Here is a 230,686-nt window from a genome sequence, read left to right on the forward strand (position 1 = left end):
TTTTACTGGTTAAAATAACCCACTACTGCGTTATTTATTTAATAATTAGAACAACTAGTTATTAAAATAAATGCCTTATATTTGGCCATTTTTCCTGCGTATAAAGTAGACCACCTAATTAATGAAATTAATGGTATGGACGGTGCAGTGATTTTGAAGGTAACATTTACTCGCCAGAGTCATCATCATTTCAATGCTGACATTAAAATGATGATGGGAAAATTATGCGAGCTCTGCTATAAAAGTGGTGTTAATTATTTCTGTGGAATTTATGCCGTATTCATCAAGTAAAACACCGAGCTCAGGTTTGCAGGAACCACAATTAGTACCACATTTTAAGTTATTACCTAGTTGTTCAACTGAATTACAGCCCTTTTTAATAGCACTAATGATGTCTTTTTCACCGACATTAAAACAACTACAAATTTGTTTACCTTGAGCGAATTCATCACTGGAAGTGCCCGATAATAGAGACTGTATATCCTGCTCTAGCAAGCTTGCTTGACTGAAAACATGCTGAAGCCAAGCGTTTTCAATGCTCGGATTAGTTGCCGAGCTATAACATAAAAAGGCTAATTTTCCTGCTTGTAAACAAACAACGTACTGGGTATCTCCTTGACTAAATTGTCGCCATTCGCCCGATATTTGACTGCTTGTTTGACACCAATGCAAAATATCTGTTTCAGGCTGCGTATTAGCAAATTGAAAACTCATGCCATAACTTGTGCGAGCCTTGGTCCAAAATTCGTTAGTTATTTGAGTTTGAACAATAAAATCTTCGCTAATATGCAGTTGTCCAAATTGCTGGAATGCTGTCTTGCTTACAGCTATAGCCCCGTGTTTAAGTTCAGGTTGACCAGAAAGTGGGTCGGCAATGCTCGCATACAAGTTGCTGACATTGGCGCTAGACGCAAACTGCTTATTCCAATGAATAGGCATGAAGCATTCATCAGGACGTTGATTGTTATCTAGTTTCGCATGCACACTCGCTTGCCCTGTATCAGATGAGATATTGACTATTTCATCATCAACTATCTTTAACCGTGCGGCATCGACAGGATTGATATAGAGATAACATTTATCGGTATGCGCGGTAAGTTGCGACGCTTTACCTGTGCGGCTCATGGTGTGCCATTGATCTCTTAACCGACCACTGTTTAATCGAAAGGGAAATTTTTCCGAGGTTTTTTGTCTTGGCTGGCGCGGCGTAATCGGAAAAAATAGTGCTTTACCTGAAGCTGTAGAAAATTGTCCATCTTCAAAGACACGTTTTTTACCTTCAGGGTAGGTGTTATTCACGGGCCATTGTACCGGTTTTAAACGGTCATATTGTCGTGGCGTAATGGTTGAAAATGCAGAAATATCAAAGACACGTGCGCCATTATTTTCAAAACCTGACAATTGAGCAAACTCTCGAAAAACCTCACTAGCATGTGAATAATCAAAGCCTGAAAAACCCATGGCGGTGGCAACTTCTGCAATAATTTTCCAGTCATGCTTAGCTTGACCATTAGGGGCTATCGCATTAGTTTGACGTGAGATGCGGCGCTCTGAGTTGGTTACTGTGCCGTTCTTTTCTAACCATGGCGTTGCGGGTAGTTTTACATCAGCAAAGTCTAAGGTATCATTATTTTCAGCACAGTCAGAAACCACGACAAACTCACACTTATTCAAGGCTCGGGCGACTTTTTTACCATCGGGTAAACTTACCATGGGATTAGTCGCCATTATCCAGACCGCTTTAATTTTACCTTCATCCATAGCGTCAAACAGATCAATGGCTTTATAGCCGGCTTTATCAGCGATGGTGGGCGATTGCCAAAAGCGCTGTACTGTTGAGCGGTGATCAGGGTTTTCAATATCCATATGAGCGGCTAATTGATTAGACAAACCGCCGACTTCTCTACCACCCATAGCGTTGGGTTGACCTGTGATAGAAAAAGGCCCACAACCGTCTTTGGCTATTTTTCCGGTAGCTAAGTGACAATTAATAATGCTTTGACACTTATCCGTGCCTGAGTTTGACTGGTTGATGCCCATTGAATAAAAGCTCAGTACTTTTTCAGTGTCGGCAAATAATTGATAGACACTGGCAAGGGTTTGTTGGTCAAGATCGCAATAGGCTGATACTTCAGCGAGTGACCATTTCTCTGCTGCTAATAAGGCTTGTTCGAAACCTTGGGTATGTTGCTCGATATAGTCATTATTTAAGCCATTGTTAGCGCTTAAGTAATTTAAAAGACCGTTAAAAAATGCGGCGTCAGTGCCTGGCTTTATCGGTAAAAAATAATCCGCTATTTGACAGGTTGCGGTTTTACGTGGGTCAATAACCACAATTTTCATCGCTGGATTACGTTTTTTAGCGCGTTCAATACGTTGAAATAATACCGGGTGAGTCCAAGCGGCATTTGAGCCAGTAATTAATAACAGCTCAGTACTGTCTAAATCTTCATAGCTGCAAGGCACAACATCTTCACCAAAACTTCGTTTATAAGCCGCAACAGCTGACGACATGCAAAGACGTGAGTTGGTATCAATGTTGGCTGAGCCTATATAGCCTTTCATTAATTTATTCGCCAGATAATAATCTTCAGTCAGTATTTGTCCTGAGACATAAAAAGCGACCGCATCAGGGCCATGCTCTTTAATAATTTGTGCAAATTTCTCCGCCACATGGCTTGTCGCCGTTGACCAATCAACCGTTTGGTTATTTATTTTTGGTTCAAGCAGGCGGTTGGTTAAATCTGTGGTGGCTAATAAATTACTGCCTTTTACGCACAGTTGTCCAAAATTGGCGGGGTGCTCCATTGTGCCCTCTAATCCAGAGGCCTTGCCATTTTTAACTGTGATATCAATACCGCAGCCGACACCACAGTATGCGCAAGTTGATTGAACAATATGTGACGATTGAGAACAACTCATAAAATTTACCTTTACAACAGAGAATGATATACAGCCCGCTTTATATGGGATGTTTTGTTTATTTGTTTATTTGTTTATTTGTTTATGTTCGAATTTTATTCGATGACACTTAGACAAATATCTTGTTTAACTTTCACAGCACGGCTTTCAAATTCTGCCTCAGCCAGACTTTTCAATAAAGCGCTACAACCACCACATCCGCTACTGGCTTTAGTACAGGTTTTAATATCACCCACGCTGCAAGCCCCTTGAGCGATTGAGCTGATAATATGGCCTTTTGTGACCTGATGACATGAACAAATAATGGCGGTATCAGGTAATGTAGCAACATCTAATGTCTGTTTTTCTCCTGATGAAGGCAGTATCAGTGCTTCGGGTGATGCAGGTAAATCTATGGCATTAAGTAGGTATTGTAATAACGAGTCGTATTCACTGGTATCACCAATTAACACCGCGCCGAGCATTTTGCTTTTGTCACTCGACAGCACTATTTTCTTGTATACGCCGGCCGGTTGATTTTGATAGGTATAAGTTATTGCCCCCGGGGTTTTTGCGTGTGCATCACCTATTGAGCCTACCTCAACACCCATGAGTTTTAATTTAGTACTCATATCGGCACCGGTAAACAAGGCTGGTTCACCCATAATATGTTTTGCGGCCACTTTAGCCATCTGGTAACCCGGCGCTACTAAACCAAAAATAAAGTTGTTCCAGAGGGCACATTCACCAATGGCATAGATACTTTCATCTGAGGTTTGGCATTGGTTATTAATCACTATACCGCCTCGTTCACCCATTTTAAGCGCGAATGACTTGGCTAGATTGTCATAAGGGCGAATACCTGCGGAGAATAATATCAGGTCGGTTTCTAGTACGGTGTCATCACTAAAACACAGTTTATAACGACAGGTTTCGCCGTCTTCAATCACGCTAGTGGCTTTTGATGTATGTACCTCGACACCCAAAGCTTCAATTTTTTCTTTTAGTAAGCGACCGCCACCAGCATCAATTTGCACGCCCATTAATTGTGGCCCAAACTCCACTACATGGGTTTTTAAACCTAAGTGGCTTAGGGCATTTGCGGCTTCAAGGCCAAGTAAGCCACCGCCGATAACCACCCCCACTTTACTGACATTGGCACTAGCTTGAATCGCGTCTAAGTCATCTAGGGTGCGATAAACCAAACAATGCTCGCGGTCTTTTCCTGGAATAGGAGGTACAAAAGGATAAGAGCCAGTGGCTAAGATGAGTTTGTCATAAGCGATAACTTGGCCGCTTTGCGTGACAACATGTTTATTGCTGCGATCGATATCAACAACTTTGGCATTAGTTTGAAAATTTACCGCCCAATCTTGGTAAATTTTTTCGTCAGCCATGGCCAGATCTGCCGCTGTTTTACCGCTAAAGTATGTTGAAAGGTGAACACGATCATAAGCAAGGCGAGGCTCTGCTGACAAAACGGTTATCTCAATGGCTTGATCAGCTGTGTTCAATTGAGCCAATTGCTCAACAAAATGGTGACCCACCATGCCGTTACCGACCACGACAACTTTTTGTTTCTCTATGATTTGTTGGTTACTTGAGCTAATTTTATTTACCTGCTGCAATAGTGATATGGGTTTACAATTTTTGATAACGCTTAACAAACTTGTTGAGCGTTATCATTATAAGTGTGTTTGGTGAGCTAAAATTTTGCACTTACCCAAAGCCAGATTTTATCGGTATCAACTTTACCTGCAGTAGCATCGCCTGCTGAGTAAGCCGCATACTTTAAGCCTGCCTTATAATTCTTAGCGAATTTTTTCGCGTAAACGGCATTAATTTCGCTACCTAAATCATCAACCGTATCGGTTGCTTCATCAGCAGAATAATCATGAATTGTGACTGTCCAACCGCCGCCGAATGCTTTACCTGACACAGAGGCATAAAGATCCACCAAGCCTTCTTTTGGTGTGCCTAAAAATTGATCTGCCCAACCATTGAATTTATGCAGTGTTGCGAGTGGTGTTGAAAATCCATACATTGAATCATCACTGCCCAAAACTTCAGCGCCTAATTTAAGGGTTACAGCATCAAAGCTGTAGCCACCTTGAATAGCCATATAACTTGCAGAATAGTCAGTTGCACCGCTTTTTGAATCTTGAGTAGCAAATTCGGCTGAATATGAAAACTTGTCTTTTTTACCGTTAAAACTCACCCCGAAAGTATCTAAGCTATTCGCGGTTCCTTCATCAACTTCTAAGAGATAGCTGTAAGCGGTTAGTTTGCCGTAACTCGTTTTGTAGGCGAGGTTAAGTAAATGGTCTTTTGCATCAAAATCTTTTTCATTTGAAAAAATACGATTACGTTTATTAATGTAGCTATAGCTCATTTTTACATGGTCTAAGGCTGCATAAGTAAAGGTCGCTGCATCAAATGTTTGTCTATCTTGACGCCATCCCACATGCCCAACATAACGATGATTATCTAAGGTCAGTACTTGGCGACCGACTTTAGCAGTGACGCCATCTTTTTTGTATTGCACATAAGCTTGGTCTAATTCAGTGGTTTCTGGATCGGCAATAACAGAATATTCCGTATGATTACCCACAGCATCGTTATACTTGTTAACTCCTGCTACTTGGCGTGAGTCTTCAAATTCAATAACAGCGGTAAAATCATGGTAGCTAGCACTGGTGTAATTTAATCGGGTTCTTAAGGTTAATGCGGAGGCATCTTTTAAACTGTTGTCTTGAGCAACTGTTTCGTATCGCAAGTTCAAATTGACACTAGTTTTAGCTTGGGTTTCACTCTTACTCCCACTCTCAATATTTGCACTAGCTGAAGCACTTGAACCTGCTAATAAAATTAATGTAGTCAGTGTGGAAAGTTGACGAACTGGTTGCATACTGCATTCCTTGAGTTTTTTTAAAATCGGCGTTAAATCTGTTCAGTAAAGATAAGGTGTTTTTTGTCAATTTAAGTAAAGTAGAGAAAATAAGAGGTTATATTATTAAGTAATACAGCAGGTTTTATGCCAGTAAAATAAATTCTTTAATATCAATTGGTTAGTTTTTTAATGGTTTTTTTTATCTGCATTTTGTTAGTTTCTGATGCAAGCCTGCACCAAAATAAATAAAGCGTATAAGGATGAACAGAGTCATAACCTTTGGCCTGCCAATATTGAGCAAAGTCATTTTCTACTTGCGGCGCTAGTCACTCTGACCCTGTTACTGAAGATGTGATTGAGCTAGAACTAGCTGATGATGCAAGTAATTACCTGGGTGGCATGTACTTATCTCATAGCGAATCGTCTACTTGTTACGCTATTAGCGTTAATAATTTTCCGGCTAATTAGTTAATACACTTATCATGCAATCACTAAAAGTGAAAATCCCAGCTTAATCACTTAAGCTGGGATTTTTTCAAGCAAGAATAAAATTAACGGCTTAACCAAATATTTCTAATTTGCCATCGGTAACCCGTGTTTCATAGGTTTTAATTGCCAAGGTGTCATCATCTAAACAGGCACCAGAGTTTAAAACAAAACGCTGTTTTAATAAGGGTGAAGCAACGTAAACCTCGCCCTTAGTTTCGCCAATTAAACCGCGATATAAAACGTTGGCTTTACCAAAGGGGTCAAAGTTAGAAACCGCATAAATTTTGTCCTTGCCTACTTGGAATAAAGCCACTTGCTCTTCGTTTGCTAATAAGGCACAAACACCTGAATTTTTAATTAAATCACTGGTGGGACAGATGGTTTGCCAGCTATTTTCTGTTGTCATTTTTTCTTTCCTTATTCGTAAACGTATTTATGCAGGTGTTAAATCAACGGCTTGAATTTGAACGCCATATTTTTTCTCATCACCTTGAGCGGGTCTAATTTGATCACGCTCAGTAACGAATTCGATGTTGCCATCGACAGTGTCAGAGTTAACAAACTGACGAAAACGCTTTAATTGCTCTTCACTTTCGATGGTTGTTTTCCACTCACATTGATAGGTATCCACGACATTTTGCATTTGCTTTTCTAATTCAGCATTAATCCCTAAGTGATCGTCTTTAACTATTTTTTCCATGTAGGCTAAACCACCTTCTAGGTTCTCTAACCAGACAGAAGTACGGGTTAAACGATCCGCGGTACGGACATAAAACATTAAGTATCGATCAATATATTTCACTAAGGTTTCATCATCTAAATCGATGGCGAATAAGTCGCCATGGCGAGGCTTCATGCCGCCATTACCACTGACGTATAAGTTCCAGCCGTTTTCCGTGGCGATAATACCAATGTCTTTACTTTGTGCTTCTGCACACTCGCGTGTACAGCCTGAGACCGCAAACTTAATTTTATGAGGAGAACGTAAACCTTTATAGCGATCTTCTAAGAAAATGGCCATTGCCATGCTGTCTTGTTGGCCGTAACGACACCAAGTGCTGCCGACACAAGATTTAACTGTGCGTAACGATTTACCGTAGGCGTGACCTGTTTCCATACCCGCATCAATTAAGCGTTTCCATATCGCCGGTAATTGGTCAACACGTGCGCCGAATAAATCGATACGTTGGCCGCCAGTTACTTTGGTATAGAGGTTATATTCTTTAGCGACTTCACCAATAACAATTAACTTATCTGGGGTTACTTCACCGCCTGGCATACGGGGAACGACAGAATAAGTACCATCTTTTTGCATATTACCTAGAAAGACATCGTTGGTGTCTTGCAGTGATACATGGTCGGGTTTTAATATGTAATCGTTCCACACCGAAGCGAGAATAGACGCGGCTGCTGGCTTACAAATTTCACAGCCTAAACCTGAACCGTGTTTTTCTATTAACAGATCAAAGGTTTTAATTTGTTCTGCTTGCACAATGTGGAATAACTCAACACGGCTGTAAGCAAAGTGTTCACAAAGGTCAGTGCTAATTTCAACACCGCGTTTTTCTAATTCGTGATCTGTTACTTTTTTCAATAATGCCGCACAACCGCCACAACCGCTGCCGGCTTTTGTTGAAGACTTAACTTCACCAACATCAATTGCACCACAATCAAGAGCGGCAATAATGTCGCCTTTAGTGACATTCAAACATGAACATATGGTGGCTGTATCGGGTAGGGCATCAACGCCTAAGGTGGGTTTTTCGCCTGAGCTGGGTAAAATTAAACCGTCGGGGTTTTCAGGTAACTCAATACCATTGAGTGCGTATTGCAATAATGCATCGTATTCGCTGGTATCACCGACTAACACCGCGCCTAATAATTCTTTACCATCGGCACTGACGACTATTTTTTTATAAATTTGGTCAGGTTGGTTTGAATAAACATAGCTTTTACAACCTTCAGTACGCGCATGGGCATCACCAATTGACCCTACGTCCATGCCCATTAACTTCAACTTAGTGCTCATGTCAGCACCGGTAAATTGTTGCTCACCGCCAATAATGTTATCGGCAGTCACTTTAGCCATGGTGTAACCCGGCGCGACTAAACCGAAGATAAAGTTATTCCACAAAGCACACTCACCAATAGCGTAAATGCTTTCGTCAGAGGTTCTACAGTAGTTATCAACCACAATACCGCCACGTTCGCCAAGCGCTAAATCAAATTCACGGGCTAAGTTATCATAGGGGCGAATACCTGCTGAGAATAAGATAACGTCAGTTTCTAAATGCGAGCCGTCAGCAAAATTCATCCGGTGAACGCATTCTTCGCCGTCATCAATTTCGCTAGTGGCTTTTTGGGTATGTACTTGTACGCCAATGCCTTCGATCATTGAACGCAGTAAAGCGCCGCCGTCTTTGTCTAATTGCACACCCATCAATTGTGGCGCAAATTCAACCACGTGTGTTTCTAAGCCTAACTCTTTAAGTGCGTTAGCGGCCTCTAACCCTAATAAACCACCACCGACCACAACCCCAACTTTACCGGTTTTGGCTGACGCTTGTATGTCTTCTAAATCTTGAATAGTACGGTAAACCAGACAATGGTCACGCTCTTTACCTGGAATAGGAGGAACAAAAGGGTATGAGCCCGTTGCCATGACTAACTTGTCGTAAGCGTAAGTTTCGCCTGCTTCAGTCGTCACCACTTTTGCGGCTTTATCAATGTGAGTGACTTTCGCGTTGGTGAAAAATTTAACACCGATTTCGTTGTAGTATGCTGGCGTTGTCATGGCTAAGTCATCAGCGGTTTTTCCAGAAAAATACTCCGATAAGTGAACACGGTCATAAGCTAAACGGTCTTCAGCTGATAATACGGTAATTTCATAGCCGGCATGTTTCGCCATTTCATCAACAAAGTGATGGCCAACCATGCCATTGCCAACGACGACGATTTTTTGAGCTTGTGTGTTCATTTATTACAATCCTACTTCTTTAAATTACCGCTGCACTAGCGGAACTAGATAATGGTTTGTTATCTGCAATAAATGAACCAGTTGATTTATATTAGTAAATTCAAGTGGATAGGGTTTTGTTGTTGGCTCGAGATAGCGTTTTTGCACTATGGTGAAGAGGTTAGCGCACCAATGGTGTGCGGTAATAGTGTGCGCGTTCATGAGGTGCAGCAAGTTGGCTTATAAGATAAGTGACTGTGTACTAGCTCTGAGCACTGACAATGGCACAGAGTTAGGTGTCGCGCTTATATCATACTAAGCTGAAAAAGACGGTTTACACTTTAGGCATTTTTTAGCCAGCCTTAGCGATTATATTAGCGATTATAAATCAAAGCGATTTATCGGGTCTGTGAAAGCTTAATTAATCTAGGTCAATCGGTTGATTAATTAAGCAAAGATACCACCAAGCCAATAAATAACAAGGCGGATACTGATTGCCAAAATAATAAAGGATTGCGTGCTAGCAAAGGTTGTTTTTTGTATGCTTCAACAGCAGATGAACTGGGTTTACTTAAATCAGTAAAAAATTCTGAAAAGGCTTGATAGCGCAGTCTCGGATCGGCCGCTGTTGCTTTTTGTAAGCTGAGATCTAACCACAAGGGCAGTTCAGGTCGAAACTGTTTAATGCTGCGATATTGCATATCGCTATAAGCCTTAATGTTGACTTCAGCACGTTGCATGGGTTTGTAAGGTAGTTCGCCTGACAGCATTTCATAACAAATAACCCCCAGTGAAAATAGATCACTTTGATTATCTGCTTGCATGTGTAATAAGGTTTCAGGCGCAATATAATTTAGAGAGCCTTGCGGTACTTCTTCTTTGATGGTTTCTTGGTTTTCATCAAGTGAAGCGACAAATACGGTGCCGTAATCAATTAATTTAATCTGACCATATTCATCGATCATTATGTTGTCGGGTTTTAAGTCGCGATGAACAAGATCTAAACGTTGAAACGATCGTAAGGCGCTGATCACTTGTTTCATTACATCACGAACTTGTGAAATGTTAGGTTTAGGATTGTCATGTAACCACTCACTTAAAGTTTGCCCTTTAATATATTCACAGACATGGTACAAAAAAGGACTGTCTTGATTACCTTGTATCACCCGCATAACGTTAGCGTGCTTAATACGTTCACCAACCCAAGCTTCACGCATAAAGCCTTGCAAATAAAGCGCGTCGTCTGAAAAATTAGCTGACGGTGCTTTTAACACATAAGGTTTATCTGTTTTAATATCGATGACTAAATACAAATGTGAGCGAATGCTGGCGTGGATTACTTTTTTAACCAGGTAGCCATCAAGTTTCTGGCCAACCTTTAATGCTGGTGGTATGGTTTTTGAGCTCAAGTCACGTTCAATTTCCGCCAGTTTACGATTGGGTACGGCGTTAATATAGACCAGTAAACAAGTGACATTGTCATCACTACCGCGCTCAAGTGCGGTTGCAACAATTTTTGTTGCCAGCGCTTCTAAGTCTGACTTTTCTGGTGCTAACGGCAATGAATCAAACAGGGCTTTAAAAACAGCTTTGGACATATAATCATGAATGCCATCGCAACTTAGCATGTATAAATCACGCGGCTGTAAATCTATTTGGTGTACATCAACTTCTAAACGATTATCGCCACCTAATGCGCGTGTTAATAAATCCTGTTGGCCAATTTGCTTGCGATTATGATCACGGGTAATAACTTCTAATTGTTGATGACGATATTTTGTTATGCGGGTATCGCCAACATGAAAGATATAACCTGTGGTTGATTTAGCAATAAGGGCTGAAAAAGTGGTTAGCCACTGTGGAGCGTTTGGATCGGCTAAATCATCAATAAAGCCACTTTGTGAATACAACCAGTTATTTAAGCTAGTTAATACCTTAGCCGCAGACTTTTCTGTTGACCATGTTTGCGGGGTTGCAAGATATTCTGTAATAAATTGAGTCACGGCAAGTTGTGAGGCATCAGCGGCTTTACTGGCGCTTGATACCCCATCAGCAATGGCAGCAACCGCGCCTTTAGCGCGTAATTCAAGTTTTGTAGGCACAATGGCCGCGAAAGCATCTTGGTTTTCTGCTTTCAAACCTTTAGCAGAAAAACCGCCGAAGCACAGCTGTAAATCAGCCACCGTACTTTGGCGAGTTTTTTTTTCACTGTTCATGTTTTGTTAGTGACCAACTTTAATTAATTCTACCGTGCCATCTGCACGTACTTCGGTAATAGTACCCTTAGGCTCTTGCATAAAGAATAAGGTAACAAAGCCGACCACAGCAGTCGCTGCTATCACCAAAAAGAAGGTTGAATAATCAACCATGGTTAATACCGTTAAATAAACCACTGCACCCACGTTACCATAAGCGCCGGTCATACCAGCAATTTGTCCGGTTAAACGACGTTTAATTAAAGGCACGGCAGCAAATACAGCACCTTCACCTGCTTGCACGAAGAATGAACAAGCCATCGCGGTTGCTACGGCTAAGGCTAAAGGCCATTCACTGGTAATTTCTGACATGCCTAAATAACCCAGTGCTAAACCAGCCGTTAAAATTAATAAGGTTTTTTTACGACCAAATCTGTCTGATAACCAACCGCCACCAGGGCGAGACATTAAGTTCATAAAGGCATAAGTAGAGGCTAACATGGCTGCGTAAACCATACTTAATTCGAAGGTTTCAGCAAAAAATAACGGTAACATAGAGACAACGGCTAATTCTGAACCAAAAGTAGCAAAGTATAGAATGTTTAATACCGCCACTTGCTTGAACTTATAACGGTGAATTTCTTCAACGGGCTTTGAAAATAAATGGCCGTTAACTTTAATGGTTTGTTTTACTTCAATGGCAAATAAAACCACTAAGCTAATGTAGGCAATAAGTGCACTTTGTGCTGACAATAAACTTACACCAGCAGGAGATAATTTCCATGTCAGTAGGGCTAAAGCACCGTACATAGGAATTTTCATTAATAATAATAAGAAGAAGTCACCGGTTGAGGTTACTTCCATCGCACCTGTGTGTTTAGGTTTAAAGTAGGTTGAACCTTTAGGCGTGTCAGTGACGTTTTGATACCAGATAAAACTGAAAATTAAGCTTAATGCACCGGTAAAGGCAACCGCGTATCTCCAACCGTCTTCACCACCAAATGCCAAGGCAAGTGTCGGTAGTGACATGGCTGCTGCAGCTGAACCAAAGTTACCCCAGCCACCATAAATACCTTCAGCCGTGCCAAGTTCATTAGCCGGGAACCATTCAGACACCATACGAATACCGATAACAAAACCGGCACCAATAAAACCTAATAAAAAGCGAGATAAGGCCGCTTGCTCAAAGGTGCTTGAAAAAGCAAACATAAAACAAGGCAGGCTACATACCGCAAGTAAAACGGCAAAGGTTAAGCGAGGGCCATATTTGTCGGTAAGCATGCCAATGACAACGCGCGCTGGAATGGTTAAGGCTACGTTTAATAGCATTAAGGTTTTTATTTCAGCTTTCGTTAAGCCTAATGAGTCTGCAATTACCGATACTAAGGGGGCAAAGTTAAACCAAACAGCAAACGTAATGAAAAACGCTATCCAACTCATATGTAAGGCTTTCATCTTACCTTTGAAAGAAAAAATATTGAGACTACCTTGACCACTCATACCGCAACTCCTAAAAATTAACATTTGTGTTTATATTAATGAAAGACGCCATTGCCCTGTTAATCATAAAATGGTTTGGTTATTAACTCAGCTGGCTGGCTTACACAATACGAAGAACATTCTTCAACTGTAAATGTAATTGCAAATGTAATGCCATCACTGATATTTTAATTATCCTATTGTTTTTGTTGGTTTTAATTTATTTTTGTCGAGGAGGGGATCTATAATTTAGGTTTGCATGCACAACACCATCGCTATGACGCACAGATAGGGTGCACAACAAAAGTATAAATAATCACTGTAATTGTCAGGCGAGCTTAATTTAGGCGAGTCTTATCAATACCAATATCAATACCACACAAAGACCAATACAAAGAACTATGTCATTCAGTTAATAGCCAAAAAATAACAATACATAATTTATAAGGAAGCTATGGCGTGATAAATGAAAAACATTACAGCTATTTAGCCTACATAAAGTTATCTGCTAGCTTTATAAAAAAGTAACTGATACAAAGGCTCTTTTTTTTAGTATGTAATAGGCAAGTTGACCGATGAGGTCACTTATAATGATCTGATTTACTAATCCTTACCTTATTTTGGTCTTTTTATCTCTACACATTCAGTAAACATTTTAAAAACATACCGTAAACATCTTATATACATAATCTGTGATTTTCATTGTATATTCTGAGAAATGTAAGGCATTTTCAGCTATTAGGCAGCGATCATGAAGAAAGTTGTATTTAATAAAATCAATATAAATTATGATAAGAGTTATCTTTAGATGAATAATAAAAGGCAGGAGAATGATAAAAAAAAATTCGGCTACACTTGATAGTTTAGGCTTTCAATCCTATCCGAAAAAAGAGCTTAATAATTTATTTTTAGCGTTCAGAAACACTGAGCCTGATGTTTTTGTTATCACAGATATGACTAAACTTACTGAAGATCCTGGTGTGACATTTAGGATACAGTTACCAGAAAAAAATAAAGTGCTTTTCAAAAAAAGTATATTATCTAAAACCCAATCATTTTCAGCAATTAAAGCCTGTTTTGATGGCTGTTATCACAATGGTGACGGCGAAATGGTGGCGTATTTTAAACTCAATAAAATACTTTCTATTTCAGAAAGTGAGAACAATGCACTACTAAAAAATCCTAAATTTAATTACCAAAGAATAATAGTTCCTGCTTACATTAGATTGGAAGACGGCAAGGTTTATTTATTAATTGATAGCGATTATGACTTTGAAGCATTAGATGCTGATAAAGATTTTGGTTGTTTTTCAAGGGTAAGAAAACCAAGTTGGAGTAACTTTTAAGTCTTATTACCCTTAATTTTTATAAAAGGGAGTGTGATCTTGATGCCCAGTCATGAACATACATCAAATAAGAATAAACGCCATACCATAAAGAAATTGCTTAGTTCATCCTAACTCGATCTGTTTTTTGAAGCCTGTTTGAGCGCTAACTTGATTACCCATTAGAGCGTTTTACAGACGACTGAGTTGCTAGTGTTGCGTTAAATTTACTTGCTTTAGGTAGCATTGAAAGCTAAATCAGCCTTAGCCAATTTTTCAACTGTTCAGGTTTAATCTGACTATCTGCTAACGTATTGCTTGAGTAATAAAAGTACTAACAGCGTCATTAGTAATCGGGTTTCTAAATGCAGGCGTAATAAAGTGAGGTGCGATGAGCAGCTCTTTATCAATTAAGCGTGTTATCAAGGGTAAAAACTCTAGTGAGGTTTTACCTGCCAGTAGATGCGTAAAATTCTTCTCATGCTGGTAAGCATTCAATATTAAGCTAAAGCCTTTTAAGTAAAGGTGGTCTTTGGTATAGCCACCACCTCGATACACCCGAGCAGTAATGGTATAAGCTTGATCGTCAGTAACCTGATAGGTTTCTTTAAGAATTAAAAAAGTGGTACGAAAATTTTTATCTTTAATCATAGATTTAACAGCGATAACACGTAAGGCTAAAATTTTAAGGCGCTGTAAGGTGAGATTGCCAGAAAGATACTCGCTCAGAATCGCTAAACCTTCTTGAGTCATGGTATTCAAAGGACAGCCTAATGACAATATCCGCAAGGGCTGCTTATTGGCATTTAAAGAGGTTGCTAGATGCACACCTAATTCATGATGAGCTAAAGCCCGAGCGTCAGTTTCATATAATTTTGCATTGCTATTAATTCGAACGTTTGTACCTGAGACTAATGCATTGGCGACCATAGTTTCATCAAGTTTCATATCCCAAGTATAATTTTCCTCATCAACCATTTTTGCTAAAATATCGACAATACCCTGCGCATCAATAATATTATCGGCTGTGTCTTTAGGGTTAACCGGTAAGTGCAAAATAAATTGCGCATTATGAATATCTTTTTCACTAGGCTCGCCATAATATCTTAATGAGTCATACAAAAAACTATTACTGCCAATAGACTTATATTGATCTATTTTATCGACATAAGAATCAACCACGGCCAAATAGAGTGTATAAAGGTCTTCATCCTTAATGTTTTCTAAGGGTAAGTTGTACAGTTTTCGCTTTAAGGCAAATGGGTTAATATCGGTAGTTTTATAATGATATGAAGGCTCAGTAGAAAAATTTTTACTAAAAAAAGTTTCTTTTTCTTGCAGATAATTAAGCGGTTTAACAGCACTTAGAATATCAATTGTACTAACTAAAGCATGAAGTTGTGAATCTATAGTTTTTATTAACGGTTGAATATGGTGTTTCATACCTGATGTCTCATCTAGCAATAAATTATGCTTTACGTGCAGAGTAGGGGGAGGGTTAACGATACATACTGATGAATTGAGTCAAGCCATCAAAAGTTAACATGCAATCAATTGATATTTTAACGCCTAAATCAAGTGGGCTTCACCGATCTTACAAGAAGATATACTGCCATTGAACAATGTCAGGTGATGAAATACCCTAGCGAGGCGCTTTTTTATCTTGATGTTATCGCTGCAAGTTTACTCTCAACTTCACTCTTCAATTTCATAGTCATCATCATCAAAAACATCACGCAACTTTTTATGCACTTTTTTACTTGCTTGCTTCTGATGGCCAGATGCATTTGTTCTGTCTCTAAAATGTTTTGAATTAGCAAATTGACTTTGATGAGATAAATCAAACTCAGTTAATTCGTTATTCAATGTGTTTTTATTACTCGATGGTGAAGTTGAGTAATTATTCATGATTTTCTCTTTTGTGGTTAATAAATACTATTATTGGAATACTCGCTATTTTTATTAATAATTGATAGTTAAATATTTTTGTCAGTCTGATTACATAATTTTGTTAACCGACATAAGGTTCATTACTTATTGATTTATATGATAAATTATCACTAATCCTCTTGCAGGAAATACTGACATTCGTTCAAAATTATCAAATAGAATCGGCATATATTGGCAATGATTATGATCTTGAAACTTTTCATCTGGATCAGGAGCATCTAGATAAAAGTACTGCTTATCATAACCACTGAACACCACCGAATGAGGGGATTTTTCTATCTAATCGATATGTGCTAATAAGTACTCATGATATTTACCCGTTCATTGTTACTGATTGCACAAGAATATTGGTAGACAGAGTTTGATTGGCGTATCGGTGTTGTAAATGGCAAAGCAATATTTACTTGTCGTTATTATAGGGTTAATAACCATCGGAAAATATATCAGCATAATAAAAATAAAGTCGCTTAGGCAGTGTTGAAACCTTAGCTGTTGATAATATGTATTAGCTCAAACTTGAACTATCACTATCACTATCACTTTGGCTTTATAGGTTTTTATCAAGACTGACAGCTGGAAAGCTAGCAAAGCGGTCGTGCATCATAAAACGGCTAATGCTAATTTTGTGCGTATTCCTGACATTCCAGCTAAAAACCTTGCCATATATTATAATGAAAACTAAACAAATATACTTAACCACATGAATTTAATGTATTTTATTTTTTTGTTTTCAAGGTGTATTACTGAGAGGTGTTAGTAACACGCCCTAATATACATGTTAGTTAGCATTACTAGTTTCTAATACTTTGAAAGTATGGGACATTAATGTAAATTAAATGTTAATTTTGGTGCGTGTGTTACTGATACGTATACATAATAGGTTGTTAGCTTACTAAAGGAAGTCCAATGCTTCGAGTTATAGTTTTAACCTTATCTGTTCTTTTCTCTTGTGCTGTAATAGCTGATACGGATATTGATAATCAAAAAGTAAAAAGAGCAGTGCTCGATTATATAGAGTCACAACACAAAGTCGAACCGGATTTAATGAAAAGAGGCCTAGATAAAAAGTTAGCTAAAAGAACTTACTGGAAGGCTAAAGATGGTACAGAGTTTATCATGGAGACCGATTTTGAAACGATGGTTTGGGTGGCTGAAAACTACAACAAAGATGGTAATAAATTTCCATCACCTCCCAAAATTGATATCAATATACTTGATATTGATAACCGAGTTGCATCGGTAAAATTAACAGCTGATGATTGGATTGATTACATGCATTTATATAAAAATGAAAATAACGAGTGGAAAATAATTAACGTTTTGTGGCAATACCACGATACGAAAAAGCATTCGAGTAAACCGTAAGCTAATAATGAGGAAGGAGGGGCAAGTTGAGCAATATAAATAAGGAAATCAAACGGAAAAGCTAGCACTTCGTGGGAGTCATTATGTCTAAATTTTTCTAGAGTGCGGAGTTCACATCCATACTTTTATGTAATATACGCACTATAAATATTTGGCTGTTTTTATACTCTTTGTAATAAATTACATGGCTAGCTTGTGGGTATTTGCTGTAACCCTCTCTAATGTAATCGCAATTGAGTCCTAATTCTGGCTCATTAGCTAACAACTGAAATGTACTATCTAATATTTTTAGGTAGTTGTTCCGTTGAGGTATGCCCCAAGTTAATTGGGTATATTTAGCTATTTTAATTAAATCTGATTTGGCTTTTGAAGATAGCAAAAAATCATTCATTAATGATTATCTTTATCTAGCTCAGTCAATAAATTTTCAAAACTGTAATCGGCAATACCGCTTTGTTCGCCTTGAATTAGCATATTGCGTAAGTTTAAAAGTTTAGTTTCTTGATCTTCTAATGCTCTTAATCCTGCTCTAACAATTTCACTTGCTGAGCCATAACGACCAGTTTTAAGTTGTTGGTTTATAAACTGATCAAAATGATCGCCCAATGTTACGCTTGTATTTTTAGCCATGATATAAAATCCGATAAATACCTATATATAATATATTATGGTATAAAAAACATTACAAGTCACTCAAAAGGACAAATAACAGTTGGTTTTTGCTCCTTCTTCGCTTATTTTAACCAACCATTATTTGCCTCTTAATAATCTATTATCTCAGCTTATGTTTAGCCGTCCAAATATGGGCTAACTCTAGAGCTATTGTTGCCGCGGCTAATGCGGTAACTTCACTGTTATCATAGGCCGGAGCTACTTCAACCACATCCATACCAACCAGGTTAATACCCACTAAAGCTCGCAAAATTCTTAATACTTTATCTGTAGTTAAACCGCCACATACCGGTGTACCTGTACCTGGGGCAAAGGCGGGATCTAAGCAGTCAATATCAAAGGTTAGGTAAACAGGGGTATTGCCCACCCTAGCTTTAATTAATGCGGTGATCTCCTCTACACTCATATCATTGGCCTGCATGGCATTAATCACAGAAAAACCATGGTCTTTCTCTTGGTAATTAGTGCGAATACCCACTTGAATAGATTTAGCTTTATCTATGAGTTTTTCTTTCGGCGCATGATAAAACATAGTGCCGTGATCATAACAGCTGCCATTGTTATAAGTATCGGTATGGGCATCAAAATGAATCAGTGCCATAGTGCCAAATTTTTTCGCATAGGCGCGTAGTATGGGCAAAGTAACAAAATGATCTCCTCCTAACGATAAAACCGTTTTACCCGAGTCAAGTAACTGGCCTATAGCGGTTTCAACTTGCGCACAGAAGTGCGCAGAGTCTCCAGGAGAGAAAACCAAGTCGCCAGCATCCACTATGTTACAGTGTTTTAATAAGCGAAAAGGCCAAGGAAATCGCTGACCTTCCCAAGCCAAATTAACCGACGCTTGTCTAATGGCAGTAGGGCCCATTCGAGCGCCTGAACGCCCGGTGGTGGCCATATCATAGGGTAAGCCTAAAACAACAATGTCAGCAGCTGACTCGACTGGGTTTTGCACTAAAGGCTGACGTAAAAATGTCATGGCATTTGAATAAATAGACTCATCTACTTGATTGAAAATATTTTTCATTACACTAACTCTCTATAAATCTTCAAGATAGGTATAACCCTGTAAGCCGGCTTCTAATTCATTAAAAATTTGTTCACCTTCAGTTGTTGATAATCTAGCCTCGATAAGCTCAGAATAAGTTCGTTTAAATAATTCTGGGTCTAAATGGACATAACGCAACATATCTTCAACCGTATCACCTTCATTAATTTCAGTGATTTCTGCTTCACCCTCGTCATTAATAAAGACAACAGCGCTGTGTGTGTCACCAAATAGATTATGCATATCACCTAAAATTTCTTGATAAGCACCCACTAAAAAGAAACCCAGTAAATAAGGTTCGTCTTCTGTCCATGCCGGTACAGGTAATGTGCTTTCAATACCTTGGCCGTCAACATAATGGTCAATTGCGCCATCTGAATCACAAGTAATGTCTAATAACACCGCTCGTTTTTCATGTGATTTTTCTAAGTTATTTAACGGTAAAACAGGAAAAACCTGATCTATGCCCCACGCATCGGGTAATGATTGAAATAAAGAAAAGTTAACAAAAAATTTATCTGCAAGCTTTTCAGTTAAGCCATCAATTATCGGGCGATGGAAACGGTTTTTAGTATCCATTAATTTATTTAATTCATAACAAACACGCAAGTTAATTTGTTCTGCCCAAGCTCGCTGGGTTAAGTTTAATAATCCCATAGAAAATTGGCTGTGTACTTCAGCTAAATCACTTTGCGTGTCGTGATAAATCTCAATCAGTGCGCGATCATCATTACGGTCATTTAATTGCTTTAACGAACGCCACATATTATTTAACAAGACAGACTCGTCAAGCATGGGCGCTTTTATCTCTTCTGGTTCATAAGATTCTGCGCCAATAACATTAGAAATTAATACCGCATGATGCGCGGTTAATGCTCTGCCCGATTCTGAAATAATCATCGGCATGGGTTGTTCATAACTCTTACAAATATCGCCAATGGTATGGACAATATTATTAGCATATTCCGCAACACTATAGTTCATTGAGTTATGTGATTGGCTGCGTGTACCATCATAGTCAATGGCCAAACCACCACCCACATCCATACATAAAAGCCCGGCACCAAGATGGCGAAGCTCACAATAAAAACGCGCCGCTTCACTAACACCTAATCTAACATCTCTTATATTGGCTATTTGCGAGCCTAAGTGAAAGTGCACCAGTTTTAACGCATCAAGCATGTTTTCTGCTTTAAGTATTTTAACCACGTTAAGTACTTGTGAAGCTGACAAACCAAACTTTGATTTTTCACCGCCACTGGCTTGCCATTTACCTTTACCTTGAGACGCTAAGCGAACGCGTATGCCTAATCTAGGTTCTACATTCAGCTTTTTCGCTTCGGCTAAAATCATCTCCAGTTCAGACATTTTCTCTAAAACAATATGAACTTGATGGCCTAACTTTTCGCCGATTAATGCCAAACGCACATACTCTCGGTCTTTGTAACCATTACAAACAATAACCGAAGAAACTTTTTGAGCCATGGCCAAAACAGCCAACAGTTCTGCTTTACTACCTGCTTCAAGTCCTAGTTGTGTGAATTCTTTGTTATTTTGGCTAGCCAAAATCTCATCAACAACTTCACGCTGTTGATTAACTTTAATAGGATAAACTAATAAATATTTTTGCTGATAATCATAGTCTTCTATTGCTTTATTAAAGGCTTCACACAAGCTGTGAATACGATGATGGATTATTTGTGGAAATCGCACTAAAGCAGGTAGCGTTAAGCCCTTACTTTCAATCATCTTGGCAATAGTACTTAATTCTACCGTATGATCTTGATGGTCAACTTTAGGTGCAACATATACATTTCCCGCATCATTTATACCGAAATAGCCCTGACTCCAATGACGTACATTATAGTGTGCACGTGCGTGATCAAGATTATCTTTATTCATTCGTTTTCCTTTAGCCATTTTATTTAATAATAAAATGATAATTCATCATAAGTAATTTGCGCGAATTAGAGTTTATGAGCAGTTTAATGTCCAACAAAAAAAATCGTTACAAATGTAAAATATTATTGATTAGTGATTGTGAACTAGGTTTTCAAGGCTATTCGAAGCGTTAGCGCTATAAAGTTAAGCTATTATTTAGTCGATTTAAACCCAGTGTTTTAGTATGCGTAGCCAATAGTCTAGCCATATTAAGTGTAGCTTCTAATATTTTGTTGCCGATAATTTAATCAACATGATCTTATTCTATTAACCATACGTAACTTTAATGTAACAAACGCGTAGTCAAACCAGTAATCACTAAATAGGAAATATCATGTTAAATAAATTTATTGCAGTATTATCACTTATGGTTGCCAGCTTAGCTTTTATGCCTGCCGCTTTTGCAGGTCATCATAATGAAGGTGATCACGGTATGAAAAAAGACATTGTCGATGTGGCCGCTGAAAATGGTTCTTTCAACACCCTAGTTGCAGCAATTAAAGCGGCGGGGTTAGTTGACACGCTTAAAAGTGAAGGGCCTTTTACAGTATTTGCACCAACAGATGAAGCTTTTGCAAAGTTACCTGAAGGTACCGTTGAAATGCTGCTAGAACCAGAAAACAAAGATAAACTTGCTTCAATTTTAACCTATCACGTAGTTTCTGGAAAAGTGATGTCAACAGATGTTGTGAAAATAGACAGTGCAACTAGTGTTCAAGGTGAAATGTTGATGGTTGAAGTTGTTGATGGAAATGTAATGATAAACAACGCAAAAATTATCATGGCAGATGTAAAAGCAAGTAATGGCGTGATACACGTTATTGATACAGTATTAATGCCTAAGTAAGCATACCCCTGCAGAGTATTAGTTAATTTTTATATCTTGATACTCTGCGACCTGCATAAGTTTTAGCTATGATCACTTTAATTTTTTAAGGTGATCATAATACAACAAGTCTAGAACAATCGTTGACAGAGCTTAAAAATCAAGATGACACTCACACCAGCAATGACTTATCAGTTAAAGCCCGATGTTTTGAGTAGGCTTTTTAATCGACCTTTTTATAAGCACAACCTGTTATTGAGCAATAACTGAACCCCTTGGTATTACAATATTAAAGCGCTAGGGTGCCTTGTATTGGTGCGTCGATATAGTATACCTGTGTTACTCTGCCTTACTCTGTTGCAAAGTTTAATGTAAGCAGGTGCTTAAGTGCACAAGCTATTGATAACTAAAGTTAGTCTTTTAGTGGTACATACTTTGCTCTGTTCTAATATGTTTTAATAAATAATGGTATTCGAGACAAAATAATGAAAAGTATTGAAGTGAATTTTGATGGCTTAGTTGGCCCTACGCACAATTATGCTGGTTTATCTGAGGGCAATGTAGCTTCTTTATCGAATGCTACTGAGAGTTCAAATCCTAAAAGTGCCGCATTACAGGGTTTGAAAAAGATGAAAGCCTTGCATGATATGGGACTACATCAAGGCGTATTTGCCCCGCAAGAACGCCCTGATATTTATACCTTAAAAAGATTAGGTTTTCAGGGCACAGACGCCCAAATATTGGCAGCAGCATACAAGGCATCACCCACGCTACTCGCTGCTTGTTGCTCAGCATCAAGCATGTGGACGGCGAATGCGGCAACCGTATCTCCTTCAGCAGATACCTTGGATCAAAAATTACATTTTACCGCCGCTAATTTAGCCAATAAATTTCATCGCTCGTTAGAGCCCGAAACAACCAGTAATATCCTCAAAGCCATGTTCGTTGATGATAAGTACTTTCAGCATCACCAACACCTAAATGACAATGAACATTTTGGTGATGAAGGCGCGGCTAATCATACGCGTTTATGTCAGGGCTATGGTGAACAAGGCGTCGAGATATTTACCTATGGCCGTTCAGCCTTTAATCGTAACAAACCGGCACCTACAAAATTTCCTGCACGGCAAACGTTAGAAGCTAGTCAGGCAATAGCCAGATTACATGGCTTGTCGGCTGAGAATACCGTTTTTGTGCAGCAAAATCCTGAGGTAATCGATCAGGGCGTATTTCATAATGATGTAATTGCAGTAGGTAATCAAAATGTTTTTCTTTACCACGAGCAAGCCTACCTCAATGCCGCGTTATTTAAAGAAGAGCTTATGGGTAAATTTGGCGGTGACAAGCTGCATTTCTTGGAAGTTTCGACAGAACAAGTTTCGATTAAAGACGCGGTAAATAGCTATCTTTTTAATACGCAAATAGTGACCTTAAAAGATAATTCAATGGCTATTATTGCGCCAACACATTGCCGTGATAATGCCAGTGTTTATGATTATTTACAGTCTTTAACTACCGGTGATAATCCGGTTAACCATGTTGAGTTTTTTGACGTTAATGAAAGTATGAAAAATGGCGGAGGCCCAGCATGTTTACGGTTGAGAGTTGCCATGACAGAGCAAGAACTAGGTGCGGTTAACCCTGATTGTTTGTTAACTAATGCCTTGTATACGAAGCTAGTTGCTTGGGTCAATACTCATTATCGCGATAAATTGCTGATAGATGATTTAAGAGACCCACAATTGCTTATTGAGTCACGAACAGCATTAGACGAGCTTTCTCAGATATTATCGCTAGGATCAGTTTATCGTTTTCAGCAATAAATAATGCCTGACAAAGTAAAGGTGAGAAAGCTAGAAGGGCTATTCACTTAGCCCGACTAACCACTAAATGTTGTGATTCCTTTCTTTTGTCATTTAGGTCTTGTTGGTGCGTAGTGCGCAATAAAAATTTTAAAATTCTTTGTTTTGGTCGAGGTCGACTGGACACCCGTGTGTTGACCTAAACAGGTCAACAGCTAACTTAATAATTATCAGTATAGCGGACGTTCTAAATTTCCATTTTGAGACTAATTTTATGATCACAAAAAGAATAATACAGTTATAGAACGAGAACATTATCTATGACGGATGCAAGCTCATACCGGACAACTGCAATTCAACCATTAAAGGGAGTTTTGCCACAAGCTAGGCATTATGCAATTCAGCTCAAACGTATATTCACATTAGATTTTGTATCGATAACGCTTGGTTAACTTGTTTGTCTGAATACAGTCACCTACCATTAACCACCGAACGCAGTAAAACTTAGGCTGACATAAACTCCGTAGGTAGCCAAGAGTATTCCACCTTCCAATCGACTTAGACGACGCCCTGTATACAAAAAAAGAAATAGTAATACTGATGATGCAAGCATGACCCATTGGTCGAATTGCAAAATTCTTACGTGAACTGGAAGCGGTTGAAGTAAAGCAGAAACGCCTAAAATCCCAAACAAATTAAATATATTGCTACCAAGTATGTTTCCAATAGCCACATCAGCGTGCCGACGTAGAGCAGCAATCACAGAAATTGAAAGCTCTGGGAGAGAGGTACCTACAGCGACTAATGTCAATCCGATGACAGCCTCAGAAACCCCTAAGCTTTCAGCAATCCCAACAGCCCCAACAAGCAGTACCTGTGATCCTGAAATTAATAGTAGTAGCCCAATTATCACTGCAGTTACAGTCCAACTTACAGACTTTGGTAACGTGTTAACTTCTTCAGCTTCGGCTTTGTTTAGTTCCGCTGCGGGCGCATCAATGCGCTCACTCCAATAAGCCCATACCAAGTAAGCAACTAAGGCAATCAATAAGATCACGCCATCCGCGCGGCCCAGTGCGCTACCGCCTACTAAAACCAAAAATAATATACTAGCTGCTACTACAGTGACAGCATCTCGGCGCAATGCCATAGGCTTGATAGTCAACGGCTCGATCAGAGCACATATTCCAAGGATTAGCAGAACATTGCCGATATTGCTACCCACTACGTTTCCAATAGCAATATCCGGTTGTTGATTTAACGCAGCATTTACAGAAACCACCAATTCTGGCGCTGATGTGCCGAAACCTACGATAACTAGACCGCTTAGTAATGGCGATACATCTAGACGCTGAGAGGCAGCTAACGAACCACGGATCAACGCTTCGCCACCAATGGTAAGTAAGCCCACTCCGAGCAATAAAAACAATAAATTCATCATGATTCGTCGTTTCCTGGTTTAGAGTTTAATAAGCTTGCAGAGAACACTCTCGCTAAACGCTTGGGCCTAACTAATAAGCATCTATGTGCCATATTGAAAGATGTTAAAACATTCAATTAAAGGAGCGTCCATATGTCTTTAATTAAAGCTGTTGGTATCGATTTAGCCAAACTTGTTTTTAGAAATCACGGTATTGATGAACACATGACAAGTGTAGATCACGAAAAACTGTCAAACGAAACAAACTATTAGCTGAAATAACGAAATTACCACCTTGCATCATTGATATGGAAGCATGCTCCGGTGCTCATTACTGGGCTAGTGACGATTTTAACTTTGTTACTAGCGCAGGCTAAACCTGATGAACCTTGAAATAAATGCCCATCATTTTTTAGCTTTATACATGATGTTTTTAAATTAAGGTAGCACTTTGTCTGAATAGCTAAATATTGGCATAAGGTTGTTTTAACACTACTTGTATTTATGTAATATCTGCTTAGGAATATGACAATAATCATCGGGAAAGCGAGTTAATCTTTCTTGGTGTTCTTCATCGCTTTTCACATAATTAAGCAGCGGTAAAACTTCAACCACCATCTTATCGCCATCGTCGTGGCGGGCAATATACTCGATAGCCGTTTTTAGGTGACTAGTGTGTTGACTGTATATGCCGGTGCGGTATTTTTTGCCAATATCTTCGCCTTGCTTATTGACGCTGTAAGGGTCAATTATTTCAAAAAAGTAACCTATTAGTTCATCAAGATTAACAACGCTTGGGTAGAAAGTTACTTTCACACACTCTGCATAGCCATCATAACGACTTTTGGTGCAATCGGTTAAGCCATTAGCTCGACCTGCTTCTGTGGTAAAAATGCCAGGTAAGTGCTTCATAAATTCTTGCACACCCCAAAGGCAACCGCCGGCGAAATAAACAATTTCTTGTGTCCTGTTAGCCTGCTTAATATGTTGTTGTGGTTTTATCACTTGTTGGCCTTTATAAGAGGTGAATTAAGTTTTATGCGTTATGTTATTGATTATGGCAATAGCGAGTAAATTTTTACTGCTCTGTTTTTTACTAATATATTTATACTGCGCTGTTTGTTCTAAGTGTGTTTGTTATATACCCAGTTGTAAACCGTTATCAGTTGAGCATGGTTACCATGTGTAATATTTTACCCGCTAAGATATAATACTGATTCACGTAACGATTACTACCTTTCAAATAAACCTCAACTTTATCTTACGATATTTTCGTTTGGTTGTTCCCATATGTTTAATCCTATTGTTAGCACAAAGATGAGCAATAGCTCTTTCTGCTACTGGGTTATATAGTTGGGTGAGTTAGGGAATACATAAAATCGTTTTTACTTAAAGATCAAGCAGTGTAAATAGAGAAGATTAACATGATTCGAGTTGTACCAATTGCTTTGCCCGTTTTATTATTTAGCCTATCAAGCTTTTCATCGGCAGCCGAGGATACTCATGATGTAAGTAATGATTTAACTCATGATGTAAGTAAAAAAGTCAGTAATAATATTGAGCGAATTACGATTGAGGCTTCAACCACGGCTAATACTAAACCTGTGGGCACCTTTGGTTCGCCAGTTTCAAACCTAGAATATGATCCGCGCGTTGACCTACAGTCGCGCAATATGGCAGAAGCTCAAGCTGATGTAACTATTCGTGGTGGTATTTTCGAAAATACTGGTTTTAGGGTCGGCAGCGCGACCTTACTTGATCCGCAAACCGGACATTATTTTGCCGAAATTCCTATTGCTCAGGAAATGTTATCTAACGCTAATATACTGACCGGTGCAGACAATGCTCTACTCGGTGTTAACAGCTCGGTAGGCACGGTTTCGCGCGACTGGACAGCCATAAAAACCGCAGGTAGTGCTTCAATTGGCGCAGGTAATAATAACTTTAATCTACAACGCGTACACAGTGGCATTAGTATGGCATTGGCTGATTATACCGATTGGACTATCGGTGCTGAAGCTGAATATTCTCGCTCTGAAAGTGACGGTACAATAGAGAATGGCGACCACGACTTTCAACGTGCTTCTGGTCGTATTCAGTTAGTTGGGCCATCATCACAAACTGATCTGTTTTTTGGCTCTCAAGAAAAGTTTTTTGGCTGGCCAAATATGTACACGCCATTTAATGTCAATGAAACTGAAGATATTAAAACGCGATTATTAATTCTTAATCATCAACAGCAGTATGCACAAGACAGCAGCTTTGAAATTTCCACTTATTTTCGTCGTAACAATGACCATTATGTTTTTTCGCGTGAAAACCCTGATGTATTTCAAGCCTTTCATGAAACTGAGGTTAAATCGATAGCCGTTTCTGGTCGTCATGCACAAACAGCATCATTTGCACTGAATTACTCAAGCCAGTTTATAGCAGACAAAATTGAATCAACTACGCTTGAAAATAACTTTACCTCTCGCCATTATTACAAACTCAGTGTTTTGCCTGAATATCGAATGGATCTACAAGAGGATCAACAGTTAACTGTTCGTCTTGGTGCTGCTTTTGACGACACTAACCGTGACGATTCACAAGTGTCACTAATTGGTGATATAACCTGGAATATCATCAATGCTGATGACAGTTCACAAACACTTTATTTCTCTTATGCAGAAGCGAGTCAAGTGGCAGGTTATACCGCTATAGGTGGGAGTAATACCGGTGGATTATTTAGAAGTAACTATGATCTTGAGCGAGAAACCACTAAAAACATTGAATTAGGTTTGGCATTAGATCGAGAAACTTGGCGTCTTGATGCGGCTGTTTTTTATCGACAAGATGATGATTTAACCGACTGGACTTATAGCTTGAGTTCAAGCTCTGCTCGTTCGGCAAATCCGGTCGATATCGATACACTAGGTCTAGAGCTACTGGCAGTAAAGCGTTTTGAGCATGCAGAAATTATCACTAGTTATACCTTCTTTGATAAGTCTGAAAATTATGGTGCTGCGGATATCGATGCTAGCTTTTATGCCTTGAACTACCCAGATCACCGCGTAACCTTAGGGCTTATTTGGCACCCAACTGACATAGTTGAAGTTCGTGTTGATAACGAGTGGCGCAAACAAGAAGAAAATATCCTTAGAAACGGTGATGACGACGCTTTATTTACCCACCTTACGGTAAAGATTTCTCCTACGCAGTTTGACGGTTTAGATATTGTGCTTGCAGCAGATAATCTTTGGGATGAATCTTTTGAAGAAGTACCAGGTACGCCTGGACGCGGAGAGCAATACACTATTAGTGCTACCTACCACTGGTAACATGGTTAAAAGTACTTGCATCGGCCCCAGCTTATTGGCTGGGGTCAAATCATTACTCAGTAGCATTTGAACAATAGTTAACTATTAGAAAAGCTATTGAATAAACTAACCTTAATTATTAGAGACCTTGAATGATTTATCTCGTGATACCTACGCTGATTTGGGCTTTTTCTTTTGGTCTTATAGGCAACACGCTCAAAGGTCTTGACCCACTTCAAATAGCAGATACCCGACTATTATTTGCGCTGATTGCTTTTCTGCCCTTTATAAAACTAGCGAACACCAACCGGCATGAAAAGTGGCAACTGATATTGCTTGGCGCACTGCAATACGGTGTTATGTATACCTGTTATCTTTCCGCTTTTCGTTATATACCATCTCATTTAGTGGCGCTATTTAGCGTGTTTACGCCACTTTATATCGTTATTATCAACGATCTTCGACAGCGTTGTTTTACACCTTGGTATTTAGTGGCGACACTACTGTCTGTTTTTGGCGCCGCGGTTATAAAAATGGACGATATAGACTCAAGCGAAATTTGGTTAGGGTTTTGCCTGATGCAAATAGCCAATATGGCTTTTGCTTTTGGCCAAGTTTATTATCGCGACTGGAAACAAGACAGACCAGATATTAGTGACAGCTCTGTATTTGGATTTTTATACCTAGGTGCGGCGATTTTTACTAGCATAGCTACCCTGTTAATTTCTTCGCAGCCTCCCATTCCTTTAGACGCGACACCAACGCAGTGGTTGGTTTTAGTTTATATGGGCTTCATTGCTTCAGGGCTTGGTTTCTTCTTTTGGAATAAAGGCGCAACCCAAACCAGTGTCGGGGTATTAGCCACGTTTAACAATGCGGTTGTGCCACTGGCTATGTTTGCCTCCTTATTTATTTTTGGTGAAGCCAAGGGCGGATCACCAGAAGAACTGCTCAGGCTTGCCATAGGATCACTGTTAATTGTGGCGGCACTCTTGATCGCAAAACGAAAATAAATTCTAAATTCTAGGTGCTAGGTGCTAGGTGCTAGGTGTTTGTGGGATATTTATCGCTAAGCTGCTTGAATATCCCTGCATCCCTCTATTATTGGGGGTAATTGATATGAGTCGTGCGAAAATAAGCATGAAATTAAGCATGAAATTAAGCCGACACTCACTGATAAAAACAGCTAGGTTGTTAACGCAAATTTAGGGTAAGTGTCAGAGTAAACTTTCAACTTTCAACTTTCAACTATCGACCATCTAAGCATCAGACCAAATCCGGCTATTTTGTCGAAAACTTTCCCCACAAAATAGTCGCTATATTTCAAATCAGCACCTGAAGCGTTAGATTCGATTTCAGGTGCTTTGAACCGACAGATTTTCAAGTAGCTAATGTATGCTATCGATAACCAACTGACCAACTAAGCTTTGTCATGCTCGGTAATGCTATACAAATCATGACGTCTATCTCGCATAGTATGTACAGAGCCATGGCTATGTAACTGCTTTAATAAATCTATATTTACGTCTACGATAACGGTCATTTCTGAATTGGGTGTTGCTTCCGCTTTAATACCTGTAGTGGGGAAAGCAAAGTCAGACGGCGTAAAGACGGCAGATTGCGCATATTGAATATCCATATTATTCACTTTGGGCAAATTACCTACTGCGCCAGCAATGGCGACATAGCACTCATTTTCAATCGCTCTTGCCATCGCACAGTGACGTACTCGTGTGTAACCATTTTGGGTGTCGGTTAAGAAGGGCACAAACAAAATATTCATCCCTTGATCGGCCAGTATTCTCGAGTACTCTGGAAATTCGACATCATAACAAATCATGATACCAATTTTGCCACAGTCAGTATCAAACACCTTGAGGTTTTTACCACCCACCATAGACCAGCTACGCACTTCTGCTGGCGTTAAATGAATTTTATCGTAACGTTCCCATGAGCCATCACGACGACACAAAAAACCCGAGTTATAAAGATTGCCATCAACAAAAAACGGCATACTACCGGTAATAATATTAATATTATAACTAATGGCAAATTCAATAAATTTATCGCGAATTTTTTCAGTATATTCTGCTAACCGGCGAATACTTTCAGTTAAACGTAAGTGATTAAATTCGGCCATCAAAGGCGCATTAAATAACTCAGGAAACAAGACAAAGTCACTTTTGTAATCTGAGACCGCATCGACATAAAATTCCATTTGTTCAAATAAATCATCAATGCTTTTCATGGAACGCATTTGCCATTGCACTAAACCTAAACGCACTTCTGAGCGTGGGGCATTGATCAGTTTTACCGATTTAGTATAAAAAATATTTGGCCATTCAAGTAACGTGGCATATTCCATTGATTCCTTATCACCCGATAAGTAACCGGTGAGTAACTTGCGGACATAAAAATCATTGGCAAGCTGAAAACTTAATACCGGATCATATAATTCTTTAATTTTAACTTTTTCAATGTACTGCTTTGCACTCATTTTGTCAGCATGCTGTGCATAGTTAGGCATACGTCCACCCGCTACAATGGCGCGTAAATTCAAGTTTTCGCAAAGTTCTTTACGGGCATCGTACAAACGTCTAGCCAAACGTAAACCACGATAATTAGGATGGATAAAAACCTCAATACCATACAAAGAATCACCTTTGGGATCATGATTATCAAAGGTCATGTCGCTCGTGATTTCAGCATAAGTATGTTCATCACCAAAATCAGCATATTCGATTATTAATGAAAAGGCACAACCGACTACAACGCCATCAACCACCACACAGATTTGCCCCTCTGGAAATTTAGTTAATAAAGCTTTTACCGTAGATTCATTCCACGTGGCTAATTCTTTATTAAGGTAAACTGATTCACTCGCTTGTCGAAGCTCTGTCATATCTTGTAAAGTTAAATGACGGACGGTAACGCTATTTGCTTCCATTTATATTCCTAATCGATATTGGTCATAATCATTCCTTTCTCTCATCGTAGAGTGCAAAAAGACGATTATTGTGATTTGTATACCAAAAAATCAACTTATACAAGCATATTAAAAAAATGTAGCACAACGCCCCCTGCGGTACGTAGAGTAATAGTCGTGTCATTTTTGAAGTGGTGGTTCAGAGTTGTGGGTCGAACGGTTAAATCGGCTTAGAGACTGATTCATCAATAGGTGTCAGCTCTTGATTTTAAAATAACTCAATAACTTAATAATAAACGACAAATAGCAGAAGAAAAAAAACCTTAACATTACTGTTAAGGTTTCGTTTCTTCTCCTAAGAGAATGAATGGTGCCGACTGCTTGGAGTCGAATTGGCGACCTACTGATTCCAAGGTAACGGCTTGAGAAGAGTTCTCTACTGTTAATATAGCTCTAGTGTATAGAATGACGTGCCTTTATAAAATAATAGCCCTAGACGCTTAAAGTAGGATCTTGTACTAATGATGTAAAAAGGTTGTTTTAGTTCATTTAAGACCGATTGAAATCATAAATCAGTTTTCCAAAATATCTATAGTTTAGGGGAATGCTAAATTATGTTTATTGTGAAATGGGTATTCTTTGCTCCATTGCAATTTTTGCCAATAAAAAAGGTTTTAAAACTTGCATCGATACTTTGCCAAAATCCCAGAAAACTTTAGTATTTGAATTAATGTTAATCGCAACCGATATATTATGCTCAGGTAAAACCATCAACCAGCTTTGAGCGCCTCTTGAAACACCACCATGGTTAGCAAAGGTTATTTCTCCAACTTCTGGGTCAATATTTCTTGTCAAAACTCGCCAACCTAGTGAATAGCCATCGGGGGTTTCGCTTCCGTCTGGTAATTTTTGCGGCGTCCAAAAAATACCACGTGTTTTTGCTGAGATAAATTCATCATCCAGGAAAGCGTTCCCCATTTTAACAAGATCTGAAGAAGTGGATATAAAGCCACCACCAGCTAACCTATGGCTAAGATCAACATCGCGCCATAGCCTGACTTGGTCCGAAAATCCGTTATTATTCCAATAAAACTTGGCTAAATTTTTAGAATCTTCTCCTTGAAACTCAGCCAAGGTCGCGTTCATTTTAAGCGGGTCAAAGACTTGTTTTTTCATAATTTCAAGATAAGGCATATTCGCGGCATTCTCCATAACAGCACTAAGTAAAACTGTGCCAAGTGTTGAATAGGAAAATTGTGTTCCGGGCTCAAATAAAAGTTCGCTACTATCAAATATCGAAAGTGAATCTTCAACATCTTCATAGCGGGTAGATAACGTTAACGTTTTGTATAATCCTACATAATCAGTATTTTGTTTATAGTGTGGCAGGCCTGCCATATGTGAAGCAAGTTGACGGCTAGTGATGTCTTTCCAAGCATCATTAGGCAAATCTTTCATATAGTTAGAAATATTCTTATCAAGATCAATCATCTTCATATCATACATTCTTGCAAGTGCCGTTCCTGTTAATGCCTTTGCGGTACTGCCAATTCTAAACTGGGTATTCGTAGTAACCGGCGTTTTATTTTCTATATCTGACCAACCAGACGCACCTGCCCAAACTAATTTACCGTCAATAGATACGGCAGCTGAAATTGCTGGCGCATTAATCGCGACTTTATGTGTTGTTATTAAATCTAATGCTTTATTTGCTGCTTCTGTGTAGTTCTCTTGATAGAGTATTTGGTCGGTTGGGCTAGTTTTCGGTATTTCATCAAATTGATAAAATGGAAGAAAACTCACCTTGTTTTTGTGGGCCATACTCTCATAAATTGGCCAAATTAATATGAACAGAGTTGCGAATAAGCCGATACTAATAATTTTAACTTTTGTGAACTTTAACATGTAAATTACTCTTTGAAGTTGATATGTAAATGCTAAACAATTCGGTCCATTAAAACTTATCAATACTAAAAAACACTGATCATTTTTGAAATTTATTGCGATATTCTTTAGGTGTCATGCCTTTTTGAGCTTTGAATGTACGATTAAAGGTGGCAATTGACCCATAACCTAACTCTAAAGCTATTGTCAAAATAGGTTTACGAATGAAGGTTATATCTTCAAATTGTACACATGCCGCGGGAATTCGGTAGCTGCTTAGAAAGTCTGAAAAATTTCTAAAGCCTAAATGTTTATTAATTAATTCACGTAATTGATGTTCTGGCATTTTAAGTTTGTTTGCCAACTGCTTAATTGATAATTGAGTTTCCGTATAAAATCCATCTTGCATTAATTGATTAAGTTGTTGATAAAAATTTTTAAAAACTAGCGGGATAGAAGGGGGATAATTATCATTGTCTTTTATTTCTTCAATTGATGCGGTTTTAGTTTTTTCTGTGAATCTATTATTAAAATAGTGCCAACTAAAAAAGGAAGTCGAAACTAAAACGAGTCCTGCGTTTACGATACTAAAAATAGAAGAGTCTCTTATTGCCGCATTACCTAACTCCAATATCAATATCAATATTAAATATATACAAGTGTAAATTATCGTGACTAACCTAGCATTTCGCCTCGCTTGAACTAAATCATCTGGAAACTCTTGTACGGCAACATAAATAATATGGATGATAAAAAAGAGCTGTATTAAATGGTTAACTTGATGAAAGCTGCCACTTCCTTTGATGTAACCAAAAAAGTATATAAACCAAAGTAACATTAATCCAATGCTAACTTTAATCCAAATGGACCATTTCGTTGGTTGAAAATTATCTTTGAAATGTAATAAAACGAGCAACCAAAGTAAATAAGGTGCAACTTCGGTGAAAAATAAAAGTATGCCTCTTAATATGCCGTAATAGTGATCAGGTATGGGGGCTGTCAGCAAAAGATAAGCACATAAACAAATATTAACTGAAACAGCTAATGCAGAAGATAAGTTTTGGTTCTTTGATAATATGTAATGACACAATAAAGAAAGTTGACCTACAGCTAAAAATCTCAGGAAAAGGTCAAAAATATCAGTAAATGATAGGTACATTAATTACTAATCACTTTTAGTTAATGAATAGAAAATAAAACTTTAACATATATATTAGTGTTCTGTGTTGAATAGCATTATTTACGCAATATTTAGTTTTTAGTACTAAACATTCGACCGAGAGAAATATAGTTACTTAGTTAGGGGGGATGTATTGTAGTGTGTGTCGTGGCTATTAGCTTATTAGTATAAACGATGTAAATAACGCACAAAGTACAGAGTAGGCGAGGTAAAGGTGCTAATCGTTACTACTGAGATATTCTCTAGTTTGTTAAATTGCAGACGAAAAAAAACCTTAACATTGCTGTTAAGGTTTCGTTTCTTCTCCGAAGAGAATAAATGGTGCCGACTGCCGGAGTCGAACTGGCGACCTACTGATTACAAGTCAGTTGCTCTACCAACTGAGCTAAGTCGGCACACGAAGAACGTGTGCGATAATTATATTCTATTGAACTAACTATCTTGGCACCGAATCAACATCGGAACTTGTTGATTCTGCATTTAACTTAATAAAAAGCTAAAAGTTTAAGTGGTGCCTCGACCCGGAATCGAACCAGGGACACGAGGATTTTCAATCCTCTGCTCTACCGACTGAGCTATCGAGGCACATTAACAATCATAATGATTGCTCTGTACATAGTCTTCTCGGCTGTGCCTTGAAGACGGGGCGTATTAAACTGTTTTTCGTTTACCCCGTCAACCCTTTTTTTTAAATAAATGTTTGTTTGCCGTTTTTTTCAACGTATTGTGCTTTTATGGAGCAGTTTAGGCTGAATATTGCTATTTCTAACCGGTAATATCGCTATTAATTTGTTTATGCAGTGTCATGGGTAATCAGGATAAATGCTGTTGAGGTGCGATAAAAAAGTTGTTTATCAATATAGACGGGTAAATAGCCTAGAGGACTATTAAGCAGTAAAGCAAAAAATATAAGCAATGAATCAAAAAAATACATTAACAGCGGCTGTAATAATTAACTTTGTGGCGAAAGCCGGCATTAAAAAATTTATTAGTCGGTGTTAAATAAAAAATGGCAGAAAAAAGGGGATATATTTTAACTTATCCCCTTCTTAAGTAATTATTTTTAGATAATTATTTTTTCTCTGGTGTGAAGCCTTCGATTTCAGGCTCTTTACCTTCAAAGAGATAGGCGACCATGGCTGATTCTAAAAATGCGCGGTCATCAGGGTTCATCATATTCATTTTCTTTTCGTTTATCAGCATGGTTTGCTTTTTTTGCCAGTGGCCCCATGCTTCTTTACAAATGTTATCAAAAATACGTTTACCTACTTCGCCCGGATAAAGTTGAAAGCCAAGGCCTTCGGCTTCTTTTTGTAAATTTTGGCAAAAAACGGTACGGCTCATAATAAGGTCTCTTTTTGTCTAAGTGATGAATAAATGTATATATAAATTAAACAGGAAGTTGCTCAAGCTGTTTAATTAATTTTTGTGTCGATGCGGCTAAACCTACTGATGCGACTGTGGCTAAATTGTACCATTGCAATGTGCTATTTTCGCTAATTTCTTTTGCGGGTAACATTTCACAATCTATCACTATGGCTTCTATGTCGAGATGAAAGTGGCTAAAGGTATGGCGAAACTTATCTAAGGCAAATGTTGCTGTTTGCTTTAGGTTTAACTCGGCTAATAAATGCGATAGCTGGTCAAGGTCCGATAACTCTAAGAAGCACCATAAGCCGCCCCAAATTCCTGCTGGAGGGCGTTTTTCCATCAATACTTGTTGAGCAATACGTGGTATCACCATAATAGTGTGTTTTTCTGGTATGGTTTTTTTCGGTTTCTTTTGTGGGTAATTTGCTTGTTCATCGCTAGCTTGAGCTAAACAACTGCTTTTTAGCGGACAAATGTCACACTTGGGTTTAGAGCGTGTGCAAACCATAGCGCCTAAATCCATCATGGCTTGGTTAAACTGCGCCACGCCAAGTTTTGGTGTTAATGCATCGGTAATGGGCCACAAGGTTTTTTCATAAATGGCTTGGCCAGTATGTCCTTGTACTTTATAGCAGCGGGCTAAAACCCGTTTTACATTGCCGTCTAAAATGGCGTGATGTTTGTTTAAGGCTAAGCTTAATACTGCGCCTGCCGTAGAGCGTCCGATACCAGGAAGCGCGATTACCTCGTCAATATTTTCAGGAAAATTTCCTTGGTAGTCGTCACGAATTTTTTTTGCTGTTTTGTGTAAGTTTCGTGCTCGTGCATAGTAGCCAAGCCCGGTCCAGTGATGTAGCACGCTATCTTCATCGGCATTGGCTAGATCAATAATGTTAGGAAAGCTTTCCATGAATCTTAAATAGTATGGGATCACGGTTGCTACTTGCGTTTGCTGCAGCATAATTTCTGAAATCCAAACTCGATAAGGTGTTTTGTCTTGCTGCCACGGCAAGTGTTTTCTGCCTTGCAACTGAAACCATGATAGTACTTGGTCGCTAAATTGTTGCGCAGATTTGGCTGATATAGTAGTTTTATTTGTCATATTGGCGACAGTGTAGCGAATAAAGCTGAAATTTTCATTGCAAAAATTTCTATTGCCTCTATCCTCTCGCAGTTAGTTAATATATACCCGCTCCACTTCAAGCTGTAGATTTCAGCAAATCGAGAAAGGGTTAGCTACCTGGTATGGATTTAAGAGAATAGTGGTTATATTGTCGAAACTCATATCGCCGAAGACTACCCTTTATCGGCTTGCGCGTAAGGAGCTTAGCTCTGAAACTGCACCTTAAAGTGAAACGGCTATCGTGTTTGCTTTAAACCTAACTGTAAGGAATGAAAGATGAAAATAGATGCAAAAAATCGTAGTGATCGTTTACGTAAAAAATTACGTGTTGATGAGTACCAAGAACTAGGTTTTGATATTGCTTGGCAACTAGATGAAGGCGCTGACAATGAAACAGTTGATGCATTTTTAACTAAATTTTTCGATGAAACCATAGATCCAAACGGCTTAGGTTTTGGCGGTGAAGGTGATACTTTGTGGCATGGTTTAATTTGTACTCAAAAACTGGGTAAATGTACAGAAGCACATCGCCAATTAGTAGAAAAGTGGTTAACAGATAATGGCGCAAGCTCAGTGACTGTTGGCCCATTATACGACGTTTGGTGGGCAGAGTAGTCCTTAACAAACGATATTAACCCGAACTAAGGTTAAATAACTTTACGGGCGTACAATTAGATCTTGATAGGCATTATGCGGTGATTGAATTTTAGTCATTAAACAAGGATAATGTGCGCCCCAATTTTGATGACGTAAGTAAATAATAGATAGCATTATGATAGACAGAAGCCATAAAACCGTTGAACAAGCAGAACAAGAAGGCAAGTACATTAGAAAAGTACGTAGCTTTGTTAAGCGCGAAGGCCGCCTTACTAATGGCCAAGCAAAAGCGTTAGAGCAGTTTTGGGATACGATGGGATTGAAACATCAAGACGGATTGATCGATCCTAAAGTTTTGTTTGGTAATGACAACCCTATTGTGCTCGAAATTGGTTTTGGCATGGGTAAATCTTTAGTTGAAATGGCTAAAAATGCCCCTGAGCTTAACTTTATTGGTGTTGAAGTTCACCGTCCAGGTGTTGGCGCTTGTATTGGCTTAGCCCAAGAAGAGGGTGTTAATAACCTAAAAGTTTACGAGCACGATGCTATCGAGGTTTTAGCCGATTGTATTCCTATTGAGTCGTTAACGACCGTACAATTATTTTTCCCTGATCCTTGGCATAAGAAAAAGCATCACAAACGCCGTATTGTGCAAGCCAGTTTTGTTGACGCTATTCGTCAAAAACTGAAAGTTGGTGGTGTGTTTCACATGGCAACTGACTGGGAAAATTACGCACAGTGCATGTTAGAAGATATGACATCATCGCCTGGCTTTAAAAACTTATCAGTGAATAATGATTATGTACCACGTCCAGATTCACGTCCGTTAACTAAGTTTGAAAACCGCGGTCAAGACTTGGGCCATGGTGTTTGGGATCTACAATTTACCAAACTTGATTAATTTTGATGAATTGGTTACTACACTGAGTTAGTGACAACACTGTCAGTGAAAAAAAAGAGCGAATACGCTCTTTTTTTGTGGGTGATCTATAAAGTTCAGTTTGGCTGACGTTTAAGGCTGATGGACTAAAGTCCACCCTACATCGAGCCTAAGGGTGATAATGTAATCTTGGGCAGTTTTGTAGGTCGGACTTTAGTCCGACAACCGCACAGCATACGCATAACGTGATGATACAAAAAGTAAACAGACAGGTGTTTTTTGTATCTGAAAGCTGAAAGCTATTTTCACTGACAACTACTGATAGCTGAATTTTAAAAGCTGACGGACTAAAGTCCTTCCTACATAGGGCCTACGGGTGATAATGTAGATTTAGGCGATTGTTTTGTAGGTCGGACTTTAGTCCGACAACCGCACAGCACACGCATAACGTGATATTCAAAAAGATAAAAAAACAGGTATTTCTTTGTATCTGAAAGCTGATAGCTATTTTCCCTGACAACTACTGATAGCTGCATTTTAAAAGCTGATGGACTAAAGTCCAACCTACATAAGGCTTACGGGTGATAATGTAGATTTAGGCGATTGTTTTGTAGGTCGGACTTTAGTCCGACAACCGCACAGCGCGCACATAAGGTGATGTTCAAAAAGATAAACAGACAGGTGTTTCTTTGTATCTGAAAGCTGATAGCTATTTTCCCTGACAACTACTGATAGCTGAATTTTAAAAGCTGATGGACTAAAGTCCAACCTACAAGTGATTCAAGTTCATAGGCAGGTTAAATATGAACCTAACGTACTACTGAAAGCTATGTTCTAGCGGTGTAGTTTATCTTGTTCAATATGAAATAAATGCTGACTGTTACGCAAATTACCGGTTTCTATTAACCATTGCTGGTTAATAATTTCTCGCATTAATGCCGCTTGTAATACTCTGCCGGCAGAAGCGCTCCAATAACTAATAGTTGCGGCTTGATGGGCTGTGGTATTGGGATGTAGCTCTGAACGTGTTTCGGCCATTTCCTCAATAATATTGGCAATAACTTTTGGTTTTAGCTCTTGTATTATTTGACGTTTAAATTTGGTGAAGTGCTTAGCCCGCCGAAGCTGCCAAATTAGCCAAGCTAAAAATAAAACCGCGATAAGTGCAATTATTTCCAAAACTATACTCTAGTATCTCTGTTAAATATCAGCGACATCATAACAGTAAACTGGCTCACGGTTAAATCTTTAATAGCGCTATTTCTTCCGCTGTTTATTTAGCAAAAAGGCTATAAATTACGTTGACGTTTTTAGCATTTTCAATATGAAAAAATAAAAATAGCAAGCGGTTAAACTTCCTATTTTTATCTACAGTATGTCGGTTATGTTGCGATCACATGGATGTGAAGGAGCCGAGATTTGCTAACCATTAGAGTTTATTCTAATGCTATTGGTGCTCTGTTATACCTTTAATCAAAGCATCAGTTGCCGTGTTTAATTGATTTGCAAGGGTAGATGTTTTATCTTCGGCTTTTACTATTTCACTTAGCGCTTTATCAGCCATAGCTTTAATTAACTCAACATCTTTTTTACTATCAGCCACTTTGGTTTTTTTGAACGTCTGGTCAAGCAAGTTGATGGGCAAAAATCACTTGAGATTATAATGATGATTGCTGGTTTGATTTTAATTAATAAGGAAGCAAAATGAAGGCATTAATTAGCGCAAACATTGCGAACCTGGATAGTTTTTTGTTAACCATGCCTTATCGCATTGAGGGTGACTATGTTTGTCATACCCGTTGGCCTAATAAATATTGGCAAGCTGGCTTTAGTGCTACTGCTGAGCTTACTCCTAATCAGCTAGGTAAAAAAGTATGGCTCAGTATAGATAATATTAAAACCGAGCAGTTTACTCGTTCTCACCTAACCTTGATGAATTTAAAGCTAGATACTATCTTAACTGCTAGTTTATCGCCACGGGTAGCGCTTGAAACTGATTTTACTCGCTGGGCTTTTGCTTGTGGGTTGGGTTTTGATTATGAGATTGATGCTAATGTGATCAAAACACTGGCTGAAAATGTAAATAATACCCTGCTGTCGCTAAAAATTGGCCAAGACATTGCCGTGACTGCCATTCTACATAAAACCGGTGATACCATTGGCTTGCACCAAATGATGACGCTACCTGCTTTTCGTGCTCAAGGTTTAGCTAAGGAGATGATGCAGCACCTGATTGCCTATGCTAAGCAAAGCGGTGCGCACTTTTTCAGCTTACAAGCTTCTCAGGCGGGTTTACCTTTATATGAAAAGTTAGGCTTTGAAGCCGAGATCCCTTTGTATATGTATCGTAAAAAAGACTAAATTGTGAATCTGTATCAAACCCTAAATTGCGCCCCTTCATGCATTAATAATTTTGCCTTTAATGCCAAACCACCGGCATAACCGGTCAATTTGCCGTTGCTACCAATAACACGATGGCAGGGCACGATTAACGCAATGGGATTTGCGCCATTTGCGCTACCGACCGCGCGAACCGCTTTTTCATTATTAATACGCTTGGCAATCCAGCCATAACTTTTGGTTTCGCCACAAGGTATTTGCATTAAGGCTTGCCAAACTTGCTGTTGAAAATTGGTACCAGTAGGCGCTAGCGGTAGATCAAAGTGTTTTCTGTCACCGTCAAAGTATTCAGTTAATTGTTGGATGACTTGCTTAAATTTACTTTTATCTTCAGTCAAACCGGCCAGTGTAATCGGTGACTTTCCAGTTTGAAAAGCCAGTGCGCTTAAGCCATTGTCGTTTGCCGTTAAGGCAATTTCACCTAAGGGTGATTGATAAGTACAGTAATACATTTAAAGCTTCCTCAGTGTTAGTGCTGACATTTAGGGCTAGTATTTAGTGATGATATTGAGTAATGACATTTAGTTATGATATCGAGTGCTTAAATGGTGTCATTAGTTTTGAGTTGCCAGCGACTGCCATAAATATATTGCCGCATAAGCGCGCACTTTCGCATACCTCAACACTTAACATATTTGTCCTATTACTCTGGTTACACTGGTGAGTGATATTTTTTGATAATACGCTAGCTAAGGTAAATCACTGGCGGTAATCGGACAAGGCCTAAAATATAAAGTAGCGATAAACTTGGGGGCTTATGTTAAAAAAAGTTGGTAATAGGACAATTGCTTTAACGTTATTAGTTCACCTTAAAGCAACTCAAGCAACATAAATAGCTCAGGTTTAAGCTGCTTTGAATACCAAAGGCTAGCCCATTAGTCTTCACCTAATAAAGTAAGTACCATGTTGGTATAATTGACTAAGCCTAGTATTTTCTGGTCTTTAATGACAGGGGCGGTATTAATACCAAAATTCTCAAATAGGCGCGCACAATAACGCACGTCCATATCGGGTGAAACTGACAGTAATGGTTTAGCCATAATTTCATATAAATTTACCCGTTCAGGTGACCTATCTTTTGCGATAACTTGCTTCGCAATATCTGACAATAACACTAAGCCATATTCGTCATTCTCATGGCGTTTGTTAATAATTAACGCGGAAACATGATGTTTTTTTGCCAGTTTTATGCCTTCAGCTACTGTGACCATGCCATCGGTAAAGTGATAACTGTCAGTGGTCATCGCGTCTTTTACTTGCACTAATTTAGAGTTCATAGTTCTTCCTCAATTTTACCTTTTAAACGCTCAACTTGGTGGGCAACCCCTACGGCATCTTCAATATCGATTTGTATGGCAATACCTTTACCGGGTTCTTCATCAAAACCTGCGATTTTAGCGATACGTTCTAAAATTTTTCGAGACAAATGCTCTTCAACAACAAATAATAATACATCACGTTGGGACTCTAGTTGCAGGCCAAAAAATGTTCGTTGGCGGTTAATACCTTCTCCACGGGCATGATTAATTATTGTCGCACCCGTAGCACCAGCCATACGAGCTTCTTTCATTACCTTTTCGGTAACCTCATCTTCAATGAATGCAATGATCAATTTAAAGTGCATTACTTATTCTCACTTTCAGTTAGTTTTTTGGTTTGTAGTTGGCTAATTTGTGCATAGGCCATGACCGCAATGATTGGAAATAAGCTGGCAAAGGCAATCAAGCCAAAACCATCTATTAACGGGCTTCTGCCGGGTATGGTACTCGCTAAACCTAAGCCTAAAGCCGCGACTAGTGGCACAGTAACGGTTGATGTAGTGACGCCACCCGAGTCATATGCTAAGGGTACAATCATTTTTGGACAGAAAAATGTTTGAATAACCACCACGATATAACCCGATATAATGTAGTAATGTATGGGGTGTCCAACAACAATGCGATAGCTACCTAAAGCGATACCAATAGCAACACCTATAGCTACCGCAATGCGTAAGCTGTTAGCCCGAATGCCGCCACCAGAGACTTCTTCTGCTTTTAATGCCACGGCAATCAGTGAGGGCTCGGCAATGGTGGTGCTAAAACCTATGGCAGCAGCAAAAATGTATACCCAAGTATAGTCAGTCCAACTGATGACAGCGCCCGCATTAATAAATTCGCTAGCGGTTAATTGCTCAGCCATTATTTTTCCTAGTGGAAACAAGGCTTTTTCTAAGCCTAATAAGAAAAACGCTAAGCCAATTAAGACGTAGAAAAAGCCAAAGCCAACTTGTTTTATGTTGGGAATAGGGCGGCGTATCACCAATAATTGAAAAATAACAATAATCGATAAAATAGGTAATACGTCAATAACGGTTGATTTTAATATGTCGAAGAACTCTATCAGCAAATTCAAGCTAGTGTGCTCCGAGCTGAAGCAATAAATTTATGGCGCTCATTAGCTTAATACCATGCCGTATAACATGACAAAAATCATTGGGGTAAGTGAGGCAAAGGCAATTAAACCAAAACCGTCTATCATAGGGTTTCTGCCTTTAATTGCTGACGCTAAGCCAACACCCAGTGCGGTGACTAAAGGAACGGTAATGGTTGAGGTTGTTACACCGCCTGAGTCATAGGCAATGCCGATGATCCAGGTTGGTGCAAATGACGTCATGATAACCACTAACACATAGCCACCTAAAATAAGGTACTGTATTGGCCAACCACGAAGAATACGTAAAACCCCAATAACAATTGCTAAGCCAACAGCAAAGGCTACGGTATAACGCAAACCATTAGCGTATTCGTTTTGCGCAATGTCTGTTGCGCCAATAATACCGCCACTAGCAGCAACAGTTGCTGCTTCACTGGCAACCGCAATCAGGGCTGGCTCGGCAACTGTGGTGCCAAAGCCTAAACAAAAAGCAAATATTAGTAGCCAAGTTGTACTGCCTTTTTGCGCAAACGCTTTTGCCATAGACTCGCCAATGGGAAATAAGCCCATCTCTAAACCATAAATGAAAAAGGTTAAACCCAATATCACTAAAATCAAACCAACAAAAATATCACTGAGATTTGGCATAGGTTGTTGTAACACGGCAAATTGAAAAAATGCGATAACTAGCACTATGGGCAGTAAGTCTTTACAGCTACCAAAAAGTGCTTTGAGGAAAATTATTAACTGTTGTTTCATATCGCTATAAAAAATGCCAAGGTAAAATTTTATTATACTGAGCGTGATGAAACAAAGTTTGATCCAAAACAAGCTAGCAGCTCATTGTTAATCAACTGAGGTTTAAATCAGCAGCTTTGCACAGCTGAATGGGTATGATATTGATTAAAATGTGATTTTAATAACGAAGAATTTAATAATGAAGAATTTAATGACGAAATTTTTATGGGTACGAAAGTATTGGTATTGGGTATGAAAGTGTTGGTATTAAGACAAGAGTAGCAAGTAATAATAAGTTATTACTTGCTACTAACAAGACTGATATCCACTAAGCAAGCGTTGTTAAATAACATAGCTTATTCGCAGTTCAGCTTAAATCAAAAGTGACCTAGCCGATTCAGCTTTTTTGCTAAGGCAAACTGCGTGACTATTACTTTTAGCAATAGTCAATAAACTGCAGCTATGAGGAATTATCTATGATTCATAACCTATGAATAATGAGCTATGTCATATGACCAATACCTTATCCCTAGAAGATTGATCAGGCGAAAAAGTAAGCGGTTAGGGTCCATAGCACTCCTGCTAATGAGGCTGCCAGTGTTGCAGGGACTAATTGAGACTTCACATGGTCCATTAAATCACAGCCCGTGGTCATGGCACTGAGAATAGTGGTATCAGAAATTGGCGAGCATTGATCGCCAAAAACACTGCCATTGAGCACAGAGGCAAAACAGAGCATCATAAATAACTCAGGATCAGCTACCCCTTGGCTTTGACAAATAGCCCAAGCTAATGGCATGGCTAAAGGAAATGCGATGGCATAAGTGCCCCAACTTGTGCCAGTAGAAAAAGCAATAATCATAGTCATCAGTTGCAAAATTACGGGTAAAATCCAAAAAGGCAGTTGTTCGCCAAGTAAAGACACCAAAAATAAGCCACCACCGGTTTCTTTACTGATACTGCCAATAATCACCGCTAACATTAAAATGACCGACGCGAACACTACGCCCTTTAATCCGTTACCAAAACCATCAACCACATGATTTAACGACATCCCTTTTATTAAGGCAATAACTGCAGAAAGTACTAAAGCGGCACCAAAAGCCCAATTAATTTTAGGTGAGCCCAGCATAACAAAACTGCCAATGGCAATTGTTGTTAAGGTGACTAAAGGTAAAATAAACTCAAGCACGTGAGGTTTATAACCGTCAGGTATATCGGTACTTTGTAATTCTTTGGCACTTAAAGGCTTGGCACCAGGAGCATCTAGTTGATGAGTTTTTTCAGCACGTAGCTTTGCTGCTCGTATACGTTTACCAGAAAAAGTGGTGATATTAAGACTTAAAAGCAAAGTCCCGGTAACCGCAAACATACTGTAGAAGCTAAAGGGAATGCTTTGAAAGAAAAAACTGATCCGGTCTGCTTCAGTGGCTAAGAAAGAAACACCAGGAATAAATATCAAGGCTTGCACATAGGCAGGCCATGCATTGAAGGCTAATATGGAGGCGATTGGTGATGCGGTTGAATCGACAATGTAACTCATTTCTTCGTGACTAACTTTTGCCTGGTCTGCTAGAGGTCTGACGGTAGTGCCAACTAAAACAGTACTCATAGTGCCACCTTGGAAAAATAATATGCCCAAGAACCATGAAACCAGTTTTGCCGACTTTTTTCCTTTAACAAAATGTTTGGTCATAAAATTGGCAAAAGCTTGTGCTGCCCCCGTTTTAGACCAGATACCTAATAAACCACCCAACAGCCATAAATACAGTAATAGCAGTGCCGCAGTGCCTTCTTTAGCAAGATTAGGAATAATAACTTTGTCGGTTAAGTCGTAGCGCCCTAACATAATGGCACCCACGACTACGCCGCCGAGTAATGCCGTTAGTGGCTCACGGGTTAATAAGCACAATGCAATGGTTATAAAGGCGGGTAGGAGTGACCAAACACCAAAGTGAAAGGCGGGTTTGAGTAGTTTTAATTGCTGTTTTTCATCTCGAACCCATTGTTGTTCAAGCGTGGGTGAATTTGCTGAATTACTCAGGTTACTCAGGTTACTTTGGTTAAGTGGCGAACTTTGATAGTCAACAACCTGTTCAATAATAACTTTTTGACCCTTATAAATATAACTCGAAACAGCGTTATTGTTGGTACTGACATCATAAACATAACTTTGTTCTACCCATTGTGGCGCGATAAATTGTTTAATATAAATTGCGGATAAAATGGCAAAAATAAAGGCCACTAAGGCGATGCTATTGTGTTTTGGCATACAGGTACTCTTTTATTTTTATTGTTATTTGGTTGAAATTTTTTTTTACTTACCTTAGCCAAAGGCAATAGCAAGTGATCTCAAGGGTCATAATTTCAAGTTTACGATAACAGAATTTTTAGGCTATAAAAGAAAATTAAGCGCAAAACTAACGCGAGTAATGAATAAAAGCACTCATGCTATTTAGTTTATTGCCAATTTAATGCGCTACAAGCGCGTTTGAAGCAAACAAAAAAAGCATTTAATAGACTAGATATTGCGCTATTATTTTGTGTTTAACCGGCGGAGCCCTATAATAGCGGTAATATTTTTAGGAAGCCCAATATGAGCATTGTATATAAAACTAGAACTCAATTAGTTGTTGAAACACTAAGAGAAAAAATATTAAGTGGCGAGATTAAAGCGGGTCAGCCTTTAAGACAAGCCGCGCTTGCCGCTGAGTTAAATGTGAGTCGAATCCCTGTCAGAGAAGCATTGCTGCAGCTAGAAGGTGAAGGCTTAGTGGATTTTGAACCTCATAAAGGTGCCACCGCAACTGAGCTCAATGCCGATCAAGTAGATGAGCTTTTTGAATTACGAGCCATGTTAGAGGCTGATTTATTAGCTTATTCGCTACCACATATTAGCAATGAAAAGCTGGAAGAGGCGACACAGTTATTGCACAAACTCAATAAGGCCCTAGGTAAAGAAGACGCGGTTAATACTTGGAGTAAGCTCAACTCAGATTATCATCATTGCTTATACTCTGGAGCTGAACGCCCACAAACACAAGCTTTGGTCAGTACCCTGAACAAAAATGCTGACCGTTATATTCGTATGCACTTGCTGTGGGCCGGTGGTATTTCTAAAGCAGAATCTGAACATAATGAAATTTTAGCGCTCTGCAAAGCCCGTGATGTTGAAAAAGCGGTGGCATTATTAAAGCAACATATTCTCGGTTCTCGTGATGAGATCAAAGCTTTTTTAAATGAACGTGAAGCGATAATTAACCGTTAACTATCGCTGTTAAATCCTTACTAAAACAACGACTTTAAGTTTGATATCGACTCGTTAGCTTTGATGTATTTTTGAGCGAATATTGACTTTTCACTGATGTATCTATAGTATACCCGCGCCTTCAAACCCCAAAAAATAGCGATTTTCGTTTAGTTTTCGCTTGAATTGCCTACCATTAAGGTTTTTTGGGGAAACCAAAGTATTTAAATACAAGCTAATTTTAAACACCAAGCTCGATTGTAAAATTACGCTTGTATTTTTGATGTTCTAATCAAAGTAGAGAAAATAATGTTTGAACTACACGCCAGTAAAGTGGCAAATTTAAAAAATGATGTTTTATCAGGCTTAACGGTATCTTTAGCCTTAGTACCTGAAGCCGTAGCATTTGCCTTTGTTGCCGGTGTTGGACCCCTCGTTGGTCTATATGCCGCCTTTATAGTGGGTTTAATCACGGCTATATTCGGTGGTCGTCCAGGAATGATCTCGGGTGCTACCGGTGCAATGGCCGTTGTGATGGTAAGTTTAGTCGCTGTTCATGGTGTCGAATATTTATTTGCCACGGTAGTGTTAACCGGGGTACTGCAAATACTCGCGGGCCTATTTAAGCTCGGCAAGTTTATTCGTTTAGTGCCGCATCCGGTTATGCTTGGCTTTGTTAATGGCTTAGCTATTGTGATTTTTCTGGCTCAATTAGGGCAATTTAAGGTCACTAACGATGCCGGTGTTTTAGCCTGGATGCAAGGCAGCCAATTGCTCGTTATGTTTGGCCTAATCTTGTTAACTATGGCGATTATTCACTTTTTGCCTAAGTTGACTAAAGCCATACCGTCATCACTGGTTGCTATTGTTGTGGTAACACTTTTAGCGCAAAGCCTTGATTTAGATGCTCGTACAGTAGTCGATTTTGTTCGTGATATGACTAATGACCCTGCGGCTTCTATTGCCGGCGGTCTACCACAATTTAGTATTCCAAGCGTGCCATTTAGTTTTGAAACTTTCCAAATAATTTTACCTTTTTCCCTAATTTTAGCGGCTATTGGTTTAATCGAATCATTACTAACGTTAACGCTAATTGATGAATTAACCGGTACGCGTGGCCATGGTAATAAAGAATGTATTGCACAAGGCGCAGCAAATACCGTTACTGGCTTTTTCGGTGGTATGGGTGGTTGTGCGATGATCGGTCAATCGATGATCAACGTTAATTCAGGCGGTCGTGGTCGTATGTCGGGTGTTACAGCGGCACTTGCGCTACTGGGCTTTATCTTATTTGGCTCGAGTTTAATTGAACAAATTCCACTAGCAGCGCTTGTTGGTGTTATGTTTATTGTCGTCATTGGTACTTTTGAATGGTCGAGTATTCGTATTTTAGGCAAAGTGCCAAAAGCCGATGCTTTCATTATTATCTTAGTGTCTGGGGTGACTGTTGCCACTGATTTAGCGATAGCTGTTGTGGTGGGTGTTATTGTTTCTGCCTTGGTATTTGCTTGGGAACACGCTAAGCATGTAGTTGTTAATCGTTCAATAAATGACAATGGCTCAACGGTTTATGACGTTTCTGGGCCGTTATTTTTCGGTTCTGTTTCTGGCTTTTTAGAGCAATTTGACTTACAAGGTGATAGTGACGACGTTATTGTTGATTTTAAAGACTCACGTGTTGCTGACCATTCAGCCATTGAAGCCATTGATACTTTAGCCGATCGTTATATTAGTCACGGTAAGCAAATGCATTTAAGACATTTAAGTAAAGAATGTACGCAACTGTTAACTAAAGCCGGTAGCTTAGTAGAAATCAACGTGATTGAAGATCCTGAGTACTATATTGCGACTGACAAACTGGGTTAAATGAGCATTTAGGTTTACATTAAGTAGATACTTAATACTATCTACTTAATGGTATCTGCCCAATGACCAAATTTAATTTAATTTAATTGGTACAACACAAAGTATAATTAGATGCAGTTAGAATTTTTTGATGTTCCTAGCCCTTGTATTGGTGTTTGTCAGTCTGATGACAAAGGCCAATGTTTGGGCTGTTTTCGTACGCGGGACGAACGCTTAAATTGGCTTTCATTAGATGCCAACCAGCGTCAAAAAGTCATAAAACGTTGCCAGCAGCGTAAAAATCGTAAAACCAAGCCAGTAAAAATTAAAATAGCTGAAATGATTGTTGAAAATAAGCAACCCTCGCTATTTGAACCCCCCAGCCAGTCTAAGATCGATAACAGTCACGATGGTGACTTTGGCGATTTTGAACTTTAAATAGCCACTAGCGCCCATTTATCGCAGATAGTTGACAGTTCAACGCAATTGCTCAACTCCCCTATATGTCTGACTTGTTGTCGAAGACAATTCATCATATTGTAGTTATTAATATTGTGCTAACGCGCGGTAGTTATACCGATTTTATTAATTAGGTGGTCTACTTTATACGCAGGAAAAATGGCCAAATACAAGGCATTTATTTAATAACTAGTGGTTCTAATTATTAAATAAATCACGTAGTAGTTGGTTATTTTAACCAGTAAAAATGATCAGGTATTTAGTGAGATTGGTATTAACCTCATATTTACGTTAAATAACTTAGACCCAATTATAATAAGCTCATACAAACTCGGCTGAATAACATAATGTTTTTCTACTGTGTGTGGAGCAAAACAGGACACATTTATGCAAAAATTTCTACCATCGCTAGTGATGGCAGCACTTTCTGTTGCCTTGACCGGTTGTTTGCAAAGCGAACAGCAAGACGAAAAAGTTGTTATTAATAAAAACCCATACCCAAGCACCTATAAAGCATTACCGTTAGAAACTACACTGATTAAAAACGCCACGGTATTAACGGGTACAGGTAGCCGTATGGAAAATGCCGATGTCTTAATGATAGACGGTAAAATTAATAAAATTGGTAACAACTTATCGGCCGAGGGCGCGGTTGAAATTGACGCTAATGGCAAATGGATAACGCCAGGTATTATCGATGTACATTCACACTTAGGGGTATATCCAAGCCCCTCGGTTGAGTCGCATTCTGACGGGAATGAAATGAGTTCGCCTAATACTTCTGAAGTATGGGCTGAGCACAGCGTTTGGCCACAAGACCCTGGCTTTCAAAAAGCACGCGCTGGCGGCGTTACCACCTTACAAATTTTACCAGGTTCAGCCAATTTATTTGGTGGTCGCGGTGTGACATTACGCAATGTACCTAGTGAGACTATGCAAGGTATGAAATTTCCAGCGGCACCTTATGGCTTAAAAATGGCCTGTGGTGAGAACCCTAAGCGGGTTTACGGTGCGCGTAAAGTATTACCTTCTACACGTATGGGCAATATGGCCGGTTATCGCATGGCCTGGGCAGAAGCAACCGAATACAAGCGTGCATGGGAGAAATATGACGCTGATTATGCTGCCGGTAAAAACCCTGCCGCCCCTAAGCGTGATATTGAGTTAGATACCTTAAAAGGTGTACTCGATGGTGATATTTTAATTCATAACCATTGTTATAAAGCCGAAGAAATGGCGATGATGATAGATCTAGGTAAAGAGTTTAATTATCAGTCAGGTACTTTTCATCACGCTATTGAAGCTTATAAAATAGCGGATACGCTGGCTGAAAATGGCAACTGTGCAGCAATGTGGCCAGATTGGTGGGGTTTTAAAATGGAAGCCTATGATATGGTGCACGAAAATGCAGCTATTGTTGATGCTGTAAAAAATTCTTGCGCAATAGTACATTCTGACTCGGCTAACACCATTCAACGTTTGAACCAAGAAGCGGGTAAGGTTATGTATCGTGCCAACGAAAACGGTTTTGATATCGAGCCAGAATTAGCGATAACTTGGATCACGGCGAATGCAGCACAATCTTTGGGTTTAGCGGATAAAACCGGTAGCTTAGAAATGGGTAAAAATGCTGATGTGGTGATTTGGAATCAAAACCCATTTAGTGTTTATGCACAAGCCGAACAGGTATTTGTTGACGGTGCAAAAGTATATGACCGTTTTGATGAAAAATACCAAGCGAAAAGTGATTTCATGTTGGGTCAAAGAGAAGGTGAATAAAATGAAACAGTTAACATTATTTAAATCATCGCTAATTGCTTTGGCACTAGCGAGTTCAAGCGCAAGTTTTGCAGAAAGCTTTGCTATTACTCATGCCACAGTACACACGGTAACAGCGCAAGGTGTACTTGAGAACGCCACAGTAGTCGTTGAAGATGGCAAAGTGATTGCTATCAACCCTGAAACAATTAACGCTGATAGCATTATTGACGCGAAAGGAAAAATTTTAACACCGGGTTTAATTGGCTCAATGAACCAATTAGGCTTAGTGGAAGTTAGCGCGGTTTCACGTAGTCGTGATGCTAGCGATAAAAAAGCTAATATTACCTTTGATGCCAGTTTAGCTTTTAACCCACGTTCTACGGTTATTCCTTATAGCCGTAAAGGTGGCATTACCAGTAATGTTGTTGCGCCTCGCGGCGGTGACGATATGTTTAAAGGCCAAACTTTTGTTGCTGACCTGTCTGGAGAGTTTGATAGTGTTCGGATGAATAACAATAGTGTGGTGATTGACTTAGGCGCCAAAAGTAAAGGTTCGCGCGCATTAAGCTTACAAAATTTACAGTTTAAATTTGAAGATGCGGTTAAGGAATTAGCCAAAGCAAATAAGAAAACTAAAAACGCGAAAGATGAAAAAGAAGCAAAAGAGCCAAGTCGTGAAGCGCAAATTATTAATGCCTTACTCGCAGGTGAAAAAGCTTTGGTCGCTTATGCTGACCGTGCCACAGATCTTTTGGCATTATTAAAAATGAAAGAGCAATTTTCACTAGATTTGGTGCTAGTGGGTGCCGCTGATGCCGTATTAATTGCGGATAAAATTGCTGATGCTAAAGTACCTGTTGTAATGACAGCGTTAGATAACTTACCGGGCAGTTTTGATGCTTTACATGTGTCACTTGAAAATGCGGCTAAGTTAACTCAAGCTGGTGTGAGTGTGGCCTTAACGGTAAATGGTGATACGCACAACCTTTATCAATTGCGCTTTCATGTCGGCAATGCTATTGCCAATGGCTTATCACGTGACACTGCACTGGCGTCGGTAACCGCCAATGTTGCCAAGGCTTTTAATCTTGACAGTGGTACCATTGCTGTTGGCAAAACAGCTGATTTAGTTTTATGGAGTGCTGATCCATTCGAACTAAGCACCAAGGTTAGTCAGATGTGGATTGATGGCAAAGAATATTCAACTCAAAGCCGCCAAGATGCGTTGCGCGATCGCTATACAACGCCAAGCGATATGCCGAAAGCTTACATAAAGTAATTTGAGTATATAATGTGAACTATTAAAGCCACGTTGATACGTGGCTTTTTTTTGCGTGATTTACGCTGAACTGAACTATTGAATTAAGCCATTGAAAGTCGATTGGAATACTTTAATGCTTTCCTCCATCTTCTTGATTGTCTAACATACTCATTATTTACATTGCGATAATAAATTTTGTGCTTATTACTGGTATCAGTCAGTTAGTGTCAAGATCTAATGCTCAGCTGTAGTTGGGTATTTATGCCGTAAGTTTTGGAGCAACTGACACTTCCCCTGTGTAAGTACTGCAGAAATATAGGCGATAGCCAAATAAATGGCGAACATGTAAACCATAGATATGTAAACCACAGGCATATAAACCACAGACATATAAATTTTAGAGATAAAAAATGCTAGAAGTATTGTTAGAAAATGAATTTGGTCATATTGAGTTGTATGAGTTGGCAAAAGGCCTACAAGCGCTGCGCTTTGTTCATCAAAAGGGTCAAGGCTCGGTAAGTTTGTACGGTGGCCAAGTGCTAAGTTGGCAACCACGCGGCCAACAACCGGTGTTTTGGTTGAGTGAGACTAGTCACTATCGTTCAGGCAAAGCCATTCGTGGTGGTGTGCCACTATGCTGGCCATGGTTTGGTGGAGAGGTGAAATTACCTAATGGTGAGTTACATAAAGTCAGTAATCATGGCTTTGCTAGGCAAAGCCAATGGCAAGTCGCTGATATTAAACTGTTAGAGTCTGGCGTTGAAATAACATTATCACTGACCGGCGAGCAACTTTCACCCCATTGGCCGGGCGCTTTTGAATTAACACAAACACTGGTGTTTGATGAGTCGTTTGTGCAAACCTTAACCATGAAAAATTTATCTCAGCAAACGCTAGAATATACTGGTGCATTACATAGTTATTTTTGTGTTGGCAATGCACAGGAGACACAAATTCCAGCGTTAAATGATGTGCTATATGATGACAAACTAAGTGGCAGCAATGGCCAACAATCAGTGTTAAAAAATTGTCTCGGCCCAACTGACCGTATTTATCACAGTAACAATAGCATGGTTATTGTTGATCATAAGTGGCGACGAGAGATTGAAGTATCGAGCCAAGGTTGTCAGCAGTGGGTATTATGGAATCCGGGCGAAGAGGCTAAAACCATAGCTGATTTACATGCTGACGGTGAAAATGAATTTATTTGCCTAGAAGCCGCAAATACTCATTGGCAAGCAATAGCGAGTCAAACTAGTGTCAGCATCAGCCAAACCATTAAATTAAAGGCGATAGGATAACTTTTCCTCCACCTTTTTTTACACATTTTCCTGCACTATAGTATCGCGGTGTGATGCACTCAAGCTGATGTTTGGAACAGTGTTTTTGAAACCACAACACTTGATTTTTATTAGGTAAGCTATTGTTATTAAAGCGTTTACCTAGCCTTATCTTAAGTTGTGTGAGTAAAGATAACACTTTTATTTCTGCCATTACTTTTAGCTTGGTATAACGCTTTATCGGCACTTTCAATATAATCTTTGATGGTTTTATTTTTTACCGGTAATTCACAAATACCAAAGCTAATGGTGCTGGTAAATGAACTGCCAGTGGTTGATATAGGAAAAGAAATATCAGCGATATTTTTTCTAATGCGCTCAACAATAATATGTGCCTGTTTGGCGGTTGTTTCGGGTAACAACATCACAAACTCTTCGCCGCCCCAGCGGCCTACCACGTCAACTTTTCGTATGGTTTGGGATAATTGCTCAGCAATAATTCGCAATACATCATCACCCACTAAATGTCCGTAGGTGTCATTAATATGTTTGAAGTTGTCAATATCAGCTAAAACCAGGCAAAGGTTTTCATTGGTTTTAACAATATGATTAAAGCGCCAATGAATATGGCTGCGGTTTGGCAGTTGCGTTAAGTGGTCAGTTTCTGCCTGTTTAATTAATCGTGATTTTAAATAGTTGATACTATATAAAAGCATCATATAAAAAAGCATGGCGACTATGAAAAATAGCAGAAAGCGTCCGATAAATATTTCCCAATATTCGCTTTGCTGATCAGCTGGCGGCGAGACAATAAACATGCGCCAATTAAGCTCTTTTATCGGCATTTGAGAAATTAACAAACCTTCATCAGTGGTATAGATGAGTTCTGAGCTTAAGTTTATATCTGTGGCATTATGTTTAAGTAGCGATTGATGCCAAGGTAAATCATTTAATCGCGTCATTAAGTCTTGGCGATGATGGCTTTTTGATTCCAAAATTTTATTGGAAGATAAGGTAATAATATTATTACTATCAACAAAGAATAATTCAAAACCAAAGCGATCACTGTATTCTTGAAATTTACTGGAAAAATAATTTAGGTCAATGGCAACGCCGGTAAAGCCAATAAACTTACCGTCGCTATTGCGAATTTTATTATCAAAGTATAAATGTGGATCTTCAGAATTACCTATGTCAGTAAATTGCTCGCCTGGTAATTCTTTGAGGCGACTATACCATTCAGTTTCGTTACTGTTTAACATGGATTCTCGACCATTAGAGTCGAGCATCAAGTTATGTTTTTCCAAGGCAATAAATGCCACCATATTATAGGACTTGGCAATTTTTTCTAGATAAGAAGTAAGGTAGTCTTTTTCTATTTTTTCTTGATTGGCATAATCAATAATAAAATGATTATTCGCCATAAAGTTTGCCACATTTAAAGGGCGAAGTATTTCACTAGCGACTAATGAAAATAGTGGCGTTATAGCACTTTGCACTTGTTTATTGTGGTTATTAATAACATCTTTTAAGGTGAAATAAGAGGTTGAAATAGCGGTAGCGATTGTAACGAAAAATATTACAGCTATGTAGCGATCAAATTTATTATTGAACTTCATTGGGGGATAATAGAGCCAAGTGTCAATGTTTGACTGTTTATAACGTGGTTAGTTTATTTTAGCTACGAATTTTTACAATTAAATGAGTATTTCAATCGTGTTAGCGATGAGCTTATAGCTAATAAATACCTAATGAATACTTAATGAATAGCTAGTTAATACGTAAGTATTTATTTAATAGCGCCTGTGTAAAGCTCGTTTTTAAATAAAAGCCACGAGGTAAGGTCATAAAGGGTTGACCAAGGCGATTAAATGCTTGGGTTTTCGCCTGGCTATTTGCCGCTTTTGGCCGCAATTGCAAAACTTGCCCATGCTTACCATGAATGTTTTCCACATCCCCTAGCACTATCATATCAGTGAGTTCTTGCCAGTCGAGGGCAAGCAGGTGTTCTTCTTCAGGTGAAGGTGACCAAATAAAAGCTGTGCCAACAATACGATCTGCGATGGCGATGCTGCGTTCAGAGATAACAGGTATCCACAACACCCGCGCGATTTTATTACGAATATGACTTGTTTGCCATTGGGCGCCGACTAAACCTGTTAACGGGGCAACGCAGACAAAGGTAGTTTCTAAGGGCTTACCTTGATAATTAATCGGTAATGATTTTAGCTCAATGCCTAAATGTGGAAAGTCGGGCTCTGGTCGAGAACCGGCACTAGCGCCTAATACTTGCTCTAACAATAAGCCTATCCAGCCTTTATCACGCTTTAGGTCCTTAGGTACAACAACGTTAATAAATTTTGCAATCTCTCCTAGTGTCATACCAGCAAGGTTTTGTGCTCGTGTTAGTAACTCTGCTTCGTTTTTAGGACTTTTATTGCTATTCAAGGCTGGCTCTGTAATCAAGGTTGTTTAGCTTATTATCATTCAGTTTTAAGTCTTTGAGCAAGGCAATTATTTTTTGTTACATTTTAAACATTTTAAATGTTATGCACAAACAAGGGTTAATACCGGCATATTGTGCTGCTTTGTGTTAATAAGTGTTTGCCCAAAAGTGCAGAATGTGGAAGAATCAAAGCATTATTTAATGCTGTCAGGAGTTCCTTTGATAGATGCCGAAGGCTATCGAGCCAACGTTGGCATAGTAATAATCAATGACAGAGGACAAGTATTTTGGGCAAGGCGTTTTGGTCAGCATTCTTGGCAATATCCACAAGGTGGCGTTGATGAGGGTGAATCTGCAGAGCAAACTATGTACCGGGAATTAGACGAAGAAGTCGGTTTAAAACCTGAACATGTTAAAATTGTAGCGACCACTAAGAATTGGTTAAGATATAAATTACCAAAAAGATTAATTAGGCACGAAAGTTTACCCGTATGTATTGGTCAAAAGCAGAAGTGGTTTTTACTGCAATTGACCGCACCAGAATCAGCGGTTGATTTATTGCATTCAAATCATCCCGAGTTTGACGATTGGCGTTGGGTTTCATACTGGTATCCAGTTAGGCAAGTTGTGTCATTTAAACGCGAGGTTTATCGCAAGGTGATGAAAGAATTTGCTTTAGCGGCAATGCCTAGTTATCGTCAAGAGCGTCGCCGACGTCGTGCTTGATTATTGTTCAACCTAGATTATTATTATGTCTTGTAAAATAGCTCACTTCGGTGAGCTATTTTGTTTAAAATTATTGAATGAGTTATCAGCATGGATGACATAACAGACTTCATTAATAGCTACTAACTTAGCATAGGTCACTTCAATCATGCGGCTTGGTATCTCTGTAGCATTGAAGATGCCAAAACAACTTATCTAAAGGGATGGTAATGCTTACTATTTTACGTCGAATTGTTCTAGAGTTTAGTCAGGCTTCAGAGCTTGACCAAGCGTTATTACGTTTAGTTAGTCAGGTTAAAAACGCACTCTCTACCCAATGTTGCTCAGTATATTTAGCGGATCATGAAAAGCAGCATTTCATTTTAATGGCCTCTAATGGCCTAGCCGAAAATGCTTTTGGCCGAACTTGTATTGGCTTTACCGAAGGACTGGTGGGTTTAGTTGGGCAACGTGAAGAACCGATTAATATTGCCAACGCTCATCAACATCCAGATTTTATTCATGCGCCAGAAGTCGAAGAAGAGCATTTTAAAGCTTTTTTAGGTACACCAATTATTCATCAGCGCAAAGTCTTGGGCATATTAACCGTACAACAAGAACAGGCACGTTTTTTTAACGAAAATGAAGAAGCATTTTTGGTCACGCTATCGGCACAGCTTGCCACCGCATTAGCCAGTGTTGAAGCGCAAGGCATGATTGAATTAAGTTATAGCCAAAATATCGGTAAAAACCTTGCCGGTATAGGCGGTTCACCAGGAGTGGCTATTGGTGAAATGATCGTGATGCACCCTAAAGCTGATTTATCTAAAATAGCGCTTAACAAAGTCAGTGATAGTCAGCAGCAACTAATGATTTTTGATGATGCAGCAAGTCGCACATTCGCTGAATTTTCTCAAATGAGTGAAAAATTAAAAGCGATAATTTCAGATAACAGTCTCGATATTTTTGATGTTTATAAGCAGTTGCTTGAAAGTGATAATTTTAAAGCTGAAGTTATTGCTAAAATTAAACTGGCTTGGAATGCTCAAAGTGCTTTGAAACTGGTTGTTGATAGCTATGTTATGCAGTTTGAAAGCTTGGAAGATGAGTACTTGCGAGAGCGTGCCTACGATATTAAAGATTTAGGTAATCGATTATTAAATAATATTCAAAACTTGGCAGAGCAAGATCAGCAATTACCTGAGCAATTTATACTTGTTGCAGAAGACGTTAGTGCAGCCATGCTCGCTGAATATCAACATCTTGGGCTGTCGGGTATTGTTTCAATCACAGGCTCAAATAATTCTCATACGGCTATTTTAGCGAAAGCGTTGAATATTCCAGCAATTATGGGCGTTGATTATCTTGCTATTCGTCAGCTGCATAAAAAACAGGCGATTTTAGACGGTTATGCTTGCCAGCTTTATGTTACTCCCGCAGATGCCCTAATTAATGAGTATCGACATATTGTCGCTGCAGAAAATAAATTATACGCGCAAGTAAAAGAGGCAGAACATTTACCGGCATCGACCCAAGATGGTCATCATGTCAGCTTATTGATTAATGCTGGTTTATCGGCAGGGTTTGAATACTCACAAAATGTTGGTGCCGATGGTGTCGGTTTATATCGTACTGAAATTCCCTTTATGAATCGTAGTTGTTTTCCGTCTGAGTCAGAACAAACCGTGTTATATCAGCAAGTTTTAGCGTCATTCCCAGACAAGCCTGTCACCATGCGAACTTTAGATGTTGGTGGTGATAAGTCGCTACCTTATTTCCCCATTATTGAAGCCAACCCTTTTTTAGGTTGGCGTGGTATTCGAATTACCTTAGATCACCCTGAAATATTTTTAGTGCAAGTACGAGCAATGATGAAGGCAAATTATGGCCTGGGTAACTTAGCTATTATGTTACCTATGATTTCTAGTATCACTGAAGTGGATGAAGCCAATAGGCTGATTAATCAAGCATATTATGAGCTTACCTCAGAATTATTTTGTAATGAAAATGACGCTTTAGAACGGCCAAAAGTGGGCGTGATGATTGAAGTGCCTGGCATTATTTTTCAGTTAGAAGATTTAGCGGATAAAGTTGATTTTTTCTCTGTTGGCAGTAATGACTTAACTCAATATTTATTGGCTGTTGATCGCAACAATAGCCGCGTAGCGAGTTTATATGATTTTTATCACCCTGCGGTTTTACGTGCATTGCACCATATAGCACAAAAAAGCCAACATCGAGATGTGCCATTAAGTATCTGTGGAGAATTAGCCAATGAGCCGACCGGTGCGCTTTTATTGATCGCCATGGGTTATAAAAATTTGAGCATGAGCGCTCATAGTCTTGCGAAAGTGAAATGGGTTATTCGCCATGTTGACTATCAACAGTTAAAACAAATTTTAGTGCGAGTATTGAGCTTTACCAATACCAGTGATGTACATAGTTATATGCATGAGCAATTAGTTAAATTAGGTTTAGGGGACTTTGTGCATGCCAGATTACAATAAGCGTTGCTTAGTGCTGTTATTACGCCATGATAAAGTAAGTGATTGTGATGTTTATTAGTGTATTTTTAGCCTGTGCTTTGCTAGGTGCTGTAGTGGGTTTTTTTGCTGGTTTACTCGGTATTGGCGGTGGACTTATTATTGTGCCGGTGTTGGTGTATTTATTACCGTTATTGGGCATAAGCGCAGAGCTTGCCTTTCCTATGGCACTTGCCACGTCGCTGGCTTCGATCATATTCACCTCTACTTCTGCGGCTTTCGCCCATCATAAAAATGGTAATATTCCTTGGCCAATAGCTCAACGACTGGTCATAACCGTGGCTATTGGTGCTATGCTTGGCGCCCTTATTGCCGGCATGCTGTCGTTAAAAGCCTTAACGCTAATATTTGCCAGTGCAGTACTTATTTTAGCGGCTTATATGTTTTTATCGATTAAAGTTGAGCGCAGTGTAGCGCTACCTAGCAACTGGATATTACAATTTATTGGGCTGTTTACCGGTGTGTTAGCAAGTTTGATGGGGATTGCTGGTGGCGCTATATTGGTACCCATTTTAATGTATTGCTCATTATCTATGCGCCAAGCAATTGGTGTGGCCACCGCCAGTGGTATTATTGTCGCGTTATTTGGTGCTTTAGGCTATGTTATTATTGGTCTTGGACAAAGCGACTTGCCACCCTGGAGTATCGGTTATATCTATTTACCCGCCTTATTAGGTATTGTATTAACCTCGTCGTTATTTGCGCCACTGGGTGTAAAGGCAGGTGCTAAATTGTCTTTACCTTACTTGAAAAAAGGCTTTGCCATTTTCTTGATGTTAGTGGCAATTAAAATGATGTGGTATTAACGGCTGAGCGTCGCTCATTTTTGTAAAAATAATTGTCGATAATTAGGCTCTTCTTTACCAACAATTTCACGCAAAAAAAGCCAAATACTGATAAACTGACCCTGCTGAAATCAGTGGTTAAGTTTACCGCTTTAGCCTTACGGTATTTGGCATAAACTATTTGTTCTAATTAATAACGTTAAAGGAAAACCTAGTGAAAGCATATCTTGATTTAATGCGCCATGTTAGAGACGAAGGGGTTGAAAAATCTGATCGCACTGGTACCGGTACTAAAAGTATATTTGGTCATCAAATGCGTTTTGATCTTGCGAAAGGCTTTCCGTTAGTAACCACAAAAAAATGTCATCTTAAGTCGATAATCCATGAACTATTGTGGTTTATAAAGGGTGAGTCTAATATCGCTTATTTACAGCAAAATGGCGTGAAAATTTGGGATGCTTGGGCCACTGATGAAGGTGAACTTGGCCCAGTATACGGAGTGCAATGGCGTAACTGGCCGGCACAAAATGGCGAAACTATTGATCAATTAGCACAATTAATTGATGATTTAAAAAATAATCCTGATTCGCGTCGTCATATCATTACCGCTTGGAACCCCGCGTTATTACCTGATACCTCGATAAGTCCAACCGCTAATGCGGCACTGGGCAAACAAGCTTTACCGCCATGCCATACGCTGTTTCAGTTTTATGTCTTAAATGGTAGGTTGAGCTGTCAGCTATACCAAAGAAGTGCAGATATTTTTCTGGGCGTGCCATTTAATATCGCTAGTTATGCCTTGTTTACTATGATGATCGCGCAAGTTTGTGATTTAGAACTGGGTGACTTTGTCCATACTTTTGGTGACGCGCATTTATACTTAAATCATCTTGAGCAAGTCGACGAGCAATTATCGCGTGAGCCTTTGCCATTACCCAATATGTGGATTAATCCTGAAGTAAAAAGTATCTTTGATTTTACTTTCGCAGACTTTGAGCTACAAAACTATCAAGCTCACCCACACATTAAAGCCGCTATTTCGGTATAATTGAGCCAACTTTATAGCAAAAGTGTTGTGCACTTTTGCTAAGCTTGATTTTCATTTTCATTTTCATTTTCATTTTCTTGATATAATATTACTCTGCAGTTGTCTTCATATCTTATTGTATAAAATAACCGCACGAGTAACTGTACTAGTTACTATATTAGTTATGTTGCCAATATGAGCAAAAAAATGATACCTGATAATTAGGCTCTGCTTGAGCATTATGGTTAGTTAGCTTGAATTTTGCTAAAGAAAGTTATCAAGGAAAATGAAGGGTTAATATTGATCAGATAAACCCCTTGATAGTTGGCAATAAATATCATGTATTCTAAGATGTTACTCAGGTATAAAGTAGAGCCGCTAATTAATGCAGCGGGTATAAGTTAGCTAGAGGTTATTTGACACTATTTTTGTCTTAGCTTTATTGTCAGCCGCCTTTTTAGCTTTTTGTCCTTCTTTAGTTTTCTGCTCGTTATTAGTGGTATTATTTTCTGGTGAGTTAACTTCCGTCTTCGCTTTTTGCTGGTTATTAGCGGCATTGTTTATTGGCGCGTTAACTTCATCTTTGGCTTTCTGCTCGTCATTAATTGTATTATTTTTCTGAGCGTTAACTTCTTTTTTTGCTTTTTTACCACTAGCATCAGTTTGCGCTATGCTAGAGATAAGCGCATGGTGAGTTTTGGCGAGTAAACTAGGTGAAAAACTCATTTTGAGGGTAATGACTATAACAAAAATTATGTATTTCATGTTATTAACAGTTACATGGTGCAGGCATTGATTTAACTACTTGTCCTGAGTAAGTGTTTATTGTTTCATCAAAACAACCTCTACCTTGATATTGCACACGTCTTAGTAATAAATTTGGACCAATCCAATTTTGACACAATACCACTACACCATTGTTGGATGTAGATGAAGTTGTATTTACTTTGCTCTGGCTAGCCATGGCTTGATTGAATAAATTAAAATGAATAGCGGCTGTTTTAATGCGCGATATTTTTTCTACGGCAACCCATTCAAAAAACTGTTCATTATTGGCAGTCCTTATTTTGATTAAAACATCACCAGATTTGCATATAGTTGCATCAACCTCAGTGTTTGTTGGGGTGACAAAAGGTTCATAGGGTAATGTTGTGCACTCGAAATTTTTTATCCACATTTTATTACTTAGTATCGCTTTATCTGAATCTCCTGCTTTAACTCCCTTGATATAAGCGCTGCCCATTTCATAATAGGTTGGCATGGCACCCATTAACGCTAAAAGTATCGTTGGATAAACGAGAAACCATTGCCACCATTTTTTTGGTTCAGTCTGATGTGAGGTACTGGATTGCGGGGCTAAGTTTTGCTCATTTGATGAATGTGGATTTACATTATCTTTCATAATATTTACCTATGCTTGCTCAGAAAATAAAAATAAAAATAAAAATAAAATCAGCAACACAACAAAACATTCAAGTTAGGACGTATTAGAACATTCAAGTTAGGACGTATTAGAATTTATGATCAGATTATAATTAATAGTACAAATAATGATCAATATCAAGTTGCAGGTTAATCTGGCTATTCTCTACTTTTTCTGCTGAAATTATAATTTTTAGGTCTGTATTCCTGCAATCTTTGAATATAAAGAAAAAAAATTATAACTGTGCTTTTTATCGCCTTAATTGACTTAATATAAATATTAAGCAAAGCAATTTGTTGTTTATGTTGATATTTTTTGCATGATGATTAACGTGATAGATGTAAAAACTTTTAATAAATGCGCTTTTATCTACTTTAATAATATTACTTTGTGTTAAGTTTATGAATCTACAAATAGTAAGGAATGGTTATGGGCGCAGAAAGTGCACTTTATACGATACTTGTTGAGAAAATTAAACAGGATGCATTAGTTTTACCTCTCTTGCCTAAAATTGCATTGAACGTGAGGCAAGCTGCAGACGATGCAGATATTAGTTTAGGCAAGATGAGTGATATTATTAGCCACGATGCTGCATTATCTTTAGGTATGCTTAAAGTGGCAAATAGTGTTGTGTTTGGGCGAGAAATCAAAGTTGAGTCGGTTGCTCAAGCCGTTACTCGTATTGGCCTAAGAAAAATTAAAAGTATTGCTACAGGGATTGCTATAGAGCAAATGTTTGTCTCTAATAACCCCGTAATTTCCAAATATATGCAAAAGTCATGGGGTGAAACTGTTGATGTGGCTTCAGTTGCTATCGCCTTAATGACGTTATATTTAACAAAGCATAAACGTGCACCATTCACCTTAGATACGCTAACGCTGGCAGCCCTTATTCATAATATTGGTACTTTACCCATATTAACAGAAGCTGAAAATCATCCTGAGGTGTTTGCAAAGCCAGTATTTTTACAACAAGCGATTGCAAGGCTTTCTAATGAAATTGGTGCTGAGATAACCAAAGCTTGGGGTTTTTCTGAAGAGCTTACCGAGTTAGTAATGTCATGGAATGATTTATCTATTTTGTTAAAAGAGGTTCACTACCTTGATTTTATTCGAGCTGGTGCGGTTTATCATGAAATATTTACTAGTGAATCAACACGAGATATTTTACTTGAAAGCTTGGTGACTAAAGACATTTTACCGGAGGCCAAATTTATGGATTCGGAAGCGTTTAGTGAACTTTTGACACAAGTTCGCGCCATGTTTAATTAAGGCTAATTGGACTTATTATTTGCATCTAAGTCTTTATTTAATTGTTTATCAAGTTGTTAATGTAAAATGACAAAAAAGGCGCTAAGTAGCGCCTTTTTAACCCGCTATGTTAGCGATAAACTATGCTTCTAAATAATCACTAGCTTTAAGTGAAAACTCGGCTAACAAGTGATCTATAAAACGGTTTAGCTCACCGGTCATTAAGGCAAAGTCGGCATCGAGTTTCGCGACAACATCATCGCTATCAATATCGTCGTTTTGCTCTTGAATAACGTCATAGAATTTAAGACGTTTAACGGCTAAATCGTCACATAATATAAATGACAAGGACTCGTCCCACTCTAGCGCTACTTTGACAACATATTTATCAGCATCTAAATGTGCTTTGATTTCTTCACTGGTAAGATCTTGGTTTTTAACCCTAACCACTGCGCCGTCATCGCCTAAGGCATTGAATTCAGCTTCCATGCCTAATTGAAAGTTAGCGCCTAAGTTACTTTCGACTAACCATTCGGTCATAACTTCATCAGGGGCTTTTTCTGGTGACGGAGTTGTTACGGGCAATGTACCAAGTGATTTACGTAAAAGTGCTAAAAAGTCTTCGGCTTTACCACGACTACTGGTATCGATAACAATAATGTTATGCACAGCATTAATATAAGCACGAGTATCACTAAAGCGAGAAAATGCTCGTGGTAGTAATTCAAAAATAATATCTTCTTTAAACTGCTCTTTCTCTTTTTTAGTAGCGCCGCGTGATTGCTCTACTTCTAATTGCGCTACTTTTTGTTCGATCATGTCTTTAACAACAGGAGCGGGGAGAATTTTTTCTTCTTTGCGTGCACACAATAAATAATTACCGTTTACCGCGTGAACAGTTGAGTCGCCATGCTTGCCTAAGGCATTAACCCAACCAAAATGCGATTGTTCAGTTGAAGCACAGGGGGTAAATAAATGCTCAGATAATTGTTTCTCTAAATCTTCTTCAGAACAATCAAAAGGGCGGGTAAAGGCAAAAAAGTATAGGTTTTTAAACCACATTAAGATAATCCTAGGCCCGATAAAAGTGGGCGAATAATTGAAAAACGAGGGCACTATACCCGTTCTACTTCAAGCTAAAATATCTATCTTAAAGTTGATCGGGTATGTTGAGCGGGTATATTACCGTACTTGTTTGCATCACGCACGCCTTAGATTAATCTCATTAGGCAAGGAGCAGTTAGTGCATATTATCAAACTTGATATCATAACTTAGCCCTTGTTCAAGAGCTGAACTTGCACTAACGCTGCCATTTAAAGTGTCATTTACTAGGTTATTAACGATATAAGTGCCTAAGCCTGTGCCGCCTCTATTTCCAGCGGTAGTATAAAATGGATCAAAGAGGTGTGTTAATTGTTCGTCAGATAACCCGTGGCCATTGTCCTTATATGTTATATGTACATGTTCACCGTTGAGTTTTACCAATATGGTAATTACACCGCGTTCCATATCTTTAAAGCCATGCATGATTGAGTTGATGATGAGGTTGGTAAATATTTGAGAAATAGCGCCGGCATGGCAATAAACTTCAGCATCTTGTGGGCAATCTACTTTAATCGTGTGTTGGGTGTTTTTAAATTTAGGGTGCAATGAACGGATGATTTCATCAATATATTTGCCCAGATTGACTTGACGAATTTTTTCGCTTATTTGGTCAACCGCCACTTGTTTATAACTCGTGACCAATTCAGAAGCACGTTCGAGGTTGTTTAACACTAAATTAAGACCTTGCTCTGAATTCTTGGTAAAGTCATTAAGCACGCGTTTTGAGAGTTTATTGTCTTTTATGTCAGCTTTAAGCGCAGTGAGTAAATCTGCCAGATAAGATGTGGAGGTTATACTGACGCCTATTGGGGTATTAATTTCATGGGTCACTTCGGCTGACATACTACCCAGTACCGCCATTTTCTCTGCGTCAAGTAAGCGCTCTTGCGCTTTGTTTAATTGAATAATAGAATTTTTCAATTCGTGATTTGTTTCGAGCAAAGTTTTTTCTGTGGTGCTTCTGCGAGCATTTTCAGTTTGTAGATTTTTTTGCTGAGTTAACAATTCACGTTGCTGCATTTCCATTTTTAACATCGAGGTACTTAATGATGATGTTTTACGTGCTACCTCTTGTTCAAGTATCAGGTTTTGTTCATCAAGTTTGTTGTTAGCGGATATAATGTTGCTTTGGGCCAGCGCGAGTTCGTCTTTATACGCCACCAGCTCATCAATTAAATTATTATAGGCGTTTTGCAGAATGTTTAATTCGTTATTTTCATAGTTAGTTACGTGTAATTTAGAGGCTTCAGGGTCATCGATATCAAATTGATTAATTTGTTCGGTTAGTGCGTTAAGTGGGTTGGTCAAAAGGCTTGAAAAAGCTAAGGAAAATAACAATACCAGTGCGGCGGTTTTCACCATGGCATTACCAATAAGAAAATAAATACCGACCTGTATTCGGTTAAAAATGACCTCATTGCTGGATAATAAGGTCACTGAGCCAACTTTAGTGGTGCGACCTGAAAATTCAAAAATTAACGGAAAACCATGACCAAATAGTCCTTCGCTTTGGGAGCTAACATTAAAATACTCAGGGTTGTTAACGTCATCGCCAACTAACTCAATATAAAGCGTTTCTGCATCAGCTGTTAAGCCTAATTGGGCGATAATGAGATTGTTTTCATCAGTCACCGTGATGCCTTTAATCATGGGAATAGCAACTAAACCTTCTGCAATAGATATCGCTTGTTGGGTATTTAGTTCCCATACCGCTCGGGTTAAACTGCCACTAAAGGTTTTCTCTAGGGTGAGTAATTCATTGGCAATGTGATTTTTGGTATTGATGTATTCGGCACCAATTTGCACACAAGTAACAATAAATGTCAGAACAAAATATAATGACAATACTCGTGTAAGTAACTTTCGTGACAGGCTATTTGATTTCATTAAAGTTTTCTTTTGTTAGTGTTGCTTTATTTTGCTGTTTTAAAGTAGCTTAAGGTGATTATAAATTTAGCGACTTTAAGTAATAATTTGAGTTGTAAATAAACACTATGCTTTATTTATTTTTAATTTATTTTCAGCATAATTCATTCCACATCAAGGGAACACCATTAATTTACCGCAAAAGCACTATAAAAGCTTGAGGTAGTGGTGATTAACATTTAATACAAATTGTATTTTTTGGCATAATGGTGAAAAATTATTTCTTGATGTCACAATAATGTCATAAAGATTAGGCAAACTAAGCTCAATTATTTTTAGCCATACTAATTCTTAAAGGTATCAACATGAAACATACTTACAACAAAATCGCTGTCGTTTTATTGTCTTCTTTATCATTGTCGGCATTTGCAGCTGATGTTGAAGTTTACGGCAAAGCAAATCTTTCACTGCAATCTTCTGATGAAGGTGAAGGGTCATTTACAGAAGTAAAAAGTAATGCGTCACGTATTGGACTTAAAGGTACACATGATCTGGGTGAAGGCTTATCTGTTATCTATAAAGCAGAGTTTCAGGTTGACTTAGATGGTGATAGTGCAAAAGGCGATAGCATTACTGATCGTAACCAGTATGTTGGCTTAGCCGGCGGTTTTGGTGAGGTTTTATTGGGTAAAAATGACACTATGCTTAAGCAATCACAAGGCAAAGTTGATTTGTTTAGCGATTTAAATGGTGATATAAAAAGTTTATGGAAAGGTGAAAACCGCATGGCGGATACACTTTCTTATAAATCACCTAAATTTAGTGATTTTCAATTAGGTGTTACTTATATCGCTGAAGATGCGGTTGACGCAGAAGATGGTGTTTCTGTTGCCATATTTTACGGTGATGCAAAATTGAAAAAATCAGCTGTTTTTGCTTCTGTTGCTGTCGATTCTGACGTGAATGGTTACGACATTACCCGTGCAACTGTGCAGGGTAAAGTCTCTGGTGTTGTTTTAGGCGCCATAGTGCAAAGCCAAGAAAAAATAGATGGTAGCGGTGAAATGGATGGTTTCATGGTATCGGCTAAATATAAAATGGATAAAATAACCTTTAAAGGCCAATATCAAGCGGCTGACTTTAAAGACGGTGATGATAAATCTGGTATTACTCTCGGTGCAGATTATTCACTAGCTAAAAGCACTAAGCTATACACTTTTTACACCACTTTTGATATGGACAGTGGCGAAGACCAAGATTACTTAGCCGCGGGTATCGAATATAAGTTTTAACCATTGTAGTTGTTGATACATTAATGATTAAAAGCCGCTTTGTGCGGCTTTTTTCTTGCCTAATGGTTTGGTATCGATGATCATAACAACAATAACAAACAGATTAATGTTGCTTAGGGCTTAATAAATCAACCCAAGGATAATAATTCTATCGTTGTCATGAAACTGTCACAATAATTTATCACAATGTTTGCTATACGATTAGGCGATTAGGAAGGATACATGAGTAGACAGATTTTGGTTGTTGAAGACGAAGCCGCAATAAGAGAAATGATCATCTTTGTTTTGGAGCAAAATGGTTTTAATGCCATCGAGGCTGAAACGATAGAGCAAGCACAAGCTCAAATTAAAGAACCTTATCCTGACTTAATCTTACTGGATTGGATGTTACCAGGTGGCACAGGGGTAAAGTTAGCAAAATCATTAAAACAAAATGAGTATACCCGTACCATTCCAATTATTATGCTAACCGCTAGAGCAGACGAAGACGATAAAGTTAAAGGCTTTGAAGCCGGCATTGATGACTACGTAACTAAACCTTTCTCACCGAAAGAATTAATTGCTCGCATTAAAGCGGTTATTCGCCGCGTTGCGCCGACAGCGTTAGAAGAGACCATTGATTTTCACGGCATTACCTTAGACCCAGTCGCGCATCGAGTGTCAATAAATAATAAAAATCTAGACCTTGGCCCAACAGAGTTTCGTTTGTTACATTTTTTTCTAACCCATACTGAACGGGTTTATAGCCGAGAACAATTACTAGACAATGTATGGGGCACAAACGTTTATGTTGAAGATAGAACGGTTGATGTCCATATTCGACGTTTACGTAAAGCTATTTCTGGTGACGGCCATGAAGATTTTATTCAGACGGTACGAGGTTCAGGTTATCGCTTTTCGGGCAAAATTCAACCCTCAGGTTAATAACTAATTTATGTTTTTTCGCATTTCAGCTAGAACGCTTTTTACCCGTATTTTTGGCGTAATTATTGTCAGTGGTTTTGTTGGCTATTTGTTTGGCCAAACATTTCTTGCTGTCAGTATTGTCTCGCTATGCCTGCTTGCTTGGCATTATAATCATTTGTTTAAATTGATTCAGTGGCTGTGGCAAGGAAAATCAATAGCACCACCACAAGCTAATGGCATTTGGGGCAGAATATACGATGGTCTTTATCGCCGTATTCGCAAGCAGCGCTTAAAACAGAAGCAACTTAATGAACGTATTCGAAAGTTTCGTGATGGCGCTGAAGCCTTGCCTGATGCAGCGTTAGTGCTATCAAATGAACTGATCATTTTATGGGGTAATAAAAAAGCTTCAAAGTTTTTAGGGGTGCGTTGGCCCGAGGATATTGGTTTACGTATTGATAATTTGATTCGGTTTCCAGAGTTTTCTAAATACCTAGATGATGGCGATTATAATAGCCCTTGTTTAATTATTTCACCGATAAATAATGAGTTACAGCTTGAGCTGCGGATGATGGCTTACGGTAGTGATCAAATTTTATTATTAGCGCGTGATATCAGTAAAATACAAAGGTTAGAGGAAATGCGCCGTGATTTTGTTGCTAATGTATCCCATGAGCTAAAAACGCCTCTAACAGTTGTACGTGGTTATGTTGAAATGGTGCAAGCCAGTGAAACTGCGCTGGACCCACATTGGAAAAAAGCCTTTACCACGATAGAATCACAAGTGTCACGAATGGATAGGCTAGTTGAACAACTTTTAGTGCTATCACGAATCGAGCATAATGTTGACGCAGACAATCATCAAGAAGTTAATTTATCGCGCTTAGTCTTAACGATAATTGAAGAGGTGCAGTGGTTAAACCAAGATAAAAATCATATTATTAACAATGATATTGCGCCAAATATAAGTATTAATGGCAATGAACACGAATTAAAAAGCGCCTGCTTGAATTTAATTTCAAATGCCATTGCCTATACACCGCCTAATGGCATTATTGATATAAGACTTGGTAATGACGGTAATAAAATACGCTTTAGTGTGAAAGATAATGGCCCCGGTATTAAACCTGAGCATGTTAATCGTTTAACTGAACGATTTTTCCGTGTTGATAAGTCTAGATCACGTAATACGGGTGGCTCTGGACTCGGTTTGGCGATAGTTAAACATGTATTGAATCACCACCACGGTGAGCTTTCAATTGAAAGTGAGTGGCATCAAGGCAGCGAATTCATTATCTATTTCAGTCCTGAAATAGCGAATAAATAAGCTTGTTAATATGTCAGCCCGTATGACTAAATCTCATTGTTGGTTATTTTTCTATCTTAAGATTCAAATAACTTATCTAAGCTTAATAAAAGTCATTTGTAATTAATTTTACCTTCATTGTTTGTATAGTTTTGGCTAACAAATCTATCACTTAGCATTTATCACTTAGCAAGGCTAAAACGCTATATATTTTGTGTCTATACACTTGCTCAGCAAGTCAGTTTTAAACATAAAGCTCACTAGGGTTTTGGTATTTTGACGGTAAAATAAAATGTTTAACTTGGTACTCAAAAGCCCAGTCTTCTGCAAATAAACTTAAAACTTACAGCGATTTTTAAAAACTGATGGACTAAAGTCCACCCTACAAAGGGCTTGCAGGTGATAATGTAGCTTGGGTGATTGTTTTGCTGTTAACTGACAGCTATTTTTAAAACCTGATGGACTAAAGTCCACCCTACAAAGGGCTTGCCGGTGATAATCTATCCTTGGGTTATTGTTTTGCTGTTAACTGACAGCTATTTTTGAAACCTGATGGACTAAAGTCCAGCCTAAAAGGGCTTGTCGGTGATGATGTCACCTTGGGTTATTGTTTTGCTTTTAACTGAAAGCTGACCGCTATTGCTTTTCAACTGACAGCTTTTTTAGTTTGTCATACAAGTGTCACAAACTTTACTTATTATTGTCATATTCACTTTCTATAGTGTTGTTAAATTAATTATAGTTCTCATCGGAGAGTAACATGAGTTTAAAAAGTACATTAGGCGTTATTGGTTTATCAAGTCTTATCAGTTTTTCTGCATTTGCAGTTGAGAATGAGTTACCAATCTATAAAAAAGTCAGTGGTGTTTCAGGCAATGTTTCGTCTGTTGGATCAGATACCTTAGCTAATATGATGACATTTTGGGCGGAAGAGTTTAAACGCATATATCCTAATGTTAATGTGCAAATACAAGCGGCAGGTTCATCTACAGCGCCACCGGCATTAACGGAAGCAACATCTAATCTTGGCCCAATGAGCCGTAAGATGAAATCAAGTGAAATTGAAGCGTTTCAAAAGCGTTATGGTTACAAACCAACGGCTGTTCGAGTCGCTATTGATGCTTTAGCTGTGTTTGTTCACAAAGACAACCCGATAAAGGGTCTTCGCATAGATCAGGTTGATGCTATTTTTTCAAATAACCGTAAATGTGGCGCTTTCAAAGATGTTGAACGCTGGGGAGACTTAGGGCTAACAGGTGATTGGAGCGCTAAAGATATACAATTGTACGGTCGTAACTCAGTGTCAGGTACTTACGGTTACTTTAAAAAAGAAGCACTATGTAAAGGAGACTTTAAAAATAGTGTTAACGAACAGCCGGGCTCAGCATCGGTTGTACAATCGGTTTCTGCCTCATTAAACGGTATTGGTTATTCAGGCATTGGCTATAAAACCTCAGGCGTTCGCGCATTGCCATTGTCTAGAAAAGGTGAAAACTTTATTGAAGCTAATATGGAAAATGCAATTTCTAAAGAGTATCCATTATCACGCTTTTTATATGTTTACGTTAATAAGCACCCGATCAAACCTTTAGCACCTATGGAAGCTGAATTTTTGAAAATGGTCTTGTCAAAATCAGGCCAAGACATTGTAGAAAAAGATGGTTATATTCCATTACCTGCTTCAGTTGCTGCAAAAGAATTTAAAAAGTTAGGCTTATAAAAAACTAGCCTATAGCAGTTTAGCGCTTAGAAACTTAGCGCATAGAAGCTTAGCAAATAAAAAAGTCCGTAATCAGCAATGATTGCGGACTTTTTATGTTCAGGAAGAACAGTATGCTGCGATCACATGGATGTGAAAGAGCAGCTATGTTCAGGACGAACGATCATTTTTTCCCAGACAAAAACTAAGCACCAACCTCCATGTTGGCAATACTGCCATCACATTGCCATTCTTTGCCATCTTGGTCATTGCGCTATGTAATATGCTACGAACTTACCTTTATATAAGAACATAGCACCAGGGTATTAATAGAAGCTTTAAGTCGATATGAAAGAGTAATAATATTTTTATAAAATAATATAAAAACATATAAAACAGTATGAAAAACAAGCTAAGGCATTGCTAGCGTCTTGGGCAATAGTTAGTTTTTTAGCGAGAAATATCTACCATCAAGTCATCGGCGAGGTTTTCAAGCGCATCAATCATAGAGTCGATAGCTTTTGTATTAGTCGAAATAGTAACTTTTGCTTTGAATAATTCATGGCCGGCATGTGGTGCGCTTTCTTGTGTACTCACCAGTTTAAGTAAATTACCACCATGATGATGAATAGTAGAAGATATTTCTTGAATTATGCCCGCTCTATCGTTTGCCGTTAGTTCTAAAACAAGCAAGGTTTCAGGTACTGAGTCATTAGGTTGCACATGTTCTATTTGCATTTTAAAGCCGGTTAAGGCCGCGAGTTCACTCGATAATGCTGCTGAGCTTTCAGGGGCAACGGCAATGTCGATCACGCCAGCAAAAACGCCTGATATCTGATGTAAACTAGACTCTTGCCAATTGGCTTTATGCTGACTGATAAGGTCAGATAATACTTTGACTATGCCAGGGCGATCTGCGGTGATGAAAGATATAATAAGATGATTCATAATAAATCCTTTGAAAATTTAGTTGAAGTTGCGCGTATTAATTAAGGTCGAGTTAGCTGCGACAGTTCTTTATGAAATTGCTTATCGTCTGCAAGGTTCAGTTCAATTAAGCGCCGTAATAAACTCACACTGTCAATATCAATACCATTGCATTGCAGTCCAATTTTATTGCTTTCTTGATGAGCAACGGTGACTTTCATTATGATTTTAGCGCCAAAGTCATCTAATTTAAGTGATAGTAAACCCAATTTTTTTTCAAGGAATAGGCCTTTAGTATCAGCAAAAAGTAAAACGCCTTTTAATGATATATCATGAATATTGACATTAAATACTTGCTGCTCTATTGCTAATTCTGCTGGTATAGAAAAAATAATTCGTGTAAATTGGCGTCTATTTTGCATTGATTTTCATTATCAAAATGAGTTTAATTATCAAAAAGTGATTTACTCAGCATAGCCCGATTTTAATAAAAAGGCACCTTAATTAATTTATTAAGGTGCCTTTTACTTGTTGTTAACTAGTTAGTTAACCTATTTTTTTATATTTTATTCTATGTGGTTCAGCTGCTGCTGGACCATAAGTTTTCTTCAACCATTCTTCGTATTCTGTATAATTTCCTTCATAGAAGTTGATGTTGCCTTCATCACGGTAATCTAAAATATGGGTGGCGATGCGGTCAAGGAACCAACGGTCATGGGAAATAACCATGGCACAGCCTGGAAATTCTAACAGCGCTTCTTCAAGTGCACGCAAGGTTTCAACGTCTAGATCGTTGGTGGGTTCATCGAGCAGTAATACGTTACCACCTGTTTGCACTAATTTGGCTAAATGAACACGGTTACGCTCACCACCAGATAAGTCACCAATGATCTTTTGTTGATCATTACCTTTAAAGTTAAAGCGGCTAACGTAAGCACGACTTGGAATTTCAAAACTACCAATTTGTAAAATTTCATGGCCTTGAGATATTTCTTGGTATACGGTTTTACTGTTGTCCATGTCATCGCGAAACTGATCAACACTAGCAAGCTTAACGGTATCACCGAGTTCTACATGTCCAGAGTCTGGCTGTTCAGCACCTGACATTATTTTAAATAAGGTTGATTTACCAGCACCGTTTGGTCCGATAATACCGACAATAGCCCCTTTAGGTACGCTAAAGCTTAAGTTATCAATCAGTACTCTATCCCCAAAAGATTTGGTTAAGTTATTAACATCTAATACTTTATCGCCTAAACGAGGCCCTGGTGGGATGTACAGCTCGTTTGTTTCATTACGCTTTTGATGATCTTGGCTATTAAGCTCTTCAAAGCGAGCCATACGGGCTTTGCTTTTTGACTGACGCGCTTTTGGATTTGAGCGTACCCATTCAAGTTCTTGTTTAATGGTTCTTTGCAAGGCACTTTCAGTTTTACTTTCTTGTTCTAAACGGGTGTTTTTCTGCTCTAACCATGAAGAATAGTTGCCTTCATAAGGAATACCATATCCTCTATCAAGCTCAAGGATCCAACCAGCGACATTATCTAAGAAATATCTATCATGCGTAATAGCAACGACGGTACCAGGATAGTCATGTAAAAATCGCTCTAACCAGGCAACAGATTCAGCATCTAAATGGTTGGTGGGCTCATCAAGTAGCAACATATCAGGTTTTTGTAATAACAAACGACAAAGTGCAACACGACGACGTTCACCACCACTAAGTACACCAATTTTTTGTTCCCACTCAGGTAAACGTAAAGCATCAGCGGCGCGCTCTAAGACGTTGTCGATATTGTGGCCGTCTTGGCTATTGATAATATCTTCTAATTGCCCTTGCTCCTTCGCTAAAGCGTCAAAGTCGGCATCGGGCTCTGCGTAGTCTGAATAGACTTGGTCTAATCGTGCTATAGCATTTTTTACTTCAGAAACGGCTTCTTCAACAATTTCACGGACAGTTTTTTCTTCGTCTAATATTGGCTCTTGTGGCAAATAACCTATGTTAGTACCTGGAAGTGCTTTTGATTCACCTTCAAATTCGGTATCAAGACCGGCCATAATACGCAGTAAGGTAGATTTACCTGAGCCATTGAGACCTAGCACACCAATTTTTGCACCAGGAAAGAAAGAAAGTGAGATGTCTTTTAAAATTGTGCGTTTAGGTGGAACTACCTTGGAAACGCGGTTCATCGACATGATGAATTTATCGGGTAATGGTTGTGCCATGAAAAACCTTTTTTAGACAGTGTGAGTAATGTCGCTATTCTAGGTTAATAGTGACCTTGTTGGCAATGAGGTTTTATGGGCTTGATGTCGTTAAGCTAAAAGCTATCTGTGTTTGGCATCGCAAATTTATCGCTTGGGTTTGAATGCGCTTAAGGCTTTGATGATTAGTCGATTAAATATACGTGATTCCTCCCCTGAGACTTAGCTTGATATAAAGCACTGTCAGAGCGGGCATAGAGATCTTGAAAGCAATTGTCGCTGGCTTTTAGCACCGAAACCCCCAAACTAATTTTTATTGATAGCATAATGTTTTTGTTAATAAGTATTGGTTTTTTATCTAATAAGTCGCGTAATCTTTCTGCGGCTTGCAAGCTTTGAGACAGGCTAATGTTGGGTAGTAATATTGAAAACTCTTCTCCGCCTATTCGGGCAAAAATATCTTCGGCTCTGATAGTGGGAGTAATGAGTTGCGCAATTTTGATTAACACTTGATCGCCAACAGGGTGGCCATATTGATCGTTAACAGTCTTAAAGTGGTCAACATCTAACGAGATAACAGCCAGTGCTTGTTGGTGTCTTTTCGCCCGGTTGAACTCTCGATTAGCATTATCAAAAAAATAACGACGGTTGTAGATACTGGTCAATACATCGGTATTAGCCAGTTGTTCAAATTTTTCTTTCAGTTGATATAGTTCAGTGACATTGGTGGAAAAGGCTATCATAGTTCTCATATCACCTCTTAATTGGAAAGGTACTTTGGTGCTGAGGTAATGTTGCGTTTTTTTGTCAGGTGACTCTACTGTTTCGTTGATCACTACTTTTTCGTTGCCCTCAAATGCGAGTTTGTCAGTTTGCCAAAAGTGATCAGCATAGCTCGGCGAAACAACATCGGTATCAAGTTTACCAATAATTTCTTCTGCAGGCAGACCAATCAGTTCGGCTACGCGCCTATTAACATATCGGTAGCGGCGTTTAGCGTCTTTCATGTAAATGTAGGCATCAATATTATTTAAAATAACGTCGAATAAATGCTTTTGATCCTGATTATCCTCTTCTAGTAATTTTTGCATGGTAATATCTGTCGATATCCCTGAAAGACCAATAATTTCGCCCATCTCATTGAATATAGGATTTTTAATGGTTTTATAGGTGTGCACTTTGCCGGTAGATTTAATCAGATTACTTTCTTCAAAAGCTAACGAAACTTTACCAAAAATAACCTTACGATCGTTTTTAAGCAATTCATCAAGCACATTTAAATCAAAAAAGTGGCTATCATCTTTACCTATAATATCTTGAACAGAGGTTTGAAATAACGCGGCAACATCGGCATTAACATAGGTGTATTTACCGGCTAAATTTTTGCAATAAACATAGGAGCCAATATTATCCAGCACACTAGTCATTTCATGCACTTGTTGCAATAAAGCAGCTATATTTTTTTTATAGGCCATACGTACATCCCATCTCATCCCTGTTATTTGGCTTAATACCAGTATATCTCTCTGAGACTTAACCTAGCAGTTTTTATAACAATCAGTAACATTTTTATGAAAAGATATTTACAAGTAAGTACTCAAAATAGGCATTTAATATCTGCTTTAGGGCGTTAGATTAAATATCTTCAGCTGTATAGTATTGAAATATAGATTGAAATATAAATTAAATTTCACTCGTTTATACACTGTGATGGTTTTTTATGTATTTTTTTAGTCTGTATTTAAGCGACTAAATTAAAACAGCTAACTCATTTTATTAATAACGTCTTATTAAAGGTAATTTATTAAGCGCCATTTATTAAGCATGATTTGCTACACACGATTGAATGCAACTAACGCTAAACAGGCATTAGGTAAGTATTTAGCGCAGAAAACCATTGAGTTGGCAGAGCAGAAAAGTGATGTTTTCTGCAGCAATGGTTTTCTGCACTAATGAGAAGGAGTGTTATCTAAGCGCTATGATGAGCAGCCAGCATTTGAGAGCTTTGCTGAAAAACCTCCGGCATAAGTTAAACACAAAGCGGGCTGTTCGATGTTATCTGCTAGCTGTTAAGTTTCTATCGCGGTTTTACTGTTTATTACACTAGGGCGATTAATAAAGTTGGGTATTATTACTTACCGTTGTCTTGATTTTTGCGACGATATTGCACCGCAATGACCTTGATGATATCGCGCCAAGTAATAACACCAATAGCACATTTATTTTCATCAACAATAGGCAGGCAAGATATTTTATGATCATGAAATAGCAATACTGCTTCAGATAAGCTGACATCTTCTGTTGCGGTGATCAGTTCACGAGCCATGATTAAATGCACTTTTTTATTCAATATAAAACTATCTTGCGGGGTTTGTTTACGCGTACCTATAGTGGGGCTTAAGTTTTTCCATAAATCACGGTCGGTAATAATGCCTGTTAAGGTGGTTTTATCTTTGATCAAAATATGATGAATATTATGTTGATCAAACAAGTTTTTAGCACTCTCTAAGCTGTCATCTAACTCTAACGTTATTAAATTACGTTGCATTATTTTATTAATATTCATGTTGTTATTTTTCCTTCTGCCCAATGCGCGGTTATTTTAATAGGTTTGGTTATTTCATTGATAACATTTAATAAGTCATAACATAACTAAAAACTAGCAAGTTGTCGCTGTTATTTTTAATGGCGGTGTGAGATAAAAAACACCTTGTCACAAAACTGTCATGTTGCTGTCTTACAATAGCCGCAGTTAAAAAATTATCATAGTTGAAGGTGTTTTTAAGTGGCCATTGCTTCTAAATCAGCAAACTATCGCAAAGTGAAAAATTCATTAGCAAAATGGATAATTACCTTAGGCGGTATCAGTGTTTTATTTACGCTAGTATTAATATTCATGTATTTACTCTACGTAATTAAACCTATCTTTGAATCTGCAAAAGTTGATGTAACCGCAAAATTTGTTATCAACGAAGAATATAAAGTGCTAGCAACAGGCGTTGATGAATTAAAAGAAGTCGCCTATAGCATTACTGAACAAGGCAAGATTAACTTTTATCAATTAGTTGATGGTGACGGGCATAAAGCCGGTGACAAAATACTTTCTCAACCATTGGTTGCTGATGGCGAAAGCCTAGCGCAGCTGATTAATGTGGGGCAAAAGCAAAAGCTATTAATTGACAGTGCTGGCAATGTTCAGCTTATTGTCCCCAGTTTTACGGCTAATTTTACCAGTGGTAAAAGGGTCATTATTCCTAGTATTCGTTATCCGTTAGGTAAAGAATATTTACCTATTGATGAAAATAATGCAGCAATTACCAAGCTGTCATTTGCTATGGATGATGAAAAAGCAATTTTCGTTGCTTTTACTCAAGATAATCGCCTGATTAAAACTACGTTGTTAGCTGAAGATGACTTTAATTACGACACGGCGTATGAAGTGCAATATCAAGAAATTGATTATGAGGCAAAGCAGGTTAATGATATTTTGGTATCGTCAGGTTTGTCTATGGCGTTTGTTCGCCAAAATGATCAAGTCGCTGTGTTTTCATTAGATTATGAACCCGAGCTAAAAGCGACCATTATTCCGCAACTGGCACAAAATAAATCAACACCTAATCATATTACCAGTATGGCCTTATTATCAGGTGGTAGCTCAATTTTATTAGGCGATGACAATGGTTCAGTCAGTCAATGGTTCGAAGTTTCCACAGATGAAGGGCGTGAATTTAAAGAAATTCGTCGTTTCAAAGTGAGTGACAATGAACCGATAACCGCCATATATACCGAGCAATATCGTAAAAGTTTTTATACCGAAACACCGTCAGGTGAAATGGGCATGTTTTATACCACCAGCGAAGCAGATTTATGGCGTGGTAATTTACACCAAGGTAATGCTCAAGCGCTTTCTATTGCCCCTCGTGCCGATGGTTTAGTGGTATTTTCGAACAAAGAATTGGCTATTTTCTCTGTCAAAAATGAGCACCCAGAAGTTACTTGGCAAGCACTTTGGCAAGAAGTTTGGTATGAAAGTTATCCTGAACCTGAGTTTATTTGGCAATCTACTTCTGGCTCTGATGATTTTGAAGCAAAATTTTCTTTGGTGCCTATTTCGTTTGGTACCATTAAAGCCGCATCATACGCTATGATGTTTGCCGTACCTATTGCCTTAACTGCCGCCATTTATACGGCTTACTTTATGACGCCTGGTATGCGCAGAAAAGTTAAACCGACCATTGAGATGATGGAAGCCTTGCCAACCGTTATTTTAGGTTTCTTGGCTGGACTTTGGTTAGCCCCTATTATTGAAATTTACTTACCGGCTATCTGCTTATTGCTGGTTTTTATTCCATCCTCAGTGTTTATTACCGCTTTCTCATGGCACAAATTACCTCGAAAATACAAAACACTTATTCCTGAAACATGGGCACCTATTATTTTAATACCGGCTATTTTACTGGCGTCTTATGCGGCATTCGCCTTATCTCCTGTGCTTGAATTACACTTGTTTGGTGGTGATGTTCGACAATATATTACTAATGATTTAGGCATTAGTTTTGACCAACGAAATGCTTTAGTTGTGGGTATTGCCATGGGATTTGCGGTTATTCCTACGATATTCTCTATGGCTGAAGATGCTATTTTCAGTGTCCCTAGGCATTTAACCAGTGGTTCTTTGGCATTAGGCGCCACTCAATGGCAAACCTTAATTAAAGTGGTGTTACTGACCGCCAGCCCAGGCATATTTTCTGCCGTTATGATGGGACTTGGCCGTGCGGTGGGAGAAACCATGATTGTGTTAATGGCAACCGGTAATACCCCGATTCTTGATTGGAGTATTTTCCAAGGCATGAGAACACTTGCAGCAAATATTGCGGTTGAAATGCCAGAATCGGAAGTGGGTAGTTCTCATTATCGTATTCTGTTCTTGGCCGCATTTGTTTTATTTGTATTTACCTTTGTAGTCAATACGCTAGCTGAATTTGTACGTCAGCGTTTGCGTGAAAAATATAGCTCATTGTAAGGAAGGCGACATAGCATGAATAATTGGTTTAAGTCTGGCTCTCCTTGGGTGTGGTTGTCAGCAGGTGGTGTTAGCATCAGCCTGATATCGGTTTTAGGTTTACTGGGGTTAATCGCCTGGCGCGGTTTAAGTTATTTTTGGCCAGCAGATATTTATCAGTTTGAAATGACTGATGAGCAAGGTAAAAATTTAACGGTTATTGGTGAAATTTACGAAAGAGAGAGTATACCTGCATCACAGTTGGTACATCTAAATCTCAATATTGACGAGTCAGCTGAAACTATTGAGCGACTATTAATTAAAACCGGTAATCGTGAATTAGTCAGTTTAGACTTTCGCTGGATTTTAGTACCGCAAATTAATAACACCTCTTTACCTGAAGAGTTAGTGGTTATTGAGCGTCGCACTAATGGTAATTTCTATGGCTTTATCGAGGAAGTTATTCTAGATGGTCAGGTGGTAGAGCAAAATGAAATGTTACAGCTCGTTGAGCGAGTTAGTGACTTTCAAGCTGAAATGGAAGACTTACAAAAGTCTGATATTGGCGCCATTAACTATCAAATAGAACGCACGCGCTTAGAAGAGCGCAAGCATATACTTGATGACACGCTTACTGCGCAATTGCAGCAAGAGTTTAAAGATAAAGTTGCAGGCTTAAAGGCTGAATATAGTGTGCTAGAAGAGCAGTTGATGGCTTTACGTGAGAAAATCTCCCGTGACCAAATTGTTGTGCGCGCTATGGATGGACAAAAAGTTACCATTAATTTTGAAGATGTATTACAGGTTACCTTTAATAATAAACTCAACGTATTTGAAAAGCTGAAAATGTTTTTTAGTCAAATTGGGGCATTTGTTAGCGAAGATCCGCGTGAGGCGAACACAGAAGGTGGTGTATTTCCTGCGATATTCGGTACGGTATTAATGGTGCTGTTAATGACAGTGATTGTTTCGCCATTGGGTGTTGTTGCCGCCATTTATTTGCATGAATACGCCGGTAACAATGCGCTCACAAAACTACTACGCATTGCCGTCATTAACCTTGCAGGTGTACCCTCTATTGTTTATGGGGTATTTGGTTTAGGTTTCTTTGTCTATATGGTGGGGGGTAGCTTAGACGATTTGTTTTATGCTGAAACACTGCCTAGCCCGACCTTTGGTACGCCAGGCGTGATGTGGTCAGCGCTTACCTTGGCTATTTTAACCTTACCTGTAGTTATTGTTTCAACTGAGGAAGGCTTATCGCGTATTCCTTCTGCTATGCGACACGGTAGCTTAGCTTTAGGCGCCACTAAAGCTGAAACCTTATGGCGTATTATTTTACCTATTGCGAGTCCGGCGATTATGACCGGCATTATTTTAGCCATAGCACGTGCGGCAGGTGAAGTTGCGCCACTGATGTTAGTTGGTGTGGTGAAAATGGCGCCAAACTTACCCCTGGATGGTAACTTCCCGTTTTTACATTTAGACCGTAAATTTATGCACTTAGGTTTTCACATTTATGACGTTGGCTTTCAAAGCCCCAATGTTGAAGCGGCCAGACCTTTGGTTTATGCCACGGCATTATTATTAGTGAGTATTATTGTTGCTTTGAATATAACTGCGGTCTCTATTCGTAATCGCTTGCGGGAAAAATATCGTATGTTAGATCAATAAGCTCAGACGATAAAACCAAGCAATTTAAAAAATTAAAAGATGCACGGGAAGTAATTCCTATCTATTGAACAAGATTTAAAGAGAATACTATGATTTCTGTTACCCCAAAAAAATTATCAGAACACAGGGTTAAGCTAGATCTTAATAACCTGTCGCCAGAGCAAGTAGCGTTAGAAATTAAGAACCTAGACTTATATTATGGTAACAAGCAAGCATTGCAAAATATTTCAATGTCGATTCCTAAGGGGCAAGTCACTGCTTTTATCGGACCCAGTGGTTGTGGCAAGTCAACCTTGTTGCGTTGCATAAACCGGATGAATGATTTAGTCGATATTTGTAAGATAACAGGTGAAATAAACCTTAATGGTGAGAATATTTACGATCGCCATACCGATGTGGCGGCTTTGCGTCGTAAAGTAGGTATGGTATTTCAACGGCCAAACCCTTTCCCTAAATCTATCTATGAAAATGTTGTTTATGGTTTGCGTATCACCGGGGTCAACAACCGCCGTGTGCTAGACGAAGCGGTAGAAAAAGCCTTGCGTAGTGCGGCGTTGTGGAATGAGGTTAAAGATAGGTTGCATGAGAGTGCTTTGGGGCTTTCGGGTGGTCAGCAACAACGTCTAGTGATTGCGCGCGCTATTGCTATTGAACCTGAAGTGTTATTATTAGATGAACCAACATCAGCTTTGGATCCTATTTCAACTTTAACCATTGAAGAATTGATCAATGATTTAAAGAAACAGTTTACTGTGGTAATTGTTACCCATAATATGCAACAAGCGGCGCGTGTGTCAGATCAAACTGCCTTTATGTATATGGGTGACCTTATTGAGTATAGTGACACCAATACCTTGTTTACGACGCCAGCAAAGAAGAAAACAGAAGATTATATTACTGGCCGTTACGGTTAAATAAAATTGACGATAAACAGAGGGTTATACCGTGGATAATTTAAATATTGGTCGTCATATTTCTGGCCAGTTTAACGAAGACTTAGAACGTATTATGAATCATGTTATGCATATGGGTGGCTTGGTTGAAAAACAGCTAGCTGATGCACTAACATCGGTTTGTGATGCGGATGAAGCGCTAGCGAAAAAAGTGCTCAACAACGACTATTTGATTAATAACGCCGAAGTGACTATTGATGATGAGTGTACGCGTATCATTGCCAAGCGTCAGCCAGCAGCAGGTGACTTACGTCTAGTGATGGCAATTGTAAAAACCATTACTGATTTAGAGCGTATTGGCGATGAAGCAGGTAAAATTGCTAATGTCACCTTAGAAAGCTTATCAGGTAAGCATAAAGACCTATTATCGAATTTGGATAATTTGGGTCGTCATGTATTAACCTTTTTACAAGCCACTTTGGATGCGTTTACTCGCATGGATGTTGAAGCAGCGATTAAAGTACATAAAAACGATGATAAAATTGATCGTGAATATGAAGCCTTAATGCGCCAACTTATGACTTATATGATGGAAGACCCACGTTCAATTCCACAAGTGATGAGTGTTATTTGGTCAGCCCGAGCGTTAGAGCGTATTGGTGATCGTTGTCAAAATATTTGTGAATACATTATTTATTTTGTCAAAGGTAAATCGGTGCGTCATACCACACCTGAAGACTTCGAGTCTTTATCTTAAATCATTAACTTAAATTAATGTATTTAGTTATAGACATTATTGGCTATTGTATGGCTAATAATGTCTATACTTTTAATGGCACAGATAATCAACAATCATGCTATAAACAGCCACTGTCTTGTGATAAAACCTTTGAATTCACTTTCAAATGCTTTAATATCCGCGTCGAATAAAAAACAAAGAGCTTAAGCTCCTGGAAATTAATTATGGCCAGAAACTCGATAATTGGCATATTTGCAAAGTCGCCAATTAAACCCTTAGAAAAACATATTCGAATAGTACATAAGTGTTGTAGTCAGCTTGTGCCTTTTTTCGCGGCAGTGACCGAAGAAGATTGGAGTAGTGCGGGAAAAATTCGTAAGAAAATTTCTAAATTGGAATGTGATGCTGACGATTTAAAACGTCAAATTCGCTTAGAACTTCCAGGCGGTTTATTTATGCCCGTCGATCGTGCTGATTTACTAGAGTTATTATCTCAACAAGACAAAATTGCCAATCGCGCAAAGGATATTGCCGGACGTATCTTTGGCCGAAAATTAACCATTCCTACCGAATTACAAGCGCAGTTTATTGCTTATGTAGCGCGTAGTATCGACGCAGCTGAAAAAGCCGCAGATGCAATAAATGAACTGGATGACTTATTAGAAACTGGATTTCGTGGTCGCGAAGTTGATTTGGTCACTAAAATGATCAGTCAACTTGATGAAATTGAAGATGAAACAGATGGTATGCAAATTAAATTACGTAAAGATTTACTAAATATTGAAAAAGATTTAAATTGCATAGATGTGATGTTTTTATATCAAATCATTGATTGGGTTGGCGACTTAGCTGATCTTGCCGAACGTGTTGGCGCACGTTTAGAAATTCTTTTAGCTAGAAAATAAGGCTGACTTATGGAAATTTTACTCACTCATGGCTCTACGTTAGTCATGATCGCCGCTGCTGTCGGCTTTTTTATGGCATGGGGCATAGGTGCAAACGATGTTGCTAATGCTATGGGAACATCAGTTGGTTCAAAAGCATTAACGATTAAGCAAGCTATTATTATTGCAATGATTTTCGAATTTGCTGGTGCATATTTAGCCGGTGGTGAAGTTACATCAACCATACGTAAGGGCATTATTGACCCAGCGTTATTTGTCGATATTCCTGAATTATTAGTCTTTGGTATGATTTCTGCCTTATTAGCCGCCGCAACTTGGTTGTTAGTAGCGTCTGTTTTAGGTTGGCCGGTATCTACTACTCACTCAATTGTTGGCGCTATTATCGGCTTTGCTGCCATCGGCATAAGCCCTGATACAGTAGCTTGGGGTAAAGTAGGCGGTATTGTGGGTAGTTGGGTTGTTACACCGTTGATCTCGGGTGTTATTGCTTTTATTATTTTTAATAGTGCACAAAAACTCATTTTTGATACCGACAAACCATTAGAACAAGCAAAACGTTATGTGCCGTTTTACATGTTCTTAGCGGGTTTTGTTTTATCGTTAGTGACCATTAAAAAAGGTTTAAAACATATAGGTTTAGAGAATATAAACTTAGGTTTTTATAACTTTGAAATTGCCGGCGCTGGTGGCTATTACCTAGCGATTATTGTCGCTGTTATTGTTGCTATTATTGGTAAGTATTTTATCACTCGTCTTAAATTTGATGAAAAAGCAGATAAAACTACACATTACGCTAATGTTGAAAAAGTATTTGCTGTCTTGATGATAGTAACCGCTTGTTGTATGGCGTTTGCTCATGGTTCAAATGATGTTGCCAATGCCATTGGGCCATTAGCTGCTGTCGTTAGTATTGTGGATAACGGTGGTGAAATTGCCAAGAAAGCTTCACTAGTTTGGTGGATTTTACCACTGGGTGGTTTAGGTATTGTTGCCGGTCTTGCATTGTTTGGTCATCGTGTTATGGCCACTATTGGTACTGGGATTACTCACTTAACACCGAGTCGAGGTTTTGCTGCTGAGTTAGCCGCTGCATGTACAGTCGTTATTGCTTCAGGTGCAGGCCTACCTATTTCAACCACACAAACATTAGTGGGTGCGGTGCTAGGGGTAGGAATGGCGCGTGGTATTGCTGCTATTAATTTAGGTGTAGTGCGTAATATTGTTATCTCTTGGGTGATTACATTACCTATAGGTGCAGGTCTTTCAATTATCTTCTTCTGGATAATGAAAGGTATATTTAGCTAATAGGCTAAGTATGAAAACGTAAATCAAGCCAGCAAATATGCTGGCTTTTTTATCTTCAGCCCTTTCCTAGCCATCCCTAGCTCCACGGCATCAGTGCTTAGATGCACGTCGATGTGAAAGCATGATAATATTTAGGCCTTTCAGGTATGCTCTTTTTCGTGGCATTTTTTGTGGTATTTTTCGTAGGATTAGTACGGCTCGGTAATTGCTCGGTAATTGCTCAGGTATTACTGCATTGACTTAGCTGCTTGTAATAACCTGTTCGTCAATGTGCAAGAGTGATGAGGTGGGTGAGGTAATAGGATTGCTATGAGTTGAGATAATGGCATGACTGCTGTTTTTTTATGCTATATCAAGTAATTATCAATACAAGTCAATAAAATGGCTTGCGAGCGAGTTTAATTCCCGATACTATGTCGCTTCTTTCAAAGTGAATACGATGTTTATCTGGTTTATTCATTTAAAGACAGTGCCTTGATAGCTCAGTCGGTAGAGCAGAGGATTGAAAATCCTCGTGTCCCTGGTTCGATTCCGGGTCAAGGCACCATATTATATTCTAGTAAAAAGCATTCTAGTAAAACATAGTCTAGTAAAAATTTAAAACCTTAACATTTATATGTTGAGGTTTTTTTTTGGCTGAAATTTATCTTTGCTCTCTCTTGACTATTGTTGTTGATGTTATTGATGTTACTGGGCCGGTAACTATTTTTTATCTGACATAAAAAATGCCTGCTAATCAGCAGGCATTTTATTTAGTTCGTTTGCTCTGTTGGCAAAAAACCTATTTTTTCTGAGCCTGTTTACTGGCACTTTTAGTGGCTCGACGCTCGGCTATTACTTGTTTTATGTCGCCGCCAATATGTTCTTCACCACGCGCTTTAGCAAGGTTGATTTGTTTTTCACGTTCCTGAAAGCCACTTTTTTGCTCGTCAGTGTATTTATCATAACAACGTGGGCAACTTACGCCTTGAATATAATGCTCGCTGGTTTTTTCTGCTGCTGTAATTGGATAACGACAGGCATAGCATTGGTCATATTGACCACGCTCTAAATTATGGTTAACGGCAACTCGGCTGTCAAATACAAAACATTCGCCTTGCCACATAGTGTCTTGTTCAGGGACTTCTTCAAGGTATTTTAATACGCCACCTTCTAGATGGTAAACTTCTTCAAAGCCTTGCTCTTTTAGATAGGCGGTGGACTTTTCACAACGTATACCGCCGGTACAGAACATAGCGACTTTTTTGTGTTTAGTTTTATCTAAATTTTTCGCGACATATTCAGGAAATTCACGGAAGCTTTCGGTATTTGGGTTGATAGCATTCTTAAAACTGCCAATTTCTACTTCGTAATCATTGCGGGTATCTATCAAGATCATTTCGGGATCAGAAATAAGGGCATTCCAATCTTTGGGTTTAACATAAGTGCCAACGGTAAGTGTTGGATCTATACCTTCGACACCCATGGTGACAATTTCTTTTTTTAATTTAACTTTCGTGCGAGCAAAAGGGTTGTCTTGATGAAACGAGCATTTAGCTGACACGCCAGATAAACGACTGTCACTGTTAATAAAGGCGAGTACGGCGTCTATGCCTATTTGTGAACCAGCGATAGTGCCGTTGATACCTTCAAGCGCTAAAAGTAAGGTGCCTTTAACTGCATTGTCTTCCATCACTTGTAGCAAAGGTGGCTTAATAGCGTCGAAGTTCTCTAAGCGAACAAATTTATATAAGGCGCAAACGGTAATGTTATTCATATTTTATTGACCCATTGAGCGAGCCTGATAGTAAGTCAGGAGCTATAGATTGAATGTTAACCTACCGCTAAGGCAGGCGTGCTAATTTTACCATATACTGATAAATCGGCAGCATTCTAGCAAATGTCGATTCTGGCGAATAGTGTTTAGATCATTTTTGTTAAAGGTAAGTCAAGTGTGGCTGTAAACTTGGCCCTGCCACATATTGTTGACAGCTGTTTATTAAGTATATTTTCTTGGCATAGCCTTTATGAGAACGCTTGTTATAATACGGCGCATTGCTATTTAATAACGTGTATTGTAAACACGTATTTTACCTATTTTTTTCTGGAGTTGTTTAGCCCATGTCTAACACCAATTTACTTAATGAAACGCACAACCCGGCTTTAACTAGCTGGGTAGAGTCTGCCAATGTAGAAAATTGTGACTTTCCAATACAAAACCTACCTTTTGCTAGTTTTAAGCGAAAAGACAGTAAAGAAGACTGTCGAGCAGGTGTAGCCATTGGTGATCAGGTTATTGATTTAAAAGCGCTATTCGCCTTGGATATTTTTGCTGGCGACACACAATTAGCCCTGGAGCAATGCTGTCACATTCAGTTAAATGCTTTTATGGCGATGGGTAACCGTTTTTGGAGCGCTTTACGCCAAGCGTTATCACAAGCATTAACCCAAGGGTCAGCATTACAAACGAAAGTAGCATCATGTTTAATCGCACAAACCGATGTTGAATTTGCTTTGCCATGTCAAATTGGTGATTACACTGATTTTTACACTTCGATTCATCATGCCACATCGGTTGGCAGCAAGTTCCGTCCTGATAACCCGTTGTTACCCAATTATAAATGGGTTCCTATCGGTTACCATGGTCGTTCTTCTTCGATTGAGATCTCTGGTAGTAACTTTAAGCGTCCTAAAGGACAAACTAAGGCACCAACAGCAACAGAGCCTTCTTTTGGTCCATGTAAGCGTTTAGATTATGAAATGGAAGTGGGTATATTTATTGGTAAGGGTAATGCTTTGGGTGAGCCTATTAGCATCGAAAATGCCGAAGATCATGTTTTTGGTATGTGTTTATTTAATGATTGGTCAGCACGAGATATTCAAGGTTGGGAATATCAACCTTTAGGGCCATTCTTGTCAAAAAGCTTTGCATCAACAGTTTCTCCGTGGATTGTAACGTCAGAAGCCTTAGCACCTTATCGGTCAACATGGACACGTGACGCAGCGGATCCTCAGCCTATGCCTTACTTAGAGTCAGAGCACAATCGAGATTTTGGTTCTTTAGATTTAAGCTTACAGGTATTAATTGAAACTGAGACCATGCGTAATGCCAAGCAAGCACCGGTGCAATTGTCGCAATCAAATTTTAAAGATTCATATTGGACCGTAGCGCAGATGGTAGCGCACCATACGGTTAATGGTTGTAACCTGCGCTCAGGTGATATGTTTGGTAGCGGTACACAGTCGGGCCCTAAACCAGAAGAAGCCGGTTCAATGCTTGAATTATCGAATGCTGGCTCAGAGCCTATTCACTTGCCTAATGGTGAAACTCGTACTTTCTTAGAAGATGGTGATTGTGTCATTATGAAAGGTTGGTGTGAAAAAATCGGGGCTGCGCGCATAGGTTTTGGTGCAGTAAGCGCTACTGTTTTAGCCGCTGATTAAACTGTCGTATTATTGAACTAATAAAGCTCCTAAATTGGAGCTTTTTTTATGTTTGGTTCACTATATCACTAGCTATTGAGCAAATTGCTGACTGTCCCTAAAGACCAAAACAAACAAAAAATTAATATTGATAACTTAACTTTAACTAGGCTTTTTGCCTCAGTAAATGCTGACTTTAGAAAAAGTTCATTTTTTTTATGTTTTTTTTTATTGATTAAATATGCAGATAATATTTAATTTAATACGAAAATCTTCGCACACGCTTCGCTGGTATATTTCATTCTAACGCATAAGCGCTGTAGGCTGCAGTGCAATTGACTATGCTGATGTGTTTTGCATAAATTTTGACTATATTTGCATATTAATTCTTTTTATAGATTCAATGTTAAAGGTCAGTGAAAAAGACTACTTGTAAAGTATTTCTAGCTGTTTTATAAAGCAGCAAGCTGTTTTGATTGTTTACAACAATATAAATTTTTGTGATAAGCGAAATGGGTAAAAATAAAATTATAAAATAGATAATTATTAAATAAATAATTATTAAAAACATATTCAAATATATTAGGAAGAAAACAACATGTCTACAACATTTCGTACTGGTACTTTAGCTCTTGCCATTGGCTTAGCGCTAGGAACAGCACCTAGTTTTGCCGCAGGTTTTGCCGAAGAAGCCGCAAAAAAAGAAAGCATTGAACGTATCGCTGTCGTTGGTTCACGTTCAGCTCCGCGTTCAGTAGCTGAGTCTCCAGTACCAATTGATATCATTGGTGGTGATGAGCTAGGTAAAAACGCTTCAAGTGATATGCTTGATATGTTAGTAGGCGCAATTCCTTCTTTAAATGCCCGTGCACAACCTATTAGTGATGCTGCATCATTAATTCGTCCAGTAAATTTACGTGGTTTACCTTCTGATTCAACATTAGTGCTTTTAAATGGTAAACGTCGTCACCGTGCATCTGTTATTGCTTTTCAAGGTGGTGGCATCAATGATGGCGCACAAGGTCCTGATATTTCAGTTATCCCAAGTGTCGCTATCAAGCAAGTTGAAGTACTTCGCGATGGTGCTGCTGCACAATACGGCTCTGATGCAATTGCTGGTGTAATGAACTTTGTACTTAAAGATGACGCAGATGGCGGTTCAATGTCTGTGAAACAAGGTTCTTATTACGAAGGTGATGGTGATCAAACGATTATAGACGGTAATGTTGGTTTACCATTTACCAAAGATGGTTTTGTTAACTTAAGCTTTCAATTAAAAAATGCTGATGCAACAAGCCGAAGTGTACAACGTCCTGATGCAGCAAACATTGCAAGTCAAGGCAATACTTCTATCCAAAGCCCAGCGCAAATTTGGGGTAATCCAGAAGTTAAAGACGATATTACGTTTTTCGGTAATGTTGGCTTAGATCTTGGTAATGATAAAGAATTTTACATGTTTGGTAACTATTCTGAGCGTGATGTAACCGGTGGTTTTTATTACCGTAACCCACATAACCGTGGCAATGTTTTCTCGGTTGATGGTGGTGAAACTTTACTTGTAGGTGATGTTGGCGAATCAGAAGGTGCAGCGCGTACTTGTGCTGTCGTTAATATTCCAAAAAATAGTGATGGCTCTGACGGTAATGTTTTAGATAGCGCTGACTATCAAGCAATGGTAGCTGATCCAAATTGTTTCTCAATGAACCAAATTATGCCAGGTGGTTATACTCCACAATTTGGTGGCAACATCACAGATACCTCATTAACTGTTGGTACTAAAGGCGAAATTAACGAAGGTTTCTTAAAAGATTGGTTTTTTGATGTTAGTGGCTCAGTAGGTCGCAGTGAATCTAAATTTAATTTAAAGAATACTTTAAACCCATCACTTGGTTTAGATACACCGTTAGATTTTGATACCGGTAGTTATATCCAAATGGAAAAAACTTTTAACTTTGATTTAGTTAAAGGTTTTGATATGGGTCTTGAAGAGCCAGTTAACGTTGCTATGGGTCTTGAATGGCGTGAAGAAAGCTTTGAAATAGTTTCAGGCGGAAAAGCTTCATGGGAAGCCGGTGCTTATGCAGACCAAGGTTTTAACATTGGCTCACACGGTTTTAAAGGCTTTGGTCCTGAAACTCAAGGTCGTAACGACCGTCGCAATGTTGCCGCTTATATTGATGTTGAAGCCCAAGTAACAGAAGACCTTTTAGTTGGCGCAGCTGTTCGTCACGAAAGCTTTAATACTTTTGGTAGCACAACTAATTACAAGCTAACTGCACAATTAAGACTTAACGATGAGATTTCACTACGTGGCTCTCATAGTACTGGTTTTAGAGCACCAACAGTGGGTCAAGCCAATGTTGTTAATACACAAACTTCATTAGTTGCTGGTGAGTTAATTCAAACTTTCCTTGCGCCGCCAACTAACCCATTGTCAGAATTTTACGGTGGTAAAGAGTTAACGCCAGAAGAGTCAAAAAGTTTTGCTTTTGGTGGTGTTTATCAATATGACGACTTCTTCTTTACCCTTGATTACTACAACATTGAAGTAACTGACCGTTTAGCACAGTCAAGTCAAATCAATGTATTAGCAGCTGACTACACAGCGCTTGAAGCATTAGGTGTTGTTAACCCTGAGCTAATTTCAGCGGTTTCGTATTTTTCTAATGATTTTGACACTACCACACAAGGTGTTGATGTTGTTGCAAACTATACAATGGCATTAATGGGCGGCGATACGTTGTTATCATTAGCGTATAACTGGAATGAAACAACGGTTGATCAGTTTAATCCAGAGACCACTAATGAAGGCAAAGTTCATCGTTTAGAAGAAGGTATGCCTGATCATCGCGCTACCTTTACTGTTTCTCAATCTTGGGAAGATGTATCAACTTTTGTTCGTGTAAACTACTTTGGTGAGTATTTTGCAACGCATGCTGATGATGCTTGTGCTGTAGGTTGTTGGAACGAGATTGCTGATTCAGCGGTTACTGTTGATGCAGAAGTAAGCTACTTCTTAAATGATAGTATTACCTTGTCAGTTGGTGCTAATAATATCTTTGATCAAGAAGCACAAAAGTTACCTGCTGAATCATACGGTCAGTTAGGTGCTGAATACTACGAAAGTGGACCATTTGATTACAACGGTGGTTTCTACTACGTAAAAGCAACTTATAACTTTTAATGTAAAAGTTAATTAAGTCTAAAAAGCCATATCATTTGATATGGCTTTTTTATGTTCAGGCCTCGCTGATACCTTTTGTATTTCTCAACATTAATGCTGCTCTAGAAATTCTCCCGCATGACGCTGTTGACTTACCGCCATGTTCGTCACTAACAATCACTTAGTGGTTAAAACAAGCAGAAATCGAGTGGGGTGGCTTACTCACCCAGTTGAGCGGTTAGTTACTGCCATTAGATAAGATGTTGTGTTGTTTTATATAACTTTGTTGGTATTTATTTAATTCGGCAAGTCTTTGCTCTGCTATTGCTGCTTTAATTTCAAGCCCTTTTAAACCCTGTTCAACAAAAGGCTTGGCTGTTACTCGGTTGAGCATTGTAAAGCCAGTGTAGAGAAATTCTTTTTGTCGGTATTCAGCTACTTCCAAGCCATAGCGCACAGTAAAGTCAGCTTGGCAACAAAGTAAAAAATCATCAAACTCTTCTGGTTTTCGCCAAACATCTAATTGATTATATAGCTTTAAAATAGTACTAGCTTTTAATTGAAATACTTTATGTGCATACAAGTGAAACTGACAAACCTTTAGCGCCAAATTTTTGTGTGCTGTTGGCACCCTTAAACGCTTACAAACCGCCTCTATTAAAGTCACTCCTGGTATTTCATGATCAGCATCAGCAGGTAAGCTGCCTTGTTGGGTTAACGACTGACCTAGGTTATAGCAAACACTGGCAAACCTAACGGTCGTTTTTTCAGAGAGTAAAACCGCTTGTTTGAGTACTATCATAGTCTGTGATCCGGAGCACATTTTTTCCTGCGATTTTGCTAGCTCTGGCGTGTCCCATAAATCATGTAAATCAGGCCAAAGCGATTTTAGGGCTTGGCATTGATACAATACTTGAAAAAACACTTCAGGGTGAGTATCGGCTAAGCTGCGCTCCATTTCTTGCCATATTCGTTCAGCAGAAAGACTGGATAATTCACCACTTTTACTGAGTTTGGTCATTAAGGCTAATGTTTCTGGCGCTATGGTAAAACCATAATCGTGATACCTAGCGGCAAAACGAGCAACACGTAAAACCCGTAGTGGGTCTTCAATAAAAGCTGGGGAAACATGACGTAATACGCGATTATCTAGGTCTATTTGGCCGTTGTAAGGATCAATTATTTTACCACTTTCATCCATCGCCATAGCGTTAATACTGAGATCTCTGCGCAGTAAGTCTTCCTCAAGCGTCACGCTGGCTGATGCATCGCAATTAAAGCCGGTATAGCCTTGGCCCGCTTTTTTTTCGGTGCGAGCTAAGGCGTATTCTTGTCTACTTTGTGGATGGATAAATACTGGAAAGTCTTTGCCTACTTGTAAAAAGCCAAGGCTGAGCATTTCCTGAACGCTAGAGCCGACCACGACATAGTCATTATCAACAACAGGGCGTTTCAGGAGAGCATCGCGTACGGCGCCACCGACTAAAAAAGTGTTTAGTTGCTGTGTTATATTTGCCATTGAGCGCTATAAACCTCTGAAAATGAGTAATGGATAGGAAATTATATTGCTTAACTTTAACATAATAGCGACTGACTTTTGACATATGATTGCGTTCAGGTTAATTTTGCAGGGTCGATTCATCAGTTAAGATTTCCTATGTATACTAGTTATTTTGGTTTAGAAGAAAAGCCATTTTCAATTGCCCCAAACCCTGATTATTTGTTTATGAGTGATCGTCACCGCGAAGCCCTTAATCACTTAACTTATGGCTTAGGTGATACCGGTGGCTTTGTCTTACTTACCGGCGAAGTAGGCACGGGGAAAACCACGCTGAGTCGGCATTTAATGGCAAACTTGCCCGAAAATACCCAAGCCGCTTTTATTCTTAATCCTACTTTATCGAGTCAAGAGTTGTTAGCGACCCTTTGTGATGAATTAAACATTCGTTATCGCAAAACCGGCGCAACCTTAAAAACCCTCACCGATAAAATACAACAAAAGTTACTCAAAAATCATAGTGATGATCTTAATACCTTGTTGATTATTGATGAAGCGCAACATTTGCAACCTGAAGTGTTAGAGCAGCTCAGGCTATTAACCAACTTAGAAACTAATACCAAAAAACTTTTACAAGTGATTTTGATTGGTCAACCTGAATTACAGCAGTTATTGCAGCGTCGAGATTTACGGCAATTAGCGCAAAGAATTACGGCGCGCTATCATTTACTACCCCTGAATAGGCAAGAAGTTGAGCAATATCTTAAACACCGCTTATCCGTAGCAAAATGTTTCCGTAATATTTTTGATAAAAGTGCCGTTAGCGCCATCCATAAAATTTGTAACGGTATTCCGCGTTTAATGAATTTGTTAGCCGAGCGATCTTTGATAAATGCTTATAACAGCAACAATGCTGTGGTTAACCGTAAAATTGTACTTCAAGCGGCTCATGATGCCTTAGGTGATGAATTTCAGGTAAGGCCTTGGTGGCAACATTCGTCGGCAAAAGCGGGTGGCCTAGTGACTGCATTAGGCTTAGTTTTAGCGCTAGGCGTTTGGTGGGGAGCATATCAACCTGAGGGGGTTGTTTTAGAGACTAAGGTAACTCGTGCGGCTATAAATCAGCCAGATCCTATTACTGAGCAGGAGCCGTTAGTTGATCGAGAAGCGCCAGCTGTCGTTACTACAGCATTAGCTCAAGCAGATGCTGATACGAGTAATGATATTAACAGCGGTACTAATAATGGTACTAATCTGCTTGCCTTGGCTGTCGATCAAACGACTCAGGCCAAAGCAAGTAACACGAAGCTTGAAAATGATCTTGCGGTAGCCACGAGTAAAACGGTTAGTCGTCAGGCAGGGTTAACTGATGAACAAGGCGATACTGAACAATATATAGCGAGTGAAAGTAGCTTAGCCGATGCGCAAATTGCTCTGCCAACAAGCGCACAAAAATCAGCGCCAAAGCCTAATAAAATGTCTGGTGAAAACTTTGTCGTTAAAGCTGAAGCTGGGGTGTCTGATGAGTTGTTGGCAAGTTTTCAATCGGCTATCGAGCACACCAAACAAAGTGACGATGCTAAAGAAAATGTAGTAGCGGGCAGTAGTGAACTCATACCGCTGGCACAAATGCCAACTTGGGTGCAAGACGGTGTGCCTTCGCTGGCGTTTGAAATGCATCTTTATGCTAGTGATGGGCAAGGCTGGGTAAGGGTGAATGGCCGTGATCGTTATGAAGGCGATTATATTAGCCGCGAATTACTGCTTAATGAAATACTTCCACAACGGGTAGTACTGAGTTTTCGAGGGGAAAAATTCACTATGTCAGCGTTATCTACCTGGAATTAGAGTAAAAAATTAGCCGCAGTTTTCTTAATGATAACGCAGGTTAACCATCAGCCTTTAGAGCTGATGGTTGATCTTTTGACCTACTGCCAAGCTGGCATTTGGGCTTCGTAACTTTCTATCTTAGCAATTTTATTTAACGTCCAACCCACACTGTCAACACCGTTTTCCAAACAGTATTTATGGAAAGGCGCAATAGTAAAATCATATTGTGCACTGGCTGTTTTAACCGTACTGGCGACTAAGTCAACGGTAAGGTGTTGTAAACCCTCTTTTGACTGTTGAAATAGCGTCGCTATAGCTGCTTCCGGTAATATCACAGGTAAAATGCCAATATTGATACAGTTAGCATAGAAAATATCAGCAAAACTAGACGCGATAATCACTTGAAAACCATACTCTTGTAGCGCCCAAGGTGCATGCTCGCGACTTGAGCCACAACCAAAGTTTTCACCAGCGAGTAAAATACTTGCCCCTTGATACTGTGGCTTGTTAAGGACAAACTCAGGATTGTTTTCGTTACCCAAGTTGTCTAAATAGCGACGGTCATGAAATAGGTGTTGGCCAAAACCTGTGCGAGTGGTTTTTTGTAAAAATTGTTTTGGAATGATTTGATCTGTATCAACATTCGCCGTGTCCAATGGCACAACTAAGCCATGATGTTGGTTAAATTTTTCCATGTTATGCTCCTTGAACTTGTGAGTTAATCGAGGTTAAGTCGACAAAGTGACCTGCAATGGCAGAAGCTGCCGCTAATTCAGGGCTGACTAAGTGGGTACGACTGCCGCGGCCTTGTCGGCCTTCAAAGTTTCGGTTGCTGGTAGAAGCGCAGCGATCACCGTGTGTTAACACATCATCATTCATGCCTAAACACATTGAGCAACCCGGTAAGCGCCATTCAAAGCCGGCATCAATAAACGTTTGTGCTAAGCCTTCAGCTTCGGCTTGTTCTTTAACTCGATAAGAGCCTGGTACAACGATAGCGTTAACCGTAGCTGAAACTTTTTTACCTTTGGCCACTGCAGCGGCGGCGCGTAAATCTTCAATTCTAGAATTAGTGCATGAGCCAATAAATACTTTATTAATCGCAATGTCGGTAATTTTAGTGCCGGCCGTTAAGCCCATATATTTTAATGCCGCAATGCATGATTCACGCTCAACGGGGTCAGTAAAATCATCAGGGGAAGGTACAACACTATCAACTTGTGTCACTTGTCCTGGTGTTGTTCCCCAAGTGACTTGGGTTTTAATCTCTTTTGCTTCCAGCGTTAAGTAACTATCAAACTTTGCTTCGCTGTCTGATTTTAGCTGCTGCCAATCTTCAACGGCTTGCTGCCATACCTCGCCTTTTGGCGCGTAATCTTTGCCTTTTAAGTAGTCAAAGGTTTTGGTATCGGGTGCGATAAGCCCAGCTTTGGCGCCAAATTCTACACTCATATTACACACTGTCATGCGCTCTTCCATGGTTAAGCGCTCAATGGCTTCACCACAATATTCAACTACATAACCGGTTGCGCCCGCACTACCTGTTTTACCAATAATGGCTAAAATAATGTCTTTAGCACTTATGCCTGGGGCAACTTGGCCTTTAACTTCAATTCTCATGGTTTTAGCTTTGGTTTGGCGTAAGGTTTGGGTGGCAAACACGTGCTCAACCTCAGAGGTACCAATGCCAAATGCTAAAGCGCCAAAAGCACCGTGTGTTGAGGTATGCGAATCGCCACAAACAATAACTGTGCCTGGTAAAGTTAAGCCTAATTCTGGCCCAATAACATGCACAACACCTTGGTTTTTATGGCCCATGCCGAACAATTCTATGCCAAATTCTTTACAGTTTTTTTCTAGTGTTCTCAATTGATTTGCAGCGCCTTCACCGGCGGCGTTAATTTCAATAGAGCGCGTTGAAATATTATGATCCATAGTCGCAATTGTGCGCTCAGGATGGCGCAGTACACGATTATGAAATTTTAAATTAGCAAAAGCTTGTGGCGAGGTAACTTCGTGGATCAAATGGCGGTCAACAAAGATCAAGGGTGTTTCATCCGCTTTTTCTTCAATGATATGACTTTGCCATAATTTTTCGTATAAAGTGGTGGCCATGCTATTTTGCTCCTGAAGTTTTTTGGTTGTTAACGATATATTGACAGATAATATCGCCCATTTCGTTAGTCGATTTAGCGTTATGGCGTTGCTCGGCACTTAATAAATCGCCGGTAAAGTTACCGGCATTTAGTGCCTCTGCCACGGCAGTCTCAATCGCGTTAGCGGCTTCTGCCTGATTTAAGCTATGACGCAACATTAATGCCGCTGAAAGAATTTGCGCAATAGGGTTAGCAATGCCTTTGCCAGCGATATCTGGCGCTGTGCCACCAGCGGGCTCATACATACCAAAGCCTTGTTCGTTTAAGCTCGCTGAAGGTAATAGTCCCATCGAGCCGGTGATCATGGCGCAGATGTCAGATAAAATATCGCCAAATAAGTTAGAACATAACATGACGTCAAACTGCGCAGGGTTACGTACCAACTGCATCGCCGCGTTATCAACATACATGTGTTCAACTTCGACACTAGGATAGTCTTTTGCCACTTCAATAACGACTTCTCGCCACAATTGAGACGAGGCTAATACATTGGCCTTATCGATAGATATAACCTTGTTACGACGCTTCTGGGCCGCTTGAAAAGCAAGGTGTGCGATGCGGCTGATTTCTTTTCGAGAATAAATCATAGTATCAAAGGCGGCTTCATCTTCTTGGCCTTGATTTTTTCGACCTTTAGGTTCGCCAAAATAGATACCACCGGTTAATTCTCGTATTACTAAAATATCAAAACCCGCTTGTGAAATATCAGCGCGTAAAGGAGAAAGGTGTGACATAGCGCTTTGCAGTTGTGCAGGGCGCATGTTACAAAACAGCCCAAAATGACCTCGTAAACCCAGCAAAGATGCTCTTTCTGGTTGTTCAGTGGGGGGTAAATCACTCCACTTAGGGCCGCCAACCGAGCCAAATAAAATGGCATCAGCTTGTTCACAGCCCTTAACCGTACTCTCTGGTAGTGCTTGGCCATGATTGTCGATAGCGCAGCCACCGACATCATAATGCTCAGTACTTATTTCAAAATTATACTGTTGGGCAACTGTTGCTAAAACTTTTTCTGCTTGGGCCATCACTTCTGGGCCAATACCGTCACCGGCTAATATTGCAATCTTCGACATAGTGTTTTTAAACCTATAAATATATTTAATAAATGAATATAATTTTCAACTAAACTTGGCGTTGGCCATCAATAGCAGCTTCTTTTTTGAACTCAGATTTTAGCTCAGTTTTCAGCTCGGCAACTGTGATAGCACGATGAATACCATTAAGTGCATTGACCAATGCATAACCAGATGCTTTGATAATATCGGTATCTAAGCCGTAGCCATGGAAGTTTCTCCCTTGCCACGACACTACAATGTCAGCCTTACCTAAACCGTCTTCACCTTCACCTTTATTCGAAATTTTGTAGTCGCTGACTTCAAAGTCAATATCAATAGCTTTTTTAATGGCACGATACAGCGCATCAACAGGTCCATTACCGGTTGCGGAAACAATTTTATCTTCATCACCTAAAGCTAATTTAATGCTTGAGGTAGAAAAATCACTACCGCCACTTTGTACATTTAAGGTCTGTAAACGATAAAAGTCTTGTTGGTCTTGTTGTTGAATATTAAAAAGTAAAGCTTCTAAGTCATCATCAAATACTTGGCCTTTTTTGTCGGCTAAGGCCAGAAAGTCAGCGTAAAGCGTTTCTATGTCATAATCAGACTCTTGATAACCTAAGCTTTCCATGCGGTGTTTAATCACATGTCGGCCGCTACGCGAGGTTAAGTTCAACTTGGTTTTGCTGATGCCGACACTTTCTGGTGTCATAATTTCATAGGTGTTACTGGCTTTTAACATGCCGTCTTGGTGGATACCTGATGAATGGCTAAAAGCATTGCCGCCAACAATCGCCTTATTTAGTTGTACTGGCATATTACAAAGCTGGCTGACTAACTTAGAGGTGCGGGCTATTTCTTGATGATTAATACGGGTATGCACGCCTAACAATTCTTGGCGGGTTTTCATGATCATTGCGACTTCTTCAAGTGAGCAATTACCTGCACGTTCACCAATGCCGTTAATGGTACATTCAATTTGTCTTGCACCCGCTTGCACGGCTGACATCGAGTTAGCTACGGCTAGGCCTAAATCATTATGACAATGCACAGAGATAACCGCTTGATCAATATTAGGTACACGATTAAATAACGTTTCTATGATGCCGCCAAATTCGTTAGGTAAAGTGTAACCTACGGTATCAGGAATGTTGACTGTGGTAGCGCCGGCTATAATGGCTTGTTCAACCATACGGCATAAGTTGTCAATCGGGGTTCTACCCGCATCTTCACAAGAGAACTCGACATCATCGGTAAATCTACGTGCATATTTGATGGCGTGTATCGCCATCGCTTGGACATCAGCAAAGCTTTTTTTCAATTTCTGTTGCACATGAACATCAGAAGTAGAAATGAAGGTATGAATACGAAATTGATCGGCTGGTTTTAAGGCCTCGGCACAAGCTTTAATATCTGCTTCTACCGCACGTGCTAGGGCACATACTCGAGAGTTTTTTACGCTGCGCGCTATCTCTTGCACTGACTTAAAATCACCCGGTGACGATACCGGAAAACCCACTTCCATAATGTCGACACCTAAGCGCTCAATCGCATGTGCTATTTGTAATTTTTCATGTACTGATAAACTCGCGTTTAAAGCCTGTTCGCCATCACGTAATGTGGTGTCAAAAATAATAACGTTATCGTTAGAGATGCCCATGTATGTTCCTGATTTTTTTTGTGAAAATTTACGCTAAATAACGAGCATAAAAAAACCCGCGCTTATTAGCGCGGGTTTAGTGTTTTATTATGTTATCTACTTATTATTTTAAGCAATAAAACCTAGCCGCGCATGGATAATGCGAGGAGGAGGCTAATTCGAATCATGTTAGTAAAGTTTTTCATCGATGCTTTTGCTTAGTATTTTTATTTAACAAATAGTTTATAGCTTATTAATAGCGCATTTTATACTGCTATGTCAATTGTGATTTTGTTATATATTAGAAGTTATTAGCTTTTTGTCTTTATGTATAACCCAATTATGTCTATTGAATTATCTGCTGCTGATTTTTAACTGATAACTTGCTAATATCTGCTGGTCTATATTTTCACTACTTTATGAGTCCAAAATGCCAGCAAAAAGGTTTGTTTTAAACATTTCTCAAAACTATAGTTTTGCTATTTTAAGACCGCTACAAAAAGCACTGCTTAATAGCAACAGAGATGTTTGTTGGTTTGTGCAAGGAAATTCGGTCAATTTAGATTATTTCACTGATAATGAAAAGATATTAAAGACGGTAGATGATGTGGTGAAATATGATCCTGATGCGGTTATTTTCCCCGCTAATATAGCACCGACATTTTTTCCAGGGATTAATGTTGCCGTTTTTCATGGCTTCGATGCTGGCAAAGTAGACAAAAAAGGGCTGAATGATCACTATAAAGTACGTAATTGTTTTGATTTATATTGCACACAGGGGCCAGACTCGACGGCTGAATTTGAACGTTTAGCTAAAAAACATCAAACGTTTAGAGTGATTGAAACTGGCTGGTGTGCATTAGACCCATTATTTTCAAAGAATATCCTTGATAAAAAAGTAGAAAAACCAACAATATTGATGTGCTCAACATTTTCTAAAAAATTAACCTGCGCACCTGAGTTATTTGAGACAGTAAAGCGTTTAAGTGCGACAGGGAAATGGCATTGGTTAATTCAGTTTCATCCCAAAATGGATAAGGGCATTGTTGAACAATATAAATCAATTCAAAATGAACACTTAACTTTTGTTGAAACTGATGATGTTATTCCACTGCTTAAGCAGGCTGATGTGATGGTTTGTGATACGTCTTCTGTACTTATTATGTTTTTGTTGCAAGGTAAACCCGTTGTTACTTTTAATAATATATCTCCCCAAAACTATTTGATTAATATTGATTCACCAGAAAAGTTAGAGGCGTCAGTAGCGTATGCGCTACAAAGACCTAAGTGCTTAATGGATAACATTCAGCACTACATTAATTGTACGCACCCTTATGTGGACGGGAAATCTTCTTATAGATTATTGGCTGCAATTGATAAAGCTATGGCTGAAAAAACCAGCCTTAAAGCTAAACCGCTTGATGTGTTCAGACAATTTAAAATGCGAAAAGAATTGAATTACTGGAAGTTCTAGCAATATTTACGAAAATAACTTAGGGAATTAAGTGTTACGCTATTATAGCTCACCTGATACGTACATTTTTCTTAAGTACCATAGGTGTAATCTGTATTTAGCATTCCTAATAAAGCTAGTACTTTTATTACCATGAAATCCACCATTTAATGACGTAATATCACTGGTGAAGTTTTTATTTTCATTGATGGGGTAAGGGCGCAAACCATATACAGACAAGCCAAGCTCTTGGCAAAATTGCATATCAATATCGACAGGGCGATAAAACAGCTCTCTTGACAATAGTTTTTTCGCGCCAGCCAAGCTAATGGTATAGCCAGTTGCGCAGTTGGGTATTTTTGTGAAATTAATTAATTCAAACGGTTGCTCTAATTTACTTGTTTTTTTGGCTTGGTGATTTCTATTATCGGCTAACTTAATTAAGTCGTATTTCTTTAAGGTCTCGGCAAGTAAAAAAAGCTTGATGAAGTTCTTTTCAATAATCATGTCGTCTTCAAGTATCACCGCGAATTCTATATTTTCAGCGACCATTTTTCGCCAAACATTTTTGTGGCTAATGTAGCAGCCAATTTCACCCAAGCTTAAATCTGCTCTAAAATATTTTTTATTAAGTGCTGCTGAATACTCAATGTTGATTTCAGTCTCAGTTAAGCTGTTACCTTTTATTGCGGGAATTCTTTCGTAGTTAACATCTATCGCTGAAAGCTGCTGATCCATACTCAACATTCGATCCTTTGCACAGTCTAGATTGATGACATATACGGGACATTTTTTTATTATTGACATCTTAGGTACCTTTAATTTATTACTAGGTCGTTGAAAAGCTATTTTTATTTTTTATTAATTCAATGGCAATTTTAGCAATAAGCTTTGGTGATATATCTAATATTTGGTCATCATCATTAATATAGTTGCCAGCATTATTTATCACGGTAACTTGCTTACCTTTAGGGCACACGTTGCTAAATGGACTTGTGCCTTTACTTTGTAATGCAATGGTTGTGGTTTTTGTTGCTGCCGCGACGTGTAGCGGGCCTGAATCCACAGTAATAAGAAGATCCAAATCAGCAATAGTATCAATAAGTTGAGCTATGGTCGTTTTTCCTGCCAAAGAATGGATGTTCACTGCACCTTTTTCTTGGCACAAGCTTACTACCTGCTCAGCTTCAACTGTTTCATCTGGTGCACCTAACATATAAAACGATGTTGGCTTTTGGAGCTGCTGATTCAATAAATTGATCACTTCAGCAGCGTGTCTTACGGGATAATGTCGGCTTAACTTGGCTTTATTTACTATACAAAAACCAATTTTCGTTTTATTAATATCGGCTAAAACACTTTGCGTTGTATCATAAAATAAATCAACTTCAGGTAGATTTTTATGACTATTTTCACACAGTGCATTGGTAATATAAGCATAGCGATTAATATAATGGCGACGTATGTCTAGATGCAAAGCCTTTGTTAGTAATGGCTTACGCATCTCCTTATTGTATCCAATTAGGTTTTTCACGCCACTTATTCTAGCGATCACAGCATCAATTAACGTATTAGTCATTAATATGCCAGCATCAAAGCTTTCATTTTTTAAAGACTTAATAAGGTTAATGATCCCTTGAACTTTATTTTTAGGTCTTTCATCAATGATGAGTTTAAATTTTCCATCTCTATTAAAAGCTTGAGCTGGAATTGACCTGATAACGAGTGTTATTTTTGCCTTTGGATAGCTGCTTTCAAGAAGTTTAAGTGCAGGTGTACAGTTGATACAATCACCTAAAAATCTAGGCATAAAAACAACAATATGGCTGAAGGGCTTAATAATATTTTTCATATCACTTTCTTCTGGAATTAATTACAAATTACCAACGAACTTTGAAACTAGTACGTAAAAATTGACCGCCTATTGCATCTTCACCAAAGGTTAATTTAGCTTCTAAAAAATTACTTTTCATGGCTTTTGCTATTGATAGTTCAACTTCGTGAGAGCGTTGATATTGATAAGTAGTTGATGAGTCAAACTCTGCTGAACGATATAACATTGAAAGCTGGTAGCCGCCAACATTCTGCCAATCGAATCTCATACTCATTGCACTACCAGCAGCGCCATCGTCCGGTGCTTTCAAACTACCCCACCAATGGCCCATTTTAACGTTATCGTTTGAGTAACCCTCATCATATATATGATGTACATACCATGCTGTATGAAATTTGGTATATTCAAAATTCATTGAGGTATTAGTGGTTAAATATGGGACAAATAGGCCAAAATTTTGTGCGATATTACCCAGTTGGTAGTTTTTATGGTCTTTGGTATCTTCACCCGCATACTCCCAGATTAAGCTTAATGGAAAGTCAAACGGCGCTATATCGAACTTGTTGCTAATAGAAGCTTGTTGGTTGCCAAATTCTTTAGAGCAATCTTGCAGCTCGGTGCCGCTGCCCCCACAATTATCACTATTTACCGGATCAGTTATGCCATTCCAGACGTCTTTTATAGATATGTCGCCATCGTCGCCGGCAAACATCAAGGTTCTATTAAAACCTATGGTCCACCAATCAAGTGGTTGAAAACTAAAGTGTAAAGACATCAGTGCTGGTTTACCTGACACGGGTGCTTTTTTGGCATCAAACTGTATGCCGTTTTGTCTTTCTAATACACCTACAGACATCTCATATTTAATATTCCAATCTGTTAATAGTTCAGGGTTACTAATGGTCACATTAAGCGCTGGCTTAGCTTGGGTCGATAATAGTAAGGCACCTTCCTGCGTCGGCGATAACCAGTGTTCTCGATAGCCAATATCAACTTGCAAAACATCCCAGCCAAAGGAAATGTAGCTATTGTTTGGGATTATTTCATCGTTAAATAATGTGCCACCCGCATTTAAAATAAGGTGCTCATTAACTTGCCAAAAGCTGCTTGTTGATATTTTAAAAGAATCGTCAACATGAAGGCCTCGCTGATTGGCCATTAAAAAATCATCTTTAAATGAGTGACTAATCTGTGCTGAAAAATGAGTGACAGCTTTGGTTTTTTTATAACGTTTTATATAAGCATTTAGCCTTTGATATAAAGTAGGATGGCTACTTTTAATTTTGGCTAAGTATTTATAGATTGTTGCCGCATGATATGGGCGTGTTAAAATCGGTAATTTGGTTATGGTAGCGAGTTTTTCAAGCTCTAATTCAAGTAGAGGATCGGTTTTTAAGGGTAAATAGGGGGAAACGCCATTTGCCTGAGTGGTAAATGATATCAGGCAAATATTAATGAGAAATATATAAAGCAAAGTTTTCAAAAATGTTATTCCAGTGTTCTTTAATTTTATTGGTTTTTCACGCAAACTATAATGAAATGGGCTTAGTTAGCCCCAGTTTTCCATGCCTGATTTACGCTTTGAAAATAAACGCGGTAAGATCAAACCAAATAATAAACCAATACTTAATACGATTGCGCCATTAAAAAACCATTGTTTTTTAATGCTAGTATCTTGATTTTTTAATTGTGATTTAGTTTCTGTTAAATCCATATTGAGTGCTGAAATACTGTTTTGTAGGTCACTACGCTCAGATTTTAACGCGTCAATTTCGCTTATTGCTTCATTGAGTTGATCAGTAACATCACTTTTACCTGATTGAAAACTCGCTAATTTTTCATTGAGATCAGCAATAACATAACGCATGCCTGGTTTTGTTGAGACAAGTTTGCTTTCAATCCAGCCAGTACGGTCATTATCGCTAATGATCTCGCTATAATCATTAGATGACTTACCGGTTAATTGTATTTTTTCACCCGCGTTTACCGTACCTTGTATACGGTAATTTTTACCCGCGCCTGAGTGCATATAAACAATTAAATCTTCAGAGATATAACCGGTAGTGGTTGAATTAGTAGATTCTTCAGCAAAAGAGAATAAGGAAGTAAAAAATAATAGTGCAACGAATTTTTGTTTTATGTTTATCATGAAATAACCAATAGCGCCATTTAAACAGAGAATGGCAAAGATAGTAGGACGTTGTAGGAATGATAGCAAGTGGAGTCGCTTAGATTCCTAAGATTTTTGATATAAATTTTTAATCATGTAAGATTGACAGCTACTATTAGCTGTAATTGTACAAAAAATATCGCTGCTTCAGTTAATAGGCTTGATTTATAACTAATATTGGAAAAGTATGACAACCGAAATAGAGCTTAAATATTTAGTTTTAGGCAATGACACCGTAGAAAAAATCACCCAAACACTTAATCGTGAAAATATTCACTTTAGCTATCAAGAAAAGCAATTCACTAATTGCTACTTCGATACCCCAGAGCTGAATTTGCGACAACATGATATGGGCTTAAGGGTTCGCCGAAGCAATAGTCATATTGAGCAAACAATCAAAACCGCTGGGCAGGTGGTCGGCGGTTTACATAGCCGCCCTGAATATAACGTTGATATTGAAGGTGAACTGCCGATTTTAAAGCTTTTTCCAGATGAAATTTGGCAACCAAGCCAATCGGTTGAAAATATTCAACATGACTTAGTTGCCTTATTCAATACTGACTTTAAACGTTGTACCTGGTTAATCACCGATGCCAGTGGCAATAGGGTTGAGCTGGCTTATGATCAAGGCGAAGTGGCCAGTGCTGAGAAAAAAGAGCACATTCATGAGCTTGAATTTGAGTTGGTTCAGGGGGATAAATCTGCACTATTTACTTTAGCATCATTGCTTTTTAAAGAGCTAGCACTACGCCCAGGCTTAAAAAGTAAAGCGGCACGAGGTTATGCGCTTTGGCGAACCGAGCCAGTAGTAGCAGCTACGCCACAACAAAGTTTTATTTGCAACAAACGTGGTGATTCAATTGCTAACGCCTTTACCGATGGACTGAGTCATGGGCTTACCCGCCTGCAAAATAGTATTGAGGCTTATTTAGCAACGCCAACTTTGCATGAATTAGTGGCAGTAAAAGCAAACTTAGCGCTTATTCGTCATGGCTTTTGGTTATTCGCAGACTATTTATTGCCAGATGAATTAGTGATCAGAGATGAATTAAGTCATTTTGTGCATTTACTTGCTTGGGTTGATAACGCGATATATTTGCAAGAACTGACCAATAAAACCGGCAATTACCGCAAAAAACTTGATTTTAGCAAGCTACTAATCGAACAACTTCAAATAGAAAAACGTCGTTTTCCTGATAGTGATGATATTAGCCAGCTGTTACATAGTAGCCGCTTTAATCAACTGCAACTGTCAATATTACAAGGTTATTTAGCGCGTAGTGAGCATACTGCTATTGCGAGTAAAGTCGGTGAGGATACGCTGATTACATTTGCTCAAGATAAAATTCAATTGAGTCTAAGTGAAATTAGTGCCCAGATGAAGAACATGGCGAGTTCAGACTGTCAGCAATATATTGCACAAAGCAAACTACTGTATCGCAGCTCATTAACCGGTACTTGGCTTGCCGGACTATTTGATAATGATTTACGGGATAAGTTTCGCCGGCCATGGCTAGACTTACAACAAGGTATCAGCGAATTACAGTCACTGTGGATTATTCAGCTGCAATTAGAAAAACTCTCTGAGCCGCCAAAAAAACTGGTACAGTGGCAGCAGAGTAAAGTACAAGGCTTGTTATTGGCATTAGATAATACTAAAGCCATTGCTATTGCGATGGAGCCGTATTGGCTTGAGTAGCACTAAGAGCAAGAATTTATCATCAAGTGTTTGATGCTTATTAATAGTGGAACAATAACTGAGAGATAAATAATAACTGAGCGATAAACTCAATAATAGTCAAACAATAGCTTAGTAATCCACTAGGCTATTTTTTTAATATTAAAATCAGTAGAGTAAGCAGTGTTATTTTTATTAATAAACCTGTTAGGCAGGCCTATTGTCAATATTTTAAGCTCCCACTGAGCTTAACCTTGTAAGTTCAATGAGCCATAAGGTCAAGGGTTAAGGCGTTTACGCTGAAGTGTTTTTAGCTTGGTGACGTTGTTGTGCTAGTGCTTGTAGCTGTTTTGATTGTTGATGCAAACTATGTCGCACTAATGTTTCTTGATCATCTGCACGAATATGATGAAAAATCACCTTGTATTGACTTTCGCTGTCAACTATTTCACTACTGACAATTTCGCCAACACAATAAAACGCGGTGTTTTCATCAGCAAAAAATAACTTTAAGTCAAGAAAGTCACCCGTGTTAAAGGTGTTAGGTGTCGTGGTTTTAAAAATAATGCCACCCCCACCAAACTTAATGGCTTGAAATCTGGTGCTTGCATCGTTTTGTTGACTAAGAATGTAACCTACCAGTAGGTCCATTTTTTTCGCTTGATGATTAAGGTAATCCATTAAATGACTAGCAACCCCAGTCACTGCTTGCAGCGCACGTAGGGCACTTTTATCGACGGTATTGACTTCTGCCGCTATTTTAAAAGGTGCTGGCATGTTTTCAATAAACTGCTGATAGTTTGGCAATTGCGCTAAGTCGATAACACTAGCGTTGATGTTAAAAGCATAGTTTATGGAAAAAAACTCATCAAATTGAGCAAGTTTTGTCTGATGGTCAGCGGTTGTCATAAATTAATCACCTTATAATTTGCTTAAGTGGTCTTATTTATTATCTCAATGGTTAGCTATATCTATTGAGATAAATAATCGATTATTCTAAAGTGGATCTAATATCTGCGTTAGTTTTAATCCCAATAACCAATTAATACTCAACCAAGCGCCTTGCTCTTGAATATCTAGTCTCACTTATAATGGCTCACTGACTTAATTTAATGGCTATTGTGCGTACTAGCAAGAAACACGTTAACGGCACATTCACACATTTCATCAATCTGGCTTTCTTGTGCATATATACCGTCAATAACCAAACGCGCGATACCGTGCAAAGTAGCCCAAGTCACTTGCGCCAACCTTAAGCTATTTTCCTCTTTGATAATAATACCTTGTTCTTGCCATAATTTGGTCATTTCAACTTGGTAGTTAAAAGTTGCATAGGCAATTTTCTTTAACGCTTCCGTGCTATTATTTTCTTTCCAAATAACCCGGCCAAACATCAGTTCGTATAACGATGGGTTACTGGTAGCAAAGCCGATATAAGCATGAACAAAATGACGATACTTCTCTTCATTAGACAGATTTTCTTCAGAAAAAATTTCACCGACACGCTGATGCCATTGTGCAAAACCTTGCTCAGCAATCGCACATAACAAATCATTTTTATCGGTAAAGTGATGATAGGCCGCGGTGCGCGAAACACCAATGCGCTCGGCGAGTTTACGTAACGACAAACCTTCAGTGCCGGCCTCTGTCACCATTTCTGTTGCGGTAATGACTAACGACTTACGCAAATCTCCATGGTGATATTTTGTTTTGGTCGCCATTAGTTAAGCCGCTTAGTGTTATTAGTTATGATCAAAGGACTTTTCTCGATGGAAATGCCACATTAGCAAATATTAATCCGGCTACTAATGACATGAAAATTAGAAAGGTTTGTGAGCCGATGTCAGTGGCATTTAGCATAGTTTGCCCCGATACTGCGTTGCTTAAACCAATATACACTTTACTTCCTGGTACCAATACCACCAAGCCCATTAATTTAACAATACTTGAGGGAAGATTCATAATGCGTGAAAAAATACTACTGTATATGCCTAAGGCAAAGGCACCCACAAAGGCACCAAGAGCAACGCCTAAATATTCAGCGCCAATGATACTGGCACCAAAAGAAATATAACCTGAAATAATGCCCCAAGGTGCATCTTTTTTACGACACTTAAATAAAATAACTAAGCTAATTGATAAGGTGGTCACTGCCGCCCATGAGGTCCAATTAGGTGTGCTGGGTGGCTGAATAAAAGCAACTTCACCCCACATCATTTTTCCCAGAGCTATACCTAAAACACCACCAAAGTAAATCTTAAATAAGATCATTAAGGCATCCATTAGCCTGGCGGTTCCCGAAATCAAATTTCGTGAGGCAAGCTCAGATAAAGCCAAGGTTAACGACAAGCCTGGAATGAAGGCGATAATACTCGACAAAACCACCAAAGGGATATTAATGCTGGGATCTATTAAGGCAATAGCCGTGGCTAAAATAGCGGTTGTCATCGCGGCAATGGGTTCTAACATATCTGTGACACGGCGCGAGTGTTCTGCCCCAAAGGCAAATAAGCAAACCACAAAACCCAACAAGGTGGACCAAAAAACGTCATTCCAACTGGTGTGCATTAGCATGGCAAAAGCGCCACTTGAAGCGCCAAAAGCCAAAAAGGTTAAAAATCGACCATAAGGGTTAGGTTTGTTGGCAATTTCGTCTAAGCGTTCAATGGCTTCTGATAGTGTTCGTTGACCCGAGGTAAGTTCGTCAACCAATTCGTCGGCACGTGCCAATGAACCTAAATCAAGTTCGCCCGGGGCAACACGTAAAATATGATTGTAGTCTTGGTTTTCGTCATCTTCAGATAAAATAAAGGTTAACGATGTTGGGCTAATCACAAAAGAGCCAAAAACATTTAAGCTTTTTGATACATCGGCTAAATGTGCCTCCAATCGATAAGCGGGAGTACCGAATTTATGTAAAGCTTTGCCTAAACGAATTATAAATCGACGCTTATCGATAAAGCTATCAGTGTTTGCCATGGGAATTTCGTTAATATTGAAAATAATTTTCTATGGTAAATGATTAATTTTAAAATGAAAGCACAGATGTCAGATCTTAATAAATTTGTTATCTAAAAGAACATATACATTGTTTAGGAAAGTTTGCAGATAGGTTTAGGAAAGTTTGCAGATAGTGCAAATCTCGGTATGATACTTGAGCTAGCGCGGTAGTTTTTTCTTGAAAATTCAACTGCGCTAGTAAAATTTTGCTATTAGGGTAACAAGTGATATGACTTTATTGATTATTTTATTTTGTGTGTTTTCGGCGGTTGCCTTGATGGTGATTTTAGGACAACGTTTTGGCAAACCAATGGCAGTAGAGCAGCAGCAAAAATACGCTAAAATACTCTGGGTAGTGGTATTTATTGCCATTATTGCTGCTATTATTCGTCAGATGTTGTAAGACTGCACTTTTTGCAGCGTTATTTGCAGCGTTTTTTTGCACAGTACTGACATTTTTATCAATACTATTTATCAACAGGATTAAAAGTACTATCTAGTAAAAGTACCATTTAGCTTTTCTTACTTGACTCGATATCGAACTTGTTTTCATTTACTACCTCGCCAGCGCTATTATAGTTACGTTCGTAAACTTCAATGTCACCTGTTTTTGCTTGTAATATTATGGCTGTCGAACGCGTGCCATAGTCAGGCGATATGATAAAGATACTGCTTAGTAGCGACTCCAACTCTTCACTTATGCCAGTAACCGGTAAATGTTGTTCTTGCGCAAGTTCTTGGTTCATCATCACAGAGAATAATGCGGCAATATTTACCTTATCAGCGGTAATTAAACCTTCCAAGGTATTTAGGCCTAAGGCCATTTTTGGCCAAATATCATCTAATGCGCCATTACAGACGCTATGAAAGCCAGGTTTAAGGCTGACAAAGTTTTTATTAACACTATCAAATGCCTGCAAATTATTTAACGGACCAAACACGAGATTAAAGTCGTTGTATTTATCTGACACTTGCGATAAATGTTGCTGGGTTTTAAGGTCTCCGTTTTGCAATGCTTGCACAACTAAATCACCGCGAGAGCGTTTTTTCGCATCAAAACTTGCCGGTCGACGAAAGTTAGTTAAGGCTGAGAAGTCGCCTTCAGGGCTTAGGCCAAGCCAAGTACCTTGTGCTTGTAAATCTTTACCTGCTAATATCTTTTGCTCTGGCCACCAGTGCATATTTTGTGTTGGGCGTTGATGGAACTCATCGCGATTAGCACAGATAATAACCGGGTAGTCAGGGTGTTGTTCAATGGCGATAAATAAAATACACATAAAAAGTTTTTTCCAAAAGAGGGTGTATAAATGGTTGTCATACCAATTTCATTAATTAGGTGGTCTACTTTATACGTAGGAAAAATGGCCAAATATAAGGCATTTATTTTAATAACTAGTTGTTCTAATTATTAAATAAATAACGCAATAGTGGGTTATTTATTTTAATAACTAGTTGTTCTAATTATTAAATAAATAACGCAATAGTGGGTTATTTTAACCAGTAAAAATGATCAGATAATTAGTGAAATTGGTATAACTAATAATATCTGGAGCTTTCACTCTATGCCATCATAGGATAAGGTTTATAACAAATATACCCTCGATATTATTTTTCAAGCAAAAGGTAGTAAAGGCTGATGTTAGCAGTTCCCGTAATTGATTTAAAAGATAAAGTATCAGCACAAGAATGGCTACTCAGAGTAGATTTAGCCGCATGTTATCGACTGATTGCCTTGCATGGCTGGGATGACTTAATTTACACCCATGTTTCGGTGCGTATTCCTGGTACAGAGCATGTACTGATTAATGCTTTTGGTTTACGGTTTGATGAAATTACCGCGTCGAATTTAGTTAAAGTAGATATGGCGGGCAAGATAGTTGATGCCGACTGCCCGTTTGAATTTAACCCCGCAGGTTTTACCATTCATAGTGCTATTCACGCCGTTCGTCATGACGATATTTGTGCCTTGCATGTGCACAGTAATGAAGCGATAGCGGTGGCGAGTTTAGAAGCAGGTTTATTGCCTATTAGCCAATATTCAATGTTCGCACTTGCCTCACTCAGTTATCACGATTATGAAGGTTTGGCGGTCAACGACGATGAAAAGTTGCGTATACAGCAAGACCTAGGTGATAAAAATTTCATGTTATTGCGTAATCATGGCGCCTTAACCATGGGCAAAACCATAGGTGATGCTTTTATGCATATGTATGATTTAATACGAGCTTGTCAAATTCAAGTACAAGTAATGTCGATGGGTATGAAGCCACTATTGGTTGACCAAAGTATTGTTGATGGTATTAAAGCGCAAGCAAACATAGTGCATACCGGACAAACGGGTGGGCAAAAAGCTTGGCCAGCGATGTTACGTCGAGTCTATAAAGAAGATCCAAATTTCGCGCTATAACCCTGAATATCATGGCTGTAGTGATTTTAGCAGCGCATTTAAAAAACATGTAAAGAGAGCATAATGAAAGTAACTCATGTAGAAATTTTTGATATTGAATGTCCAAAACGTCCAGGTTGGAACCCAGTATTTATTCGTGTACATACCGATGAAGGTATTTCCGGTGTCGGTGAAGCAGGTCTGGCTTACGACTGGGGTCACAGTGCTGCTGCGGCAATGTTAAAAGAGATTAGTGAAGCGATACTGATAGGCTTTAATCCCTTTAATACCGAATTATTGTGGTCTAGAATGCTACGAGAAAGCTTTTGGGGTTTAGGTGGCGGCCCAGTGCTTTATTCGGCCATGAGTGCGATAGATACCGCTTTGTGGGATATAAAAGGTAAAGCACTCGGCTTACCGGTTTATCAATTATTAGGCGGTAAAACTAATGAAAAGTTGCGCACCTACGCAAGCCAATTGCAGTTTGATTGGGATGAGAAAATTACTAAACTTATTGAACCTGCACAATATGCAGAGGCCGCATTAAAAGCCGTTGCACAAGGCTATGACGCGGTAAAAGTTGATCCGATTGTTTATAACCATGATGGCAGTTCTTCATTTGATCGCACTAAATTATTCACCCCAAAACAAATGCGCTTATTTGGTAATCGCCTGCGCGCCATTCGTGATGCCGTGGGTGAAGACGTTGACATTATTTTTGAATCACATTCATTAATGGGCGCGGCTTCAGCGATTCAAATGGGGCGAATTGTTGAAGAAGTTGGCTGCATGTTCTACGAAGAGCCAGTGAACTATCTGAACTCGGCCGTACATAAAAAAGTGGCTAACAATGTTAACGTGCCCATTGCGGGTGGCGAGCGCTTGTATCACCGTTGGGATGTAAGACCTTATTTTGAAGACCAAAGTATTGACGTGTTACAGCCTGATATTGGCTTATGTGGTGGCTTTACCGAAGCTAAAAAAGTGTGTGATTATGCCGACGTTTACGACATTCGTATTCAGGCCCATGTCTGTGGAGGGCCAGTGGCTACAGCGGCGTCTTTGCATCTTGAAACCGCGATTCCAAACTTTTTAATTCATGAGCATCATACTTATGCGATTAAAGACTGGAACCGTGAGCTATGTTTACAAGACCCACAACCGGTGAATGGTTTTTTTGAAGTATCTGAAACCCCAGGCATTGGCATTGAGCTTAATGACGAAATAGTTAAACGCTCACCTAATGTGACAGTCAATGCTTTGAAATAATGGGTTGAAAAGATTAGTTAAAAAGATTAGCTGTCAGTTTGAAGCTGTCAGCTTTCAGTTAAAAAGCAAGAACTGTCTGTTTGATTTTACTGACAGCGCAATACTGCTAACTTAATCTCTTTGGTATTAGATATAGCCTATTGGAAGCTGTCAGTTTGGAGCTGTCAGCTTTCAGTTAAAAAGAAAGGGCTGTTTGTTTGATTTTACTGACAGCTCAATACTTCAAACTGATAGCTAATTTGCTCTCTTTGGTATTAGATATAGTCAATGGGGAGGGCGGTGGTGTATTTAATTTCTTCCATGGCAAAGCTGGAGCTGATGTCTGCAAAACTTGCCCGTGTGATCAAGCGTTGGTAAAAGCTGTCATAAGCTTTCATGTCGGGCACTACCACACGCAGTAAATAATCTACCTCGCCACTCATGCGATAAAACTCTAAAATTTCCGGGAAATCTATCGCTACCTTTCTAAACTCACTAAGCCATTTAGGGTTGTGCTGATTGGTTTTAATGGTAACAAATACCGTTAAGCCGACATTAAGTTGCTCTGGGTCAGCAAGTGCTACGCGACCTTTAATAATGCCAGACTTTTCCATCGCTTGAATACGTCGCCAGCATGGGGTTGTTGACAGACCTACTTGGCTGGCAACATCACTTACCGACGCGGTACAGTCATGTTGTAATATGTTCAGTATTTTTTTATCGAATGCATCCATAAGTGTTTAAAACGAAATGGTTTTACCTAGATAGAGATGAATGAGAAATTATTTTGCGGCAAACAAGTCATTATTGCGAGTTATATTTTGTATAAGCGCCTACTGCTTGTTTAGCCGTTATAGAAATTTGTAAAAACGCTGCGCATTACTAAAGCATAATTGCTGTAACTGTTCGGTGTTAAAGGCAAATTCAGACTCTTTTTTTAAAAGCTCTGTTTTTGTAAGCTCAGTACTTATACCTTGAGTGTTGGCCAGCCAAGTTTCTTGATAGCTAGCATGCCACAAGCATAGCGGAAAATTACTGGCTAGCATCACGCGTTCAACACCAAAAATGTCGATGCACTGTCGGATGATTTTATATGACCAATTTACTGAGTAAGCTCGGTCGGTTATTTCAAAACCAGAACATTTGATGAAAATATTGTCAAAGCTAGCTAAGCGTTTAAGGTTGTTTAACCAATGGACCTGTTGCACCTTATCTTGTGTTGGCCAACCCGCGTGGTTAATACAAAGCTGTAAACGCGGTGTTACTGATAATATGTTAAGTAAACTATCAACGGCCTGATGGTTTGCTAGTGGCATTTGCAGCTCAAAAATGAGTTTATTTTCGGCTAAGCTTGCTAGGTTATCTTGACTGTTTTTATCGTTAAGAATGGCTAAAGCGTCGTCATCTAAAATATAACGAATACCGACCACACTTTGATAGCGCATTAGCTTGTCCACTTGCTGTAAAAATTTCAATTTTGGCAGGGTAATATCGAGCATTGCTATGCTGCGAAAGGGCATGTTACAGGTGTTTTCTAACCAAGCGATTTCGCGCCAAGGTTGCTGATTATCAAAACCCGCTTCAATGTGCACAAAACCCGCTAATATTAACGGTGAGGTTAATGTTAGGTCATGTTCAGAAAAGTTTTTAGCTATTAGGTGTTTGTCTGACCAAAAAGGCGGGTTCTCTGCTCTTAACCATTGATAGTTACCTTCATTAAGAGCAAATAAATGCAGATGGGGATCGATTATTTTCATGGCTATGTATTGTATTTATCGTATTGATTCAGTTGAATTTAGTGCTATTGCGCTGTATAGCCGCCGTCGATCACTTGCAAACTACCTGTGATAAATTTTGCTTTGTCTGAGCCAAGAAAATACACCAATTCGGCTACTTCTTCTGCCTGTCCTAGTCTGCCTAAAGGTTGCAATGCCGCTTCTTCTGCGTGCACGTCAGCTTTGTTCGCCCCTGAGCTTGCACAATAATTATTAATGGCTTGATGGTAAAGCGGGGTTTCAATAGTGCCTGGGCAAACAGCATTGGCGCGAATATTATATTGTGCGTAATCAAGTGCAGTGGTTTTTGCCATTGAGGCGAGTGCGGCTTTACTGAGGTTGTAAGCAAACGAGTTATGTTTGGCAATCAGTGCTTGATCTGATGACATCAAAATTATTGCGCCGTTTTGTTGTGTTTTCATTACCGGTAAAACCGCTTTAATAGCCGCATAAGCACCTTTAACGTTGATATTAAAAACCCGCTCAAAATCTGCTTCACTGGTGTTTTCAATAGAGCCTGTAAAATGTATGCCGGCGTTAGAAACCAAAACGTCGATAGGGCCTTGTTTGGCAATATTAGCAATGATCCGGCTAACGTCGTTCACCTTGGTGATATCACAAGGGCAAAAATCACCAAAATCTGACGCGGTAAGATCAAGATTAAAGACCTGATATTTTTTTGCTAAAAACAGCTTAACAATACTTAAACCAATACCCGAACTGCCACCGGTAACTAAACAAACTTTTTTCATAGCACTAATACATAAATTATTTTGTTAAATAATATCGCGACGAGTGCTAAATACCAAGCCTATTAGCTTATTTAAAGACAAAGCCATGGTTAAAACCAGCAGCGATTGTTGTACTGAAACCTCAGTCCGTCACCTGGTAAGCGAAGATATAAAGCAAGGCATAAAAGCCAAGCAAACTGAAAGCTGACAGCTTCTAACTGACAGCTTTCAACTGACCGCTATTTCTATATTTACTTAGCTAATTCGACTAACACCGCGGTATACATTTTTAAATTTAAAACAAACTGTTCCATAGTAATAAACTCATGCTCTGAATGTCCGGTGTATTCGGCATTGGGCATAGACGGGCCAAAACTAACCGCATTGGGAAATAAGCGTGAATTTGTCCCACCACCAATGGCGATAGGTTTCGCATCTTCAATGCCCGTAAAGTGGGTAAACACCGCTAATAAGGTATTAATATGTGGCACATCTTTTTGCACAAAAGGGTCACCAATATCATGCGCTAACTCTTTAACATCCGCATCAAATTTGTTATTCCAGTTTTGTACTGCTTGATGTATTTCATCGTTAAGTTGCTGTTTACTCTTGCCTTGTGGACGGCGCAAGTTAATGTTCAGTTCTATGCTTTCATCATGCTGTTTTATCACGGTAGGGGAGACGGTCATTGGGCCCATAAAATCATCTTGATAAGCAATGTTACCAAATTTTTCACCGGTTAAGCCTAGGCCAATATTGTCATTAATAAAGTTAACTAAAGTACCTGGACCATTATTGACCCAACGCGTACTAGACAATAAATCGGCAAGGTAGGGAATAGCATTTACGCCTTCATCAGGTTTTGAAGAATGTGCTGACTTACCTAATGCTTTAATAGTTAAGGTGCTGTCTTTTAGTTCAAGATCAAAGCTGACACCTTGGTAACTCAGTGCTTTGCGCATTAACCTTTCTAGTAGCACAATATTGGCATTTTCAATAGTCGCACTGGCATCTTCAGGGATTTGGCTACCAAAGAATCCACCGCTAAATTCACTCACATAAGGAGAAATTGTGGGCTTTTCTTGCTGGTTAAACACTAACTTAATAGTGCCGTAACCTTTTTCTGCGGTTACCACCGGGTATTCGGCGTCAATGGTGATATTGGTTTGTGGTAAGTCATGGGTTTTGATATAAGCTTTCAGTGGCTCCCAGTCTGACTCTTCCGCCATATAAATATATAACTCAATACGTTTGTTCAGTGCTAAATCTTTATCTTTAATCGCCTTCATGGCATATAACGCGGTTGAAATTGGGCCTTTATCATCTTCAGTACCACGGCCAATTAATCGCCCTGGCTCTGAGGTGATATCAAGTTCAAAAGGTGATTTTTGCCATTTTTTTGGGTTAGCGGGTTGCACATCGCCATGAGTAATAATACCCACTCGTTCTTTTTGGGCACCTAAGCCAATAATAACCACATAGCCATCGTCGAGATAATCGAACCCGAGTGTTTGCGCTTGTTTTTTTAATTCTGCTTTAAAGGCAATGTGGGCCGGATTGTCATTAACTGACACTCCCTCTTTGGCGACCGTATTGTGCTTAATCAGCGCACGTAAACTATTCAGCATATCATCTTGGTAGGTCGCTACAGCATAGTCAGCCGTTATTTGTGCGACACGGCTTACGGGCGCAGTTTTCGCTGTAGCCAAGAGACTGATGGTTAATGATAAAAGATAAGTTGTTATGATTGTTGCCGATAAAAGCGTAAGTTTTTTAAGCAAAAGGTGCTCCAGTAATTTGCGATTAAGAAATTTTCAGGGTTACATACCTACTTTACTTCACTATTTAGCCCTGAAACTGCATCTTGAAGTAGGGTGGGTATATTAACGTAAGTTAAATTGATGTGATAGCAGACCACTAAAAAACAGACCCGTTCCATTAAGTTTAATGGGCACAAGTGGGCAATAATGTAATGATGTGGTTAGTTAGGTGTATTTTCTTTTGCTTTTCACTTTTGTATGACAAAATAATGGCCGTTTTTGTCTACACTTAATCTGATTGAATTTTAGTCAGTTTTAGCCTTCTCACTATCAGCGCAACGTTAGGTTATCCGTGGTGTTGATAGAAATATTATGAATTAATTATCGACCTCAATTGTGATTGAGGTTATACCCTGTGAAACATTTTTACAGGTGTGTCGTCGGCATGGAATTGCTGCGATATTTTACCTTAGGAAAGCGTTATGAAATTAATCCGTTGGTTTATTGTTGTTGTTATTGTGTCTGCTGTTGTTGGTGGGTTGTTTTATTATAAAGCGTCATTGTCAGGTGGCCAGAAAATGCAATCTGGACCTGAGCCTAGTGCAAAAGTACAAGCCTTTCGGGCGCAAGGTGTTACTTACCAAAAACAAATATCTGTCATTGGTGAAGGGCAAGCGGTTAAATATATCACCTTGAAAAACGAACTGGCTGGCAAGGTGAGCAAACTTAATATGGCCTCAGGCGATAGGGTTAAAAAAGGCCAAGTATTAGTTGAATTAGATCATAGTGAAGAGTTAGCGTCATTGGCCTCAGCTAAGGCGACGATGAAATTGAAAAAACGCACACTGCAGCGTTATATCACGCTAGAAAAAGCAAGTCGCATCAGTAAAGAAAGTGTCGACTTAGCACAAGCAGAATATAGCATTGCTATCGCTGATACGACGCGTTTAGAAGCCATTATTGCAAAAAAAATCATTACGGCACCTTTTGATGCCAGTGTCGGTATTCATAATATTAATCTTGGGCAGTTTCTTGATAAAAACGCTGACATTACCGACTTGCTCGGTCTTGAAAACTATATTTGGGTAGATTTTAAGGTCCCACAAACCTATGCACAATTACCGGTAAATAGTAGCGTTGAAATTACCGTTAATGCTGATGCTGCTTCAACCGGTATTAGCAGTGAAGCCATGATCAGTTCAGTAGCGTCTTTGTATAGCCAAGACTCTCGTCAACTTAAGTATCGAGCCAAGGTGTTTAATTCAGCGCTGGACATTAAAGCCAATCAATTAGTTAAAGTTGCCTTACCCATTATGCCGGCCCAATCTGTCATCACAGTGCCAAACTTGGCGATTGTGCGTGATCAGCTGGGCGATTATGTTTTTAAACTGATTAAAGATGAGCAAGGCGATTATCGCGCGAGCAGAGAAAAAATTGTTTTGGGTGATAGAATCGACGAGCAAGTTATTGTGATTAAAGGACTCAAGGTAGATGATTTGATCGCCGCCAAAGGGGCATTTAAATTGCGCCAAGGATTAAAAACTTACTTTGATCAAGATAACTTAGGCGGATAGGAATAGTCATGCTAAAAGAATTATCTTCATCGAAACATCTTATGGATGTTTTTGTTCGAAAACCTGTAGTCTCCACCGTATTATCGATATTTATTTGTTTAGTGGGTTTATGGGCGGTTAATGCCATATCGGTATTACAATTTCCTAAAATTGAAGGGGCTTCACTGGAAATAACCACTAACTATACCGGCGCTTCTGCTGATGTGGTTAAAGGTTTTGTTACCGACCCAGTCGAGCGAGTAGCATCAACCGTTCCTGGGGTTGATTTTGTCGAATCAAGCACTAGCTCAGGCCAAAGTAAAGTAACCGCCTGGCTTAAGCTTAATCAAAATAGTACCGATGCGTTATCTGAGCTAAACACTCGCCTTAATCAAATTAAATTTGAGTTGCCAGTGGGGGCAGAAGACCCTTTTGTTACCGTAACAAGAACCGATAGACCTTTCGCTGTGTTTTATCTTAATGTGGCATCAGAAGGTTCAACACTCGCGCAAATTACCGACTACCTTACACGAGAAATCAACCCGATTATTAACAATATTGACGGTGTACAAAAGGTCGGTATTGAAGGCGCCCGAACTCCAGCTATGCGGGTTTGGCTTGATGCTGACAAATTAAATATTTTCAATCTTAGCGCTGATGAAGTCTATCAAGCCTTGGCGGATAATAACCGTATTTCAACCTTAGGTTATAGTGAAAACGCGCGGCAAAAAATCGACATTGTGGCCAATACACAAATGTCGTCGGTCAGTGAGTTTGAACAGTTAATTGTTAAGCAAAGCGATAACGCGGTCGTGTATTTAAAAGACGTTGCGCGGGTTGAGTATAGCGCCGAGCAAGCCACGGCTACCGCGCGTTTTAATGGTAAAGATACCGTTTATATTTCGGTTTGGCCTTTACCTGGTGCGAATGAAATTTCCATTGGTGATGAACTCTATAAAGTGCTTGATGAAATCAATGCCGCCTCACCACATATTAAAATAGATATTGCCTACGACGGCACACTCTATATGCGAGACGCATTACAAGAAATTATCACCACACTCATGGAAACCATAGTGTTAGTCGGTATTGTTGTTGTGGTGTTAATGGGGTCATTTAGAGCGGCCTTAGTGCCTTTAGTAACCATTCCTATTTCTATTTTAGGTGCCATTGCCGCTATTTGGTTGATGGGCTTTAGTTTGAATTTACTCACCGTATTAGCGATCGTTTTATCGGTTGGCTTAGTGGTAGACGACGCTATTGTGGTGGTTGAAAACGTTGCCCGACATATGCGCGCTGGTGTGCCACGTATACAAGCCGCTCTGATGAGCTCTCGACAACTGCTGGTGCCAATTATTGCCATGACCTTAACCTTGGCTGTAGTTTATATACCGATTGGCTTTTTATCAGGCTTAACCGGGGTTTTATTTAAAGAGTTTGCTTTTACCTTGGCTATCGCCGTACTAATTTCTGGCTTGGTTGCCGTTACCTTGTCACCGATAATGAGTGCTTATGTATCAAGTGAAGGTGGTAAAGAAAGTAAATTAACCGTTAAGGTTAACCACGCATTTGAGCATTTACAAAATTTTTATGGTCGACTATTAGCAAAAACTTTTCACTGGCAAGGACAGTTGTTCTTTTTTGCCCTGATTGTTTCGTTATTAATTGTGCCTTTTTATTTAATGTCAGCCAAAGAGCTAGCGCCGACTGAAGATCAAAGCAGCGTTTTCATTATTGTACAATCCCCACCCGATGCCTCATTAAAATACAGTGAAGATAATGTCGCTAGTGTCGCTAAAACCTTACTAGAAACTGAGGGCAGCAAAGAGATATGGCAGATAATATTTAGTAGCGGTGGTTTTAGCGGTCTTGAATTTGTCAGTAATGATAAACGAGATAAAAGCATTCAAGAAATGCTGCCTGAAGTTTATGGGCGTCTACAAAGCTCTGAAGGTTTAAACTTGCTACCTATTTTACCTTCGCCATTGCCTACCGCAGGGCAGTTTGATGTTGAGCTGGTGGTTAAGTCTTCATCGCCCTACAGTGAAATGAAATTGTACGCTGACAAACTTGTGGGTGCGGCATTTCAAAGTGGCGAATTTCTCTATGCCGATACAGATTTAAAAATCGATTTACCGCAAGTTGAACTAAAAATAGACCGAGATAAAATTGCTGACCTAGGTATGACGGTGGCTAACGTGAGTAGCCAGTTATCAACCTATCTTTCCAGCAATTATGTCAATCGCTTTGATGCTAATGGCAAGGCCTATCGGGTTATTCCAATGGTCGCTGATAATATCAGCTCACAACCTGAAAAAATATTAAACCTAACCGTGAAAACACCCGCGGGTGTGTTAATACCGGTATCGGCATTTACTGAAATTAAATATCGCACAGTGCCCAGAACCTTAGGCTCGTTTGGTCAACAAAATTCGTTTAGGGTTTATGGGGGAATATTACCTGGGGTAACAAAAGAGCAGGCATTACAAACCTTAGAGTCAGCAGCGGCTGATATGTTACCCAATAACTACAACTTAGATTATGCCGGTGAATCGCGTCAAATTCGTGCTGAAGGTAATAGTTTAATCACCGTCATGGCAATATCTTTAGTCATTGTTTTCTTAGTATTAGCGATTCAATTTAATAGTTATCGTGACCCGTTAGTGATATTACTCGGCTGTGTGCCATTAGCCTTGTCTGGGGCATTATTACTACCATTTTTGGAGTTAACCACGATAAATATTTACTCGCAAATTGGCTTAGTTACCTTGGTGGGACTCATCGCGAAAAATGGTATTTTAATTGTCGAATTCGCCAATCATTTACAAGAAGCAGGCAACAGTAAATTTGACGCCGTTATTGAGTCAGCAACGACGCGTTTACGACCCATATTAATGACCACAGCGGCAACCATACTGGGCCATTTCCCGCTAGTATTAGTCACTGGCGCTGGTGCAGAAGCAAGAAACAGCATTGGTATTATTTTAGTTGCCGGTATGGCCATTGGCACATTTTTCACCTTGTTCGTGTTACCGGTATTTTATTTGTGGATAGCAGAAAACCGCAGTGCTAACAGTGAAGATTTATTAACAAATGATGTATAGATAACTGAAAGTAAAGACCAGTTAAACCTTCTGCTGGGTTGTTGTATATCGGAGTTTATGCCGTCAAGCGCTAAGCTAAGTATTAGCAAGTTGTGACTCAACAGGTCAATTAAAACCCAGGAGTGAAGGCTGTTGGCTAAAACATAACTTATAAACTTTATAAGTTATGCAAATTTTTTATTGTGTTATTAACTGCTTATCGTGCATGCTAGAGGCAGTTTTAGATACTAAAGCGTTAGCTAAATCATTTAAAAATTTAGCTAACGCCCTTGGTGTTTTTGTTCAATTAAAAAGGAAAATTAAATGTTTAGTCATATCATGATAGGTGCGAACGACGTAAAAGCATCAAAAGTATTTTACGATGCCATTTTAGGTGAACTAGGCCATAAACCGGGTGTAATGGATGAAAAAGGTCGGTGCTTTTATTTTACTGACAATGGAATTCTCGCCCTAACTAAGCCAATAAACGGTGAAGAAGCCGGTCATGGTAATGGCAGCACTATTGGTTTTGCTGCTACGTCTCCTGAGCAAGCTGATGCATGGCAAGCGGCGGGTGTTGCTAATGGTGGTGTTGCTTGTGAAGACGCACCAGGTGTTAGAAGTGCACCGATTGGTAATCTTTACCTTGCTTATTTACGTGATCCATCAGGCAATAAAATTTGTGCCCTGCATCGTATGGGGTAAAAAGTTAGCCTGGTAAAATAGGCTAATTGAAAATTTTAGAGAGCAATAAGAGATAAAAAAAGACACGTTTTAGTGTCTTTTTTTTGTGAAAATATGACGTCCAACAGACAGTATATATCCCCTCAACACCAACCGACTGGTGCTCTTCTTAGTAGAAATTAAAAGTTGACCAATCAGCTAATAAGTTAATTGTTGTATCAGTTTCCGGTAGCATATAGCCTAATGCGATGCTGGCAACTAACATCATAAATGTTGCACCTTTACTTTTAAAATAGGCTATTTTCAGGGCTGTACCGAAAGAGCGTTTAATGCGGATATTACTTAAGTCAACACTGTATATCTCATCTAAAATTAAATGAATAAGCCCGCCAAAGAAAACAAACCCACCTGAAAGTAAGGCAAGGATAGCCGACTTAGTTACATATTCGTTATTGAATATCCAAGTTAGCTGCGTTGTTAGTAGGCCGCATAAAATAAGGAATAACAGAGAATGACAGCTGCCCCGGTGAACCGTCACTTTTTCAAATAATGGTCTGATCAGCCATTTCATTATGCTATAAACGGCTAAAGGTATTACCAGCAATTCAATAAAACGGATCTCTCTAAAATGCTCTCCGGTAATGTAGCGCAAAACCATCAGCAGAATGACGGCGGTAAATATATTGAAAATAATATCAAGTGATGTCGAGTTGTCGGAATCAATATCAGGTAACAATCCCCCGATAGTGCCTAAAAACCAAAACCATAATGCTGTATTGATGTCAGTATGACCTGCTGATAATAGCACTGCAGAGCTAATACCTGTACCAGCAGCCGCTATATTGAAGTGAGTCTTAAAATTTGCCATTAGTTCTTTTAAGTGGAATGTTTTGCCACTATTTTACCTTATATTTCATAGTATAAGCGACATATCTAAGTTTATTACTCGCTTTTAGCTTGTTCTTAGATTTATGTAATCAATGGGGTCAGAGTCATTGATATTTTGAGTGCATTTTGTTTGGTAAATTTTAGACATAAAAAAACCGCAATTAAGCGGTTTTCTATCATAGTCTGTTGCCAGACTATGGCCAAATCTAAAAGTTACTAGGTATAACTAATGGACTAAAAACGGTCTTTATTTTGGTGGAGCGGGGGGGAATCGAACCCCCGTCGAATTTCTCTGTAGCCCTTTATCTTCAGGGGGGTTTATATTGCGAGTGTTCCGCGAGTGTTCTGTTGTAATTATTTAATTCATTGATAATGTTAAATAAACACAAAAATCTCAGCCGACATATTAAATGATAGCTGAGGTTTTTGTACTTTATATTTTATTTATTACTCCTTTTTTTTCTTTTCATAATCATCAAGAAAATTGCCATAGTGTTTCAAAAGCATCTCTGGTGATCTATGTCCCATTAATTTTGATAGCTTCCATAAATTCATGCCTTCGCTGATATTTCTTGTGGCAAAAGAGTGACGTAGTTGGTAGGGATAACGATATTTCACACCCGATTTTTTGATGATTTTTGTCCATTGATGTTTTCTAAAACTATCTGTGTTCCATGGATTCCCTTTACTATTTAAAAAAACAAATTCACCATTGGTTCCTGTCAATTCAAATTGCGAAGTAAGTGCCTCGATAGCTTTGTTTGAAAGAGGGACCGTTCTAGCTAAATTATTTTTTGTTCCTTTGATTTGGTTTTCAGTAAATGTTTCGACTAAACAGACTTCTTTGTTGTCAAAATCAACATCAGACCATTTCAAACCCGCCCATTCACCCGATCTACATCCAGTTTCTATACAAAAAGTCACAATATGATTTTCTTGACCATAACAATTGTTTAAAATGTTATGAATTTCTTCACCATTAAATGGCAAAACATCTTTGTGTTTTTTTCGGGCATTCAATTTTTTTTCATTTGATAAAAACACAGATAAATTAATTTGTGATGTAGGATCTATCGTAATCAAGTTTTGAAGGATCGCTTTATTTAAAGAGCACCGAAGCACCGAAATCCGATTTCTAATAGTCTTCGGTGCTTGAGGTGAATTTTCTATGAAACTGAGAATTTCTCTGGCTGTTAGTTTTACAATGGGAAAATCCCACAAGGGTTTTAATGCAGCAACTGATTTTCGGTAACTATTAATAGTTGTATGTGATAAGCCGCGGCGCACAGTGTTTTCTATATAATCGTCAAGATAGTGTTTTACGTTCACATCATGCGTGATATTAGAAAACACTGTTAATTTTGAAGAATTTGGAAAATCATCAGCGTAATTAAATATATTGCGTTCAATTCTGTCACGAATACCAGCGACTTTGTCACTAGCTCTCCTAATGTTTCTACTTGTCACCTCAAATGGATAAATTTCACGGCATTTGATGTTTTTGTATGTAAAACTCAATTGTAACGAGTTACTGAGTTTATTTTTTTTAATACTCACACCTCGTGGGAGTTTATTATCGTTGTTTATATCTTTCATTATTTACTCTTTATGTTTTTTAAAATAAAACGCGCTATAAACACGTTATCTTATTTCTCGAGCCCATTTTTCGACTTCAATGGTGTCTATCCACCTTTCTCTGACATTCGGTATTTTAATAACATGCTTTCCCACTATCCAAATTCCTCGTTCGATTCTTTTGATTACTGCAGCTTGTGACTCACCTGAAATTTCACAATACTGATGAAGCGGTAATATATTAAGCATATGTTTTTTCCTGTTGAATATTTATTGTGCAAAGAGTTTATCGTGAGTCAGCTCAAGCACTTCATCCGTTTTTCAGTTAAAAAATGGAAAATCGAGGCGTCAGTACAAAAAGTTGAATTTTTAATCTATACGATACTGTGTTTTACGACAGTTTAGGGACCTGGACTGTTGTTATAGCTAATACAATCCTCAAAAGAAGGGATGTCGCTGTAAGGAAATATCAGCGTCATAAATTCGACTAATTTTTCATAAAACATATCAGTAGGGCGATCACAATTAAGAAAAAAGAAGCCACTCCCAGGAAAACAATCTGAAAAGGTCACTTTTTTTACTAGCATCTCGCATCCTGCCGTTTCCAAATAAGTAGGATCCTGTGAATAGTCTTGAAGTAATTCGACAAATACATAGTTATCATTAATGATTAATTCAAAACTTACGGGCCATTCATCACCGTTTTCCTTTATTACGCCGTTGCTGACATCGTAGTTAAATTCAATGTCGATGGCGGTTAGATAATTACCAAACATCCTGTCATAAATTGATTTATAAGAGGGCGGTGAAATATCATCTAGCTCTACTCGATATATATTGAGGTCAGCATCAAGGATACTCAGTAATTGTTGGTCTGCTCTGCCGTTGAGTTCTGTTATCGCTATTACAGCATCCGCTACTTCTGACATGTCGTTAGCGTGAATGAAGTCTTCATCAGTTAAAATGTACTCATCACTTGAAGCAATCTTGTATTTAAAACTACCATCGGGATTGTAAAGAAGAGCCAATTGTAGTTTAGGATCAAGCAAGCTTTTTCTGATCAAACTCTTTTCTACCTCTGCTAATACATTTTCCAGTTCAGGATTCCCATCAATAATATGGCTTGCCTGAACGCTGCTTATACCAAGAATGTGTCCAACAAGCTTTGTGTGCAGTAAACAACCCTTTTTATTGGGGTCTTTAAAGTCAACTAACTGCTCAGCGGGGATACTTGCCAAATCAGCTTTAATCACATCGTTAGTGTCAGTGATATTCATTGTTTGAGTAATCATTCGGTTATTCCTGTTAATAAAATTTTAAGTCCCTATCTATTAAATAACAGAAGTTGAAACGGGCAACTGGCAATACAGACAGAAGAGGAATATTGTGAAAAGTGTAAAAGAGGGAAGGTTTATATTTAGTGCTAAATGTAGACATCAAATATTTATATTTGATTATTCGTATGTGTTGCGTTGTGAGTCACTTTGATATCAACCAATGATCCAACTTCCCATAGTTTGTTTTCCTATGACTAACCTTTTGAATACTTACTGATCACCAAAGGTGCTGTTTGTCTAGGGGAAGCGTTCCTCTATCAAAAAAGGCTTGAATATACAGGAGCTTGTTGTCTTTATTACAATGCACAGGAACAAGTAATAAGCTTTCATCCCTCTCTGCTTCACTCCACATAAGATAAGCACCATGCCTGTGTTCTTTTTTACGGGTATAAGCCATTAAATGTCGCTGCCGTAATGCAGTAATAATCATAGCAAGTGGTAGCTCATTACTTTTTTGCTAAATGATATAATTAACTGATTTTTTGCTTATTTCGTTTAATAATCTTCAGCATAAAAATCCATGTTTGATTTCATTTAACACTTGCTGTAACTGTTTACGGCCTTCCTTAGTTGTCAGCAATGATATCGGCTTTTTACCACCAAGAGCTGGCATTTGGGTGTGGATCCAGATATCCACTGCCACTTTGTCTCTGTATATAGTAAACAATTTGTTGTGTAACAAAATAATGTCTTCAATCTCGTTGATGGGGACTTCACTACTGTCGACTTCTTGAGGCATTAGCTGGTTCAAGGCATCAATCAGATTATAGTCTTCGGTGTAGTAAATTTCTGGGCAAGGCTCTGCAGGATTAATGGCATTGACCAACAATTGGCCTAATCGTAAACCTGGGTGCTTAGCCCATACTTTTTCAATCGTCTTGAGCATTTCTTTTTCCATGCTTGGCTTAATATGTGACATGCGTTAACTCCTCAATTATTATCATCTTCATCAACGGACGAGTGCAGAGCGTCGTCCTTGTTAACCTTTTTATTCGTGGGGGAAATTGTTAAAACTCCACTGGCAGTAACTGTATCTTTAGCTGATCTACTTTCACTAGCGTTCAACATGTCTGATATAAAATCATCATCTGAAAGTGGCCTTTGGATAAAGTCACTATCCCAATCTTTCTTTTCATATGCGCAAATCAAGTCACATAGCTTGTTAAGCTCATTTCCTTTACTTGAATTATATTGCGCATCCCAAAGCTGCTCGACGCGTTTATAGCGCTATTTTAAGTTCATCGGGAGTGCTGATGTGATTGGCAATTAATGTCTTTCGTGCAGAAATACACACCCCATTTTCTTTCGTCTGTGTCACAACGTCTTTTTTTTGACTGTGTAATAGCGGTTGGTCTATTGTGATATTCAATGGTTTTGCAGTCATTAGCTGCCGTAAAATCAGCGTGCAGGTCGGTAATTGACAAAATATCTCCGCACATCCGAGCAAAACAGTGTTTGCATAAATCGATAGCGATTTCATAACCATCGTTATGAATTGAGCCATAACCACACATTTGTTGAACACAAATGAATTCATGAAACTTAGTATCATCAATACTGGCCAGCACCCCACAACTATCACAAATAAGTAAACTCAGCTCTTGTGTTGTAACGGTGGTGAATTTTTTCATGTCTGCCTTCTTGATTGGTGTTTAGTGAATAACTTAAGCCAAACCTGTTTAGTTAAACCCGTTGTCTCATGTAACTTCTCTAATAATGCCTGAGTGATTTCTAATTTATCTTCTCTAAACTTTGCAAAGTCCTGTTCACTTAATGAAAGTAGTACAGCAGCTTTTTTATCGGTTACTTGATGCGTGTGCTGCCAGCCAATGAAGATACTTGAAAAATAAAGCTTAGGTTTATCCTTAAGCAAAGTTTCATTCGGTTGATAAAAATAAGCCATCACAGATTTACCTGCGCCAATATTTAAGGGGTATTCGTTAGGTTTCATATAAAGCACACCATCACAAATCATTTTTTGTGCACACGCTTTTATTTCAGCTGGGTACTGATCAATAGGCGCACAGTTGATATTGCCAAGTCCACCATTCGTTAATAGGTAAAGCTGCTTTGTATTTCGACAATCAACCGCGACCAATAACCAACCAGGGTGGTTAGGCTTACCTAACCGTCTTAAGAAACTATCAATATTTAACATTGTGACCTCCCATTGTATTTAGGCTTTTATGCGGCGTCTTTTTTTGTATAGCGTCTAAAATCATAGGTAGACCTATTATTTACTTATGTCTGTAAACAAGTAGCTCGACTAAAAGTGAAAATGAGCCGGCATTGAAACGTTATTTACTCATATAACTAAAGATAAATTGATTTAGAACGTCTCACGATGCGAAGTTCACCTATGGCAGGGCTGCTTTTTTTTCCGCCTACCATCGTACTTTACTTACAGAGAATTTTTATTATTTCTTATCTTTTGATTGTTTCTTTGAAATAAAAGTATCGACAAATAACATTAATGCGATGGCAGTAAGAAACATTCCTATCGCATATACTAGAAGAAGTTTTACCGCCCGTTCATCTTGACTCTCTTGAGGTAAGTACAGGGTAGTGAGTAACAAAATTGTCATCACAAGCATAGTTAAAAGAGGTAGCTTAAAGTTTTTCCATAGGGTCTTCTTATCTTGCAGAGGTGTACTTTTGTTAAAGCTGCCCCCTAGCTGAAATATATTCACGAATAAAAGTACGACGAGTGGAATATATCCAACACAAAGTAAAACAAACACTGCCATATCATTTTTTTGTAAGTAAAAAGATAAAGCTAATAACGACCAACATAAAATCCAACTCAATACTGTTTTAAACATGATTTTTCTCCTTGAATATGAATAACAATTATCTCTTAGGAATCTAATCGGGCAACTCACTGTGCAGCGCGAAGCATTAGTCGGTTGAGTCATGTCATTTTTCAATAATCCACGCTTTCATGGCAAATATTATTTTGTTCTACTATCGTATATTTACACCTACTTTCTGAGCTAATGGCACAAAATAGTTAATGGCTTTGATAATGAATTAACCAAACTACCTATTGTCAATATTTTAAATTAAACTGTCTTTCTGTAAGGGCTATTCACTTAGCCCAATCACTACATGTTTTGTTTACTAAATTTAACCTCGTTGATCACTTATGCCACTTTGAAGGCCAAAGGTTTTAGAATCATACCGACAGCTTTGGGACGGTAAGTGGTAATAAATTGAGAATCTAATCACTATACCTAGCAGTCACATTGAGCCTGAAGTAGACGTTAGATATATTATGCCTTTACGGGGTTTCTATCTCACTATGGGGTACACAGCGAATATGGACTTCAAGCCTCATATAACATTGCAACTCATCTACTGCCAGCTTATTGTTAATATATGAGAGAGTGATATGGTGATAGTTTTGATGACACAAGTTGAAGATGTTTTAGCACAAACCCCAGGACAAACAGCCAAGGTTGCACTTAGCACATTTTTTAATATCATGACTGCTTGGAAAATCAAGGTTAAAGATCAAATCATATTGCTTGGTCAGCCATTGGAGTCAACCTATTACAATTGGAAGAAAGGCAAGGCCGCTTCCATTTCTCGAGATACCCTTGAGCGCATCTCGCTAATTATCGGCATATACAAAGACCTCAGGATATTATTTCCTATAGAATCTCAGGCCAACGCATGGGTTCATAAAGACAATGAAAGATTTAACGGAAACTCAGCAATAAGTCTTATGTTGAAAGGCCAGTACACTCACCTTATCGATATGCGTCGCTATCTGGATGATCAAGTTGCTTGAGTATTATAATGTTGAATTTTAGTGGTTAAATAATGTTGACCAAAATTTTTAGATTCTAAGCTAAAAAGGGGGATCACCTTAGTGTCTAAAAGGTATTTTCTAAGGCGCTTTGGGGCACTTAGTGAGATAGGTTTTTTGGTTGCTTTGTACGCATTGCGGAAGTTACGAGTGACTAAAGCAATACTACAGCTCCTAGCATAAGCTGACCTTAGCTTTTGAGTTACTAACGGCAGTTCAGAGCCTAAAGCTGCCGTTAATTTGAGTTAGAAATGATTTGTGTGGTTAGAAAAAATTAAAACTTTAAAAGTTAACATATTGCTTAAAGCTCAATATTTACCACTCACAGTAGGGTTTCCTAGGAGGGGGTTTGTGCCCATCCACTCGAAATGAACCTTAGATATGTTTCGAGGGGATGGGCACAACAATGGCATTCGGTTAAGGGAATGTAGCCCCACTGAGACAAAAATGAGCGGTGTTTTTAATCCAAAATCACCCTAACTTTTACCACAGAGCGGACGATTTTTCTTAACCAAATTCACCTCAGTAAAGGGCAGTTTAGATAGAATATAGTCCTTTCAGTCTGAATAAAACTATAATTAGGGTGTTCAGACCATGTGCCTATTTCATACGAATATTGATACGATATTATTTAGATGGTTACCGCTTTACTTTCGCTGTCATAGGTACGCCTTAGCTTAAAAACGAATACTTGCCCATAAACGCTATCTATATTGCTTTCGAAGAGCTTTGGCATACATGCTGACAATAACAATTGGAGGTAATTATGACTAAGTTTTCAGTTTATATTGTTATTGATTGGGCAAATGATAAACACGATGTCTGCGTTCAAGTGGCTAATTCAAGTACACGAAAGTTTGAAGTAATTAAGCACTCACCTAAGTCGATCAATGAATGGATAAGCAGCCTTCATAAGCAATACAAAGGACAAATAGCTGTTGCTATTGAACTATCCAAAGGGCCTATAGTTTACGCACTTCAAAAATTTGATTTTGTCACTATTCACCCCGTTAACACGTAAATGTTAGCTCAATACCGTAAAGTTTTTTCACCCAGCGGTGCAAAAGACGGCCCAACGGACGCAGAGCTTGTTTTAGATTTAATGCTGAGATATCCCAATAAAGTTAAAGCATTAAAAATGGATGGTTAGGGATTATCAAAAACGCTCGTATTACCATTACTATTTGTCTTTTTTGTCTTTTTTGTCTTTTTTAAAAGAAATCCAGATCAGTCCATCGCTACCATTATTATTTATTATTAAAGGCGATCTTTTTGTGCCATCAAAAGCATATTGCTGCTTGGCTTCTATAGCATCTGCGATATCTAGTAATTCTGCCACCAAGGCATTACGCATGATGGAAAAGCCGATAATTGAACCTATAGCTATAACTGTCGCTAATATGATTAGTTCACTAGTTATCACAAAGCCACCCTGTTTTTTTGCTAATTTCATCTTAGCCCCCCAGATTAACAATCCATAATAAATATCAAATGCAATTTTAACGCCAAAATAATTAGTAATAATACATTGACCTTTTCGTACATATTTTAATCATTTTATTTATAATGGTACAAAAGGTTTGAAACCGTGTGAGTATTGCATTTACTACACAATTGCTGGGGTTTAATTGATTTTTTCTAGAATTTTGGCTATTTTTAGCGTAAATTATTTTTAATATCAAAATTTTATGAGCAATATTGATTTGTTATCTCTACTGCTTTATCACCTGTTTACGGGCGACTGCATGAGTGCAGGAGTTAGAGCGACTTAGGATACATCGTCGAGATCAACCACATGAAACAGGCTCTGCGTTGAATACCAGCCAAACTTTTGCAAAATAGCCTTAAAAATCATAGCTTTAGAGTTAGGCGCTATCTTTATAAAATGATAAGAGGATAAATATGAGCAAGCAAGTTTTTCCAATTACAAAAAATGAACAGCAAAGAATTATGGCGTTAAAACGTTATGCTGTATCAGATACCCCTTCTGAAGAGGTATTTGACAGGATAACTAGGCTTGCGTCTGCTTTTTTAAACGTGCCAATTGCACTCATTTCATTGGTCGATGATAGCCGTCAATGGTTCAAATCTCGCGTTGGGCTTGCAGCAGAACAAACGAATAAAGACATATCTTTTTTCACCCATACTATTTTGACTGATGAATTGATGATCGTACCAGATACCCGTTTGGATGAACGTTTTTGTCAATCCCCTTTGGTGCAAGACGACCCACATATTGCTTTTTACGCAGGAGCGCCACTAAAAACCTCTGATGGCCGTTATATTGGTACACTCTGCGCTATTGACACCATTCCTCGCAGCTTAAATGACCAACAAAAATTGATATTACAGGATCTGGCCGGTATGGTTATGGATACATTGGCATCGAGATTAGTCAATGCCAATGTCACTGGCAAAATCATCTTGAAAAATGCGGCATTTAAAACACTCAATCAAGAGCTTAACTTGTTAGGTCAAGTGTTTAATAATCTTGACTATAGTATTTTGTTTTTTGACAAACAAGGTTATATCAAGTCAATGAATCTAAAGACTGCCGAAATTTTTGGTTACTCAGCCAGTGAAACTATTGGGCAGCATATTAGCATTTTCTTTCCCTTTCCTTACAATAAACTCTTCTACAAAGTATTTGATCCTCAGATCAATAATAGCGATATCAAGATAAACGATATCCCGCTGCAACTTTCTGGCTTACGCGAAGACGGCACAATATTTTCGTTAGAGCTGTCACTAACACAAATAAAAATTGAACAAGGTTATACTTTTCGAGTTCAGTTTCAGGATACAACTAATCGTGATCTCGCTGATAAGGTACTGGAACAATTTAAGTTTCCACTTGATCTCAGCCAAAATTTTATCTTCATTTTTCGTGAAAGTTCATTTAAATTTGATTATGTCAGTCAAGGAGCGATTAAATTAAGCGGTTATTCACAAGAAGAACTGCATAATATGACTCTGTGTGATCTTGATAGCAGTATCAACATCGTTGATTTAGGCAATAAGTTGACACCAATTTTAGCTGGACAGCAATCAGACATCACTTACGAAACAACTTTACGAAGAAAGAATAAAAAAATGATCTCAGTGCAGATTGCACTGAAAATTGATGGTGATGATAAAATAGGTAAACGCATTGTTGTGGTTGGCACTGACATTACCGAACGTAAAAAAAACAATCAGGCCATTCTGGATAATCAAGCACGCTTACATGCCATAGTAGATAATGCAGTGGATGGTATTATCACTATCAGCGAAAATGGCTTAATCGAGACATCAAACCGAGCAGCAGAAGAATTATTCGGTTTTTCTCAAGCTGAGCTTAAGGGCCAGAATGTAAAAATACTGATGCCATATTCTTATGCTAGAGAGCATGATGGCTATTTAGCAAATTATAAACGCTCGGGTGAAGCAAAAATTATCGGTATAGGTCGAGAAGTCACCGGACAAAGAAAAGATGGCAGTGAATTTCCAATGGAATTATCGGTAGCTGAAGTACAGTTGGGAAGTGCTAGATTATACACCGGCATAGTACGCGATATGACCGCGCGTAAAAAAACTGAAGCAGACTTATTAAAAGCGATGAAAGTAGCTGATGCTGCTAACAAAGCAAAAAGTGATTTTTTATCGAGAATGAGTCACGAACTACGTACTCCGCTAAACGCCATTGTAGGCTTTGGTGAAATAATGCAAATGGAACCTTTATCGGCCATTCACAAAGAATACACAGAGCATATCCTTAAAGCCGGTAAGCATTTATCTTTATTGATCAATGAAGTGTTGGAAATCGCCCGTATTGAAGCGGGCCAACAGAATTTGTCGATTGAAGCCTTGCAGGTCAACGCTTTAATTAAAGAAACCTGGGGGTTAATGAGCCCTATGGCTGAAAAACGTGGCATTAAGTTCAGCTATCATGATGGAGGCAATGATTATTATGTAATGGCTGATTTACAACGTATTAAGCAAGTATTGCTGAATTTATTATCTAACGCGGTGAAATATAATTGTAGGAATGGCACGATTACTGTGACTTGTGGTGAGAGTCAACACGATGGTGCTTTACATATTTCAGTGCAAGATACGGGGTATGGTATTGCGTCAGGAGATTACTCTAGAGTATTTGAAGTATTTGAAAGATTAAGTGCTGACCAAGGCACTGAAGAAGGCAGTGGTGTCGGCTTGGCCTTAAGTAAAGCTTTGATGCACGCGATGGGTGGTGAGCTAGGTTTAGAATCAGTATTGGGCGTGGGAAGTACCTTTTGGTTTGAGCTCCCTGTTGGCCATATGGCCAATCAGGAGTTATTAGGCTACAGCACTGAAATAAGCGCTTTCACGACCACAGAACACTCACGCGTTTATAATATTTTGTATATAGAAGATAATTTGTCTAATTTACGTTTAGTTGAAGCGTTGTTAGCACGCAGGACAGATTTAAATTTAACGACCGCGATACAGGGTAATTTAGGCATTGAACTAGCGTTTAAATTTTTGCCCGATTTGATTTTACTAGATTTACATTTACCAGATATAGAAGGAGATGAAGTGCTCTTTCAGTTACGCAACAATGTAACTACCCGTCAAATACCAATACTGATACTCAGCGCCGATGCAACCGATAGTCAAAAAGAAAAGCTACTTGCCATGGGCGCCAATGCTTATATTACCAAGCCTTTAGATGTCAGAAAATTTATCACTAAAGTAGATGAAACGTTACGTCAATTACCCTAGTGAGTATAAGGTTGCATTATGCGTAGCATTTTAAAAATGAAATTGCATTGCATAATACTAAAGTAACTTTTCAAGTTTACTTTAGTAAATATTTTTATTTTACTTGTTGAATTTTAAATAAAATTAACATGAGGTCGGTGTGGAGCATTATTTGCTGTATGTGATGTATACTAACTTTAGGACTTGCTATTAATGAATTCACGAATAGACGTATTAGAATGGGTGCAATGCTTGGCATCATCAATGATAGCTAAGATGCCGCATCCCATTTGTTGTCGGCTACTTAATAAAACCGACTTTAATCAGATCTCCCTCAATAGTTCGCCTCAAACTTTACTGGATTTGATCGTGCCTAATATGCAAAATGCGATTAAGCATGCTAAACATGCCATTACGATTAAGCTCTATGAGGATGAAAGCCAATTAACCTTAGCGTATTTATTTGATGATAAAGATGTCCCATTAACCTCATGCCAGTTACCAGGCACTGCAATTTTAGAGCAAACATTACCCGAATTAATGGGTGTGCCAATTAAAATAAAAATTAACTCAGATGATAAGCTATTAAAGCATTGCTTTCGCTCTTTTGAGCAACACATGAACATTCAGTGCTTGACAGAAGAGTCAGAGGAAAATGATGCGAAATCACCTTGGGATATTGAGATTAATGATTTTCGATTTTCTCTAGATAAGCACTTAAATGAAGCAAAAATTAATAGTCATCCAGAAATATGTCTTCGTTCTTTAATGCAATTGAACGATGTTGAGTCGAGCCAGAATATTGATTTGTACTGGCCATTTTTTGATAGTGATCTACATAGTCTTTTGGGTGAGATGAAACAATTAATAAAACCTAGAGTCTTAGTCGCTGATGACAGTAAGCCAAGTAAAATGGCAACCATGATTATGCTTGAGCACCTAGGGTGCACAGTCAGTGGTGCGGATGATGGTGTTGAGGCACTAGAACTTGCCAATCAGCAGCCATTTGATTTGATTTTTCTCGATGAAAAAATGCCCCGTATGCTTGGCAGTGAGGTCGCATTACAATTGTCTGAAAACAAGGGCTACAATCAGTCTACAACTAAAGTTTCTCTTACCGGTATCACGGATGAAAATTCCGTTAATTTGTTATACCGCAAAGGTATTAACCATCATATCGAGAAACCCATTACCAAATTAGTATTGGAAAATTTCTTGAAAAAATGGCGTGATGCTTAAATTTTACAACATTTAAAACTATGGAGTTAAATATGAATGCATTAAAACATACTGCACTTGTTTTGATTGGTTATCAGAATGATTATTTCTCTCCAGAGGGGCTATTGTATAAGGTAATAGAAGAATCATCTAGAGCTACTGGAGTGTTAGAAAATACCCTATCATTATTACGAGAGCAAGGTGAAAATTTTGGCGTGGTTGTCAATACACCGATTCATTTTACGGCAGACTATAATGAACTTAACGAGCCCATTGGTATTTTACAGGTGATAAAGGAGCAGGGAGCCTTTAAAGAAGGCACTTTTGGCGCACAAATTATTCCACAATTGAATGAATTTAATAACTTTGTAAAAGTTGTTCCAGGTAAACGAGGCCTCAATGCCTTCTCAAACACGACGTTGGAGAAAGTATTGCTCGAGCGACAGATAACTAACATCGTTTTTGCTGGCACTGTAACCTCTATTTGTATTGACTCAACCGCTAGATCCGCTGTTGATATGGGATTTAAGGTGACCATATTGGAAGACTGTACTTCCAGTCGCACCCAATTTGAACAGAACTTCTATTGTGACGATATTTTCCCCTTGTACGCTAGGGTCTGCCATTCATCTACGTTGTAAACGGTTAGTTAAAAAGGATCGTGAAATTGAGCAAAAATAGCAAAGACGAACTACAAATACAGATTCAGTATAGGTTGATAGAAAAGCTGTCTGATAGTCAAAAAAAGCAAAGCAAATTGCTGTCATTACTGGATGAGTGTGTCTTTGAGTGCTCGAGTGATTTTATTTTAACTTACGTTAACTCAGCTTGGACACGCCAACTTGGTTACCAAACCGAGCAACTGATTGGAATATCTCTGGCCCAGCTAGTGATAGAATTTAACTTGCATGAATGGCTGCAGACTTTGACATATAATAGCATAAACGAGTACGCCCCTCAGCATGTTGAATTGCAGCTTATGACTCAAAAGAACGAACTTCGATGGTTTGAATTACGTATGGTTAAAAGTGACCAAAATACAATGATAGGATCATTGTTTGATATTCAAGTTCATAAAGAAATGGAAGCCAAGTTACGTGTAAAAGAGGAAGAAGCTCGTAAGTTATCTATGGTCGCTAGTCACACTAATAATATGGTCATTATTACCGATAGTATCGGTTGTATTGAATGGGTAAACAGTAGTTTTGAACGTATTACTGGCTATAACAAAGGGCAAGTTTATGGACGTAAACCTGGCTCTTTGCTGCAGGGAGAGCAAAGCGACCTTTGCGTTATCAAAAAAATGGCGCAGGCTATAGCAAAGAAACAAGGTTTTAGCGTTGAAATTATCAATTATAATAAAGCTGGTCAACCTTATTGGGTGGCGATTGAAGCATCGCCGGTAAAAGATGAAAACGGTGCTATAAAGCATTTTATTGCCATACAAACAGACATCAGTCTGCGAGTAAAGGCTGAACAAAAAGCCTTTGCAGCAGAAGGTCACTACCGAATGGTGGTTGATAACATCAGCGAGGTGGTCTTGCGTTTACAACCCGATGGCTGCATTTTATTTATGAATCATGCCTGGACAGAGTTAGTTAATTTGCAAGAAGACCAATGTTTGGGTGTTAACATTGAGCAATTTATCAGCGAAGACTATCAGACAGAGGTCGTTCAAGCGTTAACAAGTTTTCATCGCGGCAATCGCGGCATATGTCGTTTAGAGCTGCAAATGAAAGCGGGTGATGGCAGCTATACCTGGGTAGAAATGATCATGACACCGGTAGCCAATAGTTATAACGGACAACTTACTGCTATTGCTGCAACAATTGTTAATGTTGACACTAGAGTGTTTGCCGCTCAAGCACTGCAAAAATCTAAGCATCTTGCAGAAGGCTTAGCTGAAGATAGAAGTCGTTTTCTTGCAAATATCAGCCATGAAATACGTACCCCACTTAACGCTATGATTGGCGGTAGCGAAATATTGCAAACCACAGGGCTTAATCAGGAGCAAGAGCGCTTTGCCGGCATGATTCAATCCAGTGGTAGTGCCTTACTGAGTATTTTGGACGACGTCCTTACTTATTCAAGATTTGATGCTGGCGCTGTGACTTTGGAGCGTCGACATTTTGATTTAGGTGCTTGTATTGATGAAGCCATTGATATTATTTCGGAAAATGTTTTAGCGAAAAGCATAGAATTAATTTTAGATATCAGCTCAACAACTCCGTTGAATATTATTGGCGATAATGTCCGTCTTCGACAAGTAATGATTAACTTGTTAGCCAACGCGATTAAATTTACTGCACAGGGCTATATTTATATCCAAGTAGACTGCCAACGAGATAATGAAAACAACTTAGTTCTAGAAGTATCAATTGAAGATAGCGGTATTGGCATCGCAGAAGATAAAATGTCACAATTGTTTATCCCGTTTATGCAATCAGATATATCGACCACTCGCCAATATGGTGGCAGTGGCCTTGGCTTGGCGATTTGTCATGAAATATGTCAGGCGGCCGGCGGCAGTATCAGTGTCGATTCCAAGCTCGATGTTGGCAGTACCTTCCGCTTTCGGATGCCAATTGGTGCTGATGCCCTTAATCCACATAAAATGTTTAAACATTTACCTGATAATTGGGAAAGCAAAGTATGGGTTATTGGTAAAGCGCCTAGGTTGAACCATGCTATTAGTCAAGTGCTTGAGCGTTATAAAGCGCAGTATATGCAACTTGATAGTATTGAGAAAATACCTAACCTTAAAGGTATAGTAGGAGATTTTATCGTAATAACCGATCCTGCTCTCACTTCCTTATGTCAACAAACCTTAAAGGACACTTTCGTCACAGGCACCCAACCTTACTTAATCATCATAGATGTGTTAGGTAAAAGTAACAGTATTCAACCCATCAATACTAACGAATTGTTAGTCAATGGACCCGTTAAAGCCTCTCATTTTAGTCGCATTCTTGAGCAGTTACATGAGCTGATGGGTAAAGCTAGTATTGAGTTGATGGACAAGCATAAAAAACCTTCATTGGATAATATTAAATTTCATAACGCTAACATTTTGGTAGTGGAAGACAATGAGCAAAATCAGATTATAATGCAAAATTTTTTAGAACTATGTGGCTGTCGAGTAATTTTGGCAGAACACGGTGTGCAAGCATTAAAAAAATTGCAAACGGAACGCATTGATATTGTTCTGATGGATATTCAGATGCCAGTGATGGACGGCTTAACAGCCACCATGCATATAAGGGCTAGTAATTTAGCTTTTAAACATGTACCGATTATTGCGGTCACAGCCGATGCTGTTTATGGTGATAAAGAGCGTTATTTAAGTGCAGGTATGAATGATTACTTACCTAAACCCGTGTGTCGTGCTGATCTCTATGCCTTGCTTGATAAACATATGTCGATTGAAAAAAAGAAAACACCAATCACCAGTAAAATTAAGCGCCTTGCCAATATGCAGAATTTAATCAATAGTACTATGGCTTAAATCAGCGCAACGCGCGTTGCAAAATGCAAATCAATTTAACAATGCGTTTTTTCTGTCAGTCTATCACTCATTTTCCCACTAGATATTCTATTAAAGAAAACAATACAAACACCTGTTTATCATGAGCTTAACTTAACGCTACCGAAAAAAAACACGAGTGGTCTGAATGTTGCGACATAGTCAGTACCCGCTGTTACAGAAGCCGTAAAAATACTTCTGAACACGCATAAAACTGGAGAGCAGCATGAAAAGGTTAACGTTATCCTTAGTCACCGTGATATGGGTTTTATTAATTTCGCCTGTTAACGCTGATGGGCTTGATTTTGTCGAAACAGCAGATAGTAAAAAATCCAAAAATACCCGTGAATTAGTACAATGGACTCACACTCGGTTGGTTTTTAATAAGCCCTTAGAACGAATTGCTGTCGGCCAAGAAGAAACATTACAAGTAGAAGTATTGAGTAAAAATGAAGCCTTGGCGCTGGCTAAAAAAGTGGGTCGTACCAGTGTTATGGTGTGGTATTCAGATAAAACATCAGAAACCTTTCTATTTACCGTAACTTCAGACCTTAGTGTCTTACACCATGCTATTAAAGATATTCATCCAAATATTACCTTGACCTTAGCACCTGACCGTGACGCTTTGGTGTTACGTGGCCAAGTGCCAACAATAAAGTATCGCATTGCCGCCGAGGCTGCAGCTCGTAACTATTTTGAGGCAGGACAAGGCGGTAATAATGACAATTTATTGATGCAGCCGTCTGCTATGGCCAGCATGGTGAATAACTTCCGTATGCAAAATCAGGACGTGCAACCTTTACTGAGAAGAAGAAACAATCCCGCAGCCATAATTAATTTAATTTCGGTTGAAACGTTACCTGAAGATATTGTTACTCGGGTGAAAAACACTATCGATTTAGTGGGTGGCGAGTCGGTTACAGTCACTCGTGTACAACACGGAGATATACCAGATGCTAATCAAGATACCTTGTTATTAAAAGGCTATGTAGACAATCAAGTCGAACTAGTAAGAGTATTGACGGTAGCTTCTCGTTTAGTCACCGGTCAGGACAGCAAAAAATCTAAACAAGCGATTATTTCTATTTTGGCAAATGAATCTGGTGGTTTAATGACTACGGAAAAGTCCACACCATCAGCCAACTTTGGTGGCTTAAGTAGCAATAAAAAGGGTAACTCAGGCAATAACATTAATTCTAATATTGGTCGGGCAAAACTATTGTCAGTCGCTGGTGGAAAATTGTTATCAGTAATAGAAGTTAGAGACTTACCTTTAGTAAGAGTGTCGGTGCAAATGTATGAAGTAAATCATCGTCGCCTGAAACAATGGCGTCCTGATTTTTCCTTGTTGACTAAAGGTTATGACAAAACCGGCGGTAATTTTGGCCTTGAAGGTGCTAACGCAGGTACTGCCACAAAAGTTGACAATGCCTTACAAGTTCTGGGTGGCGCACTGGTTAATAATTTACAGGTAGGAGCCAAAGATTTTGCCTTCGATTTATTGTTTTCTTTATTGGAGCAAGATGGCATATCTAGAACTTTATCACGCCCTACTCTTACTGTATTAGCGGGTGAGTCAGCGGTATTCTCAGCGGGTGGTGAAGTACCGGTTCCCACGGCCTTTGCACCAAGTGGTATTACTAGTGGCGATCAGGTGGGTACAAATACCGCTGGCGTATTTAGCGGTACTACCTTTAAGTCTTTTGGTGTGCAATTACAGGTTAGAGCTATGGTTGATGAACACGACCGCATTACCTTAGATCTTAACCCTACTATCTCAACCCCAGATACTCTGCTTACACAGGAAATATCTTCTAGTACCGGTAGTGGCCTAAACACCTCTGCGTTTAATGTTAGAAGTATCAGTACGTCTACGCGTTTACGTGATGGACAACCTATGGTTATTGGTGGGTTGGTCAGCCGAGATATTAATGATAATAAAGACTTTGTACCTGGAATTAACAAGGTACCTTTGTTGGGAAAACTAACCGAGTCTACGTCAGAAGCAGACAACGAACGTGAATTATTTATTGTTGTCACACCAACGATTGTTAGGGAGTTAGTGCATGAGGTCAATAGATGGCAATTTCCCAATTCAGAAACTCTAATGCAGCAAGCGGTATTTAATACTAACCATGCTTTTAAATATAGTCACGAGGAGTCAGAAAATGAATAACAATCCCCTATTAGCGATCGGTTTTATTATCGGCACTCTATTAAGCTCAGGTTGTGCTACGAATTCAATCACGACTCAGGTCTATGCGCCAAATGAGCAACTTGATGATGTTTTACTACGCTATGTCAAAGTTGCCCCGGTTAAAACTCAATGCCAACGCGAACAACAAACGATTACAGATTGTCGTTTGAAGTCACTTAATACTTCAGAATTGAATAAGGAGTGTCACTTGCAGCGTAGTTCATTAAAAAGTTGCCAACAGAATGCGCTATTAGCGCAAGCGCCAAAACCTAAGTTAGAGCTTAATTTGAATTGTCATGATAGAGCAAAACCTATCATTGATTGTTATCGCTTGGCCTCGGAGTTAAACGCGTTATATATTCAATACCCAAATAACAAGCGCATTATGATGGCCAGCGCTTTGGTAGAGTTCGAACTTGGCAATACTTCTAATAGCCAGTATTTGCTCGATAACTTGATGTCTAAACGTGGCGCTTACCCTGAAGCTGCTATCTTACGAAGTCGTATCGCTATGGAAGAAGGCAATCTAACATTGGCACGTTCATTAGTAAGTCGACAACTTAGCATTACACCAGATAACCCTTACTTATATGAAATGCAGGCGTCATACTATTATATGGAAGGAAAATATACTGAGGCTTTACAGTCGGTCAAAATAGCGGAACGTTTTATGGAACCTAATTGGCGTATTGGTCATCACCGAGGCATCATCTATGAGGCTCAAGAGCAATGGCAAAAAGCATGTAAAGAATATAAACTGATCTTGCAAGATGAACCTAATAACCGCGTAATAAATGCTAAAATTCGCTTGTTAGATGAAAATTTTGATTGTTATGTGAAATCCAATTACCATCCGTATTATCGACTTTAAGTGAATAACATTAGCTTAAAAACGGTGCTGTAGAGCTATCAACAACACCGTTTTTTTATTCATTATCGCTCGATAACATTAACCCTATCCTAGACTTCTCCGCTTATAATTTGTTATTCACAAAGTTACTTTCATTTAGACTGCTCTGGTGAAACATCACCAATGAGATGACTAGGTTCATCGACTACTTTAACGCTTTAGTCATATTTATACTAAAGCCATCAAGTTAGTCCCACTCAGAGTTTATCAGCGGCTTGAGGACAACAATCACTCTATATGAAAGAAATTTTGGGCGGTTATCGAATCGCTTTTGAACTCCCCAAAAGCCAGTTTAAAGCCTTGTAGACTAAATGATTTATGTAGGTATGTAGGTATGTAGGTTCAGTCTGAAACTGATGAGCTTGTGCCTCCAAGTCTTTTAAATCTCGCAGAGTAAGAAGAAACTTATTGGAATTGGTACTGCTATGATCTGAACTACTCGATTGTAACTCGTTTCCGCGGGTCTGGTTGTCTTGGAGGGCCTTTAGTGGCAAGCGCTAGCAAGATAAATTGACTGCTCATTATTTAAAAATAGATCCAGAGCAATAATGGAAAGTTCATTTCGATGATCACGGCTATGTCCGCAGTTTATTTGGGTTACTGGCAATGTATCTGCATCATTCTTAACATATAGAGCTCCTGCAAGATTCGCGATAACGTCGATTCAAGTTGAGTAATTATTCATTGATCATCCGTTGATGATAATGATTTAAGCTTAGCCTATTACCCGTTCAGCTTACTTATGCCAGTGGTGTACGTTTTAATATAGATACTTTAGCACTTGAATAACTAACCTCAATAACTTAGGTAATAATGTCTATTTTAAGTTCTTAGGTATAGCTGCTTATCAACGATTCTAGTTAAAGTTAAAATTAATATGTAACTTATTTGCTTATCACAAAATAAGGGTCTTCCACCCTGTATGGCTATCTGCCTTAATCATTGACCAAAAAGTAAATAGCATTAAGAAAAATGATTTGCAAAATGCAAATCATAATGTCTATACGGTTGCTGATATGATCATAAAATAGCATGTTAGTAAGTGTTAAATTAATTTTATCTAATTGTTTTTTATCATCTTTAATTATTTCATTGAAAATAAATCATCGTTTGGCACAGCCCTCGCATTATCTATTACAAGCTCAACTACTTTAGTTGGTGAGTATACTAAGAAAAATATTTTATATAACCAGAGGTAATAATTATGAAATTTATTAAAAACAAGCAAGCAATGAAAAAGAAGCAAGGCGGATTTGTAATGACATCAGAATTATTGCTGTTATCTACGACCATAGTTATTGGTCTGGTTGTTGGTTTAACCACAATGCGTGATGCGGTTACTGCTGAGATGGAAGATGTCGCTGAAGCGATTGGCTCACTCGATCAAAGTTATGCTTACGATGGTATTAAAAACGCGGAAGGCACAGCTGAAATCAGCGGCTCTGGTTTTATTGATGCTGTAGATGTTAATGCCGGTGATGGTGTGACATTTGAATTTATCACCAGCGACTTTGCTGAAACAGCTGCTTCTATTAGTGGTACGCCAAGTGCTGGTGCTAACTCGTCTAGCAATGCAGGTAGCCTGGCAAACTAATGAGACATCGCTTATAGGCGGGGCTTCCCATAGTGTAGCTCCGGTCTTAAGCGTCTACTTTTAAGCAATTAATGAGGTGATACATGAAAGGTAAATTAACAGGTAGTGCTACTGGTGCCATGCTCCTTTTCACTGTATCAGGTATGTTGGCCTCAGCGCTTGGTGTTCGTCAGTATGACAAATTGAGTACTGACATGGCTTGGATCGTCAATGCTGACATGTCTGCTGGTCAAGTGATTACGCCCGATCTTCTTAAACAAAAACGTATAGATCAGAGCGCAATTGAAGGCACAGTTCAAAATCCCCGTCAGTTGATGGGCAAAACCTTACAAGTGAATAAGACTGTGGGTAGTGCAGTATTTGCTCGTGATTTAAAGCAAGCAGACAAAAAATCTTTGTCTCATGCTATCCCACCAGGCCGAGTACTGTATACCTTAGACAAGATACAAAAAGGTTTACCTTATGCTCAGTTAGGTGACGGTGATCGATTTGATGTTATCGTCAGGGGCCGTAATGGCGTTAGAACTGTCGCTCGTGATGTGCAGTTGATTGGTATCAATTACCCTGCAGCGGCTAAAGTGGCAGGTAAGGGTTTAAAAAACATGTTATTGCCAAAAAACAAACAGGCACAAAATCAAACTAGCGTGTCATTAGTGGTGGCCGTGCGTCCATCAGATGTTTACCCACTTGCTGGCATCAGTGCCAATGACAGCGTAACCATGGTTTTTCACAGTGCTTACGATATGGCGAACGGCACTCAGCAAAATATAGACCCATTAAAGCGTTTCCGTCAGGTGGAGATGGTAGCGGGAATAAGACGATCAAGTGTGAGAGTGTTTAATTAAGTTGATATTTATATAACTAAAACTACTTAACACTCTGGCGCTCTCCAGAGTTTTTGCCCTGGACAATCTGTTGATTGTTCAGGGCTTTTTTTTAGCCCTGTTCATTGCTTCTTCTTATGACTAAAAGCTGATTGGCAGAATGTAAATCAATGTGGGCTTAGCTTTAGCTCTTTATTACATATTTGGCTCTCTAGGATTTTTATGTGTAATAGCTTATTTTTAATCATTTTACAAAAGTATCAAGCGAGTTGTTATTAATTGGCATTAATCTGATTTTCTGATTATCAGGTGCAATTTTAACCTCTAAATATGTTTTAAATCTTATGAATCCTATTTTCACTACATTGAAAGCCAAGACGTACTGTTTACCTCCTTAAAATGCTGATTGGTTTGTCCATACCTAGCGCTATCATTCAAAAAGAGGTGAGATACGAAAAAAATTATTAAAACCAACCGTATTGTAGTGATGTTATTTTTTTGTGTGTCATTTTTCACTTCAGAATTAGCTCTAAAGCAATCACACCAACTCTTCATGGTTAAAGCTTGGCTAACTAAGGGCAGATAAAGTCAGACCGAATAATTACTCCAAACTTATTGACTGAGGTGCGTATTAAACCAAAACAAGTATATGGCTCAATCCAAAGTCATGACAAACTTATTGGTCAAACATTAATCGTACATAAACAGGCTGCTAGTACTATTTATCTCAATGAAGTAGCGGTTATTGTAGGTATTGCGCAATAATATCGATTGTTTTTATGTCAGATTTTAATCTGGCATATTCAACTAGCCCCCTCCCAATATTTTAAACTGTTGCTGCTAGTTAAGGATTCGCTTGCTATGCATATCATTGGCCAAAAAGTAAATAGCATTAAGAAAAATGATTTGCAAAATGCAAATCATAATGTCTATACGGTTGCTGATATGATCATAAAATAGCATATTAGTAAGTGTTAAATTAATTTTATCTAATTGTTTTTTATCATCTTTAATTATGTCATTGAAAATAAATTATCGTTTGGCACAGCCCTCGCATTATCTATTACAAGCTCAACCACTTTAGTTGGTGAGTATACTAAGAAAAATATTTTATATAACCAGAGGTAATAATTATGAAATTTATTAAAAACAAGCAAGCAATGAAAAAGAAGCAAGGCGGATTTGTGATGACATCAGAGTTATTGCTGTTATCTACGACCATAGTTATTGGTCTGGTTGTTGGTTTAACCACAATGCGTGATGCGGTTACTGCTGAGATGGAAGATGTCGCTGAAGCGATTGGCTCACTCGATCAAAGTTATGCTTACGATGGTATTAAAAACGCGGAAGGCACAGCTGAAATCAGCGGCTCTGGTTTTATTGATGCTGTAGATGTTAATGCCGGTGATGGTGTGACATTTGAATTTATCACCAGCGACTTTGCTGAAACAGCTGCTTCTATTAGTGGTACGCCAAGTGCTGGTGCTAACTCGTCTAGCAATGCAGGTAGCCTGGCAAACTAATGAGACATCGCTTATAGGCGGGGCTTCCCATAGTGTAGCTCCGGTCTTAAGCGTCTACTTTTAAGCAATTAATGAGGTGATACATGAAAGGTAAATTAACAGGTAGTGCTACTGGTGCCATGCTCCTTTTCACTGTATCAGGTATGTTGGCCTCAGCGCTTGGTGTTCGTCAGTATGACAAATTGAGTACTGACATGGCTTGGATCGTCAATGCTGACATGTCTGCTGGTCAAGTGATTACGCCCGATCTTCTTAAACAAAAACGTATAGATCAGAGCGCAATTGAAGGCACAGTTCAAAATCCCCGTCAGTTGATGGGCAAAACCTTACAAGTGAATAAGACTGTGGGTAGTGCAGTATTTGCTCGTGATTTAAAGCAAGCAGACAAAAAATCTTTGTCTCATGCTATCCCACCAGGCCGAGTACTGTATACCTTAGACAAGATACAAAAAGGTTTACCTTATGCTCAGTTAGGTGACGGTGATCGATTTGATGTTATCGTCAGGGGCCGTAATGGCGTTAGAACTGTCGCTCGTGATGTGCAGTTGATTGGTATCAATTACCCTGCAGCGGCTAAAGTGGCAGGTAAGGGTTTAAAAAACATGTTATTGCCAAAAAACAAACAGGCACAAAATCAAACTAGCGTGTCATTAGTGGTGGCCGTGCGTCCATCAGATGTTTACCCACTTGCTGGCATCAGTGCCAATGACAGCGTAACCATGGTTTTTCACAGTGCTTACGATATGGCGAACGGCACTCAGCAAAATATAGACCCAATAAAGCGCTTCCGTCAGGTGGAGATGGTAGCAGGGGTACAACGCTCAAGTATCAGAGTGTTTAACTAAGTTGATACTTGAGCGTAAGAGGAGATAAACCATGACACAATCAAAAAACTTCAGTTACACCGAGCCATCATATAGTCAAGCAAGAGACACTGGTCGCCTTCGTGAACTACGTCACTTCCTGCATAATCGTTTAATTGATGCTATGGAAGAAGAAGGTATCCACCTATTAAAAGATCCGCAGTTGCTCGAGCAGAAGCTGAATGAATTAATTGCAGACATTCGACCAAAATTAAACCCTGCATTAAGCTCTGATGAAAAAAACTTAATACGTCAGCAAATCATGCAAGAATTAACCGGTATGGGTCCAATTTCTGACTTAATGAATGAGACGGACATTACCGATATTTTAATCAATGGTCCTGATGAAATTTGGGTAGATAAAAATGGCCGTTTGACGCGTACAAATTTGCAATTTGATAATGAAAGACATCTACGTTTATTTCTGGATCGAATTCTCGGTGTTCAAGGTCGCCAGTTGGATGCTCGTCAACCTATGGTAGACGCGCGCTTACCTGATGGCAGTCGTTTACATGCCATTATCCCCCCTTTATGTGAGATTGGTCCAATCGTTTCCATCCGACGTTTTCACTCTGAAAAACTCACGGCAGGGCAATTGGTCAACAAAGGTTTCTTGAACCAAAAGATGATGGATTTTTTGCAACTTTCTGTGGCAGCTGGCATTAACATTGTCATAGCGGGCAGCGCCAGTGCCGGTAAAACTACCTTACTTAATGTTATTTCTGGCTTTATTCCCAGCAGCGAACGTATTGTTACTGTAGAAGAAACGGCGGAATTACAGCTTAATCACCCTCACGTTATCCCGTTAGAATCTCGCCATGTTAACAGTGAAGGTTATGGTGCGGTAACCTTAAGTGACCTAGTACGAAATGCACTGCGGATGCGAGCCGACCGAATAGTGGTTGGCGAAGTACGAGGAATTGAAGTACTAGATATGCTACAGGCTATGAATGTTGGCCATGACGGTAGTTTAACCACTTTACATGCAAACAGCCCCAAAGACGTTATTAGTCGCATGGAAACGTTAGCTTTAATGGGAGATAGTGGTTTTTCCAGAGGTGCAATTCAACAAATGATTGCAGCTTCAATACAGCTAATTGTGCAAGTCATGCGCTTTCGTGATGGTAGTCGCCGAATTGTCAGTATCAGTGAGCTAGTACGTCATGATGACAGCAACGAAATTCGTGAATTATTTACTTTTCGCCATGATAGTAACAATACATTAGATACAATTAGTGGCAAACATATCAGCTTAGGCAAACCAACTGAATTGGCAAATAAAGTAGCAGCTAAAGGCTATACCAGTAAGCAATTTAATGATTTATTACAGGCTGAATCTTTATGTTAACTAGAGAATTAATTATCATAGTTTTATGTACATTAGTCATGGTCTTTATTTTTTTTGCTTGGTCGCGAAATAACCCTACCCGAAAGGATGGTTTAACAACCTCACGCGTAAAAGTTAAAGTGCAATCGACTTTAGCCGGTTGGCTAAAAACCCTTAACCTAAATTTACCGGTTTGGTCGATTATTCTTGGCGTAGCGCTTATTGCCACTACCTTATTTATGTTTCTGTTAGAGCTGTTCCCTGGCCATTTGCCTGTAGCCAGCATTGCAGCCATGGCTGCCGTGGTATTTTGCTTTAATAGCCTCAGTGATGCAGCTAAGCGTAAAATCAATAAAATTGAAAAAGATTTAGCTCAAGCATTAGATATGATGAAGGCTGCTCTGAGTAGTGGACAATCTCAACATCAAGCTATTTTAATGGCTGCTCAATCCAGTAAAGGTCAAGTTAAAGTAGAATTAACAGAAATGCTGAATAGATTAGACATGGGTTACAGCCCCGAAAAGGCAGTTTTACGCCTAACAACAAAATATAATTGTGTTGCCACACGTTTATTTGCCCAAGTGGTTATCGCCCGTTATCAGTCCGGAAGCGACTTAACCTTTATGTTAAATTCGGTGATTCAGATCATAAGAGATCGCCAGCGTCACCAAATACAAATAGACACTCACCTGTCAGGAACGCGTTATGCTGCAATATTATGTGGCGTATTACCTTATGTATTAATTCCTATTTTATTGTGGAAACAGCCTGGCTGGTTTGACGCCTTATTACAACATCCATCTGGGCCTACCTACCTAGGAGGAGCGCTATTCTTACAATTTAGTGGTTATCTGTGGGTGCGTCGTATTGCGAGGATTGAACAATGAATAACTTTACTACAATTGATATTATTTTTGTGTTGATGTTGATTTTATCACTCTATCTGCTGGTACAAGTGCTGAAACAAGAAAAAAGCCTCATTGAAGAGCCAATTACTCATAACAAAAAGCGTTATCTTATTTACCCTGACAAGCTAATTCGTCAATGTGGTATATCCCCTTCCCATTATTGGCTATGGTATTGGTCAGTAAAATTAGTCAGCGTTGCTTTAGTAGCATTTTTACTAATCGAGTTTTTTGATAGCATACTATTGATTGTTTGCGGGAGCATATTGGCATTTTTTCTGATAGATGTTAGTTTATTATTCAAACGTAGCGCACGTCGTAATCAGATAAATCAATCATTAGTGTTTTTTACCAACTTATTAATCGTCTTTCTTAAGTCAGGTTTATCACTGAGTAATGCTTTCCGTAAAGCAGGTCAGTTTGGATTACATAAGAATAATCCTTTGGCCGCTGAACTAGAGTTGATAGCTTATGAACTAGATGCTGGCAGAGACAGGGCTGAAGCGTTTGATCAATTGTCTAGCCGAACAGGCGTAGAATCGCTTAATAAGTTAGCTGTGATCATTAAGGCAGGCATTAATGTCGGAAGCCCGGTCAGTGATGGGTTACAGTCACTCGCTGATTTTCTGCGCTTACAGCAAGAACTACAACTAACCAGTAGAATAAATCGTAAAGCACTGGAATCAACGTTTCCAATGGCAATGGTGTGTTTTCCAATGTTTTTTGTCTTGGTTTTTTTCCCCGCAGGACAGCAAATCAGCGATATAATGTCGTTACTTGGAGAAATATTATAATTATACTTACTGTTATGTAGCCCATAAACAGATTAGAAGAGGGAGCAATATGGACACCTTTAAATTAGACACAACCTCAAAGGTTCAACAAATAAAAAAATCGCAACAAGGCTATGTACTAACAATTGAGCTAATTTTGCTAGTGACTATTTTAGTTATCGGTAGCTTTGTCGGTATTGTGGCAGTTCGTGACGCCTTGTTTAAACAAAAAGTAAAGCAACTCGATAATACTATTTTAGTGACCGACAATAACGGTACCGTGCTGGGAGAAATGTTTAATTTAGATGAACATGACGCACCGCAATTATTCTATATTGATCGTACTTCAACCGACCCCGAACAAAATTATCGCGCATTAATTGGGGTGCGTGATGACAGATTCACCAGTCGCGAGCCTATTTATTATACGGAATTAAATTGCCAAGGTGACCCTTGTATTAAGCCTGTTAGCACAGAATCATTAGACAGTAGTGGTGTTAGTCGTTTGCCAAATACTGGAGCTGTTAGTTATTTTCAAGCCCTACAAGGCGCGCCTAACTATGCCATTGGCCGTTCTCCTAATGGCATACCAGGTCACTTGTTCCGAGAAACTATCCAAGACTGTGAATTGCCGGAATTAATTGGTGGCATCGGTTCGCCAATAGGCTCACGTTACATTTCACAAAAAGTGATCACAGGCGAGCCATGTGAATCACCGTTTAATTTACCTTTAGACGTAGGACAAGCGCCACTTACATGCTCAGCGTCTGATGGTGGTTTAGGTATCGCTACCTGTGATGCAGCTTGTGGTAGTAATAATGGTAGCTGTGCTTGTCCAGCTGGTTATTATGAGGTGTCTGGAGGTTTAGTTGATACACTGGGGTTAGACGGACAATGTTGTCCTATAGGTACTGAATTTGAAAATACTTCACTGCTTGGGCTAGGAGTTAGTGCCCTGTGCACAGGGTTAAATTTGAAAAAAGCCGTATCGGTACCCGATATTAACAATCCCAGTCAAAATGCATTAGAATCTTTTACACCGCCCTTTCAAATTAATTTACCCGCGGCGGGAGGGAGAATTGACAGTGATCAGTGGTACCCAACGCCACCAACGGGTGAAGGCAATAACTAACCTGACCTTGCAACGACCATTCATTTAATAACATCGACACTTACAGTGTCGATGTTGCGTTATGACTACTTTCTGAGTAAGATTAATGGGGAAAATTCTATGGATGCATTCTGCAAATAACACTTTGTAATATGCTTCTCATTTTGCGAAATCATGTAAAGTTTGAATATACACTTTAATTATTTATTAATTATTTAGTTAATAAACATGAGGTTAAATTTAAATCTTCGTGAGTGTTGTTGTTGGTCTACCAATTGCGTTAGTAGTGTTACTTAAGCCAAAGTAGGACATGGTCAAATGAATATCAAAAACAGTAAAGAAGTTACCGTAAATAAGATGCCCATGGATGATTCATCTACTCTGGATAACTTAACTACTATCATAGAAGAAGCATTACAACACCGCCATTTTTCCATGGTATATCAACCATTGTTTTCTATGCAAACCAGTAAGTTAATAGGTTTTGAAGCCTTGGTTAGGTGTCACTCTCCGCAGTTTGGTTTTATTTCTCCCGACAAGTTTATTCCCCATGCTGAGCAGAATGGGCAGATCATTGAACTAGGAGACTGGATATTTAAGCAAGTCTTATTGGATCTAAAGCGCTTTTTGCAATATGGCCTAAAAAACATTTGTGTTTCTATCAATGTCTCTGCTGTACAGATAGCCAAGACAAATATTTTTGAACAAATTATGACTTTGGTAAATAAATTAGATATTCCAGCCAATTGTATTAAAATAGAATTAACTGAAACTGCTTTGATTACGAACCCACAAATCGTTGCTAAGGTGTTTAATGCCTTTCAGAATGAAGGTATAGAGGTTTGGTTGGATGACTTCGGTACTGGCTTTGCGTCATTGAGCCTATTGCGTGAATTCAAAATCAATGGTTTAAAAATTGATAAAAGTTTTGTCGATTGCATAGCCACCTGCAATGAAGACTTTACTTTATGTAGTGCTATTATTGCTATGGCACAACGCTTAGGGATGCATATTGTCGCTGAAGGCATTGAAGATGAAACGCAGTTACAAATTCTGAATCAACTAGGTTGTGACACAGCCCAAGGTTATTTATTAGGGCGCCCTGTCTCTCTTGATGAAAATCTACGCCGATGGGGCCACAGCGGTCAAGAGCGATAAATTCACACAATTATTTGTGTATTGCATAGCATTTTCCACTAGTATACTCAGCTACTTCTTTTAATGGAGTGATACATGGAAAAGCTAATAGAATGGAGTAATACATGGAAGAGCTAATAGAATGGAGTAATACATGGAAGAGCTAATAGATCAAAGCATTATTAAACAGATGACTACCGATTTAGGTCAAGAGACCTGTTTTCGCTTAGTCCAGCTATTTATTGACGAGATGACCGACCTACACAGTAAACTAAATAGTGCTTTTAATAGCGAAAATACCAACGCTATTGGTGATATAACCCATATAATTAAAAATTCGGCGGCCTTATATGGCGCCATGCAGTTGTCAGATAAAGCGACTGAAATTAATAATCGTCTGACTATTTTTAATCAACCCTTAGTGTCTTCAGACAATATAATATTGTCATTGATGGCAAACACCTTGTTGCAATATAACGATAAATATAATTAAAAATAAGTGGAGTTGATCAATGGCAGAACCTAATTCTAAACCTTTGGTTTATATTGTAGAAGATAGTGTTTCTAGTGGTGCCTTATATAGTTCACAGCTTGAAAGTGTTGGTTACAAAACCAAGCATTTTATTGATGGTTATTCTGCTTTAGTTGCCATTAAAGAAAAGATGCCTAGTGTTATTATTCAAGATGTATGTTTACCTGATATCAGCGGACTAGATGTTTTACAGTTTGTAAATAAACAAGAAGCTCCTGCACGCGTTATTATTATTACCTCCAACAGCTCTATCGAAATTGCCGTTGATGCTATGCGTTTAGGGGGCTTTGATTTTATTGAAAAACCATTCACCCGTCAGCGTCTGCTTACCTCTGTTAATGATGCTGTGAAACAAATCAAGTTAGAAAGCAATCCTCTAAAAATTGAAGAAGCCCATGAGCCCGAAGATAAAATAGAATTTATTGGTGAGTCACTAGTAATGCAAACGGTTTTTCGTTTGCTAAATAGCGCTTCTCGCAGTAAAGCCAGTGTCTTTGTTACGGGTGAAAGTGGTACAGGTAAAGAGGTTTGTGCTCAGAAATTACACCAATCAAGTGGACGCAGAGTAGGGCCTCTTATTGCCATTAACTGTGCAGCTATCCCAAAGGACTTGTTTGAATCTGAATTTTTTGGCCATGTTAAGGGCTCTTTCAGTGGTGCATTTGTCGATCGTAAAGGTGCTGTAGAAGTGGCCAACGGAGGCACCTTATTCCTGGATGAATTATGTGAAATGGATTTAAATTTGCAATCAAAATTGTTACGTTTTTTGCAAACGGGTACCTTTAACCGCGTCGGTAGTAGTGAAATACTGCAAAGTGATGTGCGGATAGTATGTGCTACCAATAGAAATCCAGCAGAAGAAGTGGGCGAAGGGCGTTTTCGGGAAGATTTATATTATCGTTTAAATGTTATTCCGGTACAGTTACCTGCTCTTCGAGAGCGAGGTAATGACATCTTATTATTAGCCGATGCCATATTGGCAGACAAAAATAGAATAAATAATAAAGATTTCAAAGCGTTTTCAACTGAAGTAAAAAGCCTATTTTTACAATACAACTGGCCAGGCAATATTCGCGAACTACAAAATGTTATTGAAAATATGGTGGTGATCCACACTGGTGAAACTATCACCACAGATATGTTGCCAGCAACTTTTGGCCGTTCAGTTGTTGACACCCCTAAATTTACAACACCCTTGAAAAAACCTACACAACACATAATGGCTGCCGAACAGATAGAACCCATTCAAGGCAGCCATGCAGGTATATTACCCATGTGGTTAGTAGAGAAAAACACTATTGAACATGCTATAGATGCGTGTAGCGGTAATATTCCACTTGCAGCAGCACACTTAGGTGTAAGCGCCTCAACGATTTATCGTAAAATGAAGGGTTGGGATGCTAATACAAATAAAAAAAACGAATAACTCTTTATATTTCATGAGATTAAATTAAATTAACGACCAAAAGCACATCAATTCTTTGCAATCCTATGTTAATTAAAATATAGGATTGCAAATTTATACCTACACCAACCAATGATTAGGACACTTAATGTCCTAATCATTGGTTGAACTCTTACTTTAATATAGTGGAGTAATAACAATGAATAGAATTCAATGACGAGATAACAAAGGCAACTTAACTGGCTAGATTAAAACCGTACACAGTGATAGAAAATTTTCCATCAATAAATCAATACCTACGTCTAAAATTTGGTTTAGATTAGCTTTAGAATGTTGTGTTTGAACTGCTAGGTTGAAGCCATCATTTAATAATTTCCTAACTCTGGTATCTTCTCACACGCTTGTTTCAATGAAATATCAACGTCCCAATTCAATAGGAGATGGTCTACCACGGTAACAATATTGAAAAGTAATGGTTCCAAACTCCGAAAAACGCATAGCCAAACTGTAACATTCCAAATCCCTTAAACTTATTTCATTTAACGTCAGTTGCGCGTTTAACTTTTACAGTTACAGTATTGTTTAGAAGTTAAATGAGGCAGTAATATGAAATTGGGTTATATCCGCGTATCAACGATCGAACAAAATACCATTCGTCAATTAGACGGGCTTGAACTTGATTAAAAATTTGAAGATAAATGTTCAGGTTCGAATACTGAAAGACCAGCACTTAATCAATTAAAAGATTATGCGCGAGAGGGCGATACCGTATTGGTTCACGACATTAGTCGTTTGGCTCGTAATATCTCAGATCTTATCGAGTTGATTAAATTCTTTAACAATAAGCTCGTGACTATTCACTTTTCTAAAGAAAACTTAATCTTCTCTGCTAGTTCATCAAATCCAATGAACAATCTTATGCTGACCCTGCTTGTTGCTGTCTATCAATTTTAAAGCGAAATGTTGTTAGAACGCCAGCGTGAATGTATTGCCAAAGCGCAACAGGAGGGGAAATATAAAGGTAAGCCAAATACAATTGATCGAGAATAGGTTTGGCACTTATTAGAGCGAGGTTTGTCTATTCGAAAAGTAGCTAGTGAATTATCTATAAGTCCAGTTAGCGTCCAAAAAGTAAAATTTGAGCGGAAAAACAATAAATTTATTTAAAAAACACACTGATAGCTAATAAGGATAGGAAAAAGGCTTGCTTATCAGCTAATGAGCTCATTATCTATGTAGTAACATCTACTTAAGTTTCAAAAAAATAAATAAGCTCATCAGAAAATTAAAGTAGATACATTAACAGAAAAGGATTAATCTTATTATGAAAAAATTCAACTCTTTATTTATACAGAAAAAAACTAAAGTGAAATTGAATCGAGAATATGGCTACAGACTAGTAAAATAAATTAACAAAACGCGTGATTTGATAAAAATCATCGGTTGTACGGAGACTTATAAACGTTGTGAAATTATAACTTTCACGAATAAAAGTAACGTTGAAATGTTTCCAGCACTTGAGGATCTTTATATCACTGATCAATACAGTACAGTGTTCGAGCCTCGTTTGGGAACAAATATTTGTATGGGTAAGCTAAATGGTCGCTCTTTAAAGCAGTTCATCAATGATCAAATAACAATTTGATATGAACAGTGAATACATTTTGGGACGTATTATCTTGTTGTAACTAAGTACAATTATCGCTAATACGCTATACTGGACTGAAAAAGAATTGAATAACAATTATAAGGCTAGTAAAGATAAGTATCAGCTATATCTGGGCGAAAGTGTCCTAGCTCTTGCGAAACAACATGCTTTGCAAGCTCATAATCTTTCAATAATCTAAACAATGTTTTCAAGCGAAACTTAGCATAATCATGCCGTAAACTATGAATTCCTGTTGACCAGCCTAGCCAACGTTTTGATGCAGATGAAAATGAACTCGAAAGTGCTTTACCAAAAGCTAAATCATAATGCTGTATGTAATTAATACCACGATCTGTTTTTTCAGATGGAGTTTCTAGCTTAAATAATTCCAGCTTTTCTACCATTTCTGAATGAATCGCGATTTCTCGAATCAATCCACCTTTGCCTATAACAGAATACAAAACAAATTCGCTTGAGAAACCTAAGAATTTAAATTTTTGAGCTTGTAATTTAATGTTACTTAATGCTCTGGTACTCGCCGCTTGCTCTTCTAATTTACGTAATGTCAGAAGTTCATGTACTCGTATATTAGAAACTTGACAAATACGCACTGAAAAAGAATTTCTATCGGTGATATGTGAACAAACTAAATCAATTTGTTCTGCAGTATATGTCCGAGTAAATCTAGGGATTATAGTTACATTTTTAAAATTTTTTACTAATAACTTAGGTTGTGGCTTAGTGCATTTACTTATATCCGCAAGCCAAAAATTAAGCACTTGGCAGTCTCTTTCGACTGTAGACTTAGAAAGTTCCATGCTTATTCTGTAGTTTATGAATTCATTTGCTAATTCAAAATCAACATTCATTAATAAATTTTTAAGTGATGAAAATGAATCATCAATTACGTTAATCAAAAATGAATTTTTATTAACAAAGTCAGCAAACTGGTACATTGAATACATACTATCTTGAGCTGTGCCGATAGAACCAATAATTTTATTTTTATGTGCTCGTTTAAATTGACGAGAGATAAAGTTATCTATTTGTGAGTTACGAGTTTCCAATGTTTATTTCCTTAAAGTATTTATTTATATAATTTCTTACTGTGCTGTATGAGATGTTGATGTTCTTTGATTTAGCGAAGATATATGCTTGTTGATAATTTTCACATGATATAAATACTGATAATAATTGATCTCTAATTGGATCTAGCTTTGATCTATAACGAGCACGCTTACGTCTTATTCGGACCAATTCTAGAACCGCGTTGATTTCATGATGAAGTGCGGCTTCTTTATCTATATCCATTGTTAGTTTAATTAATGAAATATTAATTGAATTAACAATTTTTCTAAGATAATTACCATCGATATTGATCCTTTTTTTAACTCTTAACCACAGGGCAATATTGCTGTACTTGTGCTTTTTTAATAAAAAGCAAGTAATTTCAGCTTTGTACTTTAATACTCTATTTTTCTTCATCGTCTGCACCATTATTTATATTTTATTTTGTAAGATGTATCTAATTTATTTCTCTCTTAATAAAAAAGATCGATCAATGAAGTTTATCGTTGATCAATTCGCATTAAATTCACGATAGATAATTCTGAGATATTGCTAATATCTAGATAATTAAAGAAAACTTTTTGTTATTCGTGAGGATTGATAGCGCATAGCGCGAAGATTTTAGCTAGAAATAGCTAAATTTTACTTTGAGAAAAGTAATGATATATAAGATAAAAATTCAAAAAAGAGGATTTTATAGATCGATAAAAATATCAATATACACAGCAAGCATAATGAAATACGTGCTTTAGTTCTGCATGTAATTGCTAGTTTCAATTAAAAATACATTAATTAATAGCTATTAGCATATTAGTCAATACTACTTAAATTGCGTAAATATATATAAATTGAAATCTTGAATTTTAAGAGTCAAGTTAACAATAAATATAATTAAGATGTAAATAATCGTTAAATTATTTGCTTTTTTACTGAGTTAACAGTTTGTTGCAATGATAAAGTTAATATGAATATTGTACTTTAAATTGCGTGTTAGAGCATCGTTGATGCTCAATGTTGTATTTTTAGCATTACACTAAAATTGTTGTTTCTCATTTATAAGGTTTGAGATACCTTTATTAAAACTAACAAAATCAAAATTATGCATGATGCAAAAATTTAGCTTCTACCGACTTATAAAGTGGCTGGCTTTGTTGATTTATTCAGTTTTTGATTCCTGAAAAAGTATACGTGAAAACTTTGAATATGCAAGCAGAATAAGCTAAAGGTTGTTATTTAAGTTGTTGTTTTTTAAGTTTATTGTTGTTGTCGGTATGTTGTCGTTTCTCTGTCTGTTTTATGTTTAAGCTGATTTTAATCAATATTTTTAAATATGCATAGACGGTAGAGTTTTTTTATAACTAGCTAATAGTATTTAATAACATATAGGTTTGATGGGTAGATGCTTTTCAGACTAAATAGTTGGAAACAATTATATTCTAAAAATTAAAATGTAAAAATAAATCTTAGTTTTTTTATGTGCCTGATAGTGCCTGATACTTTGTTTTTTAGTTGGTCCAGAGGTGTTATATTCGGGCTGACATAGCCGAATATAATTCCATCTTAAAAATAATTAGGCTTTTAATTAAAAATGATTGTTAATACTCAATGAATGTTATTTTTTTTATGTGACCAATAACGTCTATTAGTTATCGTATTACCTGATGCATAGGTGATTTCTCAGGCTGACATAGCCGAAAATATTTATTAAATTTTCAGGTTGTTAATAAAGTCAGGGATGGATACTGTGCGCATGCAAGGAAAGCTCATCAAGTGTGATTTTGATAAGGCCTTTAGCTTTATTGGGATCATTAATTTGGTTACATTCATCAATGGGTGCTAAATATCTAGAACACTTCGTTAATTAAATATTTCCTCTCATAACATGATCGGTTATAAGAAAAATGGCACGGATGAAGTTGCATGTATAATTGTATATTAGGGTGATGTAATTGGCACCCGAGTTTATAACGACAATGCTCTAGAGTTAGCAATACCTTTCAAAATCGTTTGATAAGGTACACCAAAGCTGATCTCAATTATCATCTCCAATAATATAAATCCAAATGCTCATTAAGCTTGATATATGAAACTAAAGAATAGAGTCGAATACTTAACTCATAATTGAATGATTTTAAGAGGAGTTTAGAGGGTTTTAAATGTTCTAGGAGTGTTCTAATGATAAAAAACAGTATAAAAATAACTACAGAAAACTAACTTAAATCTTTCTACAAGCCACGTATTTATTGGCGAGTGTCCTAAAAGTGTTCTTTTTAATCTATTTACAGTCGTTTTATGGTCTGTAAGTAGTCTTAACACTATGATTTAGTTAGTCTTCTGTCGTTCTATATGTGGTGGAGCGGGGGGGAATCGAACCCCCGTCCGAAAAGCCTACATCCTTGGTACTACATGCTTAGTCGATCATTTATTTAACCACTTGGACGCCAACCGACAGGCTTCGTCATGGTGAGCTTAATACTATTTCGCGGTTCAGCCTTAAGCGTGCTTCCCTCGCTATCCTATTTGGGGTGACCATCGATCCTCTAAACAATAGGAGAATTTTTGAGGCGATGGCTAGCCTAAGCGGCTAGTGCGAACGTTTCGTCGTTTGCAATTATAGTTTTGCGGCTTTTTACCAGGCAAACCGCCCCTGGGCATGCACCTCGGGTTTCATGAATCTCGTCGAATCCTAGATCCGCCCCAAAGCTTACTCTTTACTTCTTTTCTACTCTTTGCTGCCATAAACTATATAAGTCTATGCAACGCATTATACAACGCTTGGCTTAAATAGACAACGTGATATTTTTTAATCAATTATCTGTCTAAGTTTCTATTTTTCATTAAACGGCCTTTATCTACTGCCCATTCTCGGTCTTTAATGTCAGCACGTTTATCGTGGTCTTTTTTACCTTTGCCCAAATAAAACTCTAATTTAACCCAACAAGCTTTCCAATACATTGCAGTGGCGATTAAGGAATAACCATCGCGCTCTACAGCGGCAATAATTTTCTCTAGCTCTCGACGGTTTAAGAGTAATTTTCGGTCACGATTAGGATCACAAACCACGTGACTAGAAGCGGCGTTAAGCGGCATTATTTCAGCGCCAAGTAAATAGGCCTCACCATTTTTTATGTGTACGTAACAGTCAGATATATTTACCTTTCCGCTGCGTATACTTTTAATTTCCCAGCCCTGTAGGCTCATTCCGCCTTCAAACTTATCAGTGAGGGTATAGTTATGACGTGCTTTTTTATTTAGAGCAATAGTATTGCTGCTTGATTTCTTTTTCTTTGCCATTATATTTCCATTTTGTTTGCTACCAAAAATAGCAATCATCAACATTATACGGAGTATTGCTGTTATTTAAATGGCTTATTTATCATTTTTCACTTTAATGCGTTTTTAAAAGACATTTGCTATGATAGCGCCCTTGAGAATTGGAGGGTGAATGCCAAACATAAGCCGTAGTGCATTAGTGATGCACAGTGTAGAAGACATGTATTTTTTAATTAATGATGTGCTTGCCTACCCAAAGTTTTTACCTAATTGTAGTGATAGTAAAATAGTTGCCCAAGACGAACATAGTATGACCGCCGCGATATTAGTGTCTAAAGGTGGTCTGAAAAAATGGTTCACCACGCAGAATATTCTCATTAGTAACCAAGAAGTTAAAATGAGTTTAGTTGATGGGCCTTTTAAGTCCCTTGTGGGTGGTTGGCAATTAAAAGCCTTATCTGACGATGCCTGTAAAATTGAATTGACCTTGGATTATGAATTTTCTAATAAAATGTTTGATTTGGCTTTTGGTCGAGTATTTAATAATTTAGCCAATAATATGGTGCAAGCGTTTACTCAGCGAGCAAAAGAAGTATACGGTTAGTGGTATCAGCTGTGTATTAATAGAGTTTACATTAAATGAGCGAATAGGTTATGAGTGAAGAAATTAATGTGCAAGCCCCACTCGAGATTGAGGTGGTTTACGGCACACCAACACGACAAGAGATTATTAGCTGTACTGTTGAGCCTAACACTACATTAGAGCAAGCCATTTTAGCTTCTGGCATAGTTGAAGAATTTCCTGAAATAGATTTAGCCGTTAATAATGTTGGTATTTGGAATCGCTTAGCTAAATTAACCGATAAGGTGAAAGACTTAGATCGTATTGAAATTTACCGTCCACTGCTTGCTGACCCGAAAGAAGTACGTAAACGCAGAGCAGAAAAAGCCAAAGAAGAAGGCCGGGCTAATAAAATTACTGGCGGTCGGGTTTAGCCACGCCGAGGTAATACTGGCGAGAGTTAATTTACTATTTTGATATATGATTTAGTGTGACTTAGCCTGACTTAACTAGGTGATTTATTAAAAATTTAGCCATAAAAAAGCATGTCCTAAATAGACATGCTTTATCTTCAGGATGAACCTTATATCAAGCTCACATGGCAGTTCCTAGCCATTAAAGTCATTAATGGCTGCACTGCATCAGTACATTCTTGGACGCCAATGTGAAAGAGTGATGATGTTCAAAAAACAACTAGTCGCTAGTTAACTAAACCCTAGTTAACCATAGGCACGTTATAGCTTTCCGGTAATTCAAAATCACCTTCAGCATTAACAACCTTGTTGTTATCAAAGGTAATGGTAAATTGTTTTTTTGCGTTAAATTCGTCGCTTCGACCTGATTTGAAACTATAAACATAATGCCAAATATCTTTATTAAACGCGCCTTCAACAACAGGGCTACCTAATACAAACTTAACTTGTTCTTTTGTCATACCAATTTGAAGTTTGTCGATATCTTTTTGCTCTAGATAGTTTCCTTGTGGAATATCTATACGATAAACCCAGCTAGAACAGGCAGAAACAGACAAGGCGATTACAATAGCTAATACTCGAAAAAACATGTTAATTATAATTATCCTTTATAGTTTGAATGGGGATAATAGCGAAGCGGGCTAACAGATACAAAATAATTTTTAGTTTATTTTACCCGCTTGCTGATCTTTGCTTTATCCGGCCAGTAATTCTTGCGCGTTAGCTAGGCTATTTTCGGTAATTTTATCACCAGCCAGTAAGCGAGCAATTTCTTGGACGCGGCCATTGCTAGAAAGTTCAGTTACTGTGGTTTCTGTATGTTCACCATCGGTTAATTTAGCGACAAATAGTTGTTGATGACCTTTACTGGCCACTTGCGGTAAGTGAGTTACACAAATAACTTGGGTATTTTTTGCTAGTTGTTTCAATTTGCTACCTACCATAGCGGCGGTTGGACCACTGATACCGACATCCACTTCATCAAATATTAAGGTAGGGGTGATAATTTTATCCGCTAGAATAACTTGCATCGCTAAGCTGATACGAGAAAGTTCGCCGCCTGAGGCAACTTTATTCATGGCTTCTAACGCTTGCCCTGGGTTTAAACTCGCTAGATAACTCACGCTGTCATTACCGTTAACCGATAAGTTTTCGCTTTTATCTTGGCAAATATCGATGAAAAATTTGCCATACGGCATGTTAAGTTCAGCCATGCTTTTGGTGATCATTTTACTTAACTTAGTGGCTGCTTTTTTTCTTGAGTCAGACAAAATCAGTGCAGCGTGTTGATATTTTTGTTTTGCGGCCTCTATATCATCGTTAATTTGGTTTAAACGTGTTTCATCAGAGCTAAATAATTGTAGCTCTTGTAACAGCTGTTGATGAAAGTTTGCTAATGAGCTTGCTGATACTTGATGTTTTTTCGCTAGCAGCACAGCGGTTGAATAACGCTCTTCTATTAAAGTATAAGCTTGTGGGTCAAGCTCTAAACTTTCGTAATAATGCTTAATTTCTTGGCTAGCGTCTTCAACTTGAATTAAGGCTTCGTTAAGCTGTTCTGCAATGGTTTTTAATGTCGGGTCATAGTTACCCAAAGCGGTAATTTGCTCGGTACTGTGCCGTAGGCCATCAACGACGTTAAATTGTTCATCTTCAGATAATTGTTGTACAGCAATTAAGGTTTCATTGAGGATGTGCTGACCATTACTTTGGCGGTTATAGTCAATCTCTAAGCTTTCAAATTCATCAAGTTGTAATGAAAATTCATCTAATTCGTTTACTTGGTACTGTAATAACTGCTGTTTGGCTTCACGTTGTAGTTTGCTTTCTTGCAACAGTTTGGCTTCTTGGCTAAGTTCACGCCATTGATGGTAATAATATTTAACTTCATCTAACAAGTGCTGGTGGCTGGCATAAGCGTCAAGAATATTGCGTTGTTCAGCGGGTTTAACGAGTAGTTGATGGTTATGCTGACTGTGGATATTAATCAGTAGTTGTCCAATTTCTTTTAGTTGCGTTAAAGGCACTTGGCTACCATTAATATAGGCTTTAGAGCGGCCTTCAGCAGAAATAATCCGACGCAGAATACATTCATTTTCGAGCAACATATCATTGTTTTTTAGCCATTTTTTTGCTCGTTTGTTATTACTAGTATCAAAAGTGGCGGCTAACTCGGCTTTCGCGCAATTAGGTCTAACGACGTTTGTTACCGCCCTATCACCTAAGCAAAGCCCTAAGGCGTCAATAGCAATAGACTTACCTGCACCGGTTTCGCCGGTAATGGTAGTCATGCCTTGCTGCCAATCAATGTCGAGTGAACGCACAATGGCAAAATTTTGAATGTTGAGCTGCAATAACATAGTCGCCTCACTGTCTTTATCGCAACGTTATATTGGATAAAGTGTTAATACCAATTGAAATGGTAAATAAAAAACCAGATACTGTTAATTTATACAGTATCTGGTTTTTATTCAAGCTATGTTCGCAATTTTATTTATATTTCGACATTCTACTCATCGCAGGTTTAAGAAATATTAGTAGAGTTTATGACCCCAACCTAATTTATTTCTTAGTACATTAAAGTAGTTATGATCAAGTGGGTGTATTAGGCGCAGGGTAAATTCACTTTTTTTGATGATAACTTCATCACCGGGCATAACCGCTAAAATTACATGGCCATCGCAGCTAACTTGCAAGTTTTCATAGTTTTCATTGGCCAGTTTTAGTTTGATTTCGCTGTTGCCGTCAACCACAATAGGTCGACTGGTTAACGTATGAGGAAACATAGGCACCAAGGAAAGGGCATTTAAATTGGGGGTTAATATCGGGCCACCCGCTGACATAGAATACGCGGTTGAGCCGGTAGGCGTTGAAACAATTAAACCATCAGAGCGTTGGCTAAACATAAAGCTGCCATCGATATAAACTTCAAATTCGATCATGCTGGCGACTTTACCGGCATGCAACACAGCTTCGTTCACCGCACTGTTTGAGCTTTTAAGTTTGCCGTGGCGATAAACTTCAGCTTCGATAATAAAGCGTTGTTCAGCGCGAGATTCACCTTTTAAAATGGCTTCAAGCGGGGTGATTAAATCATCAGGAGATAAATCGGTCAGAAAACCTAAATTGCCACGGTTAACCCCAATAACGCCCACATTGTAACAAGCTAAAACTCTAGCCGCCCCTAACATATAGCCGTCACCACCAATAACAATAGCCAGATCAGCCTGCTCGCCAATACGGGTAAGTGACGCCATGACAACATTTTCAATATTAACGGTTTGGGCCACGGAGTTTTCTATCAGCACTTGATAGCCTTGCTGTGACAAATATTGATGTAAAGCTGCTATGGTTGAACTGGCACCTTCATGGTTAGGTTTACCAATTAAGCCAATAGTGCGGTATAAATTACTCATACGGTGCTTATAAATATGTAATATAATTAAGGACTATCAGCAGTTTCGCGCTATTTCACTCGCTTGTAAAGTTGACTTTTTTTTAAATGATTTACTTTTGTGCTTGAATCATAAAAACAAACCCCCATAATTAGCGTTATTATGTTTTATCTATTTTGAAATTTAAGATCTACTTTGGAGTTTTTCATGGCCAACGAGTCAACAGAGAATAAAAGTGCTGAAGAAATTTCAGCAGACGCATTAGCCGCTGAAATTGTTGAGGATGCAGAAGAGCAAGTTGAAGTTCAACTTGACGCTGCAGTCGAAAATATCAGTGCTGAGCAAGAAAAAATAAACGAACTTGAATTAGCATTAGCTACAGCTAAATCGACGGTTGCCGATCAAAAAGATTCAGTCATTCGTGCGAAAGCAGAAGTTGACAATGTTCGTCGCCGTGCGTCACAAGACGTTGAAAAAGCACGTAAGTTTGCTTTAGAAAAGTTTGCCGCAGAAATGTTAACAACGGTAGACAACCTAGAGCGAGCATTACAAAATATCGATAAAGACGACGAAAGTAATACGGCTATCATCGAAGGTATTGAGTTAACTTATCAAGGTTTATTAGCTTCGTTAGAGAAATTTGCGATTCAAGCGATTGATCCACAAGATCAACCGTTTAATCCTGAATTGCATCAAGCGATGTCAATGCAAGAAGTTGAAGGTGTTGCACCTAATACCGTTATCGCGGTTATGCAAAAAGGTTATGAGTTAAACGGTCGTTTAATTCGCCCTGCTATGGTGATGGTGTCAAAAGCTAAACCCAGTGTTGATACCACCGCATAATTTTTATTATTCGGTAATTTTGCACGACAAGAAAAGCCAAACAAATGTTTGGCTTTTTTATGTGCAAGATTTGATCATTTTTAGGTACAAAAAAATGGCCAAAGTCACATTATCACCCGCGCAAAGTCATACTAACAGCTAGCCAAATTCATATTATCACCTGTAGGCACTTGTAGGATGGACTTCAGTCCGTCAAGTTAAATGAAATTTAACCGTCTTTAGATAAATGCCAAAAAAAATAATACTCGCAATAGCTGAATAATACTCGCAATAGCTGTTTGTTAACCCGTCAAATTAATTGCCAGCTTAACGATTGTCAGACTAAGGTCCGACCTACAAAAATCACAAACAAAATAAATTAGTGTTTGAAGACGGTATACAGAGAGATGGTGTCCACAAAAAGCTCAACGCCACATGACACCCGTAGACACTTGTAGGATGGACTTCAGTCCGTCAAGTTAAATGAAATTTAACCGTCTTTAGATAAACACCAAAAAAAAATACCCGCAATAGATGTTTGTTAACCCATCAGATTAATTGCCCGCTTAACGGTTGTCAGACTAAAGTCCGACCTACAAAACCTACAAAACCTACAAAACCTACAAAACCTACAAAAATCACAATTGCCCAAGGCCAAGTTATTACTTGTAGGGTGGACTTCAGTCCATCAAGTTAAATGAAATTTAACCGTCTTCAAATAAATGCCAATCAACAAAGCAAAATTATGGTTAATACCATTAACTGACGAGTATTTAATTAATTTCTATTTTTTTGTCATGTGCTTGCTATGTTTTACAAACTATAGGCTTTTTAAACTATATTATTGCATAATCATTGTGTAGCTCTTTACTAGTAATGGTATAGACCACAAATGCTTATTGTTATTAATAAAAAACAGAGCAAATAAAAACGGATATTTTTTACTTATTTCAACAAAAATAGTTGAAAAAACTTTTTCCTGTCCCCACTTACTGTTCATCGAAAGATTTAATCTTTATTTTTAACGTAATAAGTATTCGGAGATCCTCAAGATGGGCAAAATAATTGGTATTGACCTAGGGACAACAAACTCTTGTGTTGCTGTTCTAGATGGCGGTAAAGCACGTGTAATTGAAAATGCAGAAGGCGATCGTACAACTCCTTCAATCATAGCTTACACAGAAGAAGGCGAAACGTTAGTGGGTCAACCTGCTAAACGTCAGTCAGTAACAAACCCTAAAAACACATTGTTCGCCATTAAGCGTTTAATTGGTCGTCGTTTTGAAGATGAAGAAGTTCAACGCGATATAAAAATTATGCCATTTGGTATTGTTAAAGCCGACAACGGTGATGCTTGGGTAACGGCGCGTGATAAAAACATCGCTCCACCACAAGTTTCTGCTGAAGTTTTAGCAAAAATGAAAAAAACAGCAGAAGACTATTTAGGCGAAAAAGTAACTGAAGCCGTTATTACGGTTCCTGCTTACTTTAACGATGCACAACGTCAAGCAACTAAAGATGCGGGTCGTATTGCGGGTCTTGAAGTTAAACGTATCATCAACGAGCCAACTGCTGCTGCCCTTGCTTACGGCATGGACAAGCAAGAAGGCGACAAAGTTGTTGCGGTATACGATTTAGGTGGTGGTACATTTGATATCTCTATCATCGAAATTGATGAAGTTGAAGGCGAGCACACGTTTGAAGTACTAGCGACTAACGGCGACACTCACTTAGGTGGTGAAGATTTTGATAACCGTTTAATCAACTATCTAGTAGCTGAATTCAAGAAAGATCAAGGCATGGATTTAACTACTGATCCTCTTGCTATGCAGCGTTTGAAAGAAGCGGCAGAAAAAGCAAAATGTGAGCTTTCTTCAGCACAACAAACTGATGTTAACTTACCGTACATCACTGCTGACGGTTCAGGCCCTAAGCATATGAACATCAAAGTAACGCGTGCTAAATTAGAGTCTTTAGTTGAAGACATGGTTAAAGCCACTTTAGGTCCGCTTAAACAAGCACTTAAAGATGCTGACCTTTCAATTAGTGACATTAACGACGTTATCATGGTAGGTGGTCAAACACGTATGCCTATGGTACAAAAAGTTGTTACTGAATTTTTTGGTAAAGAACCTCGTAAAGATGTTAACCCTGATGAAGCTGTAGCTGCAGGCGCTGCGATTCAAGCGGGTGTACTTTCTGGTGATGTAACTGACGTACTATTATTAGACGTTACACCATTATCATTAGGTATTGAGACTATGGGCGGCGTGATGACGAAAGTTATCGAGAAAAACACCACTATCCCAACTAAGCAATCTCAAACATTCTCTACCGCAGACGACAACCAAGCGGCAGTAACCGTACATGTTGTGCAAGGCGAGCGTAAGCAAGCTTCAGCAAACAAATCTCTTGGTCAATTTAACCTTGAAGGTATTGACGCTGCACCACGTGGCACACCACAAATTGAAGTAACTTTCGATTTAGATGCTGATGGTATTTTGCACGTAACGGCGAAAGATAAGAATACCGGTAAAGAGCAAAAAATCACCATTAAAGCTTCTTCTGGTTTATCAGATGAAGAAGTAGAGCAAATGGTACGTGACGCGGAAGCAAATGCTGACGAAGATGCGAAATTTGAAGAGCTTGTACAAGCTCGTAACCAAGCTGATGGCATGGTTCACGCAACGCGTAAGCAAATTGAAGAAGCAGGCGACGATTTACCAAGCGAAGACAAAGAGAAACTTGAAACAGCATTAGATGAACTTAACGTTGCCATTAAAGGCGATAGTAAAGAAGAAATTGATGCCAAAACTCAAGTGGTTGTCGAAGCTTCAGCTAAGTTAATGGAAATTGCTCAAGCTAAAGCTCAAGCACAAAGTGGCGCACCTGAAGGTGAAGCTCCTGAAGCTGATGCACCAGGCGGCGACGATGTAGTTGACGCTGAATTTGAAGAAGTTAAAGACGACAAGTAGTCAATTGTCAGGTTGCCCTTGTATCGGTCAATAGCAGCGCGGACATGCTCACATACATTGTATGCTCGGCGTGTTCACCCTGTTCTAGCAGGATACGATGACAACAAAAACAATTAAACTTTGTGGTTTAGTTAACATAAATTAAAGCGCTGATAGTTATCGGCGCTTTATTATGTAAAGTAACAACGAAAAATTAATTATTACCTGATGTTAATTTGCTTAGATTTTTAAGGTGTTAAAGTGAACGCTACAGCGTCTAAGAAAGAAGTTAAACAAATTAGTATCCATAAATAGAAGTAAAGAAATCAAACCTATGTCAAAACGCGATTATTATGAAGTGCTTGAAGTGTCTAAAGATGCAGCTGAGCGCGATATCAAAAAAGCTTACAAACGTTTAGCAATGAAATATCACCCAGATAGAACACAAGGTGATAAATCAAAAGAAGAACAGTTTAAAGAAGTTAAAGAAGCTTATGAAATATTAAACGATGATCAAAAGCGTGCGGCCTATGATCAATACGGCCACGCGGCGTTTGAACAAGGCGGACATGGCGGCGGCGGCGGTTTTGGCGGCGAACAAGATTTCGGTGATGCCTTCGGTGATATTTTTGGCGACATTTTTGGTGGCGGTGGTCGCGGTCGTGGTGGTCAATCTCGCCAGCGTCGTGGCTCAGATTTACGCTACAACCTTGACCTTAGCCTCGAAGAAGCGGTTAAAGGTAAGACTTTAGAAATTAAAGTGCCTACCTTTGTGAGTTGTGACCCTTGTGACGGTAGTGGCGCTAAAAAAGGCACCAGTGCGAAAACGTGTTCAACCTGTCATGGCCATGGTCAGGTACAAATGCGTCAAGGCTTGTTTGCAGTGCAACAAACCTGTCCAACCTGTTCTGGCAAAGGTAAGGTTATTACCGACCCTTGTACTTCATGTCGTGGTCAAGGCCGTGTTGAAAAAGAAAAAACTCTATCTGTTAAAATTCCACCGGGTGTTGATACCGGCGATAGAATACGTTTGTCAGGTGAAGGTGAAGCCGGTGAACATGGCGCACCCGCAGGTGACTTATATGTGCAAGCGAATGTTCGAGACCACAAAATATTTGTTCGTGATGAAAATCACTTATTTTGTGAAGTACCGATCAGCTTCACAACGGCTGCTTTAGGTGGCGACATTGAAGTACCAACGCTTGAAGGTAAAGTTAAGCTGAAAATACCGAAAGAGACTCAAACAGGTAAAATGTTCCGTTTGCGTGGCAAAGGTGTCAAGTCAGTACGCAGCCACTCAATTGGCGACTTAATGTGTAAGGTTGTCATTGAAACGCCGGTAAGTTTATCGGGCGATCAAGCAGACTTACTTCGCCAGTTAGAAGAAAAAATGGGTAAAAGCACCAGCAAGCATAGCCCAAAAGAAACCGGTTTTTTCGACGGTGTGAAAAATTTCTTCGATGATCTTAAAAGCTAAGATAACTCGAATATAATTCAACACTAAAATCCCGCACTATGTTGCGGGATTTTTATGTACAGGAAGTAGGGGCAGTTTTTTTGTTCCTGACAAAAACTAAGTACCTACATATTTGTAGGTTATATTTAGGCAATGTCGCGAGTGCATGGATGCACGTGAGGATATATTTACAGGATGCATTACTCATCATCAAAAATGGGTAATACGCCACTGCGACTATGCTCAAAAATAAGTGAAGTTTCTACTGTGGTGACTTCTTCGCGAGAAGTAATGGCATTGAAGACAAATTGACGTAAGTGTTCACTATCTTTTACAGACATGTGAATAAAGTAATCATAGCTTCCACCCATGTGATATAAGCTGACAATTTCAGGCAGCTTAAGTAGATCATCTCTCAGTTTATTCACAATTAACTCTGAATACGGTTGTAACTTTATTGCCGCTATTGCTTCAATGTTGCCGCCAATACTCTTGAAGTTGATATCAATAAAAGCGTTATTGATTACGCCATTATTTTTCATGCGTTTAACACGCTCTAAACAAGTTGAGGGCGCTATACCTATCTGTGATGCTAATTCTTTGTTGGTAATATCAGCGTCTTTATAAAGTAAGGTGAGAATACGTAAATCTATATCATCAAGTTTTTTCATTTATACAATTAGCCTTTGGGAGAACATTTACTGGATTTTATTTTTACCAATTTACATATTACACTTATTAAATCCAATATTACCAGCGAACTGACTATAAAGATGAATTATTTTCGATATTTTTGCATCTTTCCGAATTATTGTCATTAATTGCTACCAATGTAAATTAAAACTATTACAAATTAACAGCTTAACAAATTTGTAAAAATCCGCCATGTGACATATTATGTCATGTCGACAATTAATTGATGAGAACAAATGATTATTAAAAGTGTTAATGATTTCTTAAAGCTTGAAGCTGCCAGTGGCATTATATTAATGTTAGCTGCAGTTGCGGCGATGATTATCGCCAATTCGCCGTTTATGGTCTACTACGACATGCTGTTGAGCATTCCAGTTCAAGTGGCCGTTGGCAGTTTTGAAATAGCTAAGCCACTATTATTGTGGATAAATGACGGCCTAATGGCGTTGTTCTTCTTTCTTGTGGGTTTAGAGCTTAAACGAGAATTTATAGAAGGAGATTTATCACAACCAGGACAAGTGACATTGCCGGCCATAGGTGCTTTAGGCGGAATGTTGATACCCGCTTTATGCTATGTCGCCTTTAATTATAATGATCCAGATGCGATTAATGGTTGGGCAATTCCAACCGCTACTGATATTGCTTTTGCCTTAGGCATTTTGTCAATTATCGGTAGTAAGGTACCGTTACAACTCAAAGTGTTTTTAACCTCGTTAGCCATATTTGACGATTTAGGCGCGATTATCGTTATTGCTTTATTCTATACTGATCAACTTTCATTATTATCCTTAGTTGTTGCCGCCAGTATTATTGCTATTTTATTTACGATGAATAAACGTGGCGTCACCAATACCGCACCTTATATTTTCTTAGGTGTTGTACTTTGGATAGCGGTATTAAAGTCAGGTGTACATGCGACATTAGCCGGTGTTGTGTTAGCTTTCTTTATTCCTATTAAAGGTAAAGAAAATGAGCCATCGCCGCTTAAGTCTTTAGAGTATAATTTGCATTCGTTAGTTGCCTTTATTATCTTACCGGTATTTGCTTTTGCCAATGCAGGAATAAGCTTTGCGGGTGTTGGTATTGAGCAAGTGATGGCACCTGTACCCTTAGGCATTATTGTCGGCTTGGTTGTTGGCAAGCAACTTGGGGTATTTGGTTTTTGTTTTATTGCTATAAAGTTGGGTTGGGCAAAAATGCCCGCTAAGGTTAATTGGCGTTTGCTTTATGGCGCGGCAATATTATGTGGTGTGGGCTTTACCATGAGCTTATTTATTGGCTCTTTAGCTTTCGAGCAAGGCAATGGCGTTAACCTTATGTTTCAAGATAGGTTAGGCATTGTGATTGGTTCATTGATATCAGGTATTTTTGGTTACATCATTATTAAAGGTGGTGTTGACCGTCTTGCAGAAAGTGAAGAAAGTGACGATATAAAAGAATAAATGCAGATAATAAATTCTATACAAAATAAAAAAGGTTTACTCATGAAAATAGAACAATTTAATATCCCAGTAAAATCGCTTGTCGTTGTTGCCGCAGTTGTTGTTGCTGGCATTGGCTCTGTGTATACGGTTAACGAAGGTCATATCGGCATTGTAAAGCGCTTTAGTGAAGCCAAAGAGCAGGTAAATCCGGGTCTACATTTTAAAGTACCTTTTATTGATAGCGTTGAAGAAATAGAAGTGCGCACCCGTAAAAATGAAGAGAAAATGGCATCAAGTACCAAAGAGCAAATGCCGGTAACTATTAGTGTATCAGTGAACTGGACCGTTGATAAAGCCGCGGCATTGGAGTTATTTAGACAATATGGCGGCTTGTCACAATTTGAAAACCGAATTTTAGATCCCCGTTTTAGATCAGCGACAAAAGATGTTATTCCACAATATGACGCAGAAAAGCTTATTCAAGACAGAGCGGGTGCGATTCAAGCGATTGAAGCTAACTTCATTGAAGAAATGAAAGAATTTCCGGTTACTGTCGACAATATTCAAATTGAAAATATTCAACTTCCCGCGAAGTATTTAACCTCAATTGAAACTAAACAAACCGAGAAAAATTTAGCAGACGCAGAAAAGCACAAGTTAGCCAGACAGAACCTTGAAGCACAGCGTGATGTAAATACGGCGAAAGCCAAAGCGGATGGTATTAAATTAGTCGCGATTGCCGAAGCTGAGTCTATTCGAATTAAAGGTTTGGCAGAAGCCGAGGCTATCACGGCTAAGGCGAAAGCACTGGGTAATAATCCGTTAATTGTGAAACTGACTGAAGCGCAAAATTGGGATGGTAAATTACCTGCAACTATTTTAGGTAGCAGTAATATGCCGATTTTAGATATGAGAAGCACTAAAGATTAGGCTAAGTCAGTGTAGACTTTAGCTTAAGCCCGATTAGGTACTTAACGGCTTGAGTGATTTTTTTTAAAACGGCGATGTAATAATCGTCGTTTTTAGTTAGAATAAGCTTAACTTTAAAATGCCATAGCGGTTAGCACTCGCTAGGTATTTCAGTATATTTACCTAAACAAGTTCTTTAATGTCAGAGCCTATGTCCAAGCCTATGTCAATACTGTCCGCTGATGAAGTCGCTATCAAAAAAATTTCACATCACTATCAAGATTTGATCCAGTTATTCGATACCAGTTTCTATAATTTGTATAATACGCGATTAGTTAAAGGTGGCGATGAGCCTATTTATATGCCGAATAACGAGCAATGTGATTTTAATCAGATTATTTTTGCTCATGGCTATTTTGCTAGTGCGTTACATGAGGTTTCTCATTGGTGCTTGGCAGGGACTTCGCGGCGATTATTAGAAGACTTTGGCTATTGGTATATTCCTGATGGTCGTGATCAAAGCCAACAACAAGCATTTGAGCAAGTAGAGATTAAACCGCAGGCGATTGAATGGGCGTTATGTGTCGCTACAGGAAAAGCCTTTGATGTTTCTAGTGATAATCTGCTGGGTAACGGCGAAACTGACCGAGTGGCGTTTAAAGCTAAGGTGTACCAACAAGTGCTTGCCTATCTTGAATACGGTTTTCCTAACGATGCAGCAAGATTTATTATCGCTTTAACAAATTATTATCAAACGCCTTGGCCTTTAGTCTCTGAGCATTTTAAATTTTCAGACCATGAATGTTTTTGAAAATAATTTTTTTGAAAATAATGTTATTAAAAGTAATGTCATTAAAATTAAAATCCTCAACAGAACAGGTGTTTTTGAAATATATGGACGGAAAATTTATGAGATTAATTAATGAAACAATTTAAATTAGGCTTAGTCATTAATCCTATTGCGGGTATTGGTGGTAGTGTGGCATTAAAAGGTAGCGACGGTATTGGCATTGCGGAACAAGCGATTGCGCTTGGCGCTACGGCAAAGTCAAACACTAGGGCATCGCTAGCGTTAGAAATATTGCTCCCTTACAAAGAAAATATCATTATTTATACCGCTGCTGGCGATATGGGCGAGCATACAGCTAAAGCGTTAGGTTTTAACACCCAAGTGGTATATAAAGTTGAAAATAGGCTTGAGCATAGGCATACCACAGAGCTTGATACTGAGCAGGCAGTCGGCGCATTAATCACTAAAGATATTGATTTACTGTTATTTGCTGGCGGTGATGGCACTGCACGTAATGTGTGCCATATTGTTGAAGACAAGTTTCCGGTATTGGGCATTCCAGCCGGTTGCAAAATTCATTCAGGTGTTTATGCTATTACGCCTAAAGCGGCTGGGCGAGTGGTGGAACTGATGATAACAAATCAATTAGTGAGCTTAACCGACGCTGACGTTATGGATATTGATGAAAGTTTATTTCGCCAAGGCATAGTAAAAGCAAAGCGCTTTGGTGAAATGCAAGTACCATCAGAGTTACGTTATATTCAAGCGGTTAAATCGGGTGGTATAGAGTCAGACGAGTTGGTGTTACAAGATATTGCTGCGGATGTTATCGCTAAAATGGATGACGAGCTATTTATTATTGGCTCAGGCTCTACCACGGCTTTTGTTATGGAAGAGCTGGCGCTTGACAATACTTTACTGGGCGTCGATGCGATAAGCGAGCAAGCCTTAATCGCCAGTGATTTAACTGAACCTCAGCTTTGGCAGTTAATTCAGCCTTATGCACAAGGTAAAGTTAAACTGCTTATTACCTTAATTGGTGGTCAAGGTCATATATTTGGCCGCGGTAATCAACAATTGAGCCCACGTGTTATTCGCGCTATAGGTAAAGAAAATATTATTATTATCGCAACAAAAGCAAAATTGAATGCGCTGGCAGCTAGGCCTTTAATTGCTGATACCGGCGACAGCGAACTCGATATGGTTTTGTCAGGCTATTTGGCGGTTATCACAGGTTATAATGATCAAGTATTATACCCGGTTGCTAGCCCGCAATAATAAATAGCTCTCCTGAACAAACGTTAAATATATTAAAAGTAGACGCAGTTGAAAAACGAGTCTACATGAATTTGGAATTAAGCATGCAATTTGAAAACCTTACTGCGTTATATCACTTTTTAGATGAACAAGTTACACAAGATGTCAGCGGCGATGATTTATTTGCCGGGAGTTATTTAAGAGGATTTATTAGTTTAGCGGGCAGTGAATATGGCGATGAGTCACAAGTGTTAACGCAAACGTTAGCGATAAATATTAGTGAGAAGTTACAAGTTGCTCGTACTGAGCTTACGCCACAAGACCACCAAATTGTACAAGATTATTGGCTAGGATTAAAAACGGCTTTTACAGCGTGATTTTTACAGCATAAGTTTTATTGCTGTCAGTTTGAAAAAAAGCAGCTTTCATATTGAATTAGCTGCTTTTTTTTAGATTTAAGTCGAGAAACTCAATCGAACTTACGACGAATAATGTCTCGAATAACAAAGCGATTTGGCGCCAGGTTAAATAACTGTTCATTATTTAGTGGATAGGGTGTACCACAAATATCAGCGGTTAAAATATCGGCCAATAAAGGCGCGGTACAAAGTCCTCGCGCCCCTAATCCAGTCAACATATATAGATTTTCAATCACGGGTGCTTGTTGATTATAGCGCCAACGTTTATCTTTACTTAAGTGCGGGAATTGCTGCTTATGACCAGCAATGTCAGGCATAGCACCTACCATTGGTAAGTGATCCGGCGTCATACAACGTAAGCGCGCTTTGCTACTGAAAATATCTGTACTTTGCCATTGTGTTAAACCCGGTAAGCATTTATCTAGCATAGCAAGATTAAATTGGTCTTCTTCGGCTTTGTTGTCGATATCAAAGCTGTGCTTTTGAAACGTTGCTCCGATGCAGTGCAGGTTTTTATTCGCTGGTGTTAAATAACCTTTATGGCAAATAACGGTTGCTAGTTTGGCAATTTTTTCATTACTGGTCATATTACTGACTTGGCCACGTACCGACGTTAAGGGTAATTGCTCAATCAGGTTCAAGGGGATACCTTGGGCGCCGCCACAATAGACAATAACATTGGCTGGATAATTATCGGTATCGCTGTGTAGTAACCATTTCCCTTGAGCTTTTTGGCTAATTTTATTAATTTTACAACCAGTTTCAATGCGCAGGCGATGACTTAATTCAGCCGCCTTAAATATTTGCTTTACCAGTTGAGCAGGGGCTATCCAACCCGCTTTAGGGAAGAATAGCCCGCCATGATTAAGGGCTATGTCTGCTAATGCGCTAGCTTGGTTTTTATCAACACTATGAATTAAGTTTTTTGGCCAAACACTAGAGTTCGCTATATGTTGCTGACGCAATTCTAAAGCGGGTTTATAGGATATTTCTAACAGGCCACACCAGTCGTGATCAAAGTGAAATCCTAGCTCGCTGATACTTTTATAATAAGTGAGTGCTTGCTCAAAAGCTTGTTGATAAAATAGGCTAATATCATCGGCTTTTTGATGAATAAGTGGGTATAGTGCGGCAATATTATTACTCGATGCGCCTTGAGCAACACTGAAGTCTTGGCAATATACTGTTACTTTAACCCCAGCTTTTGTTAAGGCATAGGCGGCACATGCTGACGCTATACCACCACCGATAATACTGACATGTTGCGGTTTATTCACTATAGGGCGTTGCTGATAACCTTTGCCTGAAAAAGGATTTTGCTGAAATACCGCGCTAAGCATTTCATTTTTTTTACCTATAGCAGGGCGTTTTTCAACCCGAAAACCGGCAGCAACAAGTTGGCGTTTAACTTCTCCTGATACCGTAAAAGTGGCTAACGTTGCTTGCTCGTTTGATAAACGGGTGATTTGCTTAAAAAGCGCTTCGTGCCACATTTCAGGGTTTTTGGCGGGTGAAAAACCATCAAGGAACCAAGCGTCAATCTTTGTGGAAGGACGCACTGCTTTCTCGTTTCCCAGCTGAGCTAAACCTTGTGTGGCATCGTTAAATATTAACTGGAGTGTGACTGACCCCTCAAGAAAACTTAGCGTAATATCTTTATCAAAACGTTCAGGGTATTGTGCAGTAAGTTGTTGACTGTATTCTTTAAGTTGCGGAAAAATTGCTAACGATTGCGCCAGTTGCTGTTTTGATAAAGGATATTTTTCCACACTAATAAAGTGCAAAGTACTCACTTTAGCTGGCGCTGAATTTTGCTGGTGAGCGGTTAATTTTATTTGGTCAAATACCGCTAGGGTCAATAAAAAATTTAATCCCGTACCAAAACCCGTTTCAGCAATGACAAATTTTTCTGGGTACTGGGCTAGTCTTGCTTTAAGATTATTGCCATCAATAAAAATGCATTCACTTTGGCTAGTGCCATGGTTGGTATCAAAATAAATATCTTCAAACTGGCTTGAATAAGGTGAACCGTCAGCCTCAAAGGTAATTTTTGTTTGAACAATCACAATATTAACGTCTTCCGTTGGAGGTGAAAAAAGGTTATTTTATCTATTATTACAAAATATTGTTATAAAATGAAAAAAATTCAGTGTACAAGTGTACGCTGGACAGACCAGTATAGGGGGCAAAAGTATGTATGATACGCCCAGATTTTTTAATTGAATATGGTTATTAATATGAAACGTGTAGTTATCACCGGATTAGGTATTGTATCAAGTATTGGTAATGATACAGAAGAAGTATTAGCGTCGTTAAAAACAGGGCGTTCAGGTATTACCCGTTCTGAAAGTTTTGCTGAAATGGGTTTGCGTAGTCAAGTTTGGGGCAAGCCTGACATTGAAGTAAAAGACCACATTGACCGTAAAGCCTTACGCTTTATGGGTGAAGCTTCAGCTTTTGCTTACATAGCCATGGATCAAGCGATTAAAGATTCAAAATTAACACCAGATCAAGTCTCAAACTTCCGCACAGGTATTGTGGCGGGCTCTGGTGGTGCTTCTTCAGAAAACGTCGTTAAATCAGCAGACACACTGCGTGAAAAAGGCGTTAAACGTGTTGGGCCTTACGCGGTACCAAAAACCATGTCGAGCACCATTTCTGCCTGTTTGGCAACACCGTTTAAAATTTTAGGCGTTAACTATTCAATTAGTTCGGCTTGTGCTACCAGTGCCCATTGTATTGGTCACGCGGCTGAGCTTATTCAACTAGGTAAGCAAGATGTAGTATTTGCCGGTGGCGGTGAAGAAGTTCATTGGTCATTAGCGATGATGTTTGACGGCATGGGCGCGTTATCTTCTAAATACAATGATACACCTGAGCTAGCTTCACGTACCTATGATGCAGACCGTGACGGTTTTGTTATTTCAGGTGGCGGCGGTATGGTTGTTGTTGAAGAGCTTGAGCACGCTTTAGCGCGTGGCGCGCATATTTACGCTGAGATTGTTGGCTACGGTGCAACATCAGACGGCTTTGATATGGTGGCACCAAGTGGTGAAGGCGCTATTCGTTGTATGCAACAAGCCATGCAGGGTGTTGACGCGAAAGTTGATTATTTAAATACCCATGGCACCTCTACGCCAGTAGGTGATGTTAAAGAGCTTGGCGCGATTCAAGCGGTATTTGGTGATGATTCTCCAGCCATTAGTGCCACTAAAGCCATGACAGGTCATGCTTTGGGTGCCGCTGGTGTTCATGAAGCGATATTTTCATTATTGATGATGGAACATAGCTTTGTTGCGCCATCTATTAATATCAATACCTTAGATGAAAAAGCTGAAGGCTTAGACATAGTTACTGAAAAGCGTGACATGGAGCTGAACTTAGTGATGTCAAACAGCTTTGGTTTTGGTGGCACTAACGCCACACTGGTTATGCAAAAGTATAAATAAAACCGCATTAATTGGCTTTTAGCCCAAACTGTTTATCAAGCCGCTAATTTAGCGGCTTTTTTATATTCAGTACTTTTTATATTCAGGATAATGGTATGGTGCGATCACCTGACCGCTCTTAGACATGCTGTCTTTTAGGTATGAGTACATCTTTGTATGTCGAAGAATAGTTATACCAATTTCATTAATTAGGTGGTCTACTTTATACGCAGGAAAAATGGCCAAATATAAGGCATTTATTTAATAACTAGTTGTTCTAATTATTAAATAAATAACGCAGTAGTGGGTTATTTTAACCAGTAAAAATGATCAGATAATTAGTGTGATTGGTATTCGCTTTTATGATTGCGAAAAAAGCTAAGTAACGATATCCATGGCTGCAGAGCATTAATAGATTTAGGTCATTACTCCTACACTACTCCGACATTAGGCTAATGACCTAGATCTAGGTCAGCATATATAGCTTGCTAACATATACTTAAGCCTAAAGTATTAGAAAATTGGCTAAATAACCTAGCCTTCGATATTCTTTTTAGCCTAGATTTTCGTTACAATAGCTATCTTGTTTGTTATTAATTGTGTCTGCCTATTATGCCTCATTGTATTGTTGAGTATTCTGCAAAAATTACCGAAAGTTTGCCCGTAGAACAGCTAATGCACGCTGTTTATAAAGGTGTAAACCAAAGTGAATTATTTACTGCAGCTAATATTAAAGTCCGAGCATGTACTTATAATGACTTTTATCTGCCGGGTGCTGAGCAAGTCTTTGTCCATGTCAATTTAAAAATATTATCAGGGCGTGATTTATCACAGCGTAAAAAACTGACTGAAAGTGTTAGCAATCAACTTGAACGCTTGGGTATTGAAGAGGCGGTAATTACGGTTGAAGTAACAAAAATTGAAAAAGAAAGTTATATTAAGAAAGTCACATTAACGGCGTAAACCCTGTCGTCATACTTTTATGACTTTCTGATGAATTGGAAACGCTAAATGAATATTTTTTATGATGAAAATATGCCGTTTGCGGCGGATTTTTTTGCTGATTTAGGCGTGTTAACAGCATTTTCTGGCCGCGATTTGTCGGCAGCTGATATTAGTGATGCTGACGTGTTATTAGTGCGTTCAATCACTAAAGTCAATGAAGCCTTGTTGCAAAATAATAAAACCTTAAGTTTTGTCGGTACTGCAACCATTGGCGTTGATCATATAGATCAAGACTATTTAGCCGATCGAGCGGTTAACTTTTGTTCTGCACCGGGTTGCAATGCCGTCTCTGTCGCTGAATATGTTCTGAGTGCCTTAGTCGTATTAGCAGAGCGATATTTAATAACCTTATCAGGGTTAACCGTCGGCATTGTTGGCGCAGGTAATACTGGCTCAAGGTTAAGTGAGAAGTTATCGGCTTTAAATATTAAGCATGTTTTATGTGATCCTATACTGGCTGAAAATTCAGTGGATAAACGAAATTTTGTTACCCTTGAGCAAGCGTTAAGTTGCGACGTGGTTTCGCTACACGTGCCCTTAACTCGCACCGGTCCGAATGCGACTTATCATTTATTGGATGCCGGCCGATTAGCTCAATTTAAAGCTAATCAAATACTGATTAATGCTTGTCGGGGTGAAGTTATCGACAATGCTGCTTTATTGAAAATCAAGCAGCAAGGACATACGTTAAAGCTGGTATTAGATGTGTGGGAAAATGAACCCAATATATTATCCGCTTTAATCGCGTATTGTGACATTACCACCGCGCATATTGCTGGTTATAGCTTAGAAGGAAAAGCTCGTGGCACAGAAATTCTCTATCAGGCATTATGCCGACAGCTAGATATTTTGCCAAATAAGCAGCTTACTGACTTTTTACCGATATCGGCAATTGGCACTATTGAAATTAAACAAGAATTTGATGAAATACTGTTAAACCAGCTAGTAAAAATGGTATACGATGTTAGGCGTGACGATGCAATTTTTCGTCAACAAATTAATATTCAAGGATTTGACCATATTCGTAAAACTTACCCGACTCGCCGGGAGTTTTCGTCAATAACTGTCAACTTGAATAACGCGTCGAGTTTAGATGTGCCACATCAGCTTGGCTTTAATAAATAAACTGGATAAAAAGAGAGAGGAACATGGCACAGAAATTTGATGTTTGCGTACTAGGAGCAACGGGTTTAGTTGGTAAAACAATTATTGAAATACTAGAACAGCGCGACTTTCCCATTAATAAGCTTTACCCATTAGCGAGCGCTCGTTCAGCGGGTGAATTTATTGACTTTAAGGGTGAAAGTATTGAAGTTTTAGATGCCGACAATTTTGATTGGAGCCAAGCACAAATTGGTTTCTTCTCAGCTGGCGGTGAAATATCGGCAAAGTATGCGCCAATAGCGGCTAATGATGGCTGTATTGTTATCGATAATACCTCTGAGTTTCGCTATGACGCTGATATTCCATTAGTTGTACCGGAAGTTAATCCACAAGCATTAGCTGAATACCGTAACCGTAATATTATTGCTAACCCGAATTGTTCAACCATTCAAATGATGGTGGCATTAAAGCCTATCTACGATGCCGTAGGTATTTCACGGGTTAATGTTTGTACTTATCAGTCAGTTTCTGGTGGTGGTAAAGCGGCTATGGACGAGTTAGCTAAGCAAACTGCAGACTTATTGTGTGGCAAGCCGGTCGAGCCGAAAAATTTCTCTCGTCAAATTGCTTTTAATGTTATTCCACAAATTGATGTATTTCTTGAAAATGGTTATACCAAAGAAGAAATGAAGATGGTTTGGGAAACTCAGAAAATATTGGGCGATGACAGTGTAATGGTTAACCCCACAGCTGTGCGCGTACCGGTATTTTTTGGTCACGGTGAATCATTACATATTGAAACTAACTCACCTATTTCTGCTGAAGAAGTTAAAGAGTTACTGAGCAAAGCACCAGGTATAGTGGTTTGTCACAAAGATGAAGACTTTCCAACGCAAATTACTGATGCTAGCGGTAAAGATGAAACTTTTGTTGGTCGCATTCGTGAAGACATTAGCCACAACAGTGGTATTAATATGTGGATAGTTGCCGATAACGTACGTAAAGGTGCAGCAACGAACAGCGTTCAAATTGCTGAGTTATTAATTAAAGAGCACCTTAGCGAGTATTAAACGCTAAGTAATAGCTTTACTAAAGAAACTTGAAAACCCGTCGTTATCATAAACGTCGGGTTTTTTGTTTTTATAGTCACTATACCGATTTGATTAAATAAGTGATGATCTTTTCATCAGGAAAAATAGCTAAATACCAGGCATAAAATTTAGTCAGCAGTTATTGACCTTATAAATTTTATAACGCCGTAGTTTTTCATTTTAAGCCTTAAAAATGAACAGGTAGTCAATCAACCTGATATTACAACTTGGTATTATTTAACTTTTATTAAATTAACGATAAGATAAGTATTGTCGCGTTAATTTGATAATATAGTGAAAATTAGCGAGCATTTATCCAATTATCTAGCAGCAATGATTAAGAACTGGAATGATTCTTGCTCTAAAACCTCATAGCTTGGTCCCGTCATTGTATTGGCGCATAATTATTATAAATAGGAAATTTTAATGCAAACATTGTTACGTCTGTGCCTATGGCAGGTACTTATTATTAGCATTAGCTGTTTTAGTCTACCTATTTCTGCTGACGATGGTATACGTATTCGTGGCCCACAATCGACAGATGCTTTTCCTTATGACCGTTATGGACCGATTGTAGGCAAAGATACTTTATGGAATATTGCCCTGCAAGTGCGGCCAGACTCGGGTTTGTCTGTTTATCAAGTGATGCAAGCACTGTATGAAAATAATCCTGACTCTTTTAAAGATAAAAATTTAAATCACATGATCAATGGTCAGTATTTAAAAATCCCCTCAATTGCAGCAATGAGAGCCATTAACCCTGAAGGCGCACAACAAAAATCAGTTAGTGATGATAAAGCTTGGCAAAAGAAAGTGCTCAAAATAGCCCCTAACAAAGTGCGGCCGCCAGAAGAAACCTCGGTGAATAAAAAAGACTTAGATGATGCTAAATCAGAAATCAATGTGCAGTTACAGGCTATAGACAGTTCTCAACAGCAAAGATTCGCCACCATACAGAATGATGTTTTAGATTCAATCGATGGCTTACAAAGTCTACTAAAAGAGAATGAAGCATTACGTCAACGCCTTACCAGCTTTACTGACCAACTGGGCGTTATGCAGAACGAAGTAGCTAAAAGCAAAGAAATAAAAGTGCAGATGGACGATATGATCTCACTGCAACAAGCTTTACTGGCAAAAGCTGAAGCTAGAGAGCAAGCTTTATTATTAGAAAAACAAAAAGCTGATCTCGAAGAAGGTAGCTTGATGTCAAGCACATGGTTTGTTGTGTTAATGGCAACCTTACCTGCCATATTAGTGTTGTCATTTTTAGCTTTTTTATACCGACGTAAAGCTAGTAGCGAAAATGTTGTGCCTACAAAGAAAGAAAAAATCGTTGAACCGACAACTAAGCCGACAACCAAACCGATAAATGAGCCAGAGTCTACAAGTGTAGACGATGAATTAGCGCTTGATGAACTTTCACTCGACGATGAATTATCAATGGATTTATCAGAGAATGATGAAGGTGATAATGATTTATTTTCCGATGACTTAGATGATTTAGACGAGCTCGAAGATATTTCTTTAGACAATGACTCGGAAACTATTTCTTTAGATGATGACATTGTTGAAGGTGAAGCCTTAGAAGGTGGTCAGTTAGACCAAGGCGACTTAGACTCCTTGTTTGCAGGATTAGAAGACGAACCGAGTACGGACGATGATACAAAGCTTGATTCAGACCAAATTGATCAAAGTGAATTAGATAGTCTATTGGCTGAGAGTACTGAAAGTACGAAAAGTGAGTCAACAGCAAGTGACAACTCTGAAACCCTGAACGAGCCAGAAGATGTTGACGCTTTGTTGGATACCGCCAGTGAAGATATAAGTGAAGTATCAGCCCCTGAAAATACGGCACCAGAAGCGACAAGTGAAGTATCAAGCACTGATGACACTGATACATTAGAAGACTCGATAAATGATCAAACTGATTCGTCAGCAGCCAATAACCAAAAAGTGAAAGATACTGCAGCAGAAGAGACTAATGACGTATCAGCCCCCGATGATATTGATGCACTGCTAGACTCTGTAAATGATCAAAGTGATACGTCAGCAGCCAATAACCAAAAAGCGGAAGATACTGCACCAGAAGAGACTGATGACGTATCAGTCCCCGATGATATTCATGCACCGGTAGACTCGGTAAATGATCAAAGTGATACGTCAGCAGCCAATAACCAAAAAGTGGAAGATACTGCAGCAGAAGAGACTAATGACCTATCAGCCCCCGATGATATTGATGCACCAGTAGACTCGGTAAATGATCAAAGTGATACGTCAGCAGCCAATAACCCAAAAGTTGAAGATACTGCAGCAGAAGAGACTAATGACCTATCAGCCCCCGATGATATTGATGCACCGGTAGACTCGGTAAATGATCAAAGTGATACATCAGCAGCCAATAACCCAAAAGTTGAAGATACTGCAGCAGAAGAGACTAATGACCTATCAGCCCCCGAAGATATTGATGCATTGGTAGACTCGATAAATGATCAAAGTGATACGTCAGCAGCCAATAACCCAAAAGTTGAAGATACTGCAGCAGAAGAGACTAATGACCTATCAGGCCCCGATGATATTGATGCACTGCTAGACTCGATAAATGATCAAAGTAACACTTTACCAGTCAATGACCAAAAAGTTGAAGAAGATAACTTAGCCGCGAAGACAAGTGAAGTATCAGACCCTGATGATATTGATGCTTTGTTAGACGCAATAAATGACACAGACGAAGAAGCGAACAGTGAAGTATCAGACCCTGAAGATATTGATGCCTTATTAGACGCAATAAATGACACAGACGAAGAAGCGAGCAATGAAGTATCAGACCCTGATGATATTGATGCTTTGTTAGACGCAATAAATGACACAGACGAAGAAGCGAGCAGTGAAGTCTCAGATCCTGATGATATCGATGCCTTATTAGATTCAATAAATGACACGGGCGAAGAAGCGAGCAGTGAAGTATCAGACCCTGATGATATCGATGCTTTGTTAGACGCAATAAATGACACGGGCGAAGAAGCGAGCAGTGAAGTATCAGACCCTGATGATATTGATGCTTTGTTAGATTCAATAAATGACACGGGCGAAGAAGCGAGCAGTGAAGTCTCAGACCCTGATGATATTGATGCTTTGTTAGACGCAATAAATGACACGGGTGAAGATGCTAGCAGTGAAGTCTCAGACCCTGATGATATTGATGCCTTATTAGACGCAATAAATGATACGGGCGAAGAAGCGAGCAGTGAAGTCTCAGATCCTGATGATATTGATGCCTTATTAGATTCAATAAATGACACGGGTGAAGATGCTAGCAGTGAAGTATCAAACCCTGATGCAACAGCAACAACAAGTAATCCGGCTACAGCATTGGCAAGTGAGGATATCAATAATGACGATATTGCTACTTCAGCTCCATCGGATAATGAAAATATAGCACTGATTAATAATTTTACTGATGAATATGTACAATCATTTTTAGATACTGACTTTAGTGAACAATCGAATGAAAGTACTGACGAAAAAGAGGTTGTTGAGCCGCAAAAAAGTACAAATATAGATAGTCAAACTGGCACAAAGAGTCAAACTGAAAACTTAACGGCCAACAACGAAGAAATTTCAGATGATTTTGATTTCGACACTCTGACTGATGAAGTCAACCAAACGCCTGAAGCGAGTGACGCACCATTAGATATTGGTGATGATATTCTTGATACTACATTATTTGATAAAGAGTTTGATCAAGAATCTGATAACGAATCTGATAACGAATCTGATAGCGAATTGGCTAGTGATTTACTCAGTGAAAAGGCTGAAAATAAAGCGGCAGAGCAAGCTAGCAGGGCTACTGATGAAGAAACTTTACCAGTATCATCTGACGACTTCGACGAATCAACTTTAGCCAATTTGCTCAATGATGAAAAAGATAGTAATGATATGGTGGAATTATCACCAGATTTTACTGATAGCAATGTATTAGCTGATTTACTCTCTGGTCATGATGACACTGCACCGAGCGCTGCTAAAAACACTACAAAGAGCAACGCTGAAGAAGTTAATGGTATGAAAGAGCTTGATAACTTAGATTTTGATGACTTATTGGCCAATATTGAAGAAGAAAGTAGTCAACCTGCCAGTGATAATGGTAATGATGATTTTGACATCGGTGATGACTTTGACATAGGTGATGACCTAGAGACAGTTGAGGAAGATATAGCGCCAACAAAAGATAATTCGGATAATAAAACTGCAGATAAAGATTTTATTTCTGTAGATTCTTTGTTATTTAATAGTCTATCAGATGGTGAGCCAAGTGAACCTTATGAAAAAATGAATATTGATGTCGGTTTGAGTGAATTTCCTGAGTTTTCAGGTGATCTCACCGAAGACGATATTGATGATGACAATGGTATTGCGGCAAAATTAGATTTGGCTAAGGTGTATCTTGAGATTGGTGATGACGATAACGCCGAAGTGATTTTACTCGATGTTATTAAACAGGGTGATGCACAACAACAACTTGATGCACAGCAACTATTAGACAAGCTAAAAGACTAACTAAGCTGTAGTATTTTAGCTTGGGTAAAAAGGCTGCAACTTGCAGCCTTTTTTGATCCTTTTATCGACAAGTCGTTGCATCAATTATTTTGCGAAAATCAAGCGTTTTTAGGCCTAGCTTCATCGTCTTAGACTCAGCTTAAATACCTTTAGGCAAGACTTTGTGTAGGTAATGGCTATGCTTGGTAACCGCTTATTTTTTTCCTAATGTCCTACCGTCATATCAACACCTTATGAGATCAATAACAGGCATATAGCCGTTTACACACTTACCTTAAAGCTGATTAAGAAACTGATCATGGCGCCAATAGATAAACCATATGAATGTGCACAGCAGAGCAACTGTGAAGATAAAGCCCAGTAAAAATATGCTTGAGCTATTTCGCACATTCAAAAGCCCTCAATATAGCGCCAAGTGAATTAATACTAAGTTTATTAATTAGCTGTTCATGTTTAATGGTTAAAATGAAAAACTATGGCGTTATAAAATTTATAAGTAGTGGAAGTTCATAGAATAACTACTGATTAAATTTTATGTCTGGTATTTATCTATTGTTCGGCATGAAAAAGGTGCTTACTTAATTAATCAAATGGGTATAATTTATTATTTTATTGGTCATTAGCCAATAGTCACTTGGTAATAATCAGTAAAATAATAGATAATGTCGTGATCTTAGCAGTGGAGGATAAAATGCGTTACGCTTTAGGCATAGAATACGATGGTAGTAACTACTACGGTTGGCAGAGACAAAAGAATGTTATTAGTGTGCAGGAGTCATTAGAAAAGGCTTTATCAAAAATAGCAAATGAACCCATTGAGGTAGTATGTGCAGGCCGAACCGATACTGGGGTCAACGCGACTAATCAGGTCATTCATTTTGAAACTGATAAAGTCCGTAAAGATGTTGCTTGGACACTAGGCGTTAATACTAACCTACCAAAAGATATTGCGGTATCTTGGGTGAAAGAGGTTAATGATGACTTTCATGCGCGCTTTAGTGCAACGGCTAGACGGTATCGTTATATTATTAATAACAATCGGTTACGGTCAGCGATTTTAAGTTCAGGTATTAGCTTTTGTCATTTTCCACTTAATGAAAATTTAATGCATCAAGCCGCACAATATTTGGTGGGTCAACACGATTTTACGTCGTTTAGAACCGTGCATTGTCAATCACATTCTCCAACCCGTACCTTGCATCATTGTAATGTTTCTCGCCAAGGTGAGTTTATTATTATTGATGTTAAAGGTAATGCGTTTTTACACCATATGGTGAGAAATATTGCTGGTAGTTTGATGAAAGTAGGTCAGGAACTAAAACCAGTGAGTTGGCTCAAAGAAGTATTAGAAGCAAAAAATCGTTGTGTTGCTGGTATCACAGCACCATCGGCTGGACTATACTTTGTTGATGTTGATTACCCTGAGGAGTTTGGCATTCCAAAGCGCAACCCAGGACCCTTGTTTTTACTATAATCAAATATTAGAAGTAAACAGACCAGTTTTTCCTATAATTATATAGGTGTTCTATGGTTTAATTCATAGTATTAGCAAAAATTTTATATTTAGTGGTTGTATTTTAAACAATTATTAGATCTTTCGTGTATAGGCAAAAATATATTATGAGCTGGATTGAAAAGATTCTCCCAAAAGCAAAGTCGACACAAAAAAGAAATATTCCAGAAGGTGTTTGGAGTAAGTGTACTAGCTGTAACGCGGTTCTATATAAAATTGAGTTAGACCGACAGATGTCGGTTTGTCCAAAGTGTGATCATCACATGCGAATTTCTGCACGTAAACGCATTGACGGTTTTCTTGACCAAGGCGAGCGAGTCGAGCTAGGTGAAGAATTTGAAGCACAAGATATTCTCAAATTTAAAGACTCAAAACGCTATAAAGATCGTCTTTCAGCGGCGAAAAAAAGTACCGGTGAAAAAGACGCCTTGGTGGTAATGAGAGGTGAATTACATGGGCAACCTATTGTTGTTGCTGCATTTGAATTCGGCTTCTTAGGTGGCTCAATGGCATCTGTTGTTGGAGCGCGTTTTGTTAAAGGTGTTGAGTACTGTTTAGCAAATAATGTACCTTTTGTTTGTTTTTCTGCTAGTGGCGGTGCGCGTATGCAAGAAGCATTGTTTTCATTAATGCAAATGGCAAAAACCAGTGCAGCTTTAGCAAAAATGAGTGAAAAAGGTCTCCCTTACATCTCAGTATTAACCGATCCAACTATGGGTGGTGTTTCAGCAAGTTTGGCGATGCTAGGTGATATTAACGTGGCTGAACCCAAAGCATTGATTGGTTTTGCCGGCCCGCGCGTTATTGAACAAACGGTACGTGAAAAACTACCTGAAGGTTTTCAGCGCAGTGAGTTCTTAAAAGAGAAAGGCGCGATTGACATCATTGTTGACCGCCGTGAAATGCGCAGTACTTTAGCAAGAATGCTTGCTAAGTTTATGGGACAAGATAGCCCAGCAGCCTAACGGTAAACTCATGTCAAAAATGACTCAAAGCCATTCACAAAGAAAAAATCTTACTGAATGGCTTTCTTATTTAGAAAGCATTCACTCAGTCGAAATAGAGCTTGGCTTAAAGCGTATTACCGCTGTGGCGAAAAATCTTAATATTGCTTTTCCTAGGTCAACGGTGATTACCGTTGCTGGCACTAATGGCAAGGGCACTACCTGTGCTTTTCTAGAAAATGCATTTTTAGCACAAAACTTAACTTGTTCAGTTTACTCTTCACCTCATATTGAGCGCTTTAATGAGCGTTTGCGCCTTAATCGCTGTGAAGTGAGTGACAAGGCACTCGTGAGTGCTTTTGAAACTATAGAAAGCGCCCGTGGCGATATTAGCCTAACCTACTACGAATACACTACATTAGCGGCTTTGTTGGTTTTAATGGCCGAACAGCCCGAGGTTATTATTCTAGAAGTTGGCTTAGGTGGACGTTTAGATGCGACTAACATGATCGACGCCGATATTGCCGTCATTACCACTATTGATTTAGATCACCAAGCATTTTTGGGTAACACGCGAGAAGCTATTGGTTTCGAAAAAGCGGGCATAATGCGGGCAAATAAAGTGGTGGTAGTGGGTGATACTAATCCACCTAGCTCATTAATCACTCACGCTAACGATATTGGTGCTATAGCGTATTCTCGCGAGCAAAAATTTACTGTTGAACAAGGCGATAATAACACTTGGCATTGGCGCAGTAGTCACCAGGTTTTTTCAGCACTGACTCCTTGCCAAATACCCCAAGACAACGTGGCAACAGCGATTATGGTGTTGAGTGTTTTAGCGGATAAACTCAGTTTATCGTTAGATAGTGCCTTTATCAATCAGGTTATTACTCAAACAAAAGTCGCGGGGAGAATGGAAAAATTTACTCTTGATTGTGATGTTATTTTAGACGTTGGTCATAATCCACAAGCGGCGCGATATTTAGCAGCACAATTGCAGCAGTTAAACTATCCTAAGGTTCATGCTGTGCTAGGCATGTTGGCAGATAAAGATATCACCAACACCATAGCACCACTATTGCCAGAAGTTGCGCATTGGTATATAGGTACGCTTGATATTAACAGAGGCTGTGAAGCAAAAAAAATCCTTGAAGCTACAGAAATAGACCCGGCTAAGGTGAATTGTTTTGACAATGTCTCTCAGGCATTTAAAATGGCTAAAAAGAATGCAAAAGCAACTGATCTTATTCTGGTTTTCGGATCTTTCTATACGGTTGCTGAAATAAGACGTTTGTTAGTTTAGCCATGCTTGGAGTCTAATTTGTCTACACCATTTCAAAATCGTTTAGTGGGTACCATTATTGTTGCAGCTATCGCCATCATATTTTTACCTGATGTACTTGATGGTGACAAAAAAACTTACCAAGATAACTTTGAGGCCATTCCAAGCACACCTCAGGTAGACTTTTTGCAAGCCAAAAAAAGCTTTCCAGAAGAAAAACTGGCTAATTTACCCGTAGAGTCTATTTCTGATGAGCTTGCCCTGGACGAGCAAAGTGTTATCGACTCAGCAAAAGCCCTTAAGGAAAAAGGTGTTACCGTCTCTACTTTATCCAAAGAGCCTGATTTTTCAGCTGCGCCGGCAGTCGCGTCAGCAAAAACTTTGGTGACTGAAACCATAAAAAAAGCACCTAGCAAAGCAATACCTCAACAGGCGTGGGTCATTCAATTGGGCAGTTTTCGTCATCAAAATAATGTTGATGACTTACTCAGTAAATTACAAAAAGCCGGCTACACCGCCTTTACTAAGCCTATTAAAACTAAAAATGGTAATTTGACCAAGGTGTGTATTGGACCTGAATTGATCAAGTCATCCTTGGAAGCACAGTTACCGGCATTGAAAAAGTTGACTAATGTGCAAGGTAAAGTGGCTCGCTTTTATCCAGCTAAATAATAAAATTAATAGTAAATCCTAGTCGCCTTCTGATAGAATGCGCGCCTCTAATCAATGAGAATATTCGATTTATGGTTTGGATAGATTATACCATTTTGGCTGTCATTGGCATTTCAGCTTTAATTAGCTTAGTGCGTGGCTTTGTCAAAGAAGCGGTTTCATTAATTGTCTGGATCAGCGCCTTTTTTGTCGCTAGCAGCTTCTATGTTAACTTGTCGACCCAACTCACCAATATTTCTGATCAACTGCTGCGTAACGCCGCCTCGATTACCATTTTATTTATCTCCACCTTAATATTAGGTGCGCTTATTAATTACATCATTGGTCAACTTGTTAGCAAAACCGGTTTGTCTGGTACCGATAGGGTACTGGGTATCGTATTCGGGGCGTTAAGAGGTGTATTAATTATAGCTGCGGTATTATTTTTTATGGATGCGTTTACGCCCGCGTCATCTAGAGCATGGTGGCAGAATTCACAATTAGTTCCAGAATTTACATTAATAGTTGAATGGTTTTTTGAGTATCTCAAACAATCATCAAGTTTTTTAGCTTAGTATTTAAACTTAGTTCGTCGGAGAAAAAATTCATGTGTGGTATTGTTGGTATTGTTGGTAAAACACCCGTTGTTACAGCTTTATATGATGGCTTAACGGTATTACAGCATCGTGGCCAAGACGCAGCAGGTATCGTGACTATTCACGATGATACCTTTAGATTGCGAAAAGGTAACGGTTTGGTGAAAGATGTTTTTCATACCCGCCATATGTTACGTCTGCAAGGTAATATGGGTATTGGCCATATTCGTTACCCAACGGCAGGAACATCAAGTTCATCAGAAGCGCAGCCATTTTATGCCAACTCACCTTTTGGTATTTCTCTAGCGCATAACGGCAATTTAACTAATGCCGAAGAGTTAAAGTTATGGCTTAACAGAGAAGCCCGTCGTCATGTCAATACGACATCTGACTCCGAATTATTATTAAATATTTTAGGTCACGAACTACAAAACTCAGAGCAACATACGTTAGACCCAAGTGATATTTTTAAAGCCGTAAGCAATGTTCACAAACGTGTACGTGGTGCCTATGCTACGGTTGCCTTGATTATTGGTTACGGTATGGTGGCATTTCGTGATCCTAATGGTATTCGTCCCTTGGTATTTGGTAAGCGCGAAACATCATCAGGTGTTGAATATATGGTGGCGTCTGAATCGGTAGCACTTGATGCTAACGAATTTGAGTTTGTGCGTGATGTTGCTCCTGGAGAAGCGATATTCTTTACTGAATCGGGTCAAATTCATAGCCAACAATGTGCTGAAAATCCATCATTTCATCCCTGTATTTTTGAATACGTCTATTTTGCTCGTCCTGACTCATCTATCGACAAAATTTCAGTTTACGGTTCTCGTGTTGAAATGGGTAAAAAGCTGGGTGATAAAATTGCCAAAGAATGGGATGACATCGATATTGACGTTGTTATTCCTATTCCAGAAACCTCTTGTGATACCGCATTAGAGATTGCCCGTCACCTTAATATTCCATATCGCCAAGGTTTTGTTAAAAATCGTTATATTGGCCGTACTTTTATTATGCCGGGACAAGAGCTGCGTAAAAAATCAGTACGTCGCAAGCTTAATGCTATTGGTACAGAGTTTTTAGGCAAAAATGTTTTGTTAGTTGATGACTCTATCGTACGTGGCACAACGTCAGGACAAATTATTGAGATGGCTCGTGCCGCCGGTGCTAAAAAAGTGTATTTTGCTTCAGCTGCACCAGAGATTCGTTTCCCTAACGTTTACGGCATTGACATGCCAAGTGCTAATGAGTTAATTGCTCATGGTCGTGAACTGGACGATATCTGCGAGCTTATCGGTGCAGATAAACTGATTTTTCAAACACTAGAAGATTTGGTTGCGGCTGTTTCAATACAAAATCCAGATATTACTGAATTTGAAACCTCAGTTTTTAATGGCGAATATGTCACTAAGGACATAGATCAAAGCTATTTAGACCGATTAGACGCTTTGCGCAATAACGACACTAAAGAAACCTCTGATAAAAATGCTGACTCAATTATTGATATGCATAATGAAGGTTCAGAATAATTACCTAAATGTTAAATTTTTGATATTAAAAAACCGCTAATTAAGCGGTTTTTTTATGTTCAAGAAAAAGGGTATGTCGTGATCACATAGCTGTGAACGCACGGCGCGGTAATTTTGTGTTGTTAGCTAATATATTCAACGCCTAAGCCAGAACTAAAAACGATAGCACTTGCTGCCATGAGCGCCACAATCAGTACTAGACCACAAGTTACAACAGAGCTTGAATAAATAAAGCCTTTTTCTTCAGGTATATTCATCATAATGGGTACACCTGAGTAAAGCAGATATACCGAGTAACACAGCGCGGCTAACCCGGCCAGAGTTACAAACCAAAGCACTGGAAATAGCGCAGCTAAACCCACCATCAATAAAGGTGTTGCTGCATAGGCGGCTAGCTCTAATGACTGGGTGAAGTTTGGTGTTGAATCAAAGGTTTTTGCCATCCATTGAATTAAAACGGCTAGGGAAAGTACACCTATAATTAAACCAATATACATAGCGATTGACATAAAGATTGCGTTTGATTCAGTCAATCGAATCGGATCGCCAGCGCCTATTGCCCAGCCAATATGTGCAGTAGCATAATAACCACAAATGGCGGGAATTAAGGCTATAGTGAGAATATGCACCATAGAATAGGTTAAGCTCTCGTGACGTTTCTCAATGGTTTGCCATTCTTTTTTAGGTGCAGTATAAAGCCCCCAGATATGATTTAAGATCATGTTATGTACCTCTCTCTGTACTGTAGCCCAAAATATTGCAGATATAAGTAAAAATCTGCGACCTGACTTTAAATCAACGTTATTTTTTTTATTGTTGATATGCTATTTATGTAAGATGAAGAGGGATTCGTCAAGGCTTGTTTGATATTTAGACGTAAATATATTTCTTTAGCCATCTATCAGTCTGCTAATTTGGCTTTTAGACAAAAAATGACTAGCAGACTTTAATTAGCAGACTTTAATGCGCACAATCTTCATGACTTCAAGTTCAAAACCTGCAACCGTTTCTTTAGTGGCATAATAGGTAATATTGACCTGTTGGTTGTGTAACGACTTATAAAGTTTTTTTCTACGATACTTAAAAGGTACATCAATACCCTTTAGCATAATGGTATTTAGGTACCAATGGTCAACTTCACGCTGCACATGTGAGAGCACAGTTTTTTGCTCACTATGAGTAAGTGCCTGGTGTTTCTTTGTTAGTGATTCAGCGTCAGTTTTTTTCATTGTGGTATTCACTATGTTTTTGTTAAAAATAAGTTCGTCTGGTTAACTTGTTAAGGAAATATTATAACAAATAGTGCCACTTTATTTTAGCTAATTGCTGACTTTTAACGCTATATTTGAATAGTTATTAGTAAAAATGAATTATTATTGAGTTATTTAAACGTCGATAATTGATTAATTCCAAAGCAAAGTTACTCTTTATTGCCATAGCTGGCAGGTAAGTTGTTGCGAAAATCGTTTATCAAGATAGCCGGGCGTTGAGCTATAAGCTGTGGTGAGTAGCAGCTTAGTAAAAACGATTAAACTGCTGAAAAATAATCAGTTAAAATTAATAGCCATTAATATCTGACGATCAAACAATAAATAAGCAAACATAATGGTGTTAATAATATAACTGTCAAGGTAAAATTAACGCTATTGTGGTAACCGTTATTTTATGTGGTCTAGTAAAAGGTAATTGAAGGTTTATGGATTATTTTGAACAGTTAGGTGTTAGTAGAGTATCGACCACCTTAGAGATTAAAAAAGCTTATCGAAAACTCGCTAATAAATATCATCCAGACAGAAATGATAGTGTTGAAGCTAAAGAAAAATTTCAATTAATTCAGCAAGCTTATGATGTTATTGCGGATCCAAAAAAACGATCTTTATATTTAAAAAATAACTATACCGTTATCACTGATCCTCGAGAAATTGCTGACTCCTTTTGGCAAAGCGCTTTAAGTTAGTAGTTATTAAGCTTTACATGAGTTTCTCAATTAGCCTCTCCATTAGGAAATAAAGAATGTCATCAGAAACCAATATTCCTGATTATTTAACCGATGATTTTTCTCTGTACTTAGAGAATATGACCTCGTTAGCTGATCCTGAAAATCCTGACTTATTATCAAACTATGTCGCGACGCTCTTCGTACAATTAAAGCAAATGCCATTATTATTTACTGGCATGGTTGATCAATTAGCGATGGCGATATCAACTAAAATTAAAATTGACAGTAAAAGCCTAGAAAAAATTTGTTTTACCCCTGAGCCGTCATGGGATGAAGTAAAACCTTTTGTTGGAGTACACACAGATGCTCGAACTTGTATTACTGAGATAATGACGCATGCAGAACAAGACCTAAAAATTGCTGTTTTATTGATTCATTTTTATAACCGCTATGATGCGACACCTTTAAGAACGCAAGTAGACGAAGACGATCAAGTCACAGATGATGAATATAATGACTATGATGAGAATTACTAAGGCGATAAACAATAGATTTTATAAAATTTGCATTGAACAAAATAAAAATTTTATTCATTACTCAATAGATATAAGTTTTAAGGAATGACCTTGACAAAAAATGCATTAATTCTTGCTAGCGACATTATTGAACAAGCACAACTGAGTGGTCGACGTGCTGGCACCTCACTAGAAGCGATTGCCTCTGAACAAGGCGATGAGAAAATGCTTGCGGTACTAACAGAGATGGATATTTTAACCGTAGCTAAAATTGTGCGAGAGCATGATGCCACCATACCTTCTATTGCCACCTGGTTAATGGATGCAGATTCAATTAAACAACTATTAAACGTTGAACCCTCATACTGGCAAAATATCGATGAAGACCATGTGTTTTGTGCGCAAACAGAAGCACACAGCTTATTAACACAAATATTTCTCTCCTCTGATGATGAAGAAAAACAATTAGAAGTATTAAAAGCTATTGTGGAAGACGATTTTGGTCTTTTATATTTGTCGTTACCCTTTATCGGTCACGATTTTTCTGAATTAGAAGAAGATGAAGAACAAACATCAGGCAGCCTTGAAGAACTGTTAATGAAAATAAAAACACTAAGCGAGGAAGCTTATCGTGAAGTGATGACAGTTAGCAGCAATGGTACACTTGAGAATATTGAAAACTCGCTAAAACAAAATGCCAATAAACATCGCGTTACAGCCCTTGAAATGGACACCGACGATATGTTCGCGCCACTGTAATGTATAAATATTGTATTTAGAGCCTGTTGACTATTGAAGATTGAAGATTGAACTTCAGCTTTGGACAACAAAAACCCATCAATTAGAGATTGAAAATATTGTTGGGTTGCTCTAATAAACAATGAAAAATTTAAGCTTAAGCTTTTTAAACTATCTGCAAAGGCTCGGGGCTATTTACCCGGCTAACGTTGTTTGTCGTTTACCTAGCATAATCAAGAGAGATTCTTTATTGTTTGGCATAAAACAAGCGCCAGCAGAGATAAAGACAAAAGCTTAAGCCAAGCTCACCAATAGCAACCGCTTTAATTGATTGGGATCCATCAATGACCATTGCAAAGTTAAGAAATCATCCTTTTTTACTTTTAGTATTAAAAGATGGTGAAAATGACGGCTATTTTACCGCCGAATTTATCCGTAAAACCAAACAACAATTAATTGATATGTCGTTGAGGATAGCCTCTGATAATCTCTCAATAATTTATGCCGATCAAATAAAAAAAGGCTGTGAAATTGTATTAGGCATGAGTAACTTAGGTTTATTAGAACTTTGTGATAACGATACTGAGCAAGCAAAGGCGATACTAAAAACCCATGGTGTCGTTTACTGCTTTAGGGCCGGCTGGGCAAAGTATGCTCAGTTAAAAACCATATCAGCGTCATATTTCGACAGTATTTCTATTTTTTCCTATGCTTTAGCGATTAATGACACCTCAGATATTCGCCTTATGCATGCCGCGTTAGTGAATGAAGGCTATCAAAGTGCTAAGCTTTTACAAGTCTATAAAACTATTGCTGCGAGCTATTGCGCTAGCACCATACTCATTGATAGTGATGAAGAGGTATTGAAATTTGAATTACAACGATTTCTTAACAGCGCTATTGCATTATTACTGATCGATTCTGATAAAAAGACCTTTACCCATAGCTTATATCAACAGTTAACGACTTACCTTTTGAGTACAGAAAAAGAGCGAGTGCTGATTAAAATAGAGTCTTGTATTCTTAGCTTTACTGAAAAGTTATCACTATTAACCAAAAGTGATCTTCAAGCGCTAGCTTTATTGGATTTTACTGAACTCAAGGGTATTATTCACCAGCAAGAAAATATCGCTGTTTATATACAAGAAATATTAGAGCTACCTATCACTGTTGCCAATGAGTTGAATGGTGACTTTGATGGCGGTTACGACTTTCATGCTGATGATGAAGACGATATTGCCTACTTAAGACCAGATGCCTCATCACATCAGTAGGTATTTGAGCGATTTTTTTTAAAATTAGTTATACTCGTCGATATTAAATTTGTATATATAACAGGTCACTTGCAGTAATGATAAAACCAATTCTTTTTCATACTATTTATCCACATAAAACAAGTAAAGAATGGGTGGTTTTTGTCCATGGAGCTGGTGGTAGTTCTGCGGTATGGTTTCGTCAGATCAGAGCGTTCCAACAGCAGCATAATGTGCTCTTGTTGGACCTTAGAGGCCATGGAAAATCAAATCAGTTAGTCAAAAGCTTTGTCGGCAGTCATTATTCTTTTAATAAAGTCTCTGAAGATATTATTGATGTCTTAGATCATAATAATATTGCTTGTGCACATTTTGTTGGCATTTCGTTAGGCACTATTATCATTCGTAACATAGCTGAAATTGCACCAACGTACGTATCAAGTATGGTTTTAGGTGGTGCTATTACACGTTTTAACGTGCGCAGTAATATTTTAGTTTATTTGGGCAATACCTTTAAACATTGCTTACCCTATATGTGGTTGTACCGTTTATTTGCTTTTATTATGATGCCGAAAAAACGCCATAAAGAATCTCGTCATTTATTTGTTCGCGAAGCTAAGCGTTTGTGCCAGAAAGAATTTATTCGTTGGTTCAAATTAGCCATGGATGTTAACCCTTTAATGCGCTACTTCAAAGAGAAGGAAATCGACATACCTATTCTTTATATTATGGGTAAAGAAGACCATATGTTTCTAGAGCCGGTAAAAGAGATGGTTAAGCGACACAAAAATAGTTTATTACATACCATTCATCAATGCGGCCATGTCTGTAATGTTGAGAGCCCAGATGTGTTTAATAAACACTCTTTAGATTTTATAGCGCAGCAAAGTTAGTGGTAGTTTATCTATTTACAGAACAATGAATGATAGTTCCCATTAATTTATCGAAATAAAAATACCTAAGCTCCGACAAACGTTAAACAAGAAACTTGGCAGAACAATTCCTTAATCACCTCTAAAGCGAATAAAATTTGTGTAGATTAGTATTTTTCTTGGTTAAAAAGTTAAAGTAATGGTGGATAGTGTGCAGCCTAAAAGTCTTGTTGTGCAGAGCAATTTATAAATATAACAATTAAAAATTGCTATTATCTAAACAGGTAAAAATTTAAGCGCCTAATTAGCAGAAGATACTGTTTTAATTGTAAATTATTAGTTTAAAAATCCAACAAGTGTTACAGTTTGTTAATACAAAGGTGATAACGTTTATAACTGTTGAACCTATAGCTGCAAACAGGAAAAATTCTTGCGCTTATTTCTTAAGTTAATCGTTATTTTAAATATTTATTTTTCTTTCCCCGTATTTGCTCAACTCAGCTCTGCCGAGCTATTCAATCAAATATCATTAAGACAAGACTTTTATAACGATTGCTTATTTGATGATTTAGAAGCTCAAATTGATGCCAATCTAAAAAGATCTGACGAATTTAGTATTGATAACCAAGCGATACTGCTTTATTCCAAAGCGACTCAACATATGTGTCGAAATGAATTTAAATTGGCAGACAATACCTTTAAAAAATTAATTAATTTACCCGAAAATAAAATTAACAAAAACTATTATATGGCGGCACTGCTAGAATTAGGGGTAAATGTAGCCATTAGTCAATCAGGAGACGAATGCCAATATATAAATTTGGCTTTTAAAAAAATTATAGATGAGACGCATCATAATATAAAGTTTTTAATACAAAGGTGGCATATCTCTTATTGTGAAGGTAATCAGCCAGTTATCATACTTCGTAAATTATACCAATTATTAAAAACCTTAGAACAGAACAATTATCTGCATCTTAAGACTGGTGTTTTGCATGAAATAGCAAATCAGTTTGCCAATATTGGACAAGCATCAACAGCGGCCAAAATCAGAGATGAAGCGATTAATTTAACGATTAAACTTAACCCGGAAGGGATAAATGTCGAAGATTACTTTAATTTAACTAAGGACTATATTGACGCAGGGGACATTGTTAATGCAGAGCAGAGCCTCGATAATTTCTTGTCGATATCTCATAAGCAAAAAGATGATAGCTATCTGACCAAGCTAAAATTAATACTCACCACGACGTTAGCTTATGAGAAACAAGACTTTATTACCATGAAGAGTGCAACAGATGAGATGTATACTTTATTTAATGATGTCGACAATAGTTTTAACTCTAACAAAATGAATATATTACGCGTGATCGCTTGTTACGAAACCAAAGGTGCGGATTGTGTAGATGCATTTATGAGCAACATCGAACAACATTTAAATCATCCCATAGATGGAAAAAACACTTGGTTGATAAAGTTTTTAGTCACTTATTATATTGAAAATGAACAGTTGGAACAGGCGCAATATTTTTTTGAATTATATACACAAGAGACTAAGATAAAGCTTATTGAGCAACAAAGCTCAGCCCAAGTATTAGGCGTTGCTCAACTCAACCAAAATATTGTTGAAATGAACTTAAGGTTAGCCCAGAACAATCTAAAAACAAGCAGAATTACAATCTATATTATTGCTTTTATAGCATTTATCACCATTTTTATAGCAGTGTTGTTTTGGCATTTAAGTAAGCGCCACAAGTACCTTTCTGAAACGGACACCTTAACTAACATTGCCAATCGCCGGGCTATATTTAAAGCATTAACCCTTTTAGAAATGCCTGCAAAAGACTTGATTCATGCAATCGTAATGTTCGATTTAGATAACTTTAAAAACATTAATGACACTTATGGCCACACCGTTGGTGATTTAGCTTTACAACATATCGTTAAGCAAGTTAAACAAAATATCCGTAAAAATGATGTGTTTGGACGTATTGGCGGAGAAGAGTTTTTAATTTGTTTGAAAAATATGGATGCAGAATTAGCCAGAAATATGATTGAAAGAATGAGAAAGTCGTTTGAGTCTTCAACCATTATTTTAGAAGATGGCACCGAGCTTTCTATCACGGCTAGCTTTTCTCTATATTTATTAGATAAGCCAATAGCTTCGTTCGAGTCAATTTATCAGCATTTGGATGCAGGACTCTACGAGGCGAAAAAATTAGGACGCAATGTGATCATAGAAGTGTAAGGAAATTAATTGAGAAAAATCTTACTTACTCGAGTGATTGACGGCAAGCAAAGTAAATAAATTCAACCTTATCTATAGTATAGCAAGTGATATGGCAGTTATAATGGCGATACTAATCACTGTTGTATCTGCTATGAATACTGAAAAATTGTTAAGCCCAATCAAGTCATTCTTAAAATGTGAAACACCACAAGCATGGCTTGATGAAGCGGCGAAAAAAGAAAACTTATCGATTCTGTTAATTGATCACCTGATATGCGAGCTTAAAGCCGCACAATCTGCGATGTTTTTCATCCGAAAATATGTGGTTGATAAAGCCAGTGGTGATGCACTATTAGCTTGGTTACAACCTTTTGAAACCCTAATATACAAGCGAGAAGGTGATTGGCGTTCATTAGCAACTAAAAATAAACTGACAAAATCAGTGATCCCAAAAGCAAATTCTCCTTATGGGCAAAGTTTGATTGATAAAATGGTCTTGTTAATAAAAGAAGAGCTGCATCACTTTTATCAGGTCTTAGAAATTATGGCTGAATACGGTGTTGAATATCGTAGTATTACCCCATGTCGCTATGCTAAAGGCATGTTAAAGCACGTTAAAACCTTCGAACCTGATGCACTTATCGACAAATTAATTGTTGGTGCTTATATTGAAGCAAGATCTTGTGAACGTTTTGCTATGTTGGCGCCATTAGTTGATAAGCGCTTGGGCGACTTTTATAACTCTTTACTTCGTTCTGAAGCACGACATTATCAAGACTACCTAACACTGGCAAAAGAAATCTCAGGCCCAGAACAAAGTGACAAAGTGGATAGTCGTATTGCTTACTTTGCTGAGGTAGAAAGCCAATTAATCATCAGCCCAGATAATGATTTTAAATTTCATAGCGGTGCACCATCATTTTAACGGCGAAAACCACCTTAGCTGTTTAACTTGCTCAATAATAACTCAAGGCAATCGTTACCGAAAAAATCCCATCTATTACAGTGAATAATTAAAACCCTATTACCCTATTATATATTTTCGGTTGTAGGGTTTATACCTACCCAATAATGAATAATGTCGGATAAAATTTTTAATTATCAGCATAACTCGCTAAACTGCTAACAGGCGTTTTAATGCGCTGCCTATGAATATGATATTTATATAAAATACAATAATAAGGAAAATAATTGATGCGCACTATAATTGCATTAGTTGGAGCTGTGGCCTGTTTATCTGCCTGCCAACCTAATAGTTCAACACCAAAGTCCATTCAAGCACCGACCGAAGTGTCGGTAATTCAACCGGTTGAAAAAAATAAACTTAGCGAGTCGCAACGATTAAATGAATGGTTTGCGGTTAAATATGAAGAGCAGCTGCAAAGCAACCCAATCATGTTGACGTTTTTAGGGCGAAAAGAGCAGTACGATCAAATCAATGATATGACTGAAGCTTTTGAGCAAAAGCAATTGGCATGGCAAGCGGCAACGGTTGCTGAGTTAAGCGCTAATTTTGATTACAACAAATTAACCGCCGAGGCTAAAATATCATACGATATTTGGCTTTATCAGTATGAACAAGCTAAAGCCGGCCAAAAGTTTAACAATAACAATTATATCTTTACTCAATTCAATGGCATTCAAGCCTTTGCCGCGCAGTTTTTAATTAACTTTCATCGTGTTGATGAGTTAAGCGATATGCAGGCATATATCAAACGTATTGGCGGTATTAGTACGGCAATTAGTCAATTATTGCTGCGAGCAAAAGAAAATGCTGCGTTAGGTACACGGCCACCAAAATTTGCTTACGAAGGTGTTATTGAACAGGCAGGTAATTTGATTACGGGTCGTCCATTTTCAAATGCAAAAAGCGTAAGTGATTCGCCACTTTGGCTAGATGCTCAGAAAAAAATTAAAACGCTAGCTGACGCTAAAAAAATTACGGCAGCACAAGCAAAAACTTTAGAGTCAGACGCTAAAAAGCAACTGCTTGAAGCCTTTTTACCAAGTTACCAAGCGTTAATTGCCTGGTTTGAAAGTGATATAGTCAACACAGTGAGTAACCCAACAGGCGTTTCATCTCAAAAAAATGGTCAAGCATTTTATAATTATATGATTGGCGCTTCAACAACCACTGAATTATCTGCTGATGAAATTTATGACATTGGTGTTAAAGAAGTCGCGCGTATCACCGATGAGATGATCGCGATTAAAGACCGTGTTGGTTTTGAAGGCGACTTACCCGCGTTTTTCAATTTTATTAAAACGGATGAACAATTTTTTTATCCAAATACTGACGAAGGCCGACAAGGTTATATTAGTGATACTGAAGCTTATTTAGGTTTTATTAATGAGCAACTACCACAATACTTTGGCCTGTTGCCAAAGGCTGATTTAGTGGTTAAGCGCGTAGAAGCCTTTAGAGAACAAGATGGCGCCGCTCAACATTATAACCCAGGTACGCCAGACGGTAGTCGTTCAGGGGTTTATTATGCGCATTTATCTGATATGTCAGCCATGCCAAAAAATGAAATGGAAGGCGTGGCTTACCATGAAGGTAATCCGGGCCATCATATGCAAATTTCCATCGCACAAGAGCTAACATCAGTGCCACAGTTTCGTCGACAAGCTAACTTTACTGCCTATAGCGAAGGTTGGGGTTTATATGCTGAATTGCTAGCGAAAGAGATGGGCGCTTATCAAGATGACTTTTCTGATTTTGGTCGATTGGTGAATGAAATGTGGCGCGCCGTTCGTTTGGTGGTTGATACCGGTTTACATGCAAAAGGCTGGACTGAAGCGCAAGCTATTGCTTACTTTAAAGAAAAAACACCTATTGCTGAAGAAGCTATTGTTTCTGAAGTGCGTCGATATTTAGTGCTACCAGGTCAAGCAACTGCCTATAAAATTGGCATGCTGAAAATATTAGCCTTACGTGAAAATGCTCAACAAATACTCGGTGATCGTTTTGACATTCGAGGCTTCCACGATACCGTGCTTGGTGGCGGTGCTATGCCATTAGCGATATTAGAGCGAAGAGTGAATGACTGGGTAAGTAGCCAAATGCCTAAGTCGTGATCAACCCTAGGTAGTTATTAGCTTTATTAATGAAGTGCCTGAATAAAAGTGCCTGGGTGAAAATTCAGGCACTTTTTTATATTCAAGATGAATGGTATGCCAGGATCACAGGGCCGCTCTTAGCCATTGAGGTCATTGTGCCGGCATTAGGCTAATAACTTACATTCATGTAAAAATATGATGCCACGGCATTAATACTTCCATGGGCATCGATAGTGAAAGCGTGACGATATTTAGGGTAATAAGTAGAGTTAGACAGGGTGATTTTTTACTTAAATCACCGCTAGTAGGCTGATAAAATGTGCTCAGAAAAAGCGCTTATGACTTATTTAGCTCAAATGGGCTGTCCATTAATTCCATACTATCAGGCGTGACTTTAAGCCAAGCACCTTGTTCGTACCAATCACCCAGTACAATACGCTTTGCTGCTTTTTTGTTGGCTTTTATTTCATGTACCGCAGGTCTGTGCGTATGGCCGTGGATCAAAATCTGACTTTGGTATTGCTCTAAACACTGAACAACTTCGCTGGGCGTAACATCCATAATGTCTTGTGATTTCATCGCTGTGGCTGTCGCACTTTGGTCACGATAATTATTAGCAATTTTTCGTCGAACAAATAAAGGTAAGCTTTTGATTATCGCTTGCCACCACCAACTACGTGATTTTTTACGAAAAGCCTGATAGCTAACATCGCGAGTACAAAGGGTATCACCGTGCATAATAATCACAGGCTTACCATATAAGTCTATTAAGGTGACCTCGGGTAATAGTTGCATACCGGATTGCTTAGCAAAACGTTTACCTAATAAAAAATCACGATTACCATGAATAAAATAAATTTTACAACCAAGTGCTGAGAGTGCTTTTATCGCTTGAGATATGTCTAGAATAAAAAGGCTATCGTCATCGTCGCCAATCCAGTATTCGAATAAATCGCCTAAAATATATAATACTTGTGCTTTAGGTGCTTCGTTTTTTAAAAACGCTAAAAAACAGGCCGTTATATCGGGCCTGTTTTGCGCGAGATGTAAATCAGCAATAAAATAAGTTAAAGCTGATTTATTGCTCAAGTGAGAAATATCGCTCATGGCGTTAACGTGCGTATTTATACCTGTTCCACTTCAAGGTGCAGTTTAGAGCTTAGCTCGCTAGGGCAAACCGATAAAGGGTCATCTCCGGCGTTATGGATTTAGACAATAGAACAATTATTCTCTTCAATCCATGCCGGGTAGCTAGCTTTTTTCGATTTGCTGAAATCACATCTTAAAGTAAAACGGGTATAAGTATTACGCTACGATAGTTTCTTCAATTAGTATTTCTTCTTTTGGCACATCGTCATGATAGCCAGAACGACCGGTATCAACTAAAGTCATTTTGTCAACAATGTCCATACCTTCAACCACTTTAGCAAATACACAGTAACCCCAGCCTTGCACATCTTTACTTTTAAAGTTAAGGAAGTCGTTATCAGCTAAGTTAATAAAAAATTGTGCTGATGCTGAATGTGGGTCTTGGGTACGCGCCATAGCTAAAGTACCACGGGTATTGCTTAAACCATTATTTGCTTCGTTTTGAATTGATTCACGGCTGTCTTTTTCGTCCATACCTGATGCGAAACCACCGCCTTGCGCCATAAAACCTTTAATAACACGGTGAAAAACTGTGCCATTATAAAAGCCGTCTTCAGCGTATTGTTGGAAGTTTTTAGCGGTAACAGGTGCGTTATCAAAATCTAATTCAATTTTAATGTCGCCTAAGCTTGTTTTAAATGTGATCATTTTTTTACTCATAAATCTAAAGGAAATTTAACTGGCTAAATTGTAACTCAATAAAAGAAACATTTCTTGGCAAAATTCATCGTAAATTTATCAGAAAATTTCTCTGCAAATGAGCCAAGTTAATGATTCATACCCATACTTGGGGTACAATTGCGATAATTCCCGTTGTGGGGATAAGTGAATTTAATCACGTATTGATATTAGATAGGAAAAAGCGCCATTATGTTGCAGATTTATAATACCTTAAGCAGGAAAAAAGAAGTTTTTAAGCCGATCACTTCCAACAAGGTAGGTTTATATGTTTGCGGTATTACTATTTATGACCGATGTCATATCGGTCACGCCAGAACCTACGTTGCCTTTGATATTATTGCCCGTTACTTAAAGTATTTAGACTACGACTTAACGCATGTGCGTAATATTACTGACGTTGACGATAAAATTATCAAACGTGCTAATGAAAACGGTGAAAGCTGTGAAGCCTTAACCTTACGTATGACCGAGCAAATGTATCAAGACTTTGATGATCTTAATATTATGCGCCCAGATATTGCCCCAACGGTTACGGGTCATATGGTTGAGATCATTGCTTTGGTTGAACGCCTAATAGCGCGAAAAAATGCTTATGTTGCCAGTAATGGTGATGTGATGTTTGAAGTCAGTACCTATAAAGATTATGGCAAATTGAGTTTGCAAAATTTAGATATGCTGCAAGCGGGTTCTCGTGTTGATATTGATGAAGCAAAGCGTAGCCCATTAGATTTTGTGCTGTGGAAAATGGCTAAACCCGATGAGCCAAGTTGGGAGTCACCTTGGGGTAAAGGTCGTCCGGGTTGGCATATTGAATGTTCCGCGATGAATCTAAAGCATTTAGGTGAACATTTTGATATTCATGGTGGCGGCTCAGATTTACAATTTCCACACCATGAAAATGAAATAGCTCAATCTTGTTGTGCTCACGATACACCGTACGTTAATTACTGGATGCATGGCGGTATGGTGCAAATAAACAAAGAAAAGATGTCAAAATCTTTAAATAACTTTTTTACTTTGCGCAGCGTGCTTGATGCCTATGATGCAGAAAGTGTGCGTTTCTTTTTAACCTCGAGTCATTACCGTAGCCAGTTAAATTATTCACAGGATAACTTAACGCAGGCGCGTGCAAGTTTAGAGCGTATTTATACGGCGTTGCGTGACGTCACGCCCATTAAGGTCGAGTTAAAAGGCAACGCATATGTTCAACGTTTTGAAAAAGCGATGAATGATGACTTCAATTGTCCTGAAGCTATGCCAGTTTTATTTGAATTAGCGAAAGAAATCAATCGCATCAAAGCAACAGATATTGAAGCCGCCTCTAAACTGGCCTTTATTTTAGTTTCATTAGGTGCAGTATTAGGCGTTGCGCAAAATTCACCGGAAGATTTTTTACAAGGTGGGAATGGCGATAGCGATGAAGTGGCAGAAATTGAAGCTTTGATTAAACAACGTAATGACGCCCGTGCCAATAAAAATTGGGCAATGGCGGATGACGCACGCGATAAGCTAGCGGCATTGAATATTATTCTAGAAGATAGTGCGGGCGGTACAACCTGGCGTAAAGGCTAGAGTTACCTTAGTACAAGCGTATTATAAAGATAAAAGCCTGCAATAGCAGGCTTTTATGTACATGATGTACCGGCAGTTTTTTTCTAGACAAAAACTCAATACCTGCGTCCATGCAGGCAGTGTCATCAGCGCATTAATGCACCAGCGCTTACTTTGACAAATAACCAGACTATTTACTATGAAACTCTTCGCACGCAATAAGGGTGTTTTCTATTAAGCTAGCAACCGTCATTGGACCCACACCGCCTGGTACCGGCGTGATATAACCCGCATTTTCTTTTGCTTTAGCAAAGCCAACATCACCCACTAGCTTGCCGTTCTCTAAACGGTTAATACCCACATCAATAACAATAGCGCCTGCTTTTATCCATTCACCAGGAATAAATTCAGGTTTACCAACAGCTACCACTAATAAATCAGCATTTCTTACTTTTGTTTCTAGGTCTTTGGTAAATCTATGGGTGGTGGTAACCGTACAACCGGCGAGTAATAACTCTAGTGTCATAGGGCGACCAACAATGTTTGATGCACCGACCACAACAGCCTCTAAGCCGTGAGGTTCTACGCCAGTTGAGGCGATTAATTTTATAATACCTTTTGGCGTACAAGGACGAAGTCCAGGTTGGCGTAAGGCTAATTTACCCACATTGTTTGGATGAAAGCCATCAACATCTTTTAATGGATTAATATGCTCAATAATTAAATTGGCATCTAAGCCTGCAGGTAAGGGCAGTTGAACAAGAATGCCGTCTATTGCATTATCGTTATTTAACTCATCAATTAAGTTGAACAGTTGCTCTTGAGATGTTGTTAAAGGCAAGTCATAAGAACGTGATACAAAGCCAACTTCTTCACAGGCTTTTCTTTTACTACCAACATAAACTTGAGAGGCGGGATCTGAACCGACCAAAATCACGGCTAATCCGGGAACACGCAGACCATTTTTTATGCGTTGTTGTACTTTATCTTTAACAGAAAGGCGTAGTTGTTGGGCGATCAACTTACCGTCAATAAGAGCTGCAGTCATAATTCTTCACAAAAGGCTAAAAAACGTGGTTATTTTCGCATAATAGAAAAGCTATTTGTAGAAAATAAATGCATAGCGTGTCGAAATAATTATTTATTGATAAATAATGGTGATATTTTTATTTTATTAGCCAATATCAGTGGTATTTTAATCAAGATGCTGTAAAAGTGAGCGAACGAACATTTATTTAAAAAAAGTGTTTGACGGACAAGGGGCAACTAGGTAATATCCGCATCCGTTGAGAGAGCAAGCTCTTTTAACATACGTCGGTGATTAGCGCAGCTTGGTAGCGCACTTGGTTTGGGTCCAAGGGGTCGCAAGTTCGAATCTTGCATCACCGACCATTTTTTTATTTTCAATGTTTTTATTTTAAAATAAAAAAAGACAAGTTTTATACCTAATGAAGCTTGTTTAGCATCTGTAGGCAATGTGCGCCCTTAGCTCAGCTGGATAGAGCAACGCCCTTCTAAGGCGTGGGTCGTAGGTTCAAATCCTACAGGGCGCGCCATACAGTGGTGGCTATAGCTCAGTTGGTAGAGCCCCGGATTGTGATTCCGGTTGTCGAGGGTTCAAGTCCCTTTAGCCACCCCATTTTTTGTATGGTTTAGTAAAAAGTATATCGGTGATTAGCGCAGCTTGGTAGCGCACTTGGTTTGGGTCCAAGGGGTCGCAAGTTCGAATCTTGCATCACCGACCACTTCTTATTTTTGATTGTTTCATGTGATTTATTTAACTACCGTATGTAGCTTAAAAAATTAAATACTGATTTAGGTTCCACTAAGTTCAGTCGCAAGTTCAAATCTTGCATTACTAACCACTTTATTAAAATTCTTCAGTTAAATCCTCCTAAATAGCAATTTTACTTTCTATTATTACCTCAATAGCATTAAATTTTTAATTTATTTGCGTTCTATGCTCGACTCTTGTTTAAAGCACCGCTATAATTTCGCGTCATTATTTTAATCTGAACATCTTTATTCGGATTTTCCGGGCTCTGCTAGTAATACTGGCAGGCTGCATACATAACTTTATTATAAAGTTTTGTTGACTATATTTAGATGCGTTATAGAAAGCGTACAAACGCTAAGTTTTTTGAGGTAATTAAATGCAAGTTTCAGTTGAGACTACACAAGGTTTGGAACGTCGTTTAACGATTTCTGTTCCTGCCGAAACAGTAGATGTTGAAGTTAAAAATCGTCTTCGCCACATCGGTAAGACCCAACGTATCAATGGTTTTCGTCCAGGCAAAGTGCCACCATCGGTTATTCAAAAACGCTATGGTCAATCTGTTCGTCAAGAAGTTGCTGGTGAATTTATGCAACGCAACTTTGTTGATGCGATTGTTGCTGAAAAATTAAACCCAGCCGGTCGTCCAGCATTTGTTGCCAAAAGCAACGAAGATGGTCAACCATTAGAATTTGAAGCAACATTTGAGATCTACCCTGATGTTGTTTTAAAAGATTTAGATAAGATAGCGGTAGAACGTCCTGCAGTCGACGTTACCGAAGCTGACCTTGATGAAATGTTTGAAACATTACAAAATCAGCATAAAACGTGGAAAGAAAACAAGCGTAAAACGAAGACAGGCGATAAGCTAACTATCGATTTCAATGGCCGCGTTGACGGTGAAGAATTTGAAGGTGGTAAAGCTGAAGGTTTTGAACTTGAATTAGGTTCAGGTCGAATGATCCCTGGTTTCGAAACAGACATCATAGGTATGAAAGCTGGCGAAGAAAAAACTATCACAGTATCTTTTCCAGACGATTACCATGCTGAGAAGCTTAAAGGTAAAACTGCTGAGTTTGATATTGTTGTGCATACAACTGAATCAGCCGTTTTACCAGAAATAGATGATGAGTTTGCAAAACTATTCGGCGTAGAAACTGGTGGTGTTGCTGCACTTCGTGAAGAAGTTGGCAAAAACATGGCGCGCGAACTTAACCAAGCTGTTAAAGCTAAAGTTAAAGAGCAAGTGATTGAAGGCCTACTTGAAGTTAGCGAATTAGATATTCCAGCGGCACTTATTGCGCAAGAAGTTGACGTATTGCGCAAGCAAGCTATGAAACGTTTTGCCGATCAAATGGACCCTAATAACTTACCAGAGCTTCCAGCTGAAATGTTTGAAGAACAAGCGAAACGCCGCGTTAAAACGGGCTTGCTTTTAGGTGAAGTGATCAAAGTTAACGAATTAAAAGTTGACGAAGCTAAAGTAACTGACTTAATTGAGTCAGCAGCTTCAGCTTATGAAGATCCATCTGAAGTTATTGAGTACTACAAAACTAACAAAGAACTTGCTCAACAAATGCAAAATGTTGCATTAGAAGAACAAGCTGTAGAATTGTTACTTGCCAGTGCAAATGTAACAGACAAAAAAGCCAGCTTTAAAGATATCATGAATCCTGAAGGTAAATAGACCTTTTAGATTGACATTCTGCTGAGCAATCGCTTAAATGGCTTGTATGGGGACATATGAGCCATTTTTTTTATAAAAGGAAAGTTAGTTGTTTACTTCTCAAAATAATTCTCACGATTTAACGAGTATGACCGAAAGTGCCTTAGTACCTATGGTTGTTGAGCAAACTGCCAAAGGTGAGCGCTCTTACGATATTTACTCAAGACTGTTAAAAGAGCGCGTAATCTTCCTTTGTGGTCAAGTTGAAGACCATATGGCTAATTTGATCGTTGCCCAATTGCTATTTTTAGAGTCAGAAAGCCCAGATAAAGATATTTATTTATATATAAATTCTCCAGGGGGCTCTGTGACTGCAGGCATGGCTATTTACGATACCATGAAGTTTATTAAGCCAAATATTAGCACAGTTTGTATTGGTCAAGCGGCTAGCATGGGCGCATTTTTGCTATCTGGCGGAGAAAAGGGCAAACGTTATTGTTTACCTAATGCTCGTGTCATGATTCATCAACCTCTTGGTGGTTTTCAAGGTCAAGCTTCTGATATTCAAATTCATGCAAAAGAAATTTTGTATATCAAAGACAAGCTTAATCGTTTAATGGCAGAGCACACCGGCCAAAGCTTAGATAAAATATCTGACGATACAGACCGTGATAATTTCTTAAGTGCTGAAAGCGCGGTTGAATATGGTTTAGTTGATGCCATACTAGAACAAAGAATGGATAAATAACGTTCTATTTTGTGATGCGCGTTGTTATTCTCGCGATTTATGAAATACTGAATAGTATTTGTTTGTAAAATTTTTAAAATATTAGAGGTACCGTATGACCGATATGAAAACAGGTGACGGTGATGACGGTAAGTTACTGTATTGCTCATTTTGTGGTAAAAGTCAGCATGAAGTGCGTAAGTTAATTGCAGGCCCTTCAGTCTTTGTTTGTGATGAATGTGTTGAGTTATGCAATGACATTATCCGCGAAGAAATTAAAGAAATTGCGCCTAAGCAAGATAAAGAAAGCTTACCAACGCCAATCGAAATTCGTGAAAGCTTAGATGACTACGTTATCGGGCAAGAACACGCTAAAAAAGTGCTTGCTGTTGCGGTTTATAACCATTACAAGCGTTTGCGCAATGGTGACTCACATAATGGTGTAGAGCTAAGCAAAAGTAATATTTTGTTGATTGGCCCTACGGGTAGTGGCAAAACATTACTAGCGCAAACATTAGCGCGCTTATTAGATGTACCATTTACCATGGCTGATGCCACCACACTAACCGAAGCGGGTTATGTGGGCGAAGATGTTGAAAACATCATTCAGAAGCTACTGCAAAAATGTGACTATGACGTTGAAAAAGCACAACGTGGTATTGTTTATATTGATGAAATTGATAAGATTTCACGTAAATCAGACAATCCATCAATCACCCGTGATGTTTCGGGCGAAGGTGTGCAGCAAGCGTTATTGAAACTCATTGAAGGTACTATTGCCTCTGTACCGCCGCAAGGTGGTCGTAAGCATCCACAACAAGAATTTTTGCAGGTTGACACCTCAAAGATTCTATTTATCTGTGGTGGTGCGTTTGCAGGCCTTGATAAAGTTGTTGAACAACGTTGTCAAACCGGCACAGGTATTGGTTTTGGCGCGACAGTTCGTGGCAAAGACGACGAGAAAACCTTAACACAGCTTTTTCAAGAAGTTGAGCCTCAAGATCTAGTTAAATATGGGCTGATCCCTGAATTTATTGGCCGTCTACCTGTCGTTGCAACCTTGACAGAGCTTGATGAACAGGCACTTATTCAAATCTTACAAGAGCCTAAAAATGCCTTAACTAAGCAATTTTCTGCGCTTTTTGATATGGAAAATGTTGAACTTGAATTCAGAGCCGATGCTTTAACCGCTATTGCCCATAAAGCTATGGTGCGTAAAACCGGTGCTCGTGGCTTACGCTCGATTGTTGAAGGGGTTCTACTAGAAACTATGTATGAATTACCATCGATGGAAAATGCTGTTAAAGTTGTTGTTGATGAAACGGTCATTAGAGGCGAGTCTAAACCTATTATTATTTATGAAACGCAGCAAGATAAAGCGTCATCAGAATAATTATTTCGCTAATTTAAGTCTAAAAAGTGATGTTAGCCAGTTTGGTTAACGTCACTTTTTTTTATTCATCTGTTGAAAGTATTTACAAACACCCCATATACAAATACATATCCTTAAAAATCACATCATACTATTCACCGAGAGAGTAACCAATGACTAAAGAGTTATCTGGCGTAGTTGAAATTCCCGTATTAGCCTTACGTGATGTCGTTGTCTATCCACAAATGGTTATCCCATTATTTGTTGGTCGCGAGAAATCTATCCGTTGTCTTGATATTGCCAACGAAAATGATAAGCAAATATTCCTTGTTGCACAAAAAGATGCTGCAGTAGACGACCCGGCACAGAGCGATTTGTACCAAACCGGTACTATTGCCACTATTTTGCAAATGCTTAAATTACCTGATGGTACCGTTAAAGTACTGGTTGAAGGTGTGCGTCGAGCTCAAATTACTGAGTTTGTTGAAACTGATGAATACTTTACCGCCAATGCTACATTTTTAAGTGTTGAAGGTGTTCCTGACGATAGTACTGAAGTGTTAATTCGCTCGGCTATTTCTCAGTTTGAAGGTTATGTAAAATTAAATAAAAAAATACCACCGGAAGTCTTAACGTCGGTTTCAGGTATTGATGATGCCGAGCAGTTAGCCGACACTATGGCAGCTCATATGCCACTTAAATTAGTCGACAAACAAAAGGTACTAGAAATTACCCATGTTTCAGAACGTCTTGAGTTTTTAATGGCGTTAATGGAAGGTGAAATCGATTTATTGCAAGTTGAGAAGAAAATTCGCACGCGTGTTAAAAAACAAATGGAAAAAAGTCAGCGCGAATATTATTTGAATGAGCAGATGAAAGCAATTCAAAAAGAATTAGGTGATGACGAAGAGGGTACGAACGAAGCTGATCAAATAGAAAAGCAGATCGAAGCCGCGCAAATGCCTAAAGAAGCAAAAGAAAAAACCTTAACAGAATTAAAAAAATTAAAAATGATGTCACCCATGTCAGCTGAAGCCACGGTTGTGCGCAGCTATATCGAATGGATGATTAGTGTGCCATGGAAAAAGCGCAGTAAATTAAAGCGTGATCTTAAATTAGCACAAGAAGTGTTAGATAAAGACCATTACGGACTCGATAAAGTTAAAGAGCGCATAGTAGAGTACTTGGCCGTTCAACAACGTGTTAGTCATTTAAAAGGGCCTATTTTGTGTTTAGTTGGGCCTCCAGGTGTAGGTAAAACCTCGTTAGGACAATCTATTGCTAAATCGACCGGTCGTAAATATGTCCGTATGGCGCTAGGTGGTGTACGAGACGAAGCTGAAATACGTGGACATAGACGAACCTATATTGGCTCATTACCGGGCAAGCTAATTCAAAAAATAGCTAAAGTTGGCGTGAAAAATCCGTTATTTTTGTTAGATGAAATAGATAAAATGGCTTCTGACATGCGTGGCGATCCTGCCTCGGCATTATTAGAAGTGCTAGATCCAGAGCAAAATAGCAGCTTTAATGATCACTATTTGGAAGTTGATTATGACTTATCTGATGTGATGTTTGTTGCTACGTCAAATAGTATGAATATTCCTGGCCCCTTACTAGATCGTATGGAAGTTATCCATCTGTCGGGTTATACCGAAGATGAAAAGCTTAACATTGCGAAAAATCACTTGCTTGATAAGCAAATAGAACGCAACGGTTTAAAAAGTAAAGAAATTGAAATAGAAGACAGCGCCATTGTCGGTATTATTCGTTATTACACTCGTGAGGCTGGTGTGCGTGGCTTAGAACGTGATATTTCTAAGTTATGTCGTAAAGCGGTTAAATCGATTTTATTGGATAAAAACGTCAAAAAGGTAACGATAAATCAAGCGAATTTATCAGAATTTCTTGGTGTGCAACGCTTTGATTATGGTAAAGCAGACGATGAAAATCGTGTTGGTTTAGTCACTGGTCTTGCTTGGACTCAAGTCGGCGGTGAGCTACTGACCATTGAAACTGCTTCTGTGCCAGGCAAAGGTAAGTTGAGCTATACGGGTTCGCTTGGTGACGTAATGCAAGAGTCGATACAAGCGGCAATGATGGTAGTGCGAAGTCGTACAGAAAAGCTACGGATTAATAGTGACTTTCATGAAAAACGCGATATTCATGTGCATGTACCTGAAGGTGCAACACCGAAAGACGGCCCAAGTGCTGGTGTCGGTATGTGTACGGCATTAGTATCAAGTTTAACCGGTAATCCAGTCAGAGCTGACGTGGCAATGACTGGCGAAATTACTTTACGTGGTGAAGTACTGGCAATTGGTGGCTTAAAAGAGAAATTACTTGCCGCGCATCGTGGTGGTATCAAAACGGTTATTATACCTAAAGATAATGAGCGCGATTTGATAGAAATACCTGACAATGTCAAAGCTGATCTAGCCATTTACCCAGTGAAATGGATAGATGAAGTGTTAAACATTGCTTTAGAACATCCTGTTGATAAATGGCAGTTAGACAAGGAAGTGGTTAGAAAATAGCTGTTTTTGTTAAAAAACTTAAAAAAATAGCAAAAAAATTGATAAAAACGTAATTAACGCTTTTCAAACGCTGAAACTATGGTAAGTTAATGACGCTAACAACGCTAGAGCCCCCATTTATAAGGGGCCTAGTAGAGATAAAAATTATTATCAATATTTTTAGTTTTCTTTAACTCGGCGCTTTATGTTCAAAAAGAAGCTTAGGATAAAGTTTCTGCAGGACGCTAAACAGAAGATAGCGCTGAATAATAACAATTGAAGGGGAATACACTGTGAACAAATCTCAACTTATCGAGAAAATTGCTGCGGGTGCTGACATTTCTAAAGCTGCGGCTGGTCGTGCATTAGATTCATTTATCGAAGCAGTTACAGAAGAATTAAAGGGTGGCGAGCAAGTTGCACTAGTTGGTTTTGGTACTTTCTCAGTACGTGACCGTGCTGCACGTACAGGTCGTAACCCACAAACTGGTGCGACTATCGAAATCGCAGCAGCAAAAATCCCATCTTTTAAAGCTGGTAAAGCACTTAAAGATGCTTGCAACGCTTAATTAATAGCTTTGCTAAAGATTGAACATTAAGCCGCTTTTATAAGCGGCTTAATTGTTTCTAGCGCATTAGTTATCATTGAAAAGACTAATCGTAATAACATCACTTCCTTCAGTAAACTATAAAGCTTAATACCAGTTTCATTAAGTTATGGTCACTTATGCTGGTTAAAGTAAACCACAGCTAGGTTACTCTTCATCAATATCCCGCATAAAGCACCCAAAGGTAATAAAACTGGTTTAATTACCTCTTTAACTTCTTCTTAAAATTTTGTGTGCTTTTTATGGTACTAGTTAATTTATGCTACTAATCAATTTAGGCTAGGTTTACCTGCAATTAAACATAGCATTGGTAGCTTTGCACTTAGGGTTAATGGGCAATGTTATTTGGCATATTAGAAAAATAAAGTTGAGCCATTAGGTGGTTATAGCAACGACAAGTTTACCGCAACTAATTAACCACTATTATTACGATGAATATGTGGCTTTTTTGCGACGGTATCGCTAGAAAAAACCAGATAAAATTGTTACGCTATGCCACTTATAAACAAGGGTGTTAAACGTTACTTATTGCTTTAAATAACTTTAATTAAAACCTCTTACAGGGCTAATACTCAGCAGTTTAAATAATTTGATCAACATAGGTATAAATTAAATAATATGACTACATTCTGGCTGGCAGTTTTATCATTAATAGTGATTGCATTAATTATTGTCTGGCGTATTTTTTCTTCATCTAAAAATACTATTGGTGCAGAAAATCTAAATATTCGTCAAGAAACCAATGTCACACTTTACCATGAGCACTTATCACTTCTCGAAAACGATTTGGCTGAGGGCAGTATTGGGCAAGACAGTTACCTACAATTAAAAGCAGAGTTAGATAAAACACTTTTGCAAGATGCTACATTAAGTAAATCGTCAAGGGTTGAAAAACAACAGACATCATGGTTATGGCCACTAGGCATAGCATTGGCTGTCGTTAGCTTTAGCTTATATACCTACATGAACCTTGGTTCGTATGCACAATTGAGTTCACCTGTCCTGAGTAATGAAAATAACGCACAGAGTGAATTAGCCCCAGAACAAATGCTAGTTCGTCGTTTACAGAAACTTCAGCGCGAGGTAAAAGACGACCCGAGTAATTCACAAGCTTTGTTCAGCTTAGGTCAAGCCTATATTTCTGCCGGTGAGTTTGACAATGCGATTGAGGCGTTTGACGGCGTAATGAAGCAAGTTGGCGAGCATGCCGAGTTATTAGGGCCAAAAGCTCAAGCGATGTATTATAAAAATAATCAGCAATTGAGCTCAGACATTCAAGCTGTGATTGATAAGGCATTAGTGTTAAACCCATTAGACGCATCAACCAATATCCTTTTAGGTATGGACAGTTTCACCAAGCGAAAGTTTGCTAAAGCAGTGCAGTACTGGGAAGTGGTTTTAAATAGCGACCGGCCAGGGATAAGTACACAAGCGCTAGCGGGCGCTGTAGAAGAAGCTAAAAACCAATTGCGCTTGAGCAATAAAAATACAGCTTCTGGAGCCGGTAGTGCTGAACTTGAGGCAAACTTGCCACACCTTACTATTGAGGTATCTTTAGCGGCGAATGTTCAAGAACAATTGATCAAGGGTGAAGATAAAACCGTATATATATATGCCATTGCTACAGAGGGGCCTAGAATGCCTTTAGCTGCGGTAAAAATTAAAGCCAGTGACTTGCCGCTCAGTATAGTTTTAGATGATTCACAAGCAATGACGCCACAAATGCGCTTAAGTAGTGTGGATAAAGTTCATATTTACGCCGTAGTGTCTATGCAAGGTAGTGTGGGTATTAAGTCGGGTGACTTTAAAGCAGAAGCACTTAATGTTGATGCGATGGAAAAAAGTTTAATAACAATGAAAATATCAGTACAAGTACCATAAAGGTAATGGCTTAAGTATCACTGTAAAACTTACCTCTGGTAACATTTAGGGTGATATTTAAGCTGAGAAGATCTGATTTGGCGCTAGTCTTGACTAGTTAAAATCAGCTAAACTTAGTCCCAATAATGTTTTAACATTAATTTACAGGAATTATCATGATCCCAGAGCTCGGGCACTTCGCACTCATTATCGGGTTAGCGTTTGCATTATGTTTAAGCGTAGTGCCGCTGATTGGCGTAGCGCAGAACAATCATCAATTAATCAATAGTGCCAAACCATTGAGTTTTGGTCTTTTCTTCTTTGTAGCAATCAGTATTTTTTTATTAGGCTATAGCTTTACGGTAGATGACTTTTCAGTCAAATATATTGCCGGTCACTCTAATAGTTTATTACCTTATTATTTCAAAATCAGTGCGATCTGGGGCGGACACGAAGGCTCTATGCTACTTTGGGTTTTTGCCTTAACGTGTTGGACCTTCGCGGTGAGTGTTTTTAGTAAGCAATTAGAAAAAGAGTTTGTCGCGCGTGTTTTAGCGGTAATGGGCATGATTGCGGTTGGCTTTATTTTATTTACGCTATTAACCTCTAACCCGTTTGAGCGTTTATTACCAAACTTTCCGCTTGAAGGTCTTGATTTAAATCCATTATTACAAGATATTGGCTTAATCATTCACCCACCAATGTTATATATGGGGTATGTTGGCTTTTCAGTTGCTTTTGCTTTTGCTATTGCCGCGCTTATGGCTGGAAAAATGGATGCCGCATGGGCACGTTGGTCTCGCCCATGGACAGTTGCCGCTTGGTCATTTTTATCGGTAGGCATCGCGTTAGGTAGTTGGTGGGCATATTATGAACTTGGCTGGGGCGGTTGGTGGTTTTGGGATCCTGTTGAAAATGCTTCATTTTTGCCGTGGCTTGCTGGTACTGCGCTGATTCATGCGTTAGCAGTAACAGAACAACGTAACACTTTTAAGCATTGGACATTATTACTGGCTATTTTTACTTTTTCTTTGGTTTTATTAGGAGCCTTTTTAGTCCGCTCAGGTGTTATTACTTCAGTACATTCATTTGCAGTAGATCCAGAGCGCGGCATTTACTTACTGGTATTATTAGCGATAGCCGTTGGCGGCTCGTTAACGCTTTATGCCTTTAGAGCTGCAAATGTTAGCAGCCCAAGCCGCTTTACGTTTTATTCACGTGAAAACGCTATTTTAATTGCCATGTCAATATTGGTCACGGCGACAGTGACTATTTTATTAGGCACACTTTACCCGCTAATCATCGATGCTATGGGCTTGGGAAAAATATCAGTAGGTGCACCCTATTTTAATGCTGTGTTTGTTCCTATGATGATCGCTCTATTTCTATTTATGGGTGTTGGGCCGCTTACTCGCTGGAAAAAAGCGCGTAAAGGTGAACTAGCTAAACATTTAAATAAAACTTCAATTTTTAGTGTCTTCTTTGGTGCTGCTTGGCCGTTTATCTATGCGGGTGAATTTACCCTAAGCGCATTCATTGGCATGACTTTAGGTTGTTGGATTGTCTTAGCTGTTTTAAAAGATGTATTTATCAATGCTAAGCAGGCCGACGGTAGCTTGAAATTTTCAGCTGTGCCACTTAATCATATTGGTATGGCGCTTGCCCATGCCGGCATTGCAATTACGGTTATTGGTGTGACTATGGTGTCGACCTATGAAAAAGAAATGAACATAAAGATGGCGCCAGGGGAAAGTGCTAATTTATCAGGTTACATGATAGAGTTTGCCGGCACTAAAGATGTTTTAGGACCAAATTATAGCGCAATTCAAGGGCAACTTAAGGTCTCACTGGACGGTGAATTTGTTACCTTATTAAAGCCTGAGCTACGTACTTATAAAGTACAACGTACCGGGATGACCGAGGCCGCCATTCATACCAACTTATGGCGTGATATTTACGTCGCTTTAGGTGATCCGCTAGAGCAAAACTCCTGGTCAATGCGCTTATATTATAAACCTTTTATTATCTGGATATGGTTAGGTGGTTTTTGTATGGCAATAGGTGGTTTCTTAGCGATATTAAGTAAACGCTATCGTAAGCGTGTGTTGGTCACAGAACAAAAGCTTAGCCAAACTAAACCCGCTGTTTTACAAGAGGCATAATTAGTGAAAAGTATTATTCGTTTTATCCCATTAATTCTATTTTTTTTATTGGCGGTATTATTATATCGAGGTTTATTTCTTAATCCGCAGTCGATGCCATCAGCCATGATAGGCAAGCCATTGCCAAACTTTGAATTGCCAACATTAAAATCGATTGAACAACGGGTAGGTCGAGATGATCTACAAGGCGATATCGTGTTACTTAATGTTTGGGCGACTTGGTGTATACAATGCAAATATGAGCATCCATACTTGCTTAATATTGCTCGTGATCCGCGTATTAAGCTCTATGGCCTTAATTTTACTGACGATCACAAGGCCGCTTTAAGTTGGTTAAAACAATATCAAGACCCTTATGTATTCTCAATTTTTGATGAACAGGGTGCACTTGGTCTAGATATTGGTGTATTTGGTGCGCCTGAAACTTTTGTTATTGATCACACAGGTATCATTCGTAAGCGTTTTGCAGGTCCGATTAACGATCAGGTATGGCAAAAAGAGTTTCTGCCGTTAATTGAAACTCTTGAAGCAGAAATGGCAGCAGGAGCGTCTTAATGCAAAACAGAATAGACAATAAAATCTTAATATTACAGCATGTTATTCGCTTGTTTATTAGCAGCATGCTGCTGATTGTTGTTTGGGTAACTAGTGTAAATGCTAGCCCAGTAGACACTTTTGAATTTAAAGATGAAGCAACCCAATTACGCTTTCAAGTATTATCCAAAGAGTTACGGTGTCCTAAGTGTCAAAATCAAAATTTAGCCGATTCGAACTCTAAAATTGCTGTAGATTTAAGAAATAACCTCTATAACCTGCTGCAAGAAGGTATGAGTGATCAAGAAGTTATTGACTTTATGGTCTACCGATATGGCGATTTTGTTTTATATCGACCGCCATTGAAAGAAAAAACTTATATTCTATGGTTTGCTCCATTGATTATTCTTTTCGGTTTTATTATCGGTGTGATATTTGTTTTACGAAAACGTAGTCAAGTTAAGGTAAATGAACATGATTTATCAACACAAGAGCAAGCTAACTTGGATGATATTCTCAATAAGCCGTAAATCCATTAAATTCATTAAAGCCATAAAAAAACATCTAAAGCTAAACTTGATGATATTAGTGTTTTTTATGCTTGGATGATGGTTATTTAACCGTTATTTCATCGCTAGAGTAAAAGGGTTTCATTTTTATTATTATTGGGCTAACATGCCCGTTCATATTGCGATTTTAAAGCGTGTAAGTTAGTGAAATAGCCTGATTAGTTTGCTGTTAAAGTGAATTGACACTTTGATAAATTAACCAGCTACTCAATAATTACAACGTATAATAGCGGTAAAGTAATGTCGCAGTTAAAATCGCCCGAAAAGTACAATACCCTCGTGTAAAGAGATAAAGATGTTAGAAAATATTCGAGAAAGCTCTCAAGGATTAACGGCTAAGATTATTCTTGGTTTTATTATTTTAACCTTCGCTGTTGCCGGCATTGGTAGTTACAGCAACTCAGTTGACACTTCAGTGGCTGATGTTAATGGTGATAAAATATCACAAGATGAGTTTAATAAAGCTTATCAAGCACAACGTAACCGTATGGCGCAGCAGTTTGGTGAAATGTTTGAAACATTATCAGCTGATCCTAGTTACATGAGTAATTTTCGTAACGGTGTGGTTGATAATTTAATTAACCAAAAACTTATCGATCAAAACTCAGAGGCGCTTGCCATTCGTGTAGCAGATCAGCGAATTAAAAGTACCATTCAAAATATGGCAGAATTTCAAATTGACGGTGTTTTTGACAACAATCGTTACTTAGCGATGATTAATCAAGCGGGTTTTTATCAATCAGCTGATTTTCGTGACTATCTGCGCACTGAAATGACCCGTCGTCAATTAACTCAAGCATTGGTAGCAAGCGAATTTAGCTTACCGTACCAAGAAAATATGTTTACTGCTTTACAAAATCAACAGCGTGACATTCGTTTTGCTACGATTAATGCGGAACAATTTAAAGCGAGTATCGAGTTAAGCGATGAAGAAGTTAATGACTATTATCTTGCCAACAAATCGCGTTTTGAAAACCAAGAGCAAGTAAAAGTTAACTACATCACACTTGATGTTGACACTATCGCCAACACAGTGACATTAACCGATGCCGATGTTGATGATTATTATAAGAACAATATTAGTCAATACCGCGACGAAGAACAACGTCGCGTTGCCCACATTCTCATTGAATTTGGTGATGACGAAGCGAAAGCTAAAGTCAAAACAGAAGCCTTACTTACTAAAATAAATGCCGGTGAAGACTTTGCTGAATTAGCAAAAGAGCATTCAGCCGATACTTTTAGTGGCGAAAATGGCGGCGATCTAGATTGGATTGATGCTGGCGTAATGGACACCGCATTTGATGATGCAGTATTTGCTTTGTCTGGTATAGGCAGTGTTAGTGATGTGGTTAAAACTGACTTTGGTTTTCACATCATTAAATTAACTGATTATAAGGCTGAGAAAGTGCAAAGCTTAGCTGAAGTACGTGACAATATTGTCTCAAAAGTTAAAAATGAAAAAGCGCAAGACAAGTTTTTTGAGCTTCAACAAGAAGTAGCGCGTTTAAGTTTCGAGTTTCCTGACAGTTTATACGACGCTGCAGGCGCAATTAATGCCACTATAAAAACATCTGACTGGTTAACGCGTGGTGTTAATAACACACCTTTTGATGTCAGTAATGTTGTTGATGTGGCTTTTTCTGATATCGTGGTGTATGAACAACTAAACTCTGACATTGTTGACGTTAGCGATAGCTTAGCCATTGTCATGCGTTTAAATGAATACCAAGCAGCGAGTGTTAAACCTCTTGCTGAAGTTAGCGCACAAATTGAAAATATTTTGCTTGCGAAAAAAGCGTCTGAAAAAGCTCAAACCGTTGCGGATGAATTGCTGGTCGCATTCAAATCTGGAAGCGATATCACTGAGCAATTAGCTGAAATTGGCGCTTCCATGGAAGTTAAAGCCGCAGTTGCACGTGTGGGTAGCGGCTTAGATGCAAGCTTGGCACGTGAAGCCTTCAAATTACCTCGTCCAAGTGAAAACGTGGTATCGGCAACGACAGTCAATCTTAGTAATGGCAATTTAGCATTACTTGAAGTGCAAGCAGTTAACGAAGGTACAGCGGTTAACTCACCGAACTTGTCGCAGCAGTTAACTCAGCAATTGGCACAAGCGGCTTATTTAAGTTACGTTGAATCGCTGAAAGTTGGCGCAGAGATTGTACGCAAACAAGTGCAAGCACCGACGACACAATACTAACTCAATATATCTTTGAGCTAATAAAGCGTTAAATAAAAACCAGCCAATAGGCTGGTTTTTTTGCTTCTTAGGGTGTAAGTTTTATTGGTTAACCCGCACAAATGGGTAATAATTTAATGACACTGGTATAACATCAGATAGTATAAACACTGAAAAAATTATCTGGTTAATTGTTCTATAACTAAACGATGTTATTGTGTAAAAAGAAGTGGTTTATTAGGTAGGTGTAGCTAGCTCATTTGAAACATAAAATGATCAGTTTGCTATAACAGATAACTTGTTTGCCTTGCTTATAATCATTAAGACCAAGTAATTGGCCATTAACGCTAACGATGCAGCAGTTGAAAACGTTGGCTCATTATCAACCTTTTAGTGTACTTGTGTTTCGGTTTTTGCAAAATATCAGCAGTTTTACCAAACTCCAAAACTTCACCTTTGCTTAGTACCATCATCTCATCACTAAAGTGTCTGACAATGCCAAGGTTATGAGAGATTAATATAAATGCCAGCCCCATTTGCTGTTGTAAATCGAGCAGTAGATTGATCATTTGTGAACGTAAAGACGGGTCGAGTGATGCTAAAGCCTCGTCGAGAATGATCACTTGTGGTTTTAATATTATCGCCCGTGCTAATGAAATACGTTGCTTTTGACCCCCTGAAAACATATGAGGGTAAAAGCTCATATGCTCAGCTAATAAACCAACTTTTTGCAAGGTTTCTCGGATCAACTGATGGCGCTCAGTTTCATTTAGCTTGGTGTTGAGTTGCAGTGGTTCATCTAATAATTGTTCTATCGTCAGGCTAGGATTTAAGGTGGTGCCTGAGTCTTGAAAAATCATTCTCACATGTTGGCAACGTTGCTTAAAGTTACCAGGTTCTAAGCTTTGGCCATTTAAACGAATGTGGCCAGTGCTTGGCAACTCAGCGCCTACCAGTAGTTTGGCAACCGTAGACTTTCCAGAGCCGGTTTCGCCTACAATAGCGAGCGTTTTATGCGCCATAATATCAAAAGATAAAGGCTCAAGGGCCGTGACGCATTTACGATTAAACCAATAATTTTTATCTTTATAGGTTTTACTCAGGTTACTGACTTGTAATAAAACATCACTCACGAATAGTTATCCTTCAGTGGAAAATGACAACTGACTTGATGGCTATGAAAATTTTTAATTTTTGGCGCGTGCACGCATTTTTGTTGTGCTCGCGGGCACCTTGGGCCTAATCGGCAGCCTATCGGTAAATGTTGCAAAGTAGGAATACTACCAGGCAATGTCATTAGTCGAGATTTATTTGGGATCATTCGGTTAGCTTTTGGGCTACTGTCGACCAAGGCGCGCGTGTAGGGATGATAAGGTTGGTTAAAAATTTGCTCTGTGGTGCCTGCTTCAACAAATTGGCCACTATACATCACGGTAATAGTGTTGGTCCAATGGGTAACATTTTCTAAATCATGACTTATTAATAATATTGACATATTTTTTAGCTGATTCAGACTCGCTAACAAACGAAATATCTGGCCTTGATTGGTACTTTCCATTGCGGCAGTAGGTTCATCAGCAATAAGAAGCATAGGGCGACGTGCTAAAGCCATTGCAATCATTACTCGTTGGCATAACGCATCTGTTAGTTGATGAGGAAAACTCTTCACACAGACCTCATGCTGCTTGATACCCACTTTATGCAATAAGTTAATAGCAGCCAATTTACGCTGTTGTCTTTTTTGCCAAAAATAACCCGTTAGTTGCTCAACATCTACGGCTTCTTCTAATTGTTCGCCAATGGTAGTGGTTGGATCTAAACATGCCATAGGTTCTTGAAAAATCATGGCGACGTCTTTTGATATAATCGCTTTTCTTTCTTCTGCAGATAACCGCATTAAGTCGTTGCCGCGCCAATGAAAACGGTCAGCATCAACTGCCCACTTCTCATCTAACACACCGACAATCGCTTGTGCTAATAGCGATTTTCCAGAGCCAGATTCACCGACTAAACCGCGAACCTCACCTTCTTTCATGGTCAGGTTTACTCGATCAACAGCAAATATTGGCTTTGTTGAAGTCTGCAGTTTTATCGAAAGATTGCGAATATCAATTAAGTTCATTAGTTTTCCTTGCGCACTTTTAGGGCATGGCGCATGCCTTCACCAACCAAGTTTGTCGCGATAACTGAAAATAAAATAGCTAAGCCGGGTAGATAAACGGTCCAAGGAGCAATGTAAAATAACTCAATGCCATTAGCTAGCATGGCTCCCCATTCTGGCATAGGAATCGGTGCACCTAAACCAAGAAAGCCTAGTGCTGCAATGTCGAGAATAGCAGCTGATTGAGCAAGTGTTGCTTGGCTAATTAATTTTTCGATAATATTGGGGAAAATAGAATAACGTAAAATTCTAATCGAACTAGCGCCATCAAGACGCGATGCCAGTACGTAGTCTTTGGCAAACTCTTCCTTAACAGCATTGCGGGTTACATGCACAAATTGCGGTATTAACACCATAATGATGGCCCACAAGGTGTTCTCTAAACCAGGACCGAGTATGGCAACAATGATAATGGCTAAAAGTAAGGAAGGAATAGATAAAATAACATCGAGAAAATGGTTAAGAAAGCTAGATTTAATCCCGGTTGTTAAGGCGGATAGTGAACCGATAACAACACCAACGGCTAAAGAGGCAATAACCACAATAATACTTAAGCCAAAAGTTAATGAGGTACCTTGAATTAACCGCGACAACATATCTCTACCTAGGTTGTCTGTACCAAGCAAAAAGCTGACATCGCCATCATCACTCCATGCCGGGGGTAATAATAAGTGATCTAAATGGTTTTCCACCGAGGAATACGGCGTAATGATATTGGCTAATACTGCCAGCGCAATTAAAAATAAGAAACAGCAAAATCCAATCATAACAACAGGAGGTTGTTTGAAGTTATGCCACAACTGCACCAGTGGTGTTGGGAACTCTTCTTCTAAGTATATTTTATCACGTGCCATGACGAGGCTCCCGAGCTAAAGGGTTAAGCGCTGCATAGACTAAATCTATAATAATGTGAACAATGAATATAAAGCTTGAAAGCACAATAAGTCCGCCTTGAATAGCGGTATAGTCACGCTGATATATACTTTCGATTAACCAGCTGCCAATGCCTGGCCAACTAAAAATAACCTCTGTCACCATGGCTATAGTAATCAGATTAGCAAATTGTAAGCCTATATCTCTGATAACTTTAATAATAGCATTACGCATAGCATGACGATAAATAATTTGACTAAAGGTTAAGCCTTTTGCTTTTGCCGCTTTAATGTAATGCGTGTCTAAAACTTCCAGCATAGCTGAGCGGGCTAAGCGCATAAAGATGGTGGCGGGTGCTAATGCCACGACAATAACCGGTAAGATAAGGTGTCGAGTGGCATCTTGAAAAGCTTGCCATTTATACGGACTGTCGCTGAGTAAAATATCAATTAACTGTAAACCGGTAATATGTTTAATTTCGAACAAAAGACTTATTTGTCCGGAAGAAGGAAACCAACCTAATTGGATAGAAAACACCAATATAGCAAGTATGCCTAACCAGAAAACTGGGATTGAGTAGCCAATCATTGCAATGGTCAATATTAAATTGTCAGCCGCTTTTCGGTGGTAAATCGCGGCACAAAAGCCAACGGGAATACCAACAAACATTGCCACTAACAAAGCAACGCTGGCCAACTCGACCGTTGCAGGTAAACGGTTAAGTACTTCGGTTGAAATCGGTAGGTGGCTGGTCATTGAATAACCCATGTCGCCTTGAAATAGGTGTTTCAAATAACTGACATATTGCCCCAGTAAACCCGATTGCTGTTGATATTCATCAGCTAAAATCGCTAGCTGCTCTGGTGAAGCACTTATTTGGCCCGTTAGGTTAATGAGTTGCTCACCAGGAAATAAAAAACTCAAACTAAATGACAACATTGTTAATAACAACAAGGTAAAAAAGAATAAACTAAAACGACGCAGAGTAAAAATTAGCATATTAGTTTTTTGTAACTCCGTTAAAATCAACCCCACCGATGGCGCGTAATACAGTGCCTTTTACACTATTATCCCGTGCTTGATATCTTTTTGAATGGGCAATGGGAATTAAAGGTACTTCTTCATTGATCAATTTTAACGCCTTTGAATAATAGGCTTTTCGTTTATTAATGTTATTTGTTTTTAGCGCCTTTTGGATAAGCTGATCGAATTTTTTATTACACCAAAAGGTGCGATTGCTGCCATTATTTGCTGAAGAGCAGCTGAGCAATGACGAAAAAAAGTTATCGGGATCTGGGTTGTCAGCTGACCAACCCAATAGCACACTTTGATGCTCACCTTCAGAAACCTTTCGTAAAAAAGTTGACCATTCATAACCAGACACTATATTAACCTCTACCCCTATTTTTTGTAAATCAGCCTGAATAAGTTTTGCCATCGTAATGGCATCTGGGTTGTAGGATCTCTGCACAGGCATTGCCCATAAATCCATAGAAAAGCCATTGCTATAACCCGCTTGCGTTAATAATTCTTGTGCAGTAGCTATTGAATAGTCTGGGCTTGTTATCGTTGCATCATAAGCCCAAGAAGAGTTTGGAATAATGCCGTTAGCAATTTCTGCTTGGCCGGTATAAACCGCCTCTAGAATTGCTTGCTTATTAATAGCGTAGGATAACGCTTTGCGTACTAAAGGATTGTTAAAGGGTGGTTTGCGGGTATTGAAACCCAAATAACCCACATTGAAAGATATCACTGATTCTAAAATGAGATTGGGGTGTTGTTTAATTTTTTCATGTGCAATAGGGTAGGCAATTACATCACATTCACCGGCTAATAACTTAGTTAAGCGAGCCGTATCTCTAGGGGTTATATCAAAAACGAGTTGTTTAAGCTCTGACTTACCTCGCCAATAATCTGAATGAGGTTCATAACGAATAAAAGCCCCTGAACTATACTGTTTAAACTTAAAGGGCCCCGTGCCAATGGGGAGCATATCTATTTCTGGCATAGCGTTAAGTTCGACTAATTCGTCGGCGTATTCTTTTGATAAAATAACGGCTGAATCACCGCCAATGTTGGCGAGAAATGAACTGTCAGCATGTGCAAGTCGAAAGCGAATGGTATGGTCATTAATTTTTTCAATGTTATCAATCAAACTGGCTAATTGAGCATTTTGAAAAAATGGATATTTGCCACCTGAAATCGGGTGATATTCGTGGTTGATATCCAACATGCGATTGAAACTAAATAGTACATCGTCAGCATTAAGCGCCCTTGTTGGCATAAAATAGCTAGTTTGATGAAATTGAATATCTTTGCGAAGATAAAAAGTGATCATTTTGCCATCACGTGTCACATGCCAAGATTTAGCAATAGCAGGTATAATCGCATTATCGATAGGGCTAAACTCAATCAAACGGTTATATAACTGATGTGACGTGGCATCTATTGTCGTCCCAGATGACACTGTTTGGGGGTTGAAGCTTTCGGGAGGGCCTTCACTACAATAGATAATGCTTTTTTTACTTAACGAAAGTGCTTCGTTTGAGTCACAGCCTGATAACACCAATATCAATAGTGCAAAACGGTAATAGTATGTAAGTTTAGAGTAAGCCATAGCTAGTCTTTATTCTTCGTCTG

General features: G+C 38.6%; 184 protein-coding genes, 7 tRNA genes, 1 other RNA gene and 4 pseudogenes (1 of these 196 cut by a window edge). 107 read left to right on the plus strand and 89 right to left on the minus strand.

From position 1 onward, the window contains the following. Nucleotides 1-222: 222 nt before the first annotated feature. From H4J61_RS09565 to H4J61_RS09595, 7 genes and pseudogenes are all read right to left on the minus strand, one after another. Nucleotides 223-2,922: a nitrate reductase gene (locus H4J61_RS09565; RefSeq protein WP_182184893.1), complete on the minus strand. Its 2,700-nt coding sequence runs from the start codon at nt 2,920-2,922 to the stop codon at nt 223-225. Nucleotides 2,923-3,035: 113 nt separating this feature from the next. Beyond that, nucleotides 3,036-4,490 (minus strand): annotated as a pseudogene (gene nirB / locus H4J61_RS09570) (nitrite reductase large subunit NirB); the annotation flags it as partial. A gap of 116 nt (nt 4,491-4,606) precedes the next feature. Continuing rightward, entirely contained in the window at nt 4,607-5,809 is a 1,203-nt protein-coding gene (locus H4J61_RS09575; protein WP_182184894.1) for an alginate export family protein, read from the minus strand. 541 nt (nt 5,810-6,350) lie between these two features. Further along, nucleotides 6,351-6,686 carry a nitrite reductase small subunit NirD gene (gene nirD, locus H4J61_RS09580; RefSeq protein ID WP_182184895.1) on the minus strand — a complete coding sequence of 112 codons (336 nt, stop codon included), beginning with the start codon at nt 6,684-6,686 and terminating at the stop codon, nt 6,351-6,353. 27 nt (nt 6,687-6,713) lie between these two features. Next, nucleotides 6,714-9,257, minus strand: coding sequence for a nitrite reductase large subunit NirB (gene nirB, locus H4J61_RS09585; protein WP_182184896.1), 2,544 nt, complete (start codon nt 9,255-9,257; stop codon nt 6,714-6,716). A 422-nt stretch (nt 9,258-9,679) separates the two neighbouring features. Then, the gene (locus H4J61_RS09590) at nt 9,680-11,452 is read right to left on the minus strand and encodes a bifunctional protein-serine/threonine kinase/phosphatase (protein WP_182184897.1); all 1,773 of its coding nucleotides are present in this window, start codon (nt 11,450-11,452) and stop codon (nt 9,680-9,682) included. A 6-nt stretch (nt 11,453-11,458) separates the two neighbouring features. Then, nucleotides 11,459-12,931 carry a NarK family nitrate/nitrite MFS transporter gene (locus tag H4J61_RS09595; protein WP_182184898.1) on the minus strand — a complete coding sequence of 491 codons (1,473 nt, stop codon included), beginning with the start codon at nt 12,929-12,931 and terminating at the stop codon, nt 11,459-11,461. Between the two features lie 809 nt (nt 12,932-13,740). Between H4J61_RS09595 and H4J61_RS09600 the strand changes: the two genes are divergently transcribed. Then, a complete protein-coding gene (locus H4J61_RS09600; protein ID WP_182134993.1) occupies nt 13,741-14,256 on the plus strand; it encodes a hypothetical protein in 516 nt (171 codons plus the stop codon). A gap of 285 nt (nt 14,257-14,541) precedes the next feature. Here the strand turns inward: H4J61_RS09600 and H4J61_RS09605 are convergent, their stop codons facing one another. The 3 genes from H4J61_RS09605 to H4J61_RS18145 form a co-directional block, all read right to left on the minus strand. Beyond that, the gene (locus H4J61_RS09605) at nt 14,542-15,678 is read right to left on the minus strand and encodes a flavohemoglobin expression-modulating QEGLA motif protein (RefSeq protein WP_182184899.1); all 1,137 of its coding nucleotides are present in this window, start codon (nt 15,676-15,678) and stop codon (nt 14,542-14,544) included. 252 nt (nt 15,679-15,930) lie between these two features. After that, entirely contained in the window at nt 15,931-16,143 is a 213-nt protein-coding gene (locus H4J61_RS09610; protein WP_182184900.1) for a hypothetical protein, read from the minus strand. A gap of 126 nt (nt 16,144-16,269) precedes the next feature. Continuing rightward, nucleotides 16,270-16,464, minus strand: a complete 195-nt coding sequence (locus H4J61_RS18145) for a peptidase C39 family protein (RefSeq protein ID WP_404852064.1) — start codon at nt 16,462-16,464, stop codon at nt 16,270-16,272. A 627-nt stretch (nt 16,465-17,091) separates the two neighbouring features. Between H4J61_RS18145 and H4J61_RS09620 the strand changes: the two genes are divergently transcribed. After that, complete coding sequence (locus H4J61_RS09620; RefSeq protein WP_182134999.1) at nt 17,092-17,550, plus strand: nuclear transport factor 2 family protein; 459 nt, start codon at nt 17,092-17,094, stop codon at nt 17,548-17,550. Between the two features lie 97 nt (nt 17,551-17,647). On the opposite strand, the gene H4J61_RS09625 is transcribed toward H4J61_RS09620, so the two are convergent. The 4 genes from H4J61_RS09625 to speA all read right to left on the minus strand — a co-directional run bounded on the left by H4J61_RS09625 (nt 17,648) and on the right by speA (nt 21,172). Continuing rightward, the gene (locus tag H4J61_RS09625; protein ID WP_182184902.1) at nt 17,648-17,941 is read right to left on the minus strand and encodes a type II toxin-antitoxin system RelE/ParE family toxin; all 294 of its coding nucleotides are present in this window, start codon (nt 17,939-17,941) and stop codon (nt 17,648-17,650) included. After that, on the minus strand, nt 17,941-18,180 hold the full coding sequence (locus tag H4J61_RS09630) for a type II toxin-antitoxin system ParD family antitoxin (RefSeq protein WP_182184903.1): 240 nt from the start codon (nt 18,178-18,180) through the stop codon (nt 17,941-17,943). The genes H4J61_RS09625 and H4J61_RS09630 overlap by 1 nt, the downstream gene beginning before the upstream one ends. Before the next feature lie 142 nt (nt 18,181-18,322). Next, nucleotides 18,323-19,249, minus strand: a complete 927-nt coding sequence (gene speB / locus H4J61_RS09635) for an agmatinase (RefSeq protein ID WP_182184904.1) — start codon at nt 19,247-19,249, stop codon at nt 18,323-18,325. A 12-nt stretch (nt 19,250-19,261) separates the two neighbouring features. Further along, nucleotides 19,262-21,172, minus strand: coding sequence for a biosynthetic arginine decarboxylase (gene speA, locus H4J61_RS09640; RefSeq protein ID WP_182184905.1), 1,911 nt, complete (start codon nt 21,170-21,172; stop codon nt 19,262-19,264). Between the two features lie 373 nt (nt 21,173-21,545). Here speA and H4J61_RS09645 point away from each other — a divergent pair, with 373 nt between their 5' ends. After that, on the plus strand, nt 21,546-22,058 hold the full coding sequence (locus H4J61_RS09645) for a fasciclin domain-containing protein (protein ID WP_182184906.1): 513 nt from the start codon (nt 21,546-21,548) through the stop codon (nt 22,056-22,058). Nucleotides 22,059-22,522: 464 nt separating this feature from the next. Further along, entirely contained in the window at nt 22,523-23,860 is a 1,338-nt protein-coding gene (astB, locus tag H4J61_RS09650; protein ID WP_182135011.1) for an N-succinylarginine dihydrolase, read from the plus strand. Nucleotides 23,861-24,320: 460 nt separating this feature from the next. On the opposite strand, the gene H4J61_RS09655 is transcribed toward astB, so the two are convergent. Next, on the minus strand, nt 24,321-25,280 hold the full coding sequence (locus H4J61_RS09655) for a calcium/sodium antiporter (protein ID WP_182184907.1): 960 nt from the start codon (nt 25,278-25,280) through the stop codon (nt 24,321-24,323). A 132-nt stretch (nt 25,281-25,412) separates the two neighbouring features. Here H4J61_RS09655 and H4J61_RS17930 point away from each other — a divergent pair. Then, a pseudogene (locus tag H4J61_RS17930) lies at nt 25,413-25,606 on the plus strand (IS110 family transposase); the annotation flags it as partial. Nucleotides 25,607-25,751: 145 nt separating this feature from the next. Here H4J61_RS17930 and H4J61_RS09660 read toward each other — a convergent pair. Next, nucleotides 25,752-26,261, minus strand: coding sequence for a peptide-methionine (S)-S-oxide reductase (locus H4J61_RS09660; RefSeq protein WP_182185206.1), 510 nt, complete (start codon nt 26,259-26,261; stop codon nt 25,752-25,754). A 422-nt stretch (nt 26,262-26,683) separates the two neighbouring features. Between H4J61_RS09660 and H4J61_RS09665 the strand changes: the two genes are divergently transcribed. Both H4J61_RS09665 and H4J61_RS09670 read left to right on the plus strand, forming a co-directional pair. Continuing rightward, nucleotides 26,684-28,579 carry a TonB-dependent siderophore receptor gene (locus H4J61_RS09665; RefSeq protein ID WP_182184908.1) on the plus strand — a complete coding sequence of 632 codons (1,896 nt, stop codon included), beginning with the start codon at nt 26,684-26,686 and terminating at the stop codon, nt 28,577-28,579. Nucleotides 28,580-28,710: 131 nt separating this feature from the next. After that, nucleotides 28,711-29,571 (plus strand): EamA family transporter, encoded by an 861-nt coding sequence (locus H4J61_RS09670; RefSeq protein ID WP_182184909.1) that lies wholly within the window; start codon nt 28,711-28,713, stop codon nt 29,569-29,571. A 407-nt stretch (nt 29,572-29,978) separates the two neighbouring features. On the opposite strand, the gene H4J61_RS09675 is transcribed toward H4J61_RS09670, so the two are convergent. From H4J61_RS09675 to mutY, 7 genes are all read right to left on the minus strand, one after another. Next, entirely contained in the window at nt 29,979-31,505 is a 1,527-nt protein-coding gene (locus H4J61_RS09675) for a carbon-nitrogen hydrolase family protein (RefSeq protein ID WP_182184910.1), read from the minus strand. A 597-nt stretch (nt 31,506-32,102) separates the two neighbouring features. Next, nucleotides 32,103-33,389 carry a serine hydrolase gene (locus H4J61_RS09680; protein ID WP_182184911.1) on the minus strand — a complete coding sequence of 429 codons (1,287 nt, stop codon included), beginning with the start codon at nt 33,387-33,389 and terminating at the stop codon, nt 32,103-32,105. A gap of 79 nt (nt 33,390-33,468) precedes the next feature. Continuing rightward, nucleotides 33,469-34,527, minus strand: coding sequence for an AraC family transcriptional regulator (locus tag H4J61_RS09685; protein ID WP_182184912.1), 1,059 nt, complete (start codon nt 34,525-34,527; stop codon nt 33,469-33,471). A 340-nt stretch (nt 34,528-34,867) separates the two neighbouring features. Beyond that, nucleotides 34,868-34,943: transfer RNA gene (locus tag H4J61_RS09690), tRNA-Thr, on the minus strand. A gap of 114 nt (nt 34,944-35,057) precedes the next feature. Then, nucleotides 35,058-35,133, minus strand: a tRNA-Phe gene (locus H4J61_RS09695). 486 nt (nt 35,134-35,619) lie between these two features. Next, complete coding sequence (locus H4J61_RS09700; RefSeq protein WP_182184913.1) at nt 35,620-35,892, minus strand: oxidative damage protection protein; 273 nt, start codon at nt 35,890-35,892, stop codon at nt 35,620-35,622. Between the two features lie 46 nt (nt 35,893-35,938). Continuing rightward, nucleotides 35,939-37,021: an A/G-specific adenine glycosylase gene (mutY, locus tag H4J61_RS09705; RefSeq protein WP_182184914.1), complete on the minus strand. Its 1,083-nt coding sequence runs from the start codon at nt 37,019-37,021 to the stop codon at nt 35,939-35,941. A gap of 297 nt (nt 37,022-37,318) precedes the next feature. On the opposite strand from mutY, the gene H4J61_RS09710 reads away from it, so the two are divergent. Beyond that, entirely contained in the window at nt 37,319-37,657 is a 339-nt protein-coding gene (locus H4J61_RS09710; protein ID WP_182136560.1) for a YggL family protein, read from the plus strand. A gap of 157 nt (nt 37,658-37,814) precedes the next feature. Then, nucleotides 37,815-38,540, plus strand: a complete 726-nt coding sequence (trmB, locus tag H4J61_RS09715) for a tRNA (guanosine(46)-N7)-methyltransferase TrmB (RefSeq protein WP_182184915.1) — start codon at nt 37,815-37,817, stop codon at nt 38,538-38,540. An 813-nt stretch (nt 38,541-39,353) separates the two neighbouring features. Here trmB and H4J61_RS09720 read toward each other — a convergent pair. Together H4J61_RS09720 and H4J61_RS09725 are read right to left on the minus strand one after the other, a co-directional pair. Next, a complete protein-coding gene (locus H4J61_RS09720; protein WP_182136558.1) occupies nt 39,354-39,698 on the minus strand; it encodes a hypothetical protein in 345 nt (114 codons plus the stop codon). 268 nt (nt 39,699-39,966) lie between these two features. Further along, on the minus strand, nt 39,967-40,122 hold the full coding sequence (locus H4J61_RS09725; RefSeq protein ID WP_182184916.1) for a hypothetical protein: 156 nt from the start codon (nt 40,120-40,122) through the stop codon (nt 39,967-39,969). Nucleotides 40,123-40,223: 101 nt separating this feature from the next. Here H4J61_RS09725 and H4J61_RS09730 point away from each other — a divergent pair, with 101 nt between their 5' ends. After that, entirely contained in the window at nt 40,224-40,880 is a 657-nt protein-coding gene (locus H4J61_RS09730; protein ID WP_182184917.1) for a GNAT family N-acetyltransferase, read from the plus strand. A gap of 14 nt (nt 40,881-40,894) precedes the next feature. On the opposite strand, the gene H4J61_RS09735 is transcribed toward H4J61_RS09730, so the two are convergent. From H4J61_RS09735 to H4J61_RS09760, 6 genes are all read right to left on the minus strand, one after another. After that, entirely contained in the window at nt 40,895-41,371 is a 477-nt protein-coding gene (locus H4J61_RS09735; RefSeq protein WP_182184918.1) for a methylated-DNA--[protein]-cysteine S-methyltransferase, read from the minus strand. Nucleotides 41,372-41,794: 423 nt separating this feature from the next. Continuing rightward, the gene (locus H4J61_RS09740; RefSeq protein ID WP_182184919.1) at nt 41,795-42,196 is read right to left on the minus strand and encodes a CBS domain-containing protein; all 402 of its coding nucleotides are present in this window, start codon (nt 42,194-42,196) and stop codon (nt 41,795-41,797) included. Beyond that, complete coding sequence (locus tag H4J61_RS09745; RefSeq protein ID WP_182136553.1) at nt 42,193-42,543, minus strand: P-II family nitrogen regulator; 351 nt, start codon at nt 42,541-42,543, stop codon at nt 42,193-42,195. The genes H4J61_RS09740 and H4J61_RS09745 overlap by 4 nt, the downstream gene beginning before the upstream one ends. Next, nucleotides 42,543-43,313 (minus strand): DUF1538 domain-containing protein, encoded by a 771-nt coding sequence (locus H4J61_RS09750; RefSeq protein WP_182136552.1) that lies wholly within the window; start codon nt 43,311-43,313, stop codon nt 42,543-42,545. The genes H4J61_RS09745 and H4J61_RS09750 overlap by 1 nt, the downstream gene beginning before the upstream one ends. A 42-nt stretch (nt 43,314-43,355) precedes the next feature. Continuing rightward, a complete protein-coding gene (locus tag H4J61_RS09755) occupies nt 43,356-44,093 on the minus strand; it encodes a DUF1538 domain-containing protein (protein WP_182136551.1) in 738 nt (245 codons plus the stop codon). 520 nt (nt 44,094-44,613) lie between these two features. Further along, the gene (locus H4J61_RS09760) at nt 44,614-46,344 is read right to left on the minus strand and encodes a Na+/H+ antiporter NhaC family protein (RefSeq protein ID WP_182184920.1); all 1,731 of its coding nucleotides are present in this window, start codon (nt 46,342-46,344) and stop codon (nt 44,614-44,616) included. A 324-nt stretch (nt 46,345-46,668) separates the two neighbouring features. On the opposite strand from H4J61_RS09760, the gene H4J61_RS09765 reads away from it, so the two are divergent. The 6 genes from H4J61_RS09765 to H4J61_RS09790 all read left to right on the plus strand — a co-directional run bounded on the left by H4J61_RS09765 (nt 46,669) and on the right by H4J61_RS09790 (nt 53,946). Then, nucleotides 46,669-47,340 carry a GntR family transcriptional regulator gene (locus tag H4J61_RS09765; protein WP_182136549.1) on the plus strand — a complete coding sequence of 224 codons (672 nt, stop codon included), beginning with the start codon at nt 46,669-46,671 and terminating at the stop codon, nt 47,338-47,340. 288 nt (nt 47,341-47,628) lie between these two features. Next, complete coding sequence (locus tag H4J61_RS09770; RefSeq protein WP_182136548.1) at nt 47,629-49,185, plus strand: SulP family inorganic anion transporter; 1,557 nt, start codon at nt 47,629-47,631, stop codon at nt 49,183-49,185. 111 nt (nt 49,186-49,296) lie between these two features. Then, the gene (locus tag H4J61_RS09775) at nt 49,297-49,602 is read left to right on the plus strand and encodes a DUF1289 domain-containing protein (RefSeq protein ID WP_182184921.1); all 306 of its coding nucleotides are present in this window, start codon (nt 49,297-49,299) and stop codon (nt 49,600-49,602) included. 408 nt (nt 49,603-50,010) lie between these two features. Beyond that, nucleotides 50,011-51,402, plus strand: a complete 1,392-nt coding sequence (locus H4J61_RS09780) for an amidohydrolase (protein WP_182184922.1) — start codon at nt 50,011-50,013, stop codon at nt 51,400-51,402. 1 nt (nt 51,403) lies between these two features. Beyond that, nucleotides 51,404-52,663: an amidohydrolase family protein gene (locus H4J61_RS09785; RefSeq protein ID WP_182184923.1), complete on the plus strand. Its 1,260-nt coding sequence runs from the start codon at nt 51,404-51,406 to the stop codon at nt 52,661-52,663. 392 nt (nt 52,664-53,055) lie between these two features. Further along, nucleotides 53,056-53,946, plus strand: a complete 891-nt coding sequence (locus H4J61_RS09790; RefSeq protein ID WP_182184924.1) for a D-hexose-6-phosphate mutarotase — start codon at nt 53,056-53,058, stop codon at nt 53,944-53,946. Between the two features lie 152 nt (nt 53,947-54,098). Here the strand turns inward: H4J61_RS09790 and H4J61_RS09795 are convergent, their stop codons facing one another. Both H4J61_RS09795 and mutH read right to left on the minus strand, forming a co-directional pair. Continuing rightward, nucleotides 54,099-55,544 (minus strand): sensor domain-containing diguanylate cyclase, encoded by a 1,446-nt coding sequence (locus H4J61_RS09795; protein ID WP_182184925.1) that lies wholly within the window; start codon nt 55,542-55,544, stop codon nt 54,099-54,101. 151 nt (nt 55,545-55,695) lie between these two features. Further along, a complete protein-coding gene (gene mutH, locus H4J61_RS09800; RefSeq protein WP_182136542.1) occupies nt 55,696-56,373 on the minus strand; it encodes a DNA mismatch repair endonuclease MutH in 678 nt (225 codons plus the stop codon). 217 nt (nt 56,374-56,590) lie between these two features. On the opposite strand from mutH, the gene rppH reads away from it, so the two are divergent. The 4 genes from rppH to H4J61_RS09820 all read left to right on the plus strand — a co-directional run bounded on the left by rppH (nt 56,591) and on the right by H4J61_RS09820 (nt 61,452). Continuing rightward, nucleotides 56,591-57,097: an RNA pyrophosphohydrolase gene (gene rppH, locus H4J61_RS09805; protein ID WP_182136571.1), complete on the plus strand. Its 507-nt coding sequence runs from the start codon at nt 56,591-56,593 to the stop codon at nt 57,095-57,097. Nucleotides 57,098-57,306: 209 nt separating this feature from the next. After that, entirely contained in the window at nt 57,307-59,583 is a 2,277-nt protein-coding gene (gene ptsP, locus H4J61_RS09810; protein ID WP_182184926.1) for a phosphoenolpyruvate--protein phosphotransferase, read from the plus strand. A 47-nt stretch (nt 59,584-59,630) separates the two neighbouring features. Continuing rightward, nucleotides 59,631-60,425: a sulfite exporter TauE/SafE family protein gene (locus H4J61_RS09815; RefSeq protein ID WP_182136540.1), complete on the plus strand. Its 795-nt coding sequence runs from the start codon at nt 59,631-59,633 to the stop codon at nt 60,423-60,425. Between the two features lie 193 nt (nt 60,426-60,618). Continuing rightward, complete coding sequence (locus tag H4J61_RS09820; protein WP_182136539.1) at nt 60,619-61,452, plus strand: thymidylate synthase; 834 nt, start codon at nt 60,619-60,621, stop codon at nt 61,450-61,452. Between the two features lie 384 nt (nt 61,453-61,836). Here H4J61_RS09820 and H4J61_RS09825 read toward each other — a convergent pair whose 3' ends face one another. Further along, nucleotides 61,837-62,196: a hypothetical protein gene (locus H4J61_RS09825; RefSeq protein ID WP_182184927.1), complete on the minus strand. Its 360-nt coding sequence runs from the start codon at nt 62,194-62,196 to the stop codon at nt 61,837-61,839. A 4-nt stretch (nt 62,197-62,200) separates the two neighbouring features. Then, nucleotides 62,201-62,833, minus strand: a complete 633-nt coding sequence (locus tag H4J61_RS09830; RefSeq protein ID WP_182184928.1) for a hypothetical protein — start codon at nt 62,831-62,833, stop codon at nt 62,201-62,203. A 450-nt stretch (nt 62,834-63,283) separates the two neighbouring features. Here H4J61_RS09830 and H4J61_RS09835 point away from each other — a divergent pair, with 450 nt between their 5' ends. Then, nucleotides 63,284-64,126 carry an HDOD domain-containing protein gene (locus H4J61_RS09835; protein ID WP_182184929.1) on the plus strand — a complete coding sequence of 281 codons (843 nt, stop codon included), beginning with the start codon at nt 63,284-63,286 and terminating at the stop codon, nt 64,124-64,126. 120 nt (nt 64,127-64,246) lie between these two features. Here the strand turns inward: H4J61_RS09835 and rdgC are convergent, their stop codons facing one another. Together rdgC and H4J61_RS09845 are read right to left on the minus strand one after the other, a co-directional pair. Next, nucleotides 64,247-65,167 (minus strand): recombination-associated protein RdgC, encoded by a 921-nt coding sequence (gene rdgC, locus H4J61_RS09840; protein ID WP_182136535.1) that lies wholly within the window; start codon nt 65,165-65,167, stop codon nt 64,247-64,249. Between the two features lie 178 nt (nt 65,168-65,345). Continuing rightward, nucleotides 65,346-67,097 carry a HAMP domain-containing sensor histidine kinase gene (locus H4J61_RS09845; RefSeq protein WP_182184930.1) on the minus strand — a complete coding sequence of 584 codons (1,752 nt, stop codon included), beginning with the start codon at nt 67,095-67,097 and terminating at the stop codon, nt 65,346-65,348. Between the two features lie 344 nt (nt 67,098-67,441). Here H4J61_RS09845 and H4J61_RS09850 point away from each other — a divergent pair, with 344 nt between their 5' ends. The 4 genes from H4J61_RS09850 (at nt 67,442) to H4J61_RS09865 (ending at nt 72,300) form a co-directional block, all read left to right on the plus strand. Then, entirely contained in the window at nt 67,442-68,368 is a 927-nt protein-coding gene (locus tag H4J61_RS09850) for a porin (RefSeq protein ID WP_182184931.1), read from the plus strand. A gap of 222 nt (nt 68,369-68,590) precedes the next feature. Next, the gene (phoB, locus tag H4J61_RS09855) at nt 68,591-69,292 is read left to right on the plus strand and encodes a phosphate regulon transcriptional regulator PhoB (protein WP_182136532.1); all 702 of its coding nucleotides are present in this window, start codon (nt 68,591-68,593) and stop codon (nt 69,290-69,292) included. 10 nt (nt 69,293-69,302) lie between these two features. Continuing rightward, nucleotides 69,303-70,601: a phosphate regulon sensor histidine kinase PhoR gene (gene phoR / locus H4J61_RS09860; RefSeq protein WP_182136531.1), complete on the plus strand. Its 1,299-nt coding sequence runs from the start codon at nt 69,303-69,305 to the stop codon at nt 70,599-70,601. Nucleotides 70,602-71,340: 739 nt separating this feature from the next. Next, nucleotides 71,341-72,300 (plus strand): PstS family phosphate ABC transporter substrate-binding protein, encoded by a 960-nt coding sequence (locus H4J61_RS09865; RefSeq protein WP_182136530.1) that lies wholly within the window; start codon nt 71,341-71,343, stop codon nt 72,298-72,300. A gap of 429 nt (nt 72,301-72,729) precedes the next feature. Here H4J61_RS09865 and H4J61_RS09870 read toward each other — a convergent pair whose 3' ends face one another. The 5 genes from H4J61_RS09870 to H4J61_RS09890 all read right to left on the minus strand — a co-directional run bounded on the left by H4J61_RS09870 (nt 72,730) and on the right by H4J61_RS09890 (nt 77,977). After that, complete coding sequence (locus H4J61_RS09870) at nt 72,730-73,227, minus strand: glycine cleavage system protein R (RefSeq protein WP_182184932.1); 498 nt, start codon at nt 73,225-73,227, stop codon at nt 72,730-72,732. A gap of 41 nt (nt 73,228-73,268) precedes the next feature. Then, nucleotides 73,269-73,628, minus strand: coding sequence for a PilZ domain-containing protein (locus H4J61_RS09875; protein ID WP_182184933.1), 360 nt, complete (start codon nt 73,626-73,628; stop codon nt 73,269-73,271). Nucleotides 73,629-73,752: 124 nt separating this feature from the next. Further along, a complete protein-coding gene (ettA, locus tag H4J61_RS09880) occupies nt 73,753-75,432 on the minus strand; it encodes an energy-dependent translational throttle protein EttA (RefSeq protein ID WP_182136527.1) in 1,680 nt (559 codons plus the stop codon). A gap of 164 nt (nt 75,433-75,596) precedes the next feature. After that, nucleotides 75,597-76,886: a diguanylate cyclase gene (locus tag H4J61_RS09885; protein WP_182184934.1), complete on the minus strand. Its 1,290-nt coding sequence runs from the start codon at nt 76,884-76,886 to the stop codon at nt 75,597-75,599. 656 nt (nt 76,887-77,542) lie between these two features. Continuing rightward, nucleotides 77,543-77,977 (minus strand): CBS domain-containing protein, encoded by a 435-nt coding sequence (locus H4J61_RS09890; protein WP_182136525.1) that lies wholly within the window; start codon nt 77,975-77,977, stop codon nt 77,543-77,545. Nucleotides 77,978-78,307: 330 nt separating this feature from the next. Between H4J61_RS09890 and H4J61_RS09895 the strand changes: the two genes are divergently transcribed. The 7 genes from H4J61_RS09895 (at nt 78,308) to H4J61_RS09925 (ending at nt 86,476) form a co-directional block, all read left to right on the plus strand. Next, nucleotides 78,308-80,434: an ABC transporter permease subunit gene (locus H4J61_RS09895; RefSeq protein WP_182185207.1), complete on the plus strand. Its 2,127-nt coding sequence runs from the start codon at nt 78,308-78,310 to the stop codon at nt 80,432-80,434. A 15-nt stretch (nt 80,435-80,449) separates the two neighbouring features. Further along, on the plus strand, nt 80,450-82,087 hold the full coding sequence (pstA, locus tag H4J61_RS09900; protein ID WP_182184935.1) for a phosphate ABC transporter permease PstA: 1,638 nt from the start codon (nt 80,450-80,452) through the stop codon (nt 82,085-82,087). A gap of 89 nt (nt 82,088-82,176) precedes the next feature. Further along, on the plus strand, nt 82,177-83,001 hold the full coding sequence (pstB, locus tag H4J61_RS09905) for a phosphate ABC transporter ATP-binding protein PstB (RefSeq protein ID WP_182136523.1): 825 nt from the start codon (nt 82,177-82,179) through the stop codon (nt 82,999-83,001). A 31-nt stretch (nt 83,002-83,032) separates the two neighbouring features. Next, complete coding sequence (gene phoU, locus H4J61_RS09910; RefSeq protein WP_182136522.1) at nt 83,033-83,737, plus strand: phosphate signaling complex protein PhoU; 705 nt, start codon at nt 83,033-83,035, stop codon at nt 83,735-83,737. Between the two features lie 206 nt (nt 83,738-83,943). Next, complete coding sequence (locus tag H4J61_RS09915; protein WP_182136521.1) at nt 83,944-84,624, plus strand: TIGR00153 family protein; 681 nt, start codon at nt 83,944-83,946, stop codon at nt 84,622-84,624. A gap of 9 nt (nt 84,625-84,633) precedes the next feature. Continuing rightward, on the plus strand, nt 84,634-85,929 hold the full coding sequence (locus H4J61_RS09920) for an inorganic phosphate transporter (protein WP_182136520.1): 1,296 nt from the start codon (nt 84,634-84,636) through the stop codon (nt 85,927-85,929). Between the two features lie 471 nt (nt 85,930-86,400). Continuing rightward, nucleotides 86,401-86,476: transfer RNA gene (locus tag H4J61_RS09925), tRNA-Phe, on the plus strand. 234 nt (nt 86,477-86,710) lie between these two features. Here the strand turns inward: H4J61_RS09925 and H4J61_RS09930 are convergent. Continuing rightward, nucleotides 86,711-87,685: a rhodanese-related sulfurtransferase gene (locus H4J61_RS09930; protein WP_182184936.1), complete on the minus strand. Its 975-nt coding sequence runs from the start codon at nt 87,683-87,685 to the stop codon at nt 86,711-86,713. Nucleotides 87,686-88,029: 344 nt separating this feature from the next. On the opposite strand from H4J61_RS09930, the gene fahA reads away from it, so the two are divergent. Together fahA and H4J61_RS09940 are read left to right on the plus strand one after the other, a co-directional pair. Then, nucleotides 88,030-89,352, plus strand: a complete 1,323-nt coding sequence (gene fahA / locus H4J61_RS09935) for a fumarylacetoacetase (protein WP_182136518.1) — start codon at nt 88,030-88,032, stop codon at nt 89,350-89,352. 577 nt (nt 89,353-89,929) lie between these two features. Continuing rightward, nucleotides 89,930-92,515 carry a TonB-dependent siderophore receptor gene (locus tag H4J61_RS09940; RefSeq protein WP_182184937.1) on the plus strand — a complete coding sequence of 862 codons (2,586 nt, stop codon included), beginning with the start codon at nt 89,930-89,932 and terminating at the stop codon, nt 92,513-92,515. Between the two features lie 217 nt (nt 92,516-92,732). Here H4J61_RS09940 and H4J61_RS09945 read toward each other — a convergent pair whose 3' ends face one another. Next, the gene (locus H4J61_RS09945) at nt 92,733-94,013 is read right to left on the minus strand and encodes a multifunctional CCA addition/repair protein (protein WP_182184938.1); all 1,281 of its coding nucleotides are present in this window, start codon (nt 94,011-94,013) and stop codon (nt 92,733-92,735) included. A gap of 138 nt (nt 94,014-94,151) precedes the next feature. On the opposite strand from H4J61_RS09945, the gene H4J61_RS09950 reads away from it, so the two are divergent. Further along, nucleotides 94,152-95,840 (plus strand): AAA family ATPase, encoded by a 1,689-nt coding sequence (locus tag H4J61_RS09950; RefSeq protein WP_182184939.1) that lies wholly within the window; start codon nt 94,152-94,154, stop codon nt 95,838-95,840. An 80-nt stretch (nt 95,841-95,920) separates the two neighbouring features. On the opposite strand, the gene leuD is transcribed toward H4J61_RS09950, so the two are convergent. From leuD to leuA, 4 genes are read right to left on the minus strand one after another with little or no spacing between them, the layout of a single operon-like run. Then, on the minus strand, nt 95,921-96,517 hold the full coding sequence (leuD, locus tag H4J61_RS09955; protein WP_182184940.1) for a 3-isopropylmalate dehydratase small subunit: 597 nt from the start codon (nt 96,515-96,517) through the stop codon (nt 95,921-95,923). 1 nt (nt 96,518) lies between these two features. Next, complete coding sequence (gene leuC / locus H4J61_RS09960) at nt 96,519-97,937, minus strand: 3-isopropylmalate dehydratase large subunit (protein ID WP_182184941.1); 1,419 nt, start codon at nt 97,935-97,937, stop codon at nt 96,519-96,521. Nucleotide 97,938: 1 nt separating this feature from the next. Continuing rightward, nucleotides 97,939-99,051, minus strand: coding sequence for a 3-isopropylmalate dehydrogenase (gene leuB / locus H4J61_RS09965; RefSeq protein ID WP_182184942.1), 1,113 nt, complete (start codon nt 99,049-99,051; stop codon nt 97,939-97,941). Between the two features lie 49 nt (nt 99,052-99,100). Beyond that, the gene (leuA, locus tag H4J61_RS09970) at nt 99,101-100,696 is read right to left on the minus strand and encodes a 2-isopropylmalate synthase (protein ID WP_182136511.1); all 1,596 of its coding nucleotides are present in this window, start codon (nt 100,694-100,696) and stop codon (nt 99,101-99,103) included. 409 nt (nt 100,697-101,105) lie between these two features. Between leuA and H4J61_RS09975 the strand changes: the two genes are divergently transcribed. Continuing rightward, a complete protein-coding gene (locus H4J61_RS09975) occupies nt 101,106-102,149 on the plus strand; it encodes a CDP-glycerol glycerophosphotransferase family protein (RefSeq protein WP_182184943.1) in 1,044 nt (347 codons plus the stop codon). A 42-nt stretch (nt 102,150-102,191) separates the two neighbouring features. Here H4J61_RS09975 and H4J61_RS09980 read toward each other — a convergent pair whose 3' ends face one another. The 4 genes from H4J61_RS09980 to H4J61_RS09995 all read right to left on the minus strand — a co-directional run bounded on the left by H4J61_RS09980 (nt 102,192) and on the right by H4J61_RS09995 (nt 106,111). Continuing rightward, complete coding sequence (locus H4J61_RS09980; protein WP_182184944.1) at nt 102,192-102,935, minus strand: glycosyltransferase family 25 protein; 744 nt, start codon at nt 102,933-102,935, stop codon at nt 102,192-102,194. Nucleotides 102,936-102,957: 22 nt separating this feature from the next. Continuing rightward, nucleotides 102,958-103,980: a glycosyltransferase family 9 protein gene (locus tag H4J61_RS09985; RefSeq protein ID WP_182184945.1), complete on the minus strand. Its 1,023-nt coding sequence runs from the start codon at nt 103,978-103,980 to the stop codon at nt 102,958-102,960. A 28-nt stretch (nt 103,981-104,008) separates the two neighbouring features. Continuing rightward, entirely contained in the window at nt 104,009-105,445 is a 1,437-nt protein-coding gene (locus H4J61_RS09990; protein WP_182184946.1) for a capsule assembly Wzi family protein, read from the minus strand. Between the two features lie 66 nt (nt 105,446-105,511). Then, nucleotides 105,512-106,111 (minus strand): TIGR04211 family SH3 domain-containing protein, encoded by a 600-nt coding sequence (locus H4J61_RS09995; protein WP_182184947.1) that lies wholly within the window; start codon nt 106,109-106,111, stop codon nt 105,512-105,514. A 208-nt stretch (nt 106,112-106,319) separates the two neighbouring features. On the opposite strand from H4J61_RS09995, the gene H4J61_RS10000 reads away from it, so the two are divergent. Continuing rightward, complete coding sequence (locus tag H4J61_RS10000; RefSeq protein ID WP_182184948.1) at nt 106,320-107,831, plus strand: CYTH and CHAD domain-containing protein; 1,512 nt, start codon at nt 106,320-106,322, stop codon at nt 107,829-107,831. Between the two features lie 273 nt (nt 107,832-108,104). Here H4J61_RS10000 and H4J61_RS10005 read toward each other — a convergent pair whose 3' ends face one another. The 3 genes from H4J61_RS10005 to H4J61_RS10015 form a co-directional block, all read right to left on the minus strand. Further along, nucleotides 108,105-108,719: a PilZ domain-containing protein gene (locus H4J61_RS10005; protein ID WP_182184949.1), complete on the minus strand. Its 615-nt coding sequence runs from the start codon at nt 108,717-108,719 to the stop codon at nt 108,105-108,107. A 200-nt stretch (nt 108,720-108,919) separates the two neighbouring features. After that, on the minus strand, nt 108,920-109,531 hold the full coding sequence (locus tag H4J61_RS10010; protein WP_182136503.1) for a TetR/AcrR family transcriptional regulator: 612 nt from the start codon (nt 109,529-109,531) through the stop codon (nt 108,920-108,922). Nucleotides 109,532-109,562: 31 nt separating this feature from the next. Next, nucleotides 109,563-110,789, minus strand: coding sequence for a threonine/serine exporter ThrE family protein (locus H4J61_RS10015; protein WP_182136502.1), 1,227 nt, complete (start codon nt 110,787-110,789; stop codon nt 109,563-109,565). A 250-nt stretch (nt 110,790-111,039) separates the two neighbouring features. Between H4J61_RS10015 and H4J61_RS10020 the strand changes: the two genes are divergently transcribed. Further along, on the plus strand, nt 111,040-111,213 hold the full coding sequence (locus tag H4J61_RS10020; protein ID WP_182136501.1) for a hypothetical protein: 174 nt from the start codon (nt 111,040-111,042) through the stop codon (nt 111,211-111,213). A gap of 109 nt (nt 111,214-111,322) precedes the next feature. Here H4J61_RS10020 and H4J61_RS10025 read toward each other — a convergent pair whose 3' ends face one another. After that, complete coding sequence (locus H4J61_RS10025) at nt 111,323-112,087, minus strand: NRDE family protein (RefSeq protein WP_182184950.1); 765 nt, start codon at nt 112,085-112,087, stop codon at nt 111,323-111,325. A gap of 359 nt (nt 112,088-112,446) precedes the next feature. Here H4J61_RS10025 and H4J61_RS10030 point away from each other — a divergent pair, with 359 nt between their 5' ends. Beyond that, nucleotides 112,447-113,217, plus strand: a complete 771-nt coding sequence (locus H4J61_RS10030; RefSeq protein ID WP_182136499.1) for a class II aldolase/adducin family protein — start codon at nt 112,447-112,449, stop codon at nt 113,215-113,217. A 63-nt stretch (nt 113,218-113,280) separates the two neighbouring features. Next, entirely contained in the window at nt 113,281-114,465 is a 1,185-nt protein-coding gene (locus H4J61_RS10035) for a mandelate racemase/muconate lactonizing enzyme family protein (protein ID WP_182136498.1), read from the plus strand. A 254-nt stretch (nt 114,466-114,719) separates the two neighbouring features. Here the strand turns inward: H4J61_RS10035 and H4J61_RS10040 are convergent, their stop codons facing one another. The 4 genes from H4J61_RS10040 to H4J61_RS10055 all read right to left on the minus strand — a co-directional run bounded on the left by H4J61_RS10040 (nt 114,720) and on the right by H4J61_RS10055 (nt 118,731). Continuing rightward, nucleotides 114,720-115,178: an Lrp/AsnC family transcriptional regulator gene (locus H4J61_RS10040; RefSeq protein WP_182184951.1), complete on the minus strand. Its 459-nt coding sequence runs from the start codon at nt 115,176-115,178 to the stop codon at nt 114,720-114,722. Nucleotides 115,179-115,295: 117 nt separating this feature from the next. Further along, nucleotides 115,296-116,201 (minus strand): amidohydrolase, encoded by a 906-nt coding sequence (locus H4J61_RS10045; protein WP_182184952.1) that lies wholly within the window; start codon nt 116,199-116,201, stop codon nt 115,296-115,298. A 44-nt stretch (nt 116,202-116,245) separates the two neighbouring features. Continuing rightward, on the minus strand, nt 116,246-116,971 hold the full coding sequence (locus tag H4J61_RS10050) for an SDR family NAD(P)-dependent oxidoreductase (protein WP_182184953.1): 726 nt from the start codon (nt 116,969-116,971) through the stop codon (nt 116,246-116,248). 230 nt (nt 116,972-117,201) lie between these two features. Continuing rightward, nucleotides 117,202-118,731 (minus strand): dipeptidase, encoded by a 1,530-nt coding sequence (locus H4J61_RS10055; RefSeq protein ID WP_220461238.1) that lies wholly within the window; start codon nt 118,729-118,731, stop codon nt 117,202-117,204. A 461-nt stretch (nt 118,732-119,192) separates the two neighbouring features. Here H4J61_RS10055 and H4J61_RS10060 point away from each other — a divergent pair, with 461 nt between their 5' ends. The 3 genes from H4J61_RS10060 to H4J61_RS10070 all read left to right on the plus strand — a co-directional run bounded on the left by H4J61_RS10060 (nt 119,193) and on the right by H4J61_RS10070 (nt 124,051). Beyond that, nucleotides 119,193-120,284 carry an efflux RND transporter periplasmic adaptor subunit gene (locus tag H4J61_RS10060; protein WP_182136494.1) on the plus strand — a complete coding sequence of 364 codons (1,092 nt, stop codon included), beginning with the start codon at nt 119,193-119,195 and terminating at the stop codon, nt 120,282-120,284. 8 nt (nt 120,285-120,292) lie between these two features. Next, nucleotides 120,293-123,367, plus strand: coding sequence for an efflux RND transporter permease subunit (locus H4J61_RS10065; RefSeq protein ID WP_220461239.1), 3,075 nt, complete (start codon nt 120,293-120,295; stop codon nt 123,365-123,367). 303 nt (nt 123,368-123,670) lie between these two features. After that, nucleotides 123,671-124,051, plus strand: coding sequence for a VOC family protein (locus H4J61_RS10070; protein WP_182136493.1), 381 nt, complete (start codon nt 123,671-123,673; stop codon nt 124,049-124,051). A 148-nt stretch (nt 124,052-124,199) separates the two neighbouring features. Here H4J61_RS10070 and H4J61_RS10075 read toward each other — a convergent pair whose 3' ends face one another. The 8 genes from H4J61_RS10075 to H4J61_RS10110 form a co-directional block, all read right to left on the minus strand. After that, a complete protein-coding gene (locus H4J61_RS10075; RefSeq protein ID WP_182184954.1) occupies nt 124,200-124,898 on the minus strand; it encodes a metal-dependent hydrolase in 699 nt (232 codons plus the stop codon). Between the two features lie 467 nt (nt 124,899-125,365). Beyond that, nucleotides 125,366-126,514 (minus strand): tyrosine-type recombinase/integrase, encoded by a 1,149-nt coding sequence (locus tag H4J61_RS10080; protein WP_182184955.1) that lies wholly within the window; start codon nt 126,512-126,514, stop codon nt 125,366-125,368. 380 nt (nt 126,515-126,894) lie between these two features. Beyond that, entirely contained in the window at nt 126,895-127,785 is an 891-nt protein-coding gene (locus tag H4J61_RS10085) for a hypothetical protein (RefSeq protein ID WP_182184956.1), read from the minus strand. 262 nt (nt 127,786-128,047) lie between these two features. Then, nucleotides 128,048-128,260 carry a hypothetical protein gene (locus tag H4J61_RS10090; protein ID WP_182184957.1) on the minus strand — a complete coding sequence of 71 codons (213 nt, stop codon included), beginning with the start codon at nt 128,258-128,260 and terminating at the stop codon, nt 128,048-128,050. A gap of 75 nt (nt 128,261-128,335) precedes the next feature. Next, complete coding sequence (locus H4J61_RS10095; RefSeq protein WP_182184958.1) at nt 128,336-128,749, minus strand: MbcA/ParS/Xre antitoxin family protein; 414 nt, start codon at nt 128,747-128,749, stop codon at nt 128,336-128,338. Between the two features lie 319 nt (nt 128,750-129,068). Continuing rightward, complete coding sequence (locus H4J61_RS10100; protein ID WP_182184959.1) at nt 129,069-129,461, minus strand: hypothetical protein; 393 nt, start codon at nt 129,459-129,461, stop codon at nt 129,069-129,071. Then, nucleotides 129,458-129,988: a hypothetical protein gene (locus H4J61_RS10105; protein ID WP_182184960.1), complete on the minus strand. Its 531-nt coding sequence runs from the start codon at nt 129,986-129,988 to the stop codon at nt 129,458-129,460. Before H4J61_RS10105 ends, H4J61_RS10100 begins: the two co-directional genes overlap by 4 nt. Before the next feature lie 259 nt (nt 129,989-130,247). Next, entirely contained in the window at nt 130,248-130,652 is a 405-nt protein-coding gene (locus tag H4J61_RS10110; RefSeq protein ID WP_182184961.1) for a hypothetical protein, read from the minus strand. A 584-nt stretch (nt 130,653-131,236) separates the two neighbouring features. On the opposite strand from H4J61_RS10110, the gene H4J61_RS10115 reads away from it, so the two are divergent. Then, nucleotides 131,237-131,623: an antitoxin Xre-like helix-turn-helix domain-containing protein gene (locus tag H4J61_RS10115; RefSeq protein WP_182184962.1), complete on the plus strand. Its 387-nt coding sequence runs from the start codon at nt 131,237-131,239 to the stop codon at nt 131,621-131,623. A 784-nt stretch (nt 131,624-132,407) separates the two neighbouring features. Then, nucleotides 132,408-132,785, plus strand: a pseudogene (locus H4J61_RS10120) (transposase); the annotation flags it as partial. Nucleotides 132,786-132,821: 36 nt separating this feature from the next. Here H4J61_RS10120 and H4J61_RS10125 read toward each other — a convergent pair. Further along, nucleotides 132,822-133,094 carry a hypothetical protein gene (locus H4J61_RS10125; protein WP_182184963.1) on the minus strand — a complete coding sequence of 91 codons (273 nt, stop codon included), beginning with the start codon at nt 133,092-133,094 and terminating at the stop codon, nt 132,822-132,824. Nucleotides 133,095-133,543: 449 nt separating this feature from the next. Between H4J61_RS10125 and H4J61_RS10130 the strand changes: the two genes are divergently transcribed. The 18 genes and pseudogenes from H4J61_RS10130 to H4J61_RS17935 form a co-directional block, all read left to right on the plus strand. Beyond that, a complete protein-coding gene (locus H4J61_RS10130) occupies nt 133,544-136,384 on the plus strand; it encodes a PAS domain S-box protein (RefSeq protein WP_182184964.1) in 2,841 nt (946 codons plus the stop codon). Between the two features lie 192 nt (nt 136,385-136,576). After that, nucleotides 136,577-137,602 carry a response regulator gene (locus H4J61_RS10135; protein WP_182184965.1) on the plus strand — a complete coding sequence of 342 codons (1,026 nt, stop codon included), beginning with the start codon at nt 136,577-136,579 and terminating at the stop codon, nt 137,600-137,602. 32 nt (nt 137,603-137,634) lie between these two features. Then, nucleotides 137,635-138,222: a cysteine hydrolase family protein gene (locus tag H4J61_RS10140; RefSeq protein WP_182184966.1), complete on the plus strand. Its 588-nt coding sequence runs from the start codon at nt 137,635-137,637 to the stop codon at nt 138,220-138,222. 26 nt (nt 138,223-138,248) lie between these two features. After that, a complete protein-coding gene (locus H4J61_RS10145; protein ID WP_182184967.1) occupies nt 138,249-141,086 on the plus strand; it encodes a PAS domain-containing protein in 2,838 nt (945 codons plus the stop codon). A gap of 244 nt (nt 141,087-141,330) precedes the next feature. Continuing rightward, the gene (locus H4J61_RS10150) at nt 141,331-143,280 is read left to right on the plus strand and encodes a pilus assembly protein N-terminal domain-containing protein (protein ID WP_182184968.1); all 1,950 of its coding nucleotides are present in this window, start codon (nt 141,331-141,333) and stop codon (nt 143,278-143,280) included. Then, a complete protein-coding gene (locus H4J61_RS10155) occupies nt 143,273-144,172 on the plus strand; it encodes a M48 family metallopeptidase (protein WP_182184969.1) in 900 nt (299 codons plus the stop codon). The genes H4J61_RS10150 and H4J61_RS10155 overlap by 8 nt, the downstream gene beginning before the upstream one ends. Nucleotides 144,173-145,415: 1,243 nt before the next feature. Continuing rightward, nucleotides 145,416-145,805, plus strand: coding sequence for a hypothetical protein (locus H4J61_RS10160; protein WP_182184970.1), 390 nt, complete (start codon nt 145,416-145,418; stop codon nt 145,803-145,805). Nucleotides 145,806-145,888: 83 nt separating this feature from the next. Then, a complete protein-coding gene (locus H4J61_RS10165) occupies nt 145,889-146,650 on the plus strand; it encodes an SAF domain-containing protein (protein WP_182184971.1) in 762 nt (253 codons plus the stop codon). Between the two features lie 1,112 nt (nt 146,651-147,762). Next, nucleotides 147,763-148,152: a hypothetical protein gene (locus tag H4J61_RS10170; protein WP_182184970.1), complete on the plus strand. Its 390-nt coding sequence runs from the start codon at nt 147,763-147,765 to the stop codon at nt 148,150-148,152. 83 nt (nt 148,153-148,235) lie between these two features. Continuing rightward, complete coding sequence (locus tag H4J61_RS10175; RefSeq protein ID WP_182184972.1) at nt 148,236-148,997, plus strand: SAF domain-containing protein; 762 nt, start codon at nt 148,236-148,238, stop codon at nt 148,995-148,997. Between the two features lie 31 nt (nt 148,998-149,028). After that, the gene (locus H4J61_RS10180; RefSeq protein WP_182184973.1) at nt 149,029-150,363 is read left to right on the plus strand and encodes a CpaF family protein; all 1,335 of its coding nucleotides are present in this window, start codon (nt 149,029-149,031) and stop codon (nt 150,361-150,363) included. Further along, the gene (locus H4J61_RS10185; RefSeq protein ID WP_182184974.1) at nt 150,357-151,229 is read left to right on the plus strand and encodes a type II secretion system F family protein; all 873 of its coding nucleotides are present in this window, start codon (nt 150,357-150,359) and stop codon (nt 151,227-151,229) included. The genes H4J61_RS10180 and H4J61_RS10185 overlap by 7 nt, the downstream gene beginning before the upstream one ends. Further along, a complete protein-coding gene (locus H4J61_RS10190) occupies nt 151,226-152,041 on the plus strand; it encodes a type II secretion system F family protein (protein WP_182184975.1) in 816 nt (271 codons plus the stop codon). The genes H4J61_RS10185 and H4J61_RS10190 overlap by 4 nt, the downstream gene beginning before the upstream one ends. Nucleotides 152,042-152,090: 49 nt before the next feature. Further along, entirely contained in the window at nt 152,091-153,152 is a 1,062-nt protein-coding gene (locus H4J61_RS10195; RefSeq protein WP_182184976.1) for a hypothetical protein, read from the plus strand. A gap of 297 nt (nt 153,153-153,449) precedes the next feature. After that, nucleotides 153,450-154,289 (plus strand): bifunctional diguanylate cyclase/phosphodiesterase, encoded by an 840-nt coding sequence (locus tag H4J61_RS10200; protein WP_259363244.1) that lies wholly within the window; start codon nt 153,450-153,452, stop codon nt 154,287-154,289. A 133-nt stretch (nt 154,290-154,422) separates the two neighbouring features. Further along, nucleotides 154,423-154,761 carry an Hpt domain-containing protein gene (locus H4J61_RS10205; protein ID WP_182184977.1) on the plus strand — a complete coding sequence of 113 codons (339 nt, stop codon included), beginning with the start codon at nt 154,423-154,425 and terminating at the stop codon, nt 154,759-154,761. A gap of 19 nt (nt 154,762-154,780) precedes the next feature. Beyond that, nucleotides 154,781-156,226 (plus strand): sigma-54 dependent transcriptional regulator, encoded by a 1,446-nt coding sequence (locus tag H4J61_RS10210; protein WP_182184978.1) that lies wholly within the window; start codon nt 154,781-154,783, stop codon nt 156,224-156,226. Nucleotides 156,227-156,904: 678 nt separating this feature from the next. Next, nucleotides 156,905-157,159, plus strand: a pseudogene (locus H4J61_RS17935) (recombinase family protein); the annotation flags it as partial. Nucleotides 157,160-157,957: 798 nt separating this feature from the next. Here the strand turns inward: H4J61_RS17935 and H4J61_RS10220 are convergent. The 4 genes from H4J61_RS10220 to smpB form a co-directional block, all read right to left on the minus strand. Beyond that, entirely contained in the window at nt 157,958-158,920 is a 963-nt protein-coding gene (locus tag H4J61_RS10220) for a hypothetical protein (protein ID WP_182184979.1), read from the minus strand. Further along, nucleotides 158,907-159,338 carry a hypothetical protein gene (locus tag H4J61_RS10225; RefSeq protein ID WP_182184980.1) on the minus strand — a complete coding sequence of 144 codons (432 nt, stop codon included), beginning with the start codon at nt 159,336-159,338 and terminating at the stop codon, nt 158,907-158,909. The genes H4J61_RS10220 and H4J61_RS10225 overlap by 14 nt, the downstream gene beginning before the upstream one ends. A gap of 1,932 nt (nt 159,339-161,270) precedes the next feature. Continuing rightward, nucleotides 161,271-161,620, minus strand: a transfer-messenger RNA (tmRNA) gene (gene ssrA, locus H4J61_RS10230). Between the two features lie 112 nt (nt 161,621-161,732). Further along, a complete protein-coding gene (gene smpB / locus H4J61_RS10235) occupies nt 161,733-162,215 on the minus strand; it encodes an SsrA-binding protein SmpB (protein WP_182136491.1) in 483 nt (160 codons plus the stop codon). 151 nt (nt 162,216-162,366) lie between these two features. Here smpB and H4J61_RS10240 point away from each other — a divergent pair, with 151 nt between their 5' ends. Both H4J61_RS10240 and H4J61_RS10245 read left to right on the plus strand, forming a co-directional pair. After that, nucleotides 162,367-162,798 (plus strand): SRPBCC family protein, encoded by a 432-nt coding sequence (locus H4J61_RS10240; protein WP_182184981.1) that lies wholly within the window; start codon nt 162,367-162,369, stop codon nt 162,796-162,798. A gap of 50 nt (nt 162,799-162,848) precedes the next feature. After that, on the plus strand, nt 162,849-163,190 hold the full coding sequence (locus tag H4J61_RS10245; RefSeq protein ID WP_182136489.1) for an RnfH family protein: 342 nt from the start codon (nt 162,849-162,851) through the stop codon (nt 163,188-163,190). Between the two features lie 281 nt (nt 163,191-163,471). On the opposite strand, the gene H4J61_RS10250 is transcribed toward H4J61_RS10245, so the two are convergent. The 3 genes from H4J61_RS10250 to nadK form a co-directional block, all read right to left on the minus strand. Further along, on the minus strand, nt 163,472-163,819 hold the full coding sequence (locus H4J61_RS10250) for an outer membrane protein assembly factor BamE (RefSeq protein WP_182136488.1): 348 nt from the start codon (nt 163,817-163,819) through the stop codon (nt 163,472-163,474). 105 nt (nt 163,820-163,924) lie between these two features. Beyond that, entirely contained in the window at nt 163,925-165,589 is a 1,665-nt protein-coding gene (recN, locus tag H4J61_RS10255; protein ID WP_182184982.1) for a DNA repair protein RecN, read from the minus strand. A 174-nt stretch (nt 165,590-165,763) separates the two neighbouring features. Beyond that, nucleotides 165,764-166,645, minus strand: coding sequence for an NAD(+) kinase (gene nadK, locus H4J61_RS10260; protein WP_182184983.1), 882 nt, complete (start codon nt 166,643-166,645; stop codon nt 165,764-165,766). Between the two features lie 186 nt (nt 166,646-166,831). Between nadK and grpE the strand changes: the two genes are divergently transcribed. The 3 genes from grpE to dnaJ all read left to right on the plus strand — a co-directional run bounded on the left by grpE (nt 166,832) and on the right by dnaJ (nt 171,877). After that, on the plus strand, nt 166,832-167,467 hold the full coding sequence (grpE, locus tag H4J61_RS10265; protein ID WP_182184984.1) for a nucleotide exchange factor GrpE: 636 nt from the start codon (nt 166,832-166,834) through the stop codon (nt 167,465-167,467). Between the two features lie 1,031 nt (nt 167,468-168,498). Continuing rightward, entirely contained in the window at nt 168,499-170,421 is a 1,923-nt protein-coding gene (dnaK, locus tag H4J61_RS10270) for a molecular chaperone DnaK (protein WP_182184985.1), read from the plus strand. Between the two features lie 313 nt (nt 170,422-170,734). Then, nucleotides 170,735-171,877 carry a molecular chaperone DnaJ gene (gene dnaJ, locus H4J61_RS10275; RefSeq protein ID WP_182136483.1) on the plus strand — a complete coding sequence of 381 codons (1,143 nt, stop codon included), beginning with the start codon at nt 170,735-170,737 and terminating at the stop codon, nt 171,875-171,877. A 179-nt stretch (nt 171,878-172,056) separates the two neighbouring features. On the opposite strand, the gene H4J61_RS10280 is transcribed toward dnaJ, so the two are convergent. After that, nucleotides 172,057-172,527 (minus strand): Lrp/AsnC family transcriptional regulator, encoded by a 471-nt coding sequence (locus H4J61_RS10280; protein ID WP_182136577.1) that lies wholly within the window; start codon nt 172,525-172,527, stop codon nt 172,057-172,059. Between the two features lie 258 nt (nt 172,528-172,785). Between H4J61_RS10280 and nhaA the strand changes: the two genes are divergently transcribed. From nhaA to H4J61_RS10305, 5 genes are all read left to right on the plus strand, one after another. Next, nucleotides 172,786-173,991 carry a Na+/H+ antiporter NhaA gene (gene nhaA / locus H4J61_RS10285; protein ID WP_182184986.1) on the plus strand — a complete coding sequence of 402 codons (1,206 nt, stop codon included), beginning with the start codon at nt 172,786-172,788 and terminating at the stop codon, nt 173,989-173,991. A gap of 42 nt (nt 173,992-174,033) precedes the next feature. Then, nucleotides 174,034-174,903 carry a prohibitin family protein gene (locus H4J61_RS10290; protein WP_182136575.1) on the plus strand — a complete coding sequence of 290 codons (870 nt, stop codon included), beginning with the start codon at nt 174,034-174,036 and terminating at the stop codon, nt 174,901-174,903. Nucleotides 174,904-175,105: 202 nt separating this feature from the next. Further along, the gene (locus H4J61_RS10295; protein WP_182185211.1) at nt 175,106-175,693 is read left to right on the plus strand and encodes an elongation factor P hydroxylase; all 588 of its coding nucleotides are present in this window, start codon (nt 175,106-175,108) and stop codon (nt 175,691-175,693) included. Nucleotides 175,694-175,804: 111 nt separating this feature from the next. Continuing rightward, on the plus strand, nt 175,805-176,950 hold the full coding sequence (locus H4J61_RS10300) for an ATP-NAD kinase family protein (RefSeq protein ID WP_182184987.1): 1,146 nt from the start codon (nt 175,805-175,807) through the stop codon (nt 176,948-176,950). Between the two features lie 83 nt (nt 176,951-177,033). Next, nucleotides 177,034-177,306, plus strand: coding sequence for a YfcL family protein (locus H4J61_RS10305; protein ID WP_182184988.1), 273 nt, complete (start codon nt 177,034-177,036; stop codon nt 177,304-177,306). A 92-nt stretch (nt 177,307-177,398) separates the two neighbouring features. Here H4J61_RS10305 and mnmC read toward each other — a convergent pair whose 3' ends face one another. Next, entirely contained in the window at nt 177,399-179,414 is a 2,016-nt protein-coding gene (gene mnmC, locus H4J61_RS10310; RefSeq protein WP_310650053.1) for a bifunctional tRNA (5-methylaminomethyl-2-thiouridine)(34)-methyltransferase MnmD/FAD-dependent 5-carboxymethylaminomethyl-2-thiouridine(34) oxidoreductase MnmC, read from the minus strand. A gap of 171 nt (nt 179,415-179,585) precedes the next feature. On the opposite strand from mnmC, the gene fabB reads away from it, so the two are divergent. The 11 genes from fabB (at nt 179,586) to purF (ending at nt 195,054) form a co-directional block, all read left to right on the plus strand. After that, nucleotides 179,586-180,797, plus strand: coding sequence for a beta-ketoacyl-ACP synthase I (gene fabB / locus H4J61_RS10315; RefSeq protein ID WP_182136572.1), 1,212 nt, complete (start codon nt 179,586-179,588; stop codon nt 180,795-180,797). A 591-nt stretch (nt 180,798-181,388) separates the two neighbouring features. Then, entirely contained in the window at nt 181,389-181,739 is a 351-nt protein-coding gene (locus tag H4J61_RS10320; RefSeq protein WP_182184989.1) for a 5-carboxymethyl-2-hydroxymuconate Delta-isomerase, read from the plus strand. 48 nt (nt 181,740-181,787) lie between these two features. Continuing rightward, on the plus strand, nt 181,788-182,906 hold the full coding sequence (locus H4J61_RS10325; protein WP_182184990.1) for a 4-phosphoerythronate dehydrogenase: 1,119 nt from the start codon (nt 181,788-181,790) through the stop codon (nt 182,904-182,906). 23 nt (nt 182,907-182,929) lie between these two features. Next, nucleotides 182,930-183,955: an aspartate-semialdehyde dehydrogenase gene (locus H4J61_RS10330; protein WP_182137022.1), complete on the plus strand. Its 1,026-nt coding sequence runs from the start codon at nt 182,930-182,932 to the stop codon at nt 183,953-183,955. A 447-nt stretch (nt 183,956-184,402) separates the two neighbouring features. Continuing rightward, complete coding sequence (locus tag H4J61_RS10335) at nt 184,403-188,536, plus strand: FimV/HubP family polar landmark protein (protein WP_182184991.1); 4,134 nt, start codon at nt 184,403-184,405, stop codon at nt 188,534-188,536. Nucleotides 188,537-189,227: 691 nt separating this feature from the next. Next, on the plus strand, nt 189,228-190,010 hold the full coding sequence (gene truA / locus H4J61_RS10340) for a tRNA pseudouridine(38-40) synthase TruA (protein ID WP_182137012.1): 783 nt from the start codon (nt 189,228-189,230) through the stop codon (nt 190,008-190,010). A 146-nt stretch (nt 190,011-190,156) separates the two neighbouring features. Further along, nucleotides 190,157-191,014: an acetyl-CoA carboxylase, carboxyltransferase subunit beta gene (gene accD, locus H4J61_RS10345; RefSeq protein WP_182137011.1), complete on the plus strand. Its 858-nt coding sequence runs from the start codon at nt 190,157-190,159 to the stop codon at nt 191,012-191,014. A 10-nt stretch (nt 191,015-191,024) separates the two neighbouring features. Then, nucleotides 191,025-192,299, plus strand: a complete 1,275-nt coding sequence (gene folC / locus H4J61_RS10350) for a bifunctional tetrahydrofolate synthase/dihydrofolate synthase (RefSeq protein WP_182184992.1) — start codon at nt 191,025-191,027, stop codon at nt 192,297-192,299. Nucleotides 192,300-192,317: 18 nt separating this feature from the next. Further along, complete coding sequence (locus tag H4J61_RS10355) at nt 192,318-192,950, plus strand: SPOR domain-containing protein (RefSeq protein ID WP_182184993.1); 633 nt, start codon at nt 192,318-192,320, stop codon at nt 192,948-192,950. A gap of 71 nt (nt 192,951-193,021) precedes the next feature. Beyond that, entirely contained in the window at nt 193,022-193,504 is a 483-nt protein-coding gene (locus H4J61_RS10360) for a CvpA family protein (RefSeq protein WP_182137008.1), read from the plus strand. 32 nt (nt 193,505-193,536) lie between these two features. After that, the gene (purF, locus tag H4J61_RS10365) at nt 193,537-195,054 is read left to right on the plus strand and encodes an amidophosphoribosyltransferase (RefSeq protein ID WP_182184994.1); all 1,518 of its coding nucleotides are present in this window, start codon (nt 193,537-193,539) and stop codon (nt 195,052-195,054) included. A 122-nt stretch (nt 195,055-195,176) separates the two neighbouring features. Here the strand turns inward: purF and H4J61_RS10370 are convergent, their stop codons facing one another. Together H4J61_RS10370 and H4J61_RS10375 are read right to left on the minus strand one after the other, a co-directional pair. Next, a complete protein-coding gene (locus tag H4J61_RS10370; RefSeq protein ID WP_182137006.1) occupies nt 195,177-195,776 on the minus strand; it encodes a Yip1 family protein in 600 nt (199 codons plus the stop codon). A gap of 228 nt (nt 195,777-196,004) precedes the next feature. Further along, nucleotides 196,005-196,283 (minus strand): hypothetical protein, encoded by a 279-nt coding sequence (locus H4J61_RS10375; RefSeq protein ID WP_182184995.1) that lies wholly within the window; start codon nt 196,281-196,283, stop codon nt 196,005-196,007. Between the two features lie 467 nt (nt 196,284-196,750). On the opposite strand from H4J61_RS10375, the gene H4J61_RS10380 reads away from it, so the two are divergent. The 8 genes from H4J61_RS10380 to H4J61_RS10415 all read left to right on the plus strand — a co-directional run bounded on the left by H4J61_RS10380 (nt 196,751) and on the right by H4J61_RS10415 (nt 205,679). Then, nucleotides 196,751-197,011 (plus strand): DnaJ domain-containing protein, encoded by a 261-nt coding sequence (locus tag H4J61_RS10380; RefSeq protein WP_182137004.1) that lies wholly within the window; start codon nt 196,751-196,753, stop codon nt 197,009-197,011. Nucleotides 197,012-197,067: 56 nt separating this feature from the next. Then, a complete protein-coding gene (locus H4J61_RS10385) occupies nt 197,068-197,529 on the plus strand; it encodes a hypothetical protein (protein WP_182184996.1) in 462 nt (153 codons plus the stop codon). An 84-nt stretch (nt 197,530-197,613) separates the two neighbouring features. After that, on the plus strand, nt 197,614-198,267 hold the full coding sequence (locus H4J61_RS10390) for a hypothetical protein (protein ID WP_259363249.1): 654 nt from the start codon (nt 197,614-197,616) through the stop codon (nt 198,265-198,267). A gap of 323 nt (nt 198,268-198,590) precedes the next feature. Then, nucleotides 198,591-199,520, plus strand: a complete 930-nt coding sequence (locus H4J61_RS10395) for a DUF6178 family protein (RefSeq protein ID WP_182184997.1) — start codon at nt 198,591-198,593, stop codon at nt 199,518-199,520. Between the two features lie 77 nt (nt 199,521-199,597). Further along, the gene (locus H4J61_RS10400; protein ID WP_182184998.1) at nt 199,598-200,392 is read left to right on the plus strand and encodes an alpha/beta fold hydrolase; all 795 of its coding nucleotides are present in this window, start codon (nt 199,598-199,600) and stop codon (nt 200,390-200,392) included. A 409-nt stretch (nt 200,393-200,801) separates the two neighbouring features. Beyond that, nucleotides 200,802-202,619: a GGDEF domain-containing protein gene (locus H4J61_RS10405; RefSeq protein WP_182184999.1), complete on the plus strand. Its 1,818-nt coding sequence runs from the start codon at nt 200,802-200,804 to the stop codon at nt 202,617-202,619. A 133-nt stretch (nt 202,620-202,752) separates the two neighbouring features. Beyond that, nucleotides 202,753-203,526, plus strand: coding sequence for a tRNA isopentenyl-2-thiomethyl-A-37 hydroxylase MiaE (locus H4J61_RS10410; protein WP_182185213.1), 774 nt, complete (start codon nt 202,753-202,755; stop codon nt 203,524-203,526). A 269-nt stretch (nt 203,527-203,795) separates the two neighbouring features. Next, nucleotides 203,796-205,679, plus strand: a complete 1,884-nt coding sequence (locus H4J61_RS10415; protein ID WP_182185000.1) for a DUF885 family protein — start codon at nt 203,796-203,798, stop codon at nt 205,677-205,679. A gap of 318 nt (nt 205,680-205,997) precedes the next feature. On the opposite strand, the gene H4J61_RS10420 is transcribed toward H4J61_RS10415, so the two are convergent. Further along, the gene (locus H4J61_RS10420) at nt 205,998-206,768 is read right to left on the minus strand and encodes a UDP-2,3-diacylglucosamine diphosphatase (protein ID WP_182185001.1); all 771 of its coding nucleotides are present in this window, start codon (nt 206,766-206,768) and stop codon (nt 205,998-206,000) included. 198 nt (nt 206,769-206,966) lie between these two features. Further along, complete coding sequence (locus tag H4J61_RS10425) at nt 206,967-207,458, minus strand: peptidylprolyl isomerase (RefSeq protein ID WP_182136996.1); 492 nt, start codon at nt 207,456-207,458, stop codon at nt 206,967-206,969. A 222-nt stretch (nt 207,459-207,680) separates the two neighbouring features. Between H4J61_RS10425 and cysS the strand changes: the two genes are divergently transcribed. Further along, the gene (cysS, locus tag H4J61_RS10430; RefSeq protein ID WP_182136995.1) at nt 207,681-209,063 is read left to right on the plus strand and encodes a cysteine--tRNA ligase; all 1,383 of its coding nucleotides are present in this window, start codon (nt 207,681-207,683) and stop codon (nt 209,061-209,063) included. Between the two features lie 169 nt (nt 209,064-209,232). Here the strand turns inward: cysS and folD are convergent, their stop codons facing one another. Then, complete coding sequence (folD, locus tag H4J61_RS10435) at nt 209,233-210,090, minus strand: bifunctional methylenetetrahydrofolate dehydrogenase/methenyltetrahydrofolate cyclohydrolase FolD (protein WP_182185002.1); 858 nt, start codon at nt 210,088-210,090, stop codon at nt 209,233-209,235. Nucleotides 210,091-210,357: 267 nt separating this feature from the next. Between folD and H4J61_RS10440 the strand changes: the two genes are divergently transcribed. From H4J61_RS10440 to H4J61_RS10505, 14 genes are all read left to right on the plus strand, one after another. After that, nucleotides 210,358-210,434, plus strand: a tRNA-Pro gene (locus tag H4J61_RS10440). 87 nt (nt 210,435-210,521) lie between these two features. Beyond that, nucleotides 210,522-210,598: transfer RNA gene (locus tag H4J61_RS10445), tRNA-Arg, on the plus strand. 7 nt (nt 210,599-210,605) lie between these two features. Next, nucleotides 210,606-210,681: transfer RNA gene (locus H4J61_RS10450), tRNA-His, on the plus strand. Nucleotides 210,682-210,710: 29 nt separating this feature from the next. Continuing rightward, nucleotides 210,711-210,787: transfer RNA gene (locus tag H4J61_RS10455), tRNA-Pro, on the plus strand. A 408-nt stretch (nt 210,788-211,195) separates the two neighbouring features. Further along, entirely contained in the window at nt 211,196-212,503 is a 1,308-nt protein-coding gene (gene tig / locus H4J61_RS10460) for a trigger factor (RefSeq protein WP_182185003.1), read from the plus strand. A gap of 127 nt (nt 212,504-212,630) precedes the next feature. Next, nucleotides 212,631-213,230, plus strand: a complete 600-nt coding sequence (clpP, locus tag H4J61_RS10465) for an ATP-dependent Clp endopeptidase proteolytic subunit ClpP (protein ID WP_182137037.1) — start codon at nt 212,631-212,633, stop codon at nt 213,228-213,230. Nucleotides 213,231-213,324: 94 nt separating this feature from the next. Continuing rightward, on the plus strand, nt 213,325-214,602 hold the full coding sequence (gene clpX / locus H4J61_RS10470) for an ATP-dependent protease ATP-binding subunit ClpX (RefSeq protein ID WP_182136992.1): 1,278 nt from the start codon (nt 213,325-213,327) through the stop codon (nt 214,600-214,602). Nucleotides 214,603-214,754: 152 nt separating this feature from the next. Further along, nucleotides 214,755-217,118: an endopeptidase La gene (gene lon, locus H4J61_RS10475; RefSeq protein WP_182136991.1), complete on the plus strand. Its 2,364-nt coding sequence runs from the start codon at nt 214,755-214,757 to the stop codon at nt 217,116-217,118. Between the two features lie 272 nt (nt 217,119-217,390). Further along, nucleotides 217,391-217,666, plus strand: a complete 276-nt coding sequence (gene hupB / locus H4J61_RS10480) for a nucleoid-associated protein HU-beta (protein WP_146880417.1) — start codon at nt 217,391-217,393, stop codon at nt 217,664-217,666. A gap of 657 nt (nt 217,667-218,323) precedes the next feature. After that, nucleotides 218,324-219,586, plus strand: coding sequence for a c-type cytochrome biogenesis protein CcmI (gene ccmI / locus H4J61_RS10485; protein ID WP_182185004.1), 1,263 nt, complete (start codon nt 218,324-218,326; stop codon nt 219,584-219,586). A gap of 155 nt (nt 219,587-219,741) precedes the next feature. After that, the gene (locus H4J61_RS10490; protein WP_182185005.1) at nt 219,742-221,727 is read left to right on the plus strand and encodes a heme lyase CcmF/NrfE family subunit; all 1,986 of its coding nucleotides are present in this window, start codon (nt 219,742-219,744) and stop codon (nt 221,725-221,727) included. A 3-nt stretch (nt 221,728-221,730) separates the two neighbouring features. Then, complete coding sequence (locus tag H4J61_RS10495; RefSeq protein WP_182185006.1) at nt 221,731-222,282, plus strand: DsbE family thiol:disulfide interchange protein; 552 nt, start codon at nt 221,731-221,733, stop codon at nt 222,280-222,282. After that, on the plus strand, nt 222,282-222,791 hold the full coding sequence (locus H4J61_RS10500; protein WP_182185007.1) for a cytochrome c-type biogenesis protein: 510 nt from the start codon (nt 222,282-222,284) through the stop codon (nt 222,789-222,791). Before H4J61_RS10495 ends, H4J61_RS10500 begins: the two co-directional genes overlap by 1 nt. A gap of 334 nt (nt 222,792-223,125) precedes the next feature. Beyond that, nucleotides 223,126-225,033 carry a SurA N-terminal domain-containing protein gene (locus H4J61_RS10505; RefSeq protein WP_182185008.1) on the plus strand — a complete coding sequence of 636 codons (1,908 nt, stop codon included), beginning with the start codon at nt 223,126-223,128 and terminating at the stop codon, nt 225,031-225,033. A gap of 326 nt (nt 225,034-225,359) precedes the next feature. Here H4J61_RS10505 and H4J61_RS10510 read toward each other — a convergent pair whose 3' ends face one another. The 6 genes in view from H4J61_RS10510 to pspF are tightly spaced (at most 9 nt apart) and all read right to left on the minus strand, a layout consistent with a single transcriptional unit that may run on beyond the window. Continuing rightward, nucleotides 225,360-226,145: an ATP-binding cassette domain-containing protein gene (locus tag H4J61_RS10510; RefSeq protein ID WP_182185009.1), complete on the minus strand. Its 786-nt coding sequence runs from the start codon at nt 226,143-226,145 to the stop codon at nt 225,360-225,362. Continuing rightward, nucleotides 226,142-227,134 carry an oligopeptide/dipeptide ABC transporter ATP-binding protein gene (locus tag H4J61_RS10515; protein ID WP_182136985.1) on the minus strand — a complete coding sequence of 331 codons (993 nt, stop codon included), beginning with the start codon at nt 227,132-227,134 and terminating at the stop codon, nt 226,142-226,144. Before H4J61_RS10515 ends, H4J61_RS10510 begins: the two co-directional genes overlap by 4 nt. Beyond that, complete coding sequence (locus H4J61_RS10520) at nt 227,134-228,027, minus strand: ABC transporter permease subunit (protein ID WP_182185010.1); 894 nt, start codon at nt 228,025-228,027, stop codon at nt 227,134-227,136. Before H4J61_RS10520 ends, H4J61_RS10515 begins: the two co-directional genes overlap by 1 nt. After that, entirely contained in the window at nt 228,017-229,045 is a 1,029-nt protein-coding gene (locus tag H4J61_RS10525) for an ABC transporter permease subunit (protein ID WP_182136983.1), read from the minus strand. The genes H4J61_RS10520 and H4J61_RS10525 overlap by 11 nt, the downstream gene beginning before the upstream one ends. A 1-nt stretch (nt 229,046) precedes the next feature. Further along, on the minus strand, nt 229,047-230,663 hold the full coding sequence (locus H4J61_RS10530; RefSeq protein ID WP_182185011.1) for an ABC transporter substrate-binding protein: 1,617 nt from the start codon (nt 230,661-230,663) through the stop codon (nt 229,047-229,049). A gap of 9 nt (nt 230,664-230,672) precedes the next feature. Then, nucleotides 230,673-230,686: the end of a phage shock protein operon transcriptional activator gene (gene pspF, locus H4J61_RS10535; protein ID WP_182185012.1), read on the minus strand. The gene runs 1,081 nt beyond the window's last position; only the last 14 of its 1,095 coding nucleotides appear in the window; the start codon falls outside the window, past its right edge — the gene reads right to left on this strand; the stop codon is at nt 230,673-230,675.

The sequence above is a fragment of the Colwellia sp. MB3u-4 genome (assembly GCF_014077065.1).
Taxonomy (GTDB): domain Bacteria; phylum Pseudomonadota; class Gammaproteobacteria; order Enterobacterales; family Alteromonadaceae; genus Cognaticolwellia.

Excerpts from the sequence above, each read along its gene's own strand:
- cysS (WP_182136995.1), top strand. The coding sequence starts at position 207,681 with ATGTTGCAGATTTATAATACCTTAAGCAGGAAAAAAGAAGTTTTTAAG.
- recN (WP_182184982.1), bottom strand. The coding sequence starts at position 165,589 with ATGTTATTGCAGCTCAACATTCAAAATTTTGCCATTGTGCGTTCACTC.
- H4J61_RS10390 (WP_259363249.1), top strand. The coding sequence starts at position 197,614 with ATGACCTTGACAAAAAATGCATTAATTCTTGCTAGCGACATTATTGAA.
- pstA (WP_182184935.1), top strand. The coding sequence starts at position 80,450 with ATGAATAATTGGTTTAAGTCTGGCTCTCCTTGGGTGTGGTTGTCAGCA.
- phoR (WP_182136531.1), top strand. The coding sequence starts at position 69,303 with ATGTTTTTTCGCATTTCAGCTAGAACGCTTTTTACCCGTATTTTTGGC.
- H4J61_RS10415 (WP_182185000.1), top strand. The coding sequence starts at position 203,796 with ATGCGCACTATAATTGCATTAGTTGGAGCTGTGGCCTGTTTATCTGCC.
- H4J61_RS10525 (WP_182136983.1), bottom strand. The coding sequence starts at position 229,045 with ATGCTAATTTTTACTCTGCGTCGTTTTAGTTTATTCTTTTTTACCTTG.
- H4J61_RS10360 (WP_182137008.1), top strand. The coding sequence starts at position 193,022 with ATGGTTTGGATAGATTATACCATTTTGGCTGTCATTGGCATTTCAGCT.
- leuD (WP_182184940.1), bottom strand. The coding sequence starts at position 96,517 with ATGGAAAAATTTAACCAACATCATGGCTTAGTTGTGCCATTGGACACG.
- H4J61_RS10520 (WP_182185010.1), bottom strand. The coding sequence starts at position 228,027 with ATGGCACGTGATAAAATATACTTAGAAGAAGAGTTCCCAACACCACTG.
- rdgC (WP_182136535.1), bottom strand. The coding sequence starts at position 65,167 with ATGTGGTTTAAAAACCTATACTTTTTTGCCTTTACCCGCCCTTTTGAT.
- H4J61_RS09985 (WP_182184945.1), bottom strand. The coding sequence starts at position 103,980 with ATGAAAAATATTATTAAGCCCTTCAGCCATATTGTTGTTTTTATGCCT.
- H4J61_RS10370 (WP_182137006.1), bottom strand. The coding sequence starts at position 195,776 with ATGATCTTAAATCATATCTGGGGGCTTTATACTGCACCTAAAAAAGAA.
- H4J61_RS10295 (WP_182185211.1), top strand. The coding sequence starts at position 175,106 with ATGTCAATACTGTCCGCTGATGAAGTCGCTATCAAAAAAATTTCACAT.
- H4J61_RS10280 (WP_182136577.1), bottom strand. The coding sequence starts at position 172,527 with ATGAAAAAACTTGATGATATAGATTTACGTATTCTCACCTTACTTTAT.
- H4J61_RS09945 (WP_182184938.1), bottom strand. The coding sequence starts at position 94,013 with ATGGCAAATATAACACAGCAACTAAACACTTTTTTAGTCGGTGGCGCC.
- H4J61_RS09895 (WP_182185207.1), top strand. The coding sequence starts at position 78,308 with ATGTATTTACTCTACGTAATTAAACCTATCTTTGAATCTGCAAAAGTT.
- nirB (WP_182184896.1), bottom strand. The coding sequence starts at position 9,257 with ATGAACACACAAGCTCAAAAAATCGTCGTCGTTGGCAATGGCATGGTT.
- H4J61_RS09665 (WP_182184908.1), top strand. The coding sequence starts at position 26,684 with ATGATTCGAGTTGTACCAATTGCTTTGCCCGTTTTATTATTTAGCCTA.
- phoB (WP_182136532.1), top strand. The coding sequence starts at position 68,591 with ATGAGTAGACAGATTTTGGTTGTTGAAGACGAAGCCGCAATAAGAGAA.
- H4J61_RS10210 (WP_182184978.1), top strand. The coding sequence starts at position 154,781 with ATGGCAGAACCTAATTCTAAACCTTTGGTTTATATTGTAGAAGATAGT.
- H4J61_RS10000 (WP_182184948.1), top strand. The coding sequence starts at position 106,320 with ATGACAACCGAAATAGAGCTTAAATATTTAGTTTTAGGCAATGACACC.
- H4J61_RS09590 (WP_182184897.1), bottom strand. The coding sequence starts at position 11,452 with ATGAACAGTGAAAAAAAAACTCGCCAAAGTACGGTGGCTGATTTACAG.
- H4J61_RS09765 (WP_182136549.1), top strand. The coding sequence starts at position 46,669 with ATGAGCATTGTATATAAAACTAGAACTCAATTAGTTGTTGAAACACTA.
- H4J61_RS09730 (WP_182184917.1), top strand. The coding sequence starts at position 40,224 with ATGAAGGCATTAATTAGCGCAAACATTGCGAACCTGGATAGTTTTTTG.
- H4J61_RS09850 (WP_182184931.1), top strand. The coding sequence starts at position 67,442 with ATGAAACATACTTACAACAAAATCGCTGTCGTTTTATTGTCTTCTTTA.
- H4J61_RS10410 (WP_182185213.1), top strand. The coding sequence starts at position 202,753 with ATGAATACTGAAAAATTGTTAAGCCCAATCAAGTCATTCTTAAAATGT.
- H4J61_RS10305 (WP_182184988.1), top strand. The coding sequence starts at position 177,034 with ATGCAATTTGAAAACCTTACTGCGTTATATCACTTTTTAGATGAACAA.
- speA (WP_182184905.1), bottom strand. The coding sequence starts at position 21,172 with ATGAATAAAGATAATCTTGATCACGCACGTGCACACTATAATGTACGT.
- H4J61_RS10530 (WP_182185011.1), bottom strand. The coding sequence starts at position 230,663 with ATGGCTTACTCTAAACTTACATACTATTACCGTTTTGCACTATTGATA.
- H4J61_RS10110 (WP_182184961.1), bottom strand. The coding sequence starts at position 130,652 with ATGTTTAAAACAGTATTGAGTTGGATTTTATGTTGGTCGTTATTAGCT.
- leuA (WP_182136511.1), bottom strand. The coding sequence starts at position 100,696 with ATGGGCATCTCTAACGATAACGTTATTATTTTTGACACCACATTACGT.
- H4J61_RS10325 (WP_182184990.1), top strand. The coding sequence starts at position 181,788 with ATGAATATTTTTTATGATGAAAATATGCCGTTTGCGGCGGATTTTTTT.
- H4J61_RS10330 (WP_182137022.1), top strand. The coding sequence starts at position 182,930 with ATGGCACAGAAATTTGATGTTTGCGTACTAGGAGCAACGGGTTTAGTT.
- H4J61_RS09915 (WP_182136521.1), top strand. The coding sequence starts at position 83,944 with ATGGCCAGAAACTCGATAATTGGCATATTTGCAAAGTCGCCAATTAAA.
- H4J61_RS10515 (WP_182136985.1), bottom strand. The coding sequence starts at position 227,134 with ATGAACTTAATTGATATTCGCAATCTTTCGATAAAACTGCAGACTTCA.
- H4J61_RS10090 (WP_182184957.1), bottom strand. The coding sequence starts at position 128,260 with ATGATTATTACTGCATTACGGCAGCGACATTTAATGGCTTATACCCGT.
- H4J61_RS10100 (WP_182184959.1), bottom strand. The coding sequence starts at position 129,461 with ATGAAAAAATTCACCACCGTTACAACACAAGAGCTGAGTTTACTTATT.
- H4J61_RS10385 (WP_182184996.1), top strand. The coding sequence starts at position 197,068 with ATGTCATCAGAAACCAATATTCCTGATTATTTAACCGATGATTTTTCT.
- H4J61_RS10065 (WP_220461239.1), top strand. The coding sequence starts at position 120,293 with ATGCTAAAAGAATTATCTTCATCGAAACATCTTATGGATGTTTTTGTT.
- H4J61_RS09885 (WP_182184934.1), bottom strand. The coding sequence starts at position 76,886 with ATGGCCTATAAAAAAAATATAGCTGCTTTATTGCAACAAGTGCATGAA.
- H4J61_RS09980 (WP_182184944.1), bottom strand. The coding sequence starts at position 102,935 with ATGTCAATAATAAAAAAATGTCCCGTATATGTCATCAATCTAGACTGT.
- leuC (WP_182184941.1), bottom strand. The coding sequence starts at position 97,937 with ATGGCCACCACTTTATACGAAAAATTATGGCAAAGTCATATCATTGAA.
- H4J61_RS10130 (WP_182184964.1), top strand. The coding sequence starts at position 133,544 with ATGAGCAAGCAAGTTTTTCCAATTACAAAAAATGAACAGCAAAGAATT.
- dnaJ (WP_182136483.1), top strand. The coding sequence starts at position 170,735 with ATGTCAAAACGCGATTATTATGAAGTGCTTGAAGTGTCTAAAGATGCA.
- H4J61_RS09675 (WP_182184910.1), bottom strand. The coding sequence starts at position 31,505 with ATGGAAGCAAATAGCGTTACCGTCCGTCATTTAACTTTACAAGATATG.
- H4J61_RS09785 (WP_182184923.1), top strand. The coding sequence starts at position 51,404 with ATGAAACAGTTAACATTATTTAAATCATCGCTAATTGCTTTGGCACTA.
- H4J61_RS09780 (WP_182184922.1), top strand. The coding sequence starts at position 50,011 with ATGCAAAAATTTCTACCATCGCTAGTGATGGCAGCACTTTCTGTTGCC.
- nirD (WP_182184895.1), bottom strand. The coding sequence starts at position 6,686 with ATGACAACAGAAAATAGCTGGCAAACCATCTGTCCCACCAGTGATTTA.
- H4J61_RS10245 (WP_182136489.1), top strand. The coding sequence starts at position 162,849 with ATGAGTGAAGAAATTAATGTGCAAGCCCCACTCGAGATTGAGGTGGTT.
- H4J61_RS10015 (WP_182136502.1), bottom strand. The coding sequence starts at position 110,789 with ATGGCAAACACTGATAGCTTTATCGATAAGCGTCGATTTATAATTCGT.
- H4J61_RS09745 (WP_182136553.1), bottom strand. The coding sequence starts at position 42,543 with ATGCACTTTAAATTGATCATTGCATTCATTGAAGATGAGGTTACCGAA.
- H4J61_RS09845 (WP_182184930.1), bottom strand. The coding sequence starts at position 67,097 with ATGAAATCAAATAGCCTGTCACGAAAGTTACTTACACGAGTATTGTCA.
- H4J61_RS10105 (WP_182184960.1), bottom strand. The coding sequence starts at position 129,988 with ATGTTAAATATTGATAGTTTCTTAAGACGGTTAGGTAAGCCTAACCAC.
- folC (WP_182184992.1), top strand. The coding sequence starts at position 191,025 with ATGTCAAAAATGACTCAAAGCCATTCACAAAGAAAAAATCTTACTGAA.
- ccmI (WP_182185004.1), top strand. The coding sequence starts at position 218,324 with ATGACTACATTCTGGCTGGCAGTTTTATCATTAATAGTGATTGCATTA.
- H4J61_RS10040 (WP_182184951.1), bottom strand. The coding sequence starts at position 115,178 with ATGGATGCATTCGATAAAAAAATACTGAACATATTACAACATGACTGT.
- H4J61_RS09700 (WP_182184913.1), bottom strand. The coding sequence starts at position 35,892 with ATGAGCCGTACCGTTTTTTGCCAAAATTTACAAAAAGAAGCCGAAGGC.
- H4J61_RS10165 (WP_182184971.1), top strand. The coding sequence starts at position 145,889 with ATGAAAGGTAAATTAACAGGTAGTGCTACTGGTGCCATGCTCCTTTTC.
- H4J61_RS10160 (WP_182184970.1), top strand. The coding sequence starts at position 145,416 with ATGAAATTTATTAAAAACAAGCAAGCAATGAAAAAGAAGCAAGGCGGA.
- H4J61_RS09710 (WP_182136560.1), top strand. The coding sequence starts at position 37,319 with ATGAAAATAGATGCAAAAAATCGTAGTGATCGTTTACGTAAAAAATTA.
- H4J61_RS10075 (WP_182184954.1), bottom strand. The coding sequence starts at position 124,898 with ATGGCAAATTTTAAGACTCACTTCAATATAGCGGCTGCTGGTACAGGT.
- purF (WP_182184994.1), top strand. The coding sequence starts at position 193,537 with ATGTGTGGTATTGTTGGTATTGTTGGTAAAACACCCGTTGTTACAGCT.
- fahA (WP_182136518.1), top strand. The coding sequence starts at position 88,030 with ATGTCTAACACCAATTTACTTAATGAAACGCACAACCCGGCTTTAACT.
- H4J61_RS09950 (WP_182184939.1), top strand. The coding sequence starts at position 94,152 with ATGTATACTAGTTATTTTGGTTTAGAAGAAAAGCCATTTTCAATTGCC.
- folD (WP_182185002.1), bottom strand. The coding sequence starts at position 210,090 with ATGACTGCAGCTCTTATTGACGGTAAGTTGATCGCCCAACAACTACGC.
- speB (WP_182184904.1), bottom strand. The coding sequence starts at position 19,249 with ATGAAAAATATTTTCAATCAAGTAGATGAGTCTATTTATTCAAATGCC.
- H4J61_RS10200 (WP_259363244.1), top strand. The coding sequence starts at position 153,450 with ATGAATATCAAAAACAGTAAAGAAGTTACCGTAAATAAGATGCCCATG.
- H4J61_RS10045 (WP_182184952.1), bottom strand. The coding sequence starts at position 116,201 with ATGAAAATAATCGATCCCCATCTGCATTTATTTGCTCTTAATGAAGGT.
- H4J61_RS09775 (WP_182184921.1), top strand. The coding sequence starts at position 49,297 with ATGCAGTTAGAATTTTTTGATGTTCCTAGCCCTTGTATTGGTGTTTGT.
- H4J61_RS09995 (WP_182184947.1), bottom strand. The coding sequence starts at position 106,111 with ATGATAAACATAAAACAAAAATTCGTTGCACTATTATTTTTTACTTCC.
- H4J61_RS09975 (WP_182184943.1), top strand. The coding sequence starts at position 101,106 with ATGCCAGCAAAAAGGTTTGTTTTAAACATTTCTCAAAACTATAGTTTT.
- H4J61_RS10175 (WP_182184972.1), top strand. The coding sequence starts at position 148,236 with ATGAAAGGTAAATTAACAGGTAGTGCTACTGGTGCCATGCTCCTTTTC.
- H4J61_RS09620 (WP_182134999.1), top strand. The coding sequence starts at position 17,092 with ATGCTTCGAGTTATAGTTTTAACCTTATCTGTTCTTTTCTCTTGTGCT.
- H4J61_RS10030 (WP_182136499.1), top strand. The coding sequence starts at position 112,447 with ATGTTAGCAGTTCCCGTAATTGATTTAAAAGATAAAGTATCAGCACAA.
- truA (WP_182137012.1), top strand. The coding sequence starts at position 189,228 with ATGCGTTACGCTTTAGGCATAGAATACGATGGTAGTAACTACTACGGT.
- H4J61_RS10115 (WP_182184962.1), top strand. The coding sequence starts at position 131,237 with ATGACACAAGTTGAAGATGTTTTAGCACAAACCCCAGGACAAACAGCC.
- H4J61_RS09930 (WP_182184936.1), bottom strand. The coding sequence starts at position 87,685 with ATGAATAACATTACCGTTTGCGCCTTATATAAATTTGTTCGCTTAGAG.
- grpE (WP_182184984.1), top strand. The coding sequence starts at position 166,832 with ATGGCCAACGAGTCAACAGAGAATAAAAGTGCTGAAGAAATTTCAGCA.
- H4J61_RS09825 (WP_182184927.1), bottom strand. The coding sequence starts at position 62,196 with ATGAAATACATAATTTTTGTTATAGTCATTACCCTCAAAATGAGTTTT.
- H4J61_RS09610 (WP_182184900.1), bottom strand. The coding sequence starts at position 16,143 with ATGAATAATTACTCAACTTCACCATCGAGTAATAAAAACACATTGAAT.
- H4J61_RS10010 (WP_182136503.1), bottom strand. The coding sequence starts at position 109,531 with ATGGCGACCAAAACAAAATATCACCATGGAGATTTGCGTAAGTCGTTA.
- H4J61_RS09755 (WP_182136551.1), bottom strand. The coding sequence starts at position 44,093 with ATGAAACAACAGTTAATAATTTTCCTCAAAGCACTTTTTGGTAGCTGT.
- H4J61_RS09890 (WP_182136525.1), bottom strand. The coding sequence starts at position 77,977 with ATGAATATTAATAAAATAATGCAACGTAATTTAATAACGTTAGAGTTA.
- ettA (WP_182136527.1), bottom strand. The coding sequence starts at position 75,432 with ATGGCACAACCATTACCCGATAAATTCATCATGTCGATGAACCGCGTT.
- H4J61_RS09875 (WP_182184933.1), bottom strand. The coding sequence starts at position 73,628 with ATGCAAAATAGACGCCAATTTACACGAATTATTTTTTCTATACCAGCA.
- trmB (WP_182184915.1), top strand. The coding sequence starts at position 37,815 with ATGATAGACAGAAGCCATAAAACCGTTGAACAAGCAGAACAAGAAGGC.
- H4J61_RS10395 (WP_182184997.1), top strand. The coding sequence starts at position 198,591 with ATGACCATTGCAAAGTTAAGAAATCATCCTTTTTTACTTTTAGTATTA.
- mutY (WP_182184914.1), bottom strand. The coding sequence starts at position 37,021 with ATGACAAATAAAACTACTATATCAGCCAAATCTGCGCAACAATTTAGC.
- H4J61_RS10185 (WP_182184974.1), top strand. The coding sequence starts at position 150,357 with ATGTTAACTAGAGAATTAATTATCATAGTTTTATGTACATTAGTCATG.
- H4J61_RS10020 (WP_182136501.1), top strand. The coding sequence starts at position 111,040 with ATGACTTTATTGATTATTTTATTTTGTGTGTTTTCGGCGGTTGCCTTG.
- pstB (WP_182136523.1), top strand. The coding sequence starts at position 82,177 with ATGATTTCTGTTACCCCAAAAAAATTATCAGAACACAGGGTTAAGCTA.
- H4J61_RS09790 (WP_182184924.1), top strand. The coding sequence starts at position 53,056 with ATGCTAGAAGTATTGTTAGAAAATGAATTTGGTCATATTGAGTTGTAT.
- H4J61_RS09830 (WP_182184928.1), bottom strand. The coding sequence starts at position 62,833 with ATGAAAGATAATGTAAATCCACATTCATCAAATGAGCAAAACTTAGCC.
- H4J61_RS09940 (WP_182184937.1), top strand. The coding sequence starts at position 89,930 with ATGTCTACAACATTTCGTACTGGTACTTTAGCTCTTGCCATTGGCTTA.
- H4J61_RS09870 (WP_182184932.1), bottom strand. The coding sequence starts at position 73,227 with ATGAATCATCTTATTATATCTTTCATCACCGCAGATCGCCCTGGCATA.
- ptsP (WP_182184926.1), top strand. The coding sequence starts at position 57,307 with ATGCTTACTATTTTACGTCGAATTGTTCTAGAGTTTAGTCAGGCTTCA.
- H4J61_RS10300 (WP_182184987.1), top strand. The coding sequence starts at position 175,805 with ATGAAACAATTTAAATTAGGCTTAGTCATTAATCCTATTGCGGGTATT.
- H4J61_RS10155 (WP_182184969.1), top strand. The coding sequence starts at position 143,273 with ATGAATAACAATCCCCTATTAGCGATCGGTTTTATTATCGGCACTCTA.
- H4J61_RS10135 (WP_182184965.1), top strand. The coding sequence starts at position 136,577 with ATGAATTCACGAATAGACGTATTAGAATGGGTGCAATGCTTGGCATCA.
- H4J61_RS09630 (WP_182184903.1), bottom strand. The coding sequence starts at position 18,180 with ATGGCTAAAAATACAAGCGTAACATTGGGCGATCATTTTGATCAGTTT.
- H4J61_RS09770 (WP_182136548.1), top strand. The coding sequence starts at position 47,629 with ATGTTTGAACTACACGCCAGTAAAGTGGCAAATTTAAAAAATGATGTT.
- H4J61_RS09575 (WP_182184894.1), bottom strand. The coding sequence starts at position 5,809 with ATGCAACCAGTTCGTCAACTTTCCACACTGACTACATTAATTTTATTA.
- H4J61_RS10420 (WP_182185001.1), bottom strand. The coding sequence starts at position 206,768 with ATGAGCGATATTTCTCACTTGAGCAATAAATCAGCTTTAACTTATTTT.
- H4J61_RS09655 (WP_182184907.1), bottom strand. The coding sequence starts at position 25,280 with ATGATGAATTTATTGTTTTTATTGCTCGGAGTGGGCTTACTTACCATT.
- tig (WP_182185003.1), top strand. The coding sequence starts at position 211,196 with ATGCAAGTTTCAGTTGAGACTACACAAGGTTTGGAACGTCGTTTAACG.
- H4J61_RS10170 (WP_182184970.1), top strand. The coding sequence starts at position 147,763 with ATGAAATTTATTAAAAACAAGCAAGCAATGAAAAAGAAGCAAGGCGGA.
- H4J61_RS09920 (WP_182136520.1), top strand. The coding sequence starts at position 84,634 with ATGGAAATTTTACTCACTCATGGCTCTACGTTAGTCATGATCGCCGCT.
- fabB (WP_182136572.1), top strand. The coding sequence starts at position 179,586 with ATGAAACGTGTAGTTATCACCGGATTAGGTATTGTATCAAGTATTGGT.
- H4J61_RS10320 (WP_182184989.1), top strand. The coding sequence starts at position 181,389 with ATGCCTCATTGTATTGTTGAGTATTCTGCAAAAATTACCGAAAGTTTG.
- H4J61_RS10205 (WP_182184977.1), top strand. The coding sequence starts at position 154,423 with ATGGAAGAGCTAATAGATCAAAGCATTATTAAACAGATGACTACCGAT.
- H4J61_RS10195 (WP_182184976.1), top strand. The coding sequence starts at position 152,091 with ATGGACACCTTTAAATTAGACACAACCTCAAAGGTTCAACAAATAAAA.
- H4J61_RS10035 (WP_182136498.1), top strand. The coding sequence starts at position 113,281 with ATGAAAGTAACTCATGTAGAAATTTTTGATATTGAATGTCCAAAACGT.
- H4J61_RS09625 (WP_182184902.1), bottom strand. The coding sequence starts at position 17,941 with ATGAATGATTTTTTGCTATCTTCAAAAGCCAAATCAGATTTAATTAAA.
- H4J61_RS09565 (WP_182184893.1), bottom strand. The coding sequence starts at position 2,922 with ATGAGTTGTTCTCAATCGTCACATATTGTTCAATCAACTTGCGCATAC.
- H4J61_RS10085 (WP_182184956.1), bottom strand. The coding sequence starts at position 127,785 with ATGATTACTCAAACAATGAATATCACTGACACTAACGATGTGATTAAA.
- astB (WP_182135011.1), top strand. The coding sequence starts at position 22,523 with ATGAAAAGTATTGAAGTGAATTTTGATGGCTTAGTTGGCCCTACGCAC.
- H4J61_RS10335 (WP_182184991.1), top strand. The coding sequence starts at position 184,403 with ATGCAAACATTGTTACGTCTGTGCCTATGGCAGGTACTTATTATTAGC.
- H4J61_RS09795 (WP_182184925.1), bottom strand. The coding sequence starts at position 55,544 with ATGAAGTTCAATAATAAATTTGATCGCTACATAGCTGTAATATTTTTC.
- H4J61_RS10490 (WP_182185005.1), top strand. The coding sequence starts at position 219,742 with ATGATCCCAGAGCTCGGGCACTTCGCACTCATTATCGGGTTAGCGTTT.
- H4J61_RS09605 (WP_182184899.1), bottom strand. The coding sequence starts at position 15,678 with ATGAAACACCATATTCAACCGTTAATAAAAACTATAGATTCACAACTT.
- smpB (WP_182136491.1), bottom strand. The coding sequence starts at position 162,215 with ATGGCAAAGAAAAAGAAATCAAGCAGCAATACTATTGCTCTAAATAAA.
- leuB (WP_182184942.1), bottom strand. The coding sequence starts at position 99,051 with ATGTCGAAGATTGCAATATTAGCCGGTGACGGTATTGGCCCAGAAGTG.
- accD (WP_182137011.1), top strand. The coding sequence starts at position 190,157 with ATGAGCTGGATTGAAAAGATTCTCCCAAAAGCAAAGTCGACACAAAAA.
- H4J61_RS10025 (WP_182184950.1), bottom strand. The coding sequence starts at position 112,087 with ATGTGTATTTTATTTATCGCCATTGAACAACACCCTGACTACCCGGTT.
- H4J61_RS10225 (WP_182184980.1), bottom strand. The coding sequence starts at position 159,338 with ATGAAGAAAAATAGAGTATTAAAGTACAAAGCTGAAATTACTTGCTTT.
- H4J61_RS10425 (WP_182136996.1), bottom strand. The coding sequence starts at position 207,458 with ATGATCACATTTAAAACAAGCTTAGGCGACATTAAAATTGAATTAGAT.
- H4J61_RS09685 (WP_182184912.1), bottom strand. The coding sequence starts at position 34,527 with ATGTACCTATCATTTACTGATATTTTTGACCTTTTCCTGAGATTTTTA.
- H4J61_RS09835 (WP_182184929.1), top strand. The coding sequence starts at position 63,284 with ATGGGCGCAGAAAGTGCACTTTATACGATACTTGTTGAGAAAATTAAA.
- H4J61_RS10500 (WP_182185007.1), top strand. The coding sequence starts at position 222,282 with ATGCAAAACAGAATAGACAATAAAATCTTAATATTACAGCATGTTATT.
- lon (WP_182136991.1), top strand. The coding sequence starts at position 214,755 with ATGACTAAAGAGTTATCTGGCGTAGTTGAAATTCCCGTATTAGCCTTA.
- H4J61_RS09735 (WP_182184918.1), bottom strand. The coding sequence starts at position 41,371 with ATGTATTACTGTACTTATCAATCACCCTTAGGTGAAATTGCCTTAACG.
- clpX (WP_182136992.1), top strand. The coding sequence starts at position 213,325 with ATGACCGATATGAAAACAGGTGACGGTGATGACGGTAAGTTACTGTAT.
- clpP (WP_182137037.1), top strand. The coding sequence starts at position 212,631 with ATGACCGAAAGTGCCTTAGTACCTATGGTTGTTGAGCAAACTGCCAAA.
- H4J61_RS09595 (WP_182184898.1), bottom strand. The coding sequence starts at position 12,931 with ATGAGTGGTCAAGGTAGTCTCAATATTTTTTCTTTCAAAGGTAAGATG.
- H4J61_RS10140 (WP_182184966.1), top strand. The coding sequence starts at position 137,635 with ATGAATGCATTAAAACATACTGCACTTGTTTTGATTGGTTATCAGAAT.
- H4J61_RS09760 (WP_182184920.1), bottom strand. The coding sequence starts at position 46,344 with ATGCCAAAACACAATAGCATCGCCTTAGTGGCCTTTATTTTTGCCATT.
- H4J61_RS10505 (WP_182185008.1), top strand. The coding sequence starts at position 223,126 with ATGTTAGAAAATATTCGAGAAAGCTCTCAAGGATTAACGGCTAAGATT.
- H4J61_RS10180 (WP_182184973.1), top strand. The coding sequence starts at position 149,029 with ATGACACAATCAAAAAACTTCAGTTACACCGAGCCATCATATAGTCAA.
- H4J61_RS10250 (WP_182136488.1), bottom strand. The coding sequence starts at position 163,819 with ATGTTTTTTCGAGTATTAGCTATTGTAATCGCCTTGTCTGTTTCTGCC.
- H4J61_RS10290 (WP_182136575.1), top strand. The coding sequence starts at position 174,034 with ATGAAAATAGAACAATTTAATATCCCAGTAAAATCGCTTGTCGTTGTT.
- H4J61_RS10060 (WP_182136494.1), top strand. The coding sequence starts at position 119,193 with ATGAAATTAATCCGTTGGTTTATTGTTGTTGTTATTGTGTCTGCTGTT.
- H4J61_RS10125 (WP_182184963.1), bottom strand. The coding sequence starts at position 133,094 with ATGAAATTAGCAAAAAAACAGGGTGGCTTTGTGATAACTAGTGAACTA.
- H4J61_RS09740 (WP_182184919.1), bottom strand. The coding sequence starts at position 42,196 with ATGAACTCTAAATTAGTGCAAGTAAAAGACGCGATGACCACTGACAGT.
- H4J61_RS10095 (WP_182184958.1), bottom strand. The coding sequence starts at position 128,749 with ATGTCACATATTAAGCCAAGCATGGAAAAAGAAATGCTCAAGACGATT.
- H4J61_RS10190 (WP_182184975.1), top strand. The coding sequence starts at position 151,226 with ATGAATAACTTTACTACAATTGATATTATTTTTGTGTTGATGTTGATT.
- dnaK (WP_182184985.1), top strand. The coding sequence starts at position 168,499 with ATGGGCAAAATAATTGGTATTGACCTAGGGACAACAAACTCTTGTGTT.
- H4J61_RS10375 (WP_182184995.1), bottom strand. The coding sequence starts at position 196,283 with ATGAAAAAAACTGACGCTGAATCACTAACAAAGAAACACCAGGCACTT.
- H4J61_RS09815 (WP_182136540.1), top strand. The coding sequence starts at position 59,631 with ATGTTTATTAGTGTATTTTTAGCCTGTGCTTTGCTAGGTGCTGTAGTG.
- nadK (WP_182184983.1), bottom strand. The coding sequence starts at position 166,645 with ATGAGTAATTTATACCGCACTATTGGCTTAATTGGTAAACCTAACCAT.
- H4J61_RS10380 (WP_182137004.1), top strand. The coding sequence starts at position 196,751 with ATGGATTATTTTGAACAGTTAGGTGTTAGTAGAGTATCGACCACCTTA.
- H4J61_RS10050 (WP_182184953.1), bottom strand. The coding sequence starts at position 116,971 with ATGAAAAAAGTTTGTTTAGTTACCGGTGGCAGTTCGGGTATTGGTTTA.
- H4J61_RS09600 (WP_182134993.1), top strand. The coding sequence starts at position 13,741 with ATGATAAAAAAAAATTCGGCTACACTTGATAGTTTAGGCTTTCAATCC.
- H4J61_RS09670 (WP_182184909.1), top strand. The coding sequence starts at position 28,711 with ATGATTTATCTCGTGATACCTACGCTGATTTGGGCTTTTTCTTTTGGT.
- H4J61_RS10080 (WP_182184955.1), bottom strand. The coding sequence starts at position 126,514 with ATGAAAGATATAAACAACGATAATAAACTCCCACGAGGTGTGAGTATT.
- H4J61_RS10005 (WP_182184949.1), bottom strand. The coding sequence starts at position 108,719 with ATGACAACCGCTGACCATCAGACAAAACTTGCTCAATTTGATGAGTTT.
- nhaA (WP_182184986.1), top strand. The coding sequence starts at position 172,786 with ATGATTATTAAAAGTGTTAATGATTTCTTAAAGCTTGAAGCTGCCAGT.
- H4J61_RS10150 (WP_182184968.1), top strand. The coding sequence starts at position 141,331 with ATGAAAAGGTTAACGTTATCCTTAGTCACCGTGATATGGGTTTTATTA.
- H4J61_RS10240 (WP_182184981.1), top strand. The coding sequence starts at position 162,367 with ATGCCAAACATAAGCCGTAGTGCATTAGTGATGCACAGTGTAGAAGAC.
- H4J61_RS09865 (WP_182136530.1), top strand. The coding sequence starts at position 71,341 with ATGAGTTTAAAAAGTACATTAGGCGTTATTGGTTTATCAAGTCTTATC.
- H4J61_RS10400 (WP_182184998.1), top strand. The coding sequence starts at position 199,598 with ATGATAAAACCAATTCTTTTTCATACTATTTATCCACATAAAACAAGT.
- H4J61_RS09680 (WP_182184911.1), bottom strand. The coding sequence starts at position 33,389 with ATGTTAAAGTTCACAAAAGTTAAAATTATTAGTATCGGCTTATTCGCA.
- H4J61_RS09645 (WP_182184906.1), top strand. The coding sequence starts at position 21,546 with ATGTTAAATAAATTTATTGCAGTATTATCACTTATGGTTGCCAGCTTA.
- H4J61_RS10070 (WP_182136493.1), top strand. The coding sequence starts at position 123,671 with ATGTTTAGTCATATCATGATAGGTGCGAACGACGTAAAAGCATCAAAA.